Raw genomic sequence first — 230,024 nt, 5'->3', positions numbered from 1 at the left:
CCATCTTCGCGGTCCGATGTCGAGTATGCGCAGGCCAGTACGTAAGGACGGTTGTGCGACGGACCGTTGTCCTGCAAAGAGCGCGTGAGCCAATGGCACCGCTTCCCCCCTTCCCCTGGATCGACGTCGCGATCATCCTCGCGCTCGTCGCGTTGAACGGCGTGTTCGCGATGAGCGAACTCGCGATCGTCTCCGCGCGTAAAGCCCGGCTTGAGGCGATGGCGCGCTCGGGCAAGAAGGGCGCGCGCGCTGCGCTGGTGCTCGCCGCCGATCCGGGCAAGTTCCTGTCGACCGTCCAGATCGGCATCACGCTGATCGGCATCCTCGCGGGTGCCTATTCGGGCTCCAGCCTGGGCATGCCGACCGCCGCGCGGTTGCAGGCCTGGGGCCTGTCCGCGTCGACTGCGGAGACCGCCGGGTTCGCGATCGTCATCGGCCTCACCACATACGCGTCGCTGATCATCGGTGAACTCGTGCCAAAGCAGTTCGCGTTGCGCGCGCCCGAGGCGATCGCCTCGTTCATGGCGCCGGTCATGCGCTGGCTCGCGATCGGCACCGCGCCGATCGTCTGGGTGCTCGATTCGACCAGTGCGCTGATCTTCCGCGCGCTCCGCCTGAACCGCGAATCGGAAGAGCACGTCACTGCCGAAGAACTCCACATGATCGTTGCCGAAGCGTCGAAATCGGGAATCATCGAGGAGCATGAGCGCTCGATCATCTCGGGCGTCGTCCGCCTCGCCGACCGCCCGGTCCGCGAAGTGATGACGCCGCGCACCGAGATCGACTGGCTCGACTGCGACTGGGGCCCCGACGAGATCCGCGAGACGCTGCTCGCATCGCAGCACACCCGCCTGCCGGTCGGCGAAGGCTCGATCGATACGGTCAAGGGCGTCGTCCAAGCGCGCGACATTGCCGCGGCGCTGTTCCGCGGCGAACCGATCGACCTGCGCGCGCTGATGCGGAAAGCGCCGGTGGTAATCGACCAGATCGACGCGATGGATGCGCTGCTGGCGCTGCGCGAAGCCGAGGTGCCGATGGCTCTGATCCACGACGAATACGGCCATTTCGAAGGCATCGTTACGCCGGCGGACCTGCTCGCGGCGATCGCGGGTGAGTTCAAGTCGGACTCGGATCCGGACGATGCGCCTTCGGTCGTGGTGCGCGACGACGGCTCGTTGCTGGTGGCGGGGACGATGGCGGCGGATTCGCTCGCCGACCGGCTCGGCATCGACCTGCCCGAGGACCGGGACTACGCGACGGTCGCCGGTCTCGCGCTGTCGGTGTTCCGTCATCTGCCGGGCGAGGGCGAGAGCTTCGTCGAGCAGGGCTGGAAGTTCGAGATCGTCGATCTCGACGGGCGGCGGATCGACAAGCTGCTGGTGAGCGAAGTCTGAGGGCTTAGCATGGGGCAGCGGGCGAAAGTGCCCGGACGCTCCTTGGTATTGCACCTCCCCGGCGGAAGCCGGGGCCCAGTTGGTGAGGTCGCAGTAAGGAAGCGCAGTCGCTAGTTTTCAACGTCCCCCGACTGGGCCCCGGCCTCCGCCGGGGTGGTGATTGGGTAGGGTCGGTAGTCGCTCTTCACTCAGGTACTCGTGCCACACGCGCGAAGACGCGCTGATCCCCACAATCCATTCGTCCCGAGTAGCCTCTGAACTTGTTGAAGCGGCGTATCGAAGGACAGGTTGGCGCGCGGAACCCATGCTTCGATACGAGCCCTCGATACGCTTCTGCGAAGTTACTCGGTCCCTACTCAGCACGAACGGGGAGGGGAGGACGACGGGCGAAGATTCGGCTCCGTCCCCTTCTACTGACCGGTTTCGGCCGCGGGCTTCGCATCAACCTCAGGCGTCGCGACCACCGGAGCCTCCATCGGCACCTCCGATACCGGCCTAGCCCCAGGCTCCAGATCGCTCGGCACGAACGGCACGACACTCGGCGGCGGCCCCGACATCCCCGCCGGATCACCCTCGACCCGCCCGTGGAGGTGGTCGATCTCCGCCTGCCGCCGGTTGAGATAGAACGACCGGGTCGCCGCGTACGGATCGGGCGAATTGTCGTGCAGGTCCTTTAGCGTCTGGTCGAACTCAGACCGGTGATCGAGCGCACCCAGGATGCCCGCGGGGATCGCGTACGCCGTGCTGGTGAACGGCTTGCCGATGGCGACCGGCAGGATCAGGCGATCGATCGCACCGCCTAGCAGATCGCGGATCGTCGTCGGTCCGACCAGCGGCAGGAACAGGAACGGGCCGTTCTTGACCCCGTAATAGCCGAGCGTGTTGGCGAACCCGTTCGACCGCCGTGGCAGGTGGAACGGCTTCTTCTTGGCCATGTCGAGCACGCCGGCCACGCCGATCGTCGTGTTGATCGCGAACCGCCCGACCGTCTCCGCGGCCTTGCCTGGCTTGAACTGGAGCAGGAAGTTCAGGAAGACGATCGGCTCGCGCAGATTGTAGAGGAAATTGTGGATGCCGCGTCGAATGGGGCTCGGCACGGTCTTCTTGTAGGTTCGCGCGACCGGGCCGATCACCGCGTCGTCGACCTTCTGCGTCACCGCGAACGACTCGGCGTTGACCGCGCGCAGCGGATCGCCCGCGGTTTCCTTGCGGCCGGTGACGATGATGTCGTTGGACGTCCGCTGGACGGGCGGAGTCCCCAGTGGAGCGGGACCGACCGGCGGAATGTCCTGCGTCGGCAGCCCCTGGGTGAAAATCTCGATCGCTGGAAGCGACGCGGCGAGCGCTAGCGGCGAAACCGCCATCGCCGTGACGGGTTGGAAGTCACCCGCGAACGGCGACACTACCGCGCCGGGCAGCGCCACGCTCGCACCGACGCCGGGCAACGCTATCGGCGCGGCCGTCACGTGAACGGGGGCAGCCGTCAACAGCATTGCGCTCATCGTTACCAGCATGTGCACTCATCGCCCTGTTATCGGCCGCTCTCCTACATCGAGATGCGACGCGTCTGACATGCCCGTCGGCGCGCGTGGAGCATAGAGCCAATCGTCATCCGCGCGTGCGGATCGAGGTTGACCGATCGCGCGGCGATCCCGGCCTGATCCGTCTCGCGCGAAGCCGTAGCTCAGAGCTTGCCGAACACCGCCTCGAAGCCCGCCTTGTCACCGGCGGCCAGCAACCGCGCCTGCTCGATCCAGCGATCGCGACCCATCCGACCAGTGAAATTGCCAAGCTGCGCGTCGATGCGCTGCGCCTCGCTCTCCGACAGCGCCGCCATCTCGCCGACCGTCGAAACGCCGAGCGCGCCGAGCTGTGCGGCAACTTTCGGCCCGAGCCCTTTCAACTGCGTGACGGGCCCGTCCGCATAGGACAGCGCCGGTACTGCCGGTGCGATTGGAGCCTCTTCGGACGGCGCTACGGGTGCGGGAGCGGCAGTTTCGGTCGCCGGACTCGCGTCAAAAGGCGACGCAGCGGCGATCGGTTCGTCGGCCAGGCGATCGGGCGCTTGCACCGCATCGTCTTCGCGCGAAACAGGCACCTGTTCGGGTGCGCTGCTTACGGGCGGTACAGGCGGGGTCGGCTCAGGCCGGGGCGGGGCAGGCCGGACCGGAGCGGGGGGCGGCACAACCGGGGCAGCCGCGATTTGCGACTGCGCCTGCGATTGCTCAGCCTTGCGTTCCTGAACCGCGGGCTTTGCCGAAGCCGGCTCGGGCGGAACGCCGGCCTCCTCCGCGTTGGCGATCACGTCGCGCGACGCCTTCACGCGGCTGCGCTTGGCTTTGATGCCCCAGAGCAAGCCGATCACGACGAGGACCGCCACGACGGCGATGATCGTGAAGTGGATCGCGGTCAGCGTGGCGATGCCGTCGGGCAGCAGGCTCAGGCCCGAGGCGGAGGTCGCGGAAGTTTCGTTCATTCCCATACCGTAGCGTCACCCGCGAAGGGCGGCGAGACCTAATTGGCTGGCTCGTACCTGACGATCCTCCCCCGCAAGGGGGAGGTGTCGCCGAAGGTGACGGAGGGGGAGGAAACGGAACAGGGGTTTTGCCTACCTCCCCCTCCGTCTGGCAAGAGCCAGCCACCTCCCCCTGGCGGGGGAGGATCGAGACGCATCACCCGCGCGCGATCTCGCGCCAACCGATGTCGCGGCGGTAGAAGCCTTCCGCGAAATCGATCGCCTCGACCGCGCGGTAGGCGTTGGCCTGCGCCGTCGCGACGTCGTCGCCGGTCGCCGTCACGGCCAGTACGCGCCCGCCTGATGCGACCAGCCCGCCATCTTCCAGCCGCGTGCCCGCATGGAACACCGTGCCGCCTGCGGCTCGCGCGGAATCCAGCCCGATGATCGCGCCACCAGCCTTGGGCGTCCCCGGATACCCCTCCGCCGCCATCACCACCGTCAGCGCGGTTTCGTCGCTGAACTGCGCCGCAGGCATCTCGCCGAGCCGTCCCTCGGCGGTCGCCAGCATCGTCGCGAGCAGGTCGCCCTGGAAGCGCATCATCAGCACCTGCGTCTCGGGATCCCCGAACCGAGCATTATATTCGATCAGCTTTGGCCCCTGCGGCGTCAGCATCAGCCCCGCATACAGCACGCCCGAGAACGGCATACCCTCCGCCGCCATCGCCGCCACCGTCGGCGCAACGATCTCGTCGATCGCGCGCTTCTCCAGCGCTGGCGTCAGAACGAGGGCAGGGCTGTACGCGCCCATCCCGCCGGTATTCGGCCCGGTATCGCCCTCGCCGACGCGCTTGTGATCCTGCGCGGAGCCGAACGGCATCAGCGACACGCCGTCGGTCAGCACGAAGAGGCTAGCCTCCTCGCCTTCGAGGAATTCCTCGATCACCGCCTCGGCCTCGCCGTCGGCGAACAGCGCATCGAGCGCGGCATCGGCTTCGGCCGCGCTGAATGCGATGACCACGCCCTTGCCGGCGGCGAGCCCGTCCGCCTTGATGACCACCGGCAACGAGAAGGTGCGGGCGAGTGCGATATCCGCCTCTTCGCGGGTCTTGACGCGGACATAGCCTGCGGTTGGGATGCCGGCGCGCAGGCACAGATCCTTGGTGAAGCCCTTCGACCCCTCCAGCTGGGCCGCCGCCTTCGAAGGCCCGAACACCGGAACGTCCGCCGTGCGCAGCGAGTCCGCCAGTCCGTCGACCAGCGGCGCCTCGGGTCCGATCACGACCAACCCGACCTCATGCTCGCGGACGAACGCCACCACCGCGCTATGATCCGTCGCATCGAGCGGCACGAGCGTCGCAACGCGTGCGATCCCGGGGTTGCCCGGCGCGGCATACAGCGTATCGAGGCCGCGAGATTGCACCAGCTTCCACGCGAGCGCATGTTCGCGCCCCCCCGAGCCCAGCAGCAGGACGTTCATGCCCGATCCCTTTTCCGATGAATTGTCCAGCGACATGGGCCGGCTGGTAGCCGAGCAAGTCCCCGGCGACAACGCACTCGCCATGTCGGTCGGCGAACTCGCCTTCAAGCTGAAGCGGATGGTCGAGGGCGAATTCGGCCATGTCCGCCTGCGCGGCGAGATCTCGGGCTGGAAGCGCGTCGCCTCCGGGCATTGCTACATGTCGCTCAAGGACGACCAGGCGGTGATCGACGGCGTCATCTGGAAGGGCAATGCGTCGAGCCTCGCCTTCGTGCCGCAGGACGGCATCGAGGTGATCGCGACCGGCAAGCTCACCACCTATCCCGGCCGCTCGAAATACCAGATCGTCATCGAGCGGATGGAGCTGGCCGGCGCCGGCGCGCTGATGGCGCTGCTCGAGAAACTGAAGGCGAAACTGGCAGGCGAGGGACTGTTCGACGGCACGCGGAAGAAGCGCCTGCCGTTCATGCCGAAGGTGATCGGCGTCGTCACCTCGGGCACCGGCGCGGTGATCCGCGACATCCTCCACCGCCTAGAGGATCGCTGCCCGACGCACGTCATCGTCTGGCCGGTGAAGGTGCAGGGGGAGGGTTCCGCCGCCGAGATCGCCGCCGCCGTCCGCGGCTTCGACGCGATCGTACCCGGCGGCCCGGTGCCACGCCCCGACTTGGTGATCGTCGCGCGCGGCGGTGGTTCGGTCGAGGATCTGTGGTCGTTCAACGAGGAAGTCGTCGTCCGCGCGGTCGCTGCCTGCACGATCCCGATCATATCCGCCGTGGGCCACGAGACCGACACCACCTTGTGCGATTTCGCCGCCGACCTGCGCGCACCGACACCGACTGCCGCGGCCGAGATCGCGGTGCCGGTGCTCGCCGACCTGCGGCTGACGATCGACAGCCACCGCAACCGCACCGAGCGGTGTGCGCGCCGCCACGTCGAGCGCGGCCGAGAACGGCTCGATGCACTGGCGCGGTTGCTGCCGAAGCGCGACCAGTTGCTCGGGCCGCAGCGCCAGCGCGCCGACGACTTCGGCCAACGGCTCGATCGGGGCCTGGAGCGTCGCCTAACGTTGGCACGGGGAAGCCTCGATCGCTCGGGCGCAGCACTCCGTCCCGCCACGCTCGAACGCAAGCTCGAAGCCAAACGCGCGCAGCTCGACGCGACGTGGCGCCTCGTCCAGTCGCTCAATCCCGACGCGATCCTCGACCGCGGCTATGCGCGCATTACCGCCCGCCCCGGCGGCGAAACGCTCGCCTCTGCGAAGTCGGCACGCGACGCGGGCACGCTGACGCTCCACTTCCGCGACGGCGTGGTGGACGCGGTGACGGACACCGGCCTTGAGCGCCCCGCCGCCAAAACCTATGCTGGCCCTAAGGCAAAGCCCGCGGCCGACGCGCCGCCACGCCAGCCCACCTTGCTATAAAAGAAGACCCGCAATGCTGATGTCCAACTCCGACCGCGCCGCGCGCCTGCACTATATGGCCAACGGTTTCCGCGTGCTCAGCCCCGGCGATCACGTCGCCTGCGCCGCCACCGGCCACCGCATCGCGCTCGAAGACCTGCGCTACTGGAGCGTCGCGCGCCAGGAAGCCTACGCCACCGCTGCCGCCGCCAGCGAAGCGATGGCCCCGCGATGATCCGCGCGGCGGTGCTCGTCCTGCTGGCTGCATCCAGTGCCGCCGGCCAGCAAGCACCGCCCTCGAATACCGCGTCCCAGTCCACCTTCCGCTGGACCGGCACGCTCAGCCAGGGCGGCCTGATCCTTGGCGCCGCCCCCGACGGCGCGCGCACGCTCACGTTGAACGGCAAGCCGATCGCGCTATCCCCCGACGGCCGCTTCATCGCCGGTTTCGACCGCGACGCGGGGTCGCAAGCGACACTGATAGCCGCGCTCGCCGACGGCCGCAGTGTCACGCAAAGCCTCTCGATCGCGCCGCGCGCGTGGCGGATCGAGCGGCTGAACACGCTCCCCAAATTCCCCGCGCCAGACCCGGTCTTCGCCAAGCTCCGCCCGCCCGAACTCGCGCAGATCGTCGCCGCCCGCGCGCGCAATACCGACGCGCAAGGCTGGCGGCAGTCCTTCGCATGGCCCGCCACCGGTCGCATCTCCGGCCTGTTCGGATCGCAACGCGTCTACAAAGGCGAACCCGGCAGCTATCATTCAGGCACCGACATCGCCATCCCGACCGGCACGATCGTCACCGCCCCCGCCGACGGCGTCGTGATCCTCGCCGCCGATCACCCCTTCACGCTGGAGGGCAACCTCCTGATGCTCGACCACGGCATGGGCCTCAATAGCGCGTTCCTCCATCTGTCGCGGATCGACGTGAAGCTCGGCGATCACGTAACCAAGGGCCAGCCGATCGGCGCCTCCGGCATGACCGGCCGCGCCACCGGCCCGCACCTCCACTGGGCGCTACGCTGGAACGACGCCAAGCTCGACCCAATGCTGGTTGCTGGCGCAATGCGACCGTAGGTGACGAGCACTTAGTTCAGGCGCTTCGCCTTCACACCCGGCTGGCCGCCGACGCTTAGCCAAAAACTCCCCAAGGCTCCGCGCTTGATGACGACTTTATCGTTTGCCCGTGGACGCCGCGCGATCGTGTAATCATCCGTCTGGATCCATCGCGCGCCATCGGCCAGTTGGAAACTCCATCGACCAGCGCCGTCCACCGACGCACCGGCGAGAGTCGTCTCGATCTGCGGTAGGTCGTTAGCGTTGCCGAACAAGCCGGTATCGGGCAGCGTGATCCCAAACAGATTTCGGCGCGTTTCGCGAACCTGTTGCTGATCGATGACGACGACCGCTTGATCGGCTTCCGCGGTATCCAGCGCCGCCACCGAGTGATCGAAGCAGGCCAGCCGCGCCAGTGGCTCGGTCACGGTGCGGCATTGCGTAACGGCAACGAGCAGCGGGGACCGCTCCGCCTTGCGCGGCTTGGATGCCGCGGCCGCCGGATGCAGCGCCATGATCATCAAGCTCGAAATTGCCAGAATCGTGATCCGCATGGGCGTCCTACATCGTTAGCGAGAAGCGTCGGAATAGGCAGCGCCGGCCAGAGCGGCAAGTCCATCACATGCGGCATTCCGTTACGGCATCGTCCCGAAATTGTGGCCATTGGGTAACATGACTGTCGTAATGCGACGAGTGGCAGCGATCCTGTACTTTTCTTTTGGACAAGGCAGCTCTGACTTGCGAAATCGCTGCCAGCTGCGGTCGGGCGACCGCACAATAGATCGTATCGGCCGGAAACGTTCGCCGATATTAAAGGGATAGACCACCATGCGAAACCATATGTTTCGAGACTGCCTGCTCGCGTCGACGATGATCGCGGGTGCCGTGATTGCATTGCCGGTCTACGCGCAGACCACCCCAGCACCCGCGCCGCAGGGCACGACGAGTGACGACGGTGCAGCATCGACCACGCCGGCGATCTCCAACACGCCTAGCCAGGATCCCGCAGCCGCCGGCACCGCGGGCGGCGGCGATATCGTCGTCACCGGTTCGCGCATCTCGAACCCGAACTTGACGTCGGCGAGCCCGATAACGGTCGTGAATGCTGCAGACATCAAGCTGCGCGGCGCGACGCGTATCGAGGACGTGCTCAACAGCCTGCCGTCGTCGTTCGCGACGCAGACCTCGTCGGTGTCGAACGGTTCGACCGGTACCGCGACGATCAATCTTCGCAACCTCGGTGAATCGCGCACGCTGGTGCTGGTCAACGGCCGCCGCCTGATGCCGGGCAACCCATCGTCGAGCAGCACGGCCAGCGCCGCTGCCGACGTCAACATGATCCCGGCCTCGCTGTTGAAGCGCGTCGACGTGCTCACCGGCGGCGCGGGTTCGGTCTATGGTTCGGACGCCATCGGCGGCGTCGTCAACTTCGTGCTCGACACCGATTACGAAGGTTTCAGCATCGATACCTCGGGCGGTATCTACAACCACAACAACCGCAGTGAGCGCTTCCAGGCACTGTCAGCGGCGAGCGGCAACCCCGCCCCGAGTGGCCAAGCGTTCGACGGCACGCAGTTCGACATCAACTTCAAGGTCGGTGCCGGCACCAGCGACGGTCGCGGCCATGTTGTCGGCTACGGCGGCTACCGCAAGATCGGTGCGATCCTGCAGGGTTCGCGCGATTACAGCTCGTGTGGCCTGAACACCCCGGGCGCCGGCGGTAACGACTATGTCTGCGGTGGATCGCCAACCGCGTTTCCGGCCAACTTCACGCTGGGCGATGCGAGAGAGGGCGGTCCTCCGACCGGTTACACGCTGAACTCCGCAGGTCAGCTCGTGGCGGGGCGCACGCTCTACAATGCCAACCCGCTGAACTACTACCAGCGTCCCGACAAGCGCTACACGGCTGGCTTCCTCGCCAATTACGAAGTCAGCAAGGCGTTCAAGCCTTACGCCGAATTCATGTTCATGGACGATCGCTCGACCGCCCAGATCGCGCCATCGGGTAATTTCAGCAACACCACGGTTCTGAACAGCAACAATCCGTTCCTGTCGGCGGCTCAGCGGGCGACCTTCTTCCGCGACACCAATCTGGTTCGGGATGCGAACGGCAACGTCATCAACCTGACGAACCCCGATGGTACTCAGTATCAGCAGGCAAGCGTCCAGATCGGTCGCCGTAACGTCGAGGGTGGCGGTCGTCAGGCCGATCTCCGTCACACCCAGTATCGCTTCGTAGCGGGTGCACGCGGCGACATCGACAAGGGCATCTCGTACGAAGCGTATGGTCAGTTCGGCAGCACCGTGTTCAACCAGGTGTATCGCAACGAGTTCTCGGTTTCGCGCACGACCCGCGCACTCGACGCGATCACCGACACGCGTCCGGGTTCGGCCACGCTTGGCCAAGCGGTTTGCCGCTCGGTCGTCGACGGCACCGATCCGAACTGCGTCCCGCTCAACATCTTCGGTTCCGCGGGCATCACCCCGGCGGCACTGGGTTATGTCCAGACCCCAGGCTTCCAGTCGGGCGAGAACAAGGAAAAGGTCGTCAACGCGTCGATGACCTTCAAGGGTGGTGAATATGGCGTCCAGTCGCCGTTCGCCAGCGAAGGCATCGCGCTGAACGTTGGTGGCGAATACCGCAAGGAGTCGCTCGTTCTCGAAGTCGACAATGCCTTCCTGAGCGGCGATCTCGCCGGCCAGGGCGGCGCGACGTTGCCGATTCGTGGCAGCTACGACGTGAAGGAAGTGTTCGGCGAACTTCAGGTTCCGCTCGTCAGCGATCGCCCGTTCTTCAACGAACTGACGGTCAATGGCGGCTACCGCTATTCGAGCTACAGCACGGCGGGTTCGGCGAGCTCGTACAAGGGCGAGATCGTCTGGGCGCCGATCTCCGATATCCGCTTCCGTGGCGGCTATAACCGTGCGGTCCGTGCTCCGAATACGCAGGAACTGTTCGCAACCCAGTCGGTGCAGATCGACGGTGCAACCGATCCTTGCGCTGGTCCGCGCGTCAATGGTCTCGTCAATGGCAATACGGCTGCACAATGTGCGCTCACCGGTGTCGCGGCAAACCAGTTCGGTCTGGTTCAGCCAAACGAGTCCGAGCAGTATAACGGCCTGCTGGGCGGCAACCCGAACCTGAAGCCCGAAAAGGCCGACACGTTCACCGCTGGCGTGATCCTGCGTCCTTCGTTCCTGCCGGGCTTCAACCTGTCGGTCGATGGTTTCCGGATCAAGCTGAAGGATCGGATTGGCGTCATTGGCGCAGATACGACCATCGCACAGTGCCTTGCGACCGGTGATCAGGCGCTCTGCAGCCTGATCAAGCGCGGTACAAACGGTACGCTGTTCCAGGGTACGAGCGGTTACATCATCGATACCAACGTCAACGCTGGGTCACTCTTGACTCAGGGCATCGAGACGTCGGCCGGGTATACCTACCGTTCGGACAGCATCGGCACGATCGGGCTTTCGTTCAACGGCACGTACGTCGACAAGTTCACGTCGGACAAGGCCGGCGCGAAGTTCGACTGCGCGGGCCTGTACGGCGCGCAGTGCGGCTACCCGATGTCCAAGTGGCGTCACCAGGCTCGTATCTCGCTGACCACGCCGAACGGCATCGGTCTGTCGGGTAACTGGCGCTATCTGTCGGCCACCAAGTTCGAGCGTACCAGCAGCGATGCCGATCTTGCTGCGCCGTTCTTCGTCAATGATGCCCGCGTGAAGGCGCAGAACTACTTCGATCTCGCCGCAACGGTGCGGGTCGCGGACAAGTTCACCTACCGCATGGGTGTCAACAACATCCTCGACAAGACGCCGCCGATCCTCAGCGCGACGGCTTCGCCGATCGGTTCGTTTGGCAACGGCAACACCTACCCAGGCATCTACGAAGCGATCGGTCGCTACCTGTTCGTTGGCCTGACCATCGACATGTAATCGATCCTACGAGACCAAGAAAAAGGGGCGGCAGATCATCGATCTGCCGCCCCTTTTTTTGTTCGGAGATGACGTTCAGGCGACCTGTAGCACCAGCTTCCCGTCGCCCTCGTCAACCTTGACGGTCGCGCCGTCCTTCACCTCGCCGCGCAGGATCATGTCGGCGAGCGGGTCCTGCAGATAGCGCTGGACCGCGCGCTTCAGCGGCCGCGCACCGTACACCGGGTCGTAGCCGACCCGACCCAGCCACGCGCGCGCGGCGTCGGTCAGGTCAAGGACGATCTTGCGGTCGGCCAGCAGCTTGTCGACGCGCGACACCTGGATGTCGACGATCGGCGCCATGTGCGACTGGCCGAGGCGGTGGAACAGGATCACCTCGTCGAGCCGGTTGAGGAACTCCGGCCGGAAGTGCGACCGGACGATCTCCATTACCTGCGGTTCGACCGACGAGACGTCGTCGCCTTCGCCCATGTTCGCCAAATACTGGCTGCCGAGGTTCGACGTCAGGATGATCAGCGTGTTGCTGAAATCCACCGTGCGCCCTTGGCCGTCGGTCAGCCGCCCGTCGTCGAGCACCTGCAACAGCACGTTGAACACGTCGCCATGCGCCTTCTCGACCTCGTCGAACAGGATCACCTGGTACGGCCGCCGCCGCACCGCCTCGGTCAGCACGCCGCCTTCCTCGTAGCCGACATAGCCCGGAGGCGCGCCGATCAGCCGCGCGACCGCGTGTTTCTCCATGAACTCGCTCATGTCGATGCGGACCATCGCGCTCGGGTCGTCGAACAGGAACTCGGCCAGCGCCTTGGTCAGCTCGGTCTTGCCGACGCCGGTTGGCCCGAGGAACAGGAACGAGCCGAGCGGCCGGTTCGGGTCCTGCAACCCCGCACGCGCACGCCGGACCGCGGTCGACACCGCCTTGACCGCGTGCGCCTGGCCGATCACGCGCTTGCCGATCGTCGCCTCCATCGCGAGCAATTTGTCGCGCTCGCCCTGCAGCATCCGCTCGACCGGGATGCCGGTCCAGCGGCTGACCACGCCGGCGATGTCGTCCGCAGTCACTTCCTCACGCAGCATCGCGCCCTTGGTCGCCCCCGCCGCCTCGTCGAGCTGGCGCTGCAACCCCGGAATCGTCCCGTAGGAAAGCTCGCCCGCCTTGGCGAGATCGCCCGAACGCTGCGCCTGCTCCAGTTCGAGCCGCGCGGCATCGAGCTGTTCCTTGACCCGCGCCTCAGCGTTGATCTTGTCCTTCTCGCCCTTCCAGCGCGTCGTCAGCTCGGCGGATTGCTCCTCCAGGTTGACGAGTTCGCCCTCCAGCGTGTCGAGCCGGTCGGCCGAGGCATCGTCGGTCTCGCGCTTCAACGCCTCGCGTTCGATCTTGAGCTGGATGATCCGCCGGTCGAGAGTCTCGATCGCCTCGGGCTTCGATTCGACCTCCATGCGGATCCGCGACGCCGCCTCGTCCATCAGGTCGATCGCCTTGTCGGGCAGGAAGCGGTCGGTGATATAGCGGTTCGATAGCGTCGACGCGGCGACGATCGCGCCGTCGGTGATCCGCACGCCGTGATGGAGTTCGTACTTTTCCTTCAGCCCGCGCAGGATCGATATGGTGTCCTCGACGGTCGGTTCGCCGACCATCACCGGCTGGAACCGCCGCTGCAACGCCGGGTCCTTCTCGACGTATTTCCGGTATTCGTCGAGCGTGGTCGCGCCGACGCAGTGGAGTTCACCACGCGCCAGCGCCGGCTTGAGCAGATTGCCGGCATCCATCGCGCCCTCGGATTTGCCCGCGCCGATCAGTTGGTGCATCTCGTCGATGAACAGGATGATGTCGCCCTCGGCGGCCTTCACCTCGTCGAGCACGCCCTTCAGCCGCTCCTCGAACTCGCCGCGGTATTTCGCACCCGCGATCAGCGAGCCAAGGTCGAGCGACATCAGCCGGCGATCCTTCAGCGTATCGGGCACGTCGCCATTGGCGATGCGCAGGGCTAGCCCTTCCGCGATCGCGGTCTTGCCGACGCCGGGTTCGCCGATCAGCGCGGGGTTGTTCTTGGTCCGGCGCGCGAGGATCTGGATGGTGCGGCGGATCTCCTCGTCGCGGCCGATGACAGGGTCGAGCTTGCCGTCGCGCGCCGCCTGCGTCAGGTCGCGCGCGAATTTCTTCAGCGCATCATAGCGATCCTCGGCGCCCGCGGTGTCGGCGGACCGACCCTGCCGCAGGCCGTTGATCGCGGTGTTCAGCCCCTCGGGCGTCACGCCGCCAGCCTTCAAGGCCTTGCCCGCCGCGGTGTTAAGTGACAGCGCGAGCGCGACCAGCAGCCGCTCGACGGTGACGAAGCTGTCGCCCGCCTTGCTCGCGATCTGCTCGGCTTGGTCGAGCACGCGCACCGCGTCGTTGTCGATCCCCGGCGTGGTCTGCGCGCCCGAGCCCGACACGACCGGGATCTTCGCGAGCGCGAGATCGGTCTCGGACGTCGCGCGCTTGGCGTCGCCACCCGCTGCCGCGATCAGCCCGGCGGCCATGCCCTGCTCGTCTTCCAGCAGCGCCTTCAACAGATGCTCGGGGGCGATGCGCTGGTGGTTCATGCGGATCGCGACGGTCTGCGCGGATTGCAGGAAGCCCTTCGCGCGGTCGGTGAATTTGTCGATGTTCATGACGAATTCCTGTGGGAGTGTTTCGGTGTTGGCCGAAAGATGGTGTTGTATTTGGGCAACACAAGAGGCGGGCGCAGGTCGGATGCTAGGGCCCCGGCCTCACGCCAGGAATAGCGTTTATTGTCGGTATCGAAGCCGCCCCGTCATCGCTATGTTCAGGTTCGCATGCTATATGCAGCACGTGTCCACAGCGCTCCCCCATACCTACGCCATCGGCATCGAGCCGGCCGACATCGACTTCATGGGTCACGTCAACAACGCGAACTATCTGAAGTGGGTACAGGCCGCGGTGATCGACCATTGGCAGCGCTTGGCGCCCGCCGAGGCGGTGGCGGGGCACCTCTGGGTCGCGCTGAAGCACGAGATCACCTACCGCAAGCCGGCGTTTCTCGATGACGACGTCATCGCGACGGTGCTGCTCGAGAAGGTCCAGGGCGCGCGTGCGTTCTACGAGACGATCATCAAGCGCGGCGAAGACGTGCTTGCCGAGGTGAAGTCGAGCTGGTGCTGCCTTGATGCCGAGACGCTGCGGCCGTCGCGCTTGGCGAACAGCGTCGTCGAGCATTTCTTCCCGAAGACCGACCCTAAGGACTGATACGCCTGGGACGATCGGTTCTCAGAAATCGATCGCCATGCCCTTCAGCTCCCAATCGCCATAGCGCGTCGGATCGCGCGGCTCGGGGTCCTTGTCCGGCACGATCGCCTCGGGTTTCGGCACCGGCGTGTTCTTCGCAAGGTATTCTGGCGGCTTCAGATGATCGGGGCGCTGGCCCATCGCGGCTCTCCGGATTTGCGTGTTGGCGTCGTAACCGCCACATGGGCCCTGTCGCGCCGCTTTGCCATAACAGCCGCGCGACAAACCGAACGCGAAGGACCTTGATATGCCCGACTATACCCACGCCCCCGAGCCGCTCGGCGTCCCGACCCGACGCGCCGCACTCCGCCTGCTCGACGCCGTCCTGCGTCGCGGCGAGTCGCTCGAATCCGCATTGCCGGCAGCCACCCGCGCGATCCACGGTCCCGACCGCGGTCTCGCGCATGCGATCGCCGCCGAGACGCTGCGCCGCCTTCCCGATCTCGACGCGATGATCGATTCGGTGACCAAGACCAACCTGCCCGACGATGCCAAGGCGCGGATGGCGCTGCGGATCGCCCTCGTCCAGGTGCTGATCCTCGGCACGCCCTCGCATGCTGCGATCTCGACCGTGTTGCCGCTGGTCGACGGCGGTCCGCGCAAACTCGTGCACGGCGTGTTCGGCACGCTGTTCCGCGCCAACATGCTGCTCCCCGAGGTGCCGACGCTGCCGGCCCCGGTCGAGCTGCGCTGGGAAGCCGCATGGGGCGAGGAGATGGTCGACGCCGCCGGCCGCGCGATCGCGCAGGTGCCGCCGCTCGACCTGACGATTGCCGACCCGTCCGAGACCGAAGGCTGGCGCGAGAAACTCGGTGGCGAGAGCTTCATGCCCGGCCATCTGCGCTTGGGCGACCATGATTCGGTCCCCGACATGGCCGGCTTCGGCGACGGCGCTTGGTGGGTGCAGGACATCGCCGCCTCGCTCCCCGCACGTCTGCTCGGCAAAGGGGAGGGCCACGTCCTCGATCTCTGCGCGGCGCCCGGCGGCAAGACGCTCCAACTCGCGAGCGCCGGCTGGACCGTCACCTCGGTCGACAATTCGCAGAGCCGGATCAAGCGCCTCCGCGAGAATCTCTACCGCACGCATCTGAAGGCCGAGGTCGTCAATGCCGACATCCTCGAATGGGCGCCGAGCGAACCCGCCGACAGGGTCCTGATCGACGCGCCGTGCAGCGCGACGGGCATCTTCCGCCGCCACCCCGACGTCCTTCACCGCGTCCGCCCCTCGATCATCGCCGAGACCGCGGCGTTGCAGGCCCGCATCTTCGCAAGGGCAGCGGACTGGGTGAAGCCCGGCGGCACGCTCGTCTACGCCACCTGCTCGCTGGAACCGTCGGAAGGCGAAGCGCAACTCGACGCGTTCCTTGCGGCCCGCAGCGACTATTCGATCGCCCCGGTAGACCAGTCCGAGCTCCCCGCCGGCATCACACCCACGGAAACTGGCACCATCCGCACCCTTCCAGGCATGCTCGCCGACCAAGGCGGCTGCGACGGCTTCTTCATCGCGAGACTGAAGCGCAGCTAAGAAATCCTCCCCTGCCAGGGGGAGGTGGCTGGCACTTGCCAGACGGAGGGGGAGGGGGCGACAACGCAGCGTCCGTGTCCTCCCCCTCCGTCACCTTCGGCGACACCTCCCCCTTGCGGGGGAGGATTGAAACACTTCGCACTACGCAAATCCCGCGCTAGGACAAAACCATGCAACCCGTCCGCATCGCCCCCTCGATCCTCTCCGCCGATTTCGCCAAGCTTGGCGAGGAAGTCCGCGCCATCGACGCGGCTGGCGCCGACTGGATCCACATCGACGTGATGGACGGCCATTTCGTCCCCAACATCTCGTTCGGCCCCGCGGTCATGAAGTCGGTCCGCGGCGTCACCACCAAGCCGTTCGACGTCCACCTGATGATCTCGCCCGTCGACGCCTATCTCGACGCGTTCGCGGAGGCCGGCGCCGACTGCATCACCGTGCATTACGAAGCCGGCCCGCACATCCACCGCTCGCTCCAGCACATCAAGGGCCTCGGCAAGCGCGCCGGCGTCGTGATCTGCCCCGGCACGCCGGCGAAGATGCTCGACTACCTCATGGACATGGTCGACCTCGTCCTGGTGATGAGCGTCAACCCCGGCTTTGGCGGCCAGAGCTTCATCCCGAGCCAGCTCAAGAAGATCAGCGCCATCCGCAATATGATCGAAAAGAGCGGCCGCGCGATCGATCTCGAAGTCGATGGCGGCGTCGACGCGGAGTGGGCCAAGCGCTGCGTCGAGGCCGGCGCCGACGCGCTGGTCGCGGGCACCTCGGTGTTCCGCGGCGGCCCCGACCACTACGCCGCCAACATCGCCGCGTTGCGGGGGTGAACGAACCGCACGACCCCGTGACCGATCCCGCCCCCGACGGGATCGACGAAGGCCGCCGCCTGATCCGTCTCGGCGGCGACAAGGGACTGTCGCTCGCCGATCGGCTGGCCGAGCGCTTCCACCGCCTGACATGGCGCACCCCGCTTCACACGCTGCGCCTCAAGGGCCGCTATCCGCTGAAGCTGATCGCGGTCCCCGACGACCCCATCCTCGGCGACATTCCCCGCGGCACGATGCTGCTTGAAGGCGTCCTCTCGTTCCGCGGCGAAGCGCGCGATATCGAGACGCTCGATCTTGCCAAGCCGCTTCCCAAACCCTTCGCCGAATATCTGCACAGTTTCGCGTGGCTCCGCGATCTCTCGACCGTCGCGACCCGCGCGCGTGGCGCACCGATCGCCGAATACCTCATGGGTCTCTGGCTGACCGCGCACGCCGACACCCAGGGCGGGATCGCCTGGCGCCCCGACATGTGGGGCCGTCGCATCCTGGCCTGGACCGCGCACGCGCCGCTGATCCTGTCGTCCACCGACCAGATCTACCGCTCGAAAGTGCTCAACGCGCTAGCAAAGGGCGCACTTCACCTCGATCGCAATGCCGACAAAGCCCCCGCCGGCGCGCCCCGCATCGCCGCATGGTGCGGAGTCGTCGCGGCCGGACTCCTGATCCCCGGCGGCGAGCCGCGCAAGGCATTTGGTGAGGCAGGCCTGCTCCGCGCGCTCGGCACCGGCTTGTTCGACGACGGCGGCTCGGTCTCGCGAAGCCCGGCGATGCTGCTCGATTCGATCCAGCTGCTCACGCTGCTCCAGGAAAGCTATGCCGCCCGCAGCGCCGAATTGCCCGAGACGGTCGCGGTCACGCTCACCCGGATGGTCGCGGCCCTGCTCGGGGTAGCGCACGCCGATCGCGGCCTGTCGAGCTGGCAGGGTGGCGGTCCGGCCAGCGAAACGCAGGTCGCCGCGGTCATCGAAGCCAGCGGCGTCCGCACGCGTCCCCTCCGCCAGGCGCGCGACTGGGGCTATCAACGCCTCGCCGCCGGCACCGCGGTGCTGATCGTCGACGCCGCGCCACCCCCGATCGCGCGCCTCGTCGAAGGCGGCTGCGCCTCGACGCTCGCGTTCGAATTCTCCGATGGCCCCGCGCGGATCGTCGTCAATTGCGGCGGCGCCCGTGCGGGCATCGCCCAACTCCCCCCCGCGATGGTCGAAGGCCTGCGCTCGACTGCCGCCCATTCCACGCTGACGATCGCCGACAGCAATTCGACCGCGATCCTCACCGACGGTACGCTCGGCCGCGGCGTCGGCGAAGTCGAGCTCAGCCGCCAGGAATCGGACGCCGCCAGCCGGATCGAGGCGAGCCACGACGGCTATGTCCGTCGCTGGGGCTTCCTCCACCGCCGCCAGCTGATGCTGACCGGCGACGGCCGCGAACTCCGCGGCGAGGACGCGCTGTTGCCGCAAGGCCGCAAGCGCCGCGCCGGGTTGTCACTGTTCGCGATCCGCTTCCACCTCGGCGAAGGCGTCCAGGTCTCCCCCACCGCCGACGGCCTCGGCGCGATCCTTCGCCTCCCTGGCGGCGCGCTCTGGCAATTCCGCTGCCGCGGCGGCGCGCTGGTGGTCGAGGACAGCGTCTGGATCGACGCCGACGGTCGCCCGGTCGCGACGCAGCAACTGATGATCACGGGTGAGGCCGCGGCCGGCGGCGCCAGCGTGAGCTGGGCGCTGAAGAAGGCGGTCTGACCGAAGGCCACCCTAGGTGAAATGCACCACCCCGGCGGAGGCCGAGGCCCAGTTGGAAAGGTGGCAATAACGGAGCGCCGTCACCGGTTAGCAACGTCCCCCAACTGGACCCCGGCCTTCGCCGGGGTGGTGCCATTGTTCGGAATGGCGCGGGATGGCGGCATTCGAGCGTGACTCGCCCCCCTGTTCCCCAACGTCAACCAACGCTAAGGCACCGCCGCACGGCGACCACCCGGACCACGAAAGACCCTCATGACCAGCATCCCGATCAAGCGCGCGCTCCTGTCCGTCTCCGACAAGACCGGGATCGTCGATCTCGGCAAGGCGCTGGCCAGCCACGGCGTCGAACTCGTCTCGACCGGCGGCACCGCCACCGCCCTCCGCGCCGCCGGCCTCGACGTCCGCGACGTCAGCGAACTCACCGGCTTCCCCGAGATGATGGATGGCCGCGTGAAAACGCTCCACCCGATGGTCCACGGCGGCCTGCTCGCCGTCCGCGACGACGCCGGCCACGCCGCCTCGATGGCCGAGCACGCAATCGGCGCGATCGACCTCGTGATCGTCAACCTCTACCCGTTCGAGGCGACCGTCGCGAAGGGCGCCGACCGCGACACCGTAATCGAGAACATCGACATCGGCGGCCCCAGCATGGTGCGCTCGGCCGCCAAGAACCACGCCTATGTCGCGATCGTCACCGACCCCGCCGACTATGCGCTCGTCTCCGGCGGCACCACGACGCTCGAAGACCGCAAGAAGCTCGCCGCGAAAGCCTTCGCCACCACCGCCGCGTACGACTCCGCGATCGCGACCTGGTTCGGCACGGTAGATCAGGCCGAGGAATTTCCCGCCACTCTGCCGATCACGCTCAAGCGCGGCGACACGCTCCGCTACGGCGAGAACCCGCACCAGTCCGCCGCCTTCTATACGGCAATCGGCTCGGTCCGCGGCATCGGCCAGGCCCGCCAGCTCCAGGGCAAGGCGCTCAGCTACAACAACCTCAACGACGCCGACGCTGCGCTCGAACTGATCGCCGAATTCCGCGATGCCGAGCCCTCGGTCGTGATCGTCAAGCATGCCAACCCCTGCGGCGTCGCCACCGGCGCCACGCTCGCCGAAGCCTATGCCGCGGCGTTCGCCTGCGACACGGTGTCGGCATTCGGCGGCATCATCGCCGTGAACCGCACGCTCGACGCCGAGACCGCGCGCCAGATAACCGGCATCTTCACCGAAGTCGTCGTCGCTCCCGATGCCGACGAGGAAGCGATCTCGCTGTTCGCCGCCAAGAAGAACCTCCGCTTGCTGCTCACCGGCGACCTCCCCGATCCCGCCCGCCTCGGCTTGACGGCGAAGTCGATCGCCGGCGGCTGGCTCGTCCAGGGCCGTGACAACGGCACGCCCGGCGAGTTGAAGGTCGTCACCAAGCGCCAGCCGACCGAGCAGGAGCTGATCGACTGCCGCTTCGCCTGGACCGTCGCCAAGCACACCAAGTCCAACGCGATCGTCTACGCCAAGGACGGCAGCACCGCGGGCATCGGCGCCGGCCAGATGAACCGCCTCGAATCCGCGCGCATCGCCGCGTGGAAGGCGAAGGACGCGGCGGAAAAGGCCGGCTGGTCCACCCCGCGCACGATCGGCTCGGCGGTCGCCTCCGACGCGTTCTTCCCGTTCGCCGACGGCCTGCTTGCAGCGGTCGAGGCCGGTGCGACGGCGGTGATCCAGCCCGGCGGCTCGATCCGCGACGCCGACGTCATCGCGGCGGCGGACGAAGCCGGCCTCGCAATGGTCTTCACCGGCATGCGCCACTTCCGCCACTAAGTTCGACAGTCACCACTACCGTCATCCCCGCGAAGGCGGGGACCCATATTGGCGAACCTCTGCGATTATCGCCAAAGAGAGCCAGTATGGGTTCCCGCCTCCGCGGGAGTGACGAAGGTGTAGCGGCTGCCCATTAAACAGGCACCCGCACCGCACTGCACAAGTTTTAACCCTAAAACCCCCACTGCTCCTCCCGCGAGCACACCCCACCCCTCTACACCGCAACTGGCACGCACATTGCGAGGCACCTCCCGTAACAAGGGGAAGGGGCGCGATGAAACTCGTCATTGCCATCATCAAGCCGTTCAAGCTCGACGAGGTGCGCGAAGCGCTCACCACGATCGGCGTGGCGGGCATGACGGTCACCGAGGTCAAGGGATTCGGCCGTCAGAAGGGCCAGACCGAGATCTATCGGGGGGCCGAATACAGCACCAACATGGTGCCGAAGATCAAGATCGAGGTGGTCTGTGCCGCCAGCCTGTCCGACCGCGTGGTCGAGGCGATCCAGGCGTCGGCGAACACCGGCGCGATCGGCGACGGCAAGATCTTCGTGCTCGACGTGGGGCAAGCGGTGCGCATCCGCACCGGCGAAACCGACGATTCAGCGCTCTGAGGGGGGACGAGATGAAGCATGATGTGAAGAAGGCCGCGGTCGCGGCTCTAGGGTTCGGCGCGACGATGATCGCCGCCGCACCCGCCTGGGCACAGGCCGCAGCTGCACCGGTGGTCGCGCCCGTCGTTGCGACCGTGAACAAGGGCGATACCGCCTGGATGATGACCTCGACGATCCTCGTTTTGATGATGATCCTGCCCGGCCTCGCGCTGTTCTATGGCGGCCTCACGCGGTCGAAGAACATGCTGTCGACCATGACACAGATCGGCGCCGTCGCGGCGCTCGCGATGCTGATCTGGGTGATGTGGGGCTACACGCTGGCGTTCGGTCCCGACGTGACCAACCCGCTGCTCAGCAACTTCATCGGCAGCTTCGACAAGGCGTTCCTGAAGGGCGTCACGCCAGCCTCGCAGGCAGCGACCTTCACGGCAGGCGTCGAGATCCCCGAATATGTCTTCATCTGTTTCCAGATGACCTTCGCCGCGATCACCATCGCGCTGGTCCTGGGTTCGGTCGTCGAGCGTATGAAGTTCTCGGCGGTGATGGTGTTCGGCCTGATCTGGCTCACCATCGTCTACTTCCCGATCGCGCACATGGTGTGGGCGTCGAGCGGCTATTTCTTCAAGGCGGGCGCGCTCGATTTCGCCGGCGGCACCGTGGTCCACATCAACGCCGGCGTCTCGGCGCTGGTGGCGGCCCTGATCCTCGGCAAGCGTATCGGCTACCCGAAGGAGCCGATGGCACCGCACTCGCTGGTCATGACCGGCATCGGCACCGGGCTGCTCTGGGTCGGCTGGTTCGGCTTCAACGCCGGCTCCGCGCTCGAGGCGAATGGCTCGGCCGCGCTTGCGATGCTCAACACCTTCGTCGCCACCGCGTCCGCCGCGCTGTTCTGGATGCTTGCCGAGAAGCTCTCGGGTCACAAGGGTTCCGCACTGGGCTTCTGCTCGGGCATCGTCGCCGGCCTCGTCGCCGTCACGCCGGCCGCGGGCAATTCCGGCCCGTTCGGCGCCATCGTCCTCGGTGCGATCGCCTCGCTCGTCTGCTTCATGGCAGTGTCGAAGCTCAAGCCGATGCTCGGCTACGACGACTCGCTCGACGCCTTCGGGATCCACGGCATCGGCGGCATGATCGGCGCGATCGGCACCGCGGTGGTCTATGCCCCGTCGCTCGGCGGGCCGGGTGCTGCGGACTATGCGATGGGCGCCAAGCTCTTCGTGCAGCTCCAGGCGGTGATCGTCACGATCATCTGGGCCACGATCGGCACCACGATCGCGATCTACGTCGCCAAGGCCGTCACCGGTCTGCGGGTATCGCCGGAAGTCGAGCACGAGGGTCTCGACATCGGCGAACACGGCGAGCGCGCTTACAACTGATCGGTAGCGGGCCAGTCGAGCCCGCACCCACGACGTTCCTCCTGCGGACAACCTTAGCCCGGTGTGGAAACACACCGGGCCTTTTTGTGTCCGTCGACCGAAGTGGTACTTCGGTCGAGTTTAGAGGGGTGGGCTAAACCACCTCGTAGGGCACAGGGCCGCGGCGGTCGGGGTCGACGCGTATCTCGCTAGCGGCCGGCGGAAACGCGCGCTGGTCGCAGTCGGTGCGCAGGCAGATGCGGCATGACGTCCCAATCGGCGTAGCGATCCCCCCGGTGCCCAGCGCATCGGCATAGATGAACTCCGATGCGTTCGCCTCCTCGCAGCCCAGCGCCACCGCATAGCGCCGCGCCGGTCGCGTGTACGTCTCGGACGGCTTCACCAGACCCTTCGCCATCGAGACGTAGCGGATGCCGTCGGTCGTCTCGATCAGCTGCGTCAGGATGCGGTCGGGGATCGCCACCGCCTCGTGGACGATCCACAACGGACACGCGCCGCCGAACCGCGCGAACTGCAACCGCGTGGCGGAGTGACGTTTCGTGATGTTGCCAGCCATGTCGACGCGGCAGAAGAAGAACGGGATGCCGAGCGCCCCCGGCCGTTGCAACGTCGAGAGCCGGTGGCACGTCTGCTCGAAGCTCGTCCCGAAGATCCGCCGCAACCGGTCGATGTCGTGGCGGACGCTCCGTGCCTCCGTCCGGAAGCGGGTGTAGGGCATGACGATCGCCCCTGCGGCGTAATTGGTCAGCCCCGCGGTCAGCAGCGCGCGCGCGGTTTCCGACGCCATCTCCGACGCGGCGACGATGCCGCCGATAACGTCGCCGAACTCATGCCGTGCGACTTGGTGCGCGAGCGAGAACAAGGTCGTCTCGCCGGGCTGCGATCCATCGAGCCGCAAAGTCGCGCCATCGTAATCGCGCAATGGTGCAGCGAGCGCGCCCGAGATCGCGACCGACACGCCGCGCGCCGCCAGCCTAGCCTCAAGCGACGCGATCCGATCCGACCCCAAAGTCTCGCCGATTTCCTCCGCCCGCCTATCGAGCGCATCGACATAATTGCCCGCCGCATGAAACCAGTCGCGCACGTCCTCCCACGGCAACAACCCTGGTGCCCCCGATCCGGCCACCAGCCGGTCGTCCAGCGCGCGCAACTGCTCCTGCGCGCGCCGGTATGCGTCGTGCATCGCGACGAGGCGCTGCGCCAGTAACGGCTGATGCTTCACCGCACGCCGCACCGCCGTCTCGTCGAGCGCGGGCGCCTCGACGCTCGTATCCGACACCGCCTCGAGCGTCGCGATCAGCAACGCGGTATCGTCCGCCGCATCGATGCTCCCCCAGTCCGCCGGAAATTCGCGCGCAAGCGTGATCAGCACGCCCTCCGTCACCGGGCGATCACCATTCTCGATCTGCGAGAGATAGCTGACGGACAACCCGATCCGCACGGCCATTGCGGCCTGGCTGATTCCAAGAACGCGGCGCAGGTCGCGCAGGCGGTGTCCGACGAAGAGGCGACGTGCGGGCAGGGTCATCCCTCCGCCTAGTTTGCAAACATCACGTCGGCAAGTTTGCAACATTGCATTTGCGCATCGCATCCCGCTCTGTGAAGGCAATCAGCAGGACGGAGAGACGATGTCATCGACGATCGAAGAGCTTGAACGCCGCCGCGAAGCCGCCAGAGTCGGCGGGGGCCTAAAGCGGATCGCAGCGCAGCACGCCAAGGGTAAGCTCACCGCGAGGGAGCGCCTTGACGTGCTGCTGGACGAGGGATCATTCGAGGAGCTCGACATGTATGTCGAGCATAATTGCGTCGATTTCGGCATGCAGGATCAGGTGATCCCCGGCGACGGCGTGGTCACCGGCTCGGGCACGATCAACGGTCGCCTCGTCTTCGTCTTCAGCCAGGACTTCACCGTGTTCGGCGGGTCGCTCAGCGAACGTCATGCGCAGAAGATCTGCAAGGTCATGGACACCGCGCTGAAGGTCGGCGCCCCGGTGATCGGCCTCAACGACAGCGGCGGCGCACGCATCCAGGAGGGCGTCGCCAGCCTCGGCGGCTATGCCGAAGTGTTCCAGCGCAACGTGCTAGCCAGCGGCGTCGTGCCACAGCTTTCGCTGATCATGGGACCCTGCGCAGGCGGCGCGGTCTATTCGCCCGCAATGACCGACTTCATCTTCATGGTGAAGGATTCGAGCTACATGTTCGTCACCGGCCCCGACGTGGTCAAGACGGTGACCAACGAGGTCGTGACGCAGGAAGCGCTCGGCGGCGCGGTGACGCATACGACCAAGACCTCGGTCGCCGACAACGCGTTCGAGAACGACATCGAGGCCTTGCTCGCCGCGCGCGATTTCTTCGATTTCCTGCCCGCGTCGAATCGTGACGGCGTGCCCGAGCGGCCTACCGCGGACGAATGGGACCGGATCGAGGACAGCCTCGACACGCTGATTCCGGCGTCGGCGAACCAGCCCTACGACATGCACGAGCTGATCCGGAAGACCGTCGATGAGGGCGATTTCTTCGAGACTCAGCCGGCACATGCGGCCAACATCATCACCGGCTTCGGCCGCATCGAGGGCCGCACGGTCGGCTTCGTCGCGAACCAGCCGATGGTGCTGGCGGGCGTGCTCGACATCAATTCGTCGAAGAAGGCGGCGCGGTTCGTGCGCTTCTGCGACGCATTCGAGATCCCGATCGTGACGTTCGTCGACGTCCCCGGCTTCCTGCCCGGCACCGCGCAGGAGCATAACGGCATCATCAAGCACGGCGCGAAACTCCTGTTCGCCTATGCCGAGGCGACCGTGCCGAAGATCACCGTCATCACGCGCAAGGCGTATGGCGGCGCGTACGACGTGATGGCGTCGAAGCATCTGCGCGGCGACCTCAACTACGCCTGGCCGACCGCCGAAATCGCGGTGATGGGCGCGAAAGGCGCGGTCGAGATCATCTTCCGCGGCAAGACGCCGGAGGAGATCGCCGAGCGCACCGCGGAATATGAGGCGCGCTTCGCTAACCCGTTCGTTGCCGCGTCGAAGGGCTTCATCGACGAAGTGATCCAGCCGCACTCGACCCGCCGCCGCATCGCGCTCGGCCTACGGAAACTCCGCGGCAAGGCGCTGGAGAATCCGTGGAAGAAGCATGATAACATCCCGCTGTGACCCGGCGGCTTGTTGCATGATGATAAGCACATTATCATGTCATGCGAAGGAGTCGTGACATGCAGACCGAACGCGTGACGTTTCTGACTACGCCCGATCACAAGGCCGCGCTCGATGCGTTCGCGGCGAACAGCGGCATGTCCGTCGGCCGTGTCGTGCGCGAAGCAACGACGCGGTATATCGCGACACCGGCATCGCGCGACGAGGAAGCGGCATTGGCGTTTCTCGCACCGGAAATCGAGGCGGCTGTCGACGACATGAAGATGTCCATCCAGTCGATGCGTGAGAATATCGCGCGCACCTGCGCTGTGGTCGATGCGGTGTTGGCGGGCGAAAGACCGTGAGTGCGGGTGAGAAAGCATTCGGCGTTTTCAAGACGATCCTGACGCTGAAGGATCAGCTGGATGGTCTCGATCGCGACGTCGCTCAGCTTGGCGGACGGCTCGCAGGTCTTGCCGGCGCGCATGGTGATCTCCGCGATCGGGTGTCTCGCTTGGAAGGGGTGATCGAAGGCGCTGCAATGGCGGCGGCCCAGCAGCGGAGGATCGAGCAGTGATCGCGTTTCTTCTGCTTCAAGCCGCAGCCGTGGCGGCACCTGCACCAATCTGGAAGCTCGCAGATCGCATCAATCAGGCGGGCGTGCGCAGCATCTCGGCGTCGGTCATAGGCAATGACGGTCTGTCGCGCTTCGTCGTAAAGTGCGACGTGGCGTCCGAGCCGATCGTGTCGATCCAGTTCATCCAGCCGCAGCCGCTCGGGTCAGGCGCGGACAAACCCGTCGCGGTGCGCTTCGATGGCGGGCCGGCGTTCACTTATAACTGGCAGTTTCCGGGCACCGGCACCTACGTCACCGATCCCGAGGCAATCACCAGGTTGACCACGTTTCTCGTAAAATCGAAGACGGTACGGGTCGAGACCACCAACGGCGCAAGCTTTGCGGTGCAGGCGAATTTCATCGCACCGACCGGTGATGCGATGATCCGGCAGGTGCTCGGTGTATGTGGTTACACGCTCGGTGTCGTTCCCACGCCGCCGCCCCCATCGAAGGATGCGCAATGACGCTGGGCCGCCTTAACCATGTCGGGGTCGCGACGCCGTCGATCGCGAAGTCGGTCGAGACGTATCGCCTGCTGCTCGGTGCGACCGCGATCGGTGAGCCGTTCGACCTGCCGGCACAGGGAGTGAAGGTGTGCTTCATCGATGCGCCGAACGCGCAGATCGAGCTGATCGAGCCGTATGACGAGAGTTCTCCGATCGCCGGCTTCCTGCGCAAGAACCCGGCCGGTGGGCAGCATCATGTCTGCTTCGAGGTAGCCGATATCGCCGCGGCGGTCACCGACCTGAAGGCGAAGGGCGCGACCGTGCTGGGCGAACCGCGGATCGGTGCGCATGGTACGCCGATCGTGTTCGTGCACCCGAAGGATTTTGGCGGCATGCTGGTCGAATTGATGGAGAGGCCGGGCGATACCGGCGCGCACTAGGAGAGACCTGATGGCCGCGTACGAGCATATCCTGAGCGAACGGCGCGGCGACGTGCTGGTGCTGACGCTGAACCGGCCCGACCGGCTGAACGCCGCGCCGCCGGCGATGTTCGAGGAATTGCGCGCGGCGCTGGGCGATCTGGATGGTGCGCGGGCGGTGCTGATTGCGGGCGCTGGCCGCGCGTTCTGTTCGGGCGCGGACGTCGGCGGCGGGGCGCTCGGCTCCGACAATCCGGGCGAGGCGACGTTCGCGGCGCTGACGGGGAGTTACAATCCGACGATGACGGCGATCGCCGACCTGTCGGTGCCGGTGGTGAGCGCAGTGCGCGGGCCGGCGGCGGGGATCGGCTGCAGCCTCGCGCTCGCCGCCGATTTCTGTGTGGCGAGCGAGGGCGCATATTTCCTTCAGGCGTTCGTGAACATCGGGCTGGTGCCGGACGGTGGCGCATCGTGGATGCTGCCACGGTTGATCGGCAAGGCGCGGGCGACGGAAATGATGATGCTTGGCGAGCGGGTGCCGGCGGCGAAGGCGCTCGACTGGGGGATGGTGCACAAGATTGTTGCGGAAGACACTCTGGACGCCGAGGCGTTCGCCTTAGCTGAGCGACTGGCGGCGATGCCAACGATCGCGCTCGGACTGATGCGCCGGGCGATTACCGCAGCGTACGAAACGGATTACTCGACCGCGATGCAGGCCGAGGCAGCCAACCAGCGCGATGCGCGCGGGTCTGCGGACTCGATGGAGGGCGGTCGTGCCTTCCTCGAAAAGCGCAAGCCGGTGTTCACCGGGAAATGACTTCCGCCTCCAGCACCACCCCGGCGAAGGCCGGGGCCCAATTGGGCAACGGCGCCTTGGCTGGTGCTACTCTCCGTTACAGCAACCTTTCCCATTGGGCCCCGGCCTTCGCCGGGGTGAAGTTCTTCGCATGACCGACAAGCCCGAATCCGCCCCCACGCTCGCCGACTGGCAGGCCGCCGCTACCAAGGAAGTAAAGGGCGCCGACCTCACCTGGCCGACCCCCGAGGGCATCGACGTCAAACCGCTCTACACCGCGGATGACGTCACCGCCGACCCAGGCCTCCCCGGTTTCGCCCCCTTCACCCGCGGCGTCCGCGCGTCGATGTACGCCGGCCGCCCCTGGACAATCCGCCAATATGCCGGCTTCTCGACCGCCGAAGCCTCGAACGCGTTCTACCGCCGCAACCTCGCCGCCGGCCAGAAAGGCCTGTCGGTAGCGTTCGATCTCGCCACGCACCGCGGCTATGATTCCGACCACCCCCGGGTCACCGGCGACGTCGGCAAGGCGGGCGTCGCGATCGACTCGGTCGAGGACATGAAGATCCTGTTCGACGGCATTCCGCTCGACAAGATGTCGGTCAGCATGACGATGAACGGTGCGGTGATCCCGATCCTCGCCTTCTTCATCGTCGCCGGCGAGGAGCAGGGCGTCGACCGCAAACTGCTCGACGGGACCATCCAGAACGACATCCTCAAGGAGTTCATGGTCCGCAACACCTACATCTACCCACCCGAGCCGAGCATGCGGATCATCTCGGACATCTTCGGCTACACGTCGCGCGAGATGCCCAAGTTCAACAGCATCTCGATCAGCGGCTATCACATGCAGGAAGCCGGGGCGACGCAGCTTCACGAACTCGCCTTCACGATCGCCGACGGCATGGAGTATGTGAAATACGGCGTCGCGAGCGGCCTCGACATCGACAAGTTCGCCGGGCGGCTATCGTTCTTCTTCGCGATCGGCATGAACTTCTTCATGGAGATCGCCAAACTCCGCGCCGCCCGCGTCCTCTGGCACCGCGCGATGACGCAATTGGGCGCGCAGGACGAGCGTTCGAAGATGCTCCGCACGCATTGCCAGACCAGCGGCGTCTCGCTCACCGAGCAGGACCCGTACAACAACGTCATGCGGACGACGATCGAGGCGATGGCGGCGATGCTCGGCGGCACGCAGTCACTCCACACCAATGCGCTCGATGAGGCGATCGCGCTGCCGACCGACTTTTCCGCGCGAATTGCCCGCAATACGCAGATCGTGATCCAGGAAGAGACGGGGATGACCAAGGTCGTCGATCCGCTCGGCGGCAGCTATTATATCGAGAGCCTGACGCAGTCGCTGGTCGACGGCGCGTGGGCGTTGATCGAGCGGATCCAGTCCGAGGGCGGCATGGCGAAGGCGGTCGCGTCAGGCTGGCCCAAGGCGATGATCGAGGAAGCCGCCGCCGGCCGCCAGGCGCGCGTCGATCGCGGCGAGGACGTCATCGTCGGCGTGAACAAGTACAAGCTCGCCGAACAGGACGCGATCGAGATCCTCGACGTGGACAACGTCGCGGTGCGCGCCGGCCAGATCGAGCGGATCAACCGGGTAAAGGCCACGCGCGACGAAGCCGTGTGCCGTGCTGCCCTCGATGCGTTGCGGGAAGGCGCGAAGGGCTCCGAAAACCTCCTCGCGCTTGCCGTTGAATGCGCCCGCGCCCGCGCCACGCTCGGCGAAATCTCCTCCGCGATGGAAGACGTGTTCGGCCGCTACGGCACGCAGCCCACCCCCGTCTCCGGCATCTACGGCGGCGCTTACGAAGACGATGCCCGCTGGACCCGCCTCACCGATGGCGTCGAGGCCACCGAGCGCCGGATGGGCCGCAAACCGCGCATGCTCGTCGCCAAGATGGGTCAGGACGGGCACGACCGCGGCGCCAACCTCGTCTCGTCGATGTTCGGCGACCTGGGCTTCGAGATCGTGCCAGGCCCGCTGTTCCAGACCCCCGCCGAAGCCGCCGCGCTCGCGCTCGAAAACGACGTCGATATCGTCGGTGCCTCGTCACTCGCCGCCGGCCACAAGACGCTGATCCCCGAGCTGATCGGCTATCTCCGCGAGGCGGGCCGCGCGGATATCAAGGTGATCGCGGGTGGCGTTATCCCCGCACAGGACTATCAGGCGCTGCGCGATGCCGGGGTCCAGGCGATTTTCGGCCCCGGCACCAACCTGATCCAGGCCGCCGAGGACGTGTTGAAACTCCTCGGCCACAACATGGCCCCGCAAGAGGAAGCCGCCGAATGACCGATACCCTCCTCCGTACTCTCGCACATGCAGTGGCTCCGAGCCTGGTGCGCGATGCTCCCGTTTCCCGCACCGACTGGACCCGTCCCGAGATCGCCGCGCTGTTCGACCTCCCGTTCGACGAACTCATGTTCCGCGCGCAGACCGTCCACCGCGCGCATCACGCGATCGGCGAGGTCCAACTCTGCACGCTGCTCTCGATCAAGACCGGCGGCTGCCCCGAGGATTGCGGCTATTGCTCGCAGTCCGCCTCGTCCGACTCCGGTCTAAAGGCGGAAAAGCTGATGGACGTCGACGCGGTCCTCGCCGACGCCGCGCAGGCGAAAGCCGCCGGATCGCAGCGTTTCTGCATGGGCGCCGCGTGGCGTAATCCGAAGCCGCGCGACATGCCGAAGGTCGTGGCCATGGTCGAAGGCGTCCGCGCGATGGGGCTGGAGACGTGCATGACGCTCGGCATGCTCGACGCGGACCAGGCCAAGCAGCTCGCCGACGCAGGCCTCGATTACTACAACCACAACATCGACACCTCGCCGGAGAATTACGGCAACGTCATCACCACGCGAACTTTCGGCGATCGGTTGGAGACGCTGGCGAATGTCCGCGACGCTGGCATTTCAGTCTGCTGCGGCGGGATCGTCGGGATGGGCGAGACGCGCAGCGACCGCGTCGGCTTCGTCCACGCGCTGGCGACCTTGCCACGCCACCCGGAGAGCGTCCCCGTCAACGCGCTGGTCCCGGTCAAAGGCACGCCGCTCGGCGACATGCTCGCCGGCACGCCGATGGCGCAGATCGACGACATCGAGTTCGTCCGGACGGTCGCCGTCGCACGGATCACGATGCCGCTGAGCATGGTGCGCCTGTCGGCCGGGCGCGAGAGCATGTCCGAGGCGACCCAGGCGCTCTGCTTCATGGCCGGCGCGAACTCGATCTTCACCGGCGACAAGCTGCTGACCACCGGCAACGCCGGCGACAGCGCGGATGCGACGCTGCTGGCGAAGCTCGGGATGAAACCGATGGTCGGCGCGGAGCCGATGCGGGAGGCCAAGACATGCTGCTGATCGCACTTCTGATGACCGCGGCGGCTCCGATGCAGTCGCAGGCGACGATGAACGCCTCCGCCGGTACGAGTTACGCGCGGGCGGATGCGGCGATGGCCGCGCAGTGGAAGCGGACCTACGCCTATATGAAGGGGCGCGACGCGCAGGATGGGTCGCGCGGCGGCGGGTTCGGCTACGCCGCCGCGCTACTGGAGAGCCAGCGCGCCTGGCTCAAGTTCCGCGATACGCAGTGCGTGATCGAAGGCGGGCAATATGCCGGCGGTTCGGCGCAGGGCATGACGATCGCGGGGTGTCGGACCGATCTGACGCAGGCCCGCACGAAGCAGCTCAAGACGATGATTTGGTACCAATAACCAGTCCGAACCCGGACCGCGTCCGGCAAGACGGCACAGATTAGGGCGAGTGATGTTCAAGAAAATCCTGGTCGCCAATCGGGGCGAGATCGCGTGTCGGGTCATGCGGACCGCCAAGGCGATGGGCATCAAGACCGTCGCGGTCTATTCTGATGCCGACGCGCGCGCGCCACACGTGCTGATGGCCGATGAGAGCGTGCGTCTCGGGCCGGCACCCGCCGCCGAAAGCTATCTAAAGGCCGAGCTGATATTGCTCGCGGCCAAGGAAACCGGCGCGGACTGTATTCACCCCGGCTACGGCTTCCTCTCCGAACGCGAGAGTTTCGCGCTGGCGTGCGCCGAGGCCGGGATCGCGTTCGTCGGGCCTCCGCCCAACGCGATCGCCGCGATGGGCGACAAGATCGAATCGAAGAAGCTCGCCAAGGCCGCGGGCGTCAACGTCGTGCCGGGTTATCTCGGAGAGATCGACAGTACCGATCACGCGGTCGAGATCGCCGGCGGCATCGGCTATCCGGTGATGATGAAGGCGTCGGCCGGCGGCGGCGGCAAGGGTATGCGGCTCGCGTACAGCGAACAGGACGTCCGCGAAGGCTTCGAGGCGACCAAGCGTGAGGGGCTGGCGTCCTTCGGGGACGACCGCGTGTTCATCGAGAAGTTCATCGAATCGCCGCGCCATATCGAGATCCAGCTGATCGGCGACCAGCACGGCAACATCGTCTATTTGAACGAGCGCGAATGCTCGATCCAACGGCGGCACCAGAAGGTCGTCGAGGAGGCGCCGTCGCCGTTCGTCACGCCGAAGATGCGGAAAGCGATGGGCGAGCAGGCGGTCGCACTGGCGCAGGCGGTCGGCTATTATTCGGCGGGGACAGTCGAGCTGATCGTCTCGGGCGCGGATACGACGGGGGAGGGGTTCTACTTCCTCGAGATGAACACCCGGCTCCAGGTTGAGCATCCCGTGACCGAGGAGATCACTGGGCTCGATCTCGTCGAACTGATGATCCGTGTCGCTGCGGGTGAGCCGCTCGAGTTCACGCAGGACGAGGTGAAGCTCAACGGCTGGTCGATCGAGAACCGCGTGTACGCCGAGGACCCATATCGCGGGTTCCTGCCGAGCATCGGTCGCCTCGTCCGCTACAACCCACCGGAAACTTCCCCCCTCCCGCAAGCGGGCGGGGGGGAAGCGAGAGTCCGTGTCGACGACGGCGTCTGCGAGGGCGGCGAGGTCAGCATGTTCTACGACCCGATGATCGCCAAGCTCATCACCTGGGCACCCACCCGCGACGGCGCGATCGCCGCGCAGATCGCCGCGCTCGACGCGTTCGAGCTGGAAGGTCCGGGCAACAACATCGATTTCCTCTCGGCGATCATGCAGCACCCGCGCTTCCAGTCGGGCGCACTAACCACGGGCTTCATCGCCGAGGAATATCCAGAAGGCTTCCACGGCGCCCCCGCCAACGCTGAACTGCTGAAGACGCTCGCCGCCGTCGCTGCCTTCGCCGCCACGGCAGAAGCCGACCGCGCCCGCCGCATCGATGGCCAGCTCGGCAAGCGCCTCCGTCCGCCCGCCGACTGGGTGGTGACCATCGACAAGATCGACCATGCGGTGACAGTCTCGACCGACGGCATCATGGTGGATGGCGAAGAGCTCGACCTGGCACTCGAATATACGCCGGGCGACCGCATGGTGGTCGCAGACGGCCACGGCGCGGATGGCGACGAACACCTGACGATCCGCATCGCCAAGGCCCGCGCCGGCTTCAAGCTGACGACCCGCGGCGCAAGCCACGTCGCCCGCGTACTGCCCGCTCGAGTGGCACCCTACACCACGCACCTGATCGAGAAGGTCGCGCCCGATCTGTCGAAATTCCTGATCTGCCCGATGCCTGGGTTGCTGGTGCGGCTCGACGTCGCGGCGGGCGACAGAGTAGAGGCGGGGCAGGCGCTCGCGGTGGTCGAGGCGATGAAGATGGAGAACATCCTCCGCGCCGAGAAGACGGGGACGGTGAAGTCGGTCGCAGCGAAGACCGGGGACAGCTTGGCGGTGGATCAGGTAATCCTCGAGCTGGACTGAACGCGCGTCGGGTCCGAACCAAGCGCCGTCCCGTCCCCGCCGCCGGCCGCCCCGTCATGCCGGACTCGTTCCGGCATCCACCGCTCCGCACACCCGAGAGACTTGACTGTGCGGGCCGGTGGGCCCCGGCCCCCGCCGGGGTGACGGAGAGGGTAGAGCGCGCGTTGCTCGGAGCGCCTGTGTGGAGCCGGACCGCATCTATGTTTCCCCGCGAAGGCGGGGACCCAGTCTGGGCTCCCGCCTTCGCGGGAGAACAAGGAAGCGTCGACAACGGCTGTGTTCTTAGGATGACGCCCCCAACAAGAACACCATCCCGGCGAGGGCCGGGGTCCAGTTGGGAGCGGCAGGTGATTGAGGCCAGCGCTCCGTTACAGCGACTTGCCATCTGGGCCCCGGCCTTCGCCGGGGTGGGACGTGTGATGGGCAGGCGCTCATCCTGAGGCTTGCCGAAAACAGCGGCAGCGGTGCCGGTACCCAAGCCCAACGCCACCACCCCTCCCGTTTCCGACCCCATCGCTGTACAGCACCCCGGATGACCCTCCTCCGTTACCTCGCCGCGCTCCTCCTCCTAGCCACCGCGCTCCCCGGGATCGCGCAGGACGAGCCCAAGGTCGCGACCGTCGGTGCCAGCCTGACGCAAGCCTCCGCCGAACTCCAGGCGATCGACGACGCCACGCCCGCCGCGCGCGACGACAAGGCGCGCCAGGCTCTCCGCACCCGCGCGCAAACCGTGCAGACCACCGCCGCCGACGCCGTTCGCACGCTCACTCCTGAGATGGCCCTCGTCCAGGCGCGTGTCGCGGAACTTGGTGCCGCCACCCCTGGCGTCGTCGAAGCGCCCGAGATCCGCCAGCAACGCAAGCTCCTCGCGCAGAGCCAGTCGGCGATCGACTCCGCGATCAAGCGTGCACGCCTCATCGGGATCGAGGCCAAGCAGCAGATCGACGATATCGGTGCGGCCGAGGCGGAGGAACTCGGCCAGCAACTGTCCGAAAACACCGGCTCGCCGCTGTCGCCGACATTATGGGCCGCGATCGTCGATCACCTGCCGCGCGACACCGCGCGCATGATGCGGTTCGCCAATGTCGAGATCCGCCAGTTCGGCGCGCGGTTCGACATGCGCGCCGGCACCGGCCTGCTGATCGGGATCCTAACCGCGCTGGTGCTGATCGTGCCGCTACGACGCTGGCTGCACGGCGTCGGCCGGCGCTACGCGACCAACCACGCGCCCGGCGGTCGCCTGCGACGCTCGGCCTATGCGCTGTGGTTGGTCGTGATCGGCACCGCGCTGCCCGGCCTCGCCGCCTGGGCGATCGTCGCCTCGCTGCGCTGGGCCGGGCTGGTATCGCCCGCCTGGAGCCGGTTCGGCGCGCTCTTCGTCGGGATCACATGGTTCTGCGCGTTCGTGTCGTCGCTCGGCGGTGCGCTCCTGCTGCGCGGCCAGTCCACATGGCGGCTGCTGCCGATCGGCGACCCGGCCGCGCAGGCGCTGCGCCCGTACACCTGGATGGCCGCCGGGCTGATCTTTTTCGGCCAGCTGCTGATCGCGACGAACACGCTGATCGGCATCAGCGCGCCGGCATCGAGCGCGGCCAACGCGGTCGTTGCGTTGCTCCACATCGTCCTGCTCGGCGCGATCCTGGTGACGCTAGGCCGGTTGCGCGCCGCCGCGCTGCCCGACCCGACAAAGCCCGCGCGCAACACGCTGCTCGCGATCGTCGCGACATTGGTCTGGCTGGTCCTGCTCGTGACGCTGATCGCCGGGCTGATCGGCTATGTGAACTTCGCGCTGAAGGTCGCGACGTGGTTGCTGTGGGGGGCGATCGTCGGCGCGTCGTTGTACCTGATGATGACGTTCACCGACGATGCGTGCCGGACGCTGCTGTCGAGCGGCAACCGTCTCGGGCGTTCGGCGAACAGCGGGTTCGGGGTCGACAACAAGACCGTCGACCAGATCGGCGTACTGCTGTCCGCGGTGTTGCGGCTGCTGCTGATCCTGCTCGCGGTCGGCGCGGTGATGGCGCCGTTCGGGGCGGGCGTCGGCTCGGCGTTCGAGCTGTTCGGGACGGTCGCGAACGGCGTGACGATCGGCCAGGTCACGATCTCGCCGGGGGCGGTGCTGCGCTCGATCGCGGTGCTGTTCGTAGCGCTCGCGATCATGCGCGGGCTGCAGCACTGGCTGGTGAACAGCTATTTGCCGACCACCGCGATGGATGCCGGCGCGCAGAATTCGGTGATGATGGTCGCGCGTTATGCCGGGATCATCGCCGCGGTGCTGTGGGCGCTCGGCGCGCTCGGGATCGGCATGGAGAAGCTCGCCGTGGTGCTCGGCGCGCTGTCGGTCGGGATCGGGTTCGGCCTCCAGGCAATCACGCAGAACTTCGTGTCGGGGCTGATCCTGCTTGCCGAGCGCCCTGTGAAGATCGGCGACCTCGTCCGGATCGGCAACATGGAGGGCGACGTGAAGCGCATCAACGTCCGCTCGACCGAGATCCAGGTGGCGGACCGCTCGACGCTGATCGTACCGAATTCGGAGCTGATCACCAAGACCATCCAGAACATGACGCTGGCAGCACCCATCGGCCGGATCCAGCTGCAATTCTCGGTGCCGCTCGAGGAGGATCTGGATGCGGTGCGGACGATGCTGTTCGCGGCGTTCGCGGAGAAGCACGAGGTGCTCGACGATCCCGAGCCCAAGGTGTTCATCGATTCGATCGACGCCGGCCGCGCCAAGTTCAACTGCTTCGCGTACGTGGCGAGCCCGCGCGATGCCTATCCGATGCGCAGCGAACTGCTGTTCACATTGCTCCGCCAGTTCCGCGAGGCGGGAATCGAAGTCGGCTCGACCGCGACCAAGATGGAGATCGTCGGCGGCATGCCTGCTTCGCCTGCTACCGACGTGCCGGCCTGATCATTTGACCGAATAGGGAATCGAGATCGTGTAGGCGGTGCCGGCGGCCATCTTGCCCTTCGGATTGAACTTTACCGCGGTGACCAGCCCTTGCGTCGTCGCATCGCCGGCGACCGGGGTGTAGCCCCAGACGTTGCTGCCGGTGGCGAAATCGACGTCGTCGCCGCCGTCCGACGGCGACACATAGCTGAACCGCAACCCGGTCGTGCCGGTGGTATCGTCACCCCGCACGACCGGGCCGTTCCCCGTGCCGTCCCCGTCGAGCGCGATGCGCAGCCCGGCGGGGGTGGGCAGCGTCACGGCGAGCGTGTTGAGGTCGAGCGGCACGATGTCGGGATTCTCGATCCGCATCATGATCCGCAATTTCGAGCCGGGGATGGCCTTGGGGTTGTTGGTCGATGCGGACGCTTCCCATGTGGTCCGCTGCGAAACGGAGACGATCGCGCCCTTTTCGGCGACGGTCATGGTGACGGCGACGGTCCCGCTGGCGCTGCCGCTATCGCGGTTCAAGCAAATATTCACCAGCCCAAGCGCGTCCAGCCCGAGCAGCGTGCAGAACGACCAGTCCCACTTCACCTCGAAACTGCCGGTATAGACACCGGGTGCCAGGCTGGTCGTGCTCCGCGCCTTCAGGTAGATCGGCACGGCAGCGCGCCCGTTGCTGAGCAGCGCCAAGCCGGTGCCATTGACGAGTGTTCGCGACGTGCCCGGGACGAGCGGATACTGGCCGGCGGGGTCCGCCGCCAGCAGGTAGGTGGCGGTCGCCGTGCCGGACTTCAGCTGGAGGACCGTTCCCGCCTTGACCGTGGCGACGAGCGAATCGTTCGACATCAGCGCCAGCAGCGTGGTGTTGGCGCAGCCGAACGACCCGGTGGTCGCGACGTAGGGCATCGCCGACGGCACCGTGTCGGTCGAATAGAGCGCAGCCGGCGAGAAGGTACCAACATCGGCGGCAGAGGTCTTCGCGACACCGCAGGCAGCCCAGGCGGTCCCCGGCACGGCGATCGCCGCCACCGACGCCGCAGCTGCCATCACGATTCTCATCACTGCGGTCGGCAACGCCTCGCCCCTTTGCGCCTGTCAATGTGCACGGGCTAGTCGGCGATTCGTTAACGCGCTTTCAAAGACCTGAAATGGGTGTTTTCGTCGAACCGGCTCATCGTGGGGGTGTCGGCGGCCTTGCGGCGCTTGCGGCGGCCGTCAAACTGTTGAAACGTGCCGGACATGACGATCGCGCCCACCGCATCTCGCCCTTCGGCCCAGCCCAGCACCGTCCTGATCGCGAGCGTCGCCACTGCCGCGCTCGCGGGACTGTTGTTCGGTTTCGACACCGCGGTGATCGCCGGCGTCACCGGCGCACTCAAGGCGAAGTTCGCGCTCAGCGAGGCGTGGCTCGGGTTTACCGTGTCGTCCGCGCTCTGGGGTACGCTGATCGGCGCGCTGTTCGTGGGCACGCTCGGCGATCGCTACGGCAGTCGCAACGTGCTGCGGATGCTCGCCTTCCTGTACGTCGTCACCGCGCTCGGCTGTGCGCTGGCGTGGAACTGGCACAGCTTCATCGGGTTCCGCTTCATCAACGGCATCGCGATCGGCGGCTCGTCGGTACTCGCGCCCGCCTATATCGCCGAGCTCGCACCGCCTGCTCAGCGCGGGAAAATGGTCGGCGGCTTCCAGTTCGCGGTCATCCTCGGCATCCTGCTCGCCTATGTCTCGAACGCGGTCATCGGTTCGCTCGATCTCGGCGACGTCGAGTGGCGGTGGAAGCTCGGGATCGTCGCGGCGCCGTCGCTGGTGTTCTTCGCATTGCTGTTCCGCATTCCCAATTCGCCGCGCTGGCTGCTCGCCAAGGGCCGCGACGTCGAGGCGAAGCAGGTGCTGGCGCTGGTCGGAATGAGTCCCGACGTCGCGCGCGCGGACCTCGATGCGCCGAAGGGCGAAGCGTCGCTGTCCTGGACGCGCCACCGCAAGCCGATCACGCTCGCCTTCCTGGTCGCGATGTTCAACCAGTTCAGCGGCATCAACGCGTTTCTCTATTACCTGAACGACATCTTCAAGGCGTCCGGCGGCAGCCTTTCGCCCGATCTCCAGGCGGTGATGATCGGGGTTGCCAACATGGTCTTCACGCTGCTCGGGATGCTGTTGATCGACCGGATCGGCCGTCGCACGCTGCTGCTCTGGGGCTCTGCCGGCATGACCGTGGCGCTCACCATCGGCGGGCTGGCGCTACTCGGCGTGCTGCCCAACTGGCTGCTGCTGCCGTCGCTGATCGTCTTCATCATGTTCTTCGCGCCGGGCTCGGGCGCGGTGATCTGGGTCTATATCTCGGAGGTCTTCCCGCAGAACGTCCGCGCCCGCGGCTCAAGCATCGGCTCGTCGAGCCATTGGGGCTGGAACGCGGTGATCGCGCAGGTCTTCCCGATCGCCGCAGCATGGTCGGCAGGCGCCCCGTTCCTGTTCTTCGCCGCGATGATGGCGGTGCAGTTCGTGACCGTGTTCCTCTACTTCCCCGAGACCAAGGGCGTGCCGCTGGAGGAGATGGAAGCGCATATGTCGCGATAAGTCGCGCTTGTGACGAAAGCACCGCCGAACCGGCACAATCCTGCGACAATTGCCGCCTAATCGGCATGCTCGATCATCGGGGTGGAACGGGTATGCGCAGTTTGGGTCTGGTTCTGGCAGTGAGCATGCCCGCAATGGTGGCCGCGCAACAGGCACCGTCGCGTCCAGCTGCCGCGCCCGCCGCGCAAGCGCCCGAGCAGGACGAGGGCGCAGAATCCGAGGAGATCGTCGTCACGGGTTCGCGCAAGCTGCCGGGCGCGGTGATCGGCGACATTCCGCCCGACCAGACGCTGGGCCAAGCAGAGATTCGATCCTACGGCGTCAGCACCGTCTCCGACCTGCTGAACGAACTCAGCCCGCAGACCACCAGTGGTCGTGGCAGCGGCGGCGCGCCGGTCGTGCTGCTCAACGGCCGCCGCATCTCCAGCTTCAGCGAGATCCGCGACATCCCGACCGAGGCGATCCAGCGCGTCGAGATCCTGCCCGAGGAGGTCGCGCTCAAATACGGCTATCGCGCCGATCAGAAGGTCGTGAACTTCGTCCTGCGCCGCCGCTTCCGCGCGGTGACCGCCGAGGCCGCCGATACCCAGGCGACCGAGGGCGGGGGCAATACCCCCAAGGGCTCGCTAGACATGCTCAACATCGCCCGCGATCGACGGCTCAACCTGCACGTCGAATACACGTCGAGCGAGCCGCTCACCGAATCGCAGCGCGACATCCTCCAGCCGGATCGAACTGCCAACAGCGCGCTCGGCGCGGATGGCAATGTCGTCGACCAGCGGCCGTTCCGGACGCTCCAGCCCGCGACCAGCACCTTCACCGCGAACAGCGTCTATGCGCGCAACATCTTCGGCAATATCGGTGCGACGATCAACGGCCGCTTAGAATCGACTGACAGCCGCAGCCTAAACGGCCTGCCCGTCGTCGCGCTGACACCGTTCGGCAGCACCACGGCCATCAACCGCGCGATCGAGGACGACGGCGTCCTGCCGTTGACCCAGCGCACCTCCTCGATCGCCGCGCATCTCGGCACCACGCTCAACGGTGATATCGGCACGTGGCGCTGGAACGTGACGGGCAATTACGACCGCAGCGACACGCAGACCTTCACAGAGACCGGCGTCGACGCGAGCGCCTTCAATGCCCGCATCCGCGCCGGCGATCCGACCGCCAACCCGTTCGGCCGCCTGAGCGCGAGCGACTTCGGCGCACTGCCCGGCAACCGTGCCTATGCGACGCAGAGCACCGGCGAACTTGACGCGGTCGCGAACGGCACTCTGTTCTCGCTACCCGCGGGGGCAGTCTCGACGACGATCAAGCTCGGTGCCGAAACCGCCGATTTCAAAAGTCGCTCGTATCGCACCATCGATCAGTCCGTGAGAGAGACCCCCGGACAGGTCTCGCGCGATACGGTCAACGGCCAGATCAACGTCGACGTGCCCCTCACCAGCCGCTCGAAGAACGTGCTGCCGTTCCTCGGCACGCTATCGGCGAACTTCAACCTTGCCGAGGATCACCTCTCGGACTTCGGTACGCTGACCACGCTCGGCTACGGTGCGAACTGGTCGCCGATCGAGGGTGTGCGGGTGATCGCCTCGGTGACCGACACCGACGAGGCACCGACCGCACAGCAACTCGGCAATCCACAGATCACCACGCCCAACGTCCGCGTGTTCGATTACGTGCGCGGCGAAACCGCGACCGTCACGACGATCAGCGGCGGCAATCCTGGGCTGGTCGCGGACAACAACCACGTCAAGAAAGTCGGGCTGACCCTGAAGCCCTGGTCCGCCAAGGACCTCTCGATCACCGCCAACTATGTCGAGAGCCGGGTCGACAACCCGATCGCGGCGTTTCCCGCCGTCACGGCGGCGATCGCGGACGCATTCCCCGATCGCTTTCGGCGCGATTTAGAGGGCAATTTGCTGCAGGTCGATCGCCGGCCGATCAATTTCGCGCGCAGCGACCGCTCCGAACTCCGCTGGGGCATCAACTTCTCCGCGCCGCTCAAGTCGAAGATCCAGCGTGAACTCGAGGCGTATCGTGCCGGCACCGGTCCCAACCCGTTCGAGGGCCTGCAACCGCCTGGCGGCCGTCGTCCCGATGGCGCAGGCGGCGATGGCCCGCGCGGCGACGGTGCGCGTGGCGGTCCCGGCGCTGGTGGCCCCGGCGGGGGGGCGGGCGGTGGCGGACGCGGCCCCGGTGGTTTCGGTGGTCGTGGCGGGCAGGCCGGCGGCCGCATCCAGTTCGCGGTTTACCACACCTGGCACTTCACCGATCGCGTCCTCGTCGCAGACGGTGGCCCGAGCCTGAACCTGCTGAACGGTGACGCGATCGGCAACAGCGGCGGGCAGGCGCGTCACGAGCTGGAGGCGCAAGCCGGATACACCAACAACGGTCTCGGCGCGCGCATCTCCGCCAACTACGCGACCGGCACGCGCGTCAACGGCGGCACGATCGCCGCACCCGAGACGCTCAACTTCGGCGGCCTCGCCACTGCCAACGCCCGCCTGTTCGCCGATCTCGGCCAGCGGCTCGAATGGGTGAAGGCGCATCCGTGGCTGCGCGGCATGCGCGTCAGCCTGTCGGTCGATAACGTCTTCAACACCCGCCAGCGCGTCACCGACGCGACCGGCACGGTGCCCAACACCTACCAGCCCGACTATCTCGACCCGCTCGGCCGCACCGTCCGGCTCAGCATCCGCAAGCTGTTCTTCTAACGGGGCAACGTTCGCCGCGGATCACTGGCTCAGTCGGACCGACAGCCGGACCGTCCGCGGTGCCCCCGGGAAGATCCACACCGGGCTGTACGAACTCTGCGCGAACCGGGCGTCGAACAGGTTGTCGGCCTCGGCGCGCACCGACAGGCGCCGCGAGACCGCGTATTCGACCGCCGCCTTGGCCTTCACATAGTCGGGCAGGACGAGCCCGCTGGTATCGATCGCGCCCGCCCGCTTGCCCACATAGCTGGCACCGGCGCTGATCGAGGGCCCACGCCCCTCGTCGTCGAGGAAGCGCCCGATCGCGAACAGCGTCGCGGCATGTTCGGGCACGTTCAGCACGCGGTCGGTCGCGAAGATGCTGTCGTCGGTCCGCGCGCGCGTCCACGCATAGTTCGCGACGACCTGCCAGCGCTTCGCCAGGCGCACCGAGGCGTCGAACTCGATGCCCTTGCTCGACAGCTTGCCGACCGGCGCGAGGAAGTTCGGATCGACCGGATCGTTGGTCAGGATGTCGCGCTTGGCGATGTTGAAATACGTCACCGCGATGTCCACGCCCGGCAATGCGGCCGTGCCGCCGATTTCGTACCCCTTGCCGCGTTCGGGTGAGAATCCCTGATTGTCGCGCCCCGTACCCGAGTTGAGCAGGAAGCTCTCGCCCCAGTTCGCATGGACGGCGAAGACGTCGCTCAGCGCGTATCGGCCACCCAGCCGGAAGTTCACCGGCTCGTCGACCGTGCGCCCGACCACGCCGGTACGGTTGTTGTGGATCTGCTGGCGATACGCGTCGAAGCGAACGCCGCCCGTCAGCGTGAACCGATCCGTCACGTCCCACATGTCCTGCGCATACAGCGTGGCGGACCGCCGCGTCTCGTCATTGTCCGTGAACGGCGCCAGCGGCAGCGCCTGCCCGCCGTAGACCGGCGCGAACACGTCGATCGCGTGCGGGTTGGTCGCGGTCGGGTTCCGCCGCAACAGTCCCTCGTGATAGTCGAGCGTATAGCCCTTCACGCCGACGCTGGCACGGTGCGCGCCGAACCGTCCGGTCAGTTCCAGCCGCGCGGACAGATCGTCGACGGTATAGTCGCGCGCGCGCCGCTGTCGCCACAGCGTCTGGCCGCCGACGAGCCGCGACTGGTCGGACGAGAACCCGCGGAGCGATCCCGTCCGCCAGGCCACGCCGCCATTGAGCGAGATGCGGTCGTCGAGCTGCGCCTCGCCGGTCAGTTGGTGACGCTGGTTGCGAAACCGCGTCGTGCCGTCGCCGGGCTCGCCATAGAAGCGCGATCTTGGCAGCGCGTTGGCGTCGCCGCCGATCGCCGGGATGCCGCGATCGAACGGCGCGTCGAACCGCGTGATCTCGCCGACATAGGTCAGCCGAAGGCCATCGCGCGGTGCCCAGGTCAGCGAGGGCGCGACGACGCGGCGGCGCAACGGCACGAAATCGCGCCAGCCATCGCTGTCCTCGGTGGCGACGACGATCCGCGCGGCGATCGTGTCGGACAGCGGACCCGTCGCGTCGATCTCGACCCGGCGCGTGTCGAACGAGCCATAGGTGAACGTCGCGGTCGCGCTGGGCGTGAAGCGCGGCGTCTTGCTGACGATGTTGACGCGGCCGCCCGGATCGATGTCGCCGAACAGCGCGCCGGCCGGCCCCTTCAACACCTCGATCCGCTCGGTCGTCGCCGGATCGCGCGGCGGCGCGAGGCCACGATTGGCGAGGAACCCGTCGACATAATATTCGGCGCCGCCGTCGGGCGTGCCGAGGAACCCGCGGATCGCGAAATTGTCGAGAAAGCCGCCGCGGTTGTTCTGGTTGCTGACGCCGCTGACGAGTTCGAGCGCATCGCCGAGCCGGTACGTCCCCGCCGCAGTGAGCAGGTCGCGTTCGAGCGAGCGGCTGGATTGCGACATGCGTTCGGTGGCGAGGTCCGATGACAAGGTCCGATCCGCCCGCGTGCTGCGCGTGCCGAGAACGACGATCGTCTCGGCCTCGCCATCGACCCGCCGTTCCTCGCGCTCCGGCTCGCGGTCGGTCTTGTCCTGCGCCTCGGCAGGAACGGGACAGGCGAGCAGCAGAAAAATGCTCGCGAAGGCGATCGATCGTGGACGCGTCGACAAAAAATGTTGCCTTCTCTGTGATGATGTAACATCGCGATTGGCGGAGGTGCTTCGATCTTGTCAACCGTTTTCAGTCCGATACCCAACGTCGCCGGAACGCCCGCCTCAGCATCCGCTACCCCTGTGCAAGCGCCGACGGGCGCGCCCTCCAAGCGCATGCGGATCGTCTCGGTCGATGCGTTGCGCGGGTTCGTGATGCTGCTGATGCTCGTCGATCACACCCGCGAACTCTTCTATTACCCTATGCAGGTGAGCGACCCGATGGCGTTGCCCGCGACGCCGCCCACCCTGTTCTTCACGCGGCTCACGGCGCATCTGTGTGCACCCGTCTTCGTGTTGCTGACCGGGCTCGCGGCGTCGTTGTACGCGGACTCGCGCGGCGGAGATGCCGGCGGCGGCAGGACAGCGGCGTCGTCGTTCCTGCTGAAGCGCGGGCTGTTCCTCGTCGCGCTCGAAGTGACGGTCGTCAATTTCGCCTGGTCGTTCGATCCCACCCCCGCGATCGTCTATCTCCAGGTGATCTGGGTGATCGGGCTGTCGATGATCGCCCTGGCGGCGCTGGTCCATCTTCCGCGCATCGCCGTGCTCGTCCTCGGGCTGGCGATCGTGCTGGGCCACAATCTGCTCGATCCGATCATTTTCACACCCGACCAGCCGGGCTACGTCGCCTGGAGCATGTTGCACGACCGCGGGTTCATCGACCTGCCGTTCGGCGCGCGGGCGCGGACGTCCTATCCGTTGCTGCCCTGGATCGGAGTCATCGCGCTCGGCTGGTCGATCGGGCCGTGGTTCGCGCGGCAAGTCGACCAAGACGTTCGTCGCCGCCGCCTGGTGGTGACCGGCGCTGCGGCGCTCGCGTTGTTCGCGGTACTGCGCGCGATCAACGGCTACGGCGAGCCGCTGCCATGGCAGGTCGGCAAGACACCGCTCGCGACGATCATGAGCATCCTCAACCTCACCAAATATCCGCCGTCCGCAGATTTCATCCTGCTCACGCTCGGCATCGGCATGCTGCTTCTCGCGGCGTTCGAGCGCACATCGGCGCGGCTGAACCGCGTACTGGTAGTGTTCGGATCGGCGCCGTTGTTCTTCTACATCCTGCACCTCTTCCTGCTCCACGGCGCGAACAGCCTGACCGGCGCGGTGACGGGCGGTGCGATCAAGGGGCTGGTCAGCGTCCCGAACGTTGCCTCGATCTGGCTCGTTGCCGCCGCCGCCGCCGTGCCGTGCTGGTTCGCGTGCCGGTGGTTCGGACAGTTCAAACGGACCCATACCGGCTGGTGGTGGCGGTACCTGTAAGACGTACGATGCACCGTCGAGAACCTCCTCGAAATTCGATATATCTATCTGTTGCCCGGCGACAAAGCGTGGCTATGCTGCGACGATATCATTCTGAAACACGGGGTAATGTTCGCATATGGCTTTGAAAATGACCGCGCTTGCCGGCGTCGCCGCAATTGCTCTCGTCTCGCCCGCATTCGGTCAGGGCCAGCGCACAGCAACTCCTGCGGCAAAGCCTGCACCGGTCGCGGATCTCGTCAAGTCGGTCGATATCCCCTACCAGCAGTTCACGCTGAAGAACGGCCTGCGCGTCGTCGTGCACACCGACCGCAAGGCACCCGTCGTCGCAGTCAGCGTCTGGTACAACGTCGGATCGAAGTTCGAACCCAAGGGCAAGACCGGCTTCGCGCATCTGTTCGAGCATCTGATGTTCAACGGGTCCGAGAACGCACCCGGCGATTTCTTCGAACCGCTGAAACAGGTCGGCGCGACCGACTTCAACGGCACCACCTATTTCGATCGCACCAATTACTTCGAGACGGTGCCGACCGCGGCGCTCGACCGCGCGCTGTTCCTCGAATCCGACCGGATGGGCTATCTCACCGGCGCGATCACGCAGGGTGTGCTCGACGAGCAGCGCGGCGTCGTCCAGAACGAGAAGCGCCAGGGCGACAATCAGCCCTACGGCCTGACCCAGTACAAGATTACCGAGGGCCTGTTCCCCGCGGATCACCCGTACGGCCACACCACGATCGGCTCGATGGCGGATCTCGACGCCGCCTCGCTGCAGACGGTGAAGGACTGGTTCAAGGATCATTACGGCCCGAACAACGCGGTGCTCGTAATCGCCGGCGACGTCGATGCGGCGACCGCCAAGCGGCTCGCGGAGAAGTATTTCGGCGGCATCCCGAAGGGCCCCGAGAGCATCGTCCCGCCCGCGCCGATCCCGACCCTGCCTGCCCCGGTCAGCGAGACGATCAAGGACCGCGTCGCCGCCGTCATGGTCAGCCGCAACTGGGTGGTGCCGGGCCTGAACGACAAGGATGGCACGGCGCTCGACGTCGCGGCGGGCGTGCTCGGCGGCCTCGCCAGCAGCCGGTTCGACACCGCGCTGGTCAAGAAGGAGAAGCTCGTCGTCAGCATTTCCGCCTATAACCGCAGCTTCAGCCAGCTCGGCATGTTCGGCATCCGTGCGATCGTTCGCCAAGGCGTCGACCCTGCGCTCGTGTCGAAGCGGATCGACGAGATCATGGCGGACTTCATCAAGAACGGGCCGACCGCGGACGAGGTGAGCCGGGTCGCGACGACCACCGCAGCGAGCACGATGGAGGGCTTGGAGTCCGTCGGCGGGTTCGGCGGCAAGGCGGTGACGCTGGCCGAAGGCGCGCTGTATTCGAACGATCCGGGCTTCTACAAGAAACAGCTCCTGCAGCTCGCAGCCGAAACGCCGGCGAGCGTGCGTGCGGCGGCGGCGAAGTGGCTGTCGCGCCCGGCCTATTCGCTGACCGTCGTGCCCGGACCGCGCGATGCCTATGCCAACGCGGTCGTGCCCCCCAAGGTCGACGTGCCACCCGCCGCAGACGTGCCGTTCAAGGGCACGCGCGGGCCGCTGCCCGGCGTCGGCACCGTCGCCGGCCTCAGCTTCCCGGCGGTCCAGCGTACCCGCCTCGCGAACGGTATCGAGCTGGTCTACGCACAGCGCACCGCCGTTCCCGTCACGCAGGCGGTGCTCAGCTTCGACGCGGGCGTCGCGGCCGATGTCCCCGGCAAGCTCGGCACACAGCAACTGACGCTGTCGATGATGGACGAGGGCACGCCGACCCGCAATTCGGTCGCGCTGGCCGAAGCGAAGGAGCGTCTCGGCGCGGAGATCGGCACGGGCGCGTCAAACGACCGGACCTTCCTGTCGTTGCAGGTGCCGAGTGCCAATCTCGCACCCGCTGTCGACCTGTTCGCCGACATCGCGCAGAACCCCGCGTTCGCCGATGCCGAGGTCGCGCGCGTCAAGAACCAGCAGCTCGCACAGATCGCGCAGGAACTGACCAGCCCGCAGGGGCTGGCAACGCGCGTGCTGCCGCCGCTGCTCGGGCCGAACTCGCCCTATGCAAAGGCGCAGGGCAGTGGTGATCCGACGGCGGTGGCTGCGCTGACCCGTGCCGATCTGGTCGCGTTCCAGCAGGCATGGCTACGGCCCGACAAGGCGAAGATCTTCGTCGTCAGCGATCGTCCGCTTGCCGAGGTGAAGGCGGCGCTCGACGCGCGGTTCGGGACGTGGCGGCCGACGGGTGCGGCGGGCGTGAAGGCGTTCCCCGCGGGCGTGACGCCGTCCGCGCCGAAGATCGTCCTGATCGACCGGCCCGACAGCCCGCAGTCGCTGATCATCGCGGGCGTGCCAACGGGCCTCAAGGGCACGCAGGACCTGTTGCCGATCGCGACCGCGAACGATGCGCTCGGCGGCAGCTTCCTCGGCCGCGTCAACATGGACCTGCGCGAGAGCAAGCACTGGTCCTACGGCGTCTCGGGTCGCTTCCAGCAGTCGGAGAACGCCGCGCCGTACATCCTGTCGGCACCGGTGCAGGCGGACCAGACCGGTCCGTCGATCGCTGCACTGCGCAGCGATATCGGCGCGTTCCTCGGCAAGGAGCCGATGACCCAGGCGGAGTTCGACCGGGCGATCAATGGCGCGATCCGCTCGCTTTCGGGTAATTTCGAGACGTCCGACGCGGTTCTGGGCGCGATGCAGCAGAACGATCTGCTCAAGCGACCCGACAATTACTATGCGACGATCACGCAGCGATACCAGGGCCTTAACCTGCCGCAACTCAACACGGCGATCCAGCAGGCGCTCGACCCGAAGAAGACGATCTGGGTCGTGGTCGGCGATGCGAAGACGGTGCGCCCGCAGCTTGACAGCATCGGCCTCCCGGTCGAGGTCATCCCCGCGGCGTCGGTAGCCGGCGCCAAATAGTTTCAGGAGAGAGAGCAATGGCAAACGTCGATGGCAGCTGGGATTGCGTGGTCAAATCGCCGCTGGGCGATCAGAAGATGACGTTGACCGTCAACAGCGCCGGCAACACCTTCACCGGTGCGGTGTCGGGTGCGATGGGTGGCATGGACGTCACCGGTGACGTCGATGGCGACACGATCACCTGGAAGCAGAGCATGACCGTGCCGATGCCGATGACGCTCGACTGCAAGGCGACCGTCGAGGACGACGTCCTAAAGGGCAGCGTCGCGGCCGGCGCTTTCGGCAGCTTCCCGCTGACCGGCACGCGGACGGCCTGATCGCCTGAATTGCTACGAGAGGGGCTCGTCTTTCCACACGGAAAGGCGGGCCTTTTTCTTTTTCAGTCCGGGAGGGAAGGAAGAAGAAAATGAAATTGACGACCCGTCTGTTTGCCGCCTGCGCCATCGCCGCGCTGGCTACCGCGACAACCACTCCCGCGACCGCGCAGAACTACGACGAACGCCCCGCCAAGATGGCGCCGCGCGACGTCGGCTACGACTATGTGCGCAAGGTGGTCGAGATTCCGATGCGGGACGGAGTGAAGCTCCACACCGTCATCATCGTACCGAAGGGCGCGAAGGATGCCGGCATCTTGATGACCCGCACGCCCTATGACGCCGACGGCCAGACCAAGGTCGACAGCGGCACCTATGCCGGCATCCTCGAACACGGCGACGGCGCGGGCGACGTGATTGCCGCAGCGGGCTTTATCCGCGTGATCCAGGACGTTCGCGGCATGCACGCTTCCGAGGGCATCTACATGATGAACCCCGCGCGCGCCGGGACTGCGCAGAACCCGACCAAGACCGACGATTCGACGGACACCTACGACACGATCGACTGGCTGGTGAAGCACGTCCCCGAATCGAACGGCCGCGTCGGAATCAGCGGGATCAGCTATGACGGCTTCCTGCCGCTGATGGCGCTGATCAACCCGCATCCGGCGTTGAAGGTGTCGGTGCCGATGAACCCGATGGTCGATGGCTGGCGGGGCGACGACTGGTTCCACAACGGCGCGTTCCGCGAGGGCATGATGCCCTACATCCTCGGGCAGGAGGCGACCAAGGATGCCGGCACGCCGTGGATCACCGACACCGCCGACGACTATGACTATTACCTCAAGGGTGGCTCGGCGGGCGCGATCGGCAAGGCACAAGGCCTCGAACAGCTCGGCTTCTGGCGCAAGATCACGCAGCATCCCGCCTACGACTCGTTCTGGTCGAGCCAAGCGATGGACACCGTGCTCGCCGGCCAGCCATTGAAGGTACCGACGCTGATCGTCGGCGGGTTGTGGGATCAGGAGGACATCTACGGTGCGCCTGCAGTCTACCGCGCGCTGGAGCCCAAGGACACCGCCAACGACATGGTCTATCTGTCGATGGGCCCCTGGTATCACGGGCAGGAGGTGCGCGACGGCAGCGCGCTGGGCGCGATCAAATGGGATGCCGACACCGCCAAATGGTGGCGCTGGCACGTCCTCGCGCCGTTCCTCGCGCATTATTTGAAGAGCGACCAGCCGGCGATGGACGTCGCGCCGGTGACGATGTTCCAGTCGGGCCGCAACGAGTGGCAGGGGCTCGACAAATGGCCGACCGCGCAGGCCGCGGGGACGCCGCTTTACCTCAAGCCCGGTGGCACGCTCGGGTTCCAGGCGGCTGGTGGCGCGGCGACGACCGCGGATTACATCTCCGATCCGGCCACGCCGGTCGGCTACCGCGTGCGCCCGACGCTGCCGACCTATGCGAGCGGATCGACCTGGAAACAGTGGCTGGTCGACGACCAGCGCGCGGTCTCCGGCCGGCCTGACGTGCTGACCTTCACCACCGATGCGCTTACGACGCCGACAACGATCGCGGGTGTTCCGGAGGTGAACCTGACCGCCTCGACCAGCGGCACCGACAGCGACTGGGTGGTGAAGCTCATCGACGTGTATCCGGACGTAAACCCCGGCGACAAGGCGATGGCGGGCTATCAACTATCGGTGGCGATGGACATCTTCCGCGGGCGCTATCGCGAGGATCTGGCCGTGGCCAAGCCGATCGCGGCGAACGTGCCGCTCAAATACAAGTTCGCGCTGCCGACCACCAACCACGTCTTCCTGCCTGGGCACAAGATCATGGTGCAGGTCCAGTCGAGCTGGTTCCCGCTCTACGATCGCAACCCGCAGACCTTCGTCCCGAACATCTTCTTCGCGCAACCGAAGGATTACGTGAAGGTGACGCAGAAGGTGACGGTCGCCGGACTCGACGAAAGTTACATCAGCCTTCCGCTAATACGTTGATTAGTCTTACATCATCCCGGACACGTGCCGGGATGATGTAAGGAAAACATCGCCCTGCATCCGTCGTAATGTGGCAGCGTAACTGGTTCTTAGGAGGCCGTGGATCATAGGTCTGCGGCACAACAGACCGGATCGCCGATGAAACGCCTCCCCCTGATCGCGCCGAACCCGCCGCGGCTGAGCGAGCACCTCGATGCGCTGCGCCGCGTCGAGGCGTCGGGCGTGTTCAGCAACAACGGCCCCGAGGTTCGCGCGTTCGAGGTTGGCGTCACCGATAAGCTCTTCGGCGGCCACGGCGCCAGCCTCGCCGTCGGCAATGCCACGCTCGGGCTGATGCTCGCGATCCGCCATGCCTCGGGTATGCGGACCGGCGGGCTGAACCCCAAGCAGGGCACGCTCGCGCTAATGCCCGCACTCACCTTCGCCGCGACCGCACAGGCCGCGGCATGGGCGGGGCTGACGCCACTGGTCTGCGACATCGACCCGGACGATTGGGGTGCGTGCGCGCTGGAGGAGGAGCGGCTGCTCCAGCGCCACGGCGAGCGGATCGGCGTGGTCGTGCCCTATGCGACGTTCGGCAACGCGATCGACCTCGACCGCTACGTGCATTTCCAGCGGCGCTACGGCGTCGGAATCGTGATCGACGCAGCCTCCTCGCTCGGCACGCTCGACGATTCGGGGCTCGGCTTCGGCGCGCGCGCGCCGTTCGCGGTGGTCCATTCGATGCATGCCACCAAGACGTTCGCGGTGGGCGAGGGCGGCTTGATCCATAGCGGTGACGTCGACCTGATCGCGACGCTGCGGTCGATGGGCAATTTCGGATTCGAAGGCAGCCGCAACGCGACTTTGCCGGGCATCAACGCCAAGCTGCCCGAGATCACCGCCATCATGGCGCAGACCAAGCTGGCCGAGATCGATGGGATCGCCAACCACCGCGCCGTGCTGGAGGAAACCTATCGCGCCACGCTCCCCGACTTCCAGTTCCAGGCGGTATCGGGCCGGCGTCGCTCGATGCAGTTCATGCCGGTGCTGCTCCCCGAACACATCGCGCATCACCGCGACGCGATCGTCGAGGCGATCGAGGCGGACGGCGTCGGCTGCGGCCGCTATTTCAGCCCGCATCTCGGCGAACAGCCCTGGTTCCAGGCGACCGCGATGATCGAGCCGACTCCGGTCGCCGACAGGATCGCCGGGCGGATGCTGTCGCTGCCGATCACCGATGCGATGTCGGTCGCAGACGCGCGGCGCGCTGCCGAAGCGCTCGCGAACGCCTGCGCCGCGATCGTCCGGCCGCTCGACCGGCGTGCGTCGGTGCGAGGGGCGGGCGGCAAGATCGCCTCGGTCATCGTGATCGGCGGCGGTCCCGCGGGGACGGCGATGCTCACCTCGGCGACCAAGCGCGGCCTGCTCCCCGATCTCGCCGCGTCCGGGCTGATGGTGATCGAGCGCGGCAATGCGATCGGTGGCGGGCGGCTCGGGCGCTATGCGATCACGTCGGATTCGACCGCGCAGACCTTCCTGACCGCGGTCCGAGGCAACGTGCATCCCGAACTCGCGCGGCTGGTCGATCATCCCGCCGGACGTGCGGTCGCGGCGCACGAGGGCGCGCTGGGCGTACCGTTGACCGAGGTCGGGCCGCTGCTGCGCGCGACCGGCGACCGGCTGACCGATATCGTCCGCGCCAATCGCGGCGTCGTGCTGACCGGGCACGAGGCACTAGGTGCGAAACGCGTCGGCGAGGGCCTGTGGAGCGTCCAGGTCCGGCGCCTCGCCGACGGCCATGTCTTCGAGCAACTCGCGCGCAACATCGTCGTCGCGACCGGCGGTCACCAACCGCTCGACCGGCTCGCCACGCAGCGGGTCGCGGGGGCCGGGCTGATCGAGTTGGCGAGCGGGCGCCTGCTCCAGTCCGACGACGTGCTGACGACCGGCGGGTTCGAGAAGGTCGCCGATATCCTGACCGGCAAGCGCGCACCGAAGATCGCGGTGATCGGTGGGTCGACCAGCGCGCTGACCACGATCGCGCTGTTGCTGAAGAGCCAGCCCCCGCTGCCGTTGGGGGCAGGGGCCATCACGCTCCTGCACCGCAAGCCGCTCCGCCCCTTCTATCATTCGGTCGAGGCCGCGCATGCCGAGGGGTTCACCGATTTCGGTCCCGACGACATCTGCCCGGTATCGGGGTTCGTCTACCGCCTCGCGGGCTTCCGCCTCGAAGCGCGCGATCTGGTGCTGCGGATGCTCGGTATCGACGGCCGCGTGCCCGATCCCCGCGTGGCGCTGCACCGGATCACGGGCGACGACGATGCGGTCGCACGAGCGGCGATTGCCGGAGCGGATCTCGTCATCGCGGCACTGGGCTATCGACCGATCGCGATGCCGCTCGCCGATCGCGACGGCGCGCAGATGCCGCTGGCGGCGCATGACGGAAAGCCGATGGTCGACCGCCACTGCCGGATCGTCGACGATCAGGGCGGACCGATCCCCGGCCTCTACGGTCTTGGCCTCGCCGCCGGCTTCGTGCCCTGGGGTGCTCTCGGTGGCGAATCCAGTTTCTCCGGGCAGGCCAATGGCTTATGGCTCTGGCAGAACGACGTGGGGTTGATGATAATCGATCAGGTGATGGCATCGAAGGCACTGGCAGCAGCGTGACGTCGGACGACCGAACGGCTGATCCCGTCGTGAGCCCCGCCGTTAGCCCCGTCGTCAGCGTGGTCATGGCGGCGTATAATGGCGCCGGATTGATCGAGGAGACGCTCGCCAGTCTGCAAGCGCAGACCTTCACCGATTTCGAGGTCATCGTCGTCGACGATTGCTCGACCGACGACACGCGCGAGGTGGTGCGCGCCTGGCCAGATCCACGCGTGCGACTGGTCCAGATGGCAAAAAACGGGGGCCCGGTGCTCGCGCGCAACCGCGGGTTTGCGGAAGCACGCGGCCGCTACATCGCCGCGCTCGACCATGACGATATCTGCCGCCCCGATCGCTTCGAGCGGCAAGTGGCGTATCTCGACGCGCATCCAAACACCGTCTTGTTGGGCACCGCCGCCGAACTGCTGACCGCCGGCGTGGTCGGTCCGTCCAGCTACGCGCCGACCACCACGCCCGCGCTGGTCGCGTGGCTGACGTGTATCGAGAACCCCTTGGTCTGGTCGTCGACGATGATGCGGACGGAGGTGGCGCGACAGCTCGACCCGGTGACACGGCCGGAGCTCCTGTATGCCGAAGATTTCGACCTGTATCAGCGGATCCAGCATTTCGGCGCGATCGCGCGGCTGGACGAAGCGCTGGTGCTGTACCGCGTCCACCCCGGCGGTGTCTCGAAGCGCTTCGTCGATACGATGGAGGCCGCCTCGGTCCGCGTCCTGACCGAACGCTACGCTCGCCTGTTCGACGATCGCGCGGAGCGGGTCGCGCGGCTGATGGTGCTGCACAACATGGCCAAGCGACCCGTGCCCGATCGTGCCGCGCTGGCCACGCTGGGCAGTGCGCTGAGCGTGATCCAGGCGGACTTCCTGGCGACGCACGACTGCTTGGCACACGATATCCGCCTGATCCGCTGGGAGACCGCGCGACGCTGGGGCGATATCGGCCGGGCAGGGCTGCGTGCCGGAACGGTCAGCCTGCAAGACGTGCTGGCGGTGCGCCCCGATCATCTCGGGCTCGGCTATGCCGGCGTCGAAGCGCTGTTGTGGTCGGGGCTCATCGGCGGCGTCAGGCGCGCCCGCCGGAGGATGCAGCAGAGCCGCATGGCCCAGACCGCGGAGTAGCGCGGTCCGGGCCGGTATTTCAGACCTTGGCGGCGTAGATCATACGACCGGCACCGAGCCGTGCGAACACCTGGTCCAGATCGCGCTCGCCGACGGCGAAGCAGCCTTGGCTGCGACCGAGCATGCCGTGGCTCTCGATCATGTCCTTGTTCGCGTACCATGCCGAATGCACGACGATCGCACGGTCGAGCGCGTTGTCGTTGGTCGGATCGAGCCCGATCAGGCGCTGCGAACGGCCATGCTTGCCGACATAATAATCGTCGGTGACGAACGCGCCCTCGGACGAGGCGTTCGAGCCGAAACGGTTCGAGAAGCGCTCCAAATACCCGGTATGCGCCGGATCCGAGCCGCTGCCGTGCGCGACCAGCAACGACGTGCTGCGCCCGCTGGCGAGATCGATGAAGTGGAAGCGCGGCTTGCCCGACGGTGCGGCGAAATCGGCGATCGCGATCCGGTCGTGATGCTGGATGCGGCTGCCGTGACGGCTGAGCGACGCCATCGCCTGGCGCAGCAGATCGGGACGGACCACCTTGGGCGACGTCAGTGCGACCGTCGTCCGCGGCAGCGGTGGCTGCGTCATCGGCTTCAAATCACGTGCGGTCAGCGGACGTCCGAGACGCGTCGTCGCCGACACTGCCCCCGGCACCACCAAAGCCCCCGCCAATACCAAACCATTCTTCAGAAGCGCGCGTCGTTCGCGCACAAGACCTTGCTCGTCGTGCATCGATTTTCCCGAAATTGCCCCGTTTCTTGGAACATCCTATAGCCGATTTTCCGTGAATATTCTGCAACCATTTCCACTGGTTGTGGGTCCGTTCCCTCGAACTACCCCGGCTTGGGGTCGGTTCGTCGACTCAATCCTTCGACGGCACGTTTTCGAGAATCGCGCGTTGGGCGGAAATATCGGGATTCGAGGACGGACGCGACGATGGGCAAGATGGCGAACGGGACGGCGCGGTCTTTCATGGCAATGGGGCTGACCTTTGCGATACTCGCGGGCGCAAACCCCGCGCAGGCCGCATCGGCCGCCGCCATTGCCGCGATGCCGATCGAGCAGGCCGCGACCGAACTCTCACCCAACCAGTTCGTCTGGAAGGACAATGGCTCGAGCGAGCCCGTCAGCGTCGTCGTCAGCCTGATGGAGCAGCGCGCGTTCGTCTATCGCGGGTCGACGATGATCGCCGCGACGACGATCTCCAGCGGCAAGGATGGCAAAGACACGCCGGTCGGCACCTATCCGATCCTGCAGAAGAACGCGGTCCACAAGTCGAGCCTGTACGACGACGCATCGATGCCGTTCATGCAACGCCTGACCTGGGACGGCATCGCGATCCACGCAGGCCGCAACCCGGGTTTCCCCGCATCGCATGGCTGCATCCGCGTGCCGCTCGGTTTCGCCAAGCAGTTGTTCGGGGTGACGACGCTGGGGACGACCGTGACGGTGACGGACGATTTCGAGGGTGGCGTGATCCCGGAAGCGCCGGTCGCGGATCAGGAGACGGCTGTAGCGAACCTGCGCCAATCGATTTCGCTAGAGCAGTGAGCGACGCCACCCCGTCATCCTGACGAAAGTCAGGATCCAGAGTAACCGACCCTGACGCTAGTGGCTCTGGATCCTGACTTTCGTCAGGATGACGGCTACGCCGCGATCGGCAGCCCTAATTCGACCAGCCGCGCACGAAAATCCGCCGCATCGGTAAACAGCACCGATTCGATTCCGAACGCCTGCGCGCCCGCCACGTTCGCCGCGTTGTCGTCGACGAACACAGCCTCCTCCGCCGCCAACCCGAATCGGTCGAGCGCAAGACGGTAGATCGCCGCATCCGGCTTCACCATCTTCTCCTCGCCCGACACGACCACGTCGCGGAATCGGTCGAACAGATGGGCTTCCCGCGCGCGGAAGGGTGGCCAGAACTCGTGGCTGAAGTTGGTAATCGCGAACAGCGGTACGCCGGCTACGTCGAGCTCCTCGACGATCTCCTGCATCCCGGCGATTCGCGCACCGATGCTCTCGTTGAAGCGCGGCCCCCAGGCGGCGATCAAGTCGGCATGCTGCGGATGCAACGCGGCCAGCTCCGCCGAGGTGTCGGCGAAGTCGCGGCCAGCATCGTGCTGGAAGTGCCAGTCGATCGTCACGACATCGCGCAGGAACGCGTCGAGCGCCCGATCGTCGTCGATCAGGCGCTCGTACAGGATCCGGGGATCCCAGTCGTAAAGGACACGACCGACGTCGAAGATGACGGCCGTTATCAGGGCTTTAGCCCTGGCGTGCCTTGAAGCGACGGTTGGTCTTGTTGATGACGTAGGTACGGCCACGACGACGGATCACGCGGTTATCGCGGTGACGATCCTTGAGCGACTTCAGGGAATTGCGGATCTTCATGATCGATTCGCTTCTTTTCAAATCTAGGTGTGCGGAAAGACGGGATCGCCTAATGGCGGGGTGTGTCCAAGTCAAGCAACGGACACGCTCCTACCATCCGGGAACCCACTCGGCTGGTCGGAGCGTTACTATAGCGCAACATTCTAAGGAAGTCCCGATGGCGGTTCGTTCGATCCTGGTCCTGGCGCTGGCAAGCGCATCCCTCACCGCGTGCGCGACCGGCCCGTCGCTGCCGCCGACCGAAGTGCTGCGCTATCATCTCGGCGAGCCGATCGACCGCGGTACCATCGCCGTCCAGCCGCTGACCGCCGGCGGCCCCGCCAGCATCGAGTTCAAGACCTATGCCGCCGCCGTGCAGGGTCAGCTGCTCCAGGCCGGCTACAGCGTCCCCGCACCCGGCGCCAAGCCGCTGCTGGTCGCGACTGTAGGCTTCACTCGCACCACGCAGGCAGGGCCACCCAAGCAGTCGCCGATCAGCATCGGCATCGGTGGCGGCGGCTTCAGCGGCGGCGGCGGTCGTCGTGGTGGCGGTGGTGGCGTCGGGCTCGGCGGCGGGGTCGGCTTCCCGATCGGCGGCGGCGGGAGCACCGCGATCCTCGTCTCCGAGCTGTCGGTGACGATCAAGCGCACCGCCGACCAGTCGCCCGTCTGGGAAGGCCGCGCGCAGTCGTTCGCGGACGCCCGCAAGGAGGATGCGCGGACCGATATCCAGGCCGACAAGCTCGCTCGCGCGCTGTTCATGGGGTTCCCCGGCGAGTCCGGTCGCACTATCCAAGTGAAATGAACGCGCAAACCATGAGCCCGACCGTCAACGCAGCCTTCGATGGCGGCAACATTCGTGTTGTCGCCGTCGAGGGAGACCGAATCGACCTGGAGATCGTCACCGATTTCCAGTCTGATTTCTTCCAGTGGTTCTACTTCCGCGTGGCGGGCGCGGCCGGCCGCACGCTGACCTACCGCATCCTGAATGCGGGCAAGTCGGCCTATCCGTTTGGCTGGCCGGGCTACAAGACGCGCGCCAGCACCGATCGGCAGGCGTGGCGGATGATCGAGACGCGCTATGACAATGGCGTGCTCGAATTCGACTTCACCGCCGACACGGATCTCGCCTGGTTCGCGTATTTCGCGCCGTACACGATGGAGATGCACGAGGCTCTGGTGACGCGCACCGCGTTGCTGCCGGGTGTCGTGCACCGCGAACTCGGCCAGTCGCTCGACGGTCAGGCTATCGACTGCTTCACGATCGGCTCGGGGCCGAAGCAGGTCTGGATCTACGGTCGCCAGCATCCCGGCGAATCGATGACCGAATGGTGGATGGAAGGCGCGCTGGAGCGACTGACCGATTCGGCCGACCCGATCACCGCAGGCCTGCTGGCGAAGGCGACCTTCAACGTCGTTCCCAACATGAACCCGGACGGCACGCGCCGCGGTCATCTGCGCACCAATGCCGTGGGTGTGAACCTCAACCGCGAATGGCACACGCCGACGCCGGAGAAGAGCCCCGAAGTCCTGTGCGTCCGCAATGCGATGGACCTGACCGGCGTCGACGTCGCAATGGACATCCACGGCGACGAGGCGATCCCTGCGAACTTCATCGCCGGCTTCGAAGGCATCCCGTCCTGGACCGACGCCCACGGCGATAAATTCTACGAATACGGCCGTCGTCTCGCGGCGCACACGCCCGATTTCCAGACCGAGAAGGGCTACCCCAAGTCCGCACCTGGGACTGCGAATCTGTCGATGTCGACCAACCAGCTCGCCGAGCGCTTCGGCGCGGTGTCGATGACGCTGGAGATGCCGTTCAAGGATCACGACGCCAATGCCGATCCCGAGTTAGGCTGGTCGCCCGAGCGCTCGAAACAGCTTGCGCACGCGATGCTCGAGACGCTTGCCGGTATGATCGACGAGATTTGACCTAATAACAACGACTTGGCACGGTTCGGAGGCTTGGGTTCAAGCGCTGCGGACCGTGCGTTGGCCTAACCTTATCCTAACCTTTGAACCCTTCCGTTCAGTCCCGCCACCCCAGGAGCCCGAATGCCGACCCTAGTCCTGATCCGCCACGGCCAGTCCACCTGGAACCTCGAGAACCGCTTCACCGGCTGGTGGGACGTCGACATGACCGCCAAGGGCGAGGCCGAAGCCAAGGCCGCCGGCGAGCTGATGGCTGCCAAGGGCCTCGACTTCGACCAGACCTTCGTCAGCCTCCAAACGCGGGCCATCAAGACGCTCAACATCGCGCTGGAGGCGATGGGCCGCCTCTGGCTCCCGGTCGAGAAGGACTGGCGCCTCAATGAGCGTCACTATGGCGGCCTCACCGGCCTCGACAAGGCCGAGACCGCCGCCAAGCACGGCGACGCACAGGTCCATATCTGGCGCCGCAGCTTCGACGTCCCGCCGCCCGTGCTCGACGACGGCAGCGAGTTCGACCTGTCCAAGGACCGGCGCTACGACGGCATTGCCATCCCCAAGACCGAGAGCCTCAAGGACACCATCGCCCGCGTCCTCCCGTACTGGGACGAGCGGATCGCCCCCGCGCTCAAGGACGGTCAGCGCATCCTGATCTCCGCCCACGGCAACTCGCTCCGCGCGCTGGTGAAGCACCTGTCGAACATCCCCGACGACGAGATCACCAGCCTCGAGATCCCGACCGGCCAACCGATCGTCTACGAACTCGATGCCGACCTGAACGCCACCGACCGCTACTACCTAAGCGAGCGCTGACGCCACCGGCCTTTACTTCCCCCCTCCTTGGAAGGGAGGGGCCGGGGGTGGGTCGGCCGCTTGGCGAGCGCTCCGGATCCCAATTAGCCAACCCACCCCCAACCCCTCCCTTCCAGGGAGGGGAGCAGTGTACCAACAACATTGCCCAATCCCCCCCACGTCGCTAGGCACGGCGCTCCTTGAATCAGGGGGCGATCGTGGCTCTAGTCGGCATCATCATGGGCAGCACCTCCGATTGGGAGACGATGCGCCACGCCGCCGAGACGCTCGACGCGCTCGGCGTCGTGTATGAAACACAGGTCGTTTCCGCCCATCGCACTCCCCAACGCCTCTACGACTATGCAACGACCGCCGCCGATCGTGGCTTGAAAGTCGTGATCGCAGGCGCCGGCGGCGCGGCGCACCTCCCCGGCATGGCGGCGTCGATGACGCATCTCCCGGTGCTCGGCGTCCCCGTCGAATCGAAGGCGCTGAAGGGCATGGATAGCCTGCTCTCGATCGTCCAGATGCCCGGCGGCATCCCGGTCGGCACGCTCGCGATCGGCAAGCCCGGTGCGATCAACGCCGGCCTTCTGGCGGCCGCGATCCTCGCGACATCCGACGACGCGCTGGCCGAGCGCCTCAAAGCATGGCGCGCCGCACAGACCGCCTCCGTCGCCACCGACCCCATCTGAGCACGATAGCCTGAAAGACGCTGACATGACGCCGCTTCCCCCCGGATCGACCATCGGCATCCTCGGCGGAGGCCAGCTGGGTCGCATGCTCGCCACCGCCGCGGCCCAGCTCGGCTATCACACGCATGTCCTCGCGCCCGACCAGGAGAGCGTCGCCGCGCAGTCCGCCTCGACCATGACGCGCGCCGACTATCACAACCGCATCGTCCTCGCCGACTTCGCCGACGCCTGCGACGTCATCACCTACGAGTTCGAGAACATCGCGGTCGAGCCCGTGGAATGGCTCGCAGACCGCGTCCCCGTCCACCCGAGCCCGCGCGCGCTCCGCGTCGCACAGGAGCGGATCGGCGAAAAAGGCTTCGTGGAGAGCGTCGGCGGCCGTCCGGCACCGTGGGCCGCAGTCGACAGCCTCGAAAGCCTGCAGGCGGGCCTGAAGGTGATCGGCACCCCCGCCATCCTCAAGACCGCCCGCTTTGGCTATGACGGCAAGGGCCAGGTCAAGATCGACACGCCCGAAGGCGCGCAGGCCGCTTGGGACACGATCGGCGGTCCCGCGGTGCTCGAAGCCTTCGTGCCGTTCGACCACGAGTTCTCGATCCTCATCGCTCGCGGGATCGATGGCGGCATCGCGCGCTACGATTCGCCACTCAACGTCCACCGCGACGCGATCCTTCGCCACTCCACCGTCCCCGCACCAGTGGCCGTACTGGCCCAAGCCGACGAAGCCGCAGCGCTGGCCGAACGGATCGCCGCCGAACTCGGCTATGTCGGCGTACTGGCGTGCGAGTTCTTCGTCGGCGCCGACGGCCCGGTCTTCAACGAGATGGCCCCCCGCGTGCACAATTCCGGCCACTGGACGATCGAAGGTGCCGAATGTTCGCAATTCGAAAACCACATCCGCGCGATCTGCGGCCTGCCATTGGGCGCGACGACGCTGACCGGGCGTGAAGCGACGATGGAGAACCTGATCGGCGACGACGCGGACCGCTGGGCGGAGCTGCTTGGCGAGCCCAACGCGCACCTGCACCTGTATGGCAAGGGTACCGCGCGGCCGGGGCGGAAGATGGGCCACGTCACGCGGATCGTCCGCTAGCGCTGGTTCCGTTCTAGAACCTGCCCCTTCCGTTCGCCCTGAGCGAAGTCGAAGGGTGTGCCCCAAGCGAAGGTGCTTCGACTTCGCTCAGCACGAACGGATTTTGGGCAGCATCACGCGTGCCTCGGAGAGTAAGGCGGCAGTGCTGATCACAAGGTAAAAAAAATGGTGCCCGGAGACGGGGTCGAACCGCCGACACTGCGATTTTCAGTCGCATGCTCTACCAACTGAGCTATCCGGGCACGTCCGGTCTGGGACCGGAGAAGCGTCCGACCTTGCGATCGGAAGGGCGCGTTTAGTCGGGGTCTTCGGCGCTGTCCAGCCCCGTTTGCGAGATTGCGCGGCCGGGAATGCGATAGCCTTCGCCGAGCCACTGCAACAGGTCGCGGTCGCGGTGGCGGCTCGAGCAGAACGGCTTGTACTCGGCGACCGCGGGCTGGTCGCAGATCGGGCATTTGACGGTCGTCATCGGGCACTCTCCAGTTCGTGGACGACGCCCGTGCGGCGTGCGAGTTCCGCAATCCAATCTGAGCGCGTCATCAGGCGCGTGTGGACGGCTGTGGGCAGGGTGTGACGGCGCGAGGCGGTCGGCGGCGCGCGTTCAAGCGTGCGGAGCGCCGCGCGGGTCGCTGCACCGACCGGATCGGCGCGGAGAATCTCGGGGATCGACGCACGGGGCCTTGGCCGGACGATCTGGAGGAAACCAAACCCGTTCATCGCGGTGCGCTCGAACGGTTGTGTTAGGGACTCGTCGATCGCGGCGGCGACGGCGTTGCGCTGCGCCTTGCCGGCGATCGTCGGGAAATCGATCCCGATCGAGCCGCCGATGCCGTGTCGGCGTATCGCCCGCGCCACGGCATGCGCGGCGGCAACCGCAAGCGTGTCCAGCGGTGGCGCGCCGTCGACGTCGAACAATGTCATCGCCGGCGTCGGCGAAAGCCGCAGCGCGCCGAGCGGGAACACGATCTCGCCACTCACAGCCTCGTCGAGCAGTTCGGACCAACCCGCTGCCTCCAATGCATCGGGTTCATGCGGGCGCGGGCTGCGGACGGGCAGGCCGGTCGCCACGAGGCGCTCGTACAGCGTCGGAGCGGGGCAGGGCGGCAGGTCGCTGGGAGCGGCCTTAGCGAGCTTCGCACGGCCCGCTTCGGGGAGGGCTTCACGGACGATCTCGACGGTGAGGCTGGCGCCCTGCGTGATGCCAGGGGGGAGGTGGTTGATCAGCGCTTCGCCACCATCGAGCGCGACGCGGCCACGCCGGCCCGGGAGGAGTTCGACAAGCCGCGCGCGGGCGACGAGGCCGACCTTCAGTGCGTCAGTGTCGAGTTCGATCGCAGCTTCGATAATCTGATCATCGTCCACCAGCGCGGCGCGCGCTTCGCCGATACCGGCCTCGTAGAGCCATGCAGGCCCCGTATCAGGCAAGTGCGACGCCTGCGGTCTTCAACAGCGCGCGCGTCTCGAACAGGGGCAGGCCTACGACGCCAGAATGGCTGCCCGACAGGAAGCGAACGAACGCCTCCGCGCGGCCTTGGATCGCATAGCCGCCGGCCTTGCCGAGACCTTCGCCGCACGCGAGATAATCGTCGATCTCGGCAGGCGAGAGCGGCTTGAACGCAACGATCGTATCGGCGATGCGCGTCCGGACCTTGCCGGTCGCGTCGATCACGCAGACCGCGGACAGGCAATGGTGGCGTCGACCCGACAGCTTGCCGAGAAGGTCGCGCTGGATTTCGAGCGTGTCGGCGGGCGGCAGGATACGGCTGCCCAGCGCGATCGTGGTGTCGCCGGCGAGGACGATCTCGCCCTCGGCGCGCGCGACGGCACTTGCCTTCTCGATAGCGAGGCGAAGCGCATAGGCACGGGGCGGCTCGGCCTTGCGCGGGCTCTCGTCGATGTCGGGAGATTCCACGCGCGACGGCACGACGCCGAGCCGCGCGAGCAGGTCGCGGCGGCGGGGCGAGGAGGAGGCCAGGACCAGCATTGGTGCCTCGATGCTTGGGCTACGCACCGCGCGAACGGCGCGTGGCGCTTATTTGAAGCGGTAGGTGATGCGACCCTTGGTCAGATCGTACGGCGTGAGTTCGCACAGCACCTCGTCGCCGACCAGCACGCGGATGCGGTTCTTGCGCATCTTGCCGGCGGTGTGACCGAGAATCTCGTGGTCGTTTTCGAGCTGAACCCGGAACATCGCGTTGGGGAGGAGTTCCACCACGCGGCCGCGCATCTCGAGCAGTTCTTCCTTGGCCAAATATAATCTCTGAATTGGGGGAATTTCGGGACGAGCGCCCTTACCGCAGGTTCGCGAAAAAGGAAAGCACGGCCGATAACAGGCACAGGCGTCATGCCTGCACCCACTTGCGTATTCCGTATATCGGCCTTCGACGGCAATTGAACAAGAACGAGACTCAGGCGCTATCACAACAAGCTCGGTTGAAGCGCGGTCGCCTCGCGGGCTGCACGCCGGAACGCAGCGCGGTCGACGTTGGGAATGCGTGGGCGCTTGCCCTGGAACAGGTCCGCCAGCGTCAGGATCTGGAGCTTCGGAAACGCCTCGTCGACGCCGGCACGGTAGATGCCGACCGCGGCGGCGCGGCGCTCCATCTCGCGTGTCGGCTTGGCGTTCATGATCAGGATGCCGATCGGCGCCTTCTCGCGCACGATCGTCGCGGCCAGCGTTTCGACCATCGCGGTGTCCGGATTGAGCCCGCCCTTCACCGACACAATCGCGCGGTGCGTGACCATCTTGCCCGACTCGGGGTCATGATCGTTGAAATAGATCAGCCCGTCGATCCCGCCATCCGCGCCCTTCTTCCTGCCGCCGAACGGCAGCGCGTCCACCATCGAGACCGCCCACCACTGGAACTGATATTTGTCGCGCAGCGCGAGATCATAGGCGGAGGCGAGATCCTTCGGCGTGCCCTCGACGGTGAACGTGACGCCGGGAAACGCGTCCTTCATCCGCTTTTCGATCAGCGAAATGGCAAGATGCGTAACATCGATCCCGATCCATTGTCGCTTGAGCTTTTCCGCTGCGTGCACGGCGGTGCCGCAGCCGCAAAACGGATCGAGCACGACGTCGCCTTCGTTGGACGGGGCAGCGATGATCCGTTCGAGCAACGCGGAGGGTTTCTGCGTCGGATACCCCAGACGCTCCTTCGACGACGCGTTGATGATCGGAATGTCCCACCAGTCGCCCAGCCTGACCCCGTCCGCGAGATAGATACGATAGGGTTCGGCGTCCTTGCGCTTCTGCCAGCGGAACCAGCGGCCGTCGCCGTCCTGGCGATAGTGCGAGTCCTTCTTGCCTGAGGTCTCGCCATACGGAATGCGGATGTCGTTGAAGCGCCGCTGGTCAGTCTTGCCGTAGAACAGCAATGTGTCGTGGAGCCGCTGGAACCGGTTGCTGGCCGCGGTGTAGCGCCGGTAACACCAGACAATCTCGTTCGCGATCTGGCGCTTGCCGAAGATCGCGTCGAGCAGAAGCTTCAGGTAGTGGCTCGCGGTCGGATCGCAGTGGAGATACAGGCTGCCGGTCGGCTTCAGCACGCGGTGCAACTCCAGCAGCCGGACCGCCATCATCGCCAGATACGCCATCATGTCGTTGTCGCCGAGGAAGCCGCGCATCGCGTTGAGAAGGTCGAACGCCTTGGTGCTACCGCTCCGCGCGACTTGTTCGAAGGCGTCCTCGGCGGTCTCGTTCCAGTGCCAGGTGTCTTCGAACGCCTCGATCTGCGCGTTCGACGATTTGCCGTCGGGTTCCTTGAACAGGATGCCGTAGTTCGCGTTCGAATTGAACGGTGGGTCGAGGTAGATCAGGTCGACGCTCTCGTCGGCGATCTCCTTACGCAGGACGGCGAGGTTGTCGCCGTAGAAGAGGTGATTCTCGGGACGGTTGCGCATTCGGTGATGATGCGGAGACAAAACTGCGTTCGTCCAAACAAGATGCATCCACAGTCGGCATATATGCTCCGTTATGGAGTTTTGGCGGGCAGTATCCGTGCGTTATGCTGGATTATACTTTGCCAGAAACGCACCCATCGCCTTCAGGAATTCGAGCCGGTCCTCGCCACGCGTGAAATGATGATCGCCAAGCGGTTGTTCGATATACTCGAACGGCTTGCCCGCCTCTTTGAGTGCCGCTGCCATCATCCGCGATTGCTTCACGGGAACGCGCTTGTCCTCTTTTCCATGCAGCATCAGGATCGGGATCGAGAAGGTCTGCGCACCGAAACGTGGTGAGACGCTGCGATAATCGGGCGCCTGCTTCTTCAGCCAGTCACCACGCGTCTTGCCGTACAGAAACTTGCCGTCATAGCGCTGCATCGCCTGCAGATCGGACACGCCGGCATAGGAAATCGCGCACCGATAGGGTGCCGCATCGCCGGTGCCGTTCCGCTGCGCCGCGCGCATCGCCGCATAGCCACCATAGGATGCGCCGGCCATGCACACGCGCTTCGGATCGGCGATGCCCTGCTTGGCCAGATGCGTGATCGCATCGTCGAGATCGTCCTGCATCTTCAGGCCCCATTGCCCCTCGCCGAGCTTGGCGAAACTAGTGCCATACCCCGATGACCCACGGTAATTGGGCTGGACGACGGCATAGCCGGTTTCCGCCAGATACTGCGTCCACCAGTCCCAATCTTCCGAATCACGTGCGAACGGGCCGCCGTGCGGCAACACGATCAGCGGCAGGTTCTTCGGGCTATGTCTGCGCGGCAGCGTTAGCAGTGCCTCGATCTCGACGCCGTCGCGCGCCTTGTACCGGATCGTCGATACCGGCGACAGCGTCCGCGCCTTGAGGTCGCTGTTCTGCCACGAATAGCGCTGCATCGATCCGTTCGCGGGATCGTAGAAATACAGCGCCCCCGCCTGGGATGGCGAGCCGACCTGCACCAGGAACTTCGACCGGGTGCGATCCCACGAGACGATACGCGCGCGCCGCTCTCCGACCGCCTTGTCGACCGCGTCCTGGATTTCCTTCAGCTTGGGGTTCAGCCAGACAATATGACCGAAGCGATCGGTGACGGTGATGCCGTCGATGTCGTCGCCGGTCGCGTTGTCGATCACGCCATCGACGTCGTAGCCATCCGCGCCGTACAGCTTCTTGCCGAGCTTCAGGTCGGGCAGCGACACCTCGAACACTTCGTCGCGACCGCCCGAATCGTCCGTGGCAATGGCCGTGCCGTCGGCGCGGAACGTCACCGGGACGACGATATCCTGCTTGCCGCGGGCCGATGCGATCACCTTGAACGAATCGCGATTGGCGCTGCGATACAGAAGCGAGCTCTTGCGGGTGTCGTCCTCGTACCGATAGCCCATCCGGACGACGCCTGTGCCATCGGCATACCAGTCGAAGACGTTCGTCTGACTGCCGGCGACGGTCTTGGTCTTGCCGGTCGACAGATCCACCTCAGAGACCGAGGGATACCATTGGCTTTCGCTTTCGATCCCGGTCTGGCGCGACAGCAGGACACGCGGTGTGCCGTCGCGCGCCGCCCAGAGGATTTCGTCCGCGCGGACACCCGAATTCTTCCAGTCGATCCGGTTGATCTTGGTCATGTCGGCTTTGACGCCCAGCGTGCGCGTGACGTAGATGTCCTCACCGTACAGCATGTCCTGCGACCCGATGCCGACCGCGAGCCAGTCGTCACCGACCCAGCGCCACCAATTGATGTCGACCGTCGCCCCGACCTTGATCGCGGCAAGCTTGCCACCGGGAAACAGCGGCGCGACGACCAGCACCTGGACGCCGTCGATCGCCATCTTCGCGGCGATACGCGTGCCGTCGGGCGAGAGCTTCGGATTGGCTATGCCGGGCAGTTTGGCAAAGGTTTCGACCGGCACCCGGTCCGAGAGCGTGGCGTTCGCCTTCGGCGCGGAGGCGGGCGGCGGCGCAGTCTGCGCGACCGCGATCGTCGGTATCATTGCACCGGCCAGCAGGCTCGTACGCCACGTCATCATCAGTCCCCCCGGCCATTCCCCAACGACCGTTTGCGCAGAGTATCGCGTTCGGTAGCCGGCACAAGAGGAGGCTGCAGCGGATCAGTGCAACACCGAGGTCGATGGGACTGAGTGGAAATTGCGCACGCGGCGCACTGCCTTGTTATCGCGCGGGAATGGATGGCAAACATTGAAGCACCGGGCAGTGAATGGATCGCAGAGCGGCCAGCGTAGCTGACCGATCGGCGATCCAGTTCAGTTCACCCCACGCCGCCGCCGGCCAGAGCTGCGAGCAGCAGCAGTGCGACGATGTTGGTGATCTTGATCATCGGGTTCACCGCAGGGCCGGCAGTATCCTTGTACGGATCGCCGACGGTGTCGCCGGTGATCGCGGCCTTGTGCGCTTCGGACCCCTTGCCGCCGTGGTTGCCGTCCTCGATGTACTTCTTGGCGTTGTCCCAAGCGCCGCCGCCGCTCGTCATCGAGATCGCGACGAACAGCCCGGATACGATCACGCCGAGCAACATCGCGCCGAGCGACGCGAAGCCAGCGGCCTGGCCCGCAACGGCGGTGATGATGAAATACACGGCGAGTGGGCTCAGCACCGGCAGGAGAGACGGCACGATCATCTCGCGGATCGCCGCCTTGGTGACGAGGTCGACCGTCCGTGCGTAGTCGGGGCGGCTGGTGCCGAGCATGATGCCGGGGTTGTTGCGGAATTGCTCGCGGACTTCCTCGACGACCGCGCCGGCTGCGCGACCGACCGCGGTCATGCCGAATGCACCGAACAGATACGGGAGCAGCGCGCCGAGCAGCAGGCCGACGATGACGTACGGGTTGCTGAGGCTGAAATCGACCGTGACATCAGGGAAGTAGGTCGCGAGATCCGTCGTGTACGCTCCGAACAGCACGAGCGCGGCGAGCCCGGCCGAGCCGATCGCATAGCCCTTGGTGACCGCCTTTGTGGTGTTGCCGACCGCGTCGAGCGCATCGGTCCTCTGCCGGACGTCGTCGGGCAGCCCGGACATCTCGGCGATCCCGCCTGCGTTGTCGGTGACCGGGCCATAGGCGTCGAGCGCGACGACCATGCCGGCTTGGGCGAGCATTGCGGTCGCAGCAAAGGCGATTCCTATGATCCCGGCCAGCTGGTAGGCGACGATCACCGCGACGACGATGACCAGCGTCGGCAAAGCGGTGGATTCTAGGCTGATCGCCAACCCCTGGATGACGTTGGTGCCGTGGCCGGTCTCGGATGCCTTGGCGATCGACTGGACCGGGCGGTGATTGGTGCCGGTGTAATATTCGGTGATCCACACGATCAGCCCGGTCACGACGAGCCCGATCATCATCGACCAGAACAGGTCCATGCCCGTGAAGCTCCGCGTCAGCGACGGCGCCGCCTGCGTGGTGAGATCGTCAGTCGCAGGATCGAGGAAGCCTGCGCCGCCGATCACGCGGTGAAGGTCGCCGAGCACATATTGCGTGGCGAGGTAGATCGCCGGGATCGACAGGATTGTCGAGGTGAAGAAGCCCTTGTAGAGCGCGCCCATGATGCTGCCGCCACCGAGCCGGACCATGTACGTGCCGATGATCGAGGTGACGATGCACACCCCGCCCACCAGCAGCGGCAGAGTCATCAGCCGCATCAGTTCGGCGCCGCTCGCCTGGATCAGCAGCGCGATCGAGATCATCGTGACGCCGAGAGTGACGACGTAGGTCTCGAACAGATCGGCCGCCATGCCCGCGCAGTCGCCGACGTTGTCGCCGACATTGTCCGCGATCACGGCGGGGTTGCGGGGATCGTCCTCGGGGATACCGGCCTCGACCTTGCCGACCAGATCCGCGCCGACGTCCGCTGCCTTGGTGAAGATGCCGCCGCCAAGCCGCGCAAAGATCGAGATCAGCGACGCGCCGAACGCGAGTGCGGTCAGCGCCTCGACGATGATCCGGTCGTTGGGGGCATGCCCTGCGGGACCGGTCAGATACCAGAAGAACGCGCTGATCGCGAGCAGGCCGAGACCCGCCACGAGCATGCCGGTCACCGCGCCGGAGCGGAACGCCATCGTCAGGCCCGCTTGCAGCGACGTGCGCGCAGCCTCTGCGGTGCGCACGTTGGCGCGGACCGAGATGTTCATGCCGACATAGCCGGCGACGCCCGACAGCAGCGCGCCGATGACGAAGCCGACCGTCGAGATATAGCCGAGCGTGAAGAGAAGGATCGCCGCGACGATCACGCCGACGATCGCAATCGTGGTGTATTGGCGACCCAAATAGGCCTTCGCGCCTTCCTGGATGGCGGCGGCGATGTCCTGCATCTTCTCGTTGCCGGGGGAGGCGGCAAGCACCTGTCGACTGGTGACGAAACCATATAGGACGGCGATCACGCCGCAGATCATGGCCAAATAGACGGTCGTCATACGGCGCTATCCCTCTTGTCAGGTCCTCTCCGGTCCCGGCTTTGCCGAGTCCCGATGTAAGGAACCTATCAGTGCCGGGGTATTGCGCAAGTTATCCTCGGGGGGCGTGCTCGTAGCCTAGACTTGGCGGCAGCGGCACGGGTTTGCCGGAGTCGTGAAGGGTAAGTCCCGAGCCGGCCGAGAACGCACCGATGCAAGTGGCGTCGGTGGCGAAATCTTGCGGTGCAGCAAAAAGGAGTTGGTAGTCGTCTCCGGCAGTTGCGGCGGCAAGCCGGTCGCCGGAGAAGGTGCTATAGGCGTCGGAGAGGGGAATACTCGCGAGATCGATGCTGACGGCGAGGTTGCTGGCTTGTGCCATGCGGGACGCGTCGATGAGGAGGCCGTCGGAGACGTCCATCATCGCGTGGACTTGGCGGCCAAGGATGCGACCATCGGCGAGTCGTGGCTGCGGGCAGCGGTACGCGGCGAGCAGTTCGGCTGGGCCCTGCGCGCCGAGCGCGATGGCGAGCCCCGCGCCCGCATCGCCAATCGTGCCGGTGACGTAGAGCGCGTCGCCTACGAGTGCGCCGCTACGGGCGGGCGCTGCGGCATCGCTCCCGAACGCGGTGACGGTCAGGACGCGGGGCGCACTCGGGGGCAGCGTCACCGTGTCGCCGCCGATGATGCGCGTGTCGAAAGTCGCCAGGACGTCGGCCAGCCCTTCGAGAAACGCACGGTCCCACGCATTGTCGCCAAGCGGGTAGTTGAGGAGGATGCCTTCGGGTTTCGCACCCTTGGCGGCGAGGTCGGAGAGGTTGGTCGCGACCAGCTTCCACGCGACGTCCTGCGCGGGGTCGATCGGGAGGAAGTGTACGCCTTCGACCAGCGTGTCGGTGGTGACGACGAGCGGCCCTGCGTCGAGCAAGGCAGTGTCGTCGTTCAGGCCACGCGCGGTGGCATGCAGCGGGAGCCGGCGTAAGGCAGCAATGAACTCGGTTTCGGTCACCAACTGCTCCCTCTCCCCTCCAGGCAGAGGGTCACCAACTGCTCCCTCTCCCCTTCGGGGAGAGGGAGGTTATCAGCTACGCACTTCTTTCGCGATACCGTCGAGCAACCCGTTCACGAAGCCCGACTCGCGCTTGTCGTAGAACGCATGCGCCACGTCGACATATTCGCTGATCACCGCAGCGACCGGCACGTCCTTCCGCGCGAGCAACTCGTACGTGCCGACACGGATGATCGCCTTCATCGGCTTGTCGAGGCGGGCGAGCGTCCAGCCCTTGGCCAACTTGCCCTCGATCAGCACGTCGATCTCGCCGGCGCGCGCGTTGGCCCCGGACACCAGGTCGTCGAAGAAATCGACGTCGGCCTCGGCATATTCGACGTCTTCGATCGTCGCGCCGAGTCGGTGCTGGTGGAATTCGTTGAGCAGGACGGGCATCGCGGTGCCCTCCATCTCGTGCTGGTACGTGGCTTGGACGGCGGCGAGGCGAGCGGCGGCACGCGCCTTGGTGCGGGGGGCGGTTCGAGTCATAAGCGGTTGCCTGTAGGCGCGGGGCGCGTGTGTGTCAGCCCTTTGCGTTTCGAACGGAACGGCAAGAAGGTTTGTTCACGCGGAGGCGCGGAGCTGTTGCGTGCGGCGCAGCCGCTTCGATCTCCTCATCCGCTAGTGATTGAAGGGCCGCTACGCGGCTAGGTCGATACCTCCGCGTCTCCGCGCCTCCGCGCCTCCGCGCCTCCGCGCCTCCGCGTGAACCAAACTAACTGTTGAGCCGCAGCCGCAAAGCCACTGATTTTGCGTGTGCGGGAAGGCCCTCGGCATTCGCGAGGGCGACGGTGGCAGGCCCGAGTTCGCGCAAGGCGGCTTCGTCCAGAGCAAGGAAACTGGTGCGTTTCATGAAGTCGAGCACCGACAACCCAGAGGCAAACCGCGCCCGACGGCCCGTCGGGAGGACGTGGTTCGGCCCCGCGACGTAATCGCCGATCGCCTCAGGCGTGTAGCGGCCAAGGAATACAGAACCCGCATGGCGGATACGGTCGAAAAATCCCTGCGGATCGGGGATCGCCAGCTGGAGATGCTCGGCGGCAAGGCGGTCGACCAGCGGGATCGCGTCCGCCAGCGTGTCGACGACCACGATCGCCCCATTGGTTTCCCAAGCAACGCGCGCGACCGCCTCCGTAGCCAGCTCGCGCAACTGGCGGTCGACGGCATCCGCGACCTTGTCGGCAAACGCGGCATCGTCCGTGAACAGGATCGACTGCGTGGTCAAATCGTGCTCGGCCTGGCTGAGCAGGTCGGCGGCGGTCCATTCGGGATCGTTGAGCGCGTCCGCCACGACGACGATTTCCGAGGGACCCGCGACCATGTCGATGCCGACGACGCCGTAGACCTGGCGCTTGGCCTCGGCGACCCAGGCGTTGCCGGGGCCGGTGATGACGTCGACCGGCTTGACCCGGCCCGCGCCGTACGCAAGCGCGGCGACAGCCTGCGCGCCACCGACGCGCCACACTTCATCGACGCCGGCGAGGTGCGCGGCGGCAAGGACCAGCGGATTGATCTGGCCGTCCGGAGTCGGCGTGACCATCGCGAGACGGCCGACGCCCGCAACCTTGGCGGGGATCGCATTCATTAGCAGCGACGAAGGGTAGGCGGCACGTCCACCGGGGACGTAGATGCCAGCGGCGTCAACTGGGAGCCAGCGCGCGCCGAGCCTCACACCCGCGGAGTCGACCGAGTCGCTGTCGAGTGGACGCTGTTTCTCGTGATACGCGCGGATGCGGGTCGCGGCGAGTTCGAGCGCGGTGCGCAGGTCCGGATCAAGCGCCTTGAACGCGGCCTCGCAGTCGGCAGCGTCGATCTTCCAGCCGGTGGTTTCGAGGTCGTGGCGGTCGTGCTTCTGCGTCAGGTCGCGGATCGCGGTTTCACCGTCGCGGCGGACGGCCGCGATGATCGCGGCGACGTCCTGCGTGACGCCTGCATCGGACTCGCGACGGTCCTCGACCAGCACGGTGAAGCGCGTTGCAAAGTCCGCATCCGAGGTAGAGAGGCGGATCACTTGCCCCCCTCCCGCGAGCGGGAGGGGCTGGGGGTGGGCACGCGCTCACCGCGGGCATTACGGCTGAGGATAGCGCGAGCCCAACCCCCGACCTCTTCCCGCATGCGGGAAGGGGAGCAGAACAGCGCGCTCATGCTGCCATCTCCTGCGCATCGACCGCGCGACGGAAAGCCTCGACCAGCGGCACCACCCGGGCACGCGTCTTCATCGCGGCGCGGTTGACCACCAGGCGGCTGGTGACCTCCATGATCGTCTCGACCTCGACCAGTCCGTTTTCCAGCAACGTCCGCCCCGACGAAACGAGATCGACGATCCGCGGCGCCAATCCCAAGGTCGGCGCCAACTCCATCGCGCCATTGAGCTTCACGCACTCCGCCTGCACGCCACGGCTGGCAAAATGCGCCGCGGTAACATGCGGATATTTGGTCGCGACCCGAACATGGCTCCAGCCGCGCGGATCGTCCCGCGCCGCCATCTCGGCAGGCTCGGCGACTGACAGCCGGCAATGGCCGATGCCCAGATCGACCGGTGCGTACAGTTCCGAATACCCGAACTCCGCGATCACGTCCGACCCGACGATGCCGAATTGCGCCGCCCCGTGCGCGACGAAGGTAGCGACGTCGAACGCGCGCACCCGGATCAGCGAAATCGCAGGATCGTTGGTCGCAAAGCGCAACGCACGCGAATTTTCGTCCGAGAACGACGCTTCGGGATGCACCCCGGCGCGCGCGAGCAAAGGCAGGGCCTCGGCGAGGATACGTCCCTTGGGGACGGCGATGATGATCTGGGACTCTGGCACGCGCCGGGCTTTACGGGGGGGGCATGGCGGGTGCAACAACGTGCGTATGGCAAATGTAATGGCAAGTTGCTCCGCGTTCGGAATCCAGGCGGGGTATTGCGCCGCGATGGACGCGCCGATCACGGCGCGGGTTTGCGGCGCGCTGGCGGAGTCGCTTGAACGGGACAGCGAGACGGGGCGGCGGGTGCTCGACTGGGCGGGCGAGCCGGTCGCGGATGCCTTGGCGTTACGGCTGGTGGGTGGACTGCACGGACTGCATCGCGCGGGCGTCGATCCGAAGCTTTCTGCCGTATTCGCCGGCGTAGAAACCGACCCGGCGCGGATCGTCGCGATACTAAAGGCAACGCTCGTCGCACAGGATGCGGCCTTGCTGCCGTGGCTCGACGGACCGCCGCAGACCAACGAGGCGGCGCGGTCCGCCGGAATGATGACCGGCATATTGCATCTGGCCGAGCGGTACGGGCCGCGGTTCGAGGTGCTGGAGATCGGCTCGAGCGCGGGGCTCAATCTGCTGATCGATCGATATCGGTTCGACCTTGGCGGTGTGAATGTCGGACCATCGGCGTCGCCTGTGACTATCCACCCCGAATGGCGGGGTACGCCGCCGCCAGGCGCGCCGGTCAAGATCGAATCGACAAGCGGCGTCGATATCCACCCGGTGAACGTCGCTGATCTGGCCGCAGCGGCGCGGCTCGAGGCGTATGTCTGGGTCGACGCGGTCGAGCGACAGGCGCGGCTCGCGGCGGCGATTGCGATGGTGCGGAAGGGCGGCGTCGATCTGGTCGAAGGCGATGCCGCCGACTGGGTTGAGGCAAGGTTGGCCGATCCGCAGCCCGGCGGCGTTACGCGCGTGCTGATGCATTCGGTGGTGTGGCAGTATCTGCCGGCGACCTCCCGCGAGCGGATCCGGGTCGCGATGGACGCAGCGGGCGCGCGCGCGACGGTGGAGCGACCGCTCGGCTGGGTGATGATGGAGCCGAACCGCGATCTGCACCGCCACGAGGTCCGCGTACGCGGCTGGCCGGGCGAGCGGCCGATGGAACTGGTTGCGCTGACGCATGCGCATGGCGCCTGGGTCGAGGGGCTCTCGGCGCCGTACGAGACGCGGGACTACGTCATGCGACGTGGCGCCTACGAGAAGGACTGAGGCGCCAGATACGAGGGCGGCCCGGGATCGCTCCCAGGCCGCCCAAACTTGGTAGAAGGTCCTAGTAGAAGAAGCCGTTATTGACCTGGGCGACGCGGCCGTTGCGCGTGTCGACCAGAACGACGTCGCGGCCGTAGCGGACCCAGCGCTGATAGCCGTAGGCGGGGCGTGACAGGCGGTACGTCTGATAGTCGTTGATCCAGTATTGGCGACCGTAATAGTTCGGCGCGAATCGGTAGCCAACGCTCACCGGACGATAACGATAGCCGCGCGGTCCGACATAGGCGGGGCGGCGGTAGACGTTACCGTGCGTGCGGCGATAGTCGCGCCAGTCCTCGCGCGCTTCGCGGCGATCTTCGCGCAGTTCCTGGCGGGCTTCGCGGACATCGCCGCGGTCGCCGTAGCGGCGTGCACGATCGAGGTCGCGACGGCTCTCGCGGATTTCGCGCTGGTCGCGACGGACTTCGCCATAGCTCTGCGCGGTCGCGAAGGTGGGGACGAGGGTGGCGGCAGCTACGGCCGCAAGGATCATCTTACGCATGATTGCTCTCCTGTATCGACGCCGGATCAACGGCATGGACAGACTTTTGCTCCCGCCGCGCTGAACGATCGCCGAATGCGGTGGTCAGGATTCAGACAGGTGGCGAAGGTTCGGTCGAATGTTGCGCGGACCTGCGCCGCCGCATACGGCCCCCCCCCCCCGGCGAAGGCCGGGGTCCAATTGGAAAGGTTGCAGTAACGTAGCGCTGCCCCGAGTTACGGCCGCCCCCCGATTGGGCCCCGGCCTTTGCCGGGGGGGGGCCTGGCCAAAGGGTACGTACGTCGCTGACCGACGGTCGGCTCAGACACCCCAACGGCGCATAGCGGCGATCACAGCGTCGGGTTTCTGCCACGGCACGAAATGCCCCGCATTGATCTTCTCGATCGTGAGGTCGGGCACATAAGCGCCAAGGTCGAGCTGACTCGGCAGCAAAGCGCTGTCCTGCACTCCCCAGATCACCAGCACCGGCATCTTGGTTGGCGGGAACGGCCCGTCGAGGAAGGCGGGGCGGGGCGGCGTCTCGTCCATTTCGGGCACGACGATCGCGCTCGCGCGGTACCAGTTGAGCATGCCGGTAATCGCGCCGGGCTGGCCCCATTCGTCGAGATAGGCGGCCTTGTCCTCCGCCATCGCGGCGAGATCGGCGTGCTTCGAGAAACTGGTGTCGAAGAAGGTTTCGAGGCCGATCGACTCGATGTGCTTTTCGAGATCGGGATTGCGGAAAGCCCGAATGTACTGGCTGGCGGCGCGCTGTTCGAGGTCGTCGAACATGGTCCGCTGGAAGACGAGCGGGTGGGGGGCGTTGATGATCACCAGCTTCGCGATGCGCTCGGGGTGGCGCAACGCCGCCATCCACGCGACTGCGCCGCCCCAGTCGTGGCCGACCAGCGTGAAGCGGTCGATGTCGAGGTGATCCGCGAGCGCGATCAGGTCGGCGACGATCTTGTCGGGGGTATAGCTGTCGACGCTCTCCGGCTTGGACGAGCGTGCGAAGCCGCGCTGATCGGGAGCGATCACGTAATGGTCGCGGGCGAGGTCCGGGGCGATGTCGCGCCACGTACGATGCGATTCGGGGAAGCCGTGGAGGAGGATGACGGGCGGGTTCGCGGGATCGCCGCTGATCGCGACGTCGAGTTCGACGCCCGTGGATAGCGCGATGCGTTGCAGGTCCGACATCATTCCCCTCCCGCTGGCGGGAGGGGTTAGGGAAGGGCCTACCCGTCGCGCTGCCTTCTGGTCATGCCCTCCCCCGACCCCTCCCGCAAGCGAGAGGGGAGGATACGCCTTCTTCTCCCCTCCCGCATGCGGGAGGGGCTGGGGGTGGGCTCCCGGCCAATTTCAAACGGATCGCTGGTCGATAGCGCGAGCCCACCCCCAGCCCCCTCCCGCWTGCGGGAGGGGGGGGAATCACGGATAGCTGACCGTCTTAGGGACCGCGGGAATCTCGATCCATTCCTTCTCGTCCCCAGGCACCTTCGGAAAGTTGCCCGCGTTCCAGTCCCGCTTCGCCTGCTCGATACGATCCCGGTTCGAGCTGACGAAATTCCACCAGACATGGCGCGGCGTCGTGAACGCATCGCCGCCGCAGAGCATCGCGCGGCCGCCATGCGCAGACCGCAGCGTTGCCGAGATACCGGGGCGGAGCACATACAGCACCTGCGGCTCGAGGCTCACGCCTTCCAGCGTCGCCTCGCCCATCGCGAGGTAGATCGCGCGCTCCTCGGCCGCCGCGTCGATCGGCACGCTCGCGCCCGGATCGAGCGCGATGTCGGCGTAGATCGTCCCCGAATAGGTCGTGGTCGGCGCGGTCTGGCCCCACAGGCTCCCCATGATGATCCGCGAGCGCGCACCGTGCGCCTCGATCGTCGGCAGTTGCGCCTTGGTGACGTGCTCGAATGCGGGGTCGATCTCCTCGACCGCTTCGGGCATCGCCAGCCACGTCTGGATTCCCGACAGGTTCGGCCCTTCGGCACGCTCGTCGCCGGGCGAGCGCTCTGAATGGACGATGCCGTGACCCGCGGTCATCAGGTTGACTGCGCCGGGCTCGATCCGCGCCTGCGTGCCGAGCGAATCGCGGTGGTCGATCGCGCCGTCGAACAGATATGTGACGGTCGACAGGTTGATATGCGGGTGCGGCCGAACGTCGATGCCTTGACCTACGTCGAGATGCGCCGGGCCCATCTGGTCGAAGAACAGGAACGGGCCGACCATCGTCCGTTCCTTGTTCGGCAGCGTGCGGTGGACCTTGAAGCCGCCAAGATCGTGCGTCGACGGCAGGATGGTCTGGAGGACGAAATCATCGAGCATGGCGTTATCCCTTGGCAGGTTCCGTGGCGTCGAGGAGTTCGACCAAGTCTGCTGGATAGAGCGTTTCGTGGAAGCCCGCGATGTCGTTTCGGGAAAACCAGCGGTGACCGACGAGCAGTTGCTTCTCCTGTTCGGTGAGATTGCCGGCCTTTACGTCGCAGGTGTCGACGTCGATCCGGAAATAGCGTTCGTCCGCGGTGACCTCTGTGCCTTCGAAGGTGCGGAAGTCGACGACGCGGCGTGCGACTTCGGGACCGCAGTCGATGTCGAGGCCGACTTCTTCCCAGAGTTCGCGGCGGGCGGCGGCGGCGTAGCTCTCGCCCGGATCGACCGCACCGCCCGGTGTGCACCAGAGCGGGTGGCGATCGGCGGGCGTGAAGCGGAACATCAGGACGCGGTCCTGGCCGTCGACGAGAAGTATCCTAGCTGCTGGGCGCGGGGTCCTCACAACCAGCACCTCCCCGGCGAAGGCCGGGGCCCAGTTGGAAAGGTCGATATGGCGACGGGCTGCCCCTCTTTACCACTGTCTCTCAACTGGACCCCGGCCTTCGCCGGGGAGGTGCTGGCCGGCGACGTGCTGAGTGTCAGGACACTGCCAAGCCTCATACCGCGTCGAGTTCCGGATAGGCGCGGAAGATGCCGTCGGTGTTGAAGGCGAGGCGACGGTCGCTTTTTAGATAGGCCTTGATGCCGGGCAGCTCGGCGACCTGATCATGAATCCGGACCAAGTTCGGATAGTCAGGTTCGAGCGTCTTCATCCGCTTCGGGAACATGTACCGCAGCCCCTCGATCACCTGGAACAGCGACGTATCAGCATAGCTCCACTTGTGATCGATCAGCCAGTCACCCGCATTCGCCTGCGCGGCCTCCTCAAAATGTCCCAAATACTTTGGCATCCGCGCCTCGCGGAACTGCTTGGCGGCGCGCGCGGCCTCGGGTTTCTGGTCGTCGTAATAGTCCATCATCGCGACCGGATGATGGACGTTGTGGACCTCCGCGACGAGGTCGGCGATCGTCAGCTGGAACTGGTTAAGCCACAGCCGATCCGCCATGTTCGACGGCGCGAGGCCGTGACGCTCGCCGAGATACATCAGGATGTTGGCGACCTGCGCGATCACGAGGCCGTCAAGTTCGAGATAGGGCGGTGCGAATGGCGTCCGACCGGCGCGGTCGTTCAGATCGGCCATGAGACCGTCCTCGCCTACGCCGCGCGCGCAATCCTCGTACTCGATCTCGGCGCCTTCCAGCGCAAGCCGGACGAACTCGCCGCGCCCCTGGATCGAGGGCCAGTACCAGAGCTTGTAGGACATCAGCTTTCCCCGGGTGCGCGGGCCTTGATGGCGAGCGCGTGGATCTTCGTGCTCAACAGTTCGGCGAGCGCCTGGTTCACGAGTCGCTGGCGGGCGACGCGATTAAGGCCTTCGAACGCCGACGTTTCCACCTCGACGCGGAAATGCGTCTCGCCGGTGCCGTCGTCGCCCATGTGGCCGGCGTGCAAGCCGCTCTCGTTGACGACGGTCAGCTGCGTCGGGGCGAGTGTCGCGGTGAGGCGGGCGGTGATCTGGTCCTGTACGGAGCCGGTGGCGAGGTCTGTCATGCTCCCTATATAGCCCGTTTTGAAAAGCGCGGGGAGCCGGTGGCGGACGACGATCGAAAAGAGCGGAAGGAACGCCCCAGCCCACGGTTTCACGGCCGCGTGGAAGGGACGGGTCGAGTCTGCATGTGGCGCGAATGCGAGGAGCCCGGCGAATTTCGCGCTCCCCCGCTCGAAGGGCCGAGCGACGGCGGCCCGCCGCATTTCCGCTGGTTCTGCCTCGAGCATGTCCGCGCGTTCAATTCGGGGTATAATTTCTTCGACGGCATGACCGCGGACGAGATTCACTACGCGCAGCGCCCGCTGGCGGGCTGGGAACGCGAGACGCGCGCGTTTGCGCATGGCGGCGGCGACACCCCGCCGAAATGGGCGGACTTCGCCGATCCGATCGATGCGATCGGTGCACGCTTCGGCGAGCGGATGGCGGCGGCGCGAAAGGATGGCCGCGTGCTCTCCGACGGCGAGCGGCGCTCGTTGCGCGTGTTGGGGCTCGGCACGGACACCGACCGGACGGCCTTGCGCAAACGCTACAGCGAACTCGTTCGCCGCTATCACCCCGACCGCAACGGCGGCGACCGGGCGCATGAAGCGGAATTGCAGAAGGTGATCGCTGCCTACCAGCACCTGAAAGGCGCGACCGCGTTTGCCTGACAAGCTGGGAATGTGATCCATACTTACTCTGATCGATATTTCACGACGCGCCAGCCGGAACCGCACGGCTGGCGAGCGGTTCGTCTAACTCTTCCGGTCAATCGCCTGACCAATCGTACAGCGGCGGTTGAGTAACTGCCCGCGCTTGGCCTAGAGCTACCGGGAACACGAGGCCAACATGACCGATATCCCGAATACCCAGCCAGATAGCCGCGAGACCACGATCCTCGACGCACCCGACCGCATGGTGAAAGTGCGCGAGATGTTCGGGATCGATTCCGACATGGAAGTGCCGGCCTTCTCCGAAGCCGACGAGCGCGTCCCCGATCTCGATCCGGCGTACGTCTTCGACGCCGACACTACGCTCGCCGTGCTGGCGGGGTTCGCGCATAACCGCCGCGTGATGGTCCAGGGCTATCACGGTACCGGCAAGTCGACGCATATCGAGCAGGTCGCGGCGCGCCTGAAATGGCCGTGCATCCGCATCAATCTCGACGCGCACATCAGCCGTATCGACCTGATCGGCCGCGACGCGATCGTGCTGAAGGACGGCCAGCAGATCACCGAGTTCCGCGAGGGCCTGCTGCCCTGGGCGTTGCAGACGCCGACCGCGCTCGTGTTCGACGAGTACGACGCCGGCCGCCCGGACGTGATGTTCGTGATCCAGCGCGTGTTGGAGACCGAGGGCAAGCTGACGCTGCTCGACCAGAACCGCGTGATTCGCCCGAACCCGTGGTTCCGCCTGTTCGCGACCGCCAACACGGTCGGCCTCGGCGATACGAGCGGGCTGTATCACGGCACGCAGCAGATCAACCAGGGCCAGATGGATCGCTGGAACATCGTCGTCACGCTCAACTACCTGCCCGCCAAGGTCGAGGCGCAGATCGTGCTCGCCAAGTCCGGCGAATACGACAAGCCCGAGGGCAAGAAGACCGTCGAGAACATGGTGCGGGTGGCGGACATGACCCGCAAGGGCTTCGTCAACGGCGACATCTCGACCGTAATGAGCCCGCGTACGGTGATCACCTGGGCGCAGAACGCGCTGATCTTCGGCGACGTCGGCTTCGCGTTCCGGTTGAGCTTCCTCAACAAGTGCGACGAGGCGGAGCGTTCGCTGGTGGCTGAATATTACCAGCGCGTGTTCGGCAAGGACCTGCCCGAGAGCGTGGTGGGCAAGGCGTAAGCCTTTGGCCAACGAAACCCCTCTCGATCGCTTCAAGGCGGTTCTTGCCGGCACGGCGCGTGCGATTTCGGAGGAGCCGGAGGTCGAACTCGCCTTCACCGCCGATGCGCCGACGCAGAGCGGCAAGCACATCAAGGTGCCGATGCCCGCGCGCGCCCTGCCGCTGGAGCAGGTCGCCGAGGCGCGTGGCTTCGCGGACGGATTCGCACTCCGGTTGAAGCATCACGACATCGCGCTGCATAATCGTGCGGCGCCCGCCGAGGCCGTAGCGCGCGCGGTGTTCGATTCCGTCGAAACCGCACGTGTAGAAGCGCTCGGGTCGCGCGGTTATGCGGGGATCACCGAGAATCTCGACCGCGCGCTCGACGTCCGCTTGCGCGCTGACCCGATTACGCGCGCGCGCAACCGTGACGAAGTGCCGCTGTCGACCGCGCTTGGCCTAATGGTGCGCGAGCGGCTGACCGGACAGGAATCGCCCGCGATCGCCGCACCCGGTCTCGCGCTGGTGCGGGAGTGGATCGAGAGCAAGACCGATCTCGACGCGCTGGCCTATGCGCTCGACGACCAGAAGGCGTTCCAGGGTCTCGCGCGGAAGATGTTGCAGGAACTCGAGCTGGTCGAGGGCGATCAGGTCCCCGAGGAGAGCGACGAGGGCGGCTCCGAGGACGAGGGTACCGACGAGCAGCAGCAGGACGAGGGCGACGAAGGCGACGACCAGGGCGAGGACGGCCAGGGCGAAGTCGAGGCGCGCGGCGAGCAGTCCGAGCAGCAGAACGAGGAAAGCGACGGCCAGGAGCAGAGCGACGAGTCGATGGACGACATCGACGGCGAGCCCGGCGACGATGGCGAGGAAGGCATGCAGCCGGTCCGCCCGAACCGTCCCTTTGCGGACATGGGCGGCGCGTTCGACTACAAGCCGTGGACGACGCAGTTCGACGAGGTGATCGCCGCCACCGAACTGTGCGACGCCGACGAGCTCGCACGCCTGCGCGGCTATCTCGACCAGCAACTCGTCCACCTGCAATCGACCGTGTCGAAGCTCGCCAACCGGCTCCAGCGGCGGCTGATGGCGCAGCAGTCGCGATCGTGGGATTTCGACCAGGAAGAGGGCATCCTCGACGCGGCGCGGCTGGCGCGCGTGATCGTCAACCCGACGCTGTCGCTGAGCTACAAGGCCGAGCGCGAGACCGATTTCCGCGACACCGTGGTGACGCTGCTGATCGACAATTCCGGCTCGATGCGCGGCCGCCCGATCTCGATCGCGGCGATCAGCGCGGATATTCTCGCCCGCACGCTGGAGCGCTGCGGTGTGAAGACCGAGATCCTCGGCTTCACAACGCGCGCCTGGAAGGGCGGGCAGAGCCGCGAGACCTGGCTCGCCGCCGGGCGTCCGCCGCAGCCGGGTCGGCTCAACGACATTCGCCACATCGTCTACAAGCGCGCCGACGAGCCGTGGCGCCGCGCGCGCAACTCACTCGGGCTGATGATGCGCGAGGGGTTGCTGAAGGAGAATATCGACGGCGAGGCGCTGATGTGGGCGCACGCGCGGCTGGTCGCGCGGCCTGAAGAGCGTCGCATCCTGATGGTGATCAGCGACGGCGCACCGGTCGACGATTCGACGCTCTCGGTGAATTCCGGCTCGTATCTGGAGCGCCATCTGCGCCAGGTGATCGGCTGGATCGAGAGCAAGTCGCCGGTCGAGCTGGTCGCGATCGGCATCGGCCACGACGTCACCCGCTATTACGCGCGCGCCGTCACGATCATGGACGTCGAACAGCTTGGCGGCACGATCATCGAGCAGTTGGCCTCGCTGTTCGATACCGAATGATCCGCCGGTGATCGCGGGCGGCGGCATTACGGCGCCCGCGGGCGGGTTCCACGGACCCGTCAAACGCTCGATCACCATTGCAGGCCACCAGACGTCCATCAGCCTCGAACCCATCTTCTGGCAAGCGCTGGAGGCTTCTGCGGCGCGCCTCGCGTTGCCCTTGTCTGCGCTGGTCGCAGAAATCGACGCGATACGCATCTTGGCTGACGATCCCCCCAATCTCGCTAGCGCCTTGAGATCATGGCTGTTCTCGAACGATTCATGAGAATTAGTCGCAATAGCGTTGACAGTGAGAACGACTCTCAATAGCGAACCCGCAACAATAAGGGGTTTCGCATGTCTGGTCCTTCGTCGCGCTCGTCCGCCGCGCCTGCATTTCTTGCGCTTTCGTGCGTAGGGTTCATTGCCAGCGCACCAGCCTACGCTGCCGACCGCTCGGCTGGATCGGCAAAGGTCCACGCGGCCGACGATCAGGAAAAGCAGCTCAACCGCGACGAAATCATCGTCAACGGGAAGACCGTCCCCGCGACCACGCTGGAGAGCCCGAAGGCGACGCGCAGCCTGCTCGACACCACGCAAACCGTGACGATCATCGGCGACCAGACCATCCGCAAGCAGAATTTGCTGACCCTGCGCGACGTGTTGCAGACGATCCCCGGCATCACCTTCGGCGCGGGCGAAGGCGGCGGCGGATACGGCGACAGTATCAACCTGCGCGGCTATTCCGCCAACAACGACATCACGATCGACGGCGTCCGCGACAGCGCGCAATACAGCCGCAGCGAGACGTTCAACCTGCAACAGGTCGAGGTTTATAATGGCGCGAACAGCGTGTTCGGCGGTGGCGGATCGGTCGGCGGCACGATCAACCTCATCACCAAGCGCCCGCAGGCGGAAACGTTGACGGTCGTGTCCGGCGGCGTCGGCACCGACGATTATTATCGCACGACACTCGACTCGAACGTCCGCGTCAGTGACCTCGTCGCGGTCCGTCTGAATGCGGTCGCGCACAAGAACGACATTCCCGGCCGCGACGTCGAGAACAACAAGCGTTGGGCGGTCGCGCCGTCGCTGATCGTCGGCGTCGAGGGCCCGACCAGCCTGACGCTGCAATATCTGCATCAGGAGGACGAGAACGTCCCCGTCTACGGCGTGCCGTACTTCCGCAATGCGGTGAACAACGGGCCGCTGCCGGGTGCTGACAACTCCGCCTATTACGGCATCCGGAATCTCGACAAGCAGGACATCACCGTCGACCAGGCCACCGCGACGGTCAGCCACAGCTTCTCCGACAAGGTCTTGATCCGCAACCTGAGCCGGTGGCAGCGCGTCCAGCAGGACTCGTTGACGAGCGCCCCGCAAGGTGTGTTCTGCCTGTCGACCGGGTTCCAGCCCCAGCCGCTGACCAACGTCGCGACGACGTCGGCGGCCTGTCCCGCCCCGACGGCAACCGCTCCGGGTCAGAACATACCCGGTTCCTATTACCCGAGCGGCCCTCGCGGTTTCGTCCGAAACCAGGAAAACCAGATCCTCTATAACCAGACCGATCTCCGTTCGGTCTTCGATACCGCGGGACTCGAGCATACGCTGGTTCTCGGCGCGTCGGTCTCGCAGGAGGATTACACGATCGTCACGGGCAACACGTTGCGTACCGCGACCGGCGCAACGGTCGCCCAGCCACCGATCAACCTCGCCAACCCGAACACCGACTATACCGGCCCGTTCAACTTCATCCAGGCCGGCCGGTCGGAGGGCACGACGAGCAATGCGGCGGTCTACGCTTTCGATACGATCAAGGTGATCCCGCAGATCGAGGTCAATTTCGGCCTGCGCTACGAGCATGCGAAGGGCCGTTTCCGCGCCGATACCTTCTCGGTCGTGCCCGACGCGACGCTCGGCACCTATGCGCGCGGCCTGAACCAGACGAGCGACGAAACGCTGTTCTCGTACCGCGGCGGCATTAACTTCAAGCCGATCGAGACCGTCAGCCTGTACGCGTCATACGGCAACGCGACCACGCCGACGTCGGCGACCGTCCGGCTCGGCTGTGGTACGTTGATCAACGCACCCGCGGGCCAGCTCGACCCATGCGACGTGAAGCCGGAAAAGGCGGTGAACTACGAACTCGGCGCGAAGGCGGACCTGTTCTCGCGCAAGCTGCAGCTGACGGCGGCGGTGTTCCGCAACGAGCGTACCAACTACCGTGTCGCCACGAACGACCCGATCGTCACGACGCTGGGCGTCAACGACGGCCGTTCGCGCGTCGACGGCATCGCGCTGGGCGCCAGCGGCAGCATCTCGCACGCGTTCTCGATCTTCGCCAACTACACGTATCTGAAGGCGAAGGTCATCCAGAGCGTCTCGAACTTCTGTCTCGCCAATCCGGGTCCGGTCCGTACGACCGTCGGCACGACCACGACGACGACCAACCCATGCGGCAACTCGGCCGCGATCCTCGATACGCAGGCGGGGCAGGAGCTCACCAACACGCCGAAGCATTCGGGCAGCCTGTTCACTACCTACACGCTTCCGTTCGGCCTCCAACTCGGCTACGGCCTGACCTATCAGGGGGCGTTCGCGCTCAACAACAGCGCGCTGGCCACCCCGCTCGCGCCGACGACCGTGGTGACGCCGGTCTTCCACTCGTCGGATTACCTGACGCACCGCGCGTTCCTGTCGTACACCGTCGGCAACGGCCTGACCGCGCAGCTCAACGTGCAGAACTTCACCAACGAGAAATACTACACCGGCATCCGCAACAATGGCTGGGCGACGCCTGGCGAGGCGCGCTCGGTGCGGCTGACGCTGTTCTACAGCCTGTGAGGCTCGGCGGCGACGCGGGCAGTTTGCCGGTATCGCCGCCGCATTCTAGAGTGACGCCATGTTGATCGCGATCCCTGATGTCCTCGATGCTGCTGGCGTCGCCCGTGTCCGCACGCTGATCGATCACGCCGAGTGGATCGACGGCAACGCGACGTCGGGGCCACAGAGCGCGCTCGCCAAGCGCAACGAGCAATTGCCCGAGGACTCGGTCGCCGCGCGCGAGGCTGGCGGGATGGTCCTCGATGCGCTCGGCAGGTCCGCGCTGTTCGTCGCGGCGGCGCTCCCGCTTAAAGTGTTCCCGCCGCTGTTCAACCGCTACACCGGCGGACAGGATTTTGGGCTGCACGTCGACAACGCGATCCGGATGAAGCGCGGCACCGATTTTCGCATCCGCAGCGACCTGTCCGCAACGCTCTTCCTCGACGACCCCGCGACCTATGACGGCGGCGAGCTGGTGATCGAGGACCAGTTCGGGCCACAATCGGTCAAGCTACCGGCCGGGCATATGGTTCTCTACCCCGCTTCCAGCCTGCACCGGGTGACGCCGGTGACGCGCGGGGTGCGTACCGCATCGTTCTTCTGGCTCCAGTCGATGGTCCGTGACGACGGCGCGCGGCGGATCCTGTTCGATCTCGACCAGGGCGTGCAGGCAGTCGCGGCCGCACAAGGGCAGGGCGATCCAGCCACCGTGCGGCTGACCGGTGTGTACCACAATCTCCTGCGCCGCTGGGCGGACGCCTGACTTCTGCTCCCCTCCCTGAAAGGGAGGGGCAGGGGGTAGGTCGGTTTCCGTATCTCCAGACGCCGCGACCAGAGCAGGCCAACCCACCCCCAACCCCTCCCTTCCAGGGAGGGGAGCATGTTGCGCTCCGTCTCTCATGTGGACTTCGACAGCCCCCCCATGCCACGCTCCAGACACGGGGGAATGCAATGAACAAGCTGGCGATGCGGCGCGCGTGGTTCCAGGTCCACAAGTGGATCGGGCTGGTGCTGGCGATCCTGATCATCCCGCTGTCGCTCAGCGGTGCGGCTTTGATGTGGCATGATGCGCTCGATCGGATCGTCGATCCGGCGCGCTATGCGGTTTCGGGGAGGACCGTGGTCGGGCCGGACAGCTATGTCGCGGCGGCGCGCGCGGCGCTGAAGCATGGCGAGCGGATCGCGACGCTGACGATGCCCGACGACGGCGGCCCGGTGATCGTCGCGGCCAGTTCGGCCAGTGCGCCGATCCGGCAAGGGCCTCCCCAGCGGACGATGGTGTATCTCGATCCGCCGACGGCACGCGTGCTGGAGGTGTCGCCGTCGAACGCCGGGCTCGTGCGGTTCTTGCACGTGCTCCACGGGAGCCTGCAACTCCCCGGCGTCGGGCGCTCGATCGTCGGCTGGATCGGCGTGGCGATGATGGTGTCGTGCTTTACCGGGCTGTGGTTGTGGTGGCCGACGGTTGGGAAGTGGACGCGTGGGTTCCGGTTCCGACGGCACCGTGACGTCGAAACCAACCTGCATCATTTGTTCGGCTTCTGGATCGCGCTGCCGCTGTTCGTGCTGTCGCTGACGGGTGCCTGGATCTCGTTCCCGCAGGTCTTCGGGAAGCTCACCGGCGAGACGTCGCGTCCGAGAGGCGGTCCCGATCGCGGCGCGATGATGCGCGCGAAACCGCTGGCGTCGCCCGCGCAGCCACTGGCGGTGGCGATCGGCAAGGCCCGCGGCATCGTCGACAATGCACCGTTGCGGAGCGTAAACTGGCCGACCGACCTCAGCGCGGACTGGACGGTAACGTTTCAGGGCAGGGGCCAGGGCGGCGGCGCGCCGATCGGGGTGAAGGTTGCGGACGACACCGGCGGCGCGATCGCCGCACCCGCGCGGCCTCAGGGCGGCGTGGCGCGGTGGATGCGACGGATCCACGATGGCACCGACATGGGTGCTCTGTGGCAGGTGATCATCTTCCTGGGCGGGATATTGCCCGCGGTACTGGCGGTGACCGGCGTGATCATGTGGTGGCGCGCGCGGAAGTGGAAGGCCGAGCTGGTAGCGCGGCGGGCCTAACCTGTCCCTCGCCCCTTCGGGGAGAGGGAAGGAGGAGCCTCTTGGCGACGGGAGGGTGAGGGGAGTTGGGACTCGCGTCCCGAGCCTCACGCCCCTCACCCTCCCACGCGCAAGAGCACGCGGGCCCCTCCCTCTCCCCGCAGGGGAGAGGGACAGCAGTCACCGCCCCAGCAGCACCCGCGCCTGACCGGCGATCTGTGCCAGCATCGCCGCGTTCGGCACCGCCGCATGGCGCGCGCGGTCGATCACCGCCTTGAACTGCGCCACACGCGTGGCGTTCGCGAGCAGCCAGGCCTCCACCGCACCTTGCGGATCCTGCGCCCCACGGCGCGCGAGAAACTCCAGCCGCAACTGCTGAAAATCGCGTGCCAGCCCGGCGACCAGCAACCGCTCCCAAGGATCGGTCGGACTGATCCGCGCCGCATTCGCCTGCGCCCAGTCGAGCCCCAGCGCCTGCCCGAGATGCGTGAACGCCCGCGTCACTACCGCCTCGTCGAGCGCCATCCGCTCGCCGAGATCCGCCAGCCCGACCGCGCCGTCCATCTCGAACAGGCGGACGACCTTGCGTACCAGATCGCCCGGCGCACCGACCGCCTCGAGCTGCCCCGCGATGCGGCTGCTCTGCGCGCTCGCCTCCTCGAGCAGCAACGCCGCAGTCTGGCTGTCGAGCTGCGTGATGCCCTTCGCCAATCGCGCGAGGACTTCGCCCGGTACGGCGCCAGGCGCCGACACGCGCAACAGGTCGGCGATCTGCGAACGGGTCGCCACGGCCACCTCGTCGAACAGCGCGATCCGCGCCGCCTCGGGCATCACCGCCGTTTCGATCTCCGCCCACAAGGCCGGCAGGTCGAACAGGCGCTCGGCGACGACGAACATCGCCGCGATATCGCCCATCGCCGCGCCTTCCTCTTCCGCCAGTTCGAACGGGTAGAGGATGCCCAATCGGTTGACGATCCGGTTGGCGAGCTTGGTCGCGACGATCTCGGGCCGCAGCCGGTGTTCGTCGATCGCCGTCTCGAACCGCTCGCGCATCGCCGCGGGGAACGCGGCATGCAGGTCGGGTTTCAGCGCATCGTCCTTGGCGATGTCGCTATGCTCGATCGCATCCTGCAACCCGAGCTTTGCCGTCGCCAGCAGCACCGCCAGCTCGGGCCGCGTGAGGCCGAGACCATCCTGTCCACGACGCAGCAGGATATCGTTCGAAGCGAGCCCCTCGACCGCCCGATCGAGCCTGCCGCCGCCCTCGAAGATCTCGATCACGCGGACATAGCTCGGCACGGCCACCGCGCCGTCCGCCTCGGCGATCGACAGCGCCAGCGTCTGGAGGCGGTTGTCCTCCAGCACCAGATGCGCGACGTCGTCGGTCATGCTGGCGAGCAGCGTGTTGCGGTCCTCGTAGTCGAGCCGCCCCTCGATCATTTCGCGGTTGAGCGCGATCTTGATGTTGACCTCGTTATCCGAGCAGTCGACGCCCGCTGAATTGTCGATGAAGTCGGTGTTGATCCGCCCGCCGCGTGTGGAGAACGCGATGCGCGCCGCCTGCGTGACGCCCAGGTTCGCACCTTCGCCGATCGCGGTGACCCGCAGGTCCTCGGCATTGACGCGCAGCCGGTCGTTGGCCGGATCGCCGACCGCGACGTTCGCTTCCGATGCCGCCTTCACATAGGTGCCGATGCCACCGAACCAGAGCAGGTCCGCCGGCGCCTTGAGGATTGCCGAAATGAGCGCTCCCGGCTCCATCTCGCCGACCGTCACGCCGAGCGCGGCCTGGACCTGCGGCGACAGCTTCACGATCTTGTCGGTGCGCGCGAACACGCCGCCGCCCTTCGAGATCAGTGTCGCGTCGTAATCCGCCCAACTCGACCGCGGCAGCGCGAACATGCGGTTGCGTTCGTCCCAGCTGGTCGCAGGGTCGGGATCGGGATCGAGGAAGATGTGGCGATGGTCGAACGCCGCGATGACCTTCAGCGTCTTCGACAACAACATGCCGTTGCCGAACACGTCGCCGGACATGTCGCCGCAGCCGACGACGGTGATGCTCTCGCTCTGCACGTCGAGCCCGCGTTCGGCGAAGTGCCGCTGGACGCTCAGCCACGCGCCCTTGGCGGTGATCCCCATCGCCTTGTGATCGTAGCCGACCGAGCCACCGGAGGCGAACGCGTCGCCCAGCCAATAGCCGCGTTCGAGCGCGAGCGCGTTGGCCACGTCGCTGAACGTCGCGGTGCCCTTGTCGGCGGCGACGACGAAATACGGGTCCTCGCCGTCGAGGATCGTCACGCCTTCCGGATGCACGACCTTGCCCTCGACGATGTTGTCGGTGATCGACAGCAATGTGCGGATGAAGATCCGGTAGCTCTCGGTGCCCTCGGCCAGCCACGCGTCGCGGTTCGACGGGGCGGGAAGTTGCTTCGGATAGAAGCCGCCCTTCGCGCCTGTCGGCACGATAACCGCGTTCTTGACGCGCTGCGCCTTCATCAGCCCGAGGATCTCAGTACGGAAATCGTCGCGACGATCGGACCAGCGCAGGCCGCCACGTGCGACCGGGCCGGCGCGGAGGTGGATGCCTTCGACGCGAGGCGAGTAGACCCACACTTCGCGCCACGGCACGGGCGCGGGGAGACCGGGGATCAGGTGGCTGTCGAGCTTGAACGCGAGCGCTTCCGACGCGGCGGGCGTGAACGCGTTGGTCCGCAGAGTCGCCGCGATCAGGTTGCGATACGCACGCAGGATGCGGTCGTCGTCGATCGCGGTGACGGCATCGAGCCCGGCTTCGATTGCCTGGTCCGCCTCGATCGCGTTGCCAGGATGATCGGGGTGGTGGACCGCGGTAAAGCGCGCGATCAGAGCCGCCGCAACCTTCGGTGCACGGCGCAGCGCGTCGACCACGGTGGTCAGCCCGTACGGAAGCCCCGCCTGGCGCAGATACCGGAACCACGCGCGGAACAGCACGATCGCCTCGGGACGCATCCCGAGTTCGACGATCAGCCGGTTGAACGCATCGTTCTCGGCCGCGCCCTCCAGCACCGCCGCGATCGCGCCTTCGAGCACGGGCGCGTCGCTCTGCTGCGCCGCGTCGTTCGCCTCCAGCACGAAGTCATGCACGAACGGCACGCTGTCGTCGCGCAACCGCGTCGGCAGTTCGCCGATTACGCGGAAGCCGAAATTCTCCAGCACCGGTACGGCGTCCGACAGGGGGAGGGCGCCACCCAGCTTGTAGATTTTCAGCTGAGGATCGGTGCCGGCTTCACCCGGAACCAGACGCACGCCACGCGCATCCGCATCGCCCAGCGCGGCGATGCGCTGGATATCCTCTGCGGCCTCGGCAGGCGTGCTGAGGTTGCGGTAGTTCTGCGGGAACGCCGCCGCCCATTTGAGCGCAAGACGTGCCGCACGCGGCGGTGGCAACGTCTCGACCAGGGCGGCCTCGACGTCCGACACCCAGCCGCGCACCATCCGCTGCAACCGGAGCGCGAGCGGCGCGACGTCGGGCATCCGCCCATCGCCGCGCAGGTCGAGCGTGTAGCGGATCATCGCGACCTCGCCGTCTTCCAGCGCGATCGACCAGTTGAGCACGCTCGCATTCGCCGCCTCCGCCAGCATGTCGCCGATCGCAACGCGGCGGCTGGTGGTGACGTCGTCGCGCGGCAACCAGACGAACCCGAACAGATGACGGCCGAGCGCGGACTCGACCAACACGAGCGCAGGTCGCGGCCGATCCGCGATGCTCATTGCGGTCAGCGCCAGATCCTCCAGTGCATCGGGCGCGAACGCGATGACTAGATCGTGCGGAAGCGCAGTGAACGCGTGCGTCAGCGCCTTGCCGGCATGCCCGCGCGGATCGAACCCGAACTTCGCCTTCATCGCCGCAAGGCGCGTGCGCAACACCGGCACGTCGCGCGGCATCGCGGCAAGCGCGGCGCTGGTCCACAGCCCGCTGTAGATCGACAGCCCGGCGACCGTCGCGCCTTCCATCACCGGCACCACGACGAGGTCGAGCGGCACGGCGCGGTGGACGGTCGAGATCAGGTTCGACTTCAGCAACAACGGCGCGTCGTTGCCGGCCTCGAACCATTCGATCGCCAGTGCGCGCGACGCTTCGGCGAGGATCGGCACGCGGTGTTCGTTGCGCGCGATACCCAGCGCGGCACGGCCGCTGCCGTCGCGGTGCCAGATCTGATGCCCGAGCAGTGTCAGATGCCCGTTTAGGAACCACTGCAACAGCGCTGCGCCTTCGCCCTCGGGCAGCTTGGCGATATCGTCGTCGAGCGCGGCCTGCATCGCGCGCCAGTCGGTCACCGCCGCGCGGACGTCGGCCAATACGGCGGTGAGGTCCTCGATCAGTCCGCGACGGTCGCGCGCATCGGCGCGCTCCATCTCGAGATAGATCATCGATTCGGGGCGACCGGCGCCTTGGCCGTCCGCGTCGATCGCGTGCAGCGTGCCATCTGGGGCGCGCGTCGTACGGACGACGGGGTGGATGATCCGGTCGACCGCGATGTCCTGCGCGCCGATCGCCGCGGCGATCGAATCGACCAGGAACGGCATGTCGTCGTTGACGATCGCAAGGCGCATCCGCCGCCGCGTGTCGTCCGCGCTGATCGGCTCGATCGCGATCGCCGGCGCACCGTCGTCGCGGTGCGCGGCAGTCGCAGCGACGAACGCCGCGGCCTGCGCGACCTCGCTCGCCCCGAAGTCCCTCAGTTCGCCCGGAAGGGCCCGTTCGGTCAGCCGGCCCGCGAGGGTTTCGGTGAGCGTGTTCAACGATTGGTTCGCCATAGGTCAGGGCCTATGCGCCCGCTATTCGCCTATCTCAACCCTTGTGGCAGATGCGAAGAAATATGCTGCGGCGCACCTAGAATTCAGACCGCTCGGCCGCAGCGATCGCGGCAAGATCGCCGTCGAACCCGCCGAGAAAGCTCGCGAAACCGCCTGACGGCACCTGATGCCGATGGGCGTGTCGCAGCACCGTCGCGAATGTCTCCAACCGCCCTGCCTCGAAATTCGCGCCAAACACGAGCGTGACGATCTGCGTCATCGCGTCCGTCCCACCCGGCATGCAGGCAGCAGAGAGTATCGCGCTGAAATCATCGCCGTCCTGTACGGCTGACACTGCAAGATCATGCGCCCGACCTAGCGTCCGGTGCAGCGCCGCCCGACTGCGCGCTTCGGCCGCGCGGACCTGCGCTGCGCTCTCCCGCGCCATCGCCAGTTGCTCGCCGAGGGCCCCGACGAGCACATAGTCGGCGGGTAAGGGGTCATCCAGCACCAGCTCCTGCAATGCCGCAGGCGTCGGCTCGGCAGGCATGATATCGAAGCCACCGCTCGGTCCATCCGCCCACACCTGCGCGGTCGCGCCCGAGCCATACGAGGTTGCGTGAACGGCGGCATCTAGCTCAGCCGACAGCGCAGCCTGCAAATCAGCGTCCGCGAGCTCCTTCCAATTGATCACGCCGTAAATGAAATCGATCGTCACCCCGCCAGACGCGAACGGCATCAGGATCCCGCGGTACAGCGTCGTCCGTCCCCGGCTGCTGACGAATTCCGCTTCGAAGCCGATCGGCGCGCGATTGGCGATGATCTGCAGGTAATGATCGGTCAACCGCGACAGCAGCGACCGGCTCGGGACGTCCGCGATCGTCGCGATCGGCCCCTCGAGCCCGCACTCCTCGCGCAGAGCTCGTCCGAGATACGCGATCTTCGGATCGCCCATGCCCTGACTGAAATCAAGCAGCACGCTGTGCGGCCCGAAATCGGTGATCGTCTCGGGCTCGAGGTCGGCAATCGAAGGATAGGGGCGGTCCTTCAGCAGCGACACCCAATGGTTGTAGGCGCGCACGTGCATACGCCGCTCGTCACCCCCGAGATCGAACATCACGTCGTTGACGCCAGCATCGGTCGAATCGCGCGCGCCGGCGTCCGCGGTTGCCCGTGACGCATCCCGCGCTAGCGCCACGCTATCCGCGCCCCCTGCGCGTCCATCCTCTACGCTGCGCGCCGTCGTCATGCCCAAAGATCCCCGTATCGTCGCACCGCTTGTGCACCGCGCTTGGTAAACACAGAGTAAACTCGCAAACCGCTTGTCAGCCCGCAAAACCGCTGGTAGTTGCCGCCCCCTCGACCGGATACATCCGTCGTCGGGCCGCTTTAGCTCAGCTGGTAGAGCATCGCATTCGTAATGCGGGGGTCACAGGTTCGAGTCCTGTAAGCGGCACCATCGACAAGTGGTTGATTTAACTCACATTTTTCTGACTCCAGCCGACTTTTCGGCGACGCCGGTTCCGGTATGGTTCCGGTGCGTCGAGCCCGGAGCCAGCTTCTCGATCTTGGCGATGATGCGATTCAGGGCGCGCACGACGGTGGGGAATTCGCCGATCGCGTAGACCTCGGTCTGGCTTCCGTCGCGATGGCCCATGAAGCCCTCCAGATCCCACTTCTTCGCGCCGTTGTTACGGACGAGGGTCGCGAGGCTGTGGCGCAGCAGGTACGGACGCCACTCGCGGCCGGCAGGCATGTCGAGGTTCGTCAGCATCGTATCCCAGGCGCGATCGACGTCCTGGATGGCGCGGCCGTGATAGTTCACAAGCCAGCCCCGGCCGGCGCGGTCCGGTATCGGCAGCGCCATGTACGTCTCGTATTCCTCGCGCAGCCAGCGATCGAGCAGCGGCAGGACCGGCAGGACGGCGCGATGCTTCTTGTTCTGCGTGCGCCCTTGCGGGTTGAGGTCGATCGTCGGCGCGCCCGGCCACCACTGCTCGCGATCGGGGGCGACGTTGATGTCGACGACAGCACCAGGCCGCGCAATCGTGCAGACCGATGCGACGAGGAACGCGTGCAGCGAACCGCGCTGGCGATCGGGCTCGGCTGCGTAGGCGAACATCTTTGCCAGTTCCTCGACACCGATTCGGGTGCGGCGCTGGCGTTGCACCTGGCGGGCGGGAAGTGGCTTGTAGATCGGTCTCTTATCGGAGCGCGCCGGCTCCGCGTTGGCGGCATGATTCAAGACGGCGATCAGCTGCGCGATCGACGCCTCGGTCGCGGCCGGCGAGCGCGGGCGCGACACGGTGACTTCGCCCTTGCCGTTGCGCCATTCGACTGGCTGCAATCGGGACCAGGCGCGGAAGGCGTTTACGAACACAGTGCCGCACGCCGTCGCGCAGCTGGTGGAGTGGCCGAACCGGCCTTCCGCACCAAGGGCCTGCTCCGCATCAAGGAACGCCACAGCATGCGCCAAGCGACCCGAGATCGTGTCAGCCGAAGCGCGCGTGTTGCCCCACTCGATTTTATAGTCTGCGATGGCGTCGGTCAGGAGATACGCCTGCGCCTGCGCGAGCGGCTGGCCGCATGCGTGACAGAAGGCCGGCGCTTCGCCCTTGTCGGCAAGGTAGACCTTGTCGAGTTCCAGAATGGCCGCTGCTACGTCGCTTGTAGCCGTCGACGTGCTGCGCTCGCGTCGCGTTCCACTGTCGTACCACCAGATGTATAGGTTGGGGCTCCGAAGGGTTCCGTCTGCCCGTTCGTCATGGGCGAGCCAGTATTTCCCTCTTTGGTAGACCGGCGGAGTGCGTCGCGGCATTGTGTCTGTTCTTTCAAGTAGTCGGCTACGGCACGATTGATGATGTCGAAGAGCCCGAGGCTTCCGAGTAGATCGAGGTCCGGGGACTCGATCCGGACGCCTTTCCCGACGTCGGCCGCTCGCATCAGCTTGCGGGACAGTTTGATGAGCGACGGAGCGTTCACTGGATCACCTCGTATTCGGCGATGTCGAAAGGGCTTCCCGTCCGTCGCCAGTTGCAGCCACCCTTTCCGTCTGCCGCCCAGCCGGGCGGGCTCATGGGATTGGCGTCGGTTGCTCCTTCGCCCCCGTGCGCGAGCTTCACACGGACGCGCTTGCCGATCGCTTCGCTGGGCAGGTATCCGGGGTTCTTCGTCACAGCGGATCGAAGCCCCCGGCGTACCGCAGCGCCATGTATGCAGGCCACGCCATGCGCTGCGCCTGAGCATCCTCGTCCCGGTAGCGGTTGATAAGGTAGTTCAACTGGCTGTTGGCTCGACGACCGGCTTCCCGATCGACCGGACTGCCGCGGGTGCCGTTGCGCGTGATGCGCGCGACCATCTGCAGCGGTGTCAGAACCCGCCCACGAATCGCTGCGCGGTTGTTCCACCGATCCCGGTGACGCGGCGTTCAGAACAATTGCAAAGGGTGTTTGCGTGTGAACCGCTGCTGACACTCGGGACACACCGAACGGGCATCGTCCTGCCGATCGGTAGGGTGCGAGGGCTTCTCGGGCTTCCCTGACGGTCCTTGTACCGAGGACATGGGTCATGCCCCCTTCCTGTTGTAGCCAAGAGCATCAAGGACCCCGTCGACGATGCCGGCGGCAGTATCGTCGAGGCCGAACAGCGTGCCGGGGACTACGTCGCCGCTCAGGATGCTGGTCGGTTCGCTCCGCACGATCGAGAGGGCGAACTCGGTCCGAAGGCGTAGTGCGTGCGCTACTTTCGCGACCGCGTTCTTCCGATCTATGAGCGTAAAGGGCGGGCGCTGGGGCGGTGCGGCCGGCATCGGCTGCGCAGCCGGTGTCGTTGCGCCGCTCCACCAGGCAAGAAGCTTTTCCATGCAGCCAGGGCACAGGTCGTCACCATAGCTGCCGGCACCAGGCTGCGCGCCCAGGCGTGCGCCCTCTGCGCACTGCCGAGCCGCATTGATCCAAGCCCAATCCGGGAAAGCTTTCTGCTCGCCCGTGGCCTCGTGGCCGCAACGATCGCAGACGATCTTCAGGATGGTGACGGTGCCCATTAGTGCGCGTCCGCCGGGTCGGCCGCAGCGCGCACGATATTCTTGGTCTTGGGTAGGATTGCCTGCGCCAACTTCCTTGCGGCCGCTGCGAGCATGTGGGGCGACGCATCGAGCCCTTGTCCCTGGCGCTCATAGGCGAAGCGCTCAACGTGATCGCAGTGAACGAGAACGATGCTCGCCTGTCCTAACGGTGCGGCGGTCACGGTGTCGGACACGGCAGGCGCGATGACGGCCCGCAACTTCTGCGCGTGCGCGAGAAACCGCTCGGCTCGCTCTTCGAGTCCGCGCGCCGCTGCGACTACGTCAGCATCGGATACGCCGCGCCCGGCGTCGATCTTGTAGTTGAGCGCGCGAACCGTGATGCAGAGTTCGTCAGCAAGCCGGCCTTTGCCGAGCAGCTGGGCTGCGGTCTCCAGTCCCATGATCCGGACCATTTCGACCGGCATGCCGCGCTGTTCCCGCTTTTGGGAACAGTTCGTATCTTGTGGCGATGGGTGAGACTGGCGAGCTTCGAGGGGAGCGGCGCTGATCATCATGGAGATCCTGTTGGTGCGAGGAGATCGAGCGGTCGCGCCAGCGGCCGTTCTTGTAGAAAGCGTTTCGCCAAGAGCCGCGAGCGGGTCAGAACATGGGCGGCGGGCGTCGCTGGATCGGGTGGAGATCCTTGGCGAGGCAGAGGACGGCTTGTCCGTCGTCGAAGCGGACCGAGGCGAAAGCCTTGCGGACGGCGAGGACGTCGCACTGCTTTCCGGCGCGGCCGAGCCCTTGGAAGAGGGCACGGTCGCCTCCACAGACTGCGACGTCGCCCACGTCACTGGTTCAACCAAGCGACTACAGGCAGCCACGCCAACGCAGGAGCGACCGTCCAGAGGACTGGCCGAAGCCGCCGCGCGGACGCGGCGTTCTCATTAACGCGGATCATGGGTTGCGCTCTGGTCAGTGGGGTGAAGCTAGGCTCGACATGGCCAAGTGCGAGGCGGCAGATCCGGCTCCACTGCGGCGCTACCGTCGCAGCGATCACGCCGATCGCGGTCGCGCCCGCGCTACCGAACAGCGCAAGAGCTACGCCTAAGAGAACATCGTGCAGCATCAGCGACGCCGATCCGATGTGCCGGCGACGAGCATGACGATCGCGACGGGGATCCAGATGACCGCGAGCAGGATCGCGAGGACGATCTTGGCGATGCGGCGACGGCGCATGGTGCGCTCGAGCTGCGTCGCGCTGGTTGCGACGGCGATCACTGGCAGCACTCCACCGGCGCGGTGTCGGGCAGGCAGGCCGTGCAGGCGGTATCGGTCGCCCAGGCGCATGCGCCATGCTCGTCGCTGGTGCAGGGATCCCAATGGCTGCAACCGCAGCCACGGCAGATGCGGGGGTGGCTGTCGACCGGATCGGTAGCGAGCTGGCGATAGACGTCCGGATCGAACGGGAAGACGCTGCGAAGGGCTTCCAGCGTCTCGGGGTGACGTGCCGTATTGCCGGGCGTTTCCAGCACGTAGATCAGGTCGAGCGCAGGTGCGACCTCGTCGGCGTTCCGCGCCAGCATGCCGGCGACTTCCTTGATCGACATGCCAGCCGCCTCGCGGCGCAGGCGGATGTACGCGGCAGGCGTCAGGGCCGCGGCGCTTGCGCTCACGGCGCGCTCGCCTCGCTGCATCGGCATCGTGAATGTACGCGGGAAGACGTGCATCATCGGGCATTCCTTTCGGCAAGGGGGTGGCGGTGCCGGAAGCGGGTGCTTCCGGATGGCGGGGGATGGTTCAGGACGTTTGCGGCCGAGGCCGCGGGGATCAGGTCAGGGGATTAGCCAGGCGACGGCGCGACCTCCGCCGCGTCAGGCTGATCGTCGTTGGCAGGCACCCGCTGGTCATCGTTCGCGGGCTTCGAGCGCCACTGGCCGTGCGGCAGGATCGCTTCGGTGATTGCGGGGTTTGGCTTCATGCTCGGCCGCACCGTCCGGAAGATGCCGAGCTGAGCCACGAAGGTGTGTTGGCAATCGGCATCCTGGCAGACGTACCGGATCTCGCGCGTGAACACGTCGAGCTGGACGGAGTCGTATGCGATCGAGCGCGTCAGGCAGTGCGGGCACACCGTTGCAGGTACGCGCGGCGTGTAGTTTCTCTTCGTCTTAGTCACTGATGGGTCCCCCCGGCATTCCCCGGCCCCGTCGACATGGCAGGACGAAGGAAACTGGGCAGGCGCCGACGTATGCGGCGCAGGACGCCTTCAACCTGCGTTGCCTCAACCAGCGCGCGATGGAGATCGAGCGGGGAAGCGCCGGGTTGAACGGCAATGAATAGAGCGGCCTGCAAATCGCTAGCCTCGCCAATGAACTCGACCGAGTCGCTGATGAGCGCGCGGCGGCAGGCGTCCTGCTGCTCGACCTTGATATCCAGCTGGTGGCTGAAGGCATCGCGAAACGGCGCGTCCTCGCCACCGTTGAGGCGGTGGGCGGCATCGAGCGCAAGCGCCTGCGTCAGCGTCGGCAGCGTATCGCTATCGGGGTTCGCCCACTCGTAAATCGTGCGCTCGGCACGATCGACGACCTTCGCTGCAGCGGCCGCGCCAATCTGCGCAATTACCTTGGTCATGGCGTCGGCGAAGCTGTCGGGGGTGCGAGGCTTGGTCATGCGATTCGGCCACGCTGCAAAACGCTGCGGGGATCGCAATCGACCGATGCGTCAAGCGTGCGGTACGGGTGCGGCATGGTGCTAGCAGGAAGAGGTGGTCGACCGATGCTGGTCAACGCGAGGGCCGCATCGTGAGGGATCGAACGATCAGGCCAGTTAGCTGGGACGCGAAACCACGAGGCAAACTTCTCGAGATTAGTCACCGAAAACGTCTTTCCGTCACGAAGACGGTTAAAGAACGCCCCGCTGCTCACTACGATGGTAGCGACACGCGACAGGGATTTGCCGCCCCATCGGGCTACTTCGGCTTCATACGAATCGGCAACCGTTCGCAGGGCGTTCTCATATGCAGCGCTCATGACGCTCCCAATGCGTCAAATTTGACCGCAATGTCAACGTCAAACTTCCCGCTCGCGCAAGTGCGGTGCGTTACGGCAAAGAGTGCGTCATGAGTGCCGCACCGGAAATTCTTAAAGAACGAATACAGGCGAAGCTTGCTGAGCTGAATGTCACCGCACGCGAAATTTCAGTTGCTGCGTTGGGGCAGCCTGACGCGATCCGGAATATCATCAAGAAAGGGTCGATGCCGGGTGCCGAGCGGCTCGACCTAATCGCGGAGCACCTTGGAACGTCATCCGACTGGTTGCTCGGCCGTGACACGGCTATCGAGCGGACATTCTCATCCCAAGCGATGTCGCCCGAGGCGTTTCGCCGGTTGCCGAAGACGCTTCCGATCTATGGCAGCGCACTTGGTGCAGACCTTGAATTCGGGGACGGAAACGGAATCATAGTGGATGTAGAGCAGACGGAGGTGCATATGGCAGCTCCTACAGACTTTATGGCGCGCCCGATCGGGGTAACCGGCAGGCCGGATCTCTACGTTGTGTCCGTTTCGGGGCATTCCATGGAGCCGAGGTTCGATTCGGGCCGGCGACTGCTCGTCGATCCGAGGCGCTCGCCCGGTGTAGGTGACGACGTCGTCGTACAGCTGCGAGGACCAACTTTTGATGGCGAAGAAGTCCGTCATGTCCTGATCAAGCAACTGGTCCGCCGCCGACCCGGCGTAGTCGTCTTGCGGCAGTTCAATCCAGGCATCGAATTTGAAGTGCCAAACGAGCAGGTTTCCTGCGTTCATCGCGTTATGCCTTGGGACGAGGCTATGGGTTTCTAAAAAATTGGGGGATGTTTGTGATCTACGACGGGCAAAATGGCGGAACAGTAGAACTTCTCGACGATGTTCTCGTGATCAGACGCAAAGGGTTAACGAGCCTGTTAAATCACGGGCTGAAAGGCGACAAGCGCATACCATACGAAAGCATCACTTCGGTGCAGTTCAAGGAAGCAGGGTTTACGACGGGTTACATTCAGTTCGGGGTAGCAGGCGGCAAGGAGAGCCGGGCGGGTGTCGGCGCTGCCGTGAAAGATGAAAACACGGTACTGTTCATCAAGAAGACTGCATCAGAGTTCCGACAACTGCGCGACCTAGTCGAGCAGCGCTCGATCGCCGCTCGCCGTGGACCGCCGCAGGCCACTTCGTCGAATGGAATCGCTGACGAACTCAGAGCCCTTGCTGAGCTTCGCTCAGCCGGCATCCTGACGGACACTGAATTTCAAGAGCAAAAGTCCAAACTACTTTCGCGCCCATTATGATGGTTGGGTTGCGCACGTACCCAAGGTAAATTCACTACCTGGCGTCGGCTCAGCCGCCTCAATGTTCAGCTTGCTTCCATTTTGAGCGCGGTGGTGAAACCGCGATCACCAAGCGAGTGCACGACTTCCGCGACAAGCCACTCGACTGATTCGATCGCGGCCTTAAAGCCGGTGACGCTTGCCTTCGTCTCAGGATGAATGTCCGGACGGCCTAGTGCGAGCGTAAGCGACAGGGAGACCGGCTCGCGGCCGGCGCGACCACTTGCCGCATTCGCAGCGGCTTTAGCGTCGGTCTCGTTGGCGTAGACGCGAGCTAACGACTTCGCCCCCTCCGTCTTGCCTGCGACAATGTGCAGGCGTTTACCAGATCTGCGATCATGCCATGTCGCCTTCACGCCGGGAACGTCGTCGCGCTTCTGTCGGCTGTATTGGTGGGCATCGCCGTCGCGCCTAGCGATCCTAACTGTCGCGATTGGCTTGCCGCTCACGGTGACGCCTGCAGATATTGGCGAGAAGATCAGCACGCCGCGGGCGATCTTGGCGACTGCCCCACGTTCGCGGCCGAGCCGGCGCAGGAACGCCACGTCGCTTTCGCGGTTCTGTGCCTTCGACGTGATGGCAATCCCCGCGAGGCTGGCGGCGCAGCGGGGCGTAAGATGATGGCGCTGGGCGACTTCTGTCACGATCGCGCCCAATGTCGTGCCGTGCCAGCTCTTCTCCCGCCTGGTCTTCAGGTCGCTGGTGAAGTCGGCCGAGCGCGCGCGGATCGTGATCAGGTCGGGCGGACCGCCATGCGCGACCTCGTCGACGATGAACCATCCCTTGTCGACCAGGCCGGACGTGACGTCGCTGCCCTGCTTCCAGCCGAGCCAGACGTGTATCTTCGCGCCCGTCGGCGGGAGCGCGACGGTGCCGTCGGTGTCATCGATGACGAGATCGAGCTGGTCGGCTTCCTCTCCGCGTTTCTCGCTGATCCCTAGTGAGACGAGGCGACGGCGCGGGGGGCGGCCGTTAGGCTGCGGCACCCTGCCTTCCAGTACCGGTGTAATGTCCTTGCCGTCGACGACGACGCGAACGGCTGCGATATTGGAGATCATGCTACGTCGCTATCGACGCGAAGGAGGTCGATCGCGAAATCGATCTGTCGCGGCGTGCCATCGGGAAAGAAGACTTTGCCGCGATCGTCGATGCCGGTGATGACGTAGGAGCCGTAGACATAGCCACGCCCGTCGACCAGCGACCAGGCGTCGCCGGTGTCCGCCATGCGGCGCAGCTCGTCGATCGAAACCCGTCCGTCCGCGATCTCCAGATAAACGGATCCGGGCAGCGCGATCGTCTCGACGCCGGGGCCGGTGAACTGCGTGGCGTCACGTGCTCCGATCCTCGTCGACGTGGCGTGCCGCCAGTCGGCACGACGGGCGATCTCATCGAACGCCAGCGTGTCGATCGAGAAAGCGAACAGGCCAAGTGCGAGCAGCATCAGACGGTCTCATAATCAGGGGTGTCAGCAAACGATGAACGGCCACGCGCAGCCGTTTCTCGATCTCGCCGGTCGAGCTCGTCTGCAACGGCGCGAGCGAGCGCCTGGCCGTCTTGTCCTGGCTGTTGGTTGATATGGATCACGTAGCTAGACGAGGACGCCCCGGCGTTGCCAGCAGGCGAGGACGCCGTGCTCGCAGGACCTGCCATCGCCATCGCCGGGATTGCGCTGCCGGTGACCATGGCAGCGGTAAGGCGACTAGATAGGCGATCCATTCGCCTGACGGGTTCGCCTTCCTGCGCGGCGATGCCGTTCGTCAGACCGTCGACGATGTGGCCGCCGAAGCCCATAAAGACGCGGCTAGGTGACTTGATGCCAAGGGCACGACGGAAGGCACCGGAAGCCGTGCTGGCAACGCTCGTTACGGCAGACACGACCCAGCGCAGTCCGCTCAGTAGCCCGTTGACCAAGCCCTGCATCATGTGACGACCGGCTTCAGTAAGACGTGCCGGCAGTTGAACCCCGAACAGGCTGAGCAAGGCCGCGACGCCGCTGTAGACCAAGCCTACCGGACTGAAGTTGAGCAGCATGCCGGCGACACCGGCAATGCCACCCGCAAACCCTGCCTTGATGCCATTCCACACGCCAGCGAACCACCCGCTGATCGCGCCCCAGTTAGCGTAGATCAGGTAGGCTGCGGCGCCGATTGCGACGATGCCGGCGACCACACCAAGTGCGATACCGATCACTGGCAGCATACCGATGCCAAGCGCGCCCGCGGCGAACGCTAGCGCGGAGAACGGCGCGACCAGGCCAGCGATGACGATCGCACCGCCGCCCAGGATAAGGAACAGGCCGGCAAATGCTGCGGCACCTACAGCCACCGCCTTAGTCGCGTTCGGATATCTGTTGGCGATATCACCGATCCAGGTAGCAAAGCCATTCGCGCGGTTGACGACGGCATTTATCGTCGGGAGCAACATCGTGCCGAGTGTAACTGCCAACGTAGCTGCGTTCACCTTAAGCGCTTGGGATTGTGCCGCAGAGTCTTTCATTCGCTCCGCAAAATCACGATCGGTCGTGCCGCTGGCGGCTAACGACTCTTTTCGAATGATTTTGTACTCTTCCATATTCGCCATCAACGGGCGTAACGCTGCCTGAACCTGCGCGTCGCCGAATAGGTACGACAGCTTTTTCGTATCGCCTTTTAGCGTGCTGTTGGTGAGTTCAGTGATCGCCTGTATCGGCCCCTTGCCGTCCTTCGCAGCCTTCTCAAGTGCCTTGGGAAGATCAACGCCGAACTTTTTAAAGTTGTCGTTGGTATCTTTCGCATTGATCTTGTTTAGCAGGTTAAGGAGATTGTTACCGGCCATTTCGGAGTTGCCGGCACCTTTTCGAGCGATCTGTGCGCCGGCGGCAAGGTCAGCCACGGCACCGGTTCCTGACTGCCCAAGCGACTGATACGCGGCGGTTAGCGCCGGAAACTGCGCCGCCATATCCTTCAATTCGAACGCACCACGTTTGCCCGACTGCGCCATAATATCGATGACCTTACCTGTCTGGCCTACGGCGACCTTCAGGTTGTCTTTGGCAGCAAAGGTCGCAGCGGCCATGTCGCCGACTTCAGCTTTGTACGCGGTGGATGCCTTGCCGATCGACGGCATCATCTGCATCGCGTCGGGTACGCTAGCGCCGAGGCCAGCAAGCGTATCAACACCACGCTGCATATCCGCCGGCATCTGGTTTGCAGCGCGCGCGGCGACGAGCAGGCTCTTGCCCATCTTATCGGTCGCCGCCCGCGACAATCCGGCTTTCTGACCAATGTCGGTCATCACCGACTGGTATTCCTGCGCGGCCTTAATGCTGCCGAGCAGCGGAGTCGCCATCGCCATGCCGGTGCCGATCGCTGCGGCACCGCCGGCCGCGAGGCCAGTGGCGACGCCCTGCATCCGAGCAAACCGCGCCCGACCGGTAGCCATGCGACGCTCACGATCGGCCAAGCGACTTACGCGTCGTTCCTGTTCTGCAATCTCTTCATTGGTTTCCCGAGCGCTGTTCCGGAGGGTGCGTTCATGCCGTGCCAGGTCCGTCGTAGCGACGCCGGCCTCGCGGAGACGCTCACGAAGCGTACCCAACTCGCGCGTCTCAGCCTGGTGCTGACGTTCGAGCTTTGCTGCCTCGGCTTTCGACTTTGCGAACTCGCGGGTCATCGCACGCGTGGGCTCTGCGGTTTCGGCCATTTGACGGCCTAGCGCCGCAGCCTTTTGGCGGGCGGACTGCATCTGCTGCTCGGTCGAACGCAGACCCGCTTTCAGCGCGCGGAACCCGGCGATGTCGCCCTGCGCGCGCTCGATCGCTTTCAGTCCGGCGCGGGTCAGCCGAAGCGCCTGCGCGGCCTTTGTCGATCCACCAGCAATGGCGCGCAATGGGCCGGTGACGCGGTCACCGGCCTCCAAGAGCATCCGAATGCGCAGGTTACGGTCCACGCTATTTTCCTTCGGGGTTGTGGCGGCGAGCGGCGCGATTGCGCCATTGCATCAAGTCGGGAACCGCCAGCGCGTCCATCGCGTCAGGTGGCCAATGGAAGACGAAGGCGATATCGGCCATCGGCTCCTCTACATGCTCTGGGAAAGCGCTTCCTTCGTCGCAGTCGGCAGCAAAAAATCGACCAGTACTCCCGCAATTTGCATGACGTCTGCGGGATCCATCGCATCGATCAAGTGCGGGTGCAGGATCGGCTGGGTCACGCGCGGGGTTATGAGCGCGATCTGGTTGTAATCCATGCGGACGAGGCCCCCGAGGTTCGCCCCGCGCAACGCGCCAGCCATCGGCTTTCGAACATGAACCACCGTGCCTGCCGCCAGCACGATCTTGTCAGCGACTACGACATCGTATTCGAGAGTGATATCACCTGGCGCTCCGGTCGGGGCGGGGGTCGAGTTGTCGTTCTGGTTGTCCATCGTACGTTCCCTGTCAGGTCTTTTGAGTTGGCTTGGTCAGCGCGCCGGGGCGACGCCGCGGCCGGCGGATCGCGGTCACGCGATCAGAAGCCCATTGCGGCGCGATGCTCGGCCATCAGGTCGACGCCACCGACGATCTCGATCATGCCGAGAACATCGATCTCGACCTCGACGACGCCGTTCCACGTCAGCTTGAAGTAGCTGAGCTGGCTCTTGACCTTGAACTCGGTATCCTCGCCGGGCTTCCATTCGCCCATGTCGATCTCTTCGTGCCGGCCGCGCGTAACGATCTCCACGACGTCGACGGCACCGCTATCGTCGTCCTGGAACGAACCGACGAAGCGCTGCTGCACGCCCGCGAGATTGAGCATTCCGTGCTGGCGCAGGATCTGGCGCATCGGACCGCCGTAGACGGCTTCCATTTCGAGCGGCTCGCCGCCCATGTCGACCTTGACCGCGCGGCCCATGCCACCGGCACGGTATTCCTCGAACTTGCGCGCGAGTTTGGGGGGCGTGATCGAGACGGTTTCGCCGATGAAGGCTTCGCCGTCGTTGAACATCATCGTCTGCTTGAGCTTGCTGGGGAACGCCATCGCGTCGACCTTTCGTGCGTGAGGTGGTTTTAGTTGCCGGCGACCAGGCTGGTGAAGTCGGCAAAGAACTCGTCGGAGATCTCCTGCTCGATCCCGAGCGCCTCCAGCGGCGGTACGAAGGTGTAGCGGTAGCCAATGAGCAGCTTGCCAGCCTTTAGCTGATCGACCGGGTTCTTGGCCCCGTCGAACACCGCGACGGCACCGAGGATGCGGCCGGCGCGCTTTTCCTGCCGGAACTTCTCGTTGATCTGCTCGACGATGTCCTTCGCCAGGCTGGGTAGCAGCGGCTTGTCCATCGCCCACACCAGGCCGAGCGCGACCGTGTCGGCAAGGATCTGCGCGGTGCGGCAGGCGCTCTCGAACACAAAGTCGCTGGCGGGTGCGGCGCACGTGCGGTTGCCCCAAAAGCGGAGGCCGCCTGCGATACGCACGACGGTGACAAGCTGGGACGCGTTCAGCACGTTCGCGTCGCAATCGGCGTCCTGAATATCGAAGGTCACATCTGCGGCCAGGCCGTCGACCTCCGGCAGTGCGACGTTCGACAGCGTCTTGTGCCAGCCCTGGTCCTGGTCGATCGCGGCGCGTGCGCCCATGGCGACGGCCGCGACCGGCACGCCGATGCTTGCACCGGCCACGCCATAGGGAGCGGTTACGCTCGGCCAGAGCAACGTCAGCTCGCGCGCGTCGGGGAACAGGGCGCGGTGGGCGATGGCCTCGCCGCGATCGTTGCCGATCGCGTACGCGTAGACGCGGGCGCGGAGCCGCTTGGCGACGGTGACCATCGCCTTCGTGACCACCTCGCTTTCGAGACCAGGTGCGCCGATGATCCGGGGATGCAGGTTCAACTGGGCAGACGCGGTGAGCAGCGCCTGCATCCCGGTCTTCACGCCAGCGACGTCGGCGCCGACGACCGCGGTCGTGGTTGCGGCCGGCGTAGCGCCAGGCGCAACGCGCACGACGACGATCGGCGCGTCGACCTGGCCGGCGATGGCCTTCAGCGCGGCACGCAGCGTGCCGTCCGCGCCGGCCTTCTCGATCGCGTCGTCGATGTTCGTGACCGCGACCGCGGTGTCGAGCGGGAACGCGCCGGCCACCGCGGCCGGCGCGGTGGCGATCAAGCCGATGACGGCGGTGGCGACGGTGACGATCGAGCGGCGCGAGGTCTTCACCTCGTTGACGTTGATCCCGTGGAGGAAGCTCATGTGCGGACCTTTCAGGCGAGCGCCGACAGGGCGCGGACGGTGGACGAGTGGGTAAAGACGGGAGCGCCGGGCACGTCGGTGCGACGGCCGGTGATCGTGAGGACGGCCGACTGCGGGAGTTTTCCGGGCGAAAGCACGACGCGGGAAAGCCGCGCGCGGCCCTCCTGACGAAGTAGCGCGTGCGCCGCGGCGGCAATGATCCGGACGCGGCCGAGTTCGTTGTTCGGCTGGTCGATCAGCTTGGGGACCTCCGAGCCATAGTCGCGCCGGCCGCATCGTGTGCCGACCGGCGTTTCAAGGATGTCGTCGATCGACTGCCCGAGGTGATCCCCGCCAGCCACGCGCTTGCCGGTATGGCGATCCATGCCGATCACTGCGGCTTCCCCGACAGTCCGCCGCCTGGCTGGACGCCAAGGTGTACGTGATCCTTGAGGCTCTTACCCGCGCCGACGACGTCGGTGTCTGCCGTGATCGTGCCGTTCGACTTGATGTCGCCGTCGACCGTCATGTCGCCTTTGAACACGAGGCCGCCATCGGCATCGATCCGCAACGTCGCGCCGGCTGGCAGGATGGCGGTCAGCGCGTGGGACTTGGGATCGTAACCGATGCGTGCGCCGTCTTTGTATTCGGTCAGCGTTGATTCGTCGTTTGCCGGGCGCGGATGCGCGTCGCTCGACAGGCTGCCGATGATCACGCCGCGCGCGGTGTCGGCTTCCGGTGCAAGGACCATGACCTGTTCGCCAATCGCGGGCGGCGAGTGGGTGCGCGTGGATCCGGCGCGGCTCTCCAGCCACGGAATGTCGCCGGTCGTCAGTTCGTCTGCGAATTGCACGCGCGCGGTGCCGGCAGCGTGGTCGACGGATACGACCACGCCTTCGCGCGCAAGATCGCCAATGAGGCGCTGGGTATCGGCATGTTCGGCCATAGCGGCGACCATGCGCGGGACGTTTCGAGAGGCGAGGCCCCGCTCTTGTAGAAACGATTTCTACAAGAGCGGGCGGGTCGATCGCTCCCACGGTGGAGCCGTGGCAGCATCGTCACCTAGGTTTACCGCGCGCGTCATACTTGACTCGTCTTGTGATGGTCTGCCTTTATTGGGTCAAAGGGGGATGCTATGCTGCCAGAAGTACTTCGAGACCATAATCTGACATGGATCCGACCAGCTAGGGCCACCGTTGGCGACGACAATCCTGACGCGATTTATGCCGCCGTTGGGAAAGCCCTAAGTAGCTGGGAATACGTCGAAATCGCGCTAACTTGGTTGTTTCACGCCGTCGCCGAAGCCGATGGCTGGGGTACTACGCCGGCGTTCGGTTTAATTTTCAATTCGGAGAGGAAGCGCGATCTGTTGAAGAGCGTGGCAAGCGAGTATTTCGGCGACAAAAACACGCCAGAGCTCGCGAAGGATGTCTATGAGCTACTGACGAACTACAAGGTGGCTGCTGATCGCAGGAATGACATCGCTCATGCGGTGGCGGTTATCGTTGTTAAAGAGGGAGAGCATGGCGTAAATGAGGGCTGGTATTTGACCCCGCCCGAGCATGCTTTGAAAAAGCTAATTCCGGACCTACGCGAACCTAAGTTTGGTTCGTCTTACGCGTGGACGGGCCAGCAGGTTTCGGAACTGGCTGCGAACTTTCTGTTACTTGCTCGTACGATAGATTCAGTAGCTACTGAATTGGACCCTGAGCAGAAGAGCCGGAGGCTTACGGTATCGGTTCTCCCTGGCTTTTCTAAAGCCACCCCAGGAGCGCCGTCGCTGGGTCGAATTGTGAGGACCAGTTCCAAGTAGGGCTCTATCCATGCCGCCGCGGTTTGTGCGAGGTCGGATAGAGCCCTTGGGTTAGTTTCCAGGCGTTAGCTCTTTAGCCCAGCGTGATCCCATAGGTATCCGCTGCAGCCTGAATTAGCGCGCGACGACGTGATGCAAGCTTCGGGTTGTGGTGCAGACTGTCAGCGAACGTCGCCCAGCTCGGACCACGAAAGCCGGGAGAGGCCGGAGACCCTGACGGCGCCATCCCCATATACCAGCGGTCGCCTGCAGCTACTGCTGGCGCGGGATTGGCACCCACATCGACAAGGCTTTCGAGGCCTCTCTGGCTGTTAACGTACGATGCAAACTGACGCTTTACGGGGTCGAAGCAGATCAGGACCAAGTTTGGTCCCACCTTCCACGGCCGGGTGTCTTCGAACAGGTGCGGCGTGTAGGTCTGTCCCATCCTAAGCCCGCCTGGTGCGCCCCATACGACCGCCTTTTGCACGTTGGCATCGGATGCCGCAGCAGCCCAGATCCCGCCGATGTTAGTTACGCCGTCCCAGTACGTGATGAATGCCATCGACCAGCTCGACGTGAAATTGGCGAGCGGCATTCGTACGCCGCGCCCGCTGCTCACCGGCATGTTGAAGGTAGGCGAGGCCAATGGCAGGTTCGGGGGGAGCACCGCCGGCATGTTCGCATCGTTCGCCGAAATCAGCGGAAGATTGGTTGGCGTGGTGAACGGGGCTTTGCAGAGTTGCCCCGACACACCTTCGATCGGGCTGGTACCCGAAATCCCGCCTGCCCAAAGCACGTTGTTGACGATGCCGTCGCCGTCGAACGCACACAGGGCCTGGTTGAATAGATCGACCGGGACTCGCGGCTGAGACGCGTCTGCGGCGGTGATGGACGGATCGATGGTTACGAGAGAAACAGGCATGGTAGCTCCTAGAAGAAGAGTTGCTGGTGGCCGGCGTAATTGTGGAGGTACGAGCCATCCGGCCCCTGTTGAGTTGAGGTGTCGCGCAGGCAGGCTCGTGCCCCGGTGGTCGGACCTGGGAGCGCGCCGACGGCGCCGGTCAGCGCAACGCCGATCCAACGAGCCGTGCCCGTCGGCTCAGCTGATAGGGTGAGAACGACGTTCGTCCCGGTGATCGCAACATTGGTGACCGTAACGGCGTTGCCGCCTGTCTGACCGAACTCGAAACCATAGTTGCCGGGGTTGGTGACCACGGAGGTGTCGAGGACGAGTGCTCCGTCCGCCAAGCTGTAATCCAGCGTGACCGTATTGCCCGACAACGTTGCCGATTTTGCGGCCAGGTACGGCTGTAGAACGCCGGCATCGAGGCGGCCTAAGACATGGCCGATCATCGCCCCGTGGTTGTTCGTCCCCGCCGGCATGAGATGCAGCGTGCTCGCCGGGGTGAACTGGAACCGGTACATGGGGCCGCTGCACGCGAAACGCGTCGGATACTGCAGGGCCAGTTCCAGACACGCGAGCGGGGTAGACGAGCGCGCGTTGGCCGTGTTGTTGAACCAACTGCTGATCTGCGCGCAGACGAATTGAACGGTTTCCGCCTGCCCGAGCATAGCGCGAATGTCGGTGTCGAAATCCGTCTGAAGCTGATTGAGCTCGGTCTTATACCCTGTCGCCCCGAGGGGGCCGATGTTCGCCTCGCCCTGGATCCATACGATCCGCAGAACTTTGAACGGTAAGCCAAGTCGGTCAGCTACGACCTTGGATCGCTGCACCAGCCGAAGAGCGTTTGCATAAGGCTGCGTTCCCTTACGCAGCTCCTCGATCCGTGCGCCCCCGATCGCGACCGTGTTGCCGATGATACTGACGTTCGCCGGCAATGCCTGAAGGTAGGTCGACGCAAGACCGCTCAGCGGGGTTTCCCCCGCATAGGTGTCCAGCTTCTCGCGAAGCGGCCCCAGACTGGCGAGCGGCAACAGTTCTAGCTTGTCCGCTAGATTGCGAAGCCCCAGTCGTGGACCTCCCGAGAACATCAGCGCTCGAGGGGATACGGATGACTTCGTCACGATCGCAGGCGATCCGTCAGAATAGCCCGCGCCGTTCGACTGGCCGAACATCAGTACGAGTTGCATCGCCGTCGTCCCCGAAGGCACGACCTCGGGAGCAATCAGTTCCGACACCATCGTTGCGCCGCCCCCGGTGATGGCAGGGGTCGTGCGGCGATACTTGATGCTGTCGCCAGACTGCAGGAAGACGTCGGGATCGTCACCCGGCTTGCTGATCGTGATTGTGCGTCCGTCGTCGAGAAACGCCTGCAAGAGGCGGTTCGGCGTTGCGCCGGTAAGGATGGCTATGCCCGATGCTGGCGCTTGGCGACCGACCGAGATCCAACCGGCATCACGATCGACACCGCCGGGTAGAACTCCACCGGACTGATTCACGCGGCCGGTCTGCGGCGTGAACGCCGAGAACACCAACGCCGTCATGCCCAGCTTGCCAGTGATGTCGCCGTTTCCAACCGCAGCGGAACCGTCCGGTCGCAGTGCCTGATAGATACGCATGGTCGCGTCGACGGTGGGTGAGCCGTAACCAGCAGGCAAAAAACCCGATAGCATCGTTGCAGTCAGCCGACGTTTGCAATCCGCATCGGGGTTGCCGGTAAGCCGCGAACCATCCGCAAAGCTGGCTTGCACCACACCGCCGTTAAGATTGACTTCGCCGGTCGTCATACCTTTCAGGCCGAAACCGGTCAGGACCATGGCGACCATGTACCGTTTGTAGGAAGGATCGGTCGCTGCCTCCGCAGCGACAACACCGACACGATCCGCCAGGTCCGCCAGCCCATCCCGACCGACGCGCGTGACTGCTACATCTGGCTGTTGTTCGCCGGCACCGATCGCTGTGATGACGAAATCCGTCGTTTGCGTGACCGCGTTGGGTAAAGCCTGAGATCGAAGCGCGCTGTCGACGAAGTCCTTAACAGCGCGATCGCCCGCCCCATCGCCGTACATGTGGAGCAAATCATAAGAGCCGTCGGATCTCCGGCGCAGGTTCCGCGGCGTGAAGCCCTTGGCGACGTCGTCGAGGGCTTCCGGCGATCCGTCGTTGCGGTCCTGAAGGAATTTCAGAAGGGTCCGACCGTCGGCGTGTCGGGCCATGAGACCGGGGAACATCGCGTCAGTGCGTGCATTGGCGGATTCCATCGCGGTGTATGGCGTGCCCGCCCCGCGTGCGAGCCAGTTGTCCCCCTCCGCGGTGTTGGCCGAAGGGATGATCGGGATCAGTAGGACGCGGCAACCTCGCGCTTGCAGGAATGCGACGATCAGCTTCAGGTCGACCCACATCTGCGGGTTCGTGTAATCGCCGTACCCGTTCGGCACCTGGCTGTAGAAGTAGTTGTTGCCGAGCCAGATGACGCAAATTCTGCCGGGTACCTGCAAGGCAAAATCAGGGACGAACGTAACCGGACCGTCGAACGTGATCGCCGTCTGGCCGGGCGCTTGCGTCACGACATAGGCGAAGCTTGCGCCATTCGGTGCGGATACGGTGGCGCGACGGGTGACGCCATTGCGCGTGAGGTATCCGCTCATCGCCATGCCGGTAACGACGCCGGGATCGCCGGTTGTCAGGAACGCGGCCGGGTTATTGCCATCGATCGCCGCGCCATTGATCTTCGAAACGGCGACCGTGCCGGCTGCAGGAAGTGTGCCGGCAAGCGTCAGCACGATTGCCTTCGCGCCGACGCGGTAAACCATCCGCCAATCGGAAGAGTAGCGCGCCGCGCTAATCATCAGTTGGAGGTATTGAGCGGCTAGAAGTTGCGACCAGCGATCAAGAACGTCGGTGCTATCCGTCAGGCTGTTGCCGATAAACGCGTACGGCTGCGCGAGCGAGAAGTTGGGAAACTCCATGCGCTGCGTCTTGCCGTCGAGATTGACGGTATAGTTGCCCCACCGGACGGTGTGCGCTGTTGGCTGCCCCAGCGTCTTCCACTCGACGTAGCCGCGCGGGTTCACGTCGCTCGACGTTGCAACCGCGCGCGGACCGACGATCTTGACCGCCGTCGAGGCAAGGAACGTATCAGCCGTGACGACCTGCTTGCGGTAGGCGATGACGAAACGAACCTGCACCTGACCGTTCGTGGTGGGCGCATCGAGCGCGATAGTTTCGGGGAGGTACGGCGCGCTGTAGGTGTAGCCAACATCGCCCGACTGTACCTCGGCGACGACAAGCGCCCCGGCGGTCGGCTGTACTGCCAGGATATCGCCTGCGCGGACGGGGATCGGCTCTGCGAGCATGATGCGGCGCGACGTCCGCGTTCCGGTCGTCTTGAACGAGCTGAGCGCCGTGCGAGCCAGCGCGCCGAGCGGACCGCGATATGACGCGAGGTTGATCGTGCCGGCCGCGCGATCGAAAACATCGACTGCGATCACGCTGCCGGCGTCATCGATTGCGTCGTGCCAATAGACGGCACCGATACCTGTCGGCGTGCCATCGACCAGAACCGCGTCACCAGGCCGACCGATATAGGCAACGGCATCAACCTTCAGGTTGTCGACGGTGCCGGCGACCGCGCCCGCCACCAAGCCCGCAACGCTCGCGCGCAGGGTCTTGCCGTCCTTGACGACAGGTACGAGTTCGGTGCCGTTCGGATCGTTGAGCGCCGGGAGTTGAGATATCTTCGCCATGGATCAAATCTTCATGATGTAGTGAAGGGACAGCGACGGCTGGGTGACGTCGACCGTGACTGTGTGATCGTGCGCCGGCACCGCATCGACGGTCGCCCGCGCGACGTGCGTGTGCATCGGGTCGGTCAGCGTGACGCTGGTCACGACGTTGTTCGCGGATCCGCCAGCATCGACGTTGCGCGTCGTGGTTGTGATGGTGCTGGAGGTCGAAGCGTTCTCGACAGCCACGGTCGCGATCGGCGTGTGAGCGCCAGCGCTGCCGGTCTTCAGATCCTTCGACGTCGCGCCGAACTTCGTGCCGGCCGGCGCGTCGATCGTCGCACCAACGGCAACGCGACCGCGCATGTCGGGCGTCGTGATCTGGCCTTTACCATCGCCGCGATCAACGACGCTGCCATCGCAGATCGCCCAACCTTTGGGGACGGTGTCGGCCGCGCCGAACCACTGTAGGATCGAGCCGGTTGGCACATGCTGTTCGAGCATAGCGCGCACAACCGCGACGGGCGCGACGCGCAGTGGATCCTCGCCAGCGAGACCCTCGGTCTTGGTTGCCAGCTCGACAACGCCCTTCTTGGTCGTGGTCGCGGCCTGGTTGAGGAAGTTCGTGCTGCCGAACGTCAGGCTGTTGATCGCCGTGGTCGGGAAGGCGAGATCGAGCGGCATAAAGAATGTGCCGGCCAACGGCTTCTCGACGATCGGCGTCGACTGCCCGTAGGCGGCGAGCAGCGTGCCATCTGCGAGGATCAGGCCGAATCCTCGTACCGTGTAGGTAACCTCTTCCGCGTCCTGCATGACGATATGCACGGTGTTGTCGCCGGCCACGACGCCCGAGACGGCGGTGACGAGGCGAAACTGGCCGGGTAGCGCGGTCAGCGTCGGCACCGCGATGAAGTCTGCAGCGGTCAGCCCGATCGCGGCGACAGTCAGGTCGATCGGATCGCCAAGCTGGGCGGCAGCAAAGCGCGTGATCCCCGCTTTCGTAAGGACGAGACGGAGCGCGGTCATAGGCTGGTGTCCAGATAGCTGCCGTCCGTGGCGTCGAGCAGCGGCTCGCCGTCCTCGGTCTGCAGATAGAAATCCCATTCGGGCGAGGTGTCAGAGATCAGGTCCATGTCTTGCCGCACTTCGATGAAGCCGCGTGCGACGCCCTGGACGCCAATAATGCCGTCCAAAGTCAGTGCGTGGACGAGTGTGAAGTGTTCGCGGAGCGGCTTTACGCGCGAGACCTCGCGAATGATCGCCTCGGCAAACGCGGCCGTAGAGCGATTACCGCCAGGCGCGTTGCCGTTGTCCAGCACGAGGGGAAGAACAATCTCGAAGGTATGAGGCGCGCGCCGCGGTTCTGCCTCGTGCCACTCGACTAATTTGGCGAGCTTATCGAAGCGCGCCAACACCGTCTCAACCGAGAGGCGCGTGCCTTTAAGCCGGTGGAACGCCAGCGAATTGCCGACAACCTCGCGCTTGTCCGCATCAGACCAGTTCCCGTCCCAGCTATCAACGGAGAGGCCCCACGCCAGCCAGGGCAACAGCTCTGCCGGGCACGTCTCTGCGACGTCGATTTGATCGACGGGCGTCGTAACGCTGCCGGCGCGGACGCCGGCCTCTAACGCGCGCTCAAGGCCCGTCGCATTGGGTGGGAGCAGGCTAGTCGTCATAGCCGCCATGAATGACCGTCGAGGAAGTGCAGAGCGCCGCTTCGGTTCGATCGCAAACGATGTCGGCCGTGGGGGAGAAGATCTGCACGCGCTGCACGCCGGAGACCGTCATGGCGGCGTTCATGCCGGAAAGCGTTACGTTGCGGCCGAGCCGGCGTGAATCGGTCAGATACTTGTCGAGCCGTACGCGTGCCGTTGCGATCAGCAGCGCGGGATCCGGGCCAGCGAACGTCCAGATCCGCGCGTCGATGACGAAACGGCGCTGTGTTGCAGCTGCGACCGTGACCAGGTCGCCAACGGGGCGAACGGCAGGGTCGGTAACGATGTCGCTTACCGCTTGGACGAGCGCTTCCGGCGCTGTGCCATCGCCCGAACGCGACAGGACCGTGACCAACACTTCACCCGGCGCGGGCGAGATCGCGCTTGCGTCCAAGACGTCGGTGCCGGCGTCCTTCGCCCGCTTCACATAGGCAAGCTCGGGACCTGCTGCGGCGAAGCCTTCCGGGCCAAGGACGATGCGCGCACGAAAACTATCGTCGTCTTCGTAGACGATCGCCGCACCGGTGGCGGCGTTGGCGGGGGTGACAGCGAGACGGGCGACGCCGATTGCCGCTCCGATATGGTCGAGGGTTACGCCGGTCGCATAGGCGACCAGGCGGCCGACCAGGCGTTCGTTGAAGTCCTGGCGAAGCAACAGTTCGTCGTAGGCGGCGACCTGCAGGACTTTCATTGCCGGATCACTGTCGACGGTCGCGTCGAAGTCGGGGAACAGCGCCACCATCCGCGCAACCTTGCGGGCTAGGATCGTCTCATAATCGAGCTGCTCGACGATCGTCGGCGGATCGAGCTTCGACAGGTCGACGATGGCGGTGGTGGCAGTCATGACGCCGGCCATGTCGTCGGCGCAGCGAGGGCATGGCTATGGCGCGCTCTTGTAGAAACGCTTTCTACAAGAGAGATGACCTAAAGCCATTTGCCGGCGCGGAACTCAAATCGGCCTAGCTTGGCGCGACCTGGGCGAGAATGAGATCGAGGATCCGCTGCTGTTCGGCTTCCGTCAGGCCGAGCAGCACGCGTCGGGCATAGCGCACCTTTGGTTGACCAGGTGCCGGGGCGTCCGACAGGCCGGCCTGGTGAATGCTGGCGATCCGCGATGCACGACCGCCAAAGCCGACCCAAACTTCGTCGCCGTTGCCGCCCGCCTTCAGGCTCTTCGCCATGCGCAATTTGCGGAACATCTTCTGCTGGCGAAGCTTGCCTTTCTTCCGGCCGCGATCGGGCTTGGGACGGCGCGGGGCGAACGCCGCGCCCTCGGGATCGCGCTGGGCAGCGATACGGTCCGACTGGCTCTTGCGGATCTCGCGCCCGATCAAGCGCATCAACCGTGCGCGTTCGGGCGCGGCGGTACGCACCAGCAGATCGCGGACGAGCTGCTCGATCGGCGCGAAGTCGTTCATCGTGTGACGATCTCGACCATGCCGGTGCCGTCCTCGATCAGGCCGGCCCATAGGTTGGTGCCGGTCGGGACGCCGGCAAAGGCGTCGTTCATAACCGGTTCGGGTAGATGCGTGACCTTGAGGCCGTTCGGCTGTTGCTCGACGCGGACCAGCTCGGTCAGGTCAATCGAGATCGTGATGTCGCACGTCTCTGCGTCGAGCAGCTCCGATTCAAACGTGAACGGCTTGCGCTGACCCTTCTCGAACAGATCGGGCTGGTTCGCGGCTATCCATGCGAGGATCGGCACCAAGAGGTTGTCCACACTGCCCGAGTAGTCTTGCACCCACACCGAAGCGGTGTAAGAATACTCGAACGAGAGCGAGCCTGCGCGCACCGCCACATCGCCCTTGTCGACGAAAATCTCCATCTTCTCGGGGCTGTTCCCAATTTCGGGAACAGATGCGAGTAGATGTGCGCGCAGGGTATCGAGCTTTTTCACGGTGCCGTCTTCGCGGCCGGGCAGCTGCCCGGCACGTTCCAGTTGACCAAGCGGTCGGCGCGATCGGCGTTGCCGGCGAAGGCACGGGCGAGGCGGATAATGCCGGCACGGATCTTGGTAGGGATCTGTGCGATCAGCGACGAATCCTCCGGCAGGCCCTCGGGGCGCGTAGCGCACGTAAGAAGCTCTGCCGGGGGCGTGTCCTTCACCTTCACCACGATCGGCGCTGGGATGACCGCTGGCGGGGCGTCAGCGTGCCGGGCGCAGGCCGGCAACGCCGTTAACAGCGCGAAACCAATCGCTATCGACAAGATTCGTCCGTTCAGCTTGTGCATCTGCCATCTCCATTCGTTGTGCGGCCGAGCTTGCTGCCTCGGCAGCAGCGCGCGCGGCGCGGGTGTCGTTGTTCTGTCGAGCGTCGTGATCGGCCATCGCCTGCGCGAGCGTGGCGGCGGTGAGCTGGTCGCTGTCGCTTTTGAATTTCACCAGGCCGGCGACCGTTTGTGCGCACCGGACACCGCGTGCGGTGTTACCCATTGCGGCGAAGTCCGCGCCGGATCCGGCGCAGATTAGTTCGGCGCGGTGCCGCAGGTCGTTGCGGTCGGCGCTGACCTGGCGGTACTGGACGTACAGCCAGGCACCGACCGCGGCGACTGCGAGCAGGACGAGGAAGAAGGCCTCGGCCTTCACCTTGGCGAACAGGGTGCGGATCATCGGGGCAGCTCCTTCAGGCAGAGGTCGCGCTCGGCGCGCCGACGGCGGTCGAGGCCGCGCACGACCTGGCCACCCGCCTTGTTCCACATCAGGAAAGCATCGCAGGCACCACGCCAGTTGCTGGCGTTGAAGCGCCGCGCGACGGTGGATCCACAATACCCGCCGGTGCCGATGTTATAGGCGAGGCTGATTGCGGCCGAGAGCTGGTTGGGATGCGAGCGCAGGATTGGCGTGCAGGCCAAGACCGGTTCGGCATGGCGAATAAGGGCCGCTTCCTCGCGCAGCTCACATCCTGCAACCGTCTCGACCATGCCGGGCTTCACGCCCAGCGTCTCGCCGCCGCAGATCGTCCACACCTTGACGATGTCCTGGTATGCAACGAGGCGCGGCGTGCCGCCCGACTCCCATCCGGAGACAAACGGGGTAACGATCAGCGCTGCGGCCGCGCCGATCACGCCGATCAGCGTCTTGGGGGGGAGCTTCTTCGCGGGAGTAGGGGGCGGTCCGTAACCGGGCATTACTTGGGGTCCTTTCGCGGGATGAGCGCGAGCAGCCGCTCGCTAAGCTTGCCGGGCAGTTCGGCGAGGACGGCGCTGCAGCCGGCAATGAAACCGGGGGCGCCCTTGAAGGCGACCATGGCGACGAGAAAGCCGATCGCCTGCGACACGAACGGGTGCATGCCGAACATCGCGTTGGCGGCGTTCGTGACGAAATAGCTGACGACGATGCCGACCCAGACTTGCGCGATCCGCTGGCCCCAAGTGAGGCCGGTTTCGACAAGTAGGCTGACGACCGACCCGAGGCCGGCGGGGACCAGGCTGATGACGAACGCCAGCAGCCAGGTCCCGAAGTCGTGGAGTAGATCCTTCATACGGTCAGTCCCACAGGTTGAGGACATCGGTGCGAACGGCGGTAGCCGGCGCGGCGATGGCGGGGAGGTTGATTGGCTGACCCTTCGGCAGGATCGAGCCGAGGCCGGCGACGCCGGGGTTGGCTGCAAGCACGGCGGGCAGATCGGCCGGGCCGAGGTTGCGTTCGCGCCAGATCAGCGCGTCGAGCGTGTCGCCGTCGCGCGCACGAACGATGTCGAGCGACGAGGTCATATCAACTCGACCGTGGTGCGTGTGACGCCCAGCATATCGCGGATCGCGTGAATTGAATCGCGGCGCAGCTCGGTGACGCTCGGTTCAAGATCCTCGGCCTTGCGCTGCCCGGCGCTGGTCAGATCCACGTCGCGATAGCGCTCGACGACTTCCGCCTTGGCAGCCGTGAAGACGGCGCGCTGGTAGAGCAGGACGAGCGTGTTGATGCCGTCGATGGTCGAGATCGACCCATCTGACAGTCGCACGTCGGCAAGCTTCCGGGTGCCGGCAGCGCGGTGGCTCAATGCCCAGGTGGCGAGATCGCGATAGACCGCCAGCATCGCTGCGATCAGCGCCTCGCGGGCGCGATCTGGCGTCACCGCGTCGCGGATCCGATGCTGTTTGCGAAACACGGCGGGATCGATGTCAGGAAAGAACCCGTCGTTGACGATCAGCGCCGGTGCGGGCGTATCCTCATCCGGCAGGACGGTTGCGATCAGGCCGGTCACAGCGACACGCTGGCGACGACGTCGAGCGCCTTCCCCCCCAACAGCACACCAAGCCCAATCGCGCACCAGGCGTAGCGGCGGGGCGAAAGCTCGATCGGTCGGTCGCACTTCCGTGCGGTGATCATGAGGATGCCACCAACCAGCGTGATCGCGACGGCTGCGACCAACGCGACGACGCCTACGAAGGCGATCAGGGAGCTGACGAGGAAGTCGGCCATCGAACGGTCCTAGAAATTCACGGGGGTGGGGATCAGGTCGATCGACGGCCCTGCGGCCCGGAGGCTTCCCGTCTCGCGTGATCCGTCCCCGAGCGCCGGGGGCGAGCTTGGTCAGCCGGCGGTATCGCCGGCCTGTGTTTCGGTGCTGGCGTCGGCGTTCTTGATGGCTGCGGCCTTCGCTTTTTCGAGGCCGCGCAGCATCGTCTTCACGCCGACACGTTCGTTCTTGTCCTGTGCGCGGGTCAGCACGGCCACCGCGCGCTCGATCGTCGGTACGATCGCGTCGCCGGTCGCCTCGCCGGCTGCACGCACCAGCTCGGCACCGATCGCCTTGAACAGCTTGGCCTTGGGTTCGTCGTGCATGTCGATGCCGTCCGTCAGCAACTCGACGGCCTCCAGCACGTACAACGGGAATGCTTCGCTTCGGGCCTGTGCCCGCAACGCCGCGTCCGCGATCTCTTCCAAGACCAGTGTCGCGGCATCGCGTACGAAGTGCTTCGGCATAGGGATGGAAAAGCGGAGGACGAAACTCGCCAGCATCAGGCCGCGTGTCCAGTCGCCAACGTCCAGGCACCAAACCATGATGCTCGGCAGGACATCGTCAGCGCCGGTGGGGTCCAGTTGCCGGCCTTCGACGCGACGGCCGGCGTCCAGCAGTCCGTCACACCAGGCCTGATATTCCGGAAGCATCTGGCGCTTGGCGGCGACCTTCAGCTCTTTGGATTTGATCTGTTTGAGGCGCTGGCGATCGTGGCGGAAGCGCAAGGCAACGGTCGCGGCATTGCGGGCGGCCGGCGTGTTGCCGGTGGGAATGGGGAGTTGGTCCGCCGCGGCCGATGGTACGACCGCGGCGGTACGGGTGTGCCCGCCCCCGGATGCAGGAGCAGACGCCGCTTTCATGGCTAGGATTTGTTCCTGGCGTCGAGCGAAGCTCATGGCGTGTCCTGTGGGGGCGGGAACGGGGGGAAAGGGTTAGCCGCCAGCCGGCGCAGGCGCGGCCGGGGCTTTGCCCATGACGATGTTCTCGATCAGCACCGCCTTGCCCATGTCTTCGACGACATAGGCGTGGTTGACGCTCTCGTAGTTCTCGATCTGGTCGCGCTTGGCGTTGTCCTCGATCTTGCGACGTTCGGTGCCGATCTGTTCATAGACCGACAGGTTGGCGAGCGTGGTGATGAGGATGGCGTTCTTGGGGAACTTCGGCACGCGGACCGCGGTCAAACCGCCGATCTTCTTGTCGGAAAGCAGGACGTCACGCGCGAGCTGCTCGGTCGCCTTGTCGCCGGATGCGTTGACGATCGAGAAATACTTGTCGTTGACGAGCGTGCGGCCGACGATGACGACCAGGTCGGTATCCTCACGGTAATTTTCGTCGAGCAATTCGATGCCGGCGAACACCAGTGCGTCGATGTTGACGTAGTCGACCTCGGAGCCAACCTCGCCAGCGCCGACGTAGATCGCGCCTGCCGCGGTCACCACGCCGTCATCGTTGCGCGTCTCTGCCTTCAGCTCGCCGCCTGCGGCGTGGCGCTCCGGGGCATCTTCGCGGATGTGCTGGAGCCAGCCCTTGTTGACGTCCTGGAGCAGCGGATACTTGGTGGCATCGGTGGTCTTGGCGACGAATACGCCGTTGAAACCGATCGTGATGATGTCGACGGCCTTGGCGCTGATGATCGCGTCGCGCAGCAGGGTCTGGAAATTCGGCTGATGTGCCCAGGCGTCGAGGGTCTCGTACCGAACCAGCGTGTCGAAGTCGGTCTTCTCGCAGCGGTAGCGCGTCTCGTCGAGATCGCCGGGGTAGCGCGGCTCGCGATCCTTGGTCCGGGTATCCGTGCGGCTGGCGATCGTGCCCTTCACGCCGACGCCGACCTTGTCGCCTTCCTGCGCGACCACCGGGATGATGTTGATCTTTGACAGGAAGTCGCTGGATGTTTTCAGTTTGGCGCGCAGTGTCTGCGCCACCGACGGCAGCACCTCGAACTGGCGGCTGGGATCAGCGACGTTGTTCAGCTTGCCGATCTGCTGAGTGTAGGCGTTGTACTTGTTACGGGTTGCGTTGAGCATCGGGGCGGTTCCTGTGAAGGCTGGGCGGTCGGGGCGGGTGGCTGACGATCAGCAGTCGGTAACGGCGTCGTCACCGCCGCCCGACGCTGGCGAGCGCGAGAAGCCCGGCTGCTCGGTGTTCCCGAGCTGCGTCTTGAGCGTGGCGAAGTCGCGCTGGTGGGCGGTCTGTGCCTCCGTGATCGGCTTGAGCGCGGCCGTCACGACGCCGGTGACGATCGATTTGATGTCGGAAGCGAACGATGCCGGATCGAAGTTGTCGTTGGCCGGCTTCGGCTTGGGCTCTTCGATTGGCTTGTCGGGCTCCGCCGGCTTGAACTTGGCCATGACCGAGGCGAACAGACGATCGACGATGCTATCGACCTTCTCGTCATCGGCCTTCTTGGCTTCGAATTCGATCGTGACCGCGTCCGCGGCCGACGCGAATACGGTGCCAGGCGCGCGGTGCGAGAACTGCAGACGCTGCGTACCGATCGACGCGGGGGTGTCGGTGAACGCCAGGCCGATGATGCCGAACTTGCCGCTGCCGGCATAATTGGGGGTGAGTTCGACCGAAGGGTATGGCTTCTGGTCGGCCTTCGCGAGCGCGACGAGCTGGTCGTTGCCTTCGACGGTCGTGTAGAGCGCGCGGCGCTTTTCCGTCTTGCCGGCGATCACGATGTCGTCGGTCTTCGCTTCGAGCGCGATCACGTCGCCATAGCCGTTGAACGGGGGCTCGGGGCTGTAGCCCGAGACATGCTCGATGTTGATCCGTGGGCTGTAGGTGGCCGGCGTGAACGTCGCGACGCATTCGTCGATCATTTCGGCGGTGACCTTGCGGCCATCACTGATGGTTTCACCTTCTACGAAGGAGCGGAACGGCTTGCTCTTGGTGCCCATGGCGGCTGGTCCTCGGTTCGGTCTCGGTTGCGGCGCGCCAAGCGCCCGTTAGCGAGGTCGAACAGGGACCGAATACGGTGCCTTCCTCAAGCGCACGCTCTTGTAGAATTACTTTCTACAAGAGCCGTGGGGGGCGGGGGGCGTGCCGGCGTGGCTAGGCTGGCGGTGCCATGTCGATCCTTGCCGACCCACTGACCCTGCCCGTCGAAGAACGGATCCGCGCGGCGCGCAGCCTGTACTGGCGCGGGTGGAGCCTGGCGCAGATCAGCTCCGAACTGGACGTAAAATACGACACGGTGAAGAGCTGGGCGCGCCGGCATAACTGGGACGATGCGCCGTCGATCCGTAAGCTGGAGGACTGCCTTGAGACGCGCCTGATGGTGCTGATCTGCAAGGATAAGAAGACCGGCGACAATTATACCGAGTTGGACGCGCTACGCCGCCAGGTCGAGAGCTTGGCCAAGGTCCGCCGCTATGAAGCACCTGGCGGTCATTCCGGCGATCTGAATGAGCGGGTCGCTAACCGCAACGCGGGCGAAAAGAAGAAGGCGAAGAAGAACCACTTTACCGCCGACCAGGCGGCCGAGTTGAAGACGATCTTCCTCGACCAGTTGTACGGGTATCAAGAGGCGTGGTTCGAGGCGCTGTCGTTCCGTACGCGGATGATCCTGAAGTCGCGACAGATCGGCGCGACTTACTATTTCGCGTTCGAGGCGCTGATCGACGCGATCGAAACCGGTCGCAACCAGATATTCTTATCGGCCTCGAAGGCGCAGGCGCACCAGTTCCGCAGCTACATCGTCAGCTTTGCCAAATTGGTCGGCGTCAGTCTAGCTGGCGATCCGATGAATATCACATCGGATCTACGCCCGGCGGAAGAGGCCGCGGCCGAGCTACACTTCCTCGGTACGAACTTCCGTACCGCGCAGGGCCGTCACGGCAACTTTTACTTCGACGAATTCTTTTGGGTCCATAGCTTTGAGGAGTTGAACAAGGTCGCGTCGGGTATGGCGACGCACAAGAAGTGGCGTAAAACCTACTTCTCGACGCCGTCGACGATCGCGCACGCGGCCTATCCCTATTGGACCGGTGAGCGGCGCAACCGGCGACGCGCCAAAGCCGAGCGCGTCGAGATCGATGTCAGCCACGCCGCGCTGAAGGACGGCGTGCAGGGGCCGGATCGCATCTGGCGGCATATCGTGACGATCACGGATGCCGAGGCGGCCGGGTGCGACCTGTTCGACATCGACGAGCTGCGCGACGAATATGCACCCGACGAGTTCGCCAACCTGTTCGACTGCGACTTCGTCGACGACAGCCTGTCCGCGTTCCGGTTCAACGACCTGATCAAGTGTGGCTGCGACTCCATGGAGGACTGGACCGACTTCAACCCGGAGGCCGCGCGCCCGTACGGTGAACGCCCGGTTTGGGCCGGCTATGATCCGCAGAACAGTGAGAACGGCGATAATGCGTCGCTGTCGATCATGGCACCGCCGCTCGTCCAGGGCGGCGCTTTCCGCTTGCTCGAACGTCACCCGCTGCGCGGCCTCGACTTCGAACAGCAGGCCACCTTCGTGAAGGGCATGCTATCACGGTACAATTGCACGTTCCTCGGGATCGACGCGTCGGGCGTCGGCGCCGGCGTCTACCAGCTGCTCGCTAAACCCGATGCCGGGATCAAGGGCGTCACCAAGATCGAATATTCGCTCGAGATGAAGGCGATGATGATCATGAAGGCGCAGAACGTGATCTCGCGCGGGCGCATGGCGTTCGATGCGAGCTGGCTCGACGTCGTCTCATCCTTCGTCTCGATCAAGAAAACGCTGACCACCAGCGGCCGGAACGTCACGTTCAAGGCCGGCCGGGGCGGCGACGACGGCCACGCGGATCTCGCCTGGTCGATCATGCACGTCCTCAACAACGAACCCCTCGACGGCCGCGAAGCGCCCAAGTCGACTATGGAGATCCTATAATGGGCAAGGCACGCCGCATGGGCCGTCACGAGGCCAGCCGAGCCGGCGCGATCGTCACGACGCCGGATAAGTCGGCATCGGTAGTGGCGTTTTCGTTTGGAGATCCCGAGCCGGTCAATAGCCGGCGCGAGATCCTCGACATGCTAGAATGCCCGCATAACGGGCGGTGGTTCGAACCACCCATCAGCGTCGATGGCCTGGCCCGATCGTTTCGCGCGAGCCCGCATCATAGCTCGGCCATTCTGTTGAAGCGCAATTTGCTGGTGCGGTCGTTCATGCCGACGCCGTGGCTGTCGCGCGGCGCGTTCGAGAAGCTGGTGTTCGATTATCTGGTGTTCGGCTTCGGCTTCGTTGAGCAGCGCCGCAGTGTCCTAGGCGGACTGATGCGCCTCGATCATTCCCTGGCTAAATTTACGCGCCGGGGGATCGAAGAGGGCCGGTATTTCTTCGTGGAAAACCTAGCGTCCGAGTTCGAGTTTCGGCCCGGCAGCGTGATTCAGGTCATGCAGCCCGACATCAACCAAGAGATTTACGGCGTGCCGGAGTACATCTCTGCGCTACAATCGGCGTTGCTCAATGAAGCCGCCACCCTGTTTCGCCGCAAATACTATCTGAACGGTAGTCACGCGGGTTTCATTTTACATGCGACCGGCGAGTTCTCCGATGGCGACGTCAATGCGATCCGCGACGCTCTGAAGCGGTCGAAGGGGCCGGGCAACTTCCGCAACCTCTTCGTCCACCAGCCTGGCGGCAAGGATGGCGGGATCAAGATCCTGCCGATCGCTCAGGTCGGCGCGAACGATGAGTTCATGGGGATTAAGAACGCGACACGCGACGACGTCCTAGCAGCGCACCGCACGCCACCCGTGCTGCTGGGCATCGTGCCGGCGCAGGGTTCGACGCTCGGCAAGCCAAGCGAGGCGGTCGATATGTTTTTCGAGCTGGAGATCGAGCCGATTCAGGCGCGCCTGTTGGACATCAACGAGGCGGTGGGCGTGGAAGCGGTCGCATTCGCGCCGCGAAAGGCACCGGTACCAGGTAGCTAAGCTTTCACGTCCTGCATAGCCAGGCGGGGGTGTTGGGGCGAGACAGCTTATTTCGTCGCGACTTTTTTTGGTTTTTTTGGTTTGATAGTAGTCGTAGGATACCCGAACGAGAAAAAGAAATGGGAGACGCGGATCGTTCCATGTGCCGGAGCGGACGCTGCATCTCTGGTGTGTTCGGTATCGAAGTCTGCACTTTTGAAAAGTATTGACGGTTTAGAAATCGCATCGCCATTGGCCGTCGGGATCAGGCGCAACGTTGTCCCAAGTGAAATTTCTTTAAGCGCCTCGCGAATGGGCGGTACTACCTCCGCCTCAGGATCAAGTAGAACGCCGACCATTGCCGCGACTGCTTGCTTGCGACTGTAGATTCCCGAAACGAACCTTCCTAGGCCTTGGTCACGCAGATAGTGATCTCGATGTCGCTTCTGACGTCCGAGGCGCTTGAATTCGAAGACCAGTCTCATGCCCTGCGCTTCGTCGTTCCATCCATACACGATATCGGTACGGCGCTCTTGGATCCGTTTTCCGGTTATTGGATCGAAATCACCGATGACGTCTTCCGCCGACCACATTCCAAGCAGGCCGTGTCGCAGCGCAACGTCGTTTTCCACGTAAATCTTTAAGCTCTTGGTGAGCGATGACTCGTTGGTCTTTGGATTAAAGTGAGGCAATTCACGCGCGCTCAACTCTTTCCAGCCCTCGATCAGCGCATCGACGGCAGCCGTCGCCGGTTGGATCGGGAACGCTGCCAGCCAATCGACGGTCCCGGTCACGCGGCCACCATAGGTTTAATGTCTTCGGCGCTGGATTGAACGTCGCGGACGATCCGTTCGGCATCGCGAAGTGCTTGCCTTAATGTCCAGCTACGCCTCGTCAGGGGACGAACCAGGTAAAGCGAGCCGTCAATCCAAAGGCGGGCATCTGGTACCAACGTCAAGAAATCGCCGCTGTTTAGCGTACGCAGGCCAGACTGACGCAGTTGATCGAGGGTTTGCAGTACGATCTCGTCACTGATCTTCGACGCGTATTCTGCGCCTTGAAGAAGAACATCTTCATACCGGACTCGAACGATGCCAGAAGGTCCCGCTCGCGAAGGATCTCCGGCGACGACATCGACACGAAAGCGCCCTCTGCCACCCATCCGCTCGCGCCATTCAATCAGTGCTTCTGCAAGCGATCGCGCGTAAGCGCTCAGTTGTTCAGTCTTGACTAGCTGCTGGGTGAGCGTGTCGAGGCTCTTGAAACTGCGCGGTCGGATCGAAGGCATAAGTAACGTAACCGTCTCGCGAATAAGCGCTCGTTCCTTTTCCTTTAAGCCGAAATAGGTGAATATCTCTTCATCCAGCTCGTCTCGAATGCTCTGATACTGCACCGGTTGATCTGTCTCCTCAAGCGCTGCGATCGCGTCAACCCGCGCGACAATCTGGGTGATTGCCTTATGTGCAGCCTCGGGGTCGGGTGCATGTTCGGGCGCAAAAAACGGGAACGGCTCAACGTCGGCCAGGTGCAAGCTGTTGCGCTCGCAGAGCATCTTCCAGCCACGCATCATTAAGAAGTAGCGCGCAAGCGCGGAGCGCAGATATACGGCAGCGAACTTGAGCAGAGGGGCATCGTCTTTCGGGCCGGCGATCACGCCTATGCTATGGGTAAAACTTGCCGGACGATCGTAGTAGACGGCTCGAATATTATGTTCCTCGCGCGAGAATCCGTCGGGAAATACTACCCGCGGCCCGTCAAAGACCGCCATAACGGCCTCGTTGAGGCCGACAACGGTCTGGTAGTTCGCTGGCCACGCTCTAAGCAGAGAAGTGTGCAGCACTGGGGAGCCCGCGCTGAGTGCAGTAATCGGGATAAAGCGGCGCTCTCGGAGAGGTCCAGCATCGACGGCATCACGGCTCTTATCTTTTAGGTGAATGCCTTTACGGTATGTCCAGCGCCGCCCCTTGAGCGGGCCACTCCAGAAGTCGCCAAACGTGCCCCGAATGCTAAGACGTGACCAGATAGCTAAATCGCTTGCGTCACCCCACATCATTGTAACGAGTAGCTGAGTATCCTCAGCTACCGATCGAGTCTGCAGTTGATGACGGTCTGCTGACTGCATCGTTAAGCGTCCTAGCGCTAAGCTAAGATCCGCTTTCGGAATGAGATATTCGAACGTCTCGCCAAACGGAATGCCGATGCAAGATTCCGCATCTCTGATTTGACCCAGAAACACATGGCAAGTATTTTCAGCGGTAGGAAATAGAAGGCCCTGCAAATCCCCAAAGTTAATCAAACGTGTGGGGCGATACAGTCTGAGCAAATGGGCGACAAAGCTTGCACTCGAGGCGCCCAACAGTTGCCCTATCGGCAGGATCAAGCATACCCGGCCACCTTCGATTAAAAACTCGCTAGCCCGAAGAGTGTAGGCCCCCGCTATCTGACGACGCACGAAAGGCTTCTTTGCTAGGGCGGCCCAATGATCGGCGGTAGTATGTGCCTCACCCTCCGGCTCAGCCCAGGGGGGATTGGAAATTATCAGTGAGAAGCGCTTCCCAGCAAACGCATGGTCATTGCTGAAGAAATCTGCATGGGTGCGTCCCTGAGCTAGATTTGTGTCTTTCAGCGACGGCAACTTGGTGCCGTCGCGCTCCTGCGCTTCGAGGATGTCGGTCGGATCTAAGCCTTCGAGCAGCGAAAGATAGAGGCTGAAAGCGGTTACGCGGCAGGCCATGGGGTTGATGTCGCCGCCGAAAATCTGGCGCTTCAGTAATTCCCCGCGTTCGGCGAAGCCAAGCGTATGCCCTTTGCTTGCTGCGCCGAGTGCAAGCAGGCGGCGGTATGCTGTCGTTAGCAGAATGCCGGAACCACACGCGCCATCAAAGATCGTTTCAGACAGCGGATCCTCTGAGGTCAGAAGAGCTTGGTCGACCGCCAGCATCGCGAGATTGCGAGGCGTGTAATATGCGCCTTCTTTTGCCTGCTCTTCCGGCGTTAGAAATTTCTCGTATAGGCCCGACAGTAGCTCAACTGGAATATAGCTAAAATCGTAGTTCCAGAACTCGCCTTGGCCAGTTTTCATGTCAGTGCGTAATAGGAACTGATTTAGTAGATTGAAGCCTGAGGTGGTTAGCACTTGCCAAGGGTCATGACGATCATCACCGAGGAAGTCCCCGTTGAAGTCGACGCGCAGATTGTCGATCAGTGTTTTGACGCCTTCGTGGTCCCCTTCGGCGACCAGTGCGTCCAGTTGCATAACGGACCGGCGATCACGATAGGTTGCGCCAACAATTTCCCTGTGTTCGAGGTACGAGATGAACAACACTTGGCCCATCAGCAGTTCGGCCAAGTGCCGGCGGGTTCTGACGTCGACAGCGTCAATAAATCCGTCTTCAGTCAGCTTCGCAACCGTGGTCGAGAGATTGTATAGTAGCTTACGGTCGACCCGAGCCTTAACGTCGAACCATTTAGGCATGCGGCGTGAGAGGTTGGCGGTCGCAACGTCAAGCGCGGAGAAGGGGCCATCGGGCCGTGCGTCGGAGAGCTGAAGCTTTTCACCTGCCTTGCTCAGCTTTCGCGCTGGCAGGGCTAGCGCCTGCGTTCCCGTGACCTCAATGACGACGGTAGCAAGGTTCTGGTTCCAGATCTTTTTCCGCGCCTCATCAAGTTCGGCGGTCGTAAGCGGCTTATCGTCACGTCCTACGAACACGACCGTCGGTACGCCTTCTACTTCGAACACGGCCTTTGCACGAATCGCACCGTCGGCGTTCAGCAGCGTACGAATTTCCAGCCCATACGGATGTGCGTCGGGGACCGCCTCGTTAGCGAGGTGGAGCAACTCCGGCTCCGACGTATAGCCAAGCTTCTCTAGCCAAGAATTGACTGTTTCGGCGCTCACAACATATTCCAATATTCGCGGGTAGGCACGGAAGTCATACGAATGGGTACAGTTTGCCAGGAATACTTTGGCAACAAACTCTAAAGAACGTGTTGAGCGTCACGCCGACCGCCTCGCGTCGATCGCCGCCGGTTGGCGTCGAGTTCGGCGATGAACTGCAGGGAGGCTAAACAAATCCAATTGGCCTTCGCCCGCATCGGGAAGGGCAAATCCATCGCGTAAAACCGTAAGGTGCGAGTCTAACGCGATGATGATCCCATCGCCCATCAAAAACTTGGTGTCAGTGTTGAGAAATGTCCAAGACCCGCCCGGGCGCAATATAATATGGCAACCCCATAATGAAAGGAATGAGCGTTCGCTAAGCGTTTGATGAAGCGCCGTAAACGAAGCCTTATGTGCCTGAAGTTCGATTGTGAACTTATCCCGAAGCAGCACCGCAATGCGCAACACGAGAATAGATTGCCAACTAAACTTCGCCGGCGTTCCTTTGCTCTTCGGTCGAACGTCCGCGGGCACTAGCGCGCGCCGGCTTGTCCATTCACGCAGCTTCTCGGTTGAGAGACCGGTCAGTTTGCAAGCGGTGGGCGTAGGCACGAAGCGCAATTGGTATTCCCCCAAGAGATCGGGCCTCGTACCCGACCTTGCCCCTAGAACGGGTATCATGACCGTTCTTATCGGTAAAGCGATCCATGCGAAGGAGACCGTGTGCAAATTTCGGATGGCGGCCGGCTGACTCGCCGTTATCGTGAGCTTCCGCTGATCGCCCGACGTGTTGTACGGATACTTGTGACCGTTCAGCCGCGGAGCCTTCGCTCGAACCGCTTCCAGTGCCGTTCGTCCCGGCCGTATAGCGGAAAGGATGGCGGCAACGGCGTAGGCACGATCCTGTTCGGCCGGCCTCCGCATTTTGAACAGCGCAGGTATCGCGGTAGATTCTCGATGGCGCTGTTCACCCGCTTAAGGAAACACCAGCGGGCGAGAACATCTCGATGTACGACGCCTTTGCGCCCGCAATGGCCACAGACAGCACCGACATTCGCCTGATGTTTGGCAAAGTCGCCCAGCGTCCTGAAACGCGCGTTGCCCATAGATCACCAAGGCAAGGGGATCTGTGTCGCTTCGGCGTTCACCGGCTGGAATAGACCGCCGTACACATGCTGTGCGACTTCGAGTTGGGCAGCCGCACGCAGGCTTTCCCCCGGCGCGGCGAGGCCAATCAGCGCCCACGCGGGGGCGTCCTCGATCAGCGAAGCGATCCGCTCCGCGGTGATCACGCCACCCATCAGAGGTAGTCGGTTGAGTAGGTCGCGTACGGTGACAGGCCGCGACGAGCGAACTCCGCCTCGATCGGCGCGAGCAACGTCTGCGGCCCATCCTCCATCGCTTGGAAGTAGATCGTCTGCATCTCGCATGGGCGGATGTCGGGCAGGATTTCAGCTATCAGGTTGTGCGTCTGGCTGAAGGGCTGTGCGCCGTGGCGCATCGACTCGGGTGCGTGTTCCATACACTGCGTATAGCGGAACAGATAGGGAACGCCAAGCGCGGGGCCGCGCTGGCCGACGCAACAAAATTACGCGAAAGAAAATTCCAAAATTGACGAGGCCGGCCCCGCCGCCGCTGAACCTGCGACCCCGAGAAACACGCTATTCCCCCCGCCTCGCCCGCAGTCTTTTCGTGTCGGAAAAGGTGCAGTTAAAAGGCTAGGCTAAACTGGCCTATTTCCTAAGCCGGATTACGAGATCGTCGCGCTACGTTCCGGTGCATTTAGGTGCAGATACAGCCAATTCCGTCCCCGCTTGACCGGGCTTCGACGCGACGAATTAGATACGGTAGTCCGGGGGGCAAAATGACGCGCTTGAGGAGGTTGCTGGACAATGCCTATACCAAATGAACGATTGGTTGCTGTTCTGCGGCAGCAGGCCTTGGCAGCAAAGGTTGAAGTGGACACCAATCCGGAGAATACTTCTCCAAACTGGGCGGCCCTTACCAAACGGACAATCAGGACGTTGGTAGAAGCGCTCCGAGATTTAAAAGAGTTAGCAGCCCTTGAGGGAAGTTGGGGCCAGCTTCCGTATCAGCTTTTCAAGATTAGTCTAGATAATGTCGCATTTAGTCTACTAGTAAGAGCTCAAAGTATCCCAGCCGAGCAGATCGTCGTTGATCTTGAGCGATTTTTGAAAGATAAAGTTTTATCATTAGCGGAAGTAAGGCTAGTTGTAGGCATAAAACTGGAAGGTATCATCGATCTTGGTGATGGTTTTTCGATCGTCGCGCCGCATTTTGCGCCTTATACCGAATTCTCGGAATTTTTATTTTCAAGCAATAATAAGCCGAAACACGGATGGGGGGAACCACCGACGGCAGCACTGGTCCGACGATCGCAAATGAATTTTCGCATCGACCCGCCCTCAGATGATGCCCCCCAAATGACGACCCAACCACCTACATCCGAGGCGGATTGGCAGGCTGCATTGTCGTCATGCGCTCTCGCCAGCGACTCAGCTCCGCAGTTCCGACAGATGTACATGACGATTGAAGACGCCGGGTGGATAGACCGCTCATACAGTGGGTTTTCAGCTGCTTATTCATTCCCAGTTCCAGAAACGCCGGCGTCATTTTTCAAAGAATACCGTGTTGCGGACCTTTTTCAGAAAGTTCGACGGGGTGATAAAGTGCTGAATCTGGCGATTAGCCACCTGATAAATTCGCGGCGTAGGTTGTCTCGCGAGGAAAGAGCAATCGACTTAGGAACATGTCTAGAGATTCTTCTCATGTCGGGATCTAAAGATAACTCAGAAATTAGTTATAAGATTGCGACAAGAACCGCTTGGCTCGTTGGCAAGGGGCCAAAAGATCGATTGCGCTGCTACAATGCCGCTCGCGCACTATATGCCGATCGTTCCATGGCAGCGCATACCGGCTCCCTAAAGTTACCTCGTAACATGGACGAGATGAACGTCTTGAACGATCGCCTTATTGCGTCCGATAGGCTGTGTGTTGAAGTTATATCTCATTTACTCGATCGCGGGGGCGCAGAGACGGATAACTGGGTTGCGATCGTCCTAGATCTACCCGCAGAGGAGCATGCCCAGTAGCAAATTCCGGGGTAACTGATCGCTGAAATCGGAAGTGAGAGATGGACCCGCTATACTAGTTGTGGTTCGAGCCCTGCTACGGGGACAGCTCCGCGAAGATGGGAGCCGTTGCTACAATGGCACCGAATTTGCGCATCCTCCCCAGGATGCACGGGACGGCGCAAGCCGGCACGCTCACCCGCGATCGCTGGATGCTGTACCCGTTGGGTTCGGGGCCTCAGGGGCTTGGCGGAGCTTCAAACTGCGCACGCCATAGGCGTTCCTTTTATATTTAGATCTTACAGGGCCTCTGTCTGACCGCTCAACGGGTTTGCACTATCAACAGAAAGGCGGACCTTAGCGAGCAGGGCGCGCAGCTCGGGATTCTGGACTTCGGCAATCACGTCGTCGACCGTCGCGGTATCGATCTTCTTCTGCCGCGCGAGCTTCTCCGCGACGGCGCGCACGAACTCACTCGGTCGACGCAGCATGCGCCTCACGCACTCACGGACGGTCGGGGGCTGGAGGAGGATGTAGGCGTTCGGGATCTGCTCGGTTTGCTGCTCGTCGGGCAGGGCGTCCTCAATAGGCTGGCAACGCCGGATCCAGTCGAGGAAGCCGCACTTCTTCAGACGATCGAGTGCATCGCCCACGGCGCTGCGCGACCGATGTATCTTGTCGGCAATCTGTTGGTAGCTGAGATCGAGACGCCCCGTCTTGCGCCCGCGCATCCTGAGCATGAGCCGCAAGATTTCCAGCCCGATCGCGCCCAGTGCGCCATTGCGTTTGCCGGGTAGCTTCGTCTCGTGGTCGAATTCCTCCGCGGCGCGCATGCGCGCGTTATGCTCCGTGGCGGAAAACATATTGTGCGCACGCCATAGCGCGACTTCCGCGCCGCCGGCATTCTGACTGTTGCGCCGTACTGGTTGACCGGAGCGTGCGCGGTCGCGGATGCCACTGGTGACTTCGCTAAACGAGCGGGCGATATTGCTCGCGCCGGAGGATGCGCGGGGGAACGTGGCGGCGGGCAGTGAATTCGACATCGTGTCGGCTCCCGAAGGAAGTCGATGGCAGGCAATCGGCCGGCGCTGGAGCCGGGATTGCGGGGCTCGATGTCGATGGTGTCGCCTCCGGTGCGTTTCCGGTGCAGTCCGCTTTCGATCGCGGATTTCTGCGGGCTACATGGTGCGGGGCTCTAGAATTTCCCAAGCAAGAACGTTAGAAGTCCGGGCTAACGGCTTCGTTCGTAATGCGGGGGTCACAGGTTCGAGTCCTGTAAGCGGCACCACCATATAGAAATCGTTGGTATCTTCGAAACTGGTTCGAACTGCCATTTACCGATAGCGGACAATGACAGCCGGACTGTAGCGGCCAGGTTCAGCTTCGCGGTATCAAAGCATGCCGCCTGCTGCTTTTCGGAATTTCGGAGTGCCTCGTGGGTTAGGGTCGCTTAGGACAGGTCTCTTACCGCGGGTGGACGATCTCGTCGATCATCGCGCCCAATGGTCGTCGCCAACTCGATTCTCCGCAAGAGACAAGTGTAGAGCCAGACCCTTCGTCGGAATGTGCCGACTGCTGAGTTCGATGCTGGTTAAAGACCTAAAGCAGGGGGCGCGGTGCTGTTGCGTATCACGAGTTCGTGGCGGAGCGTGACTTGCGGCGAAGGGCTTTCGACGCCGCGGAGGATGTCGACCAGAAGTTCGACGGTCCGGCGACCGATCATGCCCTTTGGCTGGGCGATCGTCGTAAGCGGCGGTTGGAAATAGCGCGCGAGCGGGAGATCGTCGAAGCCTATCACCGAGATGTCCCTCGGACACGACAGCCCTGCGTCGCGGATGGCGCTGAGCGCACCCATCGCCATCTCGTCGCTGAAGCAGAAGATCGCCGTGACGTCGTGCGTGAGCAGATCGCGGGTCTGGTCGACAGCCGAGCCGGCGGAATAGTCGCCGATCCGGATGTAGAGACTGTCGCGCAGGTCGGCGCGGATCGCGGCGTCGATCGCGCCAGCTAGGCGGTCGCGGCTGATCGGGCTGATCTCCGGGCCGGTGATCACGCCGATCCTACGGTGGCCGAGGCCAATCAAGTGGTCGATCGCGTCGACGCTCGCCGCGGCATTGTCGATATGGACGCTTGGGACGCCGAGGTCGGGGCTGTATTCGCAACCGTTGACGATCGGTGCGGCGGTGCCTTTGCGCGCCAGCAGCGGCGCGAGGCTGGCGGGCAGGCGGTGGCCGAGGAAGATTAGCCCGTCGACCTCTCGGCGTGAGAGCATGTCGGCATATTGGTCCTCGACTTCCGGATCGTGCCGCGTGTCGCCGACCACGACCGAATAGCCGGCATCGCGTGCGGCTTCTTCGGCGCCGCGGATGACGCTTGCGAAGAACGCGTTGGAGATGTCGGGGACGGTCAGCAGGATCTTGGCGGCGCGCAACGTCCGCAAGCTGCGTGCGGCGACGTTGGGCGTGTAGCCGGACTCGCGAACGACCTCCAGGACGCGTCGCCGCGTGTCCTCGGACACTTGTTCGGGGCGGCTGAGAACGCGCGAAACCGTGGCGGTCGAGACGCCTGCGAGAGCGGCCACTTCGATGATCGTCGGCATAAGGTCGTCATGTATCCGGTCGTCGGCACTGTCGATCTATATCCGATGTAATCCTTTACATTCGATTGGAGGCTCCGTAGCTTCATGTCCGACAAGCAGTAAAACTGCGATCGGAGAGGTGGCGAATGGCCGTTGCGGACACTGCACAATATTCAGCAGGCATAGCCCAGTCGGGTGGTCTGCTGACAGGCCGCCTGAGCGCAATGATGTTCATGCAGTTCTTCGTATGGGGCGCCTGGACCGTAACCCTCGGCCTCGTCATGCAGACCGTCGGAATCGGCAATCTCATCGGCAACGCATTCTCCGTTGGGCCGATCGCGTCGATCGTCGGGTCTTTCCTGCTCGGCATGGCGGCAGCACGGTATGTCAGCCCGCGGATGTTGATGGTGATCTTGCACTTGGTCGGCGGCGTGCTGTTGTTCGTACTGCCGTCGCTGGTGACACCGGAGAATGGCGGGACCTTCGTGTGGCTGCTGCTCTGCTATATGATCCTCTACATGCCGACGGTCGGCCTCGCGAACACGATCGCGTTGAAGAGCTTTGGCGAGCGGACCGACAAATTCCCGTTCGTCCGTGCGTTCGGTACGCTCGGCTGGATCACGGCGGGGCTGATCATCGGCTGGGCGGGGCTGTCCGCTAGCCCGGAGATATTCCGCGTCGCGGCAGTCGTCTCGATCGCGCTGGGGCTCTACAGCTTCACGCTGCCGAACGTGACGGCGGATGCGCCGCGGGACGAGAGCGTGCTCCGGCAGGTGTTGTGCGTCGAGGCGTTCGGGTTGCTGAAACAGCGCTCGTTCCTGATCTTCATGACCTGCGCGACGCTGATCTCGATCCCGCTGGCGATGTATTACGCCTATGCCTCGCCCTATGTCGGCGCGACCGGCATCAGCAATGTCGGCGGCACGCTCGCGATCGGGCAGATGTCCGAACTCGTCTTCATGTTCTCGATGCCGTGGTTGTACCGCCGGTTCGGGGTGAAGCCGCTGCTGCTGGTCGGCATGGCGGCATGGGCGTTGCGCTATGCCTTGTTCGCGATCGGCGATGGCGGTTCGTCGATTTGGGCGGTGTATCTCGGCGTCGCGCTGCACGGCGTGTGCTATGATTTCTTCTTCGTCGCCGGCGCGATCTACACCGGCACGATCGCCACGCCCAAGGGTGTGAACGCGCAGGCGCAGGGTATGCTGACGCTGTTCACCTACGGCGTCGGCATGCTGCTCGGGTCTCAGATCGGCGCGCTTCTGTACGCACAACTGCCCGCCGCACCGACCATCGCCGACTGGCAGCATATGTGGTGGTATCCCGCGATCGCCGCCGCGGTGATCGCGCTGCTGTTCCAGTTCACGTTCCGCGACGACACCAGAAAGAGTGCAGCATGACCGGTATGAAGGGCCCCGGAATATTCCTCGCCCAGTTCCTTGGCGACGAAGCGCCGTTCGACACGCTCGACGGTCTGGCGGAATGGGCGGCGGGGCTCGGCTATGTCGGCGTCCAGATCCCCTGCAACGCGCAACTGATCGACCTGAAGCTCGCGGCGGAGAGCAAGACGTATTGCGAGGATCTTCGCGGTGGTTTGGCAAAGCACGGCATCGAAGTCACCGAACTGTCGACGCATCTGCAAGGCCAGCTCGTCGCGGTGCATCCGGCGTACGACACGCTGTTCGACGGCTTCGCGCCCCCCGAAGTCCACGGCAAGCCTGCCGAGCGACAGCTTTGGGCGGTCGAACAGGTCAAGCTTGCCGCCCGCGCCAGCGCAAATCTTGGCCTGTCCGCGCACGCCACCTTCTCGGGCGCGCTGGCATGGCCGTACGTCTACCCCTGGCCGCAACGTCCCGGCGGGCTGATCGAGGAAGCTTTTGCCGAACTCGCCCGTCGCTGGGTCCCGATCCTCGACGTGTTCGAGGATGTCGGCGTCGATTGCGCGTTCGAGGTGCATCCGGGCGAGGACGTCCATGACGGCGCGACCTGGGAGCGGTTCCTGGCGGCAGTCGACAACCACCCGCGCGCGCGCCTGCTGTTCGATCCGTCGCACTTCGTGCTGCAACAGCTCGACTATCTCGACTTCATCGATCGGTATCACGACCGGATTTCGTGCTTCCACGTCAAGGATGCGGAGTTCAACCCGAACGGGCGCACCGGTGTGTATGGCGGCTACGAGAACTGGGTCGACCGCGCCGGCCGGTTTCGCTCGCTCGGCGATGGGCAGGTCGATTTCTCGTCTATCTTCAGCAAGATGGCGCAGTATGGCTATGACGGCTGGGCGGTTCTCGAATGGGAGTGCGCGCTGAAACGGTCCGATGACGGCGCCCGCGAAGGCGCGCCGTTCATCCGCGACCACATCATCCGCAAGACCGAGCGCTCTTTCGACGATTTCGCCGCCAGCGGGATCGATCGCTCTGCGATCCGCAAGCTGCTTGGGCTATCGGAGGAGCGGCCGTGAGCCGGCTTCGTCTCGGCATGGCCGGCGGCGGGGAGGGCGCGTTCATCGGCGCGGTGCACCGGATGGCGGCCGCGCTAGACGGCGACTGGGAGCTGGTCGCGGGTGCGTTCAGCACCGATGGTGGGCGCAACACGCGCACCGGCGCGCTGCTCGGTCTGGATCCCCAGCGGGTCTACCCGACGCTCGATGCACTGATCGCGCACGAAAGTACGCTGCCCGCGGACCAGCGCATCGACGCGCTCGCGGTCGTCACGCCGAACCACCTGCACGCGCCGATAGCGATTGCCGCGCTCGATGCCGGCTTCCACGTGTTCTGCGAAAAGCCGATGGCGATGAACGTCGTCGAGGCCGAGGTGATCGCCGCCGCCGCCAAGGCGAGCGGCCGCCACTTCGCGCTGGCGTTCACCTATAGCGGCTACCCAATGATCGAAGAGGCGCGCGCACGTGTCGAACGCGGCGATCTCGGCGCGATCCGGTTGGTGCAGGTGGAATATCTACAAGGCTGGCTCAGCCAACCAATCGACACCGACGGCAACAAGCAGGCCGAGTGGCGCACCGATCCCGCCCGCGCGGGGCTCGGCGGCTGCCTCGGCGACATCGGCACGCACGCGTTCCAGCTTGCCGAGCATGTCTCCGGCCTGTCGGTGAAGTCCGTCTCTGCGGACCTCACCACGCATGTCGAGGGCCGGCGGCTCGACGACGACGTCAGCGCGCTGCTCCGGTTCGAGGGCGGCGCGCGCGGCGTGCTCAAGGCGAGCCAAGTCGCGGCGGGCGAGGAGAACGGGCTGCGACTGCGTATCCACGGCGAACGCGGCGGGCTCGACTGGTCGCAGATGGAGCCGAACACGCTGACGCTGCGCTGGCTCGATCGCCCGACCGAGATCGTGCGGACCGGCGGCCCCGGCATGCTCGACGCGACCGCCACGCTGGTGCGGACTCCGGCGGGGCATCCCGAGGGGTATATCGAGGCGTTCGCCAACCTCTATCGCGCATTCGCCTCAGCGATCCGCGGCGATGGCACCGACCGCTGGTTTCCAGGCGTGACCGATGGCCTGCGCACGATGCGCTTCATCGAAGCGGTGATCGCCAACGCCGCATCGGACCAGAAATGGACTTCAGTAAATCCGGGAGAGAATGAATGAAGTTGCTCATGGCCTTGGTCGCGGGAAGCATCGCGGCGGTTGCGGCGGTCACGATATCCGTGCCGACCACCGCGCAATCGACTGCAGCCTCGCCCCCGGCGTTCGCCGCCTGCCGCGCCTGTCACACCGTCGTGAAGGGTGGCCGCAACGGCATCGGCCCGAACCTGTACGGCGTGGTCGGCCGTGCCGCCGCCGCGACGCCCGGCTTCAATTATTCCGCCGCGATGAAGGCGTCGAAGCTGCGCTGGGACGAGCAGACGCTCAACGAATATCTCGCGGCCCCCCAGAAGAAGGTGCCGGGCACGCGGATGCCGATCGCGACGCCCGATGCGGCCAAGCGCGCGGCGATCATCGCCTATCTCAAGGCCGAGGGCTCGAAATGATGGTACTGCTCGCATGACGCTCTCCCGCCGAAATCTGCTCGGGGCTGGGCTCGCGGCAGGTGCCGCCGCCTCGCTGGTACCCGGCATGGCCGTGGGGCAACGCCGCAACTCGAACGCCGCACGGTTCTCGCTCGGCTACGCCCCACACGAAGGCAGCTTCGCCAGTCGCGGCGGTCGGATCGAGCAGATCGCCTACGCCGCCGACCAGGGCTTCACCGCCTGGGAGGACAATGAGGCCGCAACGCGGTCCGTGGCCGAGCAGGAGCAGATGGCCAAGGCGCTGGCGCAGCGCGGCATGACGATGGGCGTGTTCGTCGCCAGCATGCCCAAATGGTCGAAGTCGCGGCCGTTGCTCGGCGCCAATGACGGCACCGAGCGCGAGGCGTTCCTCGCCGACATCCGCGCCTCGCTCGACGTCGCCAAGCGACTGAACGCAACGCGGATGACCGTCGTCACCGGCTTCATGGACCCGAAGGTGCCGGTCGATATCCAGACCGCCCGCGTGATCGACGTGATGCGTCGCGCCGGTGATATCGTTGCGGGATCGGGCACGGCGATGGTGATGGAGCCGCTCAACACGCGGACCAACCATCCCGGCGTCTATATGCAGACGATTTCGCAGGGCTATGCGGTCGCGCGCGGTGCCAACAGCCCGGCGGTCAAGATCCTCGCCGACCTGTATCACGAGCAGATTCAGTCGGGGAACCTGATCCCGACGCTGGCGACGTGCTGGAGCGAGATCGGCTACATCCAGTTCGGCGACAATCCGGGTCGCAACGAACCGTCGACCGGCGAGATCAACTTCGCCTCGATCGTGAAGTGGCTGAAGGCGCAACGCTACACCGGCGTGATCGGCATGGAACACGGCAATTCGATCGCAGGCCGCGCGGGCGAGGATCGCCTGATCGCCGCCTATCGCGAAATCGATGCAGCATAAGGGGGATGGGGATGAAGACAGTGTTGATGGCGAGCGTCATTGCGGCGCTGGCGGGGCCAGTGGCGGCGCAGGAGAAGCCCGGCTTCAAGGATACGCCGATGCTGCCGGGCGGCCAGTGGCACGTCCATGACTCCGACCGGCCCGCGCCGATCGTCGTCGCACCGGCCGCAGTCCCTGGCGGTCCGCCCGCCGACGCGGTCGTGTTGTTCGACGGGCGCTCGCTTGATGCGTGGAAGCCAGATCGCATCGCGTGGCCGATCGCGGACGGTGCGCTGACAATCCCGTCCCGCGCGAAAAGCGGTGGCGAGAACAACCTCGTCTCGAAGCAGAGCTTCGGCGACGTGCAGATGCATCTCGAATTCCGCTCGCCAAACCCGCCGACCAAGACCTCGCAGGATCGCGGCAACAGCGGGATCTGGTTCATGCAGCGCTACGAACTGCAGATACTCGATGGATCGCAGAACCCGACCTATGCCGATGGCACGGTCGGCGCGGTCTATGGCTGGAAGCCGCCACTGGTGAACGCCGCGCGTCGCCCCGGCGAATGGCAGACCTACGATATCGTGTTCGAGCGCCCCCGCTTCGCTGTAGACGGCAGCCTGCTCCGCCCGGCCTACGTCACCGCGTTGTTGAACGGCGTGCTGGTGCAGAACCATCAGGCGATGCTCGGCACCACGATCTGGCGCAAGGTCGCCAGTTACACCGCGCACGCCGATGCCGCACCGATCCAGCTCCAGGATCACGACTCGCCGGTGTCGTTCCGCAACATCTGGGTCCGTCCGCTGACGGAAGCGGCGATCGCGCAGGACCTGAAGAAGGACGGTAAATGATCGACCGCAGAACAGCACTCGCCGGTGTCGTCGCCATGTTCGGCACGGCTTTGTATGCGCCGATCGCACGCGCAGCCGGGGTCGCGGCAGCACCGGGCGCGGCGGCGGGCATCCCCGTCATCAGCGAAGGCCCGCCAAGCGTCGCGGTCTTCACCCCCGCCCAGCGCGCGCTGATGACCGCGCTCAGCGAACGCGTCCTGCCGACCACCGATACGCCGGGCGCGATTGCGGCCGGCGTCCCCGCGTTTATCGAAAAGTTGCTCGCCGACTGGGCTGCGCCCGCCGACCGTGTGCCGATCCTCGCCGGTCTCGACGCGATCGAGGCACGCAGCCTGAAGGACTACAAGGTCCCCGGCGCAAAGGCGACCGCGGCACAGCACGACGCGCTCCTCACGCTGGCGATGAACGACCAGATCCCGTCGGGCGGCGTCTTCTTCGAGGCGTTCCGCCAGCTCGTCGTCACCGGCTATTACACGTCGGAGATCGGCATGACGCAGGAGCGCGAATATCTGCCGGTGCCGGGCGAGTATAACGGCGCATTCCCCTATTCTCAGGTCAACAAGGTGTATTCCGCATGATCCTCAGCCGTAGAAACCTGCTCGTCGGCTCCGGCGCGGTTGCCGCCCTCGCGTTCGTCCCGACTGCCTCCGCGGCACAGTTGAAGGCGATCGGCCTGCAACTCTACACGATCCGCGACATCTTCTCGAAGGACCCGTTCGGCACGCTCGGGCAGGTCGCGAAGATCGGCTACCGCGAGGTCGAGTTCGGCGGTGGGGGCTATGAGGGCATGGATCATGCGATGCTGCGCCGGACGATGGACAAGCTCGGCCTGACCGCGCCTTCGGTGCATATCGGGTACGACGCGCTGCTCCAGCGGTTCGACCAGTCGGTGACGATGGCCAAGACGCTCGGCGCGACCACGGTGGTGTTGCCGTACATGACCGACGAGCATCGCAACGAGGCGGGCTGGACCGCCGCGCTGCCGAACTTCAACCGGTTCGCCACCGACCTGAAAAAGGCCGGGCTGGGCTTCGCCTATCACAACCACGATTTCGAGTTCACCACCAAGCCGGGCGGCGTCAGCCTGTACGAGCGGCTGCTGAAGGAGACCGACCCCGCGCTCGTGAAGCTCGAGCTCGATCTCTACTGGGCGCTGCATGCCGGCGAGAACCTGACGACGCTGATCGAGCGCCTCTCGCAGCGGATCTACGCCTATCACGTCAAGGACATGCGCCCCGATCGCAGCATGGCGGCGGTCGGCGCGGGCACGGTCGATTTCGCCGCGCTGTTCAAGCTGAAGGGCAGCGCTGGCGTCCGGCATTTCTACGTCGAGAACGATCAGGCTCCCGCGCCCTATCTACCGGACATCACCACGAGTTTCCGGACGTTGCGCGCGCTTCGGTTCTGATCGGCCGCTTCTGAACGGGCGCGTTTCTTACAGGATATTAGGAGAGGAAGATCATGGCCGAGTCCAACAAGTTCGACGCGATCGTAATCGGTTCGGGCGTCAGCGGCGGTTTCGCTGCGAAGGAATTGACCGAAAAGGGCCTCCGCGTCCTGATGCTGGATCGTGGCAAGATGGTCGAGCACGGCGAAGGCTACACCTATGACGGCAAGCCCGCATACGAGGTACCCGCGCGCAACATCATGCCCAAGCCATTGGTGGACAGCGACTATTTCATCGCCAAGCACGGCTATGTCCAGCCCAGCAACCGCGAGTTCCACAATGACGACCGGCTGAACCCGTACGCTTATGACGAGGGCAGCAAGTTCTACTGGATCCGGCCGGGCGCGGTCGGCGGCAAATCGCTGATCTGGGGCCGCTGGTGCTTTCGTTGGAGCCCTGAGGATTTCGAGGCGAACAAGCGGGACGGCATCGATGGCGACTGGCCGATCCGCTACGACGACGTCGCGCCGTGGTACAGCTATGTCGAGAAATACATCGGCGTATCGGGCTCGCGCGAGAACCTCGCCTATTTGCCCGACAGCGAGTTCCAGCCGCCGATGCCGATGAACGTCGCCGAGAAGTGGTTGAAGCAGGGTCTTGAAACTAAGTTCCCCGGTCGCAAGCTGATCAACACCCGGTTGTCTAATATGACCGAGGATAAGCCCGACCAGAACCGCACCAAGTGCCAGTTCCGCAACCAGTGCGGCAATGGCTGCTCGTTCGGTGCCTATTTCTCGACCCAAGCCGTCACCTTGCCGGCCGCGCGCGCGACCGGCCGGCTGACGCTCAAGTCGGACTCGGTCGTCACTAACCTCGTGTACGACGCGGCACGGAAAAAGGTCACCGGCGTCCGCTATATCGATGCGAAGACCGGCCAGGCGGAAACGGTCAACGCCGATCTCGTCTTCCTCTGCGCTTCGGCGATCGCCTCGACGCAGATCCTCATGAACTCGCGCGCACCGGGCAGCGACCGCAGCTATTTCGACGAGAGCGGGACGCTCGGCCGCTATGTGATGGACCACATCTTCCGCGTCGGGATCGAAGGCGACATCCCCGGCATGGAGGAGTTCATCGAATTCGGTCGCCGCCCAGGTGGCGTCTATGTTCCGCGCTTCCGCAACATCGGCGGCGACGAGGGCGTCGGCTTCAAGCGCGGCTATGGCTATCAGGGCAGCGCGTATCGCAACCCCGCCGCGCCGGTCGGGTTCGGTGCATCAATGAAGCAGGGCATGCGCAAATACGCGCCGTGGCGGTTCAGCATGGGCGCGTTCGGCGAATGCCTGCCCTATGCCGACAACAAGGTTTCGCTGCACGCCAGCAAGGTCGACCGGTTCGGTGTGCCACTAGCCCGCTTCGACGTCCGCTTCCGCGACAACGAACTGAAGATGATGACCGATGCCCGGGCGCAAGGCGAGGCGATGCTGAAAGGTGCAGGGCTCACCAACGTCAAGAGTTCGGAAAGCGAGCACGTCCCCGGCGACGCGATCCACGAAATGGGCGGTGCGCGCATGGGCCGCGACCCGCGCACCTCTGTGCTCAACGAATGGAGCCAGGCACATGCGGCGTCGAACCTCTACGTCACCGACGGCGCGCAGATGGCGTCGATCTCGTGCGTCAATCCGTCGCTGACCTTCATGGCCCTGACCGCGCGCGCCGCCGATCATGCAGTGAAGTCGCTGAGGAAGGCCTAGGCGCGAGGCGGCCAAGCTGCTCACGCGTCGTCCCCGCCGCGCTTCACGACTGGCGCTTGGTGAGGCAGGGGTAAACCCCGTCCACCAGGCGCCAGCCGAACCATTCTAACGAAGAGGCGCCCGTACGATTATTTCGCTGCCCCGCCGCCGGCAGCGATCCAGGCGTCGATCTTGCGTTCGAGCACCGGCATCGGCAGCGATCCGGTATCGAGCACCTGCGCATGGAAATCGCGCGGATCGAACTTCGCGCCGAGCGCCGCCTGCGCCTTCGCCTTGGTCCGCGAGATCGTCAGCTGGCCGATCTTGTAGGCCAGCGCCTGCCCCGGAATAGCGATGTAACGCTCGACCTCCGCAGTCGCATCGGTCCGCGCCATCGGCGAGTTGGCGAGCATGTAGTCGATCGCCTGATCGCGCGTCCAACCCTTGGCATGGATGCCGCTGTCGACGACCAGCCGCATCGCGCGCAGCATTTCGTCGTTCAGCCCACCCATCCGCTGATACGGATCGGTCTCCATGCCCAACTCCTTCCACAGGCTTTCGGCATAGAGCGCCCAGCCCTCGACATACGCCGTGTTGCCGCCGAACCGCATGAAGGCGGGCAGCGCGGTGTTCTCCTGCGCGAGACTGATCTGGAAATGATGCCCCGGCACGCCCTCGTGCAGGAACAGCGTCTCCATCTCCCACATGTAGCGCGAGGGCAGGTCGTAGGTATTGTAATAGAATACCCCGGGCCGCAGGCCGTCAGGCGTGCCGCCCTGATACGAGCCACCGGCCTCGGTCTTTTCCTTGAAGGCTGGGACCGGGCGGATCTCGAGCGCGGTCTTCGGCGTCAGCGAGAATTGCTCGGGAATGCGCTGGTCGATGCGCTTCTCGATCGCACGATAGCCGTCGCGCAACTGATCGACCGAACTCGGCTGGAACTGCTTGTCGGTCCGCAGGAAGGTGAAGAACGCGGGCAGGTCGCCCTTGAACCCGACCGCTTGCTTCTGCGTCTCCATCCCCTTCAGGATCCGCGCGACCTCGGACAGGCCGAGCTGGTGGACCTGCTCGGCGATCATCGGCAGCGTGGTGTTCTTGGGGATCAGATAGGCATAATAGGCATCGCCCCCGGGCAGCGCGGACAGGCCTACCGTGTCGCGCGCAACCGGCAGGTACGTCTTGGCGAGAAAGTCCCGCATCCGTTGGTGCGCAGGCGTGATGACGTCGCGGATCTGCGCTGCATAGGCCGCTTTCAGCCGCGTCTGGTCGGCCGCCGGGATCGACGCGGGGAAGGTCTTCACCGGGCCGTAGAAGGTCGATCCCTCGACGCCCTCCGCGATGAGGTTGTCGAACTCCTGGATCATGTTGGTCACGACCAGCTTCGGCTGGACGATCCTGTCCTTCATGCCCTGGCGGAACAGCCCGATCGCGCGGTCGAGCACCGCGGCATATTGCGCGTTGCGCTTCAGGTTGTTCTCATAGTCGACGAGCGTCTTGAACGGCGCTGCGCCCTTGCCCGATGCGAGGTCGGGATAGAAGGTCTGGAACCCGTTGAAATGGTCGATCGGCAGGTCGCGCTCGACCCTGACGATTGCGGGGGCATAGCCGGCCAGGTCGGTCTCGTTGCGCGTCTTGAACACGTCGTACGCGATCTGGTCGGTCGCGGTCAGCTTCGTCCGGTCGATCGTCTTGAGCGCGGCCAGATCATGCTCGATCGCCGCGCGTTCGGCCGCGAGATACGCATCGGTCAGATAATCGCCGAGCCGGTCCGCATAGCGCAAATCGCCCCGGAAGATCCCCTCGATCGGATTGCGTTTCAGGCTCGCCTCGTCGCTGTCGTAGAACACCCGCTTGAGCCGCGCATCGTCCGCACTCTCACCCGGTTGCGCGACGGGAGGCGGCAACGCCTGCGCGCTTGCCGCGGCGCTGCCGACGGTCGTGGACAGGAAAGCGGCAAGCAGCAGTTTGACGGACAACGCGTGTTCCTTTGGATGCGATGACACGGGGGTAGGATGCGGCAGGATTTCCCGCAAGCGCCGCCCGTGTCCGCTCGAACTGCAACAAGCGGTCGCGCTCGACCCGTTCGAAGCTCCGTCGAAACTGGGCGAGGCTGCACCGCTAGCGGCACAACCTCGCGCCATTCAGATCTGTGCGACGCCTCCGTCGACGAACATTTCACTGCCGGTCATGAAGCTGCTGTCCGCGGACGCCAGGAAGGCAGCGGCAGCGGCGATCTCGGCAGGGTCGCCAATTCGGCCGATCGGGGTACCGGCGCCCATGTCCGCCATCGCATCCTCGCCGACCACCTCGAGCGCGAGTTCGGTCCTGGTCGGTCCCGGCGACAGCACGTTGACGCGAATGCCGGTGCCGCGCAGATCGAGCGCCCAGCTGCGCGCGAAATTGCGGATCGCCGCCTTGGTCGCGCTGTAGACGCTGAACCGCGGCGTTCCCATGACGCTCGTGCTGGACCCGGTGAGGATGATCGAGCCGCCCGACCGCATCAGCGGCAATGCCTTCTGCACCGTGAACAGCAGCCCTTTCACGTTGACGTCGAACGTCCGGTCGTAATGCTCGGGCGTGATCTCGCCGAGCGGGACGAGCTCGCCGGTGCCGGCATTGGCGAACAGAATGTCGAGCGAACCGCGCTCCGTCCGGACCGTCTCGAACAGGCGATCGAGGTCGGCCATGTCGGATACCGAGCCGCTGATCGCGCGGGCATTCTCGCCGAGCTCGACCAGTGCCGCGTCGAGCGCGTCCTGCCGCCGCCCGAAGATGTAGACGAACGCGCCCTCGTCGATGAAGCGCTTGGCCGATGCGAGGCCGATCCCGCTGCCGCCGCCGGTCACGATCGCCGTCTTGCCGTTCAGTCTGTCCATCTGTCGTCTCCGTGGTTGCGAAGATCCTTAGCTGGCGGAGCGCATACCTATCGACAAGTATGCACCTTTTGGTAAGTACGGTTATGACAATTGCGCCCCCGACTGACGGCTTCACCTGCGGTCTCGACGTCACGCTCCGCATCATCGCGGGAAAATGGAAACCGCTGATCCTGTATTTCCTGTTGCAGCGGCCCAACCGCTACGGGGAGCTTAAGCGTGCGGTGCGCGGCGTCAGCGACAAGATGCTGATCCAGCAACTGAAGGAACTGGAGGCGGACGCCGTGCTGACGCGGACGGATTACCATGAGGTTCCGCCCCGGGTCGATTATACGCTGACGCCGATGGGCCGCAGCCTCGCCCAGGCGCTGGCGCCGCTGTGCACCTGGGGGACCGAAAACATGGCGGAGGTCACGCGCGTGTTCGCCGAGCGCGACAACTGGCAGCGCGAGGCAGGCTGATCAATATGCGCGCCGCGCTCAGGCCGCTTCGGCGCGGCGCGGCAGTTTCCAGTTCGGGCGGACGAAATGGCAGGTATAGCCGTTCGGCTTGCGCTCTAGGTAATCCTGGTGCTCGGGCTCGGCCTCCCAGAAATCGCCGACCGGGGAGAGTTCGGTCACGACCTTGCCCGGCCATAGCCTCGATGCCTCGACGTCGGCGATCGTCTCCTGCGCGACCGCCTTCTGATCGTCGTCGGTGTAGAAGATCGCCGAACGGTAGCTCACGCCGCGATCGTTGCCCTGCCGGTTGACCGTCGTCGGGTCGTGTATCTGGAAGAAGAATTCGAGCAGCGTGCGGAAATTGGTGCGCGCCGGATCGAAGACGATCTCGATCGCTTCGGCATGGTTGCCGTGGCGGCGATACGTCGCATTGGCGATGTCCCCGCCCGAATAGCCGACGCGGGTCGAGACCACGCCGGGCAGCGCGCGGATCAGGTCCTGCATGCCCCAGAAGCATCCGCCGGCGAGTACCGCGCGTTCGGTCCTGGCCGGAACTTCCTCGACCTGATCGAGATACGCGGCATAGCCTTGCGCGGCCATCTCCCCGCGCGGGACGAAGCGCAGCGCCGCTGAATTGATGCAGTAGCGCAGGCCGCCGCGGCTTCGCGGGCCGTCCTTGAAGACGTGACCCAAGTGACTGTCGCCATGCGCCGAGCGAACTTCGGTACGCGGGATCAGCATCGACCAGTCGCGCCTAGCCTTGACGTTCGCCGGTTCGATCGGCCGCGTGAAGCTCGGCCAACCGCAACCGGACTCGTATTTGTCGGCGCTGGCGAACAGCGGCTCGCCCGAGACGATGTCGACGTAGATCCCCGCGTCCTTGGTGTGCAGCAACGCACCGGAACCGGGACGCTCGGTCGCATTCTCCTGCGTCACCCGATATTGTTCGGGCGTCAGCGCGGCGACGGCATCTTCGGTCTTGCGGTAACTGGTCATGGCGGCACTCCGTTGACCGGAATGTGGTGTGCCGTCATCTCGCTGTCGAGATGCGGGCGCGCACCGCCGCCCTGCGATCAGCGCTGTTTCTTGGTCAGCGTCGCGGTGAAATCGGGGTCCTTGTTCGCGACCCAGTCGACGAACTTGCGCACCGAGGGGTCGGCCAGCAGCCCCTCGACGTCCATGCCGTGGCGTTGCAGCTCGGAATTGGTGAAGTTCGCGGTCAGCGTCTGCTGGCAGATCGGATGCATCGGCACGACGTCGCGGCCGCCCCGGCTCTTGGGGACGGGATGGTGCCAGACGATGGTCTTGCCGGTCGGGCGACCACATAGCCAGCACGCGACGACCGCGACGGGCGCGTCCTCCTCGGCCTGCGGATCTTCATAGGGACCGTGTTTCGAATGTTTGCGCGCCATGCGTCTGTCTCACGTCCCGATGATTGCGGTGCCTTCCTTAGCGGGGCGGGCGCCGTTGCGACAGTCGGCTGGTACCGGCCGCGCACGGCAGGGCAAAGCCGATCGGGAGCGTTCAGTCGTTCAGCGCGGCGGCCTTGATCGGGCAATGTAGCGCGCTAATACACGAACAGTAGTCGGCGCAGACCGCTCAATAGCGGCGCAACTCTACAGAATATCCGAGGAGTAGATATGAGGCCGAATAATACTAAGTAGTTTGTTTTCACCGGGATAGCGGCATTCTTCGGCGTGATGTTCGCATGACGGGGGCGCAATCCTTGTCCGGCGGCGCGGCGGTCGCGATCTTCGGAGGGTTGTTCGTCGCCGCCATCGCGTTCGTGATCTGGTCGCTGTCCGGCAACAGGGTCGGTAAGACTGCGTCGCCTGCCCTTATTGCGGACGCGCGGACGCTTCGGCCGGTTGCGGGTAGCGCGCGGATCTATGTCGTGCGGCGCGGCTTCATGGGTGGCATGGCGGGTATGAAAATCGACATCCACGGCGTCGCGTCGGGGCAGATTCGGATGAACCAGTTCGTCATGGCCGAGGTCCCGCCCGGTACGTACACCGTCGAGACCGCGATGGCGCGCAACGGCATCAAGCCGTCGAATTCCCAAACCACGTTGTCCGTTCAGGGCGGCGACGTCGTGGTGATCCTGGCGATGCTGAAGGTCCAGTCGCTGCGCTCGACGACGACGCAGGAGCGGATCGTCGGCACGGAAGCGCAAACCGCCGTCGCCACGACCAAGATGATCGAATGGACCAATCGATCGGCTTCGGTCGCATAGCCGCGTGAAAGTGCCGTCCCGTTAAGTCGCCGGCTCGCGCCGCTCGGAAGAACGGCGCGCAGAAGACCGTCATTCACCGCAGGCGCGTCAGCTCACCGCGCCGGCGAGCACGTCGACGGTCGTACCGAGTGGAGCCACCAGCGCCTGGTAACAGGACATGGCCGCGAAGCAGGCGATACCCGCGCCGATGATCGCGAGGCAGATGAACTGGAATGCGGATGCGCGGCGTTTGGTACGGTCGGTCTGCTCGACGATCCGCCGGGCAGACTGTTCGCGCTTCATCGCGCGGCGGTCGGCGTCGGCGGCGGGGGGGCGATGTTTCAGGACGGGTTCGCTCAACAATGCGGCAAGGCTGATCGGGTCCTGCGTCCTTACGCCGAAGCGGCTGCCGCCGTTCCACACCACGCGACCAATGATGACGAGAGTCCCACGGCGGATGTCGACATAGGTGCCGAGGATCGGCGGTTCGCTGCTCGATACGAGCAGGCCCTTGTCGGACACGTCATGAATGCATCCGTTCGACCATTTGCCGCCGACATTCATGCGACAGGGAACCGAGAGTTCCTTCAAAGCGCGCAATTCTCATCCGATCTGGTTGGATCATCGTCCAGAATGCGTATCCCGGTGTCGAAGCGCACCCAATCCGGGAAATATACCGAGACGCGTCATGCATTGCCGACAGCGCCGATGATGACGAGCGAGATCGGTCGGCGCGTGCAGAGTGACCATCCGTCGCAAACGTTCAAGCAGCCGCCGACCGCATCGCCCGAATCCACGTCAAGCTTACTGATCCGATGGTCCGATCGACCGCGCAGATTACCGTGCGAGCGCGATCAGCTGGGCGATGCCGTTAGTGCCGGTCTTCGCGACGATCGCGGCGCGGTGATCCTCCACCGTCTTCGGACTGATCGCGAGCGCGGCGGCGATCGCCTGGTTGTTGTGGCCCTTCACCAGCAGGTCGAACACCTCGCGTTGCCGCGGCGTCAGCCCCGCGGTCCGTGCGAGTGCCGAGCGTTGCGCCTTGGACCAGGCGACCCCCTCGGCGATGGCGGCGAGCAACCGGTCCTCGTCGATCGGCTTTTCGAGATAGTCGAGGCCGCCATAGCGACGCACCGAATCGACCGCGTTGGCGGTCGTCGGCCATGCGGTCATGAAGATGATCGCGACCGCAGGGTCGAGCAGTCGGACGCGATCGGCAAAGTCGAACCCGTCGATCTCGCCCATCATCACGTCGGTGACGATGCAGTGCGCCGGGGCGCGCTCGTACACCTCCAGCAACGGGGCGGGATCCAGGAAAGGTTCCGCGACATGGCCGTGACGGCGAAGCAGCCGGGCGACCGCCGCGCCGAGATCCTGGTCGTCATCGACGACATAGACCATGCCACACGCCGTATCGGTCATTCGGGCTCTCCAACGAGCGGAAGGGCAATGGTCGCGCGGGTTTCGCCGGCGGTATCGGTGACGCGCGACAGGGTGCCACCATGCGCTTCGACGATCGCGCGGGCGACGAGGATGCCGACGCCCATGCCGGACTGCTCGGGGCGGGCGGGTCGCGATCCGTTCACGACCATCAGCTCGACGCCTCGGTTCGTGCGGGTCACGCCGAGCGTCACGGTGCCGTTGCCACAAGCCTGGACCGCGTTGCGCACCAGGTTGACGATCGCCTGCGCCAGCTCGACTTCCTGCGCGAGGATGACGAGGTCGGGCGCGACGGCATCGATCGACAGCGTGACACCGTGCGATTTCGCCTCGGGCCGGGCCAGCGCCGCGACGGTGTCGATCAACGTCGCGAGCGGCAGGGGCGTCGGCACGTCGACCGTCCGCCCGCCGAACCGCCGCAGCCGGCGGACCAAGGTCGACAATGCGGCGGCCTTGCGATCGATCAGCGCCGCAGTCGTCGCGATCTCGACATCGGCCGAGACGGTCAGCTCGTGCAGATGCTTGGCCTCGATTGCCAGCGTCGAGAGCGGCTGGCTGATCTCGTGGATGACCGCCACCGACATCGCCCGCAACGTCTTCAGCCGTTCGGCCCGAAACAACAGGCGATCGCGGCGTTCGAGATCGACCCGCACCCTGGCCTGCGCATCCGCGAAGCTGCCGGCGAGATACCCGACGACCATGATCGAGGCGAGGCTCATGTGCAGCGCGAGGCGCCCGCCCATGTCCATCGGCATCGCGGTCTGCGGCAGGACCATCGCCGCGACGACGACGATCGCCAGCCAGCTCGCCAGCCGCCCGAACCGCAGCCCGATCCACGCGACCGCGAGCAGCACGGGGGTATGCGGCGTGCCCAGGCCGATCCGCGCGAGCAGGATCTCGATCGCGAACGACGCGACCAGGATCAGCACGGCCTCGGCGACCGACGCCATGCTCGGACGTCCGGGCCGCAATGTGCCGCCCGTCGCAAGGTCCGCCACCCAGAGCACGGGCGGCGCCAGCAGCAGGACGCCGAGCAGGTCGCCGACGACGAAACCGGTCAGCGACGTCACCGTCTCGCGCAGTCCGGACACGCCGGTGAGATCGGGGCGTAGCAACGACCAGGGTAGCGCGGTCAACGCAGCGGCGGCGGGCGCGCCGACCGAGGCGAGGCCGAGCGGCATCGGCGCAACGCTCATGCTCGTTTGCGCACGATCCGCCATCGTCCGGACCAGCAGCACGATCAGGCCATAGACCAGCGGCGGACGGATCACGCCGATCAGCGCGGTCAGCCATCCCGCCGACCGCGGATCGATCACGCCGGTGCCTATCTGCACGAGGATCTCGGTCACGATGATCGCAAGGGTCAACCGCGGCCCACGCCGCCACAGCAACGCGATGCGGAAGCCGGCAGCGGGATACAGCAGCGAATAGAAACCGCGCCCGCCCCATTCGGCGGCGATATGATGCGCCGCCAGGAACGCGAGCGCATACCCGACCAGCCAGGGCAGGTCGGCGACCGTCGGCAGGACGGTAGTGGCGCGGGAGGGGGTATGGGGCTCTACGAAGGGCTTGGCGAGCGTCGTCATCACGGCCTCCCTGCCAGATCGAAACGCCGCAGCCTATCCGGGCGTATCCCGGAATGCGATCCTAGGCCGAAGGTGGCACGCCGCGATCGCTCGGCGGCAAATCCCAATAGGGCGGATCGCCGAACGAACCCCTGAGGCTCTGGGTCAGGGCGGCAATCTTCACCGATGCGCTGCGCTCCAGTGGATAGGCGATGTAGAGCTCGGCACTCGGGCGCGCAGCCCATAACGATCCTGACTAGCGCGTCGGTTGCGACCCCGAATGCCAACGGTCCTCCAGATATTCCAGAACGATCGTCGATTCGAACACGGTCGCGCCGTCGATCAGCAGCGCCAGCACCTCGCCGCGTGGATTGGAGGACATCGGGTGATCGTAGAGCCGCAATACGGGCGTCACTGCGTTACCGGACGGTCCCCTGCGAGCGCTCGCCGCAGCGCCGCGACCTCCACGTTCAGGGCCGCGAGTCGATCCTGCGTCATGCCGGACCGCTCGACGATCAGCGGGCCGAGGCACCCGGTCTCCGTCCACCGCGCCCTGCCGGTCTCGGTCAGCCGTACGCGCACCTGTCGCTCATCGGCGGGGTTGCGGATGCGCGTGACCAGCCCCGCCGCCTCCAGCCGTTTCGCCAACGGCGTGATCGTGCTCGGTTCGAGCGCGAGCCGTTCCGCGATCGCGCCGATCGAACAGCCATCCTCCGCCTCGTTGAGCGTCTGGAGCACGAGGAACTGCGGATAGGTGATGCCGAGCCGGTCGAGCACGGGCTTGTACGCACGATTGATCGCGATCGTCGCGGCATACAGCGAAAAGCAGAGCTGGTCGTCGAGGGGCAGGGGATCGGACACGGCAGGCTCCTTCACGCCCGACCGTACATAAAATTGCTTATCGCGGCAAATCTTACTGGACTTCGATACCGCGAGGTCATAGATAGTTATCGCGATAAGCAATATGGAGATTTCAGCATGTCCGTCGATGTAAAATACACCACCGAAGCCACCGCAACCGGCGGCCGCGACGGCCATGCACGGTCGCAGGACGGCCGGTTCGACGTCGCGCTCTCGACGCCGAAGGAACTGGGCGGCGCAGGCGGCGACGGCAGCAACCCAGAGCAGCTGTTCGCAGCCGGCTATTCCGCGTGCTTCATCGGCGCACTGAAGGTCGCTGGCCAGCAGTTGAAGGTGAAGCTGCCCGACGACATCGCGGTCACCGCGAAAGTCGGTATCGGCCCGCGCTCGGCTGGCGGTTTCGGGATCACCACCGACCTGACGGTGTCGTTGCCAGGCATCGACCGCGCCGAAGCGCAGCGTCTGGTTGATGCCGCGCACGAGATCTGCCCCTATTCGAACGCCACGCGCGGCAACGTCGATGTCGGCCTGACGCTCGCCTGAAGGTGAGGCCCTGACGGTCGGGCGGCACGTTTGCTGCCCGACCGTCTTTAATTGGCAGCAAGACCAAGCCGCTGACGTCGAGCGGCCTTTTAGTCACGTCCGATGCGTGTTGACATTAATGGTCACGGCTCCGATGTAACTTGCATGTACGCTCCTGCGACACATAAGCGTTTCCTCGACCATTCGGGCCAACTCGCCGCACGCGGTTAGCCCGAACTCGCGGCTGTTCGTCGTTCGAGTTCGGGCTTTATTCGATCTGACCTTTGGGACGTGCTCTGCGCGCCCATGATCTCGAGTAAACGGAAACCGCACAGTGTCGAAACAGAAAGCTGATCCAGCTAGTGCTCCTAGGGCGGGCGGCGATATCGAGCGCCAAGAACGTACCTCTCGGTCGTTTCTTAGAATGCGACCAAGGGGATTCTTCTCAAATCGATTTGAGTTGGAAATTGTCGAGGACTATTCCGACGACAATAGCGATAGTCAGGCTCGCAAGAAGTCGAGCTGGCTGAACCACTTCATCGACTTGAATCTGCTCCTCATGATCATCGTGGTTGGCGTACCAATCCTCCTATATTGCATCGTTGCCGCGTCGAAATAGAGATAGGGCGCGTATCGAGGACTGCTCGCGGCAATCTCGTGCGCAGTCCAAGCTTGCAGAATGGCCGGCGACCTGTCGCAAATTCGTGGCGGGGGGCAAGCAACAGGAGCCGTTTGGCGGCTTCCTGTGTCGTCGGCGCCCGATAGGTAAGTATGTAGTACGTTTAACGTCACATGAGATCATCGCGTCGCGCGTGCAGTTTCGGCACATCACAAGAAATAACGATGTGGTCCGACATCTGATGATCAATGACAAAGCTGCGATTCTGCCCAACCAGCATTAGTTCGGTCGATTATATTATGTCGGACGATGAACAAAATGTAATGATGCACGTATGTTAAACACCTGGTGTTAAATTTCATACAAACATAGTAAGCGCCTGCCAGCAGGGGCGCATTTTCAATTCAAGGACATACCGTGACTGACACATTGAATACCGTTGAGCTTGCCGCCGAACTGACGGCAGCATGGCTTGCCAATCCCAATACGCGCACCGCTGCCGACGACGTGCCTGCGTTCCTCGTCGCGATGCATTCGGCAGTCGAGAAGCTGGTCGGCAATGGCGAAGCGGAACCCGAGGCAACGGCACAGCCGACGTCCGAGCCAGCCGTTTCGGTGCGTAAGTCGCTGGCATCGCCCGATCACATCATCTCGATGCTCGACGGCAAGAAGTACAAGACGCTGCGTCGTCACCTGTCGACCAATGGCATGACGCCAGAGCAGTATCGCGAGCGCTTCAACCTGAAGTCCGACTATCCGATGGTCGCCGCGACCTATTCGGAAGCGCGCCGTGCGATGGCGAAGTCGATCGGGCTTGGTCGCAAGGCTGGTGCGACGGTCGAAAAGGCGTCGGAAGACGCGGTGAAGACCGTTCGCAAGGGCGGCAGGGCAGCGCTTGATGCCGCCAAGAAGACGCTCGGCAGCGAGGATTGAGATCGGCGAGGGGGAGGGCACCGTCCTTCCCCTCTCTCCTTTACGATACCCAGTTACGCACGGCGCGTTATGCGCGCCGGCCGTCCTCGGCCAGCGCCTGGGCCAAGAGCGCGCGGATCGCACGCAGCGCGGGCATCACCGGCTCTATCGTGTCTGTCGTGACCGGCGTGGTCTTTTCGGCCGCAAGCAACTGCTGCACGCCGCGGACGGTATAGCCTTCGCGGTTGAGCAGCGTATCGATGCGCCGGACTAATACCGCATCCTCGGCACGGTAATAGCGTCGGTTTCCTGCGCGCTGCAGCGGTCGTAGCTGCGGAAACCGGGTCTCCCAATAGCGCAGGATATGCTGTGGCAGGCCGGTCTCCCGCGAGAGTTCGCCGATCGTCCTGAACGCAGCGCCTGCCTTGCCCGGACCCGCCGCCGCTATACCCACGGCACCTATGGATGTGCTGCCGCGGTCGTCGGAACCGAGATCGCCCGCTACGCCGATGTCGTCCGTGAAGTCGCCACCGGAAGTATCGGCGTCATCGGGCATGACCGGATCAGTCGGCACCGACGATGCGCTCACGCATCATCTGGCTCGCGCGGAACGTCAGGACGCGGCGCGGTGCGATCGGCACCTCGATACCCGTCTTCGGGTTGCGGCCGACGCGCTCGCCCTTGTCGCGGAGCACGAACGTGCCGAACCCCGAGATCTTGACGTTCTCGCCTTCGGACAGCGCACCGCACATCTCGGAAAGGATCTGTTCCACGATTTTCGAGGAATCCGCACGCGACAATCCTACCTCGCGGTGGAGGGACTCAGCCAGATCGGCGCGCGTCAATGTACCGGTCATCGTCATTCGCAAGCTCCCAGTCTCGGCGCTTCTCTACACAAGCAGCATCGCGACCGGAAGAACTTTTGTTCTACAAGCGAATCGATCTCTTTCTACGGGATTAGAAGCGGATAACCGCCGCGCCCCAAGTGAAGCCGCCGCCCATTGCCTCGAGCACGACGATCTGGCCTTGTCGGACACGTCCATCGCGCACGGCCACGTCCAGCGCGAGCGGCACGGAGGCCGCCGAGGTGTTGGCATGCTGGTCGACCGTGACGACCACCTTGCCCGCCGCGAGGCCAAGTTTCCGTGCGGTTGCGTCGAGGATGCGGGCGTTTGCCTGATGTGGCACGACCCAGTCGACCTGCTCCGAAGACAAGCCAGCCATTGCCAGCGACTCGGTCATCACCGAGGCTAGGTTGGTCACCGCGTGGCGGAACACCTCACGGCCCTTCATGCGAAGCTTGCCGACGGTCCCGGTCGTAGAGACGCCGCCATCAACATAGAGGAGCTCGTTGTGACGGCCGTCCGCGTGCAGCTTGGTCGTCAGGATGCCGCGACCGCCGTCGTCCGCGGTCTCCCGCGCCTCCAGCACGATCGCGCCGGCACCGTCGCCGAACAGCACGCAGGTCGTCCGGTCTTCCCAGTCGAGGATGCGGCTGAACGTCTCGGCACCGATCACCAGCGCGCGCTTGGCGACGCCGCTGCGGATCATGCTGTCGACCACCTGCACCGCGTACAGGAAGCCCGAGCAGACCGCGGCGACGTCGAACGCGACGCAGTCGTCGATGCCGAGCATCGCCTGCACCTTGGTGGCGCTGGCGGGGAAGGTCTGGTCGGGCGTCGCGGTGGCGAGCACGATCAGGTCGATGCTCTCCGCTTCGATTCCGGCCGCAGTCAAAGCCGCGCGGCATGCGTCGGCGGCGAGCGTGGCGGTAGTCTCGCCTTCGCCGGCGATGTGGCGAAAGCGGATGCCGGTGCGCTCGACGATCCACTCGTCGCTGGTGTCGACCTGTTCCGCCAGCTCGGCGTTGGAGACGCGGCGCGCGGGCAGGGCAGAGCCGGTGCCGATGACCACAGACCGGATCATGCCGCCTTCTCCACGCTGCCAAGATCATCGGCGATGCGCCGGACCAGATCATTGCGGACCATCTTCGCGGCATTGCCGATCGCCGTCGCGACGCCGCGCTCGGTGGCGCCGCCGTGGCTCTTCACGACGATGCCGTTGAGCCCCAGAAAAACCGCGCCATTGTGATTGTTGGGATCAAGGTGATCGCGCAGCAATTCGGTCGCCGGCCGCGAGATCAGGAAGCCGAGTTTCGACCGCACCGAACTGCGAAACGCACGCTTGAGCAAGTCGGCGACGAATCGCGCGGTGCCCTCGGCGGTCTTGAGCGCGATGTTGCCCGAAAATCCGTCGCACACGACGACGTCGACTTCGCCACGCGACAGACGGTCGCCTTCGATGAAGCCATTGAACTGCATGTCGACGGCCGGCGTCGCGCGCAGTTGCGCGGCCGCATCGCGGATCTCATCCGTACCCTTCATGTCCTCGCTGCCGATATTCAGCAGCGCGACGCGGGGGTGCGGGATGTCGAGCGCGGTGCGGGCATAGGCGGCGCCCATGATCGCGAACTGGACGAGGTTGCGCGCATCGCACTCGGTGTTCGCGCCGAGGTCGAGCATCACCATGTCGGTGTCGCCCAGCGTCGGCAGACGCGCCGCGAGGGCCGGCCGGTCGATCCCGGGCAGCATGCGCAACGACAGCTTCGCCATCGCCATCAGCGCGCCGGTATTCCCCGACGACACCGCAGCGGCGGCGCGACCCTGTTTCACCAGGTCGATCGCGATGCCCATCGAGGTCTTCTTGGCGCGACGAATCGCCTGGGTCGGCTTGTCGCTCGACCCGACGACTTCCGGCGCGTGGACGATCTCCGAATGCTGCGACAGGTTCGGATGAGCCTTCAGCCCCTCGCGAATCGCAGCTTCGTCGCCGACCAGCAGGAAGCGCATGCCCTCGAATTGGTGACGCGCGCGGGCGACACCGGCGAGCATCACTGCCAGCCCGTCATCGCCACCCATCGCATCGACCGCGATCCAGCCGCTGTCGGGCATCGCTTATCCTTCGTTCAAGTTAGAGGTTCCGGACGGAAGCCTCAGCCCTCGATCGAGAGGATTTCACGACCGTTATAGTGACCGCACGAACCGCACAGGTTGTGGGGACGCTTCAGTTCGCCACAGTTGGGGCATTCCTGGAACGACGCGATCGTGAGCGAGTCGTGGCCACGGCGCATGCCGCGCTTGGAGGGCGAGGTTTTTCTTTTGGGGACGGCCATTTCGGCACCTTGTTCAATCTAAAGGTCGGGGCTCCGAGTACGTCCGGACACGGGACACAGGCAACCGACAAGAATGCCGGCCGCCTGAAGCAACCCATGCGGCCTGACGCTCGCGAAGCGTGGCGCTATAGCGATTTCACCCCGCGTTGCAAGCTTCTGCCCCCCACGTTGCAACCCCTGATGTCCAGTGGCAGGGCATGCGCCTGACAAAAGACCTGATATTCGAGGGGCAACGCCGTGATATTACCCGTAACGCTGACGATCGCCGCGGCTGCCGCCGTCGTCAACCTGTGGCTCGCCTTCCGAATCGTGCCGATGCGCGTGAAGGAAAGCGTGTTGATCGGCGACGACGGCAACCAGCGCCTGCAGGCACGGATGCGCGCGCATGCCAACTTCACCGAATACGCGCCGTTCATCCTGATCCTGATCGGGCTGATCGAGCTCGCCGGCGGATCGACGCTTTGGCTGTGGATCGCCGGCGCGGTGTTCGTGATCGCACGAGTCGCGCACGCGTTCGGGATGGACCGCACGTCGTCGAGCGTGCCGCGGGCCGGGGGCGCGCTGGCGACCTGGGCGCTGATGGCGGTACTCGCCGGCTGGGCGCTGACGATCGCGTATCAGGCGAACAGCGTGCCCACTGCCAAGACCTTCCAGGTCGTGCCGTCGGGTGGCCGGGCATGAGCGCGCTTCGTTTATGGGGTGCCGCGACGCTGCTGGCTGCCTCACCGGCCGCCGCGCAGGTATCGCCAGAGCGGTTGTCCGCCGACGTGAAGACGCTCGCCTCCGACTCGTTCGAAGGCCGTGCGCCCGGCACCCCCGGTGAGACCAAGGCGATCGCCTGGCTGATCGCGCAGTTCAAGGCGATGAAGGCACAACCCGGCGGCCCGAACGGCAGCTGGACGCAACCTGTGCCGCTCGTCCACACTCGGATGGGCGCGGGCAACGTCCGCGCCGGCGACACTGCGCTGGTACAGGGCCGCGACGTGTATCTCAGCACCGTCCGCGGCGTTGACCGCGTCGCGATCGAGAACGCACCGATGGTGTTCGTCGGCTACGGCGTCAGCGCGCCCGAGCGCGGCTGGGACGACTTCAAGGGCCTCGACCTCAAGGGTAAGGTCGCGGTCTTCCTCGTCAACGATCCCGATTTCGAAGCGATCGCCGGCGACGATGCGAAGGGCAAGTTCGGCGACCGCCGGATGACCTATTACGGCCGCTGGACGTACAAATACGAAGAGGCCGCGCGGCGTGGCGCGGTCGGCGCGTTGATCGTCCACGACACGGCCGGCGCGGGGTATGGCTGGAACACGGTCACCGCTCCCGCCGGCGAAAATTACGATATTGTCCGGAAGGATCCCGAATCGCGGGTGATGCTCCAGGGCTGGCTCGAAGGGGGCGCAGCGAACCGCTTGTTCTCCGCATCCGGCCTCGACCTGGCGGCGTTACGGAAAGCGGCGCGGCGAAGCGACTTCCGCCCGGTCGCGCTGAAGCAGGCGTTCACCACCGACCTGCCGGTCAAGCACGACACCGCCGTGAGCCAGAACGTGCTCGCCAAGCTGCCCGGCACCAAGCACGCGGACGAAGTCGTGATGTTCGGCGCACACTGGGACGCCTACGGCATCGGCGCGCCCGATGCGCAGGGGCGCACCATCCGCCCCGGCGCCAACGACGACGGTCTCGGCGTGGCGGGCGTCCTCGAACTCGCGCGCAATTTCGCCAAGACCCCCCGCACCGACCGCAGCCTCGTCTTCGCGCTGTGGAGCGGCGAGGAGCGGGGGCTTTTGGGCTCGGAGACCTACGCGGTAAACCCGGTCTATCCGGCCGCCAAGACGGTCGCCAATCTGACGCTCGACATCCTCCAGACGGCAGGCCCCGCGAAGGACGTCATGCTGGTCGGAGCCGGCCAAAACAGCCTGGAGGACATGCTGGGCGATGCCGCGAAAGCGCAAGGCCGTGTCGTCACCCCCGAAGCGCTTCCCGAACGCGGGCTGTTCTACCGCGCCGACCATTTCTCGGTCGCGCGGCGCGGCGTGCCCACGCTGTTGCTGATGGCGATCAGCGGCGCACCTAATCTGGTTAAGGGAGGCCGGACCGCGGGGCAGGCTTGGCTCGACGGCTATATGAAATGCTATCATCAGACGTGTGACGCGTGGGGCGCCGACTGGGACCTGCGCGGCGCGGCGCAGGATGTGGACCTGTTCAAGACGATCGCGACTAAGCTGGCCAACAGCCGCCTGTGGCCGGAATGGCGAGACGGTTCGGAGTTCAAGTCGGTGCGGGCTGAGACGGCAGCGGAGCGAAAGTAAGACCAACTCTCACGCTAGCTACCACCCCGGCGAAGGCCGGGGCCCAATTGGGGACGGTAGATTGGCACGGGCCATGCCTCGTTACAGCAACCTTTCCAATTGGGCCCCGGCCTTCGCCGGGGTGGAGAAATTGCGACGTGCGCGTTTCTTCTTGATCCCCCGCAAAGGCGGGGGCCCAGGGGCCAAGCGTACCGCCCTTGGTTGAGCCTGGGCCCCCGCCTCCGCGGGGAAACAGCTAGCGTTGCGAGCAGCCGCTACTCCGCCAAAGCCCGATCGCTCACGAACATATTCGTCGCCCGCTCATGCGCGAACGTGCTCGCCGGCCCATGACCGGGAATAAAGCTCGTATCGTTCCCCAGCGGCCACAGCTTCTCGACGATCGATTTCACCAGCGTCTCGTGATTGCCCCCGGGCATGTCCGATCGCCCGACCGACCCCTGGAACAGCACATCCCCCACCTGTGCGAACTTCGACGGCGCGTGGTGGAAGATCACATGACCTTCGGTATGCCCCGGCGTCTCGTACACATCGAGCACGAGATCCCCGACCGACACCGTGTCGCCCTCGACCAGCCACCGGTCCGGCTCGAAATTCACCCCCGAAATCCCGTATTTCGGCCCATCCTGATCGAGCCGCTGCAACCAGAAGCGATCCGCCTCGTGCGGCCCCTCGATCGGCACGCCGAGATCGTTCGACAACCGCTTGGCGCCCCCCGCGTGATCGATATGCCCATGCGTCAGCAGGATCTTCTCGACCGTGACCCCCGCCTGTTCGACCGCCGCCATGATCCGCGGCAGGTCGCCGCCCGGATCGATCACCGCCGCCTTCATCGTCGCGGTGCACCAGATGATGGTGCAGTTCTGCTGGATCGGCGTGACCGGTACAATCGCAGCGCGGAGGGGAGGATTTGTCATGCCCTCGAAATAGGAGAGCGCGGCGGTAGGAGCAATCGCCGCTTGCGGTTTGCCCCGCGCTCCGTGCAACAGTCGCGACGATGTGGACCGCGCCCTACGTGTTGCTCGATGACGCCCGCGCGGCAGGTGCCCCGGCGCGATTGTACCGAGACCCCGTCCGGATCGTCCGCGCCGACACGCTCGCCGAGGTCCGCCCCGCGCTCGACGCACTCCGCGACGCCCGCGTGGAAGGGCTGCACGCCGCCGGCTACCTCACCTACGAAGCCGGCGTTGCGCTTGCATCGAAGCCCGTCGACGTCCGCACCGAAGGCCCGCTGCTCTGGTTCGGCCTGTTCGCCGAGTACGAGACGATCGCACCCGAAGACGTTGCCGCCCTCCTCCCCGACCCCGCCGGCGCGTGGACCGGTGCGCCTGAGCCGCTGATCGACCGCGCCACCTACGACGCCAGCCTGACGCGCGTGCTCGACCTGATCGCGGCGGGCGACATCTACCAGGCCAACCTCACCTTCGCCGCCACCGTGCCGTTCGTCGGCGACCCGCTCGCGCTTTACGCCCGGCTACGAAGCCAGTCGAAGGCAGGCTATGGCGCGCTCATCGACACCGGCGAGACGCGCTTCCTGTCGCTCTCCCCCGAACTCTTCTTCGCGCTCGACGGCGACACGCTCACCTGCCGCCCGATGAAGGGCACCGCGCCGCGCGGCGACACTCCCGACGCCGATCGCGCGCTCGCCGATACACTCGCCGCCGACCCGAAGCAGCGCGCCGAGAACCTCATGATCGTCGACCTGATGCGCAACGACCTGTCGCGCGTCGCCACCCAGGTCGCGGTCCCCGACCTGTTCACCGTCGAGACCTATCCGACCGTCCACCAGCTGACCTCGACCGTCACCGCAACCCTGAAACCTACCTGCGACGCGGTCGACGTCCTGACCGCGCTGTTCCCCTGCGGATCGATCACCGGCGCGCCGAAACAGCGCGCGATGGAGATCATCGCCGAGGTCGAGCAAGCCCGCACCCGCGGCATCTACACCGGCGCGATCGGCCGTTTCGACGCGAACGGCGATGCGATCTTCAACGTCGCGATCCGCACGATCGCCATCAAAGACGGCGCGGCGACGATGAGTCTCGGCTCAGGTATCGTCGCCGACAGTGCGGCGGATGCCGAATGGGACGAATGCCACGCGAAGGGCGCGTTCGTCACCGCGGGCCAGCGCCGCTTCGACCTGATCGAGACGATGGCGTTCGATCCCGACGACGGCCTGCCCCGCCTCGAAGCGCATCTCGCGCGGATGAAGGCGAGCGCAGAGGCCTTGGGCTTCACCTTCGACCGCCACACGGCGCGCAACGAACTCCAGGCCGCCACCTTCCGGTTGCGCGGACCCCGCCGCATCCGCCTGCTGCTCAGCCCATCCGGCGCGATCGCGATCGAGGCGGCACCGCTCCCGCACTCGCCTGCGCAAGCAACCGTTGCGATCGTCCCGCTGCCGGTCTCCGCGACCGACTTCCGCCTCCGCCACAAGACGAGCGCCCGCGCCTTCTACGACGACGCTCGGAAGGCCGCGGGCACGTTCGAGGTGGTGTTCGAGGACGCGGAAGGCTTCCTCACCGAAGGCAGCTTCACGTCGCTGTTCGTGCAGCGTGGAGATGCGCTCGTAACGCCGCCGCTACGGCATGGCCTGCTCCCAGGCATTCTCCGCGCCGACCTTCTCGAATCGGGCCGCGCAACCGAGGCGCCACTGACCCGAGCCGACCTGACCGCCGGATTCTTCATCGGAAATGCGGTCCGCGGGCTCATTCCCGCCATCGTTACGGTTGCGAATTCGATCCCCCGGAGCGTATAGCGCCCGCGAATTCCGCGGCGACGCTCGCGGACAACCGCAAAGGTTACACCATGCACGCATCCGCCGCGCTCGGCCGCATCAGCCCCTCGCCGACGCTCGCGATCACCTCGCGCGTCCTCGAACTGAAGCGCGCAGGCGTCGATGTGATCGGCCTTGGCGCGGGTGAACCCGATTTCGACACGCCGGACTTCGTGAAAGAGGCCGCGATCCAGGCGATCCGCGACGGCAAGACCAAGTACACCAACGTCGACGGCACGATCGAACTCAAGCAGGCGATCGTCGCCAAGTTCGCGCGCGACAACAACCTCACCTACACCACCGATCAGATCAGCGTGAACGTCGGCGGCAAGCACACCCTGTTCAACGCGATGGTCGCAACGATCGATCCGGGCGACGAGGTCGTCATCCCCGCGCCCTATTGGGTCAGCTATCCCGACGTCGTGCAGTTCGCCGGCGGCGTGCCCGTCATCGTCAAGGCGGGCCCCGAGGTCGGCTATAAGCTTGATCCCGCCGCGCTTGACGCCGCGATCACGCCGAAGACCAAGTGGGTGATCCTCAACTCTCCGTCGAACCCGACCGGTGCCGGCTACACGATCGACGAACTCAGGGCGCTCGGCGCGGTACTGGCGAAGCATCCGCACGTGTGGATCTTCGCCGACGATATGTACGAGCACATCGTCTATGACGGCTTCAAGTTCGCGACGATCGCCGAGGCGTGCCCCGAACTGTTCGAGCGTACGCTGACTGTCAACGGCTGCTCGAAGGCCTATGCGATGACCGGCTGGCGGATCGGTTACGGCGCCGGCGCGTCGTGGTTGATCAAGGCGATGGCCAAGCTCCAGTCGCAGTCGACCTCGAACCCCTGTTCGATCGCCCAGGCCGCCGCTGTTGCCGCCCTGAACGGCGACCAGTCCTTCCTCGCCGAGCGCAACACTGCGTTCCAGGGCCGTCGCGACCTCGTCGTCTCGATGCTCAACGACATCGACGGCATGCACTGCCCAACGCCGGAGGGTGCGTTCTACGTGTACCCCTCTTTCGCCGAGCTGATCGGCAAGACGACGCCGAACGGCCGCCTGATCGACACCGACGAGGCGATGGTCGGCTATCTCCTCGACGACGCCAAGGTGGCCGTCGTCCAGGGCGCCGCGTTCGGCCTCAGTCCCGCGTTCCGGATCAGCTACGCAACCTCGGACGCGCTGCTCCGTGAGGCCTGCACGCGCATCCAGACGGCCTGCGCCGCGCTGAAATAACGCCGGCAACATTCGAGACACGCGGCGACATCTTCCGGCAACCCTTCCGGCCGATGCCTGCTGCACGATGAACGCATCGGCCACGGCGCGTTAATCGAGAGTTTCTAAAAACGACATTGTGGTTGGCCGGCATCTCTACGACATGCCGGTCCGTAACTGACGCTGACCTATCCGGTCGGCGCCATCACCGGGTTTCATTGGGATCGCATCATGCGCAGCATCGTAAAGTCGAGTTTCTTTTGGCAGTTCAGCGGCGGTTTCGTCCTCGGCGCCATCGGCTTGCTCGCACTGCAGCCCGCCGAAGCCCGCCAGACCTTCGCCAGCCATTTCGAGCACAGCGTCTTCGCCACCGCGCGATAACTGCCCACTTGATAACTGCAACGATGGCCTAGCGAAGCGCAAGCGCAACCCCATGTATCAGAACATGAAAAAGCCGCTTCTCGCCACGCTCGCCGCCGTCGGTATCGCCGGTGCGTTTATTGCCACCGGCACCGCGCAAGGCGCCCGCGCCGTCGTCATCCCCGCCGTCAAGACCGACCTTCCCGCGGCGCCCGGTATCCAGACCGCGGTACTAGCCGGCGGCTGCTTCTGGACGATGGAAGCGGTGTTCGAACATGTGAAGGGCGTGAAGGCCGTCACGACCGGCTATGCCGGCGGCACCAAGGCGACCGCGACCTATGACCAGGTATCCGCCGAGACGACCCGGCATGCAGAAGCGATCAGGATCGCCTACGATCCCCGCATTGTGAGCTACGGCACGTTGCTCCGCGTGTATTTCTCGATCGCGCATGATCCGACGACGCTGAACCGCCAGGGTCCGGACAGCGGCACCAGCTACCGTTCCGCGATCTTCCCGCAGTCGCCGGCGCAGGCACAGGTCGCGCGCGCGTACATCGCGCAGCTCGGTGCCACGCATGCGTTCTCCGGCCCGATCGTGACGAAGCTGGAGACCGGCACGTTCTATCCGGCCGAGGCGTATCACCAGAATTTCTACGACCGGAACCCGACGCATCCGTATGTCGTCATGTGGGACAAGCCGAAGGTGGCCGCCTTCCGCGCGGCGTTCCCGACGATTTATAGCTGAGGGCGACCTTCTTAGAACGGCCACCACCCCGGCGAAGGCCGGAGCCCAATTGGAAAGGTTGAAGTAACGGCGGACGAACCTCCGTTATAAGCCGCCCGCAATTGGACCCCGGCCTCCGCCGGGGTGGTGGTTTATCTACTTGCCCGGCGACACGCGTCAGGCCGCAACCGGAAACCGCAGCATCCGGTCCGCCACCGGCACCATAGCCTCGGCCCCAACCCCAACCGCACGCACGATCTCCGGATGGTCCACATCCAGCCCGCCAGTCAGGGACCCGAACGCCGGCAGGATCAACTTCGTCGCCGTCGCCACGAAACACCGCCGCGCCACTGATTTGCCCCGCACGCGCAACCGAAGCTTCGGATGGAAATGCCCCGACAGTTCCGGCCGCGTCTCCACCCGGTCCGCCTCATGCCGCAGCACCAGCCCATCGACGACCGCTTCGTCCACCACCTCCCCGCCACACCGATCGAGGATCGCCGGATCGTGATTGCCCGTGATCCACGTCCAGCGCGTCCCGTCGGTCATCGCCCGCAGCATGTCCTGCGCGCGCTGCGGCAACCGCTCGCAGCCGTCGCTGTCGTGAAAGCTGTCGCCGAGACACCAGACTTCGCGCGCACCCGTTGCAGCGACCAGCGCGGTGAGATCGGCCAGCGTCGCGATCGAATCATACGGCGGCAGCATCTGGCCGCGCTTGGCGAACCAGCTCGCCTTCTCGAAATGCAGGTCGGCGACCAGCAGCGCACGCCGCTCCGGCCAGAACAGCGCGCCTTGCGCCAACGCCAGAAGCGCATGCCCGCCGAACGAAAAGGGAACCATCCGCCCGCCATGCCGCCCCCGCCGCACCGAATCAAGCCGCCATCGTCGCGAACCGGGTGGGGCTTGCGCATGCCCCCAATCGGCGTAAAGCGCGCCGTCCCCTCAGGAGGAGCGCTCTTCGCGCCATGACGTCCGTCGCCGGAACACCCCAAACTGCAGCTGTACCGGAAACGCCTGGCGATCTGTCGGCGGCGCATCTGCATCCGCACCCCGCACTCGCCGCGCTGACCGTCGGCGCGATCGGCGTGGTGTTCGGCGATATCGGCACCAGCCCGCTCTACGCGTTCCGCGAGGCACTCGGCCAGACGTCCGCGGGCGGCATCGATCCGACCGAAATCCTTGGCGTGCTGAGCCTCGCGCTCTGGTCGCTGTTCCTCGTCGTCACCGTCAAATACGTCATCTTCCTGATGCGTGCCGACAACCAGGGCGAGGGCGGCGTGCTCGCGCTCGCTGCGCTAGCCCGGCGTGCGCTCGGCATGCGGTCGCGAATCGCGATCGTGCTCGGCGCGGCGGGCGCGTCGTTGTTCTACGGCGATGCGATCATCACGCCGGCGCTGTCGGTGCTGTCCGCAATGGAGGGCCTGCGGACGATCCCCAGCGCGGCGCACATCTTCAACGAAGGCGTGGTGCGCGCGCTGACGATCGCCATCCTGATCGGGCTGTTCCTGATCCAGTCGCGCGGCACGGCGCAGGTATCGAAGCTGTTCGGCCCGGTCTGCATCCTCTGGTTCGTGGCGATCGGTGCGCTCGGCATCTGGCATATCGCCGACGAGCCCTCGATCGTCCGCGTGTTCCTGCCGACCTACGGCATCTCGTTCCTCGCGACGCACGGCGTCACCGGGCTGTTCGTGCTCGGCGCGGTGTTCCTCACCGTCACCGGGGCCGAGGCGCTGACCGCCGACATGGGCCATTTCGGCAAGCTGCCGATCCGGATCGGCTGGTTCTTCCTGGTATTCCCGGCGCTCGCGCTCAACTATCTCGGGCAGGGCGCATTCGCTTTGTCGCGGCTCGAGGAGGCGGCGGCGCGCGGCGTGCCGTTCGTCAATCAGGACTGGTTCTTCCTGATGGCGCCCGAGTCGCTGCGTCCGGCGCTGATCATCCTCGCCGGCTTCGCGACCGTCATCGCCAGCCAGGCGGTCATCACCGGCGCGTTCTCGCTGACGCAGCAGGCGATCCAGCTCGGCCTGCTCCCGCGGCTGCGCATCCGCCAGACCTCCGCGGTGTTCGCCGGCCAGATTTACTTGCCGGCGATCAACTGGCTGTTGCTGATCGGCGTGCTGGTGCTGGTGATCCAGTTCAAGACGTCGTCGGCGATGGCGGCGGCGTACGGCATCGCGGTGACCGGCACGATGGTCGTCACCACCTTGCTGGCGTATATCGTCGTCCGCCACCGCTGGAACTGGTCGCGCCCACTCGCGCTGGCGGCGATCCTGCCGTTCCTGACGCTCGACCTGATCTTCTTCGGCGCGAACATCCTCCGCGTGATCGAGGGTGGCTGGGTACCGCTGGTCATCGCCGCCGCGATCGGGCTGATCATCTTCACCTGGGTGCGCGGCAAGAAGATCGTCAGCGCGTTCGAGAAGCGCCAGAGCATCCCGCTCAGCGATCTTGCTTCCGCGCTGGAGAAGCGCCCGCCCGAACGCGTCTCGGGCACCGCGGTGTTCCTGACCGGCAATCCGCACGCGACGCCGGGTGCGCTGCTGCACAATCTCAAGCACAACAAGGTGCTCCACGAGCGCAACCTGATCGTCAGCATCCGCACCGCCGACCGGCCGTTCGTCGACGAAGCGTCGCGCGCGAAGGTGGAACGCGTCGACGACAATTTCTCGATCGTCGTGCTGACCTACGGGTTCATGGAGTCTCCTGACGTGCCCCGCGATCTCGGCGTCGGCAACAAGACCGAACAGCTCGGGCTCGACCCGATGCGCACCTCGTTCTTCATCGGCCGCAACACGCTGAAACCCGACGCGGAAAAGGGCATGCCGCCCTGGCAGGACCGAATCTTCCTGTTCCTGCAAAGGAACGCCAGCGACCCGACGGACTTCCTGAAGATTCCCCCCGGCAAGGTGCTGGAACTAGGCGAACAGGTCACGGTGTAAGCCGAGCGCGGGGCGGACCGGTTCGAGTCGGAAACGCGTGCTCCCTCGCCCCTCCGGGGAGAGGGAAGGGGCCCGCGGCACTTGCCGTGGGAAGGGAGAGGGGCGTTGGGACGCACAGTCTCGAGCCCCAAGCCCCTCTCCCTTCCGTCGCCTAAGGCTCCTCCCTCCCTCTCCCCGAAGGGGCGAGGGAAGGCCTCGTTACCCAGCGAACGCCTCTACCAGATCGAACATATAACCCGGACGTCTAAACTCCCTCGCCCCTACGGGGAGAGGGAAGGGGGCCGCGGCGCTTGCCGTGGGAAGGGAGAGGGGCGTTGGGACGCTCGGTCTCGAGCCCCAAGCCCCTCTCCCTTCCGTCGCCTTCGGCTCCTCCTTCCCTCTCCCCGAAGGGGCGAGGGACGTGGCACTCACCCAGCAAACGCCTTCACCAGATCGAACAGATAATCCCGGCCATCATACAGCGAAGCCACCCGGATGCGCTCGTTGAGGCCATGAATCCCCCCCATGTCTTTGTCGATAAACACCCCCGGAGCCCCATAAACCGGGATCCCGATCGCCTCGAAGAAGATCCCGTCCGTCGCCCCCGTCGACATCAACGGCAGGATCGGCAGCCCCGGAAAGTGCTTCGCAGCGACCTTCGTCACCGGCCCCATGATCTTCGGATCGAGCGTCGGCGGGATCGCAGTCGGCCGCACCGGCTGGTTCGCCGTCACAGTCACCTTCGCCCCCGCCAGTTCCTTCAACTTGACGAGCGTGCCTTCCACCGTCTCACCCGGAAAGATCCGGCAGTTGATGTTCGCCGTCGCGCGCTGCGGCAACGCGTTCTCCGCGTGACCTGCGTTCAGCAACGTCGCCACGCACGTCGTCCGCAGCGTCGAATGCATCGCCTTGTCGCGGCTGACGATCGCATCCGCCGCCTTGTCCGCGGGGTTCGCGAGCAGCTTCGTGATCGCATCCCCCATCTCGCCCGGCATCGCCTTGGCACTCGCCGCGAAGAACGCCTTGGTCGTGTCCGTGAACTTCACCGGAAACTCGTAGCCCTGCACCGCCTTCACCGCATCGGCGAGCTCGTAGATCGCATTCTCGGGTATCGGCTGCGAGCTGTGCCCACCCGGGTTGGTGGCAAGAAGCGTGTAGTTCTGCGCCGCCTTCTCGCCGACCTGGATTGCGAGCAACTGGCGCTTGCCGTTATCGTCGAGCCGCCCGCCGCCGCCCTCGTTCAGCGCGAACTCCGCTGCGATCAGGTCGGGCTTCGACTTCGCCAGATACTGCGCGCCGTTCCACGCGAATGTCGTCTCCTCGCCGCAGGTGAGCGCCAGCTTGATCGTCCGCTTCGGCTTGTAGCCGCCGGTCTTGAAGCGGATCATCGCGTCGGACCAGATCGCCGCCTGCGCCTTGTCGTCGACGGTGCCGCGCGCGTAATAATAGCCGCCTTCCTCGATCAGCTTGAACGGATCGCGCACCCAGTCCTCGCGCTTGGCCTCGACCACGTCGAGATGCGCGAGCAGCAGCATCGGCTTGATCGACGCGTCCGATCCCTTCAGCACCGCGACCAGCCCGCCGTCCTTGGGATGCTCGGGCACCGAGAAATAGGTGATGTCGGCCTCCGCATAGCCCGCCGTCTTCAGCCGCGCACCGATCTGCGCCGCCGCTTGCGTACAACTGCCAGCGGACAGCGTCGTGTTGGTCTCGACCAGCTCCTTGTAGAGCCCGAGAAACGCCTTCTGGTCGGGCCGCGATTGTGCCTGTGCCGTGAATGGTGTCGTCAGCATCGCCGCCGTAAGTAGCCAGCCAGTCGCGCGCATCGTCATCCCCTTTTCGTTTCAGGCGGGAGAGTTGCAGCGAACGCACGCGGACGCAACCTCAGTGGCGCAGCTCGCCACGACGGCGCGTCTCGCGCGGCAAGGTGAGCCGCACCTCGCGATTGGCGAAATCGATGTCGACGCGGCGGAACAGTTGCAGCACGTCCATCCCGAGCAGCATCGCGGGACGCTCGGCGAGGCCGAACAGGCGGAACGGCGGTGCATCGACAGCGGTGAACGCCACGGGCAGGTCGCCTAGCGTCAGGCTGCCGATCGTGACGCGGTCGATCGTCGTATAGTCGGCGACCACGGTCTCGCCGGTGACCCCGGTCAGCGACACGGGTTGCGACGCCCCCGCGCTGCCCAGCCCCTTGCGCGTCACCTTCCGGCGGAGTGCGCCGTTGGCCATGCTGACCGAGGTGCCGGTGTCGAGGATCACGCGGATGCGGATGCCGTTGCAATAGGCGTCGGTAACGACGAGCTGCCCGAACAGGCTGCGCGCCCGGATGACGATCTCGTCGGGGCCTGCGCGCTCACGGCTCTGCCGTTTGCGCGAGGGTGTGACGGTCATCGTGTTGGTGTCGAAGTCGATTCCCACCGCGTGGGCCTGCAACGCATCGATTCCGAGCAGCCCGCGCGCGCCGAGATTGATCGCGCTGATCGCCGGCGCCTCGATCGCCGCGCTGCCGATCACGCTGACCTTCAGCGAAGGGATGACGACGGTGCCGATAGCGCTCGATCCGGTCATGCCGGTCACGCGGACGATGCGGCCTGGCGCCAGGCCGAGCGTTGCCGCGAGTTCGCGCGCGATGACGGTCCGCTGGGCGCCAGTATCGACGACGAACGCGAACGGTCCTGCGCCGGCGATCGTGACCGGCACCGTCATGCGGGCTTGGTCGTCACCGAACAGGAGCGTGGCGGGGTCGGGTTCTGCTGCCGATGCTGCGCTGGGCGGAGGTGCAGCATCGGGGCGTGGAGAGGCTGCGTCCTGAGCGCTAGCTTGGGCGGCAATGGCTAGCAGTAGAGGGGCTAGCCACCTGTGCATGCTGCAAATGCTGCGCCTGATTTGGTGGATACGCAACGGTCCTTGTTAGGAACGGACGACGCTATAAACCGTACCACCCCGGCGGAGGCCGGGGCCCAATTGGGGGACGTTGCTAATGGAGGGCAGTGCTCCGTTACGACCACCTTTCCAATTGGGCCCCGGCCTTCGCCGGGGTGGTGCCGTTTCAGCGGGGTGAGGCGCCCTCAATCCGGCCGCATAGCATCCGCGATCATCGCCTCCGCCTCGATCAACAACGCGTCGTCCGAACTGTTCGTCGAGATCTTCTCGCGCCCGATCAGCGTCAGTACCGGTACCGCGAGCGGCGTCACCCGCTCCAGATCGACATGCACCATCGTCGCCGCGGCGCGATCAAGCAGCGACGCCAATCGCCCGACATCGGTCATCCGCGCGCGCGCATCCGCCCACGCCGCCTCCAGCAGCAGATGCGTCGGCTCGTACTTGCGCAGCACGTCGTAGATCAGGTCGGTCGAGAACGTCACTTGTTTACCGGTCTTGCGCTTGCCCGGATGCTGGCGCTCGACCAGCCCGCCGATCACCGCCACCTCGCGGAATGCACGCTTGAGCAGGTGCGATTGCTGCACCCATTCGACGAACTCGTGCTCGAGAATATCCGCCGAGAACAGCGCCGCCGGATCGGTGATCTTCTCCAGCCCGTACACCGCCAGCGCGTAATCGTTGGCGACGAAGCCGAGCGGTTTCAACCCCTGCGTCTCCATCCGCCGCGTGATCAGCATGCCGAGCGACTGGTGCGCGTTCCACCCCTCGAAGCTGTACGCGACCATGTAATGCCGCCCTTCGCGCGGGAAGGTCTCGACCAGCAGCTGGCCGGGCTCGGGCATGACCGATCGATACGCCTGCATTTCCAGCCATTCCCGCACGTCGTCGGGGAAGCGCGCCCAGTCGCCGGGATGCGCCAGGAAGCCGCGAACGCGGTCGGCGAGGTTGGTCGACAGTGGCATCCGGCTGCCACCATAGGTCGGGATCCGCGCGGGCTTCGACGTCGCACGCACGACCAGATCCTCGAGGTCGATTTTCATCACCTCGAGGCTCAATCCGGCGAAGAAGAACGTGTCGCCGTGGCTCAACTGCGCCGCGAACGCCTCCTCGACGCGGCCGAGCACGCGGCCATTGCCGAACCGCACGTTGAGCATCGTAGCCTCGACGATAATCCCCGCGTTCAGCCGGTGCTGGCCGATGAATTTGGGATGGCTGACGCGCCACGTCCCGTCCGCGTCCTTGGTCAGCCGCTTGAACCGATCATAGGCCTTCAGCGAATAGCCGCCGTCGCTGATGAAGTGCAGCACGCGCTCGAACGTCTCGGTCGGCAGCGCGGAATACGGCAGCGCGGAACGGATCTCGTCGAGCAGATCGGCCTCGCGGAACGGCGCCGCGCATGCGCACGCCATCACGTGCTGCGCCAGCACGTCGAGCGCACCGACGCGGAAGATATCCGCATCGAGTTCGCCCGCCTCGACCGCGTCGAGCGCCGCGCGCGCCTCCAGATATTCGAAGCGATTGCCCGGCACGACGATCGCCTGAGATGATTCGTCGAGCCGGTGGTTGGCGCGGCCGATCCGCTGCAACAGCCGCGACGATCCCTTGGGCGCGCCCATCTGGATCACGCAATCGACATTGCCCCAGTCGACGCCCAGATCGAGGCTCGACGTCGCGACCAGCGCGCGCAGCTTCCCCTCGGCCATTGCGTTCTCGACCTTCCGTCGCGCCTCCTTGGCCAGGCTGCCATGGTGGACGCCGATCGGCAGGTTCCCCGAATTCACCTTCCACAGATCCTGGAAGATCAGCTCGGCGAGGCTGCGCGTGTTGCAGAACACGATCGAGGTCTCGTGCGCCTCGATCTCCGCCATCACCTGCGCGGCGGCATAGCGACCCGAATGTCCCGACCACGGCACGCGGCCTTCAGGCAGCAGGATCGCGATGTTGGGATCTGCGCCGGGCTCGCCGCGGACCATCGCGACCTGGTCGATGTCGCCGTCGGGCGCGAGCCACGCGCGATAGCCGTCGGCATCCGCGACCGTCGCCGACAGCGCGACGCGGCGCATCCCCGGCGAAATCTTCTGGAGCCGCGCCATGCAGAGCGAGAGCAGGTCGCCACGCTTGCCGGTCGCGAACGCGTGCACCTCGTCGACGACGATCGTGCGGAGGTTTTCGAACATCGTGATGCTGTCCGGATAGCTCAGCAGCAGCGACAGCGATTCGGGCGTCGTCAGCAGGATCTGCGGCGGCTTGATCCGTTGCCGCGCCTTGCGGTCCGACGGCGTATCGCCAGTCCGCGTCTCCACGCGTATATCGACGCCCATCTCGTCGATCGGCGTCAGCAGGTTGCGCTGCACGTCGACCGCGAGCGCTTTCAGCGGCGATACGTAAAGCGTGTGGAGCCCGTTGGTCGGCGCCTCGATCAGTTCGGCGAGCGTCGGCAGGAACCCGGCGAGCGTCTTCCCCGCGCCAGTCGCCGCCACCAACAGCGCATGATGCCCGGCACGCCCCTCGGCCAGCATCTCCACCTGATGCCGCCGCGGCCGCCACCCCCGCGTCGCGAACCAGTTTTCCAAGGGGGAGGGGAGGTCGCTCACGGCCTGTTCACGCATCGTCGTCATATGGGGGCGTCACGCCGCACCGCTATGGACCGCACGCGTAACGATCGGCAATTCGGTCAAAGCTCTGTTAGGAAAGATCCGTCGGTGTCGCTTTTTCGCTACCTTCTGCCGCTGCCGTTACTCGCGCTTCTTCCCTTCGCCAACGCCACCGCACAGACAAAGTCGTTCCTCGGCGCCGGCGGCATGGTTCGGCTCTCGCATGCCTCGAACCTCACGCCGACGCGCAACTTCGCGGGTCGCGCGCTGATGAACAGTGGGTGGCGCCAGATGTGGGACGGCAAGCCGGTCGGCCGCGGCGTCGGTATCGTCCGCTTCTGGCAGGTCGCCAAGCCGACCGACGGGCAGGGCCAGGTGACCGAGATGATCCAGGTCGGTTTCAGCCGTAGCACGGCGGTCGTGGCGACCTGCGGCACAGAGGGGATGAACTCGGGAAGCGGCCGGCGCCTGCCCGATAGGATGCTCGGCGGCCATCGCTGGACGGCCTACGCCAATGGCGATGCGGGCATGAGCCAACAGGTCAGCGCGATCAATCTGCGCAGCGTCATCAACGGCGCCTGCTACACGATCGACCGCATCACCTACGCGACGAAGGCCGCCCCGCCGCCGCCGCGCACTGCGCCCACCCAGGCGGTCGCCGCGGCGAAGATGGACGCGATCCTCGCAACGATAAAGGTCGGCCGGCGACGCTGACCCTTCTTCTCCCCCCCCTGAAAGGGAGGGGCTGGGGGTGGGAAGGCCCGTTCGAGCCACCCTCACCCCACCAAGCGGACCAGACCCGCCCCAACCTCGCTTCCAGAGAGCGAAGAGCTAGATTACCGACACCTTTTCCCAATTCAGCGGTCGAGGCGGTTGCCGATCTTCGCGTGATCGCGGCTCCAGTGAATATACATCGCCTCTCCGATGATCGCCGTGACCGGCACCATCCCGACACCCTGTTGCTCGACCGGCATGCGACTGTCGGCGGATCGATCGCGATTGTCGCCGAGCACGAAGATATGGCCCGGCGGAACAGTGACCTCGCGCGTGTCGTCGAACAGCGACGTATCCGTGTCGAGTATGCGATGGCTGGAGCGCTCGCTCGGCAGGCGTTCCCTTAGAATCGTCGCAGGATGCCGGCCGTCGATATCGTCGACCATCACCCTGCCTTCGGTGTGCTGCGCGACCGCGCCCCCATTCACGATCAGCAGGCCAGCGCGCATCGCGATCCTGTCGCCCGAGATCGCCGCGATCCGACTGACCCGGACGCTGTCGGCCGCTTGGAAGACGATCACGTCGCCGCGTTTCGGCGGCCCACGCCAGCGCATGTCCACGACGAACTTGTCATCGCTGCCGATCGTCGGCGCCATGCTGTCGGACGGTGCGTAGAACGGCTTGTAGAAATGGTGCATCAGGGGCGCCGCGCTCTGCAAGAGGCCAAGCACCACCACTGTCATCGGCATCAGCGCATACCAGCGGGACCACCAGCGCGAAGGAATCCGGTGTCGGCTCTGACGCCATGTCAGCAGGATCGGCGCGATGTACATTGCGGCCAGCAAGACGGTGACCAGTACGAGCGCAGATACCGCCGTACCGAAACCGGTGATAGGCAGATGCCCGAACCCGAATGTGATGAGCGCACCTAACGCGACCGGCGCCACGAAAAACAGCGCGCCGCGCCAATCACCGATCCGGATCAGTCCAAGGCCGGGAAGTATCAGGTTGAGCGCGGCGACACCGACCCGTGCTGGCACGCTTCGCCGGTCGACCGGGTCTTCTATCGTATCGTTCATGCGACATCCCCCCGGTGAGCGCGCGCATCGTACGGGACACTGGGCGCGAGACAATGCTGGCACCGCACGCCCGGTTCACGCGTAGTACTGGCATGGCAAAACTCGGCGACTGGCTCGAACCGCATCCGCACGGCATCCTCGTCAAGCCGATCGACGCCTGGATCGACCCCTCGATCCCGACAGCCAAGGCACTCGTCACGCACGGCCATGCCGATCACGCGCGCGGTGGCCACGAAGCCGTCTGGGCCACACCCGAGACGCTCGCGATCATGGACGCGCGCTATGGCCCGCAAGCCGGCCACCCTGTCGCGTATGGTGAGACCATCCGGATGGGGGAAGTCGATATCGGCTTCGTCCCCGCCGGCCACGTCCTCGGCTCCGCGCAGATCGTGCTCGATTATCGCGGCGAGCGCATCGTCGTGTCGGGCGATTACAAACGCCGCGCGGACCCGACCTGCACGCCGTTCGAACCCGTCAAATGCGACGTCTTCATCACCGAAGCGACGTTCGGCCTGCCGGTTTTCCGCCACCCCGACACCGGCGACGAGATCGACAAGCTGATCGCAGCGCTCCACGCCAACCCCGATCGCTGCGTCGTCGTCGGCGCCTACGCGCTCGGCAAGGCGCAACGTTTGATCGCCGAGCTGCGCGAGCGCGGCCACGAGGCGCCGATCTACATCCACGGCGCGCTGCAACGTCTCTGCGACCTGTATGCGGAGCACGGAGTCAGGCTCGGCGAACTTCTTCCCGTCGCCGACGCGAAGAAGGCGGACATGGCGGGGCATGTCGTGATGTGCCCGCCGGGAGCGCTTAACGATCGCTGGTCCCGGCGGCTGCCCGATCCGATCACCGCGATGGCCAGCGGCTGGATGCGGGTGAGGGGGAGGGCGCGCCAGAAGAACGTCGAACTCCCGCTGATCCTCAGCGATCACGCCGACTGGGACGAACTGATCGCTACGCTCACCGAGATCGCGCCACGGGAAGTCTGGGTCACGCACGGCCGCGAGGACGCGCTGGTTCACTGGTGCATGACCCGCCAAATCAAGGCACGTGCACTCGCACTCGTGGGGTTCGAGGACGAGGACGACTGAGCCCTGCCTTACGCCGGGCGCAATTCTCCGGAGAAGGGCGGCAACGTAGCCTTGCGCCACGGCAGCGCGCGTCCCTCCACCAGCGAGCGCCATGCCCACTCCACCGGAGCGATATCGAACCGCCGCACATAGGCGTTGGCGAGCAGCAACAACGCGATATTGATCGCCAGCGCGGTCGCCATGAGCCCGGCCCAACCGAGCGTGCCGTACAGGGCAAGGCCGAACGGCGGGAACAGGATCCACAGGCAGATGATCGTCTGCAGGATGTAGATCGACAGCGCGGTCCGCCCGGCCGCGATGAACGGTCGCAACAGCGTGGCACCGAACCCCGTGCCGAGCAGCAGGCATACCGCGCCGACATGGCCGAGCGTCATCGCCTCGCGCGCGACTTCGACGGTTGCCCACATCGTCTTCGGCGCATCGTCGAACCGCGTCTGCTCGATCGCGCCAATGATGCGCAGCGGAATGGCGACCGCATAGGCGATCAGCGTCATGCGCAGGTAGAATCCGCGCGATCGCAAGCCTTGCAGGATGCCGAGCTTGTAGAGCGCGGCCCCGATCAGCATGACGCTGACGGCTTCCCAGAAGATCAGCAGCTCGAACCCCTTCGACTGGAGCGTGACCGTGAGGCTCCACTGCATCGCCGCCCAGGTCGCGAAACTGCCGGTACGCGCCTTGTCCTCCGCGACGATCCTCGCATGGCTTTCGGCCTTGCTCTTCGCGCGCTTGGCGTCGTCGGTTGCGGCCTTGGCGAGCAGTTTTCGATCGTCCGCGGTTACGGGGCGACCTGCCGCAAGCGCCTTGTTGACCGCAGCGACCTGCGATCGCTCCTGCTGCGGCTGGTAATAGGCGAAATATCCCGCACCACCGAATTGCGCGACGGCGGCGACGAGCCCGATCGTGATCAGCCAGCGCGGGCGCATCCGCCGGAACAGGAACGCGGCCAATGCGGCGATCGCATAGCTGTGAAGGATGTCGCCGGGCCACAACAGGATGAAGAGGTGGACGACGCCGAACCCGAACAGCAGCACGTTGCGCAGATAATAGCGCTTCATCACGACTCGCTTGCCGACGCTGAGCGCGGCGCGATCGGTGAGGATCACCATCCCCGCGCCGAACAGCAGTTCGAGCATGCAGCGCGCGGTGCCGTTCGCGATCACTTCGCGCAACCACCACGCGACCTGATCGGCCTGGGTCCAGCCGAGATTCCGGAAATCGCCGAACATCGCCCAGAGCGAGCCGCCCATGTCGTTGATGTTCATGAACAAGATGCCGAGGATCGCGATCCCGCGCAAAACGTCAAGAACCGCGATACGCGGCGCGCCATCGGGTTCCGTCGCCTGCAATATCGTTGGTTCGGCTGCCGGAGCGCCTAAGTCGCGTGTGGCTTCGTCGTACATCGTTCTGGGCCCCCCCGAGATGACAGGCCCGACGCTAGGCCTATCGCGACGAAAGGCAAGCTTAGCCGGCACCCTCTAAAGTACGGGCCCGGCGGCGTTGTACGGAGCTTCCGATGCCCAAGGCTTCGCGGTACTTGGCGACGGTCCTGCGCGCGATGTCGAATCCTTTGGCGTTGAGCAGGTCGACTAAGGTGTCATCCGACAAGATCTTCGCACCCTCGGTATCGATCAGTGCCCGAATCGCCGACTTCACCGCCTGCGCCGATACCGCCTCGCCGCCGTCCGCGGACTGGATTGCGCTCGTGAAGAAGTATTTCAGCTCGTACAGCCCGCGCGCACACGACACGTATTTGTTGCTCGTCACGCGGCTGACAGTCGATTCGTGCATCTCGATAGCGTCGGCCACCTGGCGCAGCGTCAGCGGGCGAAGGTGCGCGACGCCCTTCAGGAAGAACGCCTCCTGCTGCTTCACGATCTCGGTCGCGACCTTGATGATCGTCCGCTGGCGCTGGTCGAGCGCCTTCACCAGCCAGTTCGCGCTCGCGAGGCAGTCGCTCAGCCAAGCCTTCGACGCCTTGTCCTGCTGCCCGCCCGACAGCTCGGTATAATAGCTGCGATTAACCAGCACGCGCGGCACCGTGGAGGCGTTGATCTCGATCGCCCAGCCCGCCTTGGTCCGCGCCACGAACAGGTCGGGCGTCACCGACTGCGCCGGCTCGCCCCCGTATCGGCACCCCGGCTTCGGATCATAACCGCGCAATTCGCGGATCATGTCGGCCATGTCCTCGTCGTCGACATCGCACATCCGCTTCAGCCGAGTCAGTTCGCCGCGCGCAAGCAGGTCGAGGTTGTCGATCAACCGCGCCATGCAAGGATCGTAACGGTCCGCCTCGCGCGCCTGCAATGCGAGGCATTCCGATAGATCGCGCGCACCGACGCCGGTCGGGTCGAACGTCTGGATCGTCGCCAGAACGCGCTCGACGCGGACCAGCGGCACGCCGAGCCGGTTGGCGATGTCGAGCAGCGACACGGTCAGGTATCCCGCCTCGTCGATCTGGTCGATCAGATGCGCGGCGATGAACGCGTCTTCGTGCGGGATGGCAGGGCCGGCTTGGGCAAGCAGATGATCCGCGAGGCTGAGGCTGGTATCCGCGAACGCGTCGAGATCGGGGCCGTCCTCACCACCTGCGCCGCCCGCGCTCGCGCCGGTCATCGACAGCGCGCCGTCCATCCCGCTGCCGCCGTCGGCAATACTGTCCTGCTGGTGGCTTTCGGTGGCGTAGTCGACGTCGAGAGTCGGTTCGTCGCCTGCGCCGGTGCCCGCGACGAGTTCGTCGGCTGCCACGCGTTCGTCGCGGACTTCGGGGACGGGTTCGCGGTCGGGCGCGTCGCTATCTTCGGCGGCGCTGGCTTCGAGCAACGGGTTGCGCTCGACTTCCTCGGCGATGAATCCCTCGATCTCCAGGTTCGACAGCGCCAGCAGCTTGATCGCCTGCTGGAGCTGCGGGGTCATCACCAGCGATTGCGACTGGCGGATATCCAGGCGAGGGGCGAGGCTCACTAAATCCTCCCCTGCAAGGGGAGGTGGCGGCGCGACGCGTCGACGGAGGGGGCTCGCGTCGGACGCTGCGTTTGCGGAAAGCCCCCTCCACCAGCTTTGCTGGTCCCCCTCCCCGTGCCGGGGAGGAATGGATGTGCCAGCCTGTTCATAGCTCTAAAGCGAGAAGCCTTCGCCGAGATACAGGCGCCGGACGTTCGCATCCGCGACCAGTTCCTCGGGCGAGCCGGAGAACAGCACCCGGCCGTCATAGATGATGTACGCGCGATCGACGATCTCCAGCGTCTCGCGGACGTTGTGGTCGGTGATCAGCACGCCGATGTCGCGGCGCTTGAGGTCCTTCACCAGATCGCGGATGTCGGCGATCGAGATCGGATCGATGCCCGCAAACGGCTCGTCGAGCAGCATGATCGACGGATCCGCCGCCAGCGCGCGGGCGATTTCCGCCCGCCGCCGCTCGCCGCCCGACAACGCCATCGCGGGTGCCGCGCGGAGTCGCGTCAGCCCAAATTCCTCCAGCAGCGTATCGAGTTTCCGCTGGCGCGCCGCCTTGTCCGGCTCGGACAGCTCCAGCACGGTCAGGATGTTCTTCTCGATCGTCAGCCCGCGGAAAATCGACGTCTCCTGCGGCAGATAGCCCAGGCCGAGGATCGCGCGCCGGTACATCGGCAGCTTCGTGATGTCCTCGCCGTCGAGCATGATGCGGCCCGAATCGGGCTTCACCAGGCCCATCACCGAGTAGAAGCACGTCGTCTTGCCCGCGCCGTTCGGCCCGAGCAGCCCGACGACTTCGCCGCGTCCGACCGACACCGACACGTCGGTCAGCACGACGCGCTTGTCGTACGACTTGGCGATCGAGACGACCTGCAGCCCGTTGTTCACCGGAGGCTCGGAAATCGGGGCGACGTCCTCGATCGGGGGCAGCGTGGTGGCGTCCATGGGATCAGGCCCTCGCAATAATCAGTCGCCGAACACTCGGCATGAATGGTGCCGCCGAACGCTCGGCAGACGTTTGGCAGGAAACATGCAGGAGCGCGCCGTTTGAGGGAAGCCCTCGCGACATGCTCACACGCTCAGTTGCGCTTGGGGACCGAGAACGTACCGGTCACGCGGCCGCCGGTCTGCGTGACGGTGCCACCACTCGCCGCCGATCCGCCCGCGCTGCCGCCTGCGACCGACGACCCGTCGATCACCGACCGCCCGGTGTCGAGGTTCATTGTCAGCCGTCCGCCGTTCACGGTGTTGCCCGCCTGCGTCAGCGTGACCGCACCGAGCATCGTGATGACGCGCCGGTTGAGATCGTAGATCGCATACTGGCTTCGCGCCGTCTGGTCTGGACGCTTGACGATCACGCCGCCCGACGCGTCGAGCCGCGAGACCTGAGGGTTTCCGCCGATCACCTGGCCGGTATACGCCACCGTCATCCGCGCCGAGTTCAGCGTCATCTCGGCCTGCTTGACCGCAACGTTGCCCGACAGGATCGCGCGGTTCGCCTTGTCCTGCAGCTCGATATGATCCGCGCCGAAATCGATCGGGGCGTTGGAATTGTGCGCCTGCTGCGCGACCGCGGTCGTGGAGAGCAGAACGGCAGACAGGGCTGCAAAGATGTGGGGAGCGCGCATGGCGGCTATTTCGGCCCTCTGGGGATGATCCGCAAGCGCGCATTGCCATCGAGCGTCACGGTCCGCTCTTCGAGGTTCGCGCGCAGCTTGTTCGCGCTGAACGTACCCTGCTGGACGGTGCCGGTCGCAGCCCCGCCGCTTTCGAGCGTGCGCGCCTTCATGTCGATCGTCGCGTTGGTGGTCTTCAGGTCGTACCCACCCGCTGCGGTGGCGTTCAGCGGGCCGAACAGCTGCACCTTCTCGGTGTCCATGTCGTAGCGACCGGTGTTCGCCTTGATGTTGGCGGGGCCGTCGGTCAGCTGGATCTGTGCGGCGAGCTGGTTGAGCTGGACGATCGGCTCGGCGGAGCTCTTCTGGATCGCCGAGGCCGCGTCGAGCGTGAACGCCTGGCCCTTCGTGTCCTCGCCGCGATAGCGCGCCACCTGCGTCTTCATCCGCTCCTGCGCGACGTCGACCTTGTTCTTGTCGAGCAGGAACGACACGTCGCCGCCCGCGGTCAGCGGCGCCATCACCAGGAACGCCGCCAGCACGCCGATCGCGGTCGGCAGGCCGACGCGGGCGATCGCCACGAACCGATCGTGACTGCCGCCAGGCGCGGCCCAATCCTGTCGCGCGCTACGGACGCGACGGGCGACGGGTGAGGGGGGCGGAACGTCCATCAAGCGTGTGCGAAAATGTCGATTTCGGGCCAACCGGCGATATCGAGCGCGGCGCGAGTCGGCAGGAAGTCGAAGCAGGCTTGCGCGAGTTCCATCCGGCCTTCGCGAATCAGTCGCTTGTCGAGCTCGGTCCGCAATCGGTGGAGGAAGCGGACGTCCGACGCCGCATAATCCTTCTGCGCCTCGGACAGTTCGGGGCTGCCCCAGTCCGACGACTGCTGCTGCTTCGAGATGTCCTGGCCGAGCAGTTCGCGCACGATTTCCTTGAGGCCGTGACGATCGGTGTAGGTCCGCACCAGCCGCGACGCGATCTTGGTGCAATATACTGGTGCCGCGACCACCCCGAGATAATATTGGACCGCCGCGATATCGAACCGGCCGAAATGATAGAGCTTCACGCGCGCCGGATCGGCCAGCAGGGCCTTCAGGTTCGGTGCGTCGTAGCCGGCACCTGCGGCGAATCGGACGAGGTGCTCGTCGGGGCCGCCATCGGAAAGCTGGACCAGGCACAACCGGTCGCGGGGCGTGATCAGCCCCATCGTCTCGGTATCGACGGCGATCGCGGCGCCGGCCGCGAACAGGTCGGCGGGAATGTCGCCTTCGTGGAGATGAACTGTCATGCGCCGGCCGTAGCCGCCCGAAGCTTAACGCTCAATGCCTCTATATGCGTCACCGATCCAAATCAGGCGACAAGAAGGCTTTGCGATCGTGGATGCGACGAGTCGTGGCTGGCGCGCGACACTTGCGCCAGTATCGATCCAAATCGAGCGCCCTCGGATCAGAATCTATTCGCGACGGCTTGTATTTTGCGCTAAGGGTCCCCTCAAGGCGCAAAAGGTTTCGCGCTGGAAAACCTGCGTTCGTCGTCCGGCACAAGGGTTTTGAGAAATTTGCGGGCGAACCGGGAAGACGAACAGAGCTTATGGGTTTCGATAAAGGTGGCCGCGGGAACCGTGGCGGGCGTGGCCGCGACAAGCGCGACAGCTTCGGCGGCGGCGACAACGAGTTCGGCGGCGGCAGCAGCTTTGGCGGTGGCGGCGATCGGTTCGGCGGCGGCGGTGGTAGCAGCTATGGCGGCGGCGGTGGCTCGAGCTACGGTGGCGGTGGTGGCAGCAGCTACGGCGGCGGCAGCAGCTTCGGTGGCGGCAGCGGCGGCGGCGGTGGTTACCGCGGCGGCGGCGGCGGCGGCGGCTTCTCGGGCGGTGGCGGCGGCGGCGGTGGTCGCGGCATGCCTCCCCAGGTCGTCGGCGAAGGCACTGGCGTCGTAAAGTTCTTCAACGCGCAGAAGGGCTTCGGCTTCGTCGTTCGCGATGACGGCGGCGAGGACGTGTTCGTCCACATCAGCGCGGTCGAGCAGGCCGGCATGGTCGCTCTCGCCGAGGGTCAGCCGCTCGGCTTCACGCTCGTCGATCGCGGCGGCCGTATCTCGGCAACCGACCTGAAGATCGACGGCGAGCCGATGGCCGTCACCGATCGCGGCCCGCCGCGTGACCGTGATGCCGGCCCGGGCGCGCCCCGTGGTGGCGATCGCGACCGTGATGGTGGTGCAGGTGGCGCACAGCGTCAGCTCACCGGCGAGAAGGCGACCGGTACGGTCAAGTTCTTCAACGCGATGAAGGGCTTCGGCTTTATCCAGCGCGATGACGGACAGCCTGACGCGTTCGTCCACATCTCGGCCGTCGAGCGCGCCGGCATGTCGACGCTGAACGAGGGCGACAAGCTCGAGTTCGAGCTCGAGGTCGATCGTCGCGGCAAGTACGCAGCGGTGAACCTGAGCGCAGGCGGCTGATAGCTGCCTGACCCAGAACGCTGATCGTACCGTGTTCGGTAGGATAATGATTGCGGCCGGTTTCGCTTTGGCGGGACCGGCCGTTCTCGTTTCATCGTCTTCGCTGTCGTCCGCGGCGCAGGCCGGGCAGGGTGCTGTCGCAGCTCCGCGCGAGCCGACCCGCGTGCCGGTGTTCTCGGCAACGATCGTCGCGCGCTACCCGCACGATCGCACTGCGTTCACCGAAGGCCTCCTCTGGCACGACGGCGCGCTGTACGAGAGCACGGGGCAGGAGCGGCAATCCGACGTCCGCCGCGTCTCGCTCAAGGACGGCAAGATCCTGGCGAAGGCGCGAATCGATCCCGCGCAGTTCGGCGAAGGCCTCGCGCTGTGGAAGGACCAGCTCGTCAGCCTCACCTGGCATGACGGCATCGCGCACCGCTGGGACGTTCGCACGCTCAAGCCCAAGGGGCAGAACCGCTACACCGGCGAAGGCTGGGGCCTGACGAGCGACGGTGTCTCGCTGCTCCAGTCCGACGGCAGTTCCGACATCATCGTCCGCGATCCGCTGACGCTGGCCGAACGCAAGCGCGTCGCGGTAACGATCGACGGTCGCCCGTTACGCGACATCAACGAACTCGAATATGTCCACGGCGCGCTGCTCGCCAACGTCTGGCACACCGGCTTCCTGGTTCGCATCGACCCCGGGTCCGGCAAGGTGACCGCAGTGATCGACCTCCGTCCGCTGGTGGCCGAGGTCGCTGCGACCGACCGCGAGGCCGTGCTCAACGGGATCGCCTGGGACGCGAAGGCGGACCGGCTGTTCGTGACGGGCAAATACTGGCCGACGCTCTTCGAGATAAAGATCGCCGCGAAGCCGCAATAGTCGGCGAGCGAGTCCGGGCCACCGACACCGCACCCCGACTTGTTCTCCCGCGAAGGCGGGAGCCCAGTCTGGACTCCCGCCTTCGCGGGAGAACAAGGATACAGGGAATGTCCCTGCGGGATATGGCGACTCACCGCATGCCCGCCCCAACTCCTCGTGCGTCGCCACCCGCCACCCGTCACCCCAGCGAAAGCTGGGGTATCCCAATTTGGCGGGCGCCATGCCTCACACGATGAGATCCCAGCTTTTGTTGGGATGACGGTTGGTCGGTTGATCGGTTTGAACGGTTGGGGAAGGGGAAGCTAAGGGCAGTGTCAGGACCTAGGCCGGAAGTCGTGCCGAGAGGTCACAACTTCGCCTATCGCCCAGCCCTAGAACCCATGCCCGGCACTCGGCGCCACCGCCCGTATCGTCGCCAGCACATGGCGCAGCAGGCCATCCGCATCGTGACGGATGTTATGCCCCCCCGGCATCCCGACCTTCCGCGCGCTCGCAGTCGTCAGTAGCGGGCACAGGCTGTCGGTCTCATCCACCCCATAGATGCAGGTAAGCGGCGCCCAGGTCAGCTGGTTTCCCGTGGTCGCGCCCATGCTGTCGGGCGTACCGTGATCGTAAAGCAAGCTCGAAGGGTCGGCGCGATAGAACACGGTGTCACCCGGCAGGATCAGCACGATCGCGGCAACGCGTGGCCGCAAGTCCGCCGGCAGGTTGGCGAGTCCGGTCTGGACGATATCCGCGCCATAGGACTGCCCCATCACCACGATCCGCTTCGCACCCGTGCGCGCCAACGCCGTCCGCACGCCATCCGCGATGATCGCATCGAGTTCCGTCCGCGTCCGATGATGCGCGAACAAGGCCGGTGTGGTGATACCGACCACCGGGATGCCGTGCTCGGTCAGCCCGCGTGACGTCGACGCGCCGAGCAGAAACCGCAGCCCCATGTCGCCCGAGAAGTTCACCACCGCGATCGGCGGCGGTCCCGACGCGTGCACGCCGATTGCCGGATACACATGCACCGGATCGCGGTCGAAATAGCCCGCCAAGTAGACGAACAGCACGAAGATTGCGGATAGTATGGCAGTCACCCACGCGCCGCGCCGCCAGCGTCGTGCCGCTACAGTGCGAGGATGTTTCGAACTTTTCACCGGACGATCCTTACGCGTATCAAGATCGGGCGCGATAGCCTGCACCGCCGCCCGCTTCGATGACGCGCGGATTACGTAATCATCCGCTTGAGCGTCTCAATCCGGTCCGCCTCCGCCGCGGGCTTGTCCGTCCGGATCCGCGCGATCCGGGGAAAGCGCATCGCCACCCCTGATTTGTGGCGCTTCGAATCGTGCAGCGAATCGAACGCGATCTCCAACACCAGCGCCTTCTCCACCTCGCGCACCGGCCCGAACCGGTTCTGCGTATGGTTGCGCACGAAGCTGTCGAGCATTTTGAGCTCTTCGTCGGTAATCCCGGAATACGCCTTCCCCACAGGAAGCAGCTCGCCCTCCTCGGTCCAGCACCCGAAGGTGTAGTCCGAATAATAAGACGACCGCCGCCCCGACCCCCGTTGTGCGTACATCATAACGCAGTCGGCGGTCAGCGGATCACGCTTCCATTTATACCAGAGCCCGGCGCGCCGTCCGCCGACATAGGGCGAATCGCGACGCTTAAGCATCACGCCCTCGATCGCCGCGTCGCGCGAGGTCGCACGGATTGCCTCCAGCGCGGTGAAGTCGTCCGCCTCGATCACGACGCTCAGATCGAACCGTTCGGAATCGAGTTGCGGCACGAACGCCTCCAGCCGCGCGCGCCGCTCAGTCCACGGCAGCGTCCGCAGATCCTCCTCGCCGTCGATCAGCAGATCATACAGCCGGACGAACGCGGGATAGTCCGCCAGCATCTTCGCCGACACGGTCTTGCGTCCAAGCCTTTGCTGCAACGCGTTGAAGCTCGCAGCACCGCCGCCATCCTCCAACGTCCCGCCCTGATGCTCACCCTTCACCAGCAATTCGCCGTCGACCGTCCCCGGCGTCCGGAACGCAGCCGCGATCTCCGGGAAGCTGCCCGTCACGTCGTCGCCCGTTCGGCTGTAAAGCCGCGTCTCGCCCGCGACGTGGACGATCTGCACACGGATGCCGTCCCATTTCCACTCGGCGGCATAATCGGCGAGATCGACACGCAGATCTTCGAGCCCGTGTGCCAGCATGAATGGCCGGAACACCGGAACGTCGGCGGGCGTAGGCTGCGCGCCCGTGCCCTCCGCCCAGGCGAACAGGCTCGGATACGGTGCATCGAGCCCGTGCCAGACCTCCTCGACCGCATCGACATCGAGCCCGAACGCATCGGCGAGCGCCGTCTTCGCCAACCGCGCCGACACGCCGATCCGCAACGCGCCGGTCGCCATCTTGAGTAGCGCGAACCGCTCCTCGGCATCGGACCGATCGAGCATATCCGCCAGCGCACCCGGCGCATCGGCGCGCGACAACGCTGCCAGCCGCTCGACGACATCGGTGATCGACAACGGGGTGGGGTCGACCGGAACCGTCGGTTCGGGCCAGAGCAGCGCGACCGTCTCCGCAGTATCGCCGACATAATCGCGACTCATCCGGAACAGCACCGGATCGACGCGCTCCTCGATCAACCCACGGATCACCGCCGACTTCACGCCCTTGAGATCGAGGTCCCCGGTCAGCGCCGCCATTGCCCAGCCGCGGTCGGGGTCAGGCGTCGCGCGCAGATAGTCCGCGATCAGCTTCAACTTGGCGTTGCGCGATCGTGTGTAGGTAAGCGAGTCGAGCAGGGCGGCGAATGCGTGCATCGTTGGTAAACGCACCTGCCGCCCGAAGGGATGCAGAGGCGAAACGACCGTCGGCGGGCGGCCCCGGCGACGGTCAATCCGCAGTTTTGAAAGTAGCCGGGCAGTTGAGGGTGGAGTGGCCTAACAATCCTCCCCCGCAAGGGGGAGGTGTCTGGCCTTTGCCAGACGGAGGGGGAGGTAAGCGGGAACTGATGTTCCGTGTCCTCCCCGTCCGTCGCCTACCGGCGCCACCTCCCCCTGGCGGGGGAGGATTGAGGCGACGGCGCCGCTCTCAACCCTTTCGGCTAGCCTCGAACAGGAACCACGCACGCTCCTCGGCATGATCGGTCCACTCATCGACGATCCCACTCGTCGCGTTGTCCTTGGCCGCATCCGCGGCGTCCTTGACGATGCGGAACTGCTCGACGAGCTTCAGATTGTCCTCGCGCAGTTCGGCGAGCATTTCGGTCGGGCCGACGAACGCCATGTCGTTGTCCGCGATCGTCTGGTGGCGCGAGATGTCGCCGATCGAGCGCAGAGTCGTGTTGCCCGTCTTGCGCACGCGCTCGGCGATCGCGTCGGTCACGCCGATGATCTGCGCGGACTGGTCGTCGAGCAGCAAATGATAGTCGCGGAAATGCGGCCCAGACATGTGCCAGTGGAAATTCTTGGTCTTGAGATACAGCGCATAGCAATCGGCGAGCGCTGCGTTCAGCGCATCGGCGACCGATTTGGTGCTGTTGCTCGGCAGGTCGGTCGGCGTGTCGAGGGCAGGGTTGATCTCGGCCATGTTTAGCTCCCGTTGGAAAGTCGTCGCGTGAACGATCCGAACGCAAACTTGCTCCCGGCCGTCAGACCAAGCGTAGTGCGCCTAGCGCCAGGACGATACCGAAGATCAGGAACACGGTGCCGATGGCGATGCGCAGCGGCTTGAGCGGCAGTTTCAGCCACGCGGCCTCGCCCATCAGCGCGGCGGGGACGATCACCACCAGCGAGCCGATCGTCGCGCCGATCGCCGCGAGGGCCGGGACGGGCGTCCGCGCGGCAAGCGTCAGGACGATGAACTGAACGCCGTCGCCGAAAGCCAGGATGAACAGGCCGAGCGCGGTAGTGGCGATCGCGCCGATCTTCCAGCGATCCAGCCGCTCGGGTGCCTTGGCCGGAAAGAACGATCCACCACCCTGCAACAGCAACGCGAGCGCGAGCATCAGTTGTTGCGCATTGGGGGCAAGCTTCGGTCCGATCACCGCGCCGAGCGCCGCCGCCAGGCCGCTCGCCGCGAACAACGCCAGCGCCGCCATCGCGATCACAAGACCCGGCTTTCGGTACCGGTCCGACAGGATCGCCGCGAGCCAAGCCGTCCGATCGCCGACCTGCGCCAGCGCCGCCGCGACCAGCGCCGCCATCAACGCGTCCATGAATTATCCCGCAAGGCGCACCGAACAGGCCGCAGCGAACGCGTGGCACGCCTGGACGTCCTGCCGTTCGCACCCGACCGCATCGCGCAGGATCGACAGCCATCCATGCACCAGCGCGCCATGCTCGCCGCGTGACAGCGCCGAATCGACGAAATGCGCAACCGTGACGGCGGGGTTGAGACCGTTGGTATGCGCGATCACGCGGATCGCATCGATCTCGGTGGCGATGTCGCAGGGGCGGGAATAGGGTGCTCGGACATCGATCGCCGCGATTCGCGCTGCGAGATCGGCTTTCACCGCGATCATGTCGTCGATTCGAACCAGCGCCTGCCCCACGATCCCGCTCCTGTCTTTATCTGATGATATGATGCGCTTGTGGTAGTGAATAGCGGGTTAAATGAACGATCTCGACGTGCAGCGACCGGGTAAAGCTTGACTTCGCTCCCTACGTCCGCCATGCGCCGCCCCTGATGGAGCGGCGGCGTCAGTTCGCCGCTTTCGCATTTTCAAGCCATAGGAATTGGGCTCATGGCCAAGCCGACCACCGTAAAGATCAAGCTGCTCAGCACCGCTGACACCGGCTTCTTCTACGTCACCAAGAAGAATCCCCGTACCAAGACGGAGAAGCTCTCCTTCTCGAAGTACGATCCCGTCGTGCGCAAGCATGTCGAGTTCAAGGAAGCCAAGATCAAGTAATCCGGCCGGCGGTGCGAACCGCCGTCTGATTGCGAAGATCCGAAAAGCCGCGGGGTAGCCCTCGCGGCTTTTGGCGTTTGTGATTCTCTTCCGGTCGTCCCTCCCCCTTCCGTTTGCCCCCTGTCCCGTTCGTCCTGAGTAGCCATCGGAGTAGTCGCCGTAGGCGGCGTATCGAGATGGCGTATCGAAGGACAGGTTGGCGCGCGGAACGCATGCTTCGATACGAGCCCTCGATACGCTTCTGACGAAGCTACTCGGTCTCTACTCAGCACGAACGGAAGATTGGACAGCCGGGCTGCTCAGATCAGCGCCCCCACCGCGTCCATGAACCGCGCCAGGCTGATCGGCTTGGACACATACGAGTCCGCGCCCGCAGCCCGAATCCGCTCCTCGTCCTCGCGCCCGGCATACGCCGTCACCGCCATCACGGGAATCGCGCGCAAGTCCTCGTCCGCCTTCAGCTCAAGAATGATCTCGTAGCCGGTGACGTGCGGCATCTGGATGTCCATGATGATCAGGTCGGGCACGAATTCCCGAGCGCGCGCAACGGCTTCGCGGCCGTCGCGCACGGGTTCGACGGCGAACTGGTGCGCGCGCAGCAGGTCGCAGAATAGTTTGAGGTTGAGTTCGTTGTCCTCGACAACGAGCACCTTCTTTGTCACCGCCGCACCTTATCCGGAAAGAAGGCACGATAGGCAATGCGCGACCGTGATTCAAACGAAGACGCCGAAGCGCTCGCTCTGCGCGCGCTAGTATGGACGTTGGGCGAACCCGACCGCGCGATGCGGCTGTTGTCGGTGACCGGCCTCGACCCGAGCGACCTGCGTGCGCGAGCAAGCGATCCGGCGGTACTGTCGGCGGCGTTGGGCTTCCTGGAAAACCATGAGCCGGACCTGATCGCGTGTGCCGAATCGCTCGGGGTGAAGCCGGAAGCGTTGGTCCGCGCGCATGCCAGACTCGATCAAGGAGACTTCGAAGCATGAGGCCGCTGCTGATCAGCGATTGTGACGAAGTGCTGCTGCACATGGTCAAGCATTTCGGCGTCTGGCTCGACCAGCGTCACGACATCGACTTCCAGATCCAGCACGGCGATTTCTCGACCGCGATGACGCGCCGCGATGGCGGCCCGCCGCCGACGCGCGAGGATATGTGGGCGATGCTCGGCGAGTTCTTCCCCGGCGAGATGCACCGCCAGACGCTGGTCCCGCACGCGGTCGAGGCGCTGGAGCGGCTGGCGCAGGTGGCGGACATCGTCATTCTCACCAACCTCCAAGACGAATGCCGCCAGCCGCGGATCGAGCAACTGGCGAAGTTCGGGATCGAGCACCGGGTCGAGTGCAACCAGGGCGGCAAGGGTACGCCGGTATCGCGGCTGGTCGAGGAATATGGCTCGCCGGTGACGGTATTCGTCGATGATCTCGCGGTGCATCACGAGTCGGTCGCCAAGCACGCGCCGGGGGTGCACCGGTTGCACATGGTCTCTGAGCCGACGCTGGCGGTGAGTGTGCCGAAGGCGCCAGAGGCCCACGCGCGGATCGACGACTGGCGCGAGGCGGCGGACTGGATCGCCGCGCGGTTCGAAGCGGGTTTGCCGGCGGACGCCTAATCTCTCGATCCTCCCCTGCAAGGGGGAGGTGGCTGGCCGTTGCCAGACGGAGGGGGAGGTAAGGGAAACCCTTGTTGCGTGTGCCTCCCCCTCCGTCGCCTGCGGCGTCACCTCCCCCTGGCGGGGGAGGATTGCTCGAACGGCGGTTCGTACCAAGGCCCACTTGACCCATCCCCCACCGCTGTGGTGATACCTCCCCCATGACCGATCGTATCGACCGCAAGCTCGAAGAGCTGGGCCTCACCCTCCCGCAGGCTGCCGCACCCGTGGCGTCCTATGTCCCGACCGTGCTGGCGAACGGCATGCTCCACATCTCGGGCCAGTTGCCGTTCAAGGACGGCCAGCTCGTCACCGGACGCGTCGGAGACGGCGTGTCGCTCGAAGACGCGCAGGAGGCCGCCAAGCTCTGTGCGCTCATGCTCGTCGCACAGATGAAGGCCGCCCTCGGCACGCTCGGCCGCGTCGAGCGGATCGTGAAGCTTGGCGTGTTCGTCAACTCGACCGGAGATTTCACCGACCAGGCGAAAGTCGCCAATGGCGCTTCGGACTTGATGGTCGCGCTGTTCGGTGATGCCGGCAAGCATGCGCGCGCGGCAGTAGGCGTTCCCGTCCTCCCGCTCGGCGCCGCTGTCGAGATCGACGCGATCGTTCAAGTTTCCGCCTGACGGACTTGTTCTCCCGCGAAAGCGGGAGCCCAGGGTTACCAAGCGCAGCCCATGTGGTCCTGGGCTCCCGCCTTCGCGCGAGAACAGCGTATGGGGCGGACGGCTGTTTTCCTTCGAGATAAGCTGACGCGCCCTTTGCTATCGGCACCCCGCTACCCCAAATGTCGCGGATGAACGCCGTCACAGCCCGCATCGCCCAAGGCGTCACCTCGATCGCGGCCGCGGACTGGGAGGCGTGTTCCGGCACCGCCAACCCGTTCGTCGGCCACGCCTTCCTGTCCGCGCTCGAAGCCTCGAAAAGCGTCGGTGGCCGTTCCGGCTGGCAGGCGCTGCCGGTGGTGGTCGACGGTCCCGACGGCAAGCCAGCGGGAATCGCGCCCGCCTATGCCAAGAGCCACAGCCAGGGCGAATACGTCTTCGACCAGGGCTGGGCGGACGCGTGGGAGCGGGCAGGGGGCCAATATTACCCCAAGCTCCAGATCGCGGCGCCGTTCAGCCCGGTTCCCGGCCCGCGCCTGCTGCTCCGCGACCGCGAGCAAGCCCCCGCGCTGATCGCCGCGCTGGAGGCAGTCACCGACCAGAGCGGGCTATCCTCCGCGCACGCCACCTTCATCGATCCCGACGAAGTGGCACTGTTCGAGGCGGCTGGCTGGCTGATCCGCCAAGGCACGCAGTTCCACTGGCAGAACGACGGCTACGCCAGCTTCGACGACTTCCTCGCCGTCCTCGCCAGCCGCAAGCGCAAGGCGATCCGCAAGGAGCGCGCCGCCGCTGTCGAAGGCCTGACGATCCGCCATCTGATCGGTGCCGAAATCACGCCTGAGCATTGGGACGCGTTCTGGGTCTTCTACCAGGACACCGGCAGCCGCAAATGGGGCCAACCGTATCTGACGCGCGGCTTTTTCGACCAGATCGGCAAGACCATGGGCGACCGCGTGCTGCTCATCCTCGCCGAGCGCGAAGGCGTACCGATCGCCGGCGCGCTCAACCTGATCGGCGACGACACGCTCTACGGCCGATACTGGGGCGCGACGGAGGAGGTGCCGTTCCTCCATTTCGAGCTCTGCTATTACCAGGCGATCGACGCCGCCATCGCGCGCGGCTTGAAGACGGTCGAGGCCGGCGCACAGGGCGAACACAAGCTCGCGCGTGGCTATGCCCCGGTCGCGACCTATTCCGCCCACTACATCCCCGACCCGAGCTTCCGCCGCGCAATCGCCGACTATCTCGTCCGCGAGCGCGAAGCTGTCGCCGAGCAGCAGGAGTATCTCGGCGAACTTACTCCGTTCCGGCGGGGCGAGCAGCAGCAACCCGGTTGACGCGGTAGAGCAGGCTCGTGCCGTCACGCCGGATAAGCGTCAGGTCGCGAACCAGTTTCGAATCGAACTTCGGCGGGTGGATCAGCCACACATAATCGAACGCATCGCGCGGGAATTTCTGCAGCGCGACGCCGATCGGCCGCCAGAACTGGCCACGGCACTTGATGTCGCTGACGATCTCCGACGGATCATGCGCAAACCCCTTCGCCGCCGGATACTGCGTCGTCATCAACTGCGCGCCGGCCATCGACCACTGGTCGTTGGTGAACGCCAGCCGCCGCTCCAGCAGCAGCGCCGGCACATGCTCGAGCCGCGAATAGGCCCAGTCGTCGCGACAGCGCCGCCCGACGAACGACACGACGCGAGACCGCTCGGGCACCGTATCGATCGCCGCGATCGCCTGGTCGTAGCTGCGATCGTACATCAGGTAGCTGACCGTCGTCCCCGCGAGCCGCACACCGAAGAACGCAAAGCCCAGCACCGCAAGCACCGCCGCGCCACGCAACGAAAGCCCGTGCCGCGGCCGCAGCGCGATCACCGCGATCCCGAGCATGAACGGCGCGAGCCGCATGTCGGCATAGGCCGAGCCGAACACGATCCGCGGCAGCAGGATATACACGATCGCGAGGAACAGCGCCGACAGGCTCAGGTTGCGCGAATATTCGATCGTCTGGTCGCGCACGCCGCGGAACAGGATCACGAACAGCACGGTGACCGACGCGATGTCGAACGTCATCCACCGATCGCGCAGGACCATCGTGATCCAGTTCATCTTCCAGCGCCAGTTGAACCAGTCCTGCGTCTTGCCGCCGACATGATCACCCGAGCGCCAGACGATCATCATCACCATCGGCAGCGCCAGCGGCAGGCAGTTCAGCCCCGCCTGGATGCACGCCTTGAACCAGCCATGCGCCCAGCTCTTGGGATCGCTGTCGCGGCGGATGTCGTGCTGGCGGATCAGCTCGGCGGAGAAGGCGAGCACGCCCAGAACGCCCCAGCCGAACGTATGGCACAGCCACAACAGGCACGAGACGGGGACGAAGATGATGGTCCGCAGCTGCCGCCGGTCGAGCCGCCCCATCCGCAGCCACAGTGCGAACAGGTTGAGCGCGAGTGCCATGCCGAGCGCGAAATTCACGAATCCGAACTGGAACGGATAGCTGTAGGCGAGCGGCAGCGCGAACAGCGCGGTCGCGGGGATTCGCCCGTGCACCTCGCGCGCGATCCAGAGCACCCCGGTCACTGTCAGCGCCGGGATCGCCATCACGATCAGCTTGACCGCCAGCTGCAACCCGAAGATCGGCGCAAGCGGCACGATCAGCAGGTCGATGCCGAGGTTGCCGATCATCTGCCAGCGGAAGTTATACCATTGATTCAACCAGGGATTGTCGGCGATCGCCAGCTGGACGCGGTACCGGCCCATATGCCCGGGCAGGTCGACCAGCGGTGGGATCTCTGGCCACAGCAGCGGTATGATCGACGCGATCGCAACCGCGGCAACGAATGCGCGCGTCTGCCACCAATGCAGCTTTTCCCCCTGAGTAATCATATCGTCGAACCCTAGGGGCGGGTGGGCGCACTAGACAAGTGCGCGCACGACGAGTTGACGATCTTCCCCGCAAACTTCGGCATTACGAGAGGTCCAGCGGGGAACGGGTTACTGGTCGCCCCTATTGATCGCGCCGTCCGAGCAGGCGCAGGCGCAGTGCGTTCAGCTTGATGAAGCCTGCCGCATCGCGCTGGTCGTAGGCGCCCTGGTCGTCCTCGAACGTCACGACCTTCTCCGAATACAGCGAGTTCGGCGATTTCCGCCCGACCACGTACACGCCGCCCTTGTAGAGCTTCAGGCGGACGGTGCCCGACACCTTCTCCTGGCTGTGGTCGATCGCGGCCTGCAGCATCTCGCGCTCGGGGCTGAACCAGAACCCGTTGTAGATCAGCTCGGCATAACGTGGCGCCAGCTCGTCCTTCAGATGCGCGGCGCCGCGATCGAGCGTCAGCTGCTCGATGCCGCGATGCGCGAGGTGATAGATCGTGCCACCGGGAGTCTCGTACATGCCGCGGCTCTTCATGCCGACGAAGCGGTTCTCGACGAGGTCGAGACGGCCGATGCCGTGACGGCGGCCATACTCGTTGAGCGTCGACAGCAGGGTGGCCGGGCTCATCCCCTCGCCGTTGATCGCGACGCCGTCGCCGTGCTCGAAATCGATCGTGATGTACTCAGGGACGTCGGGCGCGTCCTCGGGGTTCACGGTGCGCGAGTAGACATAGTCGGGGACCTCGTCCCACGGGTTCTCGAGCACGAGGCCTTCGCTCGACGTGTGCAGCATGTTCGCATCGGTCGAGAACGGCGCCTGGCCGCGCTTGTCCTTGCTGACGGGGATCTGGTGCTGCTCGGCGAACTCGATCAGGCGCGTGCGGCTGGTGAGGTCCCACTCACGCCACGGCGCGATGACCTTGATGTCGGGCGACAGCGCGTAATAGCCGAGCTCGAAGCGGACCTGGTCGTTGCCCTTGCCGGTCGCGCCGTGGCTGACCGCGTCGGCACCGACCATCTTGGCGATCTCGATCTGGCGCTTGGCGATGAGCGGCCGGGCGATCGACGTGCCGAGCAGGTACAGCCCCTCGTACAGCGCGTTCGAGCGCATCATCGGGAACACGTAGTCGCGGACGAACTCCTCGCGCAGGTCGTCGACGAAGATGTGCTCGGGCTTGACGCCCATCATCTCGGCCTTGGCGCGCGCCGGTTCGAGTTCCTCGCCTTGGCCGAGATCGGCGGTGAAGGTCACGACTTCGCAGTTATACGTCTGCTGGAGCCATTTCAGGATCACGCTCGTGTCCAGGCCACCGGAATAGGCGAGCACGACGCGGTTGATCTGATCGGTCACGGGCAGGGTCCTTCGGCAATATCCAATGCCCGCGCCCCTATGCGCTGGGCGCTCGCCATGCAACCACGCGCGTTAATGGCGCGTACAACCGAACCGGTCTATTCGCCGCCCAAATCCTCTGGAGTTACCGCACCGTGCTACGCCAAAGCCTTACCCTTCTCGTCCTTGCCGGCCTTGCGACTCCGGCTCTCGCGCAGGAAACCCGCGCGTCCGCTTCGGCCAAGTTCAAGACCGAGTTCGCCGCGTCGGACACCAACAAGGACGGCGTCCTAACGCGCGCGGAAGTGCAGGCGCGGATCGGCAACATGAAGGTCGGGCCGGGCCGCCCGGATCCGGTCCACGCCAAGCGTCTCGCCGACCTGTGGTTTACCAGCGCAGACAAGAACAAGGACGGCAAGGTCACGCAGGCCGAGGCGCAGGCGCTGCTCGCGGCGACGTTTGCGAAGTACGACGCGAACAAGGACGGCAAGATCGGCGGCGACGAGCGCGCTGCGGCGAAGTCGGAGATGCAGGGGCCGCGCTAAAGCGTAACCAATTCCCCTCCCTGGAAGGGAGGGGTTAGGGGTGGGTCGGCCCGTTTTGCGAGCGCCGCTCATCCCAAGCAGCAGACCCACCCCCAGCCCCTCCCTTCCAGGGAGGGGAGCAGGTTAAGCCGCTCCCTTCCAGGGGGCAGAGCGGGTCACCCCTCCCGCAACGCCCGCTCGCCCTCGATCATGTAGTCGCGCGTCAGCGGCAGTGTCAGTCGGCTCTTCGACAACTGGATCTGGTAATTGACCATCCCCCCGGTCCGGAACGCCGCCGCTGCGCCGGCAAGATAGAACGTCCACATCCGGTAGAACCGCTCGTCGTACAACGCGACGATCGCGTCCTTCGCGGCCACCGTGCGATCGTACCATTGGTCGATCGTCAGCGCGTAATGGACGCGCAAGACCTCGATATCGGTCGGGAACATCCGCAGTCCCTCATACCCCTTCACGATCTCCGACAGCGCCGGGTTGTACCCGCCCGGGAAGATGTACTTGGTCGTGAAGGTGTCGGTGACGCCCGGACCGCCCATCCGACCGATCGTATGGAGCAGCATCACGCCGTCCGCGGTCAGCAGGTCGCGACATTTACGGAAGAACGCCTTGTAGTGTGCGGGTCCGACATGCTCGAACATACCGACCGACACGATCCGGTCGAAACTGCCCGTCAACGCGCGGTAGTCGATCAGCTCGAACTTCACCTTGTCGGCGACGCCGGCTTCCTCCGCGCGACGCCGTGCGACCTTTAACTGCTCTTCGGACAACGTCACGCCAAGCACCTCGGCACCAGTCTTCGCGTGCAGGTACAGCGCCATCCCACCCCAGCCGCAGCCGATGTCGAGCACGCGCATGCCTGGCTGGATCGCAAGCTTCGCGGCGATGTGCGCCTTCTTGTCCGACTGCGCCTGCTCCAGGCTGTTGCCCGGTTCGGTGAAATACGCGCAGGAATATTGCCGGTCCGCGTCGAGGAACAGGTCGTACAGGCGATCCGACAGGTCGTAGTGATGCGCGACGTTCTTCTTCGACCGGCGCGCCATGTTCACACGGTCGACGCGGTGGACGACCTTGTCGAGCAGCTTGATCGGCAGCGACGGATTAAGGCCGCCGCCACGCTCCCACGGGCTATTGCCCTTGAGCAGGTTGACCAGATCGCGAATGTCGCCGCGTTCGATGACGAGGCGCCCATCCATGAACGCCTCCGCCGCGCCGAGCGCCGGGTGGCGGACGATCGCGCCCGCGACGCCGGGCTGGGTCAGCCGGATCGTGACCGGGTTGTACGCGGCATCGGGCTTGCCGAAATGCTTGGTCGTGCCGTCCGCGTGGATGAGCGTGAGTTCGCCGGTTTTAACCTGCCGAGCCAGGAAACGATCGAATAGGGCCATGCCGCGTTAGCTAATGACTGGTACGGAATTGCGCTACCCCTCGGGGCGGCTCAGATGCCTGCGTACCAGTCATAATCCACGTTATCTTCCCAATAGCCGCCCTTGCCCTTGCCGATCCCGGCGAGACTGGCGACCGCGTCGATCGCCATGACGTATTTGGCGTGCTTGTAGCCGAGTTGTCGTTCGACCCGCAGACGGACAGGCGCGCCGTGCGCGACGTCGAGCACCTGATCGTTCAACGCCCAGGCAAGAATCGTCTGCGGATGGAACGCGTCGACCAGATCGACCGACTCGTAATAGTTCGCGCCACCGAACAGGTCGGCGCAGGTGAACACGATGTAGCGCGCGGACTTCTGCAATCCCGCAGTGGTCAGCAGCGCGCCGAGCTTCGGCCCCTGCCATTTGCCGATCGCGCTCCAGCCCTCGACACAGTCGTGCCGCGTGATCTGCGCACGCGATGGCATCTGGCGGAGTTGCGGAAGCGAGACCGACAGCGGCCGATCGACCAGCCCGCCGACCTTGAGCCGGTAACCCGCGAAATTATTGGCGACCATCGCGGTATACTCCGCCGTCCCCGGATTGTTCGTGCCGTTCGACCGAAAGATCGGCGACATCTGCGCAGGGCTGAACTCGGGCGCGAGCGCGTTGCGGTTGGTCAGCGCACGCTGCAACCCGCGATTCATGTCCTCGCCCATGAACAGGATCTTCCGCGCCTCCGGGTTCGCGGCGATCTTGTCGCAGCCAGCGAGCAGCGCGCCTGCACCGATGGTCGCGCCCATGACGAGCGAGCGGCGGGAGATTAGCGAACTCATGCGACGTCCTCCGACGTGTGGGCAGGTATTTTCCAACGCCCGGTAATCATCGACCGCACTTCGTTCCACGTCCCCGCCAGGATCACCAGCGCCAGATGCGCGATGATGAACAGCACCAGCCCGGTGGCGGCAATGAAGTGGATCGAGCGCGCCGACTGCCGCCCACCGAACACTTCGAGCAACCAAGGCCACGCCGCATCCATCCCCGGCGACATCGTCAACCCGGTCAGGATCATCACCGGGATCAGGACAAAGATCGTCACCACGTACGACAGCTTCTGGAGGATATTGTACGCGCCCGGCTTCCTGGGATCGTGGAAGCGGAAGGCGAGATGCTCCTTCACGTCGTGCACCACTTCGCGTGGCGAAAGCTCGGCGGCACGCACGCGAAGATCGCGTTGGAAATGCTTGTTGATCAGGCTGACGATCATGAACCCGAGCAGCGCGAAGGCGAGCACCAGCGCGAACAGCAAATGCCAGCGCCGCGACAGCGCGAGGTTGTAGCTCGTCGGGATCGTCAGCAGGTTGAGCAGCGACACCAGCCAGCTCGGCCACTGGTCGAGCGTCGTCCACGCGGTATCGAAATTCGCGCCATACCGTCCCCAATACAGCCGCGGATGCGCTTTCAGAATGCCGATCCCGCTGCCGATCATGATGAACATCGTCACCACCGTCACCCAGTGCCAGACGCGCGTCGCCATCCGGTGGCGCTTGATGACAATCGGGGCAGTGGGATCGTTCATGCTCGACCTTCGCTATAGGCAGTCAGACCGTGACTTAGCAGGAATACATGTATGACCGAATGGCATTCTTACGAGCCCATAAACGGCCATCGCCTGCCGCACGATCCCCTCAACGCGATCGTCGCTCCGCGGCCGATCGGCTGGGTCAGCACGGTGTCCGCAGACGGTGTCGCCAACCTCGCGCCGTACAGTTTCTTCAACCTGTTCAACTACACCCCGCCGATCATCGGCTTCTCGTCGATGGGCTGGAAGGACAGCGTCGCCAATATCGAGGCGACCGGCGAGTTCGTCTGGAACCTCGTCACGCGCGATCTCGGCGAGGCGATGAACGCGACCTCGGCGAGCGTGCCGGCGGACGTCGACGAGTTCGCACTGGCGGGGCTTGAGATGGCCGCCTCGACGAAGGTCAAGCCGGCGCGCGTGGCTGCCTCACGCGCGCAGTTCGAGTGCAAGCTGACTCAGCTGATCCGATTGGAGACCAAGGAGGGCAAAGAGCTGGACCAGTGGCTGGTGCTCGGCGAGGCGGTCGCGATCCACATCGACTCGGCGATGCTGGAGGACGGTGTCTATCAGACCGCCCGCGCGAACCCGATCCTGCGCGGCGGCGGCCCCGCGGATTACTTTGCGATCACGGAGGATTCCTTGTTCAAGATGCGACGCCCGGGCTGATAGAGGCATTTGCTGCGACGCAGCATTCTGCGGCGGCCCTGACCTTACGAAAGCGATACCCCATGAAACCTGTCGATACGCGCATGGCGTTGCTAGCGCTCGCCGTCGGCGGGTTCGCGATCGGCACCACCGAGTTCGCGGCGATGAGCCTGTTGCCGCAGTTCGCGCGCGGACTCGGGATCGACGAGCCGACCGCGGGGCATGTCATCAGTGCCTATGCGCTAGGCGTGGTGGTGGGCGCGCCGACGATCGCGGTGCTGGCGGCGAAGATCGAGCGGCGAGTGTTGCTGATCGGGTTGATGACGTTCCTTGGGATCGCCAACGGCCTGTCCGCGCTCGCGCCGACCTATCACCTGATGCTGCTCGCCCGGTTCCTGAGCGGCCTGCCGCATGGCGCGTATTTTGGGGTCGGGTCGCTGGTCGCGGCGTCGATGGTGCCGCGGGAGCAGCGGTCGCGGGCGGTGTCGCGGATGATGCTCGGGCTGACGATCGCGACGATCGCGGGCGTGCCGCTGGCGAACGGCATCGGCCAGTGGTTCGGTTGGCGCTGGGGTTTCGGGATCGTCGCGATCATCGCGGCCGCGACGGTGGCGATGCTGTTTCGGTTCGCGCCGGTCCTGCGGCCTGCCAAGGATGCGAGCCCACTGGGCGAACTCGCGGCATTGCGTAACGGGCAGGTGTGGCTGACGCTCGCCATCGGCGCAGTCGGGTTCGGCGGGATCTTCTGCGTCTACACCTATCTCGCCTCGACGCTGACCGAGGTCACGGGGGTGTCGTCCGCGTTCACGCCGGTTGCGTTTGCACTGTTCGGCGTCGGGATGACGATCGGCACGTTGGTCTGCGCCAAGGCTGCGGACGTGGCGCTGATGCCGGCGGCGGGGATCACCTTGCTGTTCGGGGCAGGGGCGCTCGCACTCTATGCGCCGGCGACGCCGCATCTGTGGGCGATGCTGCCGGTGGTGGTGCTGATCGGCTGCGGGGGCGGGTTGTCGACGATCCTGCAGACGCGGCTGATGGATGTCGCGGAGGAGGCGCAGACGTTGGCGGCGGCGCTGAACCATTCCGCGTTCAATACGGCCAATGCGCTTGGGCCCTGGCTCGGCGGGCTGGCGATCGCGGGCGGGTATGGATTGCCGTCGACCGGGTGGGTCGGGACCGCGCTGGCGCTTGGCGGGTTTGCGATCTGGGCTGTGTCCTGGGGACTGGATCGCAAGCGGGTTTGAATGACGACCCGCTAACTATTGTTCTCCCGCGAAGGCGGGAGTCCAGTGTTACAGGCGGTGGCGCTGGTGGCTCCTGGACCCCCGCCTTCGCGGGGGAACGGTTCTGGTGGGTCGTCCGCGCCTTCCTAACCGCCGCCACCCCGGCGAAGGCCGGGGCCCAATTGGGGGACAGTGCTAACTAAGGACGGTGCTCCGTTACTGCAGCCTTGCCAATTGGGCCCCGGCCTTCGCCGGGGTGGGGCTCGTCAGCTCGGGTAGTGTTTTCGTGCGTTCAGAGAGGGGCTGTCCGGTAAGTCCGTCAGCCCCGACCAATCACCGCGCGATATCGCGCTTGGCGAGCTGCTTGTTCAGACCCAGCGCGATCAGCGTGAACACCGCGCCCGAGAACAGATACGCGCCGCTCGCCGCCAGACCCAGCTCGCTCGTCAGCAGCAGCGCCGCCAACGGAGCGAACCCCGCACCGAACAGCCACGCCAGATCGGTTGTCAGTGCCGAGCCAGTATAGCGGTGCTGCGGCGACAGGCTCGAGGCGATCGCGCCCGAGGACTGGCCGAACGACAGGCCGAACAACAGGAAGCCGATGCCCATGAACAGGCGCTCGCCGACGTCGCCGCCATCGAGCAGCGACGGTGCGGCGATCGCGAACACCGCGATCAGCACCGCGATCGTGCCGAGCATCGTGCGACGCCCGAACCGGTCCGCAAGCAGCCCCGATACCAGCATCGCGCCGATCCCGATCACCGCGCCGATCACTTCGACCACCAGGAAGCGCGCCGGCGCCTCACGCGTGAACAGCACGACCCACGACAGCGGGAACACCGTGACCATGTGGAACAACGCGAAGCTCGCGAGCGGCACGAACGAGCCGAGCCAGATCGTCTTCCACTGCGACTGCACGGTCTCCACCACCGGTGCAGGCTCCAGTTCGCGCTTCGAGTACATTTCCTCGAACTCGGGCGTCACCACCAGGCGAAGGCGTGCGAACAGTGCGACGACGTTGATCGCGAACGCCACGAAGAACGGATAGCGCCAGCCCCAGGCGAAGAAGTCCTCGGTCGGCAGTGCGGCGACAAAGAATGCGAACAGACCGCTCGCGACCAGCAGGCCGATCGGCGCCCCGAGCTGTGGCAGCATCGCGTACCAGCCACGATGCTTTTCCGGTGAGTTCAGCGACAACAGCGAAGCGAGACCGTCCCAGGCACCGCCAAGCGCGATACCCTGGCCGATACGGAGCAGCGCGAGGATCGCGACCGACCAGTTGCCGACTTGGTCATAGCCGGGGATGAACCCCATCGCGACCGTCGAGGTGCCGAGCAAGAACAGCGAGATCGTCAGCTTGACGCTGCGGCCGTAGGCGCGATCGACCGCAATGAAGATGATCGAACCGATCGGGCGGGCGATGAATGCCAGCGCGAATACCGCGAACGAATAGAGCGTGCCCTGCAACCGGTCGACATACGGGAACACCAAGGTCGGGAACACGAGCACCGAGGCGATCGCGTACACGAAGAAGTCGAAGAATTCCGAGGTGCGGCCGATCACCACGCCGATCGCGATCACGCCGGGCGTGACGTGCTCGCCGTCGCTGTGGATACTGCGAGCATCGGCTTCGAAGCTCGTCTCGGGGACTGTGTTTGCACTCATTCTTCAACTCGCTCTTCAGGGCGCGAACCCATCATACGCTGTTCTGGCGGATGCGGGCAGGGGCAATCTATGCTACCCCCGGTAACGATAAAGCCATGCCGATGTTGCAGTGCAGCGCCCATTGGACAAATTGTCCACTGTAGCGCGGCGAAAGCGAGGCGTAGGGGATCCGCATGATCGTTGAGAAAACCGTTTCCCGCGCGAAAAAATGGCTGGCCGTGCTGCCGCTTGCGCTGCTCACCAGCGGCTGCAACTGGGTCGTGATGTCGCCTTCGGGCGATATCGCAGTGCAACAGCGCGATCTCGTGCTGATCGCGACCGGGCTGATGCTGTTGATCATCGTTCCGGTGATCTGCCTCACGCTGCTGTTCGCGTTCCGCTACCGCCAGTCGAACAAGACCGCTAAGTACGAGCCCAACTGGGATCACTCGGTCGGTCTCGAGCTGCTGATCTGGGGCATTCCGCTGCTGATCATCATCGCGCTCGGTGCGCTGACCTGGACCAGCACGCATCTGCTCGATCCGTACCGCCCGCTCGGCCGGATCAAGCCCGACGCGCCTACGCTCGCGAACAACGTGCCGGTCGGCAACCTGGTCGACAAGCAGCAGCTGGCGAACGGCGTCGGCAAGCCGCTCGAGGTTCAGGTGGTCGCGCTCGATTGGAAGTGGCTGTTCATCTATCCGGAATACGGCATCGCCACGGTCAACGAACTGGCCGCGCCGGTCGATCGTCCGATCCGTTTCCAGATGACCTCGTCGTCGGTGATGAACGCGTTCTACATTCCTGCGCTCGCCGGCATGATCTACACGATGCCCGGCATGCAGACGACGCTGAACGCGGTGATCAACAAGCCAGGCAACTACGAGGGCTTCTCGTCCAACTACAGCGGCGCGGGCTTCTCGGGGATGCGCTTCCGCTTCCACGGCGTCAGCGACGCGGGCTTCCAGGCCTGGGTCAACCAGGTCAAACAGCGTGGGGGCGGTCTGAACCGCGCGAGCTATCTCCAGCTGGAGAAGCCGAGCGAGAAGGTCCCGGTCCGCTATTACAATGCGGTCGAGGCGAACATGTTCAAGCTGGTCGTCGAGCAGTGCGTCCAGCCTGGCAAGGTCTGCATGTCGCAGATGATGCACGGCGGCAAAGGCGGGGGGGACTCGCACGCCGGCATGGCGATGCCCGGAGTCAATGGCGGCAAGGGCCCGCAGGACACCGGTCATCCCGAAGGCGCCCTGATGAAGGACGCGGACGAAAAGGGAAGCGGCAACCACTGGACCGCGCCGGCCGACATCAAAAAGGATGGCGCAAACAGCGCCCCCGGCTCGCAGTCCAACCGCAATCACACGATGCTGACCCCCTCCACCATGCCGGGCACGCGCCCCGTCGCGAACGGCTAGAGAACCATCATGAACGACACACTGTTGAAGACTATCTTCGGCCGCCTGACCCTGGAGTCGCTGCCGCTGCACGAACCGATCGTCGTCGCCACCTTCGCGATGGTGGCGATCGGCGGGCTCGGTCTCGTCGCCGCGCTGACCTACTTCAAGGTCTGGGGCTATCTCTGGAACGAGTGGTTCACGAGCGTGGACCACAAGAAGATCGGGATCATGTACATGATCCTCGCGATCGTCATGCTGCTGCGCGGGTTCTCCGACGCGATCATGATGCGTGCGCAGCAGGCGATGGCGTTCAACGGGTCCGAAGGATACCTGACCGCGCATCACTACGACCAGGTCTTCACCGCGCACGGCGTGATCATGATCTTCTTCGTGGCGATGCCGATGGTCACGGGCCTGATGAACTATGTCGTTCCGCTCCAGATCGGTGCACGCGACGTGTCGTTCCCGTTCCTCAACAATTTCAGCTTCTGGATGACCACGGCCGGTGCCGTGATCGTCATGATGTCGCTGTTCATCGGTGAGTTCGCGCGGACCGGTTGGCTCGCGATGCCGCCCCTCTCAGGGTTGGCGTATTCGCCGGACGTCGGTGTCGATTACTATATCTGGGCGCTGCAGATCGCGGGCATCGGTACGCTGTTGTCCGGCGTCAACCTGGTCGCGACCATCGTCAAGATGCGCGCACCCGGCATGACCATGATGAAGATGCCGATCTTCACCTGGACGTCGCTCTGCACCAACATCCTGATCGTCGCCGCCTTCCCGGTCCTGACCGCGGTTCTCGCGATGCTGTCGCTCGACCGCTACATCGGTACGGCGTTCTTCACGAACGACTCGGGCGGCAACCCGATGATGTACGTCAACCTGATCTGGATCTGGGGTCACCCCGAGGTCTACATCCTGGTCCTGCCGGCGTTCGGCATCTTCTCGGAAGTCACCTCAACCTTCTCGGGCAAGCGCCTCTTCGGCTACAGCTCGATGGTCTATGCGACGCTCGTCATCACGATCCTCGCCTATCTCGTCTGGCTGCACCACTTCTTCACGATGGGCTCGGGCGCGAGCGTGAACTCGTTCTTCGGCATCACCACGATGATCATCTCGATCCCGACAGGGGCCAAGATCTTCAACTGGCTGTTCACGATGTACAAGGGCCGGATCCGGTTCGAACTGCCGATGATGTGGACGATCGCCTTCATGGTGACCTTCACGATCGGCGGCATGACCGGCGTGCTGCTCGCGGTGCCGCCAGCCGACTTCGTGCTGCACAACTCGCTGTTCCTGGTCGCGCATTTCCATAACGTGATCATCGGCGGCACGCTGTTCGGCATGTTCGCCGGCATCAACTACTGGTTCCCGAAGGCGTTCGGCTTCAAGCTGGACAAGAAGTGGGGCACGGTATCGTTCTGGTGCTGGGTGGTCGGCTTCTACTTCGCGTTCATGCCGCTCTACGTGCTCGGCCTGATGGGCGTGACTCGCCGGATGCGCTATTTCGACGATCCAAACCTGCAGATCTGGTTCGTCATCGCCGCCTTCGGTGCAGCCCTGATCGCAGCCGGCATCGGTGCCTTCCTGCTCCAGATCTTCGTCAGCATCCGCAACCGCGAGGCGCTGGCCGATCACAGTGGCGATCCCTGGGGTGGCCGTACGCTGGAGTGGGCGACCTCGTCGCCGCCACCGGAGTACAACTTCGCGTTCACGCCGATCGTCCATGACCTGGACGCCTGGTACGACATGAAGGAGCGCAAGCACGAGCGGCCCGTGACCGGCTTCAAGTCGATCCACATGCCGAGCGGCACCGGCACGGGCGTCGTGCTCGCCGGCCTCAGCGTGGCGTTCGGGTTCGCGATGATCTGGTATATCTGGTGGCTCGCAGGGCTGGCACTCGCCGGCATCTTCGGCACGACGATCTTCCACACCTTCAATTACAAGCGCGACTTCCACATCCCGGTCGAGGACGTGATCGCCACCGAGAACGCGCGCACCCGCCAGCTCGCGACCCAGGGAGCCTGACGCGATGTCCGCAATACCCATGAAGGATGGCCTGAACGAGACCGAGAAGGTCTCGTTCTACGACATCGACGAGCACGAGCATCCCGACGGCGCCAGCACGATGCTGGGCTTCTGGATGTACCTGATGAGCGATTGCCTCATCTTCGCGGTGCTGTTCGCGGCCTATGCCGTGCTCGGCAACAGCTATGCCGGCGGTCCCAGCCCGAAGGAGATCTTCGAGCTGCCGCTGGTGGCGGTGAACACCGCGATGCTGTTGTTCTCGTCGATCACCTACGGCTTCGCGATGCTGTCGATGGAGGAAGGTCGCCAGCGCGTCATGCAGATGTGGCTGGTCTTCACCGGCCTGTTCGGCTTGGCGTTCCTGTCGATCGAAATGTACGAGTTCGCCAACCTCATCCATGAGGGTGCGGGCCCGACCCGCAGCGCGTTCCTGTCGTCGTTCTTCACGCTCGTCGGCACGCACGGCCTTCACGTCACGATGGGCCTGATCTGGCTCGTCACGCTGATGGTCCAGGTCCAGAAGCACGGCCTGATCGCCGCGAACAAGCGCCGCCTGATGTGCCTCAGCATGTTCTGGCATTTCCTCGACGTCATCTGGATCGGCGTCTTTACCTTCGTCTATCTGATGGGCACCCTGCGATGAGCGATCCCCAAGCACCGGCGAACAATCCGCACGCCGATCACGACCATGACAATGGCGCAGCACACGGCACGCGTGGCAGCTACCTCAAGGGGTTCTTCCTCTCGGTCATCCTGACCGCGATCCCGTTCTGGGCAGTCATGACCGGCGCGTTCAAGGATCCGTCGACCGCCGCGCTCGTCGTGATGGTGTTCGCGGTCGCGCAGATCGTCGTCCACATGATCTACTTCCTGCACATGAGCGGCAAGTCGGAAGGCGGCTGGACGATGATGGCGCTGATCTTCACGATCATCCTCGTCGTCATCACGCTCAGCGGATCGATCTGGGTGATGTACCACATGAACACGAACATGATGCCGATGCAGGCCGCGGCAGACATGTGATGAAGACGCGACCGGGCCCTGCCGTCTATGTCGCAGGCCTGGTCGCGCTGCTGCTGTTCGCCGGGTTCATGGCGCTCGGCATCTGGCAGGTCGAGCGCCGCACCTGGAAGCTCAACCTGATCGAACAGGTTGCGGCGCGTGCACATGCCGCGCCGGTCGCCCCGCCCGGACCCGGCTCCTGGGGCAGGATTACCGCCACCACCGACGCCTATCGCCGTATCCGCCTCGACGGCACCTTCGATAATTCGCGTGAGACGCTGGTCCGCGCCGCAACCGCGCTCGGCAGCGGCTATTGGGTCGTCACACCTTTGCGGACGCGCGAAGGCTTCACTGTCATCGTCAACCGCGGCTATGTCTCGCCCGAGCAGCGCGTCGCGCATACCAAGTCGACCGGCCCGGTCACGATCACCGGCTATCTCCGCATCACCGAGCCCGGCGGCGGCTTCCTGCGCCACAACGACCCCGCCACCGGCAAATGGTATTCGCGCGATGTCGATGCGATCGCCAGCGCGCGTGGCCTGTCGAACGTCGCCCCCTATTTCGTCGACGCGGACAAGACCGGCACGGCCGCCCCGGTCGGCGGCCTGACGATCATCGCCTTCCCCAACAACCACCTCGTCTACATGCTGACCTGGTTCGCGCTCGCCGCGATGACGATCGGTGCGTTCGTCGTGTTCGTCCGCCAGGATGCGCGGAAGCGGCGGGGGGCGGCATGACCTCGGAGGCGGCACGCCAGGGCTGGCAACGCTGGCTCGCGCTCGCGACCGCACGCACCGACGCGACCGGCAACGCCAACATGCGGCAGCTCGTGACGCTGCGCTGGATCGCGGTCGCCGGCCAGTTCGTCACCATATTGTTCGCGCGCTTCGGTCTTGGCTTCGACCTCCCGCTGGTCCCGATGATGGCCGCACTCGCCGCCGCGGTAGGTCTCAACCTCGCCAGCATGCCGCTCTACGGCTGGCGCAAGGGCGCGAACATCCAGCTCCTGCTTGCGCTCCTGTTCGACGTCGGCCTGCTCACCACGCAGCTGTATCTCGCTGGCGGCGCGACCAACCCGTTCATCTCGCTCTATTTGCTCCACGTCGTGCTCGGCGCCGTGTTGCTCGATCGCTGGTCGAGCTGGGCGATCGTCGCCGTCACCGCCGCGTGTTTCGGCGTGCTCACGCTCTATTACCGCCCGCTGATCCTGCCCCCCGATTACAGCGGCGAGTATTTCCTGCTCTACACGATCGGCTCGCTGCTCTGCTTCATGCTGATCGCGACGCTGCTGATGCTGTTCATGACCCGCATCACCGGAAACTTGCGCGCCCGCGACACCCGCCTCGCCGACCTGCGCCAGCAGGCCGCGGAGGAGGATCACATCGTCCGCATGGGCTTGCTCGCGTCGGGGGCCGCACACGAGCTCGGCACGCCGCTCGCGTCGATCGCGGTCATCTTAGCCGACTGGCGCCGCATGCCGACGCTCGCGCAGGACGCCGACCTCCAGGCTGAGATCGTCGAGATGCAGTCCGAGGTCCAGCGCTGCAAGGCGATCGTCACCGGCATTCTCCTGTCGGCCGGCGAAGCGCGCGGCGAAGCACCCGAGATCATGCCGCTCCACCAGCTCCTCGACGGGATCGTCGACGAATGGCGCGCGGTGCACCCGTCGGTCGATTTCGATTATACCACGCGAGTCGGCGACGATCCGCAGGTCGTGTCCGACCCCGCGCTCAAACAGGTGATCGCCAACGTGCTCGACAACGCCGCCGAAGCCTCGCCGCACTGGGTCGCGTTCCGCGGCGAACGCACCGACGGCGACCTCGCGCTGATCGTCCGCGACCGCGGCCCCGGCTTCAGCGACGAACGCCTCGCCAGTTTCGGCAAACCCTATCAGTCGAGCAAGCGCGAGCCCGGCCACGGCCTCGGCCTGTTCCTCGCGGTCAACGTCATGCGCAAGCTCGGCGGCGGCGTGTCCGTCGTGAACTGTGAAGGCGGCGGCGCGGAAGTCACGATCCGCATGCCCCTCTCCGCGATCGCCCTGTCATGACAAGCACCGTGACGGACGCCATAACCGAACCGAAACTCCTGGCGATCGTCGAGGACGACGAGACCTTCGCCCGCACGCTCCGCCGCTCGTTCGAACGCCGCGGCTACGAGGTGATGCAGGCCGCCAGCCACGAGGAACTCGTCGAGCAATTGGCCGAGCGCACCCCCCGCTACGCGGTCGTCGACCTGAAGCTGGGCGGCGCGTCCGGCCTCGTCTGCGTCCAGACGCTCCACGCGCACGACCCCGAGATTCTCGTCGTCGTCCTCACTGGCTTCGCCAGCATCGCCACCGCGGTCGAAGCGATCAAGCTCGGCGCCTCGCACTATCTCGTCAAACCCTCGAACACCGACGACATCGAGGCCGCGTTCGATCGCACCGAGGGCAGCGTCGACACCGAATTGTCCGAACGCCCGACCTCGATCAAGACGCTCGAATGGGAGCGGATCCACACCACGCTCGCCGAAACCGACTTCAACATTTCGGAGACCGCGCGCCGTCTCGGCATGCACCGCCGCACGCTTGCGCGAAAGCTCGAGAAACGCCCGGTAAAATAACCGCAACGCTTCGCTGAAGGCGCGCGTTGTCGTTCGATGCCAGCGCCCAAACCCTCCCGACTCTGGCAGCCGAAGCGACTGCTCGCGACCCCGTCCGCGCTGACCTGGGAGCACGGTGCCGAGATTGCCGCGCGCGCAACCGCGCTCGGCGTCCCGGTCACCACGTTGCCGAGCGACCGCCTCAAGCTCGACTTCCCCGACGACTCCCGCCGCGCCTATGCCGAAGCCAAGGCGACGCTCGCACTGGTCGTCGCGCCACCCTCGAAGCGCAAGCTTCAGCCGATCGCCCCCAGCGCCGACTGGCGCATCGACCTCGCCGAAGGCTGCCCCGCGCATTGCGGCTATTGCTACCTCGCCGGCTCGCTCAAAGGGCCGCCCATAACCCGCGTCTACGCGAACCTGCCGGAGATCCTCGCCGAACTCCCCGCACATCTCGGCCAGGGCACCGTCACCTCGCGCTCGACTGCCCGCGCGCACGAAGGCACCACGTTCGAGGCCTCATGCTACACCGACCCGCTCGGCATCGAGCACGTCACCGGATCGCTCTCCGCGCTGATCGCGCATTTTGGCGCATGGGAGGCGGACGTGCAGTTGCGATTCACCACCAAGTTCGATGCGGTCGACCCACTGCTGGGTCTGGACCACCGCGGCCGCACCCGCATGCGCGCCTCGATCAATCCCGCCGCCTATGCACGCTTCGAAGGCGGCACGAGCCCCGTCGCCGCGCGGCTGCTGGCGCTGCGCAAGATGGCGGACGCGGGCTACAGGATCGGCCTGACAGTCGCGCCGATCATCGCCGCCGAGGGCTGGCGCGAGGCGTATGGTGAATTGCTGGCGGAGGCAGGCCAGGTGCTCGCCGACGTGCCCGACGTGACGATCGAGCTGATCACGCATCGCTACACCCCCGGATCGAAGGCGGTGCTCGAAACCTGGTACCCCGGTTCGTCGCTCGATCTCAGCATGGCCAACCGCACCGAGAAGCGCACCAAGTTCGGCTCGGTCAAATACGTCTACGACGCCGACACGATGCGCGCGCTCCGCACCTTCTTCCAGGATGAGATCGCCGCCAAGCTTCCGCAGGCCCGTATTCTCTACTGGACCTGACCGCCGCGCCAACCGGCAACGCAGCGTTGCCATTCGCGGCCTTCCGGTCGCCGCCACCGCCGCCTACCTCGAGACCATGACACACACCCGCCAGCCAACGCTCTTCATCCCGCACGGTGGCGGGCCCTGTTTCTTCATGGACGACCCCGCCGGCACCTGGACCGGCATGGCCGCGTACCTCCGGTCGATCGCCGCCTCGCTGCCCGAGAAGCCCAAGGCGATCCTCGTCGTCTCCGGCCACTGGGAAACGCGCGGCTTCGCGTTCACCGGCGCCGCAACGCCGCCGCTGATCTACGATTACGGCGGCTTCCCGGCGCATACCTACGAGATCCGCTACGACGCGCCCGGCGATCCCGCCTTGGCCACCCGCGCCGCCGACCTGCTCCGCGGTGCCGGCATGACTGCCATTGTCGACCCGACCCGCGGCCTCGATCACGGCGTCTTCATCCCGATGAAGGTCGCGTTCCCCGACGCCGACATCCCGGTCGTGGAGATGTCCGTCGACCGCGATCTCGATCCTACCTTGCACGCCGCCGCCGGCCGCGCACTCGCCCCGCTGCGCGACGAAGGCGTCCTGCTCGTCGGCTCGGGCATGAGCTTCCACAACATGCGCGGCTACGGCGACCCGCGTTTCACCGCGCCGTCCGAAGCTTTCGACCAGTGGCTCACTGCGGCGGTCGAGGCAGAACCAGCCGCCCGAGCGGCAGCGCTAGCCGGGTGGGCCGAAGCCCCCGCCGGCCGCCTCTCGCACCCCCGCGAAGAGCATCTCCTCCCGCTGATGGTCGCCGCCGGCGCCTCCGATCAGCCCGGTACGCAGGTCTACAACGAGCGCGTGCTGCAAACCGCAATCTCCGGCTACCGCTTCGACTGGTGAGGTCAGGGGGCCACCGGCGCTCCACGACCCTCCCCCGCCAGGGGGAGGTGGCGCCGAAGGTGACGGAGGGGGAGGACACGGAACAGCAGTTCTCCCTTTCCTCCCCCTCCGTCTGGCAAGCGCCAGCCACCTCCCCCTGGCGGGGGAGGATCCATTCATCGTTCAATACGCTAAAGGAATTCCCATGGCCCTTCCCGTCCTGCTCGCGATCTCCGGCAGCCTGCGCCGCGGCTCGTACAATACCGCGATCCTGACCACGCTTGGCGACGCGATCACCGACAAGGCCGCGCTGACGGTCTTCGCGCTGAACGACGTACCCCTCTACGACCAAGACGCCGACACCGACACGCCCCCCGCCGCCGTCGCAGCCCTGCGCGCGGCAATCGGCGCTGCCGACGGGATCGTCATCGCCTCCCCCGAATACAACCACGGCATGTCCGGCGTCCTGAAGAACGCGCTCGACTGGTCCTCACGCCCGCATGGCAAGGCGACGCTCACGGGCAAGCCGGTCTTCACGCTCACCTCGTCGCCCGGCGCAGTCGGCGGCGCGCGCGCCCACGCGCAACTCAACGAGACGCTGGCGTCGATCGGCGCCCGCACCGTCCTGCGCCCACAAGCTGTCGTCGGCGCCGTGCACGAGAAGATCGCCGACGGTCGCCTGACCGACCAGCGCACGCTCGACTTCCTCGTGGCCGGCATCGACGACCTGCTCGCCGACATCGCGCGGCCCACCACCGCCGACCGCGAGGCGTCCTGACATGCGCTACGTCCTCAACCAGTATCCCGCCCAGCGCGACGACATCGCCGACCTGGTGACACGACGCCCGCTACCGGGTCCCGGCCTGCCGCAGGTCGATCCGTTCCTGTTCCTCAATCATCACGGTCCGCAGACCTATCGTCCCGGCAACAGCGGCCTCCCGTTCGGCCCGCATCCGCACCGCGGCTTCGAGACGGTCAGCTTCATTCTCGAGGGCGAGATGGCGCATCTCGACAGCGGTGGCCATGAGAGCGTCATCCGCGCGGGCGGTGTCCAGTGGATGACCGCAGGCTCAGGCCTGATCCACGCGGAAATCTCGCCGGCGTCGTTCAAGCGCGACGGCGGCCCGCTCGAGATCCTGCAACTCTGGGTCAACCTCCCCGGCCGGCTCAAGATGACGAAGCCCGCCTATACCGGCCTCCAGCGCGAGGACATTCCCGCGATCCCGGTCGATGGCGGCACCGTAAACCTGATCTCCGGCACGTTCGCCGGACGACAGGGCCCGTTCGAATCGCTGACCGACGTCGCGATGATGACCGTCGAACTCGAAGCCGGCGCCAAGCTCGACCTGCCAGCCCCAACCGGCCGCGCGGTCTTCTTCTACGTCGTCGCCGGCGCCCCCAAGGCCAACGGCACGCAGATCAAGCCGCACCACCTCGCCACGTTTGGCAACGAGGGCGACACGATCACCGTCACGACCGAGGCCCCCGCCACGATCCTCTACGGCCACGCCGACCCGATCGGCGAACCCGTCGTCTCCCACGGCCCCTTCGTCATGAACACCCGCGAAGAGATCGTCCGCGCGATCGAGGACTATAACGCCGGCCTGTTCGGCAAGCCTCCCGTCATCCGCTAGGGCGCTTTCCGCACCGGGGGCAGCGCGGCACAGATGTCGGCGCCCCCGGCAGGCACGGTGAAGAACGGCCCCGCCCGGTTCTCCCGCGACGCGATCCACGCCACGAACCGCGCATTGTCCGCCGACCGGTATTCGAAATGCGGTCGCTCGGCGGCGGGCAGTTCGCTCGCGAGGCGTGCGGACACGATCGGGCTACGCTCCCCCTCGGTCTTGTAGAACCCCAGATCCCCCGTCCCGCGCGGCAGCGACGACAGCCACTCGACCCCGTCGATCACGCGCCCGACTACCGCGATATTCCGGTCCAGCGCACGCGGCGAATGCCCGATCACGGTATACAGCTCAGCGCCACTCCCCGTGCTGGGTGCGAGATCGCGCGCGACGCCGACCATCCCGTAGCAATGCGGCACCCACTCGGTCGCGCTATTGCCCGCGAGCGGCCACCCGTCGCGACTATACCCCGCCCATTCCGCATAAGGATCGCGCTGCGACAGCCGCGCCACCGTCGTCGACCCGGCATGCGAGTATTCCGCCGGCGGGTTGGCCACGACGCCAGCGACAAGCGGCTTCTTCTCCGTCGCATCGCCCCACTGCGCGACGTAATTGTCCTGAACGCGGTACACGCTCGTCCCCGCATCCCACCAATGCGCACGCGCCAACTTGCGTATGTTCGCGACGTGCACCGGCGCATAGCTAGGCGCGAGCCGCACCGTGAACCGGTGCCCATTGGCCAGCGTGAACACCATTAGTTCGTCGTCCGGCACCGCGACCCAGTCCGCCGCAACCGGATCGGACGGGAGCGTCGCGGCGGCCGGAACGGCCTGCGCAAGCATGGCGGCGAGAAGGATATTCAACATCCCCGCAGACTGCCCGAGGCCGTCCCTGCACGCAATCGCTTGCGCGCGCGCGAAACCCGCACTAGCAGACCCGCTTCCAGAGCAATGCGGAGCGGTGGCCGAGTGGTCGAAGGCGCTCGCCTGGAAAGTGAGTATACGTCAAAAGCGTATCGTGGGTTCGAATCCCACCCGCTCCGCCACCATTCCAATTTCACCGTTCTTTCCCGGCCTCCGGGCTTGATTAAGGGCGGCTTTCTGTCGGTTTCGCATGACTGTGGGATGAGCGGTACGTTTGCGTATGCTTACCGAATGTCCGCAGTTGGCATGCCCCCTAGCTCATCCGGGCCGTCCAGAACGGGGTTCGTCGAAGTGATAAGCCACTACCTGGATCTGCCATTAAAAATGTCGCTCACAAAAGGCGTTGGGCGATGCTGGGTGTCCCGGAAACAGCCAAGGCTCTTGAGATTGTGTGATCGGCTCGTGCGGGGCATTGTCGCCGAAGAACCGCTCAGGGAGTGTAACGCTATGAACCGACTGCTCGCCGCCTTGACCTGTATCGTCGCGTTTGGCGCTACCGGGGTGGGGGCACAATCCGTTGCCCCCTCGAAGGACATCGCTGCCGTGCTCGCATCGCCCACGCGGACGCCGGCGAACCGTGCGCGCGATCGCTATCGTCACCCGGCGCAGACTTTGGCCTTTTTCGGCGTCAAGCCGACACAGACGATCGTCGAATTCCTGCCGGCGGGCGGCTGGTATGCCGAGATCCTCGCGCCGCTGGTCAAGGGCCGGGGGCATTATGTCGCGCTGGTGCCGACCGCGCAGGCCGAGCGCACCCGCAGCGCCTTTGCCGCGAAGACCGCGGAGTACGGCGTGACGCAGATCGCGACGATCGACTTCAAGACCGGAGCGTCCTCGATCCCGGCGGGAAGCGCGGATGTGCTGCTGACGTTCCGTAACGTCCACAACCTCTTGATGCAGGACGACCCCGCCGTCGCGGGCCGCGTGTTCAAGGCGTTCTATGCGGCGCTCAAGCCAGGCGGCGTGCTCGGCGTCGTCGATCATCGCCTGCCGGAGGAAATGGACACGGCGCGCGAGAAGACGAGCGGCTACATCAAGAGGTCGACGGTCGTTCGGCTGGCGCAGGAGGCCGGCTTCGCGCTTGCCGCAGAATCGCGGATCAACGCCAACCCCAAGGATACCCACGATCATCCGGAAGGCGTCTGGACGTTGCCGCCGAGCTATCGCTTGAAGGACGTCGATCGCGCGAAATATGCTGCGATCGGCGAGAGCGACCGGTTCACGCTACGGTTCGTAAAGGCGCGATGATCGCACTGGTTCGCGGACCGACAACCGGCGTGCCGAAGGCGTTCTGACGCTGCTGGCAGCGGCGAAGACCAGCTTATGCATGCCCGCCTGGGATCGGGTGCGGCTCGGCATCGTTACCTCAGTTATGCCCGCGAGCGTCCTTTCGCGAGCATGACTGAAGGGCCGATGCCGATGCCGCTGCCGATGAACGCTGCCGATGTCTTCACGACGCTGGATGTCGAGTTGAAGCCCGATCCGTCGCGCACGGTGATCCGGCCGTTCAGCTTCGGCTATCCGAAAGCGTTCGAGGCGGACCGCCCGCCACGCAGCCAGGTCGTCGTGGACCGCGTCCAGGCGCTGGACGATACGATGCGCCAAAGGATGCGCGATCTGCTGCTCACCCCCATGCGCGAGCGCCACCGCAACGCCGAGCAGGTCCTGCTGCGTCGTTTCGATGAGGTACGGCAGGATATAGGGGACGGCGACTTCAACGAGGACGAACGGCTGATCATCGGCGCCTATTTCAGCCAGGAATACGCGTTCGAGTCCGCCGCGCTCTTCAACCCCAGCATCGTTTCCCTGACGCATGAAGAGCCGTCGGTACCGGGCGCGGTTCGCTTCGTCATGTCGCTGCGAGGCATCGGCGAGGGTCATATCTCGTCGATCACGTTCCGCACCGGCGAGTGGGGACCGGGCGATCGGCTGGTGATCGATCCGGCCAGCGCACACGGCGTCCCGCCGCGCATCGAGCGGCAGGATGATGGGTGGGTCCGTCTGCTCTGCGAAGACAGCCGGGACGCGTCCGAGACCGTCATCTTCCCGGTCTTGCCGAGCCAGCGACAGGGCATCGAGGATCTGCGGCTGGTCAACTTCACTGATCACGACGGGGTCCGCAGCGTCATCGGCACGTACACCGCGTTCGACGGCAAGGACGCGCGTCAGGAAATCCTGCGCGGAGTCGACCTGCGCCGGGTCGAGATGAGGGCGCTCGCCGGTGCCATGACCGGCTATAAGGGAATGGCGCTGTTCCCGCGACGGATCGACAACCAGTTCGTGATGCTGGGCCGCCAGGACAGCGAGAACATCTGGCTGCTGCGATCGGACGATCTCTACACGTGGGAGACCGGAACGCCGATCATGGCGCCGAAATACCCCTGGGAGTTCGTGCAGCTGGGCAATTGCGGATCACCGATCGAGATCGACGAGGGCTGGCTGGTTTTCACGCACGGCGTCGGCATGGTCCGGGGATATTGCATCGGTGCCTGCCTGCTCGACAAGGACGATCCGTCGAAGGTGCTCGCCCGCACGGCATCGCCGCTGCTGTTTCCCAGCGCGGAACAACGCGGGGGCTATGTGCCGAACGTGACCTATAGCTGCGGTGCGCTGATCCGGGATCGCCGCATCTTGCTGCCCTATGCGATCGGCGACGAGTATTCGGCGTTTGCCGTGGGAGACGTGGATGACCTGCTGTCCGTGATGACTGCCGACTGACATGTTGGCGTGCCAACGGGAGGGCCTGGTACGTCAGCGATAGCCGCGACCAGCGTCTGAGCCTTGCCGCGTGAAGCACGCCGACGAGCACCAGCGAGACGGTGCCGGACATCGTGACAAGGTTCGTTGCGGCCTTCCGGTTCGTATCGAGACCCTGTGGGCCACCGGTGCAACCAATGGTCTGAGGGACGCAAATCCCTTGAAAGCCCATTTCGTTGCCATCGGTGGCTGGGGTTGGAGCCCTGGATTATGTCCCGGTCTCGCGCTTAACCAATGCTTCGGCCTCCGCCTTTCCGGACTCCTGAGCGGTGTCGCCTGCTGCGATATCATCGGCGAGCAGCATCAACTGGTGACCCGTAGCCGATCCGTTCGACGCGTCCTCCGCGACGTGCACGCCCGAGCGCTTCGCGATCGCGCTGTCCCAGTGGGTGCGGACCGCAGCCCAATAGTCCTTCGTCTTCGCCCAATACGAGTCCGCCGCCGCCACCGCGAAATCGGTCGCTGGGGTGTAGGTGTTGATGACGTATTCGTGGACGTAGGTGGCGGGCTTGCCGTTTTTGATGCCAATCTTGGCGTTGTCCTGCTCGTGGACCCAGCCCGCGGTGGTCAGCACGTGACGGTTGCTGCCGATATAGTGATCATAGGGTGGATTCCGGGTCGCATCGCGACGCGCCAGCGGGCGGCGGGTCTCGTCGCTGGTCCAGCGGGTGGCGCCGTCGTCGTAGCGCCAGCGACCGATTCCGCCATAGCGCGGGGAATCGTCGGTCTGCCACACCGTCTGCGACCAAGCGCCACGCCGTTCGGCTTCCGACAGCGGCCTTAGCGTCCAGCGGCCTGCCGCGGTGTAGACAAGCACGGTCGACGGCTGCCACGTCCAGTCCTGTCGCCAGTGCTTGATCACCATCGTCTTGGCGTTGCCGTCGGTGACGACCAGCAGATGCTGGAGCACGACGTGGTCGGGCGTGTCGACGATCGCGCGGACGACCTCGTGCCCGCCGCTGAGCTTGGCAGGGTAGGGCGTGTAGCCCGCGACCAGCGGCGTCGTCTCGCGCATGTCGAACGTCACCTTGAAGGTGCCGGCCATCGCCAGGATCGACGCGTGATCGCGGGCCTGGTCGCCGTAGATGGCCTGCGTCTGCGCGGAGGCGATCGTCGGCACGACGGGGAGCACGGACAGCGTCAGCCCGGTCGGGAGAAGAAGGGAGCGGAACATCAAAGGCCTCACAGGTTGAGCGAGAAGGAGAGCCCGGCGTTGCGGCCAGGTTGCGAATAAGCGTCGCGGACGACCGAGGTCGAGGTCAGTCCGCGGACGTCGCTCCACCAGAAATACTTCTTGTCGGTGATGTTGAAGATCCCCGCGCGCAGCGTCGCATGATCCATCACGCGCAGCGACGCGGTGGCGTCGAGGATCCAGAACCCTGACGGCGTGAAGCAACTGGTGGCCGCAGTGTTGCAGCTGTTGTTGGTGTCGCCGACCTTCTTGCCCGCGGAGTGCGTGGCGATGACCTCTGCGCGGAACGGCCCGGCCTCGGGTTGGTAGAACACGCCTGCGACGACCTTGACGGGTTCGATGCTGTCGAGCGGTTGCGTGCCGGCGACACCGGTCGTCCGCATCGTGCCCTTGGCGTAGGACGCCGCGGCGCGGACGCCGACCCCGATCGGCAGGCGCGCCTCGCCGCGGGCTTCCAGTCCCTCGATCTTGACGCGGCCGCGGTTGATATACTGGTATACCGCCGGGTCGGCCGCGGTGAAGGCGCCGCTGACCTGGACCTGGTCGATGAAGTTGCGGAAGCGGCTGCTGAACGCGGTTCCACTCAGCGACCAGCCCGTGCCGCTCCACCGGATGCCACCCTCGACGCTGTTGCTCGTCTCGGGCTTGAGGTCGGGATTGGGGACCGAGCGGTAATTCTGCGTGATGTTGGCAAAGCCGTTGTTGATCTGGTTCGGCTCGGGCGGCTTGAAGCCCTGCGCATAGTTGGCGAAGAGCCGGACGCCCTCGGTCAGCTTGGCGACCGCGCCGATCCGCGGCGTCACCTTCGATCCGCTCTGCTCGCGCGGTACGAAGGTCGTGAACAGCGGATCGTTCTGTGGGTTCAGCTTGTAGTGATCGTAGCGGATCGACGGGAACAGCGTCAGCAGGCCGTCTGCGATGGCAATCTCGTCCTGCGCGAACACGCCGACCAGCGTGTAGTCGGTCGTCGGGAAGGCACGGGTCGGATAGACTTCGCCCGCAGGCGCGACGGTGCCGTCTCGCACACCCGTCTGGCGGGTGTGCGAGTAATCGGCGCCATAGGCGAACAGGTGCGTCAACGGCCCGGTCGCGGCGCGGCTTTCGAGCTGCAGCGTGCCGCCGTACACTTCGTTGTCGAAGCGGTTGATGCGCGTGCGATCGGCTGCGGTGTTGCGGTTCTCCGCCGCGGCCTGGAGCGTGAGGCTCTTCTGGTAATAGCCGGCGGCGCGGATACCGCTGACGATGCCGCCGATCAGGGGGGCGCCGATGTAGCGATAGTCGAGCGTGCCGCGGTTGCGCTCTGTCGTGTCGTGCGCGGTGAGCCCGATCACTGACGTTGCCGCGAGTGGAGGCTTGGCGATTGCGCTGAGCACATCGGTGTCGACCACGGAGGAGAAATGCTCGTAGGTCAGGCGCAACCGGTTGGCATCGTTCGGCGCCCAGACGAGGCGGCCGAGCAGCGCGTTGGACTCGATGTCCTGCGGGTTCGCTGTCGTTCGGTCGGTGGTTGGGGTGTCGTTGCTGCCCTTGGTCTCGGTCTCGTGACCGTCGCGGCGGGTATAGGCGACCATCGCCTCGATATCGCCGGTGCGCCCTGCGACCACGAAGCCGTTGGTCCAGCTGTCGTCCGAGGAATCGTAGCTCGAGCGAAGGCCGCCGCCGACCAGCTTGCCGTCGGCCAGGAAATCGCGGGGATCCTTGGTGATGAAGCTGACCGCGCCCGCGACGCCGTCGCTGCCGTAGAGCGCGGAGGCGGGGCCGCGCAGGATCTCGACCGATTTGAGCAGGTCGAGATCGACGTAATCGCCGCGACCCACCGATTGCGCGCCGAAGCTGAACGCGTCGGGCACGCGGACGCCGTCGACGGTGATCAGCACGCGGTTGCCCTCGAGCCCCCGGATGTTGAACCCACTGTCGCGGTCGCGCCCGGTCGAGGATCCGGCGGCGGTGAAGCGCGACGGCGCGCGGCGGACGGTGACGCCTGGCTCGTAGCGCACCAGATCCTTGATGTCGGAGATGAAGCGATCCTCGATCGTCTTCGCGTCGATCACCGACACGGTCGCGGGCACGTCCTCCACCGCCTTTTCGGTGCGCGTCGCGGTGACGGTGATGACCTTGTCCTGACCCTCCGGCTCGGCGGCAGGCGCGGTGGCAGTCGGCTTATCGGCAGCCGAAGCGGGCGCAGCTTCTGCGAGAGCGGGCTCTGCAGCGGCAGGGCCGGCGCCGCCGATCATCAGGGCAATCGGCGAGATGCCCGCCAGTAATTTGGTCAATATCATGTTCGTTGTCCCCACGGTCTGGCGGCTTGCTAGTGAGAATCATTCTCGTTATCAAGTGCCATCGAAAAGGAGCATCGTGATGACGAAGACCAGGGGAAATTGGCGGACGGCGCGAGCGACGGGGGCTCTGGCTCCTGCTATCGCTACCGCACTTGCCCTCGTGTCGGGGCCGTCGGCGGCGCATATGCCGTATGTGCTGCCGAGCGTATTCGACGCGGCGGGACGTGATCGCGTCACGCTCCAGGCATCGTTCACCGAAGACGCCTTCCGGCCCGAGATCGCGATGAAGGACGCGCCGTTCGAGATCACCGGCCCCGATGGAAAGACCGCCAAGCTGGCCGCACCGACGCTGACCACGGACCAGGCGATCGTCGAGGCCGCGCTACCGGCGGACGGTGTGTACCGGCTATCGTCGGGGCAGCGGATCGGCCGTCTGAGCAAGATGTACCGAACCGGCGAAACCTGGACGATCGTGGGCGAGGGCAAGACGCCACCGGCCGGCGCAACGGCAGTCGACGTGCGCAGCACCACGCTGGCGGACGCGTATGTGGTGCGCGGCAAGCCGGGCGCCTCGGGTGCGCTGGCGGCGCGCGGCAAAGCGCTGGAAATCCACCCGCTCGCCGATCCGAGCAGCTACGCGCCGGGTTCAGCGGCCGCGTTCGAAATCCTGTACGAGGGCAAGCCGCTCGCCGGCGAACCCGTGACGCTGTTCCGCGAGGCGGGGTTCTATGACGGACGCAAGCAGGTCGCGACGATGAACAGCGACAAGGCCGGCAAGGTGACGCTGACGCCGTCTGATCCGGGACGGTATCTGGTGCTCGTGCGGTACCGTGCGGCCACGCCGGGGGCAGCGGATGCGTATTCGAGCTTCACCGTGACGCTGGCGTTCGAGGCGATCTGATCGGATCTGATCCGCGCGACGCCACGTCCTAGCCAGGATCGACCAGACCAGCATGACTAACGTCCTGCGAGAATGCGCGGGGTATGATCTCGGGGAGCCTGCTCGGCTGGCTGGCACCGGGAATGACGGCTGCCACCGCCGGGTTCGCCAGCGGGAACTGGAGACCGGCGGCCTTCATGCTCACACCGTGACGATCCGCGATGGCCTTGATCCAAGCCAACTCGTCGAGGATCGCGGGCGCCGCGCTTGCTAGCGGCAACCGGACCGTCTCTCGACCGGCGTTCTAGTGACCCGCAACCTGCCCACCGTCCACATGCAGGATTTCGCCAGTCACGAACTTGGCGTCCTCCAGGTAGAGAATGGCCTGCACCACGTCGGCGACGGTGCCCATTCGGCCAAGCGGGTGATATCCGCCGAGCGTGGCACGCGTCTCGGCTGGATGCATCGGTGTCTCCATGATCCCGGGCGAAATCGCGTTCGCGCGGATACCGCGCGCGGCATATTCGATCGCCAGACTGCGCGTTGCAGCGGCGAGACCTCCCTTGGTCAGTGAGGCGAGGACCGAAGGAAACTCTGCGTTGGCGTGCTCGGCAAGCGTCGTAACGATCTGGACGACGTGACCGCCGCCATTGCGCACCATCGCGGGCAGCGCGTGCCGCGTCATGTGGAAGAAGCCATCGAGGTTGGTCGCGAGGATCTGTCGATACTGCTCATCGGAATAGTCGGTGAACGCCTCGCCGATGAATACGCCGGCATTGTTGACCAGCGTGTCGATCCTGCCGAACCGGTCGAGTGTTCGGGCCGCTACCGCTTCCGCAGTCGCCGGATCACCGACGTCGCCTGCCACGGTGAGCCAGTCGGGCTCATCCGCGGGGGCGATGCTGCGCGACACGCCGACGACGCGCCAGCCGCGCTCGCGGTAGCCGCGGGCGATGCCTTCTCCCAACCCTTGCGATGCCCCCGTGACGATGACGACCTTGCCCGACATTGCAGTTCCTGTGTTCGGTGTTGAACGGGCGGGTCGATGCATTCGGCCCGCAGGGGTCTAACCCCGAACTGTGCTGATTGTGCCACAAGATCAGGAGGTTGCGATGTCGATCGACCGTGGATCATGGATCGGGACACGTCCGACGATCGTTGGGTGAGGGTACATGCTGAACCGCTTTCCCGGGGACCGACGCAAAATGACCGATCGGTCGCTGATCGTATTCGACGTCAATGAGACGTTGCTCGATATAAGCATTCTCGAGCCTCTGTTCGCCGACATTTTTGCAGCCCCCGGTCGGATGCGGGAATGGTTTGCGCAGCTGATCTTGTATTCGGAGGCGCTGTCGCTGGCTGGGCCTTACGTCCCGTTCGGCAAACTGGGCGGCGGTGTCTTGCGGATGCTTGGCCAGATCCACGGCGTCGCGGTGACGGACGATCATGTGCGTCAGCTTGGTGCGCTGATGACGGATATGCCGGTACACGCCGATGTCGCTGTCGGTCTGGCCGTGTTGAAAGACGCCGGGTTCTCGATCGTCACGCTTACCAACTCGCCGAACAGTTCCGGGCCCGATGTGCTCGACCGAGCAGGTCTGGGGTCGATGTTCGACCAGCGGTTTACGGTCGATACCGTGCAGCGCTTCAAGCCGACGCCGGCAACGTACCAACTGGTACAGGACACCATGAAGGCCACACCAGACACGACCTGGCTGATCGCGGCACACACATGGGACACGATCGGTGCGCAGGCGTTCGGATGGAAGGCGGCCTTGGTCACGCGCGGCGTGAACGCGCCCCTCGTCCTGGACGGCATTCCGCAGCCGACGCTGGTTGCGCGCGACGTCGGTGAGGTGGCGCGCGCGATTGCAGCCAGACGATAGCGCCATGCCCGCACGATCCTAGCTAGAGCGTGCGGCGTCTTTCATCATCCCGGCGACCTTGGCCGTCAGCGCTTCCAGCGTGAACGGCTTCGTCAACAGCTCCATGCCGGGTTCGAGATGGCCGTTTCCGACTGCGGCGTTCTCGGCATAGCCGGTGATGAAGAGCACCTTCAGACCCGGCCGCAACGATCGCGCGGCATCGGCGACCTGGCGCCCGTTCATACCGTTGGGCAGCCCGACGTCGGTGATGAGGAGTTCGATCTGGGTCCCCGCCTGCAGCATCTTGAGCCCGGCTGCACCATCGGCCGCACCGATCACGGTGTAGCCCGCTTCGCCAAGAACCTCGTCGATCAGATGACGGATGGTCGCCTCGTCGTCGACGACCAGAACGGTTCCTCTGCCCACGGTCGTCGCGGTAGCGATTGCGGCTTCCTGCTCAGGCAGACCGGCATCGCCGTGGTGGCGCGGCAGATAGATGCAGATCGTCGTTCCGATCCCCAGCTCGGAATAGATCCGGACCTGACCCTCGGACTGGCGGGCAAAACCGTAGATCATCGACAAGCCCAGGCCGGTACCCTCGCCGAGCGGCTTGGTCGTGAAGAACGGTTCGAACGCGCGTTCGATGGTTTCCGCACTCATCCCGGTGCCGGTGTCGGTGACGCAGATCGACAGATATTGGCCGGGCGGCAGATCGCGTTCGCGGCCCGAGCGATCGTCGAGCCATTTGTTGGCGGTCTCGATCGTCAGTCGCCCGCCGTCGGGCATGGCGTCGCGGGCGTTGATGCTGAGGTTGAGGAGAGCGTTTTCCAGCTGGCCCGCATCGATGCAGGCAGGCCAGAGACCGCCCGCACCGACGACCTCGATATCGATCGCGGGCCCGACCGTCCGGCGGAGCAGGTCTTCCATGCCGGCGATCAACCGGTTCACCTCGGTGGGCTTCGGATCGAGCGTCTGGCGTCGCGAGAATGCCAGCAGGCGTTGTGTCAGCGACGCCGCGCGCCGTCCTGCGCCCTGCGCCGCCAGCACGAAGCGGTCGAGATCGTCGAGCCGCCCACGTGCGACGCGCATCTGGAGCAACTCGAGATTGCCCATCATGCCGGTCAGCAGATTGTTGAAATCATGCGCGAGCCCGCCGGTAAGCTGACCGACCGCCTCCATCTTCTGCGCTTGGCGGAGTTGATCCTGGGTATGCGCGAGTTCCGCCTCGCGCGCTTTCTCCGCGGTGATATCCCGACCCGTCGCATAGGTCAGGTCGCCGGCGGGCGCGGCAACCCACGCGATCCATCGGAACGAGCCGTCCTTGTGGCGATAGCGGTTCTGGATATGGGGCTGCTCGCCAGCCTTCGCAGCCTGATAGGCGTCGACCGTGTCCTGGTGATCATCTGGAAGGACGAACTCGTTGACATGACGTCCGACCAGCTCGTCATGCTTATAGCCAAGCACCGTCGTCCATGCAGGATTCACCCGACGGAAGACGCCGTTGAAATCGATGATCAGCATCAGGTCGGGCGAGGTATCCCACATCCGATCGCGTTCGGCGGTTCGCTTGTCGATCTGATCCTCGAGCGTTTCGTTGAGGTCGCGCAATGCATCCTCCGCCGCACGGCGGGCGGAGATGTCGTTGAACAGGATCGCGACCCGTTGATCGACCGCATCGCCAACGCGAAAGGCGTAGACGTCGAACCAGCGACCTAGCGCCGCGGAGCCCTCCTCGAAGCGAACCGGTTCGCCGGTCCGCGCGACCCGTCCGTAGATCTCGTAGAAATGCTCCTCCAGATCGGGGACTGCGTCGCGCAACCAACGGCCCCGGACCGCCTCGACGAAGCCGGTCTGGCGATAGAAGGCCGGGTTCGCCTCGATGACGCGGTAATCGATCGGTGCTGCTGCATCGCCAAGGTCGACCTCGACGATGCAGAACCCGGATTCGATGGAATCGAACAGCGTACGATAGCGCGCGTCGCTGTGGGTCAATTGCTCCCGGCTGACCTGAAGCTCGTCGTAGCGGCGATCGCGGTCCGCGACGGTGCGCCGCAGATCGAGCTGTGCCATGACCTGCCGCGCCAGGACGAGCAGCGTCTCCTGCTGGAGTTCGGTAAATTCCCGCGCACGATGATCCAGGACGCAGAGCGTCCCGATCGCCAGTCCGTCCGCGGTCTTGAGCAACGCGCCGGCATAGGCACGGATGTGCGGGTCCCCGGTGACCAGGGGATTGCAGTCGAACCGGCGATCCTTGGTCAGGTCGGGAACGACGAGGAGATCGTCTTCCAGCAGCGCCTTGACGCAGAACGAACTTTCGAGCGGCGTCTCGCGCACGCCGAGGCCGACTTCCGCCTTGAAGAACTGCCGTCCGTCCCCGACCAGGTTCACGACGGCAATGGGGGCATCGCAGAGCTTGGCAGTAAGCGCTGCCAGCTCGTCGAACGACCGTTCGCGTGGCGAGTCCATCACGTCGTAGCACGCCAACGCCGCCAGCCGGTGCTGCTCGGAATCGTTGAACTCGTCGAGGTTTGCCAATGGTCCGGTTTCTGTCTTGGGAGGTGCGCCAGTGGTCCACTACCACCTCTCTAACGACAGGCAACGCGCAGATTTTGCCTGCTATCCGAACCTCTTGTCCAATATATGACTCAATGCGGTGGTGAATATTGGCAGTACGGCGCACTGTCGGTAGCAACGAAACAGGCAAGGGCACGTCCCGCTCGGTGCAAGTCCCCGTCAGATGATAGCATCACCGCATCGCGATGACCCGGTGTAGCACACTCGATAACTGGTCGATCGAGTAGGGCTTATGGATCAGCTCGAACCCGTGGCTGCTGTCCTGCGCGAGCACGTTGCTGTATCCGCTGGTCAGTACCACCGGCAGGCCGGGATATCGGATCCGTATCGCCTGACCCAATTCGATGCCTGACATGCCGGGCATGACGACATCGGAGAAGACGGCGTCGAACCGGTCGGCCGCGGCTTCCAGTTCGCCGAGCGCATGGGCGGCGTCCTTGGCGAGCACCGTGGTGTAGCCGAGTTCGGCCAAGGCCGACCGGGCAAATTCGCCAACCTGTGGATTGTCTTCGACGACGAGAATGCAGGCGCCATCACCCGACGCGACCTGCCGGGGAGTGTCGTCGCGAACGATCGCGGTCTGCTCTCCCATCATGCGCGGCAGGTACAGCGTGAAGGTCGTGCCGGTGCCGACCTCGCTTTCGACCATGACCTCGCCGCCCGATTGCTTGGCGAAGCCGAACACCTGGCTGAGGCCAAGCCCGGTTCCTTTCCCGACATCCTTGGTCGTGAAGAACGGCTCGAAGATATGATCGATACGATCGGCGGAAATGCCTTCGCCCGTATCAGTGAGCGAGATGGCGATGAAGTCGCCGGCAATGGCCTGGTGCGACCGCACTGAGGGCATGCCGTCGACCGACTCGACACAGATGGTAAGACGCCCGTCGCCATTCATCGCATCGCGCGCGTTTACCGCCATGTTGATGATCGCAGTGTCGAACTGGTTGCGGTCAGCGTGGATATGGCAGGGGCAGGACGCCGACTCTAGTTCGACCTCGACGCGCGAACCGGCAAGCGTCCGCACCATGTCCGCCAGCACCCGAACGCTCTCCTCGGCGTCGAAAGACTCCGGTAGCAGAGCCTGGCGGCGCGCGAAGGCCAGCAGCTGATTCGTCAATTTGGCCGCGCGATCGGCCGTTTCGGCAATCGCCTGAATGTAGCGTTCGCGGCGTTCTTCAGTCAGGTTGGGCCGGCGCAGAAGATCGACCGACCCACGGATGACGGTGAGGAGGTTGTTGAAGTCATGCGCCACGCCGCCCGTGAGGTGCCCCACCGCCTCGACCTTCTGCGCCTGACGAAGCTGATCCTGCGCCGCGTCGAGCTCGATCTGACGCTCCTTTTCGGCGGTGACATCACGCCCCGCGCAATAGAGGAGACCGTTCTCCGGCGCCGCGGTCCAGGACAGCCAAAGATAGGTCCCGTCCCGGTGCCGGAAGCGGTTCTCGAACGCAGCAGTCTCCAAGCCGGCCGCGAGCCGCGCCACCTCGGCGCGAGTCTTCTCATGGTCGTCGGGATGCTCGAGCCACTCGGACGTCCGTCCGATGAACATGTCCTCGCTCCAGCCAAGGATACGCGACCATGCCGGGTTGATGCTCGTCCAGCGTCCCTGCGTATCGGCAACGCCCAGCATGTCGCGCGACAGACGCCAGACGCGGTCGCGTTCGGCTGTACGCTCGGCAACCTGCGCTTCGAGTGTGCCGTTGAGATGGCTGAGTTCGACCGCCAGTTCATGGAGCTCGGCTTCCGCCTTGCGACGGTCGGTGATATCGGATGCCGCGCCGTACCAATGGGTGATTTCACCATGATCGTCGAACAGCGGCACGGCCTGAACCTGGGCCCATCCGAGCGATCCGTCGGCCAGGTAGACCGGATGTTCGATCCTGTATGTATCGCGAGCCTCGATCGCACGCTCGAACTCGGCCCGCACGGCATCCCGGCCTTCCGGCGGGACATAGTCGTTGAGCCAGTTGGCGTTTGCCGCGGGCGTATCCGCCAGGAAGCCGCCACCGGACAATTCTGCCAGCTCGGTCCAGTCCGCGTTGATGAGATAGCGGACCTCGGTCGATGATCGGACCAGCGCGTCGAGGCGTATGGTCAATTCACGGAGTTCGTTCTCCGTCTGGCGGCGCGCGGTGACGTCCTTGAACAGGACCGCGACCTGGTTGTTGCCGGCAGGCTCGATGCGGAAAGCCGACAGTTCCAGATGGCGCCCGGTAGCGTCAAGTTCGCGTTCGAAGCGAGCCGGCTCGCCAGTCCGCAGCACCTCGCCAAAGACGGCGACCCAGCTATCCGCCTCGTCCGGAAATAGATCGCGAACGTTCCGACCCACGACGTCGGTGATGCCTGCATTGCGTGCGTACGCCTCATTGGCTTCGAGATGGACATAATCGCTCAACGGGCCATGCGGGCCGTCGATGAATTCGATGACGCAGAAGCCTTCATCGATGGCCTCGAAGATCGAGCGATATTTCTCACCGCTCAACAGTAGCTGCTGGCTTGCCGACCTGAAGGTCGTGACGTCGACCTGACTACCGAAGAAATACAGCAGGTTTCCGTCGGGATCGTTGACGGGGCTTACGTACAGCTCGTTGATGAACTTAGTCCCGTCCCGCCGGTAATTGACGATGTCGATCGCAATCGGTTCGCGCGCGGCTATGGCGTCGCGTAACTTGGCGACATTCTCCGGCTTCGTGTCGGTACCCTGCAGAAAGCGGCAGTTCTTGCCGATCAGTTCGTCGGCCGAGTAGCCCGACAGTGACGCAAAGGCACGATTGGCGAAGATGATCGGGTTATCGGGCTGATGCGGATCGGTGAGGATCATCGGCATCTGCGAAGTCTGGATGGCCGAAAACAGGACATCCTTGCGAGGTCCGAATTGGCCACTCTCCTCGCTGGCCAGCACCGTTCGAAGAAGGGTTAGCTTCGCTTCCTGGTCGGCATATCGGTCACGTAGGTCGGTCGCAGGGGGCGGGCTCATGGCGACTGTCTACCGCGCGGCTACATGCCTGAAAACAAAGAACAGGAGGAGTTCGAACACCGTCTCGACGGGGCTCAGATCGCTCGGTGCGGCAAATCGGGCCCCCGAACTCCCGTCCTCCTGAACCCTTCCTGGTGCAGATGGTGACAGCTGTCATGCTGCCATTCCCAACTCACGAGACGGATGAACAAGCCTGGGAGCCGGAAACCACTCCGGAGCGTCCGCTTCTCTATCGCGGCCTGAGTCAACAGGCGCAGACCACTCTCCGCCGCCGCGAGTGCGCCGGTTTGAGGAATTGGTAGGCGACGAAAATAC

Annotated in this window: 218 protein-coding genes and 3 tRNA genes; 100 read left to right on the top strand and 121 right to left on the bottom strand. The window is 65.2% G+C overall.

Features of this window, described 5'->3' with window-relative positions:
• Positions 1–92: 92 nt before the first annotated feature.
• Positions 93–1,394, top strand: coding sequence for a hemolysin family protein (locus ASE82_RS13035; RefSeq protein WP_056063992.1), 1,302 nt, complete (start codon positions 93–95; stop codon positions 1,392–1,394).
• A 410-nt stretch (positions 1,395–1,804) separates the two neighbouring features.
• Here ASE82_RS13035 and ASE82_RS13030 read toward each other — a convergent pair whose 3' ends face one another.
• The 3 genes from ASE82_RS13030 to purD form a co-directional block, all read right to left on the bottom strand.
• Positions 1,805–2,908, bottom strand: a complete 1,104-nt coding sequence (locus ASE82_RS13030) for an MlaA family lipoprotein (RefSeq protein WP_235524700.1) — start codon at positions 2,906–2,908, stop codon at positions 1,805–1,807.
• Positions 2,909–3,078: 170 nt separating this feature from the next.
• Complete coding sequence (locus tag ASE82_RS13025; protein ID WP_056063989.1) at positions 3,079–3,870, bottom strand: hypothetical protein; 792 nt, start codon at positions 3,868–3,870, stop codon at positions 3,079–3,081.
• A gap of 196 nt (positions 3,871–4,066) precedes the next feature.
• Positions 4,067–5,329, bottom strand: a complete 1,263-nt coding sequence (gene purD / locus ASE82_RS13020; protein WP_056063985.1) for a phosphoribosylamine--glycine ligase — start codon at positions 5,327–5,329, stop codon at positions 4,067–4,069.
• Here purD and xseA point away from each other — a divergent pair.
• From xseA to ASE82_RS13005, 3 genes are read left to right on the top strand one after another with little or no spacing between them, the layout of a single operon-like run.
• Positions 5,328–6,752, top strand: coding sequence for an exodeoxyribonuclease VII large subunit (xseA, locus tag ASE82_RS13015; RefSeq protein ID WP_056063982.1), 1,425 nt, complete (start codon positions 5,328–5,330; stop codon positions 6,750–6,752). The genes purD and xseA overlap by 2 nt on opposite strands.
• A gap of 13 nt (positions 6,753–6,765) precedes the next feature.
• On the top strand, positions 6,766–6,966 hold the full coding sequence (locus ASE82_RS13010; RefSeq protein WP_055881745.1) for a DUF2093 domain-containing protein: 201 nt from the start codon (positions 6,766–6,768) through the stop codon (positions 6,964–6,966).
• A complete protein-coding gene (locus ASE82_RS13005; protein WP_056063980.1) occupies positions 6,963–7,805 on the top strand; it encodes a M23 family metallopeptidase in 843 nt (280 codons plus the stop codon). The genes ASE82_RS13010 and ASE82_RS13005 overlap by 4 nt, the downstream gene beginning before the upstream one ends.
• A gap of 11 nt (positions 7,806–7,816) precedes the next feature.
• Here the strand turns inward: ASE82_RS13005 and ASE82_RS13000 are convergent, their stop codons facing one another.
• Positions 7,817–8,338, bottom strand: a complete 522-nt coding sequence (locus ASE82_RS13000) for a hypothetical protein (RefSeq protein ID WP_056063977.1) — start codon at positions 8,336–8,338, stop codon at positions 7,817–7,819.
• 274 nt (positions 8,339–8,612) lie between these two features.
• On the opposite strand from ASE82_RS13000, the gene ASE82_RS12995 reads away from it, so the two are divergent.
• Positions 8,613–11,723: a TonB-dependent receptor domain-containing protein gene (locus ASE82_RS12995; RefSeq protein WP_056063975.1), complete on the top strand. Its 3,111-nt coding sequence runs from the start codon at positions 8,613–8,615 to the stop codon at positions 11,721–11,723.
• A gap of 75 nt (positions 11,724–11,798) precedes the next feature.
• Here ASE82_RS12995 and clpB read toward each other — a convergent pair whose 3' ends face one another.
• Positions 11,799–14,378, bottom strand: a complete 2,580-nt coding sequence (clpB, locus tag ASE82_RS12990) for an ATP-dependent chaperone ClpB (RefSeq protein ID WP_056063971.1) — start codon at positions 14,376–14,378, stop codon at positions 11,799–11,801.
• 181 nt (positions 14,379–14,559) lie between these two features.
• On the opposite strand from clpB, the gene ASE82_RS12985 reads away from it, so the two are divergent.
• Positions 14,560–14,973 (top strand): acyl-CoA thioesterase, encoded by a 414-nt coding sequence (locus tag ASE82_RS12985; RefSeq protein ID WP_056064733.1) that lies wholly within the window; start codon positions 14,560–14,562, stop codon positions 14,971–14,973.
• Positions 14,974–14,994: 21 nt separating this feature from the next.
• Here the strand turns inward: ASE82_RS12985 and ASE82_RS18980 are convergent, their stop codons facing one another.
• Complete coding sequence (locus ASE82_RS18980) at positions 14,995–15,153, bottom strand: DUF1674 domain-containing protein (protein ID WP_082441494.1); 159 nt, start codon at positions 15,151–15,153, stop codon at positions 14,995–14,997.
• 106 nt (positions 15,154–15,259) lie between these two features.
• On the opposite strand from ASE82_RS18980, the gene ASE82_RS12980 reads away from it, so the two are divergent.
• The 6 genes from ASE82_RS12980 to ASE82_RS12955 all read left to right on the top strand — a co-directional run bounded on the left by ASE82_RS12980 (position 15,260) and on the right by ASE82_RS12955 (position 22,904).
• Entirely contained in the window at positions 15,260–16,537 is a 1,278-nt protein-coding gene (locus ASE82_RS12980) for an RsmB/NOP family class I SAM-dependent RNA methyltransferase (RefSeq protein WP_056063967.1), read from the top strand.
• A gap of 170 nt (positions 16,538–16,707) precedes the next feature.
• Positions 16,708–17,364 carry a ribulose-phosphate 3-epimerase gene (gene rpe, locus ASE82_RS12975; RefSeq protein WP_056063964.1) on the top strand — a complete coding sequence of 219 codons (657 nt, stop codon included), beginning with the start codon at positions 16,708–16,710 and terminating at the stop codon, positions 17,362–17,364.
• Positions 17,365–17,381: 17 nt separating this feature from the next.
• The gene (locus ASE82_RS12970; protein ID WP_235524699.1) at positions 17,382–19,100 is read left to right on the top strand and encodes a heparinase II/III family protein; all 1,719 of its coding nucleotides are present in this window, start codon (positions 17,382–17,384) and stop codon (positions 19,098–19,100) included.
• 252 nt (positions 19,101–19,352) lie between these two features.
• Positions 19,353–20,915, top strand: coding sequence for a bifunctional phosphoribosylaminoimidazolecarboxamide formyltransferase/IMP cyclohydrolase (purH, locus tag ASE82_RS12965; protein WP_056063959.1), 1,563 nt, complete (start codon positions 19,353–19,355; stop codon positions 20,913–20,915).
• Positions 20,916–21,189: 274 nt separating this feature from the next.
• Positions 21,190–21,528: a P-II family nitrogen regulator gene (locus ASE82_RS12960; protein WP_056053652.1), complete on the top strand. Its 339-nt coding sequence runs from the start codon at positions 21,190–21,192 to the stop codon at positions 21,526–21,528.
• 11 nt (positions 21,529–21,539) lie between these two features.
• Positions 21,540–22,904 carry an ammonium transporter gene (locus ASE82_RS12955; RefSeq protein ID WP_056063956.1) on the top strand — a complete coding sequence of 455 codons (1,365 nt, stop codon included), beginning with the start codon at positions 21,540–21,542 and terminating at the stop codon, positions 22,902–22,904.
• 133 nt (positions 22,905–23,037) lie between these two features.
• Here the strand turns inward: ASE82_RS12955 and ASE82_RS12950 are convergent, their stop codons facing one another.
• Positions 23,038–24,432: a helix-turn-helix domain-containing protein gene (locus ASE82_RS12950; protein WP_056063954.1), complete on the bottom strand. Its 1,395-nt coding sequence runs from the start codon at positions 24,430–24,432 to the stop codon at positions 23,038–23,040.
• A gap of 100 nt (positions 24,433–24,532) precedes the next feature.
• Between ASE82_RS12950 and ASE82_RS12945 the strand changes: the two genes are divergently transcribed.
• The 11 genes from ASE82_RS12945 (at position 24,533) to ASE82_RS12895 (ending at position 37,013) form a co-directional block, all read left to right on the top strand.
• The gene (locus tag ASE82_RS12945; RefSeq protein ID WP_056063951.1) at positions 24,533–26,059 is read left to right on the top strand and encodes an acyl-CoA carboxylase subunit beta; all 1,527 of its coding nucleotides are present in this window, start codon (positions 24,533–24,535) and stop codon (positions 26,057–26,059) included.
• Positions 26,060–26,118: 59 nt separating this feature from the next.
• On the top strand, positions 26,119–26,403 hold the full coding sequence (locus ASE82_RS12940; RefSeq protein WP_056063948.1) for a hypothetical protein: 285 nt from the start codon (positions 26,119–26,121) through the stop codon (positions 26,401–26,403).
• On the top strand, positions 26,400–26,615 hold the full coding sequence (locus ASE82_RS12935) for a hypothetical protein (protein WP_056063944.1): 216 nt from the start codon (positions 26,400–26,402) through the stop codon (positions 26,613–26,615). The genes ASE82_RS12940 and ASE82_RS12935 overlap by 4 nt, the downstream gene beginning before the upstream one ends.
• Complete coding sequence (locus ASE82_RS12930) at positions 26,612–27,118, top strand: hypothetical protein (RefSeq protein ID WP_056063941.1); 507 nt, start codon at positions 26,612–26,614, stop codon at positions 27,116–27,118. Before ASE82_RS12935 ends, ASE82_RS12930 begins: the two co-directional genes overlap by 4 nt.
• Positions 27,115–27,540, top strand: a complete 426-nt coding sequence (gene mce / locus ASE82_RS12925; protein ID WP_056063938.1) for a methylmalonyl-CoA epimerase — start codon at positions 27,115–27,117, stop codon at positions 27,538–27,540. Before ASE82_RS12930 ends, mce begins: the two co-directional genes overlap by 4 nt.
• Before the next feature lie 10 nt (positions 27,541–27,550).
• Positions 27,551–28,336 carry an enoyl-CoA hydratase-related protein gene (locus ASE82_RS12920; protein WP_056063935.1) on the top strand — a complete coding sequence of 262 codons (786 nt, stop codon included), beginning with the start codon at positions 27,551–27,553 and terminating at the stop codon, positions 28,334–28,336.
• A 130-nt stretch (positions 28,337–28,466) separates the two neighbouring features.
• A complete protein-coding gene (gene scpA / locus ASE82_RS12915) occupies positions 28,467–30,617 on the top strand; it encodes a methylmalonyl-CoA mutase (protein WP_056063932.1) in 2,151 nt (716 codons plus the stop codon).
• Positions 30,614–31,675: a biotin synthase BioB gene (gene bioB, locus ASE82_RS12910; RefSeq protein WP_082441493.1), complete on the top strand. Its 1,062-nt coding sequence runs from the start codon at positions 30,614–30,616 to the stop codon at positions 31,673–31,675. Before scpA ends, bioB begins: the two co-directional genes overlap by 4 nt.
• Positions 31,666–32,028, top strand: coding sequence for a lysozyme inhibitor LprI family protein (locus ASE82_RS12905; RefSeq protein ID WP_056063929.1), 363 nt, complete (start codon positions 31,666–31,668; stop codon positions 32,026–32,028). Before bioB ends, ASE82_RS12905 begins: the two co-directional genes overlap by 10 nt.
• 52 nt (positions 32,029–32,080) lie before the next feature.
• Positions 32,081–34,102 carry an acetyl-CoA carboxylase biotin carboxylase subunit gene (locus ASE82_RS12900; protein ID WP_056063926.1) on the top strand — a complete coding sequence of 674 codons (2,022 nt, stop codon included), beginning with the start codon at positions 32,081–32,083 and terminating at the stop codon, positions 34,100–34,102.
• Between the two features lie 532 nt (positions 34,103–34,634).
• The gene (locus tag ASE82_RS12895) at positions 34,635–37,013 is read left to right on the top strand and encodes a DUF3772 domain-containing protein (RefSeq protein WP_056063923.1); all 2,379 of its coding nucleotides are present in this window, start codon (positions 34,635–34,637) and stop codon (positions 37,011–37,013) included.
• Here ASE82_RS12895 and ASE82_RS12890 read toward each other — a convergent pair whose 3' ends face one another.
• Both ASE82_RS12890 and ASE82_RS20265 read right to left on the bottom strand, forming a co-directional pair.
• Positions 37,014–38,057, bottom strand: a complete 1,044-nt coding sequence (locus ASE82_RS12890) for a spore coat protein U domain-containing protein (RefSeq protein WP_082441492.1) — start codon at positions 38,055–38,057, stop codon at positions 37,014–37,016.
• Positions 38,058–38,122: 65 nt separating this feature from the next.
• A complete protein-coding gene (locus ASE82_RS20265) occupies positions 38,123–38,254 on the bottom strand; it encodes a hypothetical protein (protein ID WP_268795428.1) in 132 nt (43 codons plus the stop codon).
• Here ASE82_RS20265 and ASE82_RS12885 point away from each other — a divergent pair.
• On the top strand, positions 38,238–39,572 hold the full coding sequence (locus tag ASE82_RS12885; RefSeq protein WP_056063917.1) for a sugar porter family MFS transporter: 1,335 nt from the start codon (positions 38,238–38,240) through the stop codon (positions 39,570–39,572). The genes ASE82_RS20265 and ASE82_RS12885 overlap by 17 nt on opposite strands.
• A 125-nt stretch (positions 39,573–39,697) precedes the next feature.
• The gene (locus tag ASE82_RS12880) at positions 39,698–42,292 is read left to right on the top strand and encodes a TonB-dependent receptor (RefSeq protein ID WP_162236747.1); all 2,595 of its coding nucleotides are present in this window, start codon (positions 39,698–39,700) and stop codon (positions 42,290–42,292) included.
• Positions 42,293–42,313: 21 nt separating this feature from the next.
• Here the strand turns inward: ASE82_RS12880 and ASE82_RS12875 are convergent, their stop codons facing one another.
• Positions 42,314–44,413 (bottom strand): TonB-dependent siderophore receptor, encoded by a 2,100-nt coding sequence (locus tag ASE82_RS12875; RefSeq protein WP_056063910.1) that lies wholly within the window; start codon positions 44,411–44,413, stop codon positions 42,314–42,316.
• Positions 44,414–44,536: 123 nt separating this feature from the next.
• On the opposite strand from ASE82_RS12875, the gene ASE82_RS12870 reads away from it, so the two are divergent.
• The 6 genes from ASE82_RS12870 to ASE82_RS12845 all read left to right on the top strand — a co-directional run bounded on the left by ASE82_RS12870 (position 44,537) and on the right by ASE82_RS12845 (position 54,749).
• Positions 44,537–45,712, top strand: coding sequence for a DUF1624 domain-containing protein (locus tag ASE82_RS12870; protein ID WP_235524698.1), 1,176 nt, complete (start codon positions 44,537–44,539; stop codon positions 45,710–45,712).
• A 118-nt stretch (positions 45,713–45,830) separates the two neighbouring features.
• Complete coding sequence (locus ASE82_RS12865; RefSeq protein WP_056063907.1) at positions 45,831–48,662, top strand: M16 family metallopeptidase; 2,832 nt, start codon at positions 45,831–45,833, stop codon at positions 48,660–48,662.
• 17 nt (positions 48,663–48,679) lie between these two features.
• A complete protein-coding gene (locus ASE82_RS12860) occupies positions 48,680–48,979 on the top strand; it encodes a hypothetical protein (protein ID WP_056063904.1) in 300 nt (99 codons plus the stop codon).
• Positions 48,980–49,068: 89 nt separating this feature from the next.
• The gene (locus ASE82_RS12855; RefSeq protein ID WP_056063901.1) at positions 49,069–50,982 is read left to right on the top strand and encodes a CocE/NonD family hydrolase; all 1,914 of its coding nucleotides are present in this window, start codon (positions 49,069–49,071) and stop codon (positions 50,980–50,982) included.
• A 138-nt stretch (positions 50,983–51,120) separates the two neighbouring features.
• Complete coding sequence (locus ASE82_RS12850; RefSeq protein WP_056063897.1) at positions 51,121–53,631, top strand: DegT/DnrJ/EryC1/StrS family aminotransferase; 2,511 nt, start codon at positions 51,121–51,123, stop codon at positions 53,629–53,631.
• Between the two features lie 29 nt (positions 53,632–53,660).
• A complete protein-coding gene (locus ASE82_RS12845) occupies positions 53,661–54,749 on the top strand; it encodes a glycosyltransferase family 2 protein (protein WP_235524697.1) in 1,089 nt (362 codons plus the stop codon).
• 19 nt (positions 54,750–54,768) lie between these two features.
• On the opposite strand, the gene ASE82_RS12840 is transcribed toward ASE82_RS12845, so the two are convergent.
• Positions 54,769–55,473, bottom strand: a complete 705-nt coding sequence (locus ASE82_RS12840; RefSeq protein WP_056063892.1) for a murein L,D-transpeptidase catalytic domain family protein — start codon at positions 55,471–55,473, stop codon at positions 54,769–54,771.
• A gap of 204 nt (positions 55,474–55,677) precedes the next feature.
• On the opposite strand from ASE82_RS12840, the gene ASE82_RS12835 reads away from it, so the two are divergent.
• The gene (locus tag ASE82_RS12835; RefSeq protein ID WP_235524696.1) at positions 55,678–56,292 is read left to right on the top strand and encodes a L,D-transpeptidase family protein; all 615 of its coding nucleotides are present in this window, start codon (positions 55,678–55,680) and stop codon (positions 56,290–56,292) included.
• Between the two features lie 95 nt (positions 56,293–56,387).
• Here the strand turns inward: ASE82_RS12835 and ASE82_RS12830 are convergent, their stop codons facing one another.
• Both ASE82_RS12830 and ykgO read right to left on the bottom strand, forming a co-directional pair.
• Positions 56,388–57,002 (bottom strand): HAD family hydrolase, encoded by a 615-nt coding sequence (locus tag ASE82_RS12830; protein ID WP_056064717.1) that lies wholly within the window; start codon positions 57,000–57,002, stop codon positions 56,388–56,390.
• A gap of 4 nt (positions 57,003–57,006) precedes the next feature.
• On the bottom strand, positions 57,007–57,132 hold the full coding sequence (gene ykgO, locus ASE82_RS12825) for a type B 50S ribosomal protein L36 (RefSeq protein WP_003046794.1): 126 nt from the start codon (positions 57,130–57,132) through the stop codon (positions 57,007–57,009).
• Between the two features lie 157 nt (positions 57,133–57,289).
• On the opposite strand from ykgO, the gene ASE82_RS12820 reads away from it, so the two are divergent.
• From ASE82_RS12820 to ASE82_RS12800, 5 genes are all read left to right on the top strand, one after another.
• Positions 57,290–57,916: a DUF4136 domain-containing protein gene (locus ASE82_RS12820; protein ID WP_056063889.1), complete on the top strand. Its 627-nt coding sequence runs from the start codon at positions 57,290–57,292 to the stop codon at positions 57,914–57,916.
• A gap of 11 nt (positions 57,917–57,927) precedes the next feature.
• Complete coding sequence (locus ASE82_RS12815; protein ID WP_082441523.1) at positions 57,928–59,046, top strand: M14 family metallopeptidase; 1,119 nt, start codon at positions 57,928–57,930, stop codon at positions 59,044–59,046.
• A gap of 123 nt (positions 59,047–59,169) precedes the next feature.
• On the top strand, positions 59,170–59,856 hold the full coding sequence (gene gpmA / locus ASE82_RS12810; RefSeq protein ID WP_056063882.1) for a 2,3-diphosphoglycerate-dependent phosphoglycerate mutase: 687 nt from the start codon (positions 59,170–59,172) through the stop codon (positions 59,854–59,856).
• A gap of 218 nt (positions 59,857–60,074) precedes the next feature.
• Entirely contained in the window at positions 60,075–60,530 is a 456-nt protein-coding gene (gene purE, locus ASE82_RS12805; RefSeq protein WP_056064714.1) for a 5-(carboxyamino)imidazole ribonucleotide mutase, read from the top strand.
• Between the two features lie 25 nt (positions 60,531–60,555).
• Positions 60,556–61,623, top strand: a complete 1,068-nt coding sequence (locus tag ASE82_RS12800; protein WP_056063879.1) for a 5-(carboxyamino)imidazole ribonucleotide synthase — start codon at positions 60,556–60,558, stop codon at positions 61,621–61,623.
• Between the two features lie 166 nt (positions 61,624–61,789).
• Here the strand turns inward: ASE82_RS12800 and ASE82_RS12795 are convergent.
• From ASE82_RS12795 to hisG, 12 genes are all read right to left on the bottom strand, one after another.
• Positions 61,790–61,865 (bottom strand) — tRNA-Phe (locus tag ASE82_RS12795).
• 53 nt (positions 61,866–61,918) lie between these two features.
• Positions 61,919–62,092, bottom strand: coding sequence for a DNA gyrase inhibitor YacG (locus tag ASE82_RS18975; RefSeq protein ID WP_082441491.1), 174 nt, complete (start codon positions 62,090–62,092; stop codon positions 61,919–61,921).
• Complete coding sequence (locus ASE82_RS12790; RefSeq protein ID WP_056063876.1) at positions 62,089–63,048, bottom strand: ribonuclease; 960 nt, start codon at positions 63,046–63,048, stop codon at positions 62,089–62,091. The genes ASE82_RS18975 and ASE82_RS12790 overlap by 4 nt, the downstream gene beginning before the upstream one ends.
• Positions 63,041–63,607 carry a Maf family protein gene (locus tag ASE82_RS12785; RefSeq protein ID WP_056063873.1) on the bottom strand — a complete coding sequence of 189 codons (567 nt, stop codon included), beginning with the start codon at positions 63,605–63,607 and terminating at the stop codon, positions 63,041–63,043. The genes ASE82_RS12790 and ASE82_RS12785 overlap by 8 nt, the downstream gene beginning before the upstream one ends.
• 48 nt (positions 63,608–63,655) lie before the next feature.
• Positions 63,656–63,874 (bottom strand): translation initiation factor IF-1, encoded by a 219-nt coding sequence (infA, locus tag ASE82_RS12780; RefSeq protein WP_031441079.1) that lies wholly within the window; start codon positions 63,872–63,874, stop codon positions 63,656–63,658.
• Positions 63,875–64,041: 167 nt separating this feature from the next.
• Positions 64,042–65,526 carry a DNA methyltransferase gene (locus ASE82_RS12775; RefSeq protein WP_056063870.1) on the bottom strand — a complete coding sequence of 495 codons (1,485 nt, stop codon included), beginning with the start codon at positions 65,524–65,526 and terminating at the stop codon, positions 64,042–64,044.
• A gap of 102 nt (positions 65,527–65,628) precedes the next feature.
• A complete protein-coding gene (locus ASE82_RS12770) occupies positions 65,629–67,584 on the bottom strand; it encodes an alpha/beta hydrolase family protein (RefSeq protein ID WP_056064711.1) in 1,956 nt (651 codons plus the stop codon).
• 242 nt (positions 67,585–67,826) lie between these two features.
• Positions 67,827–69,983 (bottom strand): sodium-translocating pyrophosphatase, encoded by a 2,157-nt coding sequence (locus tag ASE82_RS12765; protein WP_056063867.1) that lies wholly within the window; start codon positions 69,981–69,983, stop codon positions 67,827–67,829.
• 91 nt (positions 69,984–70,074) lie between these two features.
• Positions 70,075–70,968 carry a thiamine-phosphate kinase gene (gene thiL, locus ASE82_RS12760; RefSeq protein WP_056064708.1) on the bottom strand — a complete coding sequence of 298 codons (894 nt, stop codon included), beginning with the start codon at positions 70,966–70,968 and terminating at the stop codon, positions 70,075–70,077.
• A gap of 72 nt (positions 70,969–71,040) precedes the next feature.
• Positions 71,041–71,496: a transcription antitermination factor NusB gene (gene nusB / locus ASE82_RS12755; protein ID WP_056063864.1), complete on the bottom strand. Its 456-nt coding sequence runs from the start codon at positions 71,494–71,496 to the stop codon at positions 71,041–71,043.
• Positions 71,497–71,722: 226 nt separating this feature from the next.
• On the bottom strand, positions 71,723–73,018 hold the full coding sequence (gene hisD, locus ASE82_RS12750) for a histidinol dehydrogenase (protein ID WP_056063862.1): 1,296 nt from the start codon (positions 73,016–73,018) through the stop codon (positions 71,723–71,725).
• Positions 73,019–73,148: 130 nt separating this feature from the next.
• Complete coding sequence (gene hisG, locus ASE82_RS12745) at positions 73,149–73,817, bottom strand: ATP phosphoribosyltransferase (RefSeq protein WP_183037990.1); 669 nt, start codon at positions 73,815–73,817, stop codon at positions 73,149–73,151.
• Positions 73,818–73,875: 58 nt separating this feature from the next.
• Between hisG and ASE82_RS12740 the strand changes: the two genes are divergently transcribed.
• The gene (locus tag ASE82_RS12740; protein WP_235524695.1) at positions 73,876–74,964 is read left to right on the top strand and encodes a DUF2332 domain-containing protein; all 1,089 of its coding nucleotides are present in this window, start codon (positions 73,876–73,878) and stop codon (positions 74,962–74,964) included.
• A gap of 61 nt (positions 74,965–75,025) precedes the next feature.
• Here ASE82_RS12740 and ASE82_RS12735 read toward each other — a convergent pair whose 3' ends face one another.
• The 6 genes from ASE82_RS12735 to ASE82_RS12710 form a co-directional block, all read right to left on the bottom strand.
• Positions 75,026–75,505 (bottom strand): RcnB family protein, encoded by a 480-nt coding sequence (locus ASE82_RS12735; RefSeq protein WP_056063856.1) that lies wholly within the window; start codon positions 75,503–75,505, stop codon positions 75,026–75,028.
• 300 nt (positions 75,506–75,805) lie between these two features.
• Positions 75,806–76,684 (bottom strand): alpha/beta fold hydrolase, encoded by an 879-nt coding sequence (locus tag ASE82_RS12730; protein ID WP_435368540.1) that lies wholly within the window; start codon positions 76,682–76,684, stop codon positions 75,806–75,808.
• A gap of 228 nt (positions 76,685–76,912) precedes the next feature.
• Positions 76,913–77,812 (bottom strand): pirin family protein, encoded by a 900-nt coding sequence (locus ASE82_RS12725; RefSeq protein WP_056063854.1) that lies wholly within the window; start codon positions 77,810–77,812, stop codon positions 76,913–76,915.
• 4 nt (positions 77,813–77,816) lie between these two features.
• Entirely contained in the window at positions 77,817–78,266 is a 450-nt protein-coding gene (locus ASE82_RS12720; RefSeq protein ID WP_082441522.1) for an NUDIX hydrolase, read from the bottom strand.
• A gap of 148 nt (positions 78,267–78,414) precedes the next feature.
• A complete protein-coding gene (locus ASE82_RS12715) occupies positions 78,415–79,122 on the bottom strand; it encodes a glutathione S-transferase (protein ID WP_056063848.1) in 708 nt (235 codons plus the stop codon).
• The gene (locus ASE82_RS12710; protein WP_056063843.1) at positions 79,122–79,409 is read right to left on the bottom strand and encodes a BolA family protein; all 288 of its coding nucleotides are present in this window, start codon (positions 79,407–79,409) and stop codon (positions 79,122–79,124) included. The genes ASE82_RS12715 and ASE82_RS12710 overlap by 1 nt, the downstream gene beginning before the upstream one ends.
• A 123-nt stretch (positions 79,410–79,532) precedes the next feature.
• On the opposite strand from ASE82_RS12710, the gene ASE82_RS12705 reads away from it, so the two are divergent.
• The 7 genes from ASE82_RS12705 (at position 79,533) to ASE82_RS12675 (ending at position 87,937) form a co-directional block, all read left to right on the top strand.
• Positions 79,533–80,057 (top strand): J domain-containing protein, encoded by a 525-nt coding sequence (locus ASE82_RS12705; protein WP_082441489.1) that lies wholly within the window; start codon positions 79,533–79,535, stop codon positions 80,055–80,057.
• Between the two features lie 178 nt (positions 80,058–80,235).
• Positions 80,236–81,240 (top strand): cobaltochelatase subunit CobS, encoded by a 1,005-nt coding sequence (cobS, locus tag ASE82_RS12700; protein WP_056063837.1) that lies wholly within the window; start codon positions 80,236–80,238, stop codon positions 81,238–81,240.
• Between the two features lie 4 nt (positions 81,241–81,244).
• Positions 81,245–83,068: a cobaltochelatase subunit CobT gene (gene cobT / locus ASE82_RS12695; RefSeq protein WP_056063833.1), complete on the top strand. Its 1,824-nt coding sequence runs from the start codon at positions 81,245–81,247 to the stop codon at positions 83,066–83,068.
• A gap of 7 nt (positions 83,069–83,075) precedes the next feature.
• Entirely contained in the window at positions 83,076–83,333 is a 258-nt protein-coding gene (locus ASE82_RS12690) for a ribbon-helix-helix domain-containing protein (RefSeq protein ID WP_404969341.1), read from the top strand.
• Between the two features lie 71 nt (positions 83,334–83,404).
• Positions 83,405–85,891 carry a TonB-dependent receptor gene (locus ASE82_RS12685; RefSeq protein ID WP_056063830.1) on the top strand — a complete coding sequence of 829 codons (2,487 nt, stop codon included), beginning with the start codon at positions 83,405–83,407 and terminating at the stop codon, positions 85,889–85,891.
• Positions 85,892–85,949: 58 nt separating this feature from the next.
• Positions 85,950–86,633 (top strand): Fe2+-dependent dioxygenase, encoded by a 684-nt coding sequence (locus ASE82_RS12680; protein WP_056063827.1) that lies wholly within the window; start codon positions 85,950–85,952, stop codon positions 86,631–86,633.
• Positions 86,634–86,821: 188 nt separating this feature from the next.
• The gene (locus ASE82_RS12675) at positions 86,822–87,937 is read left to right on the top strand and encodes a PepSY-associated TM helix domain-containing protein (protein ID WP_056063826.1); all 1,116 of its coding nucleotides are present in this window, start codon (positions 86,822–86,824) and stop codon (positions 87,935–87,937) included.
• Between the two features lie 159 nt (positions 87,938–88,096).
• Here the strand turns inward: ASE82_RS12675 and ASE82_RS12670 are convergent, their stop codons facing one another.
• The gene (locus tag ASE82_RS12670; RefSeq protein ID WP_056063823.1) at positions 88,097–92,713 is read right to left on the bottom strand and encodes an NAD-glutamate dehydrogenase; all 4,617 of its coding nucleotides are present in this window, start codon (positions 92,711–92,713) and stop codon (positions 88,097–88,099) included.
• A 76-nt stretch (positions 92,714–92,789) separates the two neighbouring features.
• Positions 92,790–93,941 carry a PAS domain-containing protein gene (locus ASE82_RS12665; RefSeq protein ID WP_056063820.1) on the bottom strand — a complete coding sequence of 384 codons (1,152 nt, stop codon included), beginning with the start codon at positions 93,939–93,941 and terminating at the stop codon, positions 92,790–92,792.
• 134 nt (positions 93,942–94,075) lie between these two features.
• Here ASE82_RS12665 and ASE82_RS12660 point away from each other — a divergent pair.
• Positions 94,076–94,151, top strand: a tRNA-Thr gene (locus ASE82_RS12660).
• A 21-nt stretch (positions 94,152–94,172) separates the two neighbouring features.
• Here ASE82_RS12660 and ASE82_RS12655 read toward each other — a convergent pair.
• The 11 genes from ASE82_RS12655 to ASE82_RS12610 all read right to left on the bottom strand — a co-directional run bounded on the left by ASE82_RS12655 (position 94,173) and on the right by ASE82_RS12610 (position 99,365).
• Complete coding sequence (locus ASE82_RS12655) at positions 94,173–95,510, bottom strand: tyrosine-type recombinase/integrase (protein WP_056063817.1); 1,338 nt, start codon at positions 95,508–95,510, stop codon at positions 94,173–94,175.
• Positions 95,511–95,670: 160 nt separating this feature from the next.
• Positions 95,671–95,868 carry a hypothetical protein gene (locus tag ASE82_RS12650; RefSeq protein WP_056063813.1) on the bottom strand — a complete coding sequence of 66 codons (198 nt, stop codon included), beginning with the start codon at positions 95,866–95,868 and terminating at the stop codon, positions 95,671–95,673.
• A complete protein-coding gene (locus ASE82_RS12645) occupies positions 95,865–96,050 on the bottom strand; it encodes a hypothetical protein (RefSeq protein ID WP_156348889.1) in 186 nt (61 codons plus the stop codon). Before ASE82_RS12645 ends, ASE82_RS12650 begins: the two co-directional genes overlap by 4 nt.
• A gap of 207 nt (positions 96,051–96,257) precedes the next feature.
• Complete coding sequence (locus ASE82_RS12640) at positions 96,258–96,734, bottom strand: hypothetical protein (protein ID WP_056063810.1); 477 nt, start codon at positions 96,732–96,734, stop codon at positions 96,258–96,260.
• Positions 96,734–97,180, bottom strand: coding sequence for a hypothetical protein (locus ASE82_RS12635; protein ID WP_056063807.1), 447 nt, complete (start codon positions 97,178–97,180; stop codon positions 96,734–96,736). Before ASE82_RS12635 ends, ASE82_RS12640 begins: the two co-directional genes overlap by 1 nt.
• A 175-nt stretch (positions 97,181–97,355) precedes the next feature.
• Positions 97,356–97,544, bottom strand: a complete 189-nt coding sequence (locus ASE82_RS12630; protein ID WP_056063803.1) for a hypothetical protein — start codon at positions 97,542–97,544, stop codon at positions 97,356–97,358.
• Between the two features lies 1 nt (position 97,545).
• Positions 97,546–97,824: a hypothetical protein gene (locus tag ASE82_RS12625; RefSeq protein ID WP_156348887.1), complete on the bottom strand. Its 279-nt coding sequence runs from the start codon at positions 97,822–97,824 to the stop codon at positions 97,546–97,548.
• The gene (locus ASE82_RS19500) at positions 97,824–97,976 is read right to left on the bottom strand and encodes a hypothetical protein (RefSeq protein WP_156348886.1); all 153 of its coding nucleotides are present in this window, start codon (positions 97,974–97,976) and stop codon (positions 97,824–97,826) included. Before ASE82_RS19500 ends, ASE82_RS12625 begins: the two co-directional genes overlap by 1 nt.
• Positions 97,973–98,428: a hypothetical protein gene (locus ASE82_RS12620; RefSeq protein WP_056063800.1), complete on the bottom strand. Its 456-nt coding sequence runs from the start codon at positions 98,426–98,428 to the stop codon at positions 97,973–97,975. The genes ASE82_RS19500 and ASE82_RS12620 overlap by 4 nt, the downstream gene beginning before the upstream one ends.
• Positions 98,429–98,538: 110 nt before the next feature.
• Positions 98,539–98,871, bottom strand: coding sequence for an ogr/Delta-like zinc finger family protein (locus ASE82_RS12615; RefSeq protein ID WP_056063797.1), 333 nt, complete (start codon positions 98,869–98,871; stop codon positions 98,539–98,541).
• On the bottom strand, positions 98,868–99,365 hold the full coding sequence (locus tag ASE82_RS12610; protein WP_056063794.1) for a hypothetical protein: 498 nt from the start codon (positions 99,363–99,365) through the stop codon (positions 98,868–98,870). The genes ASE82_RS12615 and ASE82_RS12610 overlap by 4 nt, the downstream gene beginning before the upstream one ends.
• A gap of 448 nt (positions 99,366–99,813) precedes the next feature.
• Between ASE82_RS12610 and ASE82_RS12605 the strand changes: the two genes are divergently transcribed.
• Both ASE82_RS12605 and ASE82_RS12600 read left to right on the top strand, forming a co-directional pair.
• Positions 99,814–100,536, top strand: a complete 723-nt coding sequence (locus ASE82_RS12605) for a LexA family transcriptional regulator (protein WP_056063791.1) — start codon at positions 99,814–99,816, stop codon at positions 100,534–100,536.
• Positions 100,537–100,547: 11 nt separating this feature from the next.
• Complete coding sequence (locus ASE82_RS12600) at positions 100,548–101,015, top strand: DUF4429 domain-containing protein (protein ID WP_056063788.1); 468 nt, start codon at positions 100,548–100,550, stop codon at positions 101,013–101,015.
• A 65-nt stretch (positions 101,016–101,080) separates the two neighbouring features.
• Here the strand turns inward: ASE82_RS12600 and ASE82_RS12595 are convergent, their stop codons facing one another.
• The 9 genes from ASE82_RS12595 to ASE82_RS12555 form a co-directional block, all read right to left on the bottom strand.
• Positions 101,081–102,112 (bottom strand): contractile injection system protein, VgrG/Pvc8 family, encoded by a 1,032-nt coding sequence (locus tag ASE82_RS12595; protein ID WP_056063785.1) that lies wholly within the window; start codon positions 102,110–102,112, stop codon positions 101,081–101,083.
• Complete coding sequence (locus ASE82_RS12590) at positions 102,109–102,495, bottom strand: phage tail protein (RefSeq protein WP_056063782.1); 387 nt, start codon at positions 102,493–102,495, stop codon at positions 102,109–102,111. Before ASE82_RS12590 ends, ASE82_RS12595 begins: the two co-directional genes overlap by 4 nt.
• Positions 102,495–104,981, bottom strand: coding sequence for a phage tail tape measure protein (locus ASE82_RS12585; RefSeq protein WP_235524694.1), 2,487 nt, complete (start codon positions 104,979–104,981; stop codon positions 102,495–102,497). The genes ASE82_RS12590 and ASE82_RS12585 overlap by 1 nt, the downstream gene beginning before the upstream one ends.
• A gap of 1 nt (position 104,982) precedes the next feature.
• A complete protein-coding gene (locus ASE82_RS12580; RefSeq protein ID WP_056063779.1) occupies positions 104,983–105,102 on the bottom strand; it encodes a GpE family phage tail protein in 120 nt (39 codons plus the stop codon).
• Positions 105,103–105,110: 8 nt separating this feature from the next.
• Positions 105,111–105,455: a phage tail assembly protein gene (locus ASE82_RS12575; protein WP_056063776.1), complete on the bottom strand. Its 345-nt coding sequence runs from the start codon at positions 105,453–105,455 to the stop codon at positions 105,111–105,113.
• A gap of 83 nt (positions 105,456–105,538) precedes the next feature.
• Positions 105,539–106,048, bottom strand: coding sequence for a phage major tail tube protein (locus tag ASE82_RS12570; protein WP_056063773.1), 510 nt, complete (start codon positions 106,046–106,048; stop codon positions 105,539–105,541).
• A gap of 29 nt (positions 106,049–106,077) precedes the next feature.
• Entirely contained in the window at positions 106,078–107,250 is a 1,173-nt protein-coding gene (locus tag ASE82_RS12565) for a phage tail sheath subtilisin-like domain-containing protein (RefSeq protein WP_056063770.1), read from the bottom strand.
• An 11-nt stretch (positions 107,251–107,261) separates the two neighbouring features.
• Positions 107,262–107,615, bottom strand: coding sequence for a GPW/gp25 family protein (locus tag ASE82_RS12560; protein ID WP_335337810.1), 354 nt, complete (start codon positions 107,613–107,615; stop codon positions 107,262–107,264).
• 5 nt (positions 107,616–107,620) lie between these two features.
• Positions 107,621–108,175 carry a phage baseplate assembly protein V gene (locus ASE82_RS12555; protein ID WP_056064693.1) on the bottom strand — a complete coding sequence of 185 codons (555 nt, stop codon included), beginning with the start codon at positions 108,173–108,175 and terminating at the stop codon, positions 107,621–107,623.
• A gap of 189 nt (positions 108,176–108,364) precedes the next feature.
• Between ASE82_RS12555 and ASE82_RS12550 the strand changes: the two genes are divergently transcribed.
• Positions 108,365–109,042, top strand: a complete 678-nt coding sequence (locus ASE82_RS12550; protein WP_156348885.1) for a hypothetical protein — start codon at positions 108,365–108,367, stop codon at positions 109,040–109,042.
• 73 nt (positions 109,043–109,115) lie between these two features.
• Here ASE82_RS12550 and ASE82_RS19735 read toward each other — a convergent pair whose 3' ends face one another.
• From ASE82_RS19735 to ASE82_RS12465, 17 genes are all read right to left on the bottom strand, one after another.
• The gene (locus ASE82_RS19735) at positions 109,116–109,946 is read right to left on the bottom strand and encodes a hypothetical protein (RefSeq protein WP_056063761.1); all 831 of its coding nucleotides are present in this window, start codon (positions 109,944–109,946) and stop codon (positions 109,116–109,118) included.
• An 8-nt stretch (positions 109,947–109,954) separates the two neighbouring features.
• Positions 109,955–113,671, bottom strand: coding sequence for a sialate O-acetylesterase (locus ASE82_RS12540; protein WP_056063758.1), 3,717 nt, complete (start codon positions 113,669–113,671; stop codon positions 109,955–109,957).
• Positions 113,672–113,674: 3 nt separating this feature from the next.
• Positions 113,675–114,676: a phage tail protein gene (locus tag ASE82_RS12535; RefSeq protein WP_056063755.1), complete on the bottom strand. Its 1,002-nt coding sequence runs from the start codon at positions 114,674–114,676 to the stop codon at positions 113,675–113,677.
• The gene (locus ASE82_RS12530) at positions 114,673–115,326 is read right to left on the bottom strand and encodes a phage tail protein I (RefSeq protein ID WP_056064690.1); all 654 of its coding nucleotides are present in this window, start codon (positions 115,324–115,326) and stop codon (positions 114,673–114,675) included. Before ASE82_RS12530 ends, ASE82_RS12535 begins: the two co-directional genes overlap by 4 nt.
• Complete coding sequence (locus tag ASE82_RS12525) at positions 115,316–116,209, bottom strand: baseplate assembly protein (RefSeq protein ID WP_056064688.1); 894 nt, start codon at positions 116,207–116,209, stop codon at positions 115,316–115,318. The genes ASE82_RS12530 and ASE82_RS12525 overlap by 11 nt, the downstream gene beginning before the upstream one ends.
• Before the next feature lie 115 nt (positions 116,210–116,324).
• Positions 116,325–116,783 carry a phage virion morphogenesis protein gene (locus tag ASE82_RS12520; RefSeq protein WP_056063753.1) on the bottom strand — a complete coding sequence of 153 codons (459 nt, stop codon included), beginning with the start codon at positions 116,781–116,783 and terminating at the stop codon, positions 116,325–116,327.
• Entirely contained in the window at positions 116,780–117,262 is a 483-nt protein-coding gene (locus ASE82_RS12515) for a phage tail protein (protein WP_056063750.1), read from the bottom strand. The genes ASE82_RS12520 and ASE82_RS12515 overlap by 4 nt, the downstream gene beginning before the upstream one ends.
• On the bottom strand, positions 117,259–117,480 hold the full coding sequence (locus ASE82_RS12510) for a hypothetical protein (protein ID WP_235524693.1): 222 nt from the start codon (positions 117,478–117,480) through the stop codon (positions 117,259–117,261). The genes ASE82_RS12515 and ASE82_RS12510 overlap by 4 nt, the downstream gene beginning before the upstream one ends.
• Before the next feature lie 31 nt (positions 117,481–117,511).
• Entirely contained in the window at positions 117,512–117,976 is a 465-nt protein-coding gene (locus tag ASE82_RS12505) for a hypothetical protein (protein ID WP_056063744.1), read from the bottom strand.
• Positions 117,973–118,494 (bottom strand): lysozyme, encoded by a 522-nt coding sequence (locus tag ASE82_RS12500; RefSeq protein WP_056063741.1) that lies wholly within the window; start codon positions 118,492–118,494, stop codon positions 117,973–117,975. Before ASE82_RS12500 ends, ASE82_RS12505 begins: the two co-directional genes overlap by 4 nt.
• Positions 118,494–118,847, bottom strand: coding sequence for a hypothetical protein (locus ASE82_RS12495; RefSeq protein ID WP_056063737.1), 354 nt, complete (start codon positions 118,845–118,847; stop codon positions 118,494–118,496). The genes ASE82_RS12500 and ASE82_RS12495 overlap by 1 nt, the downstream gene beginning before the upstream one ends.
• A gap of 4 nt (positions 118,848–118,851) precedes the next feature.
• Entirely contained in the window at positions 118,852–119,079 is a 228-nt protein-coding gene (locus ASE82_RS12490) for a tail protein X (RefSeq protein WP_056063734.1), read from the bottom strand.
• Positions 119,076–119,567 carry a head completion/stabilization protein gene (locus ASE82_RS12485; protein ID WP_056063731.1) on the bottom strand — a complete coding sequence of 164 codons (492 nt, stop codon included), beginning with the start codon at positions 119,565–119,567 and terminating at the stop codon, positions 119,076–119,078. Before ASE82_RS12485 ends, ASE82_RS12490 begins: the two co-directional genes overlap by 4 nt.
• Positions 119,564–119,785 (bottom strand): hypothetical protein, encoded by a 222-nt coding sequence (locus tag ASE82_RS12480; RefSeq protein WP_056063728.1) that lies wholly within the window; start codon positions 119,783–119,785, stop codon positions 119,564–119,566. The genes ASE82_RS12485 and ASE82_RS12480 overlap by 4 nt, the downstream gene beginning before the upstream one ends.
• Positions 119,786–119,896: 111 nt before the next feature.
• Positions 119,897–120,721: a phage terminase small subunit gene (gpM, locus tag ASE82_RS12475; RefSeq protein ID WP_235524692.1), complete on the bottom strand. Its 825-nt coding sequence runs from the start codon at positions 120,719–120,721 to the stop codon at positions 119,897–119,899.
• Between the two features lie 36 nt (positions 120,722–120,757).
• Positions 120,758–121,849, bottom strand: coding sequence for a phage major capsid protein, P2 family (locus tag ASE82_RS12470; protein WP_056063722.1), 1,092 nt, complete (start codon positions 121,847–121,849; stop codon positions 120,758–120,760).
• Positions 121,850–121,897: 48 nt separating this feature from the next.
• A complete protein-coding gene (locus tag ASE82_RS12465) occupies positions 121,898–122,725 on the bottom strand; it encodes a GPO family capsid scaffolding protein (protein ID WP_056063719.1) in 828 nt (275 codons plus the stop codon).
• A gap of 170 nt (positions 122,726–122,895) precedes the next feature.
• On the opposite strand from ASE82_RS12465, the gene ASE82_RS12460 reads away from it, so the two are divergent.
• Together ASE82_RS12460 and ASE82_RS12455 are read left to right on the top strand one after the other, a co-directional pair.
• Positions 122,896–124,698, top strand: coding sequence for a terminase large subunit domain-containing protein (locus ASE82_RS12460; protein WP_056063716.1), 1,803 nt, complete (start codon positions 122,896–122,898; stop codon positions 124,696–124,698).
• Positions 124,698–125,744 (top strand): phage portal protein, encoded by a 1,047-nt coding sequence (locus ASE82_RS12455; RefSeq protein WP_235524691.1) that lies wholly within the window; start codon positions 124,698–124,700, stop codon positions 125,742–125,744. Before ASE82_RS12460 ends, ASE82_RS12455 begins: the two co-directional genes overlap by 1 nt.
• A 47-nt stretch (positions 125,745–125,791) precedes the next feature.
• Here ASE82_RS12455 and ASE82_RS18970 read toward each other — a convergent pair whose 3' ends face one another.
• The 4 genes from ASE82_RS18970 to ASE82_RS12435 all read right to left on the bottom strand — a co-directional run bounded on the left by ASE82_RS18970 (position 125,792) and on the right by ASE82_RS12435 (position 131,125).
• On the bottom strand, positions 125,792–126,517 hold the full coding sequence (locus ASE82_RS18970) for a Fis family transcriptional regulator (protein ID WP_082441488.1): 726 nt from the start codon (positions 126,515–126,517) through the stop codon (positions 125,792–125,794).
• A complete protein-coding gene (locus tag ASE82_RS12445) occupies positions 126,514–129,621 on the bottom strand; it encodes an N-6 DNA methylase (RefSeq protein ID WP_056063709.1) in 3,108 nt (1,035 codons plus the stop codon). The genes ASE82_RS18970 and ASE82_RS12445 overlap by 4 nt, the downstream gene beginning before the upstream one ends.
• 1,091 nt (positions 129,622–130,712) lie before the next feature.
• Complete coding sequence (locus tag ASE82_RS12440; protein WP_056063707.1) at positions 130,713–130,904, bottom strand: DUF6771 family protein; 192 nt, start codon at positions 130,902–130,904, stop codon at positions 130,713–130,715.
• Entirely contained in the window at positions 130,904–131,125 is a 222-nt protein-coding gene (locus ASE82_RS12435; protein ID WP_056063704.1) for a hypothetical protein, read from the bottom strand. Before ASE82_RS12435 ends, ASE82_RS12440 begins: the two co-directional genes overlap by 1 nt.
• A gap of 370 nt (positions 131,126–131,495) precedes the next feature.
• On the opposite strand from ASE82_RS12435, the gene ASE82_RS19490 reads away from it, so the two are divergent.
• Positions 131,496–132,716, top strand: coding sequence for a HEPN domain-containing protein (locus ASE82_RS19490; RefSeq protein ID WP_156348884.1), 1,221 nt, complete (start codon positions 131,496–131,498; stop codon positions 132,714–132,716).
• Positions 132,717–132,994: 278 nt separating this feature from the next.
• Here ASE82_RS19490 and ASE82_RS12430 read toward each other — a convergent pair whose 3' ends face one another.
• Both ASE82_RS12430 and ASE82_RS12425 read right to left on the bottom strand, forming a co-directional pair.
• A complete protein-coding gene (locus ASE82_RS12430) occupies positions 132,995–133,738 on the bottom strand; it encodes a hypothetical protein (RefSeq protein ID WP_056063701.1) in 744 nt (247 codons plus the stop codon).
• A gap of 548 nt (positions 133,739–134,286) precedes the next feature.
• Positions 134,287–135,294: a LacI family DNA-binding transcriptional regulator gene (locus ASE82_RS12425; protein WP_056063698.1), complete on the bottom strand. Its 1,008-nt coding sequence runs from the start codon at positions 135,292–135,294 to the stop codon at positions 134,287–134,289.
• A gap of 125 nt (positions 135,295–135,419) precedes the next feature.
• On the opposite strand from ASE82_RS12425, the gene ASE82_RS12420 reads away from it, so the two are divergent.
• From ASE82_RS12420 to ASE82_RS12380, 9 genes are read left to right on the top strand one after another with little or no spacing between them, the layout of a single operon-like run.
• On the top strand, positions 135,420–136,670 hold the full coding sequence (locus ASE82_RS12420; protein WP_082441487.1) for an MFS transporter: 1,251 nt from the start codon (positions 135,420–135,422) through the stop codon (positions 136,668–136,670).
• The gene (locus tag ASE82_RS12415; protein WP_056063695.1) at positions 136,667–137,731 is read left to right on the top strand and encodes a sugar phosphate isomerase/epimerase family protein; all 1,065 of its coding nucleotides are present in this window, start codon (positions 136,667–136,669) and stop codon (positions 137,729–137,731) included. The genes ASE82_RS12420 and ASE82_RS12415 overlap by 4 nt, the downstream gene beginning before the upstream one ends.
• Positions 137,732–137,748: 17 nt before the next feature.
• Positions 137,749–138,873, top strand: a complete 1,125-nt coding sequence (locus ASE82_RS12410) for a Gfo/Idh/MocA family protein (RefSeq protein WP_056063691.1) — start codon at positions 137,749–137,751, stop codon at positions 138,871–138,873.
• Complete coding sequence (locus tag ASE82_RS12405; protein WP_056063688.1) at positions 138,870–139,256, top strand: c-type cytochrome; 387 nt, start codon at positions 138,870–138,872, stop codon at positions 139,254–139,256. The genes ASE82_RS12410 and ASE82_RS12405 overlap by 4 nt, the downstream gene beginning before the upstream one ends.
• 13 nt (positions 139,257–139,269) lie before the next feature.
• A complete protein-coding gene (locus ASE82_RS12400; RefSeq protein ID WP_056063685.1) occupies positions 139,270–140,193 on the top strand; it encodes a hydroxypyruvate isomerase family protein in 924 nt (307 codons plus the stop codon).
• A gap of 11 nt (positions 140,194–140,204) precedes the next feature.
• Positions 140,205–141,023 carry a 3-keto-disaccharide hydrolase gene (locus ASE82_RS12395; RefSeq protein ID WP_235524690.1) on the top strand — a complete coding sequence of 273 codons (819 nt, stop codon included), beginning with the start codon at positions 140,205–140,207 and terminating at the stop codon, positions 141,021–141,023.
• A complete protein-coding gene (locus ASE82_RS12390; protein ID WP_056063678.1) occupies positions 141,020–141,601 on the top strand; it encodes a gluconate 2-dehydrogenase subunit 3 family protein in 582 nt (193 codons plus the stop codon). Before ASE82_RS12395 ends, ASE82_RS12390 begins: the two co-directional genes overlap by 4 nt.
• The gene (locus tag ASE82_RS12385) at positions 141,598–142,431 is read left to right on the top strand and encodes a sugar phosphate isomerase/epimerase family protein (RefSeq protein ID WP_056063675.1); all 834 of its coding nucleotides are present in this window, start codon (positions 141,598–141,600) and stop codon (positions 142,429–142,431) included. Before ASE82_RS12390 ends, ASE82_RS12385 begins: the two co-directional genes overlap by 4 nt.
• Before the next feature lie 53 nt (positions 142,432–142,484).
• Complete coding sequence (locus tag ASE82_RS12380) at positions 142,485–144,161, top strand: GMC family oxidoreductase (RefSeq protein ID WP_056063672.1); 1,677 nt, start codon at positions 142,485–142,487, stop codon at positions 144,159–144,161.
• Positions 144,162–144,289: 128 nt separating this feature from the next.
• Here ASE82_RS12380 and ASE82_RS12375 read toward each other — a convergent pair whose 3' ends face one another.
• Both ASE82_RS12375 and ASE82_RS12370 read right to left on the bottom strand, forming a co-directional pair.
• Complete coding sequence (locus ASE82_RS12375) at positions 144,290–146,116, bottom strand: DUF885 domain-containing protein (protein WP_056063668.1); 1,827 nt, start codon at positions 146,114–146,116, stop codon at positions 144,290–144,292.
• Between the two features lie 165 nt (positions 146,117–146,281).
• Positions 146,282–147,016 carry an SDR family NAD(P)-dependent oxidoreductase gene (locus tag ASE82_RS12370; RefSeq protein ID WP_056063663.1) on the bottom strand — a complete coding sequence of 245 codons (735 nt, stop codon included), beginning with the start codon at positions 147,014–147,016 and terminating at the stop codon, positions 146,282–146,284.
• 83 nt (positions 147,017–147,099) lie between these two features.
• Between ASE82_RS12370 and ASE82_RS12365 the strand changes: the two genes are divergently transcribed.
• Entirely contained in the window at positions 147,100–147,474 is a 375-nt protein-coding gene (locus tag ASE82_RS12365; RefSeq protein ID WP_056063659.1) for a winged helix-turn-helix transcriptional regulator, read from the top strand.
• Between the two features lie 18 nt (positions 147,475–147,492).
• On the opposite strand, the gene ASE82_RS18960 is transcribed toward ASE82_RS12365, so the two are convergent.
• On the bottom strand, positions 147,493–148,449 hold the full coding sequence (locus ASE82_RS18960) for a bifunctional methionine sulfoxide reductase B/A protein (RefSeq protein ID WP_082441485.1): 957 nt from the start codon (positions 148,447–148,449) through the stop codon (positions 147,493–147,495).
• Between the two features lie 77 nt (positions 148,450–148,526).
• The gene (locus ASE82_RS12355; protein WP_056063656.1) at positions 148,527–148,865 is read right to left on the bottom strand and encodes a hypothetical protein; all 339 of its coding nucleotides are present in this window, start codon (positions 148,863–148,865) and stop codon (positions 148,527–148,529) included.
• A 296-nt stretch (positions 148,866–149,161) separates the two neighbouring features.
• Here ASE82_RS12355 and ASE82_RS12350 point away from each other — a divergent pair, with 296 nt between their 5' ends.
• Positions 149,162–149,686, top strand: coding sequence for a DUF2846 domain-containing protein (locus ASE82_RS12350; protein ID WP_056063652.1), 525 nt, complete (start codon positions 149,162–149,164; stop codon positions 149,684–149,686).
• A gap of 87 nt (positions 149,687–149,773) precedes the next feature.
• Here the strand turns inward: ASE82_RS12350 and ASE82_RS12345 are convergent, their stop codons facing one another.
• The 5 genes from ASE82_RS12345 to ASE82_RS12330 form a co-directional block, all read right to left on the bottom strand.
• On the bottom strand, positions 149,774–150,256 hold the full coding sequence (locus ASE82_RS12345) for a PilZ domain-containing protein (protein ID WP_263817037.1): 483 nt from the start codon (positions 150,254–150,256) through the stop codon (positions 149,774–149,776).
• A 246-nt stretch (positions 150,257–150,502) separates the two neighbouring features.
• Positions 150,503–151,087 (bottom strand): response regulator transcription factor, encoded by a 585-nt coding sequence (locus ASE82_RS12340; protein WP_056063646.1) that lies wholly within the window; start codon positions 151,085–151,087, stop codon positions 150,503–150,505.
• On the bottom strand, positions 151,084–152,691 hold the full coding sequence (locus tag ASE82_RS12335) for a sensor histidine kinase (RefSeq protein ID WP_056063643.1): 1,608 nt from the start codon (positions 152,689–152,691) through the stop codon (positions 151,084–151,086). Before ASE82_RS12335 ends, ASE82_RS12340 begins: the two co-directional genes overlap by 4 nt.
• Before the next feature lie 235 nt (positions 152,692–152,926).
• Entirely contained in the window at positions 152,927–153,052 is a 126-nt protein-coding gene (locus ASE82_RS20260; protein ID WP_268795427.1) for a glutathione S-transferase N-terminal domain-containing protein, read from the bottom strand.
• Positions 153,053–153,081: 29 nt separating this feature from the next.
• Positions 153,082–153,531, bottom strand: coding sequence for a MarR family winged helix-turn-helix transcriptional regulator (locus tag ASE82_RS12330; protein WP_056064676.1), 450 nt, complete (start codon positions 153,529–153,531; stop codon positions 153,082–153,084).
• Positions 153,532–153,648: 117 nt separating this feature from the next.
• Here ASE82_RS12330 and ASE82_RS12325 point away from each other — a divergent pair, with 117 nt between their 5' ends.
• Together ASE82_RS12325 and ASE82_RS12320 are read left to right on the top strand one after the other, a co-directional pair.
• A complete protein-coding gene (locus tag ASE82_RS12325) occupies positions 153,649–154,074 on the top strand; it encodes an organic hydroperoxide resistance protein (protein WP_056063640.1) in 426 nt (141 codons plus the stop codon).
• A gap of 1,015 nt (positions 154,075–155,089) precedes the next feature.
• Complete coding sequence (locus tag ASE82_RS12320; RefSeq protein WP_082441484.1) at positions 155,090–155,605, top strand: MucR family transcriptional regulator; 516 nt, start codon at positions 155,090–155,092, stop codon at positions 155,603–155,605.
• A 67-nt stretch (positions 155,606–155,672) separates the two neighbouring features.
• Here the strand turns inward: ASE82_RS12320 and ASE82_RS12315 are convergent, their stop codons facing one another.
• From ASE82_RS12315 to rpmF, 5 genes are all read right to left on the bottom strand, one after another.
• Positions 155,673–156,032, bottom strand: coding sequence for a MerR family transcriptional regulator (locus tag ASE82_RS12315; RefSeq protein ID WP_056064673.1), 360 nt, complete (start codon positions 156,030–156,032; stop codon positions 155,673–155,675).
• A gap of 115 nt (positions 156,033–156,147) precedes the next feature.
• Positions 156,148–156,447 (bottom strand): integration host factor subunit alpha, encoded by a 300-nt coding sequence (locus tag ASE82_RS12310; RefSeq protein ID WP_056063634.1) that lies wholly within the window; start codon positions 156,445–156,447, stop codon positions 156,148–156,150.
• 94 nt (positions 156,448–156,541) lie between these two features.
• On the bottom strand, positions 156,542–157,510 hold the full coding sequence (locus ASE82_RS12305; RefSeq protein ID WP_056063632.1) for a beta-ketoacyl-ACP synthase III: 969 nt from the start codon (positions 157,508–157,510) through the stop codon (positions 156,542–156,544).
• A complete protein-coding gene (gene plsX, locus ASE82_RS12300; protein ID WP_056054397.1) occupies positions 157,507–158,535 on the bottom strand; it encodes a phosphate acyltransferase PlsX in 1,029 nt (342 codons plus the stop codon). Before plsX ends, ASE82_RS12305 begins: the two co-directional genes overlap by 4 nt.
• Before the next feature lie 41 nt (positions 158,536–158,576).
• Entirely contained in the window at positions 158,577–158,756 is a 180-nt protein-coding gene (gene rpmF, locus ASE82_RS18955) for a 50S ribosomal protein L32 (RefSeq protein WP_056054400.1), read from the bottom strand.
• Between the two features lie 237 nt (positions 158,757–158,993).
• Between rpmF and ASE82_RS12295 the strand changes: the two genes are divergently transcribed.
• Positions 158,994–159,437: an MAPEG family protein gene (locus ASE82_RS12295; protein ID WP_056063629.1), complete on the top strand. Its 444-nt coding sequence runs from the start codon at positions 158,994–158,996 to the stop codon at positions 159,435–159,437.
• Positions 159,434–161,059, top strand: a complete 1,626-nt coding sequence (locus ASE82_RS12290) for a M28 family metallopeptidase (protein WP_056063626.1) — start codon at positions 159,434–159,436, stop codon at positions 161,057–161,059. Before ASE82_RS12295 ends, ASE82_RS12290 begins: the two co-directional genes overlap by 4 nt.
• 254 nt (positions 161,060–161,313) lie before the next feature.
• On the opposite strand, the gene ASE82_RS12285 is transcribed toward ASE82_RS12290, so the two are convergent.
• A complete protein-coding gene (locus ASE82_RS12285; RefSeq protein WP_056064670.1) occupies positions 161,314–161,973 on the bottom strand; it encodes an MBL fold metallo-hydrolase in 660 nt (219 codons plus the stop codon).
• An 80-nt stretch (positions 161,974–162,053) separates the two neighbouring features.
• Between ASE82_RS12285 and pabB the strand changes: the two genes are divergently transcribed.
• The 4 genes from pabB to msrA all read left to right on the top strand — a co-directional run bounded on the left by pabB (position 162,054) and on the right by msrA (position 166,148).
• Positions 162,054–163,814: an aminodeoxychorismate synthase component I gene (gene pabB / locus ASE82_RS12280; RefSeq protein WP_056063623.1), complete on the top strand. Its 1,761-nt coding sequence runs from the start codon at positions 162,054–162,056 to the stop codon at positions 163,812–163,814.
• A gap of 50 nt (positions 163,815–163,864) precedes the next feature.
• Positions 163,865–165,064, top strand: a complete 1,200-nt coding sequence (locus tag ASE82_RS12275; protein WP_056063620.1) for a pyridoxal phosphate-dependent aminotransferase — start codon at positions 163,865–163,867, stop codon at positions 165,062–165,064.
• Between the two features lie 210 nt (positions 165,065–165,274).
• Positions 165,275–165,424, top strand: a complete 150-nt coding sequence (locus tag ASE82_RS19855; RefSeq protein WP_200910720.1) for a hypothetical protein — start codon at positions 165,275–165,277, stop codon at positions 165,422–165,424.
• 64 nt (positions 165,425–165,488) lie between these two features.
• Complete coding sequence (gene msrA / locus ASE82_RS12270; protein ID WP_056064666.1) at positions 165,489–166,148, top strand: peptide-methionine (S)-S-oxide reductase MsrA; 660 nt, start codon at positions 165,489–165,491, stop codon at positions 166,146–166,148.
• A gap of 156 nt (positions 166,149–166,304) precedes the next feature.
• On the opposite strand, the gene pdeM is transcribed toward msrA, so the two are convergent.
• Positions 166,305–166,967, bottom strand: a complete 663-nt coding sequence (pdeM, locus tag ASE82_RS12265; RefSeq protein WP_056063617.1) for a ligase-associated DNA damage response endonuclease PdeM — start codon at positions 166,965–166,967, stop codon at positions 166,305–166,307.
• Positions 166,968–167,092: 125 nt separating this feature from the next.
• Here pdeM and ASE82_RS12260 point away from each other — a divergent pair, with 125 nt between their 5' ends.
• The gene (locus ASE82_RS12260; protein WP_082441483.1) at positions 167,093–169,066 is read left to right on the top strand and encodes a potassium transporter Kup; all 1,974 of its coding nucleotides are present in this window, start codon (positions 167,093–167,095) and stop codon (positions 169,064–169,066) included.
• Positions 169,067–169,473: 407 nt separating this feature from the next.
• On the opposite strand, the gene ASE82_RS12255 is transcribed toward ASE82_RS12260, so the two are convergent.
• The 3 genes from ASE82_RS12255 to ASE82_RS12245 all read right to left on the bottom strand — a co-directional run bounded on the left by ASE82_RS12255 (position 169,474) and on the right by ASE82_RS12245 (position 174,549).
• Positions 169,474–170,871: a M20/M25/M40 family metallo-hydrolase gene (locus tag ASE82_RS12255; RefSeq protein ID WP_056064659.1), complete on the bottom strand. Its 1,398-nt coding sequence runs from the start codon at positions 170,869–170,871 to the stop codon at positions 169,474–169,476.
• A 58-nt stretch (positions 170,872–170,929) separates the two neighbouring features.
• A complete protein-coding gene (locus ASE82_RS12250) occupies positions 170,930–171,754 on the bottom strand; it encodes a retroviral-like aspartic protease family protein (protein ID WP_235524689.1) in 825 nt (274 codons plus the stop codon).
• Positions 171,755–172,116: 362 nt separating this feature from the next.
• A complete protein-coding gene (locus ASE82_RS12245; RefSeq protein ID WP_235524688.1) occupies positions 172,117–174,549 on the bottom strand; it encodes a ligase-associated DNA damage response DEXH box helicase in 2,433 nt (810 codons plus the stop codon).
• An 84-nt stretch (positions 174,550–174,633) separates the two neighbouring features.
• Here ASE82_RS12245 and ASE82_RS12240 point away from each other — a divergent pair, with 84 nt between their 5' ends.
• On the top strand, positions 174,634–175,239 hold the full coding sequence (locus ASE82_RS12240) for a hypothetical protein (RefSeq protein ID WP_056063611.1): 606 nt from the start codon (positions 174,634–174,636) through the stop codon (positions 175,237–175,239).
• Positions 175,240–175,382: 143 nt separating this feature from the next.
• Here the strand turns inward: ASE82_RS12240 and lepB are convergent, their stop codons facing one another.
• Positions 175,383–176,318, bottom strand: a complete 936-nt coding sequence (gene lepB / locus ASE82_RS12235; RefSeq protein WP_056063608.1) for a signal peptidase I — start codon at positions 176,316–176,318, stop codon at positions 175,383–175,385.
• Positions 176,319–176,410: 92 nt separating this feature from the next.
• Between lepB and ASE82_RS12230 the strand changes: the two genes are divergently transcribed.
• Entirely contained in the window at positions 176,411–177,409 is a 999-nt protein-coding gene (locus ASE82_RS12230; protein ID WP_056063606.1) for a ligase-associated DNA damage response exonuclease, read from the top strand.
• 8 nt (positions 177,410–177,417) lie between these two features.
• Here ASE82_RS12230 and ASE82_RS12225 read toward each other — a convergent pair whose 3' ends face one another.
• From ASE82_RS12225 to ASE82_RS12200, 6 genes are all read right to left on the bottom strand, one after another.
• A complete protein-coding gene (locus ASE82_RS12225; RefSeq protein ID WP_056063603.1) occupies positions 177,418–178,809 on the bottom strand; it encodes a DUF418 domain-containing protein in 1,392 nt (463 codons plus the stop codon).
• 61 nt (positions 178,810–178,870) lie between these two features.
• Positions 178,871–180,370, bottom strand: a complete 1,500-nt coding sequence (rpoN, locus tag ASE82_RS12220; protein WP_056063600.1) for an RNA polymerase factor sigma-54 — start codon at positions 180,368–180,370, stop codon at positions 178,871–178,873.
• 153 nt (positions 180,371–180,523) lie between these two features.
• Positions 180,524–181,306, bottom strand: coding sequence for an LPS export ABC transporter ATP-binding protein (gene lptB / locus ASE82_RS12215; RefSeq protein WP_056063598.1), 783 nt, complete (start codon positions 181,304–181,306; stop codon positions 180,524–180,526).
• A gap of 134 nt (positions 181,307–181,440) precedes the next feature.
• Positions 181,441–181,989: an LptA/OstA family protein gene (locus ASE82_RS12210; protein WP_056063595.1), complete on the bottom strand. Its 549-nt coding sequence runs from the start codon at positions 181,987–181,989 to the stop codon at positions 181,441–181,443.
• Positions 181,990–181,994: 5 nt separating this feature from the next.
• Complete coding sequence (gene lptC / locus ASE82_RS12205) at positions 181,995–182,648, bottom strand: LPS export ABC transporter periplasmic protein LptC (protein WP_056063592.1); 654 nt, start codon at positions 182,646–182,648, stop codon at positions 181,995–181,997.
• Positions 182,648–183,268 (bottom strand): ribonuclease D, encoded by a 621-nt coding sequence (locus tag ASE82_RS12200; RefSeq protein ID WP_056063589.1) that lies wholly within the window; start codon positions 183,266–183,268, stop codon positions 182,648–182,650. Before ASE82_RS12200 ends, lptC begins: the two co-directional genes overlap by 1 nt.
• Positions 183,269–183,570: 302 nt before the next feature.
• Here ASE82_RS12200 and ASE82_RS20300 point away from each other — a divergent pair, with 302 nt between their 5' ends.
• Both ASE82_RS20300 and ASE82_RS12190 read left to right on the top strand, forming a co-directional pair.
• Positions 183,571–184,437 carry a cold-shock protein gene (locus ASE82_RS20300; RefSeq protein ID WP_056063586.1) on the top strand — a complete coding sequence of 289 codons (867 nt, stop codon included), beginning with the start codon at positions 183,571–183,573 and terminating at the stop codon, positions 184,435–184,437.
• A gap of 67 nt (positions 184,438–184,504) precedes the next feature.
• Positions 184,505–185,302 carry a glutaminyl-peptide cyclotransferase gene (locus tag ASE82_RS12190; RefSeq protein ID WP_235524687.1) on the top strand — a complete coding sequence of 266 codons (798 nt, stop codon included), beginning with the start codon at positions 184,505–184,507 and terminating at the stop codon, positions 185,300–185,302.
• A 371-nt stretch (positions 185,303–185,673) separates the two neighbouring features.
• Here ASE82_RS12190 and ASE82_RS12185 read toward each other — a convergent pair whose 3' ends face one another.
• The 5 genes from ASE82_RS12185 to ASE82_RS12165 all read right to left on the bottom strand — a co-directional run bounded on the left by ASE82_RS12185 (position 185,674) and on the right by ASE82_RS12165 (position 189,844).
• On the bottom strand, positions 185,674–186,447 hold the full coding sequence (locus tag ASE82_RS12185; protein WP_056064653.1) for an AcvB/VirJ family lysyl-phosphatidylglycerol hydrolase: 774 nt from the start codon (positions 186,445–186,447) through the stop codon (positions 185,674–185,676).
• Between the two features lie 71 nt (positions 186,448–186,518).
• Positions 186,519–188,111: a cisplatin damage response ATP-dependent DNA ligase gene (locus tag ASE82_RS12180; RefSeq protein ID WP_056063579.1), complete on the bottom strand. Its 1,593-nt coding sequence runs from the start codon at positions 188,109–188,111 to the stop codon at positions 186,519–186,521.
• A gap of 271 nt (positions 188,112–188,382) precedes the next feature.
• Positions 188,383–188,880: a Dps family protein gene (locus ASE82_RS12175; protein WP_056063578.1), complete on the bottom strand. Its 498-nt coding sequence runs from the start codon at positions 188,878–188,880 to the stop codon at positions 188,383–188,385.
• A 61-nt stretch (positions 188,881–188,941) separates the two neighbouring features.
• Complete coding sequence (locus ASE82_RS12170) at positions 188,942–189,508, bottom strand: TMEM165/GDT1 family protein (protein WP_056063575.1); 567 nt, start codon at positions 189,506–189,508, stop codon at positions 188,942–188,944.
• A gap of 3 nt (positions 189,509–189,511) precedes the next feature.
• Positions 189,512–189,844: a hypothetical protein gene (locus ASE82_RS12165; protein ID WP_235524686.1), complete on the bottom strand. Its 333-nt coding sequence runs from the start codon at positions 189,842–189,844 to the stop codon at positions 189,512–189,514.
• Positions 189,845–190,036: 192 nt separating this feature from the next.
• On the opposite strand from ASE82_RS12165, the gene rpmG reads away from it, so the two are divergent.
• Positions 190,037–190,204 carry a 50S ribosomal protein L33 gene (rpmG, locus tag ASE82_RS12160; protein ID WP_055881863.1) on the top strand — a complete coding sequence of 56 codons (168 nt, stop codon included), beginning with the start codon at positions 190,037–190,039 and terminating at the stop codon, positions 190,202–190,204.
• A gap of 299 nt (positions 190,205–190,503) precedes the next feature.
• Here rpmG and ASE82_RS12155 read toward each other — a convergent pair whose 3' ends face one another.
• Positions 190,504–190,866, bottom strand: coding sequence for a response regulator (locus ASE82_RS12155; RefSeq protein WP_056063573.1), 363 nt, complete (start codon positions 190,864–190,866; stop codon positions 190,504–190,506).
• Between the two features lie 36 nt (positions 190,867–190,902).
• Between ASE82_RS12155 and ASE82_RS12150 the strand changes: the two genes are divergently transcribed.
• The 4 genes from ASE82_RS12150 to ASE82_RS12135 all read left to right on the top strand — a co-directional run bounded on the left by ASE82_RS12150 (position 190,903) and on the right by ASE82_RS12135 (position 193,794).
• Positions 190,903–191,187 (top strand): DUF3572 domain-containing protein, encoded by a 285-nt coding sequence (locus ASE82_RS12150; RefSeq protein ID WP_056063571.1) that lies wholly within the window; start codon positions 190,903–190,905, stop codon positions 191,185–191,187.
• Positions 191,184–191,810: a hypothetical protein gene (locus ASE82_RS12145; protein WP_056063568.1), complete on the top strand. Its 627-nt coding sequence runs from the start codon at positions 191,184–191,186 to the stop codon at positions 191,808–191,810. Before ASE82_RS12150 ends, ASE82_RS12145 begins: the two co-directional genes overlap by 4 nt.
• Before the next feature lie 200 nt (positions 191,811–192,010).
• Positions 192,011–192,475: a RidA family protein gene (locus ASE82_RS12140; RefSeq protein ID WP_056063565.1), complete on the top strand. Its 465-nt coding sequence runs from the start codon at positions 192,011–192,013 to the stop codon at positions 192,473–192,475.
• A gap of 170 nt (positions 192,476–192,645) precedes the next feature.
• Positions 192,646–193,794, top strand: a complete 1,149-nt coding sequence (locus ASE82_RS12135; RefSeq protein ID WP_056064646.1) for a GNAT family N-acetyltransferase — start codon at positions 192,646–192,648, stop codon at positions 193,792–193,794.
• Here the strand turns inward: ASE82_RS12135 and ASE82_RS12130 are convergent.
• Together ASE82_RS12130 and ASE82_RS12125 are read right to left on the bottom strand one after the other, a co-directional pair.
• Complete coding sequence (locus ASE82_RS12130) at positions 193,754–195,343, bottom strand: hypothetical protein (protein WP_200910719.1); 1,590 nt, start codon at positions 195,341–195,343, stop codon at positions 193,754–193,756. The two genes, ASE82_RS12135 and ASE82_RS12130, sit on opposite strands and share 41 nt — an antisense overlap.
• A 121-nt stretch (positions 195,344–195,464) precedes the next feature.
• On the bottom strand, positions 195,465–196,682 hold the full coding sequence (locus ASE82_RS12125) for an argininosuccinate synthase (protein WP_056063562.1): 1,218 nt from the start codon (positions 196,680–196,682) through the stop codon (positions 195,465–195,467).
• Positions 196,683–196,816: 134 nt separating this feature from the next.
• On the opposite strand from ASE82_RS12125, the gene ASE82_RS12120 reads away from it, so the two are divergent.
• Positions 196,817–197,206, top strand: a complete 390-nt coding sequence (locus ASE82_RS12120) for an EF-hand domain-containing protein (protein ID WP_056063559.1) — start codon at positions 196,817–196,819, stop codon at positions 197,204–197,206.
• Positions 197,207–197,361: 155 nt separating this feature from the next.
• Here ASE82_RS12120 and ASE82_RS12115 read toward each other — a convergent pair whose 3' ends face one another.
• The 3 genes from ASE82_RS12115 to ASE82_RS12105 are packed head-to-tail and all read right to left on the bottom strand — an operon-like array spanning position 197,362 to position 200,143.
• A complete protein-coding gene (locus tag ASE82_RS12115) occupies positions 197,362–198,588 on the bottom strand; it encodes an SAM-dependent methyltransferase (protein WP_056063556.1) in 1,227 nt (408 codons plus the stop codon).
• Between the two features lie 50 nt (positions 198,589–198,638).
• Positions 198,639–199,400 (bottom strand): molybdopterin-dependent oxidoreductase, encoded by a 762-nt coding sequence (locus ASE82_RS12110; RefSeq protein ID WP_056063553.1) that lies wholly within the window; start codon positions 199,398–199,400, stop codon positions 198,639–198,641.
• Complete coding sequence (locus ASE82_RS12105; protein WP_056063550.1) at positions 199,397–200,143, bottom strand: cytochrome b/b6 domain-containing protein; 747 nt, start codon at positions 200,141–200,143, stop codon at positions 199,397–199,399. Before ASE82_RS12105 ends, ASE82_RS12110 begins: the two co-directional genes overlap by 4 nt.
• A gap of 51 nt (positions 200,144–200,194) precedes the next feature.
• On the opposite strand from ASE82_RS12105, the gene ASE82_RS12100 reads away from it, so the two are divergent.
• Positions 200,195–200,812 carry a flavin reductase family protein gene (locus ASE82_RS12100; protein ID WP_056063547.1) on the top strand — a complete coding sequence of 206 codons (618 nt, stop codon included), beginning with the start codon at positions 200,195–200,197 and terminating at the stop codon, positions 200,810–200,812.
• Positions 200,813–200,874: 62 nt separating this feature from the next.
• A complete protein-coding gene (locus ASE82_RS12095; protein WP_056063545.1) occupies positions 200,875–202,035 on the top strand; it encodes an MFS transporter in 1,161 nt (386 codons plus the stop codon).
• Positions 202,036–202,347: 312 nt separating this feature from the next.
• Here the strand turns inward: ASE82_RS12095 and ASE82_RS12090 are convergent, their stop codons facing one another.
• Positions 202,348–203,679 (bottom strand): MFS transporter, encoded by a 1,332-nt coding sequence (locus ASE82_RS12090; protein WP_056063542.1) that lies wholly within the window; start codon positions 203,677–203,679, stop codon positions 202,348–202,350.
• A gap of 173 nt (positions 203,680–203,852) precedes the next feature.
• Between ASE82_RS12090 and ASE82_RS12085 the strand changes: the two genes are divergently transcribed.
• The 11 genes from ASE82_RS12085 to ASE82_RS12035 all read left to right on the top strand — a co-directional run bounded on the left by ASE82_RS12085 (position 203,853) and on the right by ASE82_RS12035 (position 214,274).
• Entirely contained in the window at positions 203,853–205,070 is a 1,218-nt protein-coding gene (locus ASE82_RS12085) for a ubiquinol oxidase subunit II (RefSeq protein WP_056063539.1), read from the top strand.
• Positions 205,071–205,079: 9 nt separating this feature from the next.
• Complete coding sequence (cyoB, locus tag ASE82_RS12080; protein WP_056063536.1) at positions 205,080–207,080, top strand: cytochrome o ubiquinol oxidase subunit I; 2,001 nt, start codon at positions 205,080–205,082, stop codon at positions 207,078–207,080.
• A gap of 4 nt (positions 207,081–207,084) precedes the next feature.
• Positions 207,085–207,723, top strand: a complete 639-nt coding sequence (gene cyoC / locus ASE82_RS12075) for a cytochrome o ubiquinol oxidase subunit III (protein ID WP_056063533.1) — start codon at positions 207,085–207,087, stop codon at positions 207,721–207,723.
• Entirely contained in the window at positions 207,720–208,103 is a 384-nt protein-coding gene (cyoD, locus tag ASE82_RS12070; protein ID WP_056063531.1) for a cytochrome o ubiquinol oxidase subunit IV, read from the top strand. Before cyoC ends, cyoD begins: the two co-directional genes overlap by 4 nt.
• Positions 208,103–208,819 (top strand): SURF1 family protein, encoded by a 717-nt coding sequence (locus tag ASE82_RS12065; RefSeq protein ID WP_056063528.1) that lies wholly within the window; start codon positions 208,103–208,105, stop codon positions 208,817–208,819. Before cyoD ends, ASE82_RS12065 begins: the two co-directional genes overlap by 1 nt.
• Positions 208,816–210,129 (top strand): ATP-binding protein, encoded by a 1,314-nt coding sequence (locus ASE82_RS12060; RefSeq protein WP_056063525.1) that lies wholly within the window; start codon positions 208,816–208,818, stop codon positions 210,127–210,129. Before ASE82_RS12065 ends, ASE82_RS12060 begins: the two co-directional genes overlap by 4 nt.
• 20 nt (positions 210,130–210,149) lie before the next feature.
• Positions 210,150–210,683: a response regulator transcription factor gene (locus ASE82_RS12055; RefSeq protein ID WP_056490014.1), complete on the top strand. Its 534-nt coding sequence runs from the start codon at positions 210,150–210,152 to the stop codon at positions 210,681–210,683.
• Positions 210,684–210,719: 36 nt separating this feature from the next.
• Positions 210,720–211,787, top strand: coding sequence for a spore photoproduct lyase family protein (locus tag ASE82_RS12050; RefSeq protein WP_056063518.1), 1,068 nt, complete (start codon positions 210,720–210,722; stop codon positions 211,785–211,787).
• A 76-nt stretch (positions 211,788–211,863) separates the two neighbouring features.
• Positions 211,864–212,661 carry a DODA-type extradiol aromatic ring-opening family dioxygenase gene (locus tag ASE82_RS12045; RefSeq protein ID WP_056063515.1) on the top strand — a complete coding sequence of 266 codons (798 nt, stop codon included), beginning with the start codon at positions 211,864–211,866 and terminating at the stop codon, positions 212,659–212,661.
• Between the two features lie 184 nt (positions 212,662–212,845).
• The gene (locus ASE82_RS12040) at positions 212,846–213,418 is read left to right on the top strand and encodes an NADPH-dependent FMN reductase (RefSeq protein WP_056063511.1); all 573 of its coding nucleotides are present in this window, start codon (positions 212,846–212,848) and stop codon (positions 213,416–213,418) included.
• 1 nt (position 213,419) lies between these two features.
• Entirely contained in the window at positions 213,420–214,274 is an 855-nt protein-coding gene (locus ASE82_RS12035) for a pirin family protein (protein WP_056063509.1), read from the top strand.
• Here ASE82_RS12035 and ASE82_RS12030 read toward each other — a convergent pair.
• On the bottom strand, positions 214,271–215,128 hold the full coding sequence (locus tag ASE82_RS12030; RefSeq protein ID WP_056063506.1) for a peptidylprolyl isomerase: 858 nt from the start codon (positions 215,126–215,128) through the stop codon (positions 214,271–214,273). The two genes, ASE82_RS12035 and ASE82_RS12030, sit on opposite strands and share 4 nt — an antisense overlap.
• A gap of 88 nt (positions 215,129–215,216) precedes the next feature.
• On the opposite strand from ASE82_RS12030, the gene ASE82_RS12025 reads away from it, so the two are divergent.
• The 3 genes from ASE82_RS12025 to ASE82_RS12015 all read left to right on the top strand — a co-directional run bounded on the left by ASE82_RS12025 (position 215,217) and on the right by ASE82_RS12015 (position 217,903).
• Positions 215,217–215,307, top strand: a tRNA-Ser gene (locus tag ASE82_RS12025).
• A gap of 325 nt (positions 215,308–215,632) precedes the next feature.
• A complete protein-coding gene (locus ASE82_RS12020; protein ID WP_056063502.1) occupies positions 215,633–216,433 on the top strand; it encodes a class I SAM-dependent methyltransferase in 801 nt (266 codons plus the stop codon).
• Positions 216,434–216,616: 183 nt separating this feature from the next.
• Complete coding sequence (locus tag ASE82_RS12015; RefSeq protein ID WP_056064644.1) at positions 216,617–217,903, top strand: glycoside hydrolase family 130 protein; 1,287 nt, start codon at positions 216,617–216,619, stop codon at positions 217,901–217,903.
• A gap of 247 nt (positions 217,904–218,150) precedes the next feature.
• On the opposite strand, the gene ASE82_RS12010 is transcribed toward ASE82_RS12015, so the two are convergent.
• Both ASE82_RS12010 and ASE82_RS12005 read right to left on the bottom strand, forming a co-directional pair.
• Positions 218,151–219,116 carry a DUF6607 family protein gene (locus tag ASE82_RS12010; protein ID WP_056063498.1) on the bottom strand — a complete coding sequence of 322 codons (966 nt, stop codon included), beginning with the start codon at positions 219,114–219,116 and terminating at the stop codon, positions 218,151–218,153.
• An 8-nt stretch (positions 219,117–219,124) separates the two neighbouring features.
• Positions 219,125–221,413: a TonB-dependent hemoglobin/transferrin/lactoferrin family receptor gene (locus tag ASE82_RS12005; RefSeq protein WP_235524685.1), complete on the bottom strand. Its 2,289-nt coding sequence runs from the start codon at positions 221,411–221,413 to the stop codon at positions 219,125–219,127.
• Between the two features lie 79 nt (positions 221,414–221,492).
• Here ASE82_RS12005 and ASE82_RS12000 point away from each other — a divergent pair, with 79 nt between their 5' ends.
• Positions 221,493–222,314, top strand: a complete 822-nt coding sequence (locus ASE82_RS12000; protein ID WP_082441482.1) for a DUF4198 domain-containing protein — start codon at positions 221,493–221,495, stop codon at positions 222,312–222,314.
• Between the two features lie 28 nt (positions 222,315–222,342).
• Here ASE82_RS12000 and ASE82_RS11995 read toward each other — a convergent pair whose 3' ends face one another.
• Complete coding sequence (locus ASE82_RS11995) at positions 222,343–222,573, bottom strand: aldo/keto reductase (RefSeq protein ID WP_056063495.1); 231 nt, start codon at positions 222,571–222,573, stop codon at positions 222,343–222,345.
• Positions 222,574–222,597: 24 nt separating this feature from the next.
• On the bottom strand, positions 222,598–223,302 hold the full coding sequence (locus ASE82_RS11990; RefSeq protein WP_056063492.1) for an SDR family NAD(P)-dependent oxidoreductase: 705 nt from the start codon (positions 223,300–223,302) through the stop codon (positions 222,598–222,600).
• A gap of 196 nt (positions 223,303–223,498) precedes the next feature.
• Here ASE82_RS11990 and ASE82_RS11985 point away from each other — a divergent pair, with 196 nt between their 5' ends.
• Positions 223,499–224,179 (top strand): haloacid dehalogenase type II, encoded by a 681-nt coding sequence (locus ASE82_RS11985; RefSeq protein WP_056064635.1) that lies wholly within the window; start codon positions 223,499–223,501, stop codon positions 224,177–224,179.
• An 18-nt stretch (positions 224,180–224,197) separates the two neighbouring features.
• On the opposite strand, the gene ASE82_RS11980 is transcribed toward ASE82_RS11985, so the two are convergent.
• Entirely contained in the window at positions 224,198–226,693 is a 2,496-nt protein-coding gene (locus ASE82_RS11980; protein WP_435368541.1) for a PAS domain S-box protein, read from the bottom strand.
• 211 nt (positions 226,694–226,904) lie between these two features.
• Positions 226,905–229,709, bottom strand: a complete 2,805-nt coding sequence (locus ASE82_RS20295) for a PAS domain S-box protein (protein WP_056063490.1) — start codon at positions 229,707–229,709, stop codon at positions 226,905–226,907.
• Between the last annotated feature and the right edge of the window lie 315 nt (positions 229,710–230,024).

The organism is Sphingomonas sp. Leaf230 (genome assembly GCF_001421745.1).
Classification (GTDB): domain Bacteria; phylum Pseudomonadota; class Alphaproteobacteria; order Sphingomonadales; family Sphingomonadaceae; genus Sphingomonas.
The sequence above is the reverse complement of the archived record's forward strand: the minus strand, read 5'-3'. Positions and strand labels throughout refer to the sequence as shown.

Coding starts and splice junctions, on each gene's coding strand:
- ASE82_RS12785 (WP_056063873.1), bottom strand. CDS start 63,607: ATGCTGGTCCTGGCCTCCTCCTCGCCCCGCCGCCGCGACCTGCTCGCG.
- ASE82_RS12920 (WP_056063935.1), top strand. CDS start 27,551: ATGGCCGCGTACGAGCATATCCTGAGCGAACGGCGCGGCGACGTGCTG.
- ASE82_RS12685 (WP_056063830.1), top strand. CDS start 83,405: ATGTCTGGTCCTTCGTCGCGCTCGTCCGCCGCGCCTGCATTTCTTGCG.
- ASE82_RS12675 (WP_056063826.1), top strand. CDS start 86,822: ATGAACAAGCTGGCGATGCGGCGCGCGTGGTTCCAGGTCCACAAGTGG.
- rpmG (WP_055881863.1), top strand. CDS start 190,037: ATGGCCAAGCCGACCACCGTAAAGATCAAGCTGCTCAGCACCGCTGAC.
- ASE82_RS12340 (WP_056063646.1), bottom strand. CDS start 151,087: ATGACCGATACGGCGTGTGGCATGGTCTATGTCGTCGATGACGACCAG.
- lptB (WP_056063598.1), bottom strand. CDS start 181,306: ATGGACGCCACCACGCTGCCCCCGATCGAGGACGTCGCCCCGATTTCC.
- ASE82_RS12595 (WP_056063785.1), bottom strand. CDS start 102,112: ATGATCTCCAATATCGCAGCCGTTCGCGTCGTCGTCGACGGCAAGGAC.
- pdeM (WP_056063617.1), bottom strand. CDS start 166,967: ATGGTTCCCTTTTCGTTCGGCGGGCATGCGCTTCTGGCGTTGGCGCAA.
- ASE82_RS12365 (WP_056063659.1), top strand. CDS start 147,100: ATGACAATTGCGCCCCCGACTGACGGCTTCACCTGCGGTCTCGACGTC.
- purE (WP_056064714.1), top strand. CDS start 60,075: ATGGGCAGCACCTCCGATTGGGAGACGATGCGCCACGCCGCCGAGACG.
- ASE82_RS12465 (WP_056063719.1), bottom strand. CDS start 122,725: ATGGGCACCAAGAGCAAGCCGTTCCGCTCCTTCGTAGAAGGTGAAACC.
- ASE82_RS12440 (WP_056063707.1), bottom strand. CDS start 130,904: ATGGGTGGCGTGATCACCGCGGAGCGGATCGCTTCGCTGATCGAGGAC.
- ASE82_RS12740 (WP_235524695.1), top strand. CDS start 73,876: ATGGCAAGTTGCTCCGCGTTCGGAATCCAGGCGGGGTATTGCGCCGCG.
- ASE82_RS12855 (WP_056063901.1), top strand. CDS start 49,069: ATGAAATTGACGACCCGTCTGTTTGCCGCCTGCGCCATCGCCGCGCTG.
- lptC (WP_056063592.1), bottom strand. CDS start 182,648: ATGGACGTTCCGCCCCCCTCACCCGTCGCCCGTCGCGTCCGTAGCGCG.
- ASE82_RS12350 (WP_056063652.1), top strand. CDS start 149,162: ATGACGGGGGCGCAATCCTTGTCCGGCGGCGCGGCGGTCGCGATCTTC.
- ASE82_RS12770 (WP_056064711.1), bottom strand. CDS start 67,584: ATGACGTGGCGTACGAGCCTGCTGGCCGGTGCAATGATACCGACGATC.
- ASE82_RS20260 (WP_268795427.1), bottom strand. CDS start 153,052: ATGTCCTCCAATCCACGCGGCGAGGTGCTGGCGCTGCTGATCGACGGC.
- ASE82_RS12010 (WP_056063498.1), bottom strand. CDS start 219,116: ATGTTCCGCTCCCTTCTTCTCCCGACCGGGCTGACGCTGTCCGTGCTC.
- ASE82_RS12180 (WP_056063579.1), bottom strand. CDS start 188,111: ATGCACGCATTCGCCGCCCTGCTCGACTCGCTTACCTACACACGATCG.
- ASE82_RS12900 (WP_056063926.1), top strand. CDS start 32,081: ATGTTCAAGAAAATCCTGGTCGCCAATCGGGGCGAGATCGCGTGTCGG.
- ASE82_RS12390 (WP_056063678.1), top strand. CDS start 141,020: ATGATCGACCGCAGAACAGCACTCGCCGGTGTCGTCGCCATGTTCGGC.
- ASE82_RS12410 (WP_056063691.1), top strand. CDS start 137,749: ATGGCCGGCGGCGGGGAGGGCGCGTTCATCGGCGCGGTGCACCGGATG.
- ASE82_RS12415 (WP_056063695.1), top strand. CDS start 136,667: ATGACCGGTATGAAGGGCCCCGGAATATTCCTCGCCCAGTTCCTTGGC.
- ASE82_RS13010 (WP_055881745.1), top strand. CDS start 6,766: ATGCTGATGTCCAACTCCGACCGCGCCGCGCGCCTGCACTATATGGCC.
- cyoB (WP_056063536.1), top strand. CDS start 205,080: ATGAACGACACACTGTTGAAGACTATCTTCGGCCGCCTGACCCTGGAG.
- ASE82_RS12355 (WP_056063656.1), bottom strand. CDS start 148,865: ATGGCGCGCAAACATTCGAAACACGGTCCCTATGAAGATCCGCAGGCC.
- ASE82_RS12705 (WP_082441489.1), top strand. CDS start 79,533: ATGTGGCGCGAATGCGAGGAGCCCGGCGAATTTCGCGCTCCCCCGCTC.
- ASE82_RS12145 (WP_056063568.1), top strand. CDS start 191,184: ATGAGGCCGCTGCTGATCAGCGATTGTGACGAAGTGCTGCTGCACATG.
- ASE82_RS12310 (WP_056063634.1), bottom strand. CDS start 156,447: ATGACGATGACCGGTACATTGACGCGCGCCGATCTGGCTGAGTCCCTC.
- ASE82_RS12520 (WP_056063753.1), bottom strand. CDS start 116,783: ATGAACGACTTCGCGCCGATCGAGCAGCTCGTCCGCGATCTGCTGGTG.
- purH (WP_056063959.1), top strand. CDS start 19,353: ATGACCAGCATCCCGATCAAGCGCGCGCTCCTGTCCGTCTCCGACAAG.
- ASE82_RS12800 (WP_056063879.1), top strand. CDS start 60,556: ATGACGCCGCTTCCCCCCGGATCGACCATCGGCATCCTCGGCGGAGGC.
- ASE82_RS12560 (WP_335337810.1), bottom strand. CDS start 107,615: ATGGATCGCCATACCGGCAAGCGCGTGGCTGGCGGGGATCACCTCGGG.
- ASE82_RS12505 (WP_056063744.1), bottom strand. CDS start 117,976: ATGATCCGCACCCTGTTCGCCAAGGTGAAGGCCGAGGCCTTCTTCCTC.
- ASE82_RS12840 (WP_056063892.1), bottom strand. CDS start 55,473: ATGCACGACGAGCAAGGTCTTGTGCGCGAACGACGCGCGCTTCTGAAG.
- ASE82_RS12100 (WP_056063547.1), top strand. CDS start 200,195: ATGACCGAATGGCATTCTTACGAGCCCATAAACGGCCATCGCCTGCCG.
- ASE82_RS12435 (WP_056063704.1), bottom strand. CDS start 131,125: ATGGAACACGCACCCGAGTCGATGCGCCACGGCGCACAGCCCTTCAGC.
- ASE82_RS12285 (WP_056064670.1), bottom strand. CDS start 161,973: ATGACAAATCCTCCCCTCCGCGCTGCGATTGTACCGGTCACGCCGATC.
- ASE82_RS12250 (WP_235524689.1), bottom strand. CDS start 171,754: ATGACGGTGCCGGTCACGATCGCCGGCGCAGGACCGTTCGCGTTCGTC.
- ASE82_RS12015 (WP_056064644.1), top strand. CDS start 216,617: ATGAACGCTGCCGATGTCTTCACGACGCTGGATGTCGAGTTGAAGCCC.
- ASE82_RS12735 (WP_056063856.1), bottom strand. CDS start 75,505: ATGCGTAAGATGATCCTTGCGGCCGTAGCTGCCGCCACCCTCGTCCCC.
- ASE82_RS12730 (WP_435368540.1), bottom strand. CDS start 76,684: ATGATGTCGGACCTGCAACGCATCGCGCTATCCACGGGCGTCGAACTC.
- ASE82_RS12950 (WP_056063954.1), bottom strand. CDS start 24,432: ATGACCCTGCCCGCACGTCGCCTCTTCGTCGGACACCGCCTGCGCGAC.
- ASE82_RS12500 (WP_056063741.1), bottom strand. CDS start 118,494: ATGCCCGGTTACGGACCGCCCCCTACTCCCGCGAAGAAGCTCCCCCCC.
- ASE82_RS12530 (WP_056064690.1), bottom strand. CDS start 115,326: ATGACGACTAGCCTGCTCCCACCCAATGCGACGGGCCTTGAGCGCGCG.
- ASE82_RS12385 (WP_056063675.1), top strand. CDS start 141,598: ATGATCCTCAGCCGTAGAAACCTGCTCGTCGGCTCCGGCGCGGTTGCC.
- ASE82_RS12865 (WP_056063907.1), top strand. CDS start 45,831: ATGGCTTTGAAAATGACCGCGCTTGCCGGCGTCGCCGCAATTGCTCTC.
- ASE82_RS12600 (WP_056063788.1), top strand. CDS start 100,548: ATGTTTGTGATCTACGACGGGCAAAATGGCGGAACAGTAGAACTTCTC.
- ASE82_RS12245 (WP_235524688.1), bottom strand. CDS start 174,549: ATGACGACGATGCGTGAACAGGCCGTGAGCGACCTCCCCTCCCCCTTG.
- ASE82_RS12625 (WP_156348887.1), bottom strand. CDS start 97,824: ATGCTGCACGATGTTCTCTTAGGCGTAGCTCTTGCGCTGTTCGGTAGC.
- ASE82_RS12090 (WP_056063542.1), bottom strand. CDS start 203,679: ATGAGTGCAAACACAGTCCCCGAGACGAGCTTCGAAGCCGATGCTCGC.
- ASE82_RS12550 (WP_156348885.1), top strand. CDS start 108,365: ATGCTGCCAGAAGTACTTCGAGACCATAATCTGACATGGATCCGACCA.
- ASE82_RS12425 (WP_056063698.1), bottom strand. CDS start 135,294: ATGCCGACGATCATCGAAGTGGCCGCTCTCGCAGGCGTCTCGACCGCC.
- ASE82_RS13000 (WP_056063977.1), bottom strand. CDS start 8,338: ATGCGGATCACGATTCTGGCAATTTCGAGCTTGATGATCATGGCGCTG.
- ASE82_RS12885 (WP_056063917.1), top strand. CDS start 38,238: ATGACGATCGCGCCCACCGCATCTCGCCCTTCGGCCCAGCCCAGCACC.
- ASE82_RS12105 (WP_056063550.1), bottom strand. CDS start 200,143: ATGAACGATCCCACTGCCCCGATTGTCATCAAGCGCCACCGGATGGCG.
- ASE82_RS12620 (WP_056063800.1), bottom strand. CDS start 98,428: ATGATGCACGTCTTCCCGCGTACATTCACGATGCCGATGCAGCGAGGC.
- ASE82_RS12490 (WP_056063734.1), bottom strand. CDS start 119,079: ATGACCTCGTCGCTCGACATCGTTCGTGCGCGCGACGGCGACACGCTC.
- ASE82_RS12455 (WP_235524691.1), top strand. CDS start 124,698: ATGGGCAAGGCACGCCGCATGGGCCGTCACGAGGCCAGCCGAGCCGGC.
- ASE82_RS12420 (WP_082441487.1), top strand. CDS start 135,420: ATGGCCGTTGCGGACACTGCACAATATTCAGCAGGCATAGCCCAGTCG.
- ASE82_RS12260 (WP_082441483.1), top strand. CDS start 167,093: ATGACGTCCGTCGCCGGAACACCCCAAACTGCAGCTGTACCGGAAACG.
- ASE82_RS12605 (WP_056063791.1), top strand. CDS start 99,814: ATGAGTGCCGCACCGGAAATTCTTAAAGAACGAATACAGGCGAAGCTT.
- ASE82_RS12590 (WP_056063782.1), bottom strand. CDS start 102,495: ATGCTGCTCGCACTTGGCCTGTTCGCTTTCTCGATCGACACGCTGGCG.
- ASE82_RS12060 (WP_056063525.1), top strand. CDS start 208,816: ATGACCTCGGAGGCGGCACGCCAGGGCTGGCAACGCTGGCTCGCGCTC.
- ASE82_RS12765 (WP_056063867.1), bottom strand. CDS start 69,983: ATGACGACCGTCTATTTGGCCATGATCTGCGGCGTGATCGCCGTCCTA.
- ASE82_RS12325 (WP_056063640.1), top strand. CDS start 153,649: ATGTCCGTCGATGTAAAATACACCACCGAAGCCACCGCAACCGGCGGC.
- ASE82_RS12635 (WP_056063807.1), bottom strand. CDS start 97,180: ATGCCGGTCGAAATGGTCCGGATCATGGGACTGGAGACCGCAGCCCAG.
- ASE82_RS12230 (WP_056063606.1), top strand. CDS start 176,411: ATGGCAAAACTCGGCGACTGGCTCGAACCGCATCCGCACGGCATCCTC.
- ASE82_RS12955 (WP_056063956.1), top strand. CDS start 21,540: ATGAAGCATGATGTGAAGAAGGCCGCGGTCGCGGCTCTAGGGTTCGGC.
- ASE82_RS12020 (WP_056063502.1), top strand. CDS start 215,633: ATGAACCGACTGCTCGCCGCCTTGACCTGTATCGTCGCGTTTGGCGCT.
- ASE82_RS13030 (WP_235524700.1), bottom strand. CDS start 2,908: ATGCTGGTAACGATGAGCGCAATGCTGTTGACGGCTGCCCCCGTTCAC.
- ASE82_RS12405 (WP_056063688.1), top strand. CDS start 138,870: ATGAAGTTGCTCATGGCCTTGGTCGCGGGAAGCATCGCGGCGGTTGCG.
- ASE82_RS12960 (WP_056053652.1), top strand. CDS start 21,190: ATGAAACTCGTCATTGCCATCATCAAGCCGTTCAAGCTCGACGAGGTG.
- scpA (WP_056063932.1), top strand. CDS start 28,467: ATGACCGACAAGCCCGAATCCGCCCCCACGCTCGCCGACTGGCAGGCC.
- ASE82_RS12130 (WP_200910719.1), bottom strand. CDS start 195,343: ATGATTACTCAGGGGGAAAAGCTGCATTGGTGGCAGACGCGCGCATTC.
- cyoD (WP_056063531.1), top strand. CDS start 207,720: ATGAGCGATCCCCAAGCACCGGCGAACAATCCGCACGCCGATCACGAC.
- ASE82_RS12200 (WP_056063589.1), bottom strand. CDS start 183,268: ATGACAGTTCATCTCCACGAAGGCGACATTCCCGCCGACCTGTTCGCG.
- ASE82_RS12655 (WP_056063817.1), bottom strand. CDS start 95,510: ATGCCGCGACGCACTCCGCCGGTCTACCAAAGAGGGAAATACTGGCTC.
- ASE82_RS12470 (WP_056063722.1), bottom strand. CDS start 121,849: ATGCTCAACGCAACCCGTAACAAGTACAACGCCTACACTCAGCAGATC.
- ASE82_RS12570 (WP_056063773.1), bottom strand. CDS start 106,048: ATGGCGTTCCCCAGCAAGCTCAAGCAGACGATGATGTTCAACGACGGC.
- ASE82_RS12400 (WP_056063685.1), top strand. CDS start 139,270: ATGACGCTCTCCCGCCGAAATCTGCTCGGGGCTGGGCTCGCGGCAGGT.
- ASE82_RS12030 (WP_056063506.1), bottom strand. CDS start 215,128: ATGTTGAATATCCTTCTCGCCGCCATGCTTGCGCAGGCCGTTCCGGCC.
- ASE82_RS11985 (WP_056064635.1), top strand. CDS start 223,499: ATGACCGATCGGTCGCTGATCGTATTCGACGTCAATGAGACGTTGCTC.
- ASE82_RS12290 (WP_056063626.1), top strand. CDS start 159,434: ATGAGCGCGCTTCGTTTATGGGGTGCCGCGACGCTGCTGGCTGCCTCA.
- ASE82_RS12640 (WP_056063810.1), bottom strand. CDS start 96,734: ATGGGCACCGTCACCATCCTGAAGATCGTCTGCGATCGTTGCGGCCAC.
- ASE82_RS12940 (WP_056063948.1), top strand. CDS start 26,119: ATGCAGACCGAACGCGTGACGTTTCTGACTACGCCCGATCACAAGGCC.
- ASE82_RS12980 (WP_056063967.1), top strand. CDS start 15,260: ATGCCCGACTATACCCACGCCCCCGAGCCGCTCGGCGTCCCGACCCGA.
- ASE82_RS12005 (WP_235524685.1), bottom strand. CDS start 221,413: ATGATATTGACCAAATTACTGGCGGGCATCTCGCCGATTGCCCTGATG.
- ASE82_RS12580 (WP_056063779.1), bottom strand. CDS start 105,102: ATGGCCGATATCGCCTTCGTCTTCCATTGGCCACCTGACGCGATGGAC.
- mce (WP_056063938.1), top strand. CDS start 27,115: ATGACGCTGGGCCGCCTTAACCATGTCGGGGTCGCGACGCCGTCGATC.
- ASE82_RS12135 (WP_056064646.1), top strand. CDS start 192,646: ATGAACGCCGTCACAGCCCGCATCGCCCAAGGCGTCACCTCGATCGCG.
- ASE82_RS18975 (WP_082441491.1), bottom strand. CDS start 62,092: ATGACGACCGTCAAATGCCCGATCTGCGACCAGCCCGCGGTCGCCGAG.
- ASE82_RS19855 (WP_200910720.1), top strand. CDS start 165,275: ATGCGCAGCATCGTAAAGTCGAGTTTCTTTTGGCAGTTCAGCGGCGGT.
- ASE82_RS12050 (WP_056063518.1), top strand. CDS start 210,720: ATGCCAGCGCCCAAACCCTCCCGACTCTGGCAGCCGAAGCGACTGCTC.
- ASE82_RS12680 (WP_056063827.1), top strand. CDS start 85,950: ATGTTGATCGCGATCCCTGATGTCCTCGATGCTGCTGGCGTCGCCCGT.
- ASE82_RS12565 (WP_056063770.1), bottom strand. CDS start 107,250: ATGAGCTTCCTCCACGGGATCAACGTCAACGAGGTGAAGACCTCGCGC.
- ASE82_RS12575 (WP_056063776.1), bottom strand. CDS start 105,455: ATGGACAACCAGAACGACAACTCGACCCCCGCCCCGACCGGAGCGCCA.
- lepB (WP_056063608.1), bottom strand. CDS start 176,318: ATGAACGATACGATAGAAGACCCGGTCGACCGGCGAAGCGTGCCAGCA.
- ASE82_RS19735 (WP_056063761.1), bottom strand. CDS start 109,946: ATGCCTGTTTCTCTCGTAACCATCGATCCGTCCATCACCGCCGCAGAC.
- ASE82_RS19490 (WP_156348884.1), top strand. CDS start 131,496: ATGCCTATACCAAATGAACGATTGGTTGCTGTTCTGCGGCAGCAGGCC.
- ASE82_RS12370 (WP_056063663.1), bottom strand. CDS start 147,016: ATGGACAGACTGAACGGCAAGACGGCGATCGTGACCGGCGGCGGCAGC.
- ASE82_RS12525 (WP_056064688.1), bottom strand. CDS start 116,209: ATGACTGCCACCACCGCCATCGTCGACCTGTCGAAGCTCGATCCGCCG.
- ASE82_RS12610 (WP_056063794.1), bottom strand. CDS start 99,365: ATGACCAAGCCTCGCACCCCCGACAGCTTCGCCGACGCCATGACCAAG.
- ASE82_RS12820 (WP_056063889.1), top strand. CDS start 57,290: ATGGCGGTTCGTTCGATCCTGGTCCTGGCGCTGGCAAGCGCATCCCTC.
- ASE82_RS12645 (WP_156348889.1), bottom strand. CDS start 96,050: ATGGTCGCGCGCATCACGCGCAACGGCACCCGCGGCAGTCCGGTCGAT.
- ASE82_RS12895 (WP_056063923.1), top strand. CDS start 34,635: ATGACCCTCCTCCGTTACCTCGCCGCGCTCCTCCTCCTAGCCACCGCG.
- rpe (WP_056063964.1), top strand. CDS start 16,708: ATGCAACCCGTCCGCATCGCCCCCTCGATCCTCTCCGCCGATTTCGCC.
- purD (WP_056063985.1), bottom strand. CDS start 5,329: ATGAACGTCCTGCTGCTGGGCTCGGGGGGGCGCGAACATGCGCTCGCG.
- ASE82_RS12395 (WP_235524690.1), top strand. CDS start 140,205: ATGAAGACAGTGTTGATGGCGAGCGTCATTGCGGCGCTGGCGGGGCCA.
- ASE82_RS12815 (WP_082441523.1), top strand. CDS start 57,928: ATGAGCCCGACCGTCAACGCAGCCTTCGATGGCGGCAACATTCGTGTT.
- ASE82_RS12715 (WP_056063848.1), bottom strand. CDS start 79,122: ATGTCCTACAAGCTCTGGTACTGGCCCTCGATCCAGGGGCGCGGCGAG.
- ASE82_RS12905 (WP_056063929.1), top strand. CDS start 31,666: ATGCTGCTGATCGCACTTCTGATGACCGCGGCGGCTCCGATGCAGTCG.
- ASE82_RS12725 (WP_056063854.1), bottom strand. CDS start 77,812: ATGCTCGATGATTTCGTCCTCCAGACCATCCTGCCGTCGACGCACGAT.
- ASE82_RS12170 (WP_056063575.1), bottom strand. CDS start 189,508: ATGGACGCGTTGATGGCGGCGCTGGTCGCGGCGGCGCTGGCGCAGGTC.
- ASE82_RS12150 (WP_056063571.1), top strand. CDS start 190,903: ATGCGCGACCGTGATTCAAACGAAGACGCCGAAGCGCTCGCTCTGCGC.
- ASE82_RS12850 (WP_056063897.1), top strand. CDS start 51,121: ATGAAACGCCTCCCCCTGATCGCGCCGAACCCGCCGCGGCTGAGCGAG.
- ASE82_RS12225 (WP_056063603.1), bottom strand. CDS start 178,809: ATGTACGACGAAGCCACACGCGACTTAGGCGCTCCGGCAGCCGAACCA.
- ASE82_RS13005 (WP_056063980.1), top strand. CDS start 6,963: ATGATCCGCGCGGCGGTGCTCGTCCTGCTGGCTGCATCCAGTGCCGCC.
- ASE82_RS13025 (WP_056063989.1), bottom strand. CDS start 3,870: ATGAACGAAACTTCCGCGACCTCCGCCTCGGGCCTGAGCCTGCTGCCC.
- ASE82_RS12065 (WP_056063528.1), top strand. CDS start 208,103: ATGAAGACGCGACCGGGCCCTGCCGTCTATGTCGCAGGCCTGGTCGCG.
- ASE82_RS12890 (WP_082441492.1), bottom strand. CDS start 38,057: ATGAGAATCGTGATGGCAGCTGCGGCGTCGGTGGCGGCGATCGCCGTG.
- plsX (WP_056054397.1), bottom strand. CDS start 158,535: ATGCCCGACAGCGGCTGGATCGCGGTCGATGCGATGGGTGGCGATGAC.
- pabB (WP_056063623.1), top strand. CDS start 162,054: ATGTGGACCGCGCCCTACGTGTTGCTCGATGACGCCCGCGCGGCAGGT.
- ASE82_RS12045 (WP_056063515.1), top strand. CDS start 211,864: ATGACACACACCCGCCAGCCAACGCTCTTCATCCCGCACGGTGGCGGG.
- ASE82_RS12775 (WP_056063870.1), bottom strand. CDS start 65,526: ATGCGCAACCGTCCCGAGAATCACCTCTTCTACGGCGACAACCTCGCC.
- ASE82_RS12085 (WP_056063539.1), top strand. CDS start 203,853: ATGATCGTTGAGAAAACCGTTTCCCGCGCGAAAAAATGGCTGGCCGTG.
- ASE82_RS12535 (WP_056063755.1), bottom strand. CDS start 114,676: ATGACCGCGCTCCGTCTCGTCCTTACGAAAGCGGGGATCACGCGCTTT.
- clpB (WP_056063971.1), bottom strand. CDS start 14,378: ATGAACATCGACAAATTCACCGACCGCGCGAAGGGCTTCCTGCAATCC.
- ASE82_RS12555 (WP_056064693.1), bottom strand. CDS start 108,175: ATGGCCGAACATGCCGATACCCAGCGCCTCATTGGCGATCTTGCGCGC.
- ASE82_RS20300 (WP_056063586.1), top strand. CDS start 183,571: ATGGGTTTCGATAAAGGTGGCCGCGGGAACCGTGGCGGGCGTGGCCGC.
- ASE82_RS12000 (WP_082441482.1), top strand. CDS start 221,493: ATGACGAAGACCAGGGGAAATTGGCGGACGGCGCGAGCGACGGGGGCT.
- msrA (WP_056064666.1), top strand. CDS start 165,489: ATGAAAAAGCCGCTTCTCGCCACGCTCGCCGCCGTCGGTATCGCCGGT.
- ASE82_RS12140 (WP_056063565.1), top strand. CDS start 192,011: ATGACCGATCGTATCGACCGCAAGCTCGAAGAGCTGGGCCTCACCCTC.
- ASE82_RS12035 (WP_056063509.1), top strand. CDS start 213,420: ATGCGCTACGTCCTCAACCAGTATCCCGCCCAGCGCGACGACATCGCC.
- ASE82_RS13035 (WP_056063992.1), top strand. CDS start 93: ATGGCACCGCTTCCCCCCTTCCCCTGGATCGACGTCGCGATCATCCTC.
- ykgO (WP_003046794.1), bottom strand. CDS start 57,132: ATGAAGATCCGCAATTCCCTGAAGTCGCTCAAGGATCGTCACCGCGAT.
- ASE82_RS12335 (WP_056063643.1), bottom strand. CDS start 152,691: ATGACGACGCTCGCCAAGCCCTTCGTAGAGCCCCATACCCCCTCCCGC.
- ASE82_RS18980 (WP_082441494.1), bottom strand. CDS start 15,153: ATGGGCCAGCGCCCCGATCATCTGAAGCCGCCAGAATACCTTGCGAAG.
- ASE82_RS12495 (WP_056063737.1), bottom strand. CDS start 118,847: ATGAAGGATCTACTCCACGACTTCGGGACCTGGCTGCTGGCGTTCGTC.
- ASE82_RS12540 (WP_056063758.1), bottom strand. CDS start 113,671: ATGGCGAAGATATCTCAACTCCCGGCGCTCAACGATCCGAACGGCACC.
- ASE82_RS12665 (WP_056063820.1), bottom strand. CDS start 93,941: ATGACGACGGCGCGCAGCGTAGAGGATGGACGCGCAGGGGGCGCGGAT.
- ASE82_RS12095 (WP_056063545.1), top strand. CDS start 200,875: ATGAAACCTGTCGATACGCGCATGGCGTTGCTAGCGCTCGCCGTCGGC.
- bioB (WP_082441493.1), top strand. CDS start 30,614: ATGACCGATACCCTCCTCCGTACTCTCGCACATGCAGTGGCTCCGAGC.
- xseA (WP_056063982.1), top strand. CDS start 5,328: ATGCCCGATCCCTTTTCCGATGAATTGTCCAGCGACATGGGCCGGCTG.
- ASE82_RS12040 (WP_056063511.1), top strand. CDS start 212,846: ATGGCCCTTCCCGTCCTGCTCGCGATCTCCGGCAGCCTGCGCCGCGGC.
- ASE82_RS12710 (WP_056063843.1), bottom strand. CDS start 79,409: ATGACAGACCTCGCCACCGGCTCCGTACAGGACCAGATCACCGCCCGC.
- ASE82_RS12255 (WP_056064659.1), bottom strand. CDS start 170,871: ATGCGCGCGACTGGCTGGCTACTTACGGCGGCGATGCTGACGACACCA.
- ASE82_RS12835 (WP_235524696.1), top strand. CDS start 55,678: ATGGGCAAGATGGCGAACGGGACGGCGCGGTCTTTCATGGCAATGGGG.
- cyoC (WP_056063533.1), top strand. CDS start 207,085: ATGTCCGCAATACCCATGAAGGATGGCCTGAACGAGACCGAGAAGGTC.
- gpmA (WP_056063882.1), top strand. CDS start 59,170: ATGCCGACCCTAGTCCTGATCCGCCACGGCCAGTCCACCTGGAACCTC.
- cobS (WP_056063837.1), top strand. CDS start 80,236: ATGACCGATATCCCGAATACCCAGCCAGATAGCCGCGAGACCACGATC.
- ASE82_RS18960 (WP_082441485.1), bottom strand. CDS start 148,449: ATGACCAGTTACCGCAAGACCGAAGATGCCGTCGCCGCGCTGACGCCC.
- ASE82_RS12480 (WP_056063728.1), bottom strand. CDS start 119,785: ATGGCCGACTTCCTCGTCAGCTCCCTGATCGCCTTCGTAGGCGTCGTC.
- ASE82_RS12210 (WP_056063595.1), bottom strand. CDS start 181,989: ATGCGCGCTCCCCACATCTTTGCAGCCCTGTCTGCCGTTCTGCTCTCC.
- ASE82_RS12670 (WP_056063823.1), bottom strand. CDS start 92,713: ATGGCGAACCAATCGTTGAACACGCTCACCGAAACCCTCGCGGGCCGG.
- ASE82_RS12305 (WP_056063632.1), bottom strand. CDS start 157,510: ATGATCCGGTCTGTGGTCATCGGCACCGGCTCTGCCCTGCCCGCGCGC.
- ASE82_RS11990 (WP_056063492.1), bottom strand. CDS start 223,302: ATGTCGGGCAAGGTCGTCATCGTCACGGGGGCATCGCAAGGGTTGGGA.
- ASE82_RS12860 (WP_056063904.1), top strand. CDS start 48,680: ATGGCAAACGTCGATGGCAGCTGGGATTGCGTGGTCAAATCGCCGCTG.
- ASE82_RS12115 (WP_056063556.1), bottom strand. CDS start 198,588: ATGGCCCTATTCGATCGTTTCCTGGCTCGGCAGGTTAAAACCGGCGAA.
- ASE82_RS20295 (WP_056063490.1), bottom strand. CDS start 229,709: ATGAGCCCGCCCCCTGCGACCGACCTACGTGACCGATATGCCGACCAG.
- ASE82_RS12430 (WP_056063701.1), bottom strand. CDS start 133,738: ATGTCGAATTCACTGCCCGCCGCCACGTTCCCCCGCGCATCCTCCGGC.
- rpmF (WP_056054400.1), bottom strand. CDS start 158,756: ATGGCCGTCCCCAAAAGAAAAACCTCGCCCTCCAAGCGCGGCATGCGC.
- ASE82_RS12460 (WP_056063716.1), top strand. CDS start 122,896: ATGTCGATCCTTGCCGACCCACTGACCCTGCCCGTCGAAGAACGGATC.
- nusB (WP_056063864.1), bottom strand. CDS start 71,496: ATGACTCGAACCGCCCCCCGCACCAAGGCGCGTGCCGCCGCTCGCCTC.
- ASE82_RS12175 (WP_056063578.1), bottom strand. CDS start 188,880: ATGGCCGAGATCAACCCTGCCCTCGACACGCCGACCGACCTGCCGAGC.
- gpM (WP_235524692.1), bottom strand. CDS start 120,721: ATGAGCTTCGCTCGACGCCAGGAACAAATCCTAGCCATGAAAGCGGCG.
- ASE82_RS12110 (WP_056063553.1), bottom strand. CDS start 199,400: ATGAGTTCGCTAATCTCCCGCCGCTCGCTCGTCATGGGCGCGACCATC.
- ASE82_RS12880 (WP_162236747.1), top strand. CDS start 39,698: ATGCCCGCAATGGTGGCCGCGCAACAGGCACCGTCGCGTCCAGCTGCC.
- ASE82_RS12275 (WP_056063620.1), top strand. CDS start 163,865: ATGCACGCATCCGCCGCGCTCGGCCGCATCAGCCCCTCGCCGACGCTC.
- ASE82_RS12995 (WP_056063975.1), top strand. CDS start 8,613: ATGCGAAACCATATGTTTCGAGACTGCCTGCTCGCGTCGACGATGATC.
- ASE82_RS12945 (WP_056063951.1), top strand. CDS start 24,533: ATGTCATCGACGATCGAAGAGCTTGAACGCCGCCGCGAAGCCGCCAGA.
- ASE82_RS12380 (WP_056063672.1), top strand. CDS start 142,485: ATGGCCGAGTCCAACAAGTTCGACGCGATCGTAATCGGTTCGGGCGTC.